Genomic DNA, 167111 nt, shown 5'->3' with positions numbered 1-167111 from the left:
TCTTTTTCTATATTAAGCTTTCATCTTCTTCTTGCGATTTTTCAGCAGGTGCAGCTGATAGAAATAAGTAACGATCTCACGTGCAACAGCGTAGAAAGGTACCGCCAGGAACATGCCGAGCAGTCCTCCGAAGCTGCCTGCCACGAGTAATATTAAAATAATCGTTAACGGATGAATGTTAAGCTTCCGTCCCATAATTTGCGGTGAAAGCAAATTGCCTTCAATTTGTTGTGCAATCAACACGATTACAACTACTTTAATGGCCATGGCAGGTGAATCGATCAAAGCGATGATAACAGCCGGGACAGCTCCAATTATGCCCCCGACATACGGAATCAAGTTGAAAAACATCATGCAAATGGCCAGAATCAACGGATACTCCAGTCCAATTGCCGCATACCCAATAAATATTAGAACGCCGAGACAGAGGCTGAGCAGCACTTTTCCTTGCAAATAGGAGCTGAGCGCTTCGTCCATTTCTTTTAAAATATGACGGCCGTCATCGACCTGATCTTCTGGAAGAAAGTGTAATATTTTACGCGGCACCTTCTCGCCCTCGCTAAGCATGTAATACAGGATGAATGGGACTGTAGTAAGAACAATTAGAAATTGAGTGAAAAAAGAAATAATACTTTGAACTGAATTTAACGTAATCGTCGTTGCACGATTTAAATATTCACCTACATTTTCAGACCAGTCCACCTTATTCTTTGGCAGGTATTGCCCAAACCAGGCATGCTTTTGCAATTCTGCAAGCTGGGATTGCGCTGAAGCAAGCAGATGCGGCAAGCTTTCTACCAGCGAATTGAACTGATTGACGATATATGGTCCTACCCAAATGGACGCGGCCACAATAATGCCCAGACCAACAATATAGACGAGTGAAATAGCCAGCCATCTGGCAAGCTTGAGCTTCTCAAGACCCTTAATAACCGGACGCAGAACATAGTATAAAATACCAGAAACAAAAATCGGGAAAAACAAGGTTTGAAACACGATACCTATCGGTCTAAACAAAAAATCTACCTTGCTTGCCAAAAATACGATTAATAAAAATAATGCAATTCCGTATCCGATACGAAAATACTTGCCTTGGGGCATAAAGCACACCTTCTTTTCTAGTTGAGTTCTTTAAAAACATTCGATTAGGATATAACTTATTCCTGCCCATCTATTTCAATTCGTCTGGAAAGAGTATACTTTATACGTAATGACATCAGAGTTAAATCTTTTACTAAAATATTGGAAAACACTGTATGTATACGTTATAATTACTTTAAGATGCAATAGTATTAGAAGAAAAGAATGGTGATAGAAATGAACATTCTTGATTTGATAGAAAAAAACAAAATGAAAAAAATAACTAAACAGATAGATTGGGATCATAACTTCCCTAAACATATCGCAATTATGATGGACGGCAACGGCAGGTGGGGAACAAATAGAGGCTTGCCCCGTACGGCCGGACATTATGCAGGCATGAACACGATGAAAGAAACAATTCGAAACTGCCGGGAAATGAACGTTGATTATTTAACGTTATATGCTTTTTCCACAGAAAATTGGAAACGGCCCAAAAATGAAGTGGACTATATCATTAGTCTAGTAAACGAATTTGTAAATGATGAAACCATGGAAGAAATGAATCGAAACAATATTAAGGTCCATTTTATTGGAGATATTCAAAAGTTTCCTGCTGATACCCGGCAGCATATGAAATTTGCAGAAGATATGACAAGCTCGAATAATGGAATGGTCGTTAATTTTGCAATGAATTACGGCGGCCGCAGCGAAATTATTTATGCAATTAAATCCATAGTTTCCGAACAAGGCAAAGAGGAACTGTCTGAGCAAGAGTTCGAACGACATCTCTATACCTCCGATTGTCCTTCGCCTGAACTCATTATTCGAACAAGCGGAGAGAAGCGGCTCAGCGGTTTTTTATTATGGCAAGCTGCGCAAGCAGAAATATGGTTCACTAACGAAATGTGGCCAAGCTTTAATAAATATTTATTGCACAAAGCTATATTGGACTACCAAAATCGAAAACGTGTTCAGGCTAAATGAATATATATTCGAGAAGTTGACGTGAATCGTCCTAAAATCTCATCTCCTATGTAGGGGATGGGATTTTTTGTTTTACAATTAGAGTTTTCTAATTTTCTTGTAAACGCAGGTATAATATAGTTATTATAAAGTGTAACGTTATAGTTTGTGTATAACGTGATAGTGGAGGGGATACCATGGGAAGGAAGAATTGAGAATAAGTGAATTGGCTGATGCTGCTGGTGTCACGAAGCGTACGATAGATTACTATACGCAACTAGGCTTATTAGAAGTAAAGAAATCAGAGAATAACTATAGGCATTATCCAAAAGACTGTATAGAAAGATTAATTACGATTGAACGGTTGAAAAAACAAGGCTTCAGTTTGCAGGATATTAAACATCAATTTGAAAATCCTGTGCCCAAAGCAGCTGAATGTCAGACTCACGAAGAAATCGATATTTATGAGCTTCGTGCAAAAATTCATCTATTAAATAAAGAAGTACAGCAGTTTATTACAAATAATGAACTAGCCGATGAAAAAGATTTGAAAAAAATGAATAAATTACTGCGCAATGATAGTGTGGCTTTAATGCAAACGATATTACTATTACTTTCATAGGGGGTGAAGTCTTACTTTAAGTAAGACGAACTTTTTGACAGCGATAAATTTAACAATTTTTGTGATTCTGATAGCTTTAACCGCATTTTTCGTAGCAACAGAGTTTGCAATCGTTAAAGTGAGACAAACAAGAATAGAACAGTTAACGTTAGAGGGAAGAAAAGGATCCAGAGCTGCAAAGCATGTCACCGCTCATTTGGATGAATATTTATCTGCTTGTCAATTAGGAATTACAGTAACCGCTCTAGGCATTGGTATGGTTGGCGAATCAACCTTTGAATTTATTTTGCATCCATTATTTGAAAGCATAGGCATTCCGGTTAATTGGATTCATGGTTTTACAATTGGTGCTGCTTTTGTGATTGCTACGTTTTTACACGTTGTCGTAGGAGAACTGGCACCCAAAACGATTGCGATTCAGAAAGCGGAAGCTGTAACGCTGTTATTTTCTAAACCCATTATGATCTTTTACAAGCTGTTGTATCCGTTTATTTGGTTCTTAAATGGTTCAGCACGCTTTTTAGTCGGTATTTTTGGCATGAAGCCTGCCAGTGAGCATGAAGTGTCACACACGGAAGAGGAATTAAGATTATTACTGGCGGAAAGTTATAAGTCTGGGGAAATCAACAATAATGAATTAAAATTCGTCAACAATGTATTTGAATTTGATGATAAGCATGCCAAGGAAATTATGATTCCTAGAACAGAAATTGTTGGATTTGAAATTAATACTTCTTTTGAAATTGTGCTGGAACGCATCTCACAAGAGAAATATACGAGATATCCTGTCTATAAGGGAGATAGAGATAATATTATAGGTTATATCAACATCAAGGATTTATTATTACAAGGGATTAAGGATAAGGATTCCAGTGCAACATTTACTCTTAGTAAGTTTGTTCAACCCATCATTAACGTGATTGAAACGGCACCAATTAAAGAAGTGCTGCAGAAAATGCAAGCTGAACGCATACATATGTCTATACTAGTAGACGAATATGGCGGAACATCAGGCTTGTTAACGGTTGAAGATATTGTAGAAGAGCTGGTTGGAGAAATTCGGGATGAATTCGATGAGGAAGAAATTTCTCACATACGTAAAGTCAATGAGGATCATTATATTATTAATGCGAAGGTGCTGCTTGATGACGTCTCACATTTGCTGCAAATTCCAATGAAAGATGATCATGTCGACACGCTTGGCGGCTGGTATTTTGTTAGAGACTCTGAGCTCAAAACGAATCATACAATTGAATACGGCGGATATGATTTCAGTATAAAACAGAAACATGGACTAGTGCTGCAATACATTGAAGTAAAGAAAATGGATGATGTTTGACGCTCCAAAAAATGGGACTGCTACAAGTCGGGCGACTTTGCTGCTGCTCCAGTCCCATTCTTGCTCTCTATCACTCTTATAGATTATTTGCGTTTGCCCGAATCAGATCGACATGGACACACGTTCTGCAATTTGACTCAAACCGTCTTTTTTGATTTTCGCGGCCACACGTTCCGTTATATGACTCAAAACCGCCAATTATTAATTTTCGCGGCCAGACGTTCCGCTATACGCCTCTTAATGAGGCTTTTTTTGCGATTTTAGGATCAATAACGGAACGTGTGTCACTTTGCTGCTTCAAAACTGCGATTTTGGGCGTAATAACGGAACGTCTGACCAGCTAGGGGAGGTGATCCACTAATGAGCCAGCCTTTATACCGTGCGAATATATAGCACCGATCGCTTCTATATGAAATTTTATGCACAATGGGAATATTTCACATTCATCAGGGGAAACTAGGCGCGGAGGTGTTCAACATTAAGACGATCCTGCTACTGATGATTAATTTAATTACTGTATTCACTATTTCTTCCGTTTCCGCCGAAGCTGTACCTGACTATGCAAAATGGGGTAAAATCGCAATAGAAGAAACTCAAAAACGATTTGATTATGCGGAAATTATCGACTATAAGCACATAGGCCGGGTAGATTTAGCACCTGCGAAGTCAGAAGAAAAATTTAAACTTTGGCTAAGAAACAAAGAAGGAAATGAATTTGGGGTGTTTATAACCATTCAATTCGACCCGACAACGGATAAAATACGATCTATTAAATTCCTTTAACCCAAGAGATAGACACTAATAAGTGCTCATCTATTGGGTTATTTTTTTGCAATTATTTTTAATTATTCAAAAGAACAGCTGAATTACCGACAAAAAGAGTATTCCTAAGCTTCAAATAAGAAAATTTTTAATCATGTAAAGCCAAATCCTCAGCATCTACGTCAAATAAATAGATAGTCAAGAACAGGCAGGTGATGAGCATTATTAGTTGGGTCAAGCAAGCACAGAACGGTGATCAGAATGCATTTATTCATTTATTTAGCCAATTCGAAGCGGACATTTATCGTATCGCTTTCCTATATTTAAACCATCGGGATGATGCGCTCGATGTTGTTCAAGAAACGGCTTATCGCTCCTATCGAGCGTTACAAGGATTAAAGGAGCCTAAATATTTCAAAACTTGGCTAATCAGCATTGCGATTCGGTGTTCGATCGATCTGCTTCGGCAAAGACGCAAAGTCGTTCCATTAAAGCCAGAGTATGAGGAATTATTAAATGATGACGGAAAAGCGCTTGATATCCCGTTGTCATTATCGCTTCAGGACATGATTGATCGGTTGAATGAAGAGGAGAAGAGTGTTATTATTTTACGCTTCTTTTATGACCACACGATCAAGGAGACAGCAGACATTTTAGAGCTTCCTCTCGGTACGTCAAAAACTATATTATATCGGGCACTTGGAAAACTACGGAAACAGGCAAGGGAGGATGGATGGCTTGAACCATGAATGGAAACGAGAATTTGAAAGTATTCCGCTGCCTTCGGAGCTTCGTCAGCACAGTCTTATGGGTATTCAACGTGCTCAAGAAGAATTAAATCAATCTATAGGTGCCAGCTGCAAGAAACCGACTATAAAATTATCCCGGAAATCAATTTTTACATCTATTCCTGTAGGACTGCTAGTTATTATTTTGACCATCTCTGCGTTTCAACCGCAAGTCATCGCAGGTATTCAGCGAATACTCCAGTTCGTGCCGGGTATTGGGATTGTAAAGCAAGAAGAGCAGGAAATTAATCGCTATGTGTTAAAACAGCCCGTTAACATGCAGCTCGGATTAGGAGAAATTATGGTTACTGGAGTTATGGTGGATCAGGAAATGACCTATTTGACAATGACGGGCAACAGGTTCTTTCAAAAGCCTAATGAGATTGTTTTAGTTAATAATAAAGGGGCGGAGTTTGTAATAAAGCACTCCACGTCCGTTGGATCTGTAAACCAGTGGTCTGCTGGTTATTGGTATCAAGGAAAGCTCGATATTGAAGACGGTCCGGCAAAAATTATCATCAGGGAACCTAAGCAGTTCGAGATTCCATTCACACTCATGAAGGCCGAAAAGTTTGGCAGCTATGAAGAGATGGGCGAGACAGCAGCTCTAAACGACATAAGTATTACTGCAATTGCCTCAAGAAACGGCAGCAAAGGCAGGCTCTCACTCATTTCGCAACAAGCTGGCAACATTAGAGTTATAGATTATGGAGTACATGGCATTCACAATGGCCGAACTTTAAGTTTAAAGGATGCAGATGGCAAGTTGCTGGAAATCGAAAAAATACCGGGAGTCGGAGGACCCGTAAGAGATTTTTATTTTAAACTTAACCCGGATCAGACTAATGCAGCATATACACTTCACATCCCGGAGATTAATGTCGAGTACGAAGATAAGGTTGCGGTCAAAGTGCCTACCAAGACGGAAGATAACCTGAACAAGACCTTTACGATCGCCGGATTTCCGGTCACAATTACACGGACTGAAAGGTTAAGCGATAATATTTTACGTGTGTATTTGGATCTGCATTTTAATCCGAATACAGAAAAATCGTTGCATATGTTGGGGTTTGAACTAAAAAGCTATCATGGCAAACTGAATGATCAAACTGGCGCGCTGGAATACGTTGAATTTGATATACCCTCGGGTTTTAAGGAAAAGAAATTGACAATCGTCAAGCCGGAAGTTCTAATTCGTGGACCTTGGATTTTTCAGTTCCTTGCGGATAAATATTTTAAACCTTAAGGGATTTAAGCTATAATCAATCTGGGTGCATCGCACAATAAAATGAAATTAGGTATTGTTTAATGAAGGGATATAAATTTATAATTGCCTTGATTAATTTTTTTGTCATTATACTGATTCTATTCAATCTGGACTTATTAATGGCATGGGTGAAAGAAGAGAAAGGGAGCGTAATAACTGATTTTTTAACTATAGCAGCATTAGCAGCAGTTCCTGGTATTCCATTTGGCATGGTAAGCGGAATGATTGGAGCTAAGTACGGTGTATTCCTTGGCGGGCTGATGAGCGTGTTTGCATCAACGTTGGCCGCCGCATTAATTTATGTTTTATTTCGTTTTTTACTGCAGCAGCAGGGAGCAAAGCTGCTAAGCCGGTATAAATCTTTAAAACGGTTAGATCAATTTTTAAAAAGCTATACTTTTTGGTCAGTGTTAACAGCCCGGATTATTCCTGTCATGCCTGCAGCGGTTATTAATATATATGCTGGTGTGTTTGGACTTTCTTTCAAACTATTTCTGCTTTCGACGCTTCTAGGCAAAGTCCCGGTCATGTTTGCCTTTACACTTGTTGGCGATAGTTTACATTCAGGTACTGCAGATTGGATAGCCGTGTTTTTCATTTATGTGCTGTTTCTCTTGTTCGTGTATGGGGCATACCGATTGATAGGTCATGGACAAAGATAAGACCGATAGGCGATTGACACCATGCATAATAATAGACTACAATTCGTAGTGTAAGGGGTGAAGGTAATGGCTAACGTGAAAAAATTCAATATGAATGAAGAAGGCTTAAACCGTTTTTTTGGTCCTCTAGAAGCTAAAATAATGAACCTGCTATGGTTGTCAGAAGGTATGAGCATAAAAGACGTGCAATCTATATTGAACCAGGAAAGTCCTATTTCCTTTAACGCTGTAATGACCGTAATGAACCGTTTATTGGAGAAAGAGCATTTAAGTAAAAATACCCATGGGAAGGGTAGAAGCAGGGTAACGATTTTCAAGCCAGTGCAAACCAAGGAGCAATTTCTACACACGCAAACGAAGGCGGTGACACAAGGCCTCATTCATGAATTTGGAGATCTTGTTGTCGGACATATGATTGATGCTTTGGAAGATGCTGATACGGAATTAATTAATAAATTATCGGATAAATTAAATCGGCTAAAAAGCAGGAAAAACATATGAAGCCTGCGCTAAGAATTAATCTTATATTTATTTTTTTATTAGTAGTTGGCTTTATAGTTTTGGCGCAAATGGGTCTGTATATCGTTCAACAAATATGGGATATTCGGTTTCCTGTCAACTTTCTGCAATATTGTATAAGTGCATTTAATGAAACAACTTTGGCATACAATATCTTTACATTTATAATCAATGCAATCATTATTTATACGTTTGGAAGAATGTTATGGCGATTTGTCAAACAAATATACTTAACTAGGAAATGGCTGGGCATTTTTCATAGCCAAAAACATATAAAGCTTACGAAGCTGCTTAATGCAAAGTATCGAAAATGGGGAGCAAAATTTATAGTTGTAAATGATGAGAAGTTTATAGCAATGACAATAGGGCTTTTAAAGCCGCAAATAATTGTCTCTTCTGGAGTTATCGGCATGTTTTCAAAAAAAGAATTTGAAGCGATCCTGCTTCATGAACAATATCATGTCCAGAACAGGGATCCGCTGAACCTTTTTTTACTGACTCTTCTCCTTGAGGGAATGGGGTATATCCCATCGATGAAGACAATGGTGCGAAGCTTTAAGACATGGAAAGAATTGCTTGCAGACCAATTTGCAATGAGACAAATGGGCACAGAGTATCATTTAGGCAATGTGCTGCTTAAGGTTTCAAGCGTTGGGAGGATGCAGCATGCAGCTGCTGCAGTATACTTTGCGGAAAATGCAATCAACTACCGTATTATGCAAGTGCTTGAGCCAAAACAGACTCTTCACATTCCAATACTTAATTTTAAACCGTTGTTTTTAACTTTAATGTTCACTTTTATTATGAGCAGTCTCATTTTGGGCGGGTGTTCGTAAACTTGCCTTTTTTTAAAATATAACACTACAGTATGTAGTGAAAGTGGAGGGAACTTAAATATGAAAAAACAGGAATATCGAAAACAAACGCAAATATGGACGAGGAGGGCTAAAGGATTCAAGTGGACTTGGACTGCCTTACTGCTAGCAGCTATCATTACTGTCGTGATTTCTTTGCAAGGCCCCGGTTCCAATACGGTCATGCTGACACATATCCATGGCCTTGGTTATTCAGGGGATGGCCAGCGAATATTAATTCCTTCCCACTACGGATTGAAAATATATGCTCAGGGAGAATGGACTCACGGTCAAGGAGAAGAGCATGATTATATGGGCTTTACAGCGGTTGACAATGGATTTTACAGCAGTGGGCATCCAGCCCTAGGCTCCAATAAAAAAAATCCTTTTGGCCTGCTTAAAAGTACAGATGATGGATTAAGCCTCGATTTCCTGGATCTATATGGTGAAATTGACTTCCATTTAATGAGCGCAAGCTATGAAACGCATACCATTTATGTATTTAATCCAGAACCAAACACTAGACTCGAGACAGTAGGCTTATATTACACTAAAGATGAGGCCGAAACATGGGTAAAAAGTGAGATGATCGGGATAAACGAAGTGCCTGGTGCACTAGCTGTTCATCCAACAAATGATTCGATACTAGCAATAGGCACAAAGAATGGCTTATATGTTTCCGAAGACGCAGGCAATCAATTCGTAAAAATAGCTGATATGCAGGTAACTTCTCTAGCTTTTGGCGCAGAGAATGAACTATTTGTCGGCAGCTTTAATGAAAAAGGTGAAATGTATCGGATGGATATCTTCTTGAAACAATTGACTGAGGTTAATTTGCCAGATTTGACAGAGGATGCGATAACATATATTTCTCAGAACCCAATGACTAGGAATGAGCTTGTTTTTTCTACAGTCAAAATGAATGTTTATGTATCAACGGATCGAGGTTCAAACTGGAAACAAATTGTGAGTCAAGGCGAAAGTGTTTAGAAGAGGTGATAATAGTTGAAGAAATATCGCAAGTGGATTCAGATTAGCGTGCTGACAATCGCATTGCTTATCGGCGGATACTCAATCGGCTCTGCGGTTTTTAAGCCAGATAAATCCGTCAAGATTGGATCAATGGCTCCGGAGTTTAGTTTAGCTACATTGGATAAACAAGTTCATCAACTTTCTGATTTCGAGGGAAAATCGCTGGTCATAAACTTTTGGGGCACTTTTTGTCCGCCATGCGTAAATGAAATGCCAGCCCTGCAAAAACAGTATGATCAATGGAAAGAGGATAATGTCGTAGTGCTGGGCATCAATTTAAGTGAAAGTACCATAACCGTTAAAAACTTTATTAATCAGCATAATATTACATTTCCAATCGTAATTGACAACAATGATCAAATTCGAAAAAAGTATAATGTCCAGTACTACCCGACAACATTTTTCATCGATTCTTCAGGTGTGATTCAAGATAAATTTATTGGTGAAATGAAGGAGCAGGACATCATCAATGGCATTAATAAATTAGTGGGATTATAGACATCATTATTTTATCTTATCGCCGGCAGGAAATATTTTCTTGTCTACTTTTCCGACAAAAGTTGGTAAGGTAGTAGATACCAATCGATAAGAGGTGATAAGTTACCATGATTAAGAAATACTGTTTGTTCTGTGAGGAGATAGTCACCACTAAAACGGAAGGCGATTACGATAAATACATGGGCTGTTCCTGTTCGCCAGACGGATTCTACAGTCTGCTGAGAGAAAGCTACGAAACTATTAATTCGTTGCCGCATCATAAAAAACGGAACATGTTTTACTTAGTATCGGCTTATATCCGGGAGCTAACAGATTGTGATGAGAAGGTTACTCTATCTGCCAACGATCTGGAATCAATTGCAAATAGTCCGAAAATTCCTTTAACTATTGATGATAAAGGGAACCGTCTGTTACAATTTTTGCACAGGCATACCGGAGGGCCGGGCGAGCCTGTAGTCATTCATCCGCTTTCCAGCAGCTATAATCTGACCTATTCTCCTAATCTGCAGGAGCTGGTCTACATCATTGATAAGCTTGTCACTATGCAGCTGCTCATTAGGGAAGGGAATACCTTTAAACTTACGGAAAAAGGATGGAGTGAAGCCGCCGCCAGCGCTGGAGGCAAAAAATTAAAGCCATGCTTCGTTCTGATTTCGGATAATGACAATTTGCGAACCGAGTGGCTCGAAATCCTCTTTCCTAGAATCGAACAATGCGGGTATATGCCGCGCTTGTTAGCACATAACAAAACGAAGAACGATGATACTTATACTTTGGAGTCAATATCAGAAAGCAAACTAATTATTGCTGATTTAACCGATCAATCTCCTGAGGTGTATTTAGCAGCCGGATATGCGCATGGTTTAAACATTCCGGTAATATGGACCGCAAGCAGCAGTGAGGCTGAAAAACTTTTTGTACAAATACAAAATATTCGACCTATTATTTGGGATTCAGCTGAAGAGCTGGCCTCTATTCTTCAACAGAAGCTAAGCTAATAAAAAGCTGGCAATTAAATGTTAATGCTTTAGAAACCTGTCACTAAAGGTAAGCGATGCAGCTTTTAGCAAAGCAACTTTTGGTAAGACAGGTTTTTTTATTAAGAAATCATAACAACTTTTTTTAGTTTATTTGCGTTATAATCAGAAATACGTATATTTGGATCGTTACCATCAGGAGGAATTCGTTTTGGTTTTTAGTTCAGTCATTTTCTTGTTTTACTTTTTACCGCTAGTACTTATCTTGTATTTTTCAGTCCCATTTAAATTCAAGAATGTTATTCTATTGATTTTCAGTCTCGTTTTTTATGCCTGGGGGGAACCGAGGTATGTCTTGCTCATGATAATATCCATTATGATGAACTATGGTTATGGAATTTGGATTGATCGAACAGATAGTCATGAGAAGAAGAAAAAATTAATTTTGACACTGGCTATTTTTGTAAATATTGGACTGCTTGGCGTCTTTAAATATGCAAATTTCTTCGTCCATGCCATGAACGATGTCTTCCAGACGAATGTTCATTTAACGGACATACCGTTGCCTCTAGGCATATCTTTTTATACATTTCATGCGCTCAGTTATTTAATAGATGTATATAGAAAAAAGGAGAGAGCCCAGCGGAATTTATTCAGCCTGTCTCTTTATATTACTTTTTTCCCTCAGCTTGTTGCAGGTCCTATCATTCGTTATAATGCGATTGCAGATCAGCTTAAGAAACGTGTGTTTTCTTCCATACAATTCGCAGAGGGCATCAAACGCTTTATTTTAGGCTTGTCTAAAAAAGTGCTGTTGGCTAATCCGCTCGGCTCCGTTGCGGACACTGTATTCGCTACGTCTACCATGGATCTTTCAACAGGCAGTGCCTGGGTAGGTATAATCGCATATACGCTGCAAATTTATTATGATTTTTCAGGATACAGCGATATGGCGATCGGTTTGGCAAAAATGTTCGGTTTTGAGTTCGCAGAAAACTTTAATTACCCGTACATTTCAAAGAGTATTTCAGAGTTTTGGAGACGCTGGCATATTTCACTTGGCAGCTGGTTCCGAGATTACGTATATATTCCGCTTGGCGGAAGCAGAGTGGCTAAATGGAAAATATACCGCAACTTATTTATCGTGTGGTCGCTAACAGGGTTTTGGCATGGAGCCAGCTGGACATTCATCGCTTGGGGGATCTACTACGGCCTCCTGATTGCTTTGGAGAAAGCCGGGCTAGAGAAGCTGCTTTCCAAAATATATCCGTTAAATCATGTAGCCGTTCTGCTGCTTGTTATGATCGGATGGGTTTTCTTCAGGGCGGATAATTTCAGTTTCGCAACTGATTTCATTGCTGCCATGTTCCATTCGCGAGGCAATGATATTTTCGATTCTCTAGCGTTATCGTTATTATCAATGAATTGGCTTCATTTCACCGCTGCTATTCTGGTTGCTGCACCTATTTTTCCAAGACTGCAAAAGCTTCAATTAGGAAATACGTTAACGAAAGTAAAAACTGCATGTGCTTTGTTTTTTTACTTTTTTCTATTTGTGGAAGTGATCTTGTATCTTATAAATTCAACCTACAATCCTTTCTTGTATTTTAGATTTTAATTTTCAAAAGGAGTGCCGGAATGAACAAAACTGTTTCTATCGTTTATATGGCCTTATTTCTAGCAATTATTTTCGGCATCGCCATTGCCAGTATTATTTCTCCTGATAAAGACATCTCTGCTATTGAAAATAGATCGTTAAGCAAATTGCCTGCTTTCAGCTTTGAAGCGCTAGCCACTCATCGTTATTTCGAAGATATGAATCAGTACTTCAATGATCAAATCGTACTGCGCAACGAGATGGTTGGCATCTATCAAAAGCAGCAAAACTCTAAAATTTTCAACTCGATGCTGCTTGAAAACTTATTTCAAGTAAAAGCGAAACAGAAGTCCGAAGAAGGAACAGTTGTGAAAGATTCTCGAGTTGTATCCAATCTAGTCATGATCAATAAAAAATGGTTATTGCCGATTCCCGATAAAGTCGTTCATACGGATAAGATTGACACTGCTGCTGCAAAATTAAACGATATGATTGCATTTGCAGAGCAGCTAAATACAGAAACTTTTTTTGTTTTCAATCCATCGAGAACAAAGTCACTGATGCATTTATATCCTGCTTATATGCAGACGGAGGCTTATGCCCAATCGAAAGATTATTTTTTGTCCAAACTAGCTGAATCTGTTAACGTAGTGAATATTGGAGATAAGTTCGATACATTTACGAACGCACAGTTAGAGGAGCTCTACTTGGAGACGGATCATCATTGGAATATTAAAGGTGCTTTTGCTGCTTATCAAGAAATGATCACTCAAATTTCGAATCGATCGGATCAATTCGAGGATGAGCCGATGACTTTGAACGATATAAAGGTTTCTGCATTAACGGCGGGTCATTTTGAAGGCAGTTATAACGTGCAAATCAACTTTGCAGTCAATCCAAAAACAGCTGATAGAACGATGATATACGAACCGGAAGTACCGTTTATATTTGAACAGTTCGAGGTTATCAATAAGGACGGCTCCAAATTTAATCAAAGCTTTAACGATTTTTATGGTTTCAAACGGGGGCGCAGCACATATACGTATGGCAGCATCTATGGAGGAGACAGACGGAAAATTTATTATGAAAACCCTAATGCAGACAATCAATTAAATGTGTTATTGCTGAAAGATTCCTACATGAATCCTCTTACGCCATATTTGGCGCAAAGCTTTAACAAACTGACAGTGTATGACAATCGTTATTATTCCGAATTCAGTTTAAAGAAAATACTTGCGAGCGAACATTTTGACATGCTTATTATCGCTTTTCATGATGATAATCTTTTTAGCGGCACGTATGAGTTTGAAAAGTGAATCCAGCGAAGGTTGGAATTAAAAATCATTGAATAAATAAAGCCCTTTCTGCTTCTCAATGGAAGCGAAAGGGCTTTAACATAACTAATGCTGCATTCGCATCAGTTCTTATCCATAAGCTCTAGCTGAATCGCCAGACGCTTTAAAATTACGATGGCTTGAGCGCGTGTCGATTGATTTTTCGGTGCGAGGATGGAATCGGATAATCCGTTCATCAAGCCTGAGTTAACAGCTTCGGCCATTGCGCTTTGGGCCCAGCTGCTAATGGCATCGGCGTCAGAGAAGCCTCTGAGCGGACTTGTGCTCAAGCTGCCAGCCATTTTTGTAACAAATGCTTTGGCGCGAGAGGCAAGAACAGCCAGCTGCTCACGGCTGATCGCTTGGTTAGGCCGGAATGTGCCGTCCTCATAGCCTTGGATCAAGCCTGCTTGGGCAGCTGTTGCAACCGCAGCAGCATACCAATCACCCGAATGCACATCGCTGAATGTGTTATTCCAATCATCTTCGACAAGGCCGAGTGTACGAACGAGCAGAGCTGCAAATTCGGCGCGTGTAATCGATCGGTCAGGAACAAAATAGTTGTCTGTAACGCCTTTCGCGAGCTGCTTCGAAGCGAGCAGATCGATATCGGCTTGCGCCCAGTGACCTTTTGTATCTTGGAATGACTTACTCGCAGCGACAACGGCATATATGCTGTTACCAGTCCGTTTAAATGTGGCAGTCGTACTGTCATCAGCTTGAGTGAATCGTGCTGGAACGAACGTCAAGCTCTTCGTGTCCGGGTCGAAAACAATGACAGAGGAATGGCTTGGAACAAGTCCGTTAAGCAATAAAGTACGTTCCACATATTGGTCTTTGAAATTATTGATGTCTATCGTTTTACCGCCTGCCTGCACGGAAATTTGGAAATCATAAGCATCTCCGATGAGCTTGCCGCCTGCAGCAGCAGCGGCCTCTGCGATCGCTGTCGCGTTTGTTCCAGTTATTTTCGTAATAGTAAGCGTCACTTGAATATGATCTTCAGACACTCCCAGTTGTTTAGCAAGTGCAGCGGTATCAAGAAGGCTAGCCGGCAGTTTGTAGCTGGCGCTGCCGGATTTTACAATCAAGGCCGCACCTTCAATCGAAGCGGCAGCGCTGGCAAGAGCTTGTGCAGGCACCGTAACGATAGCCGTTTGCTGTGAGTCTGGCACTTCGACGACGATATTACTAGCGTTATTGCCTAGCTTTTGTAATTCGGCTACAGCTTTGGAGATCGTGTCTTCATCAAGTGCTGCTTTCATTGCCGGGTTGCCGTCAGCGTCCGTTGTTTGAGTGGCAGTTACAACGACCACTATGCCGCCTTCTGTCGGCTTCAGAACTGGAGATAGTACAAGAGCGCCGCCCGTAGAAGGGGAGGTTGAAGGCGAATACGTTACTTGAATCGTCTTCTCGTTCGTTTTCATACCATCAACATATACAGCGAAGGTCACTCTGTTACTGCCTGGCTGCAGGTCAACATTTCCGCTAAAATCGCCGTTTTGATTGACGTTCGCAGCAATATTGTTCAACTTGACCTCGATATTCGAACCGGCGCCAAGTAATTTAACATTGCCTTTAAATTCTTTCGAAGCTACTGTTTTGCCATCATAGTTCAGGAAGCCCGATAGTGCAGCACTCCTGATGTCATCACCTACATTGTAAGTATTGGCTACAAGCTGGCGCTTCGTTCTTACTCCGTTCTCATCGAGGGCGGAGACGACCATGCCGCCTGTCGGAATTGGGCTGTTGTTGTCTTCTGGGGCGCCCCAGCTCCAATTAATTGCTTGATTTTTGTTGACGACCTTAGTCACTATGCCATTCTTGTCGGTGACAACCTCTACACCGAATTTATTAGTACCTGTCGAGGTGCCGAACTCTTCGCTGAACACGTTGAGATCGCCAAGGTTTCGGCTGACGTTATAGTAGCTGCCTTCGATAAAGGATGCAGGGTCGCGCGGATTGCTGATGCCGATCTGGTAATCCTTCACATAATCTTCATCTTGAATGGAAGCTTTAACGACCGGCCAGTTGGCCAGCGATGCGTCGAACAGCATAAGACCGTCCGAGCTGCCCAGCGCGGTTTGGAAAATTTCACGCTGCAGGGCAGGGTCCTGCAGATCTGCCAGCGCCATGCCGGCATAAAGCGGTCTTTCTCCATTGGTCACAATGGAATCAATCGTAATATAGCGCTGAATGTTCGCAATCGTATCGTAATAGGTGCCCACCATCAAGAAATCAACGGAATCTAAATAGCCGGTTTCGTAATAATTATCAGTATAGATAGAGTCCACAGGAAAGTTCAAGCGGCTGTCGTATCGGAAGTTTTTGCTTCCCCAATGTACGCCATTTAAATAATAGGATTCATACCAGGCGCCAACGTAAGCTGAAGTTTGGATTTTTTTATTATTTTTTTCAGAATAGCTATCAACTAGGCTGCGGGTTTCTTCAACAAAGCTTTGAATCGTACTGGACCGGAACTCCCACCAATCCTGAATAAGCGGACCATCAACTCGTCTTCCATTGTCATAATGGAATATATCGCTTGGCCAGTTCGTTAGCTCTTTGTCTCGACTCTGCAGAAACTCAGTAAATTTCGCTTTTGTCTCATCGCTGAAGTCAGCCGTTTCATTGTCGTAACGGCCTCGGTCAAGAATAATGCCGTCCACGTCATAGTTTTGAAGCACTTCTTCGAATGTATCCAATTGGAACTTACGGACTTCGTCGTTGGAAGGATTCACAAACAAGACGACCGCTCCGCCGGATGCGCTTGACAGACCTTTCTTGCCATAAGCGCTTTCCCTTAGCCGCTTGATTTCTCCGTTATCCTCCGGCTCTGGACGGTATACGCGCTCTTCCCACTCCAAATGATCGTCAATGATGGCAAAATCCTTCATGGCAATGGAGCCTTCGGCAAAAACATTAAAGGCCGCATGGATTTTAAGGCCTAGCGCATGGCCATGCTCCAGAAACAATTCGAGCAGATCGAGATCAGGGTTCGAGCCCTTGCGATCGCTGGCAATCATTTCGCTCACGTAGGGACGCTTAGTTATGCTGCTTTTTTTATACGAAACGTAGCCTTCGACACCTTTCACATCAAAAGCGACATCTGTAACGCCTGCATCCTTGGCATGCTGCAAAAATTTGAGTACACTGTCGCTTGATTGAAATTTCTTTGCATTGGCTGCCTGATCGACCCATAAAATAATTTGCTTTTCCGGTGTCAAGGAAGGCCTGCTGTAGACGATAACCGATTTGCGATCCACCTCAATTTCGTTTTTGGATAGTACGACATCGATATAGTTCGGCCCTTCGACAAGTATTGTTTCATGACTGAACGTTCCATCAGCTTGAAGATTGATGGTTTGTCCGCCGATCGAGACATCAGCGTCTTCATGGTTTGCGATTTTTCCAGAAATAGTCGTCTTCGTTGCAGCGGTTGTATACATGCTCATGCCGTCGAGCTGCAGGCGCGGTTTTGTTCCTGTCCCGCTCATTAGCTCAGTAATAGGCACGATACTGCCGTTTTTGTGCAGTTTGACCACATCATCTAATTTAAAGCTGGTAGCCAAATACTTTTTCAGGCCAATCGTGTCATAGCTGTCATCTTGCGCCATGACCACATAACCGCCTTGCGGAATATTAAGCTCGCCAGCTGTCCATTGCGGTGGACCGCTATCTTTAGCCGGGTTAATTATGGCAGTCACTTTACTGCTGGCATCAACCTGAATGGCGACATTATAGGTCGGAATTTGGATTTTTGCACCGTACTCGGTAGTGAATATAGCGATCACATTTGAGATTGCTGTTATATCTTTGTCAATATAATGGATAGGCTTTTTGGGACCTACGGGATTGATTGTAACGTCTTCTGGCGGAGCTTCAATCTCGATCAGATCAGTTTTTTGATAGGTGAGTGTGAACTGTTTTTCAACCAGCAGGATGTCGTTTTGAAGCAGCTTGACAGAGATTGGATTTTCTCCTTCTAAGAGAGTGATTGGCTGATTAAATGATCCATCGGATTGAATAGATGCGGCAATGTCGCCAACTTTTACAGAAAGACCGTTCTCTGCTTTGTAATTCAGTACTTTTCCTTTAATGGTGTACGAAGGGGTGGTAACGGTTTTGTCTGTTGCTTCCTCAACGTCCAAGCCTGGCTCTGTCGATGGAAGGAAATCCGCAGCAGTAAGACGCTCGCCTTTCCTCTCCAGAGCAATTGTGCCTCCTTTGAAGGCGAACAAATTGGCACGCCGCTTTGGTTCTGTGTTCCACGAGTTGTCACTGGATATCAATACATAGCCGCCTTCAGGAATATCAATGTATTGATTATCTTCCCATTCTGTAGCTGTGGTTACAGGCTCTTGCAATGGTCCGATCACGCGCATGATTTGATCTTGTTCATTAACTTGTATCGCTACATTTTTACTTTTTACGAATACTTTTCCTGCATACTCGGCGTCACTATGATTCGTATACCCAACGGTGGATGGCGCTCCACTAGTATAAAGAGCTACATAATTGCTCCACTGATCAGGCTGGTTCACATTGAAATTTACATAATTCACCTCGAGTTTTTTAGTTCCATCCTGTGTCACCACATAGATGTTTTTGTCTTCGGTGCTGCTTTCACTGCCGGCCGCATGCACTGATCCATAAGCAGGGAACAAGGTGCTGAACAGGCAAACGATGAGAAACATACACATTCGACTTTTATTTTTTCGCAATTTTTTTCCACCTTTCCTATGTAAATTTGGAATACGGTTCCATTATAGGCGTTGGCGCTCTCAGCTTACAGGGGGCGATAATGACTAGTTTTGGCACTCTAATGACTTTATCGTGAACGATTATTAGAGAGTAAGAAAATACTCTGAAGAGGTTACAAAGGAACTGAGACTTGAATGTTGAAACTTATTAATGACAGAAAAACTTTGATAGGAGGGAGAAGTTCAATGAAAATGACCGGAAAGATATGTCTAGTTACGGGTGCCAGCACGGGAATCGGAAAAGAAACAGCTCTTGGACTTGCGAAATCCGGAGCATATGTTGTGATAGGTGCAAGAAGCCGCGAGCGTGGCGAGGCTGCGCAAAAAGATATTATACAACGGAGCGGAAACCGAAACGTCGAGCTTATTCTTGCGGATCTTACAACGAGTGATGGGATCCGCTCTTTGGCTAATCAATTTTTAAGCCGTCATGACAAATTGCATGTATTAATCAACAACGCTGGCGGCGTATTTAAAGATTATCAAAAAAATAACGATGGTATGGAGCTTACCTTTGCTTTGAACTATTATGCTCCGTTCCTCTTGACTCAGTTATTGCTGGAAACAATTAAGAGAAGCGCACCTTCCCGAATAATAAACGTTGCTTCGGAAATGCACGCGGAAAGCTTGGATATTGAGAAATTAACTGATCCTGTCCAATATAGTTCCATGAAAGTATACAGTGCTTCCAAGCTGGCTGTTATCATGTTCACTTATGCGCTGGCTCGTGAGCTGTCAGGCACTGCTGTGACGGTAAATGCTGTGCATCCCGGAGTCATCTATACGCCTCAATCAGCACGAATGGCGCCTTCCTTTTTCCGTCCGCTTCTGAAGCTGTTTATGTCCAGTCCAGAAAAAGGTGCAAAGCCGTCTTTAAAATTAGCTATGGATTGCTCAATGGAAGGCATAACGGGGCAATATTATAAAAAAGAAATAAAAAAGCAAACGGGAGCATATTCAATGGATATAAAGCAGCAGGGGAAACTGTATGAGCAAAGTCTGATATGGTGTGACCTAAAATAGCCTTTATTTTTACAAAAGACACCAAATTTATCGCAAGGAAGTGTTTTTATGCCCAAATATGATCATGTGATCTTTGATATTGATGGAACTTTAATAGACACCGAAAAAGCGGTTATCAGCTCCCTGCAAAAAATGTTGCAAGCAGATTACAACAGGGAGGTTTCCAGTTCGGATTTGCAATTTGTGTTAGGTATTCCTGGTGCTTCTGCGTTGCCGCAGCTTGGCATCACAGATATACTTGTTGCAAATGAGAGATGGAATTACTTCATGAAGGATTTTTATAGCTCAATAAAGGTTTTCGATGGAATTACAGATCTGTTAAATTCTTTACAAAAGCAAGGAATTGTACAAGGGGTTGTAACTTCTAAAACAATGGAAGAATATCAGCAAGATTTCGTTCCATTTGGACTTACACAATACTTATTACACAGGGTTTGCGCCGATGATACTGAAAAACATAAACCCAATCCAGATCCATTATTGAAGTTTTTAGAAATCTCACACGCGAGTCCTGAAACTTCAATTTATATTGGAGATACCATTTATGATTATGAATGTGCTCGTGATGCAGGCGTTGACTTTGGGTTAGCTTTATGGGGCTGCAAGCAGCATGAGCTTATTCCTGCTAAATATAAATTTGAAACTCCGCGAGAGTTATTAAAATTAATTAATTCCTAAAAATCATGCCGATAAAAGCTTGGCAGTATTAGAAGAGACAATGTTTCAAACCGATCTGATTTTATTGACTGAATATCCCTTTGTAAATTTAATTAAGCAACGTATTAACTAGAGTAAAAAGCCGACCCAATTGGATCGGCTTTTTACTGTTTTACATCGGGTTGTTTTTGTATTCTGGAATGACAAACGATACTGTAGTTCCTTGGTTTGGTTTACTAATAATAGATAAGCCTGTACCGTATAGCTGTACTAGTCGTTGGTTCGTGTTAGAAACACCAATACCGCTTTTTCCTTTCATGGTTGGGCTCAATAGCTGAAGAACTTGTTGTTGCTCCATGCCTACGCCATTATCTATTACTTCAACTGTTGTAACATTACTATGTTGCAAAATGCGAATGTGAACGGTACCGCCTTTATTTTGACTGAGAAGGCCATGCTTCACAGCATTTTCTACTAGCGGCTGAATTGTAAGCGGGGGAAGAAGTGGATTGATTTCTGGCGATACTTCCCATACTACGGACACTCTATCTCCAAATCGCTCTTTTTCAATATATAAATAAGCTTTGACTAACTCTAATTCATGAGACAACTCTACAAGCTCACCCGTATTTAAAAAATCAAAACTAATTCGCAAAAAAGATGCGAAAGCATTACCCAGTTCTCTCATTCTTTCGGTATCAATTGTGCTTAGCGCCATAAGCGAGTTAAGTGTGTTAAATAAAAAATGCGGATGAATCTGAGCTTGCAGATAAGCAGCTTCCAAACGTAATCGTTCATTAATGGACAGCTTCATCATAATTAAAGCTCTAATCCGGTATTTCAACTCAGTTGCATCCACAGGCTTTGTCACATAATCATTTGCCCCCGAAGAGAAACCGGTATAAATATCAGCAGTCTGACTGCGTGCAGTAAGCAATAAAACAGGAAGTTCAGACAAGGAGTACTGCTTCCTAACCAATTCCGTCAACTCATAGCCAGACATATTGGGCATCATCACATCCGCGATCAGCAGATCCCACTTTCGAGTTTCCAGTAATTCCAGCGCCTCAAGCGCAGAGTTTGCAGTAGTAAGATTATATGACTCGTTTGAAAGGATTTTAACAAGCACATTCAAATTAACAGGGTCATCATCCACAGCAAGTATATTTACTTTCTTATCGTTCGGCAGGGAAGGGGGAAGAACTGTTACTGTCAGTTTGTTAAAGGAATCGTTTTTAATTAATAATCCTTTTGTTGTATTATCAATACTGTCTTCAAAAAGCTGATCGTTTGGCTGAGACGTTGAAATGTTAAAGCTGTTTGCTTTTGGCAAATGAAAGCTGAATACGGAACCTTTGCCAAGCTCGGAATGAACACTTAATAATCCCCCATGCAATTCGACTAGCTGCTTGCAAATACTCAGACCAAGGCCAATGCCCCGACCATCGTTTATTCCGTAAGAGCCTTGTTCGTAAGGCATGAATATTTTTTCTTGAGTCAATGTACTCATACCTACTCCAGTATCAGATACATGAATGATTATATTGTCTTCAAACACTTCGGCAGAAACTGTTATAGTGCCTTTTTCCGTGAATTTAAGGGCATTATGCAGTAAATTATATAAAATTTGCACGAGTCTTTGCTCATCAGCCCATACAGGAGGTATGGAGATATCGATATTCACATGAAGTTGAACTGGTCTGCCATCCAACATAAATTTAAGCATAGCGATTACACCAGGTGCGACCGATTGTATCCATAAGGGTTCTTGCTTAAGAGTAATGCGATGCTCCTGGAGCCGTGTAACGTCAAGCAGATCCCTTAGCGTATGAGACATGTGGCGGCTTATCGTTATAATTAATTCCATATCTTGAAGACTGCTCTCGTTCAATTTTTCTTTTTCCGCAGTTACGATGGATTCAGCGATATTCATAATGCCATGCAGTGGCGTTCTAAGCTCGTGTGATGTATTTGCGAGAAATTGGTCTTTTAGCTTGTCAGTTTTTTTTAGCTGCTCGTTGAGTAACAAGTTTTCCCTGGCATTTCGAAAGTACCGTTTGAACCAATAAGCAGAAAACCCAATAAGCGCCGCAACAATATCAATTGGATAGTAAACAGTATTAATGGCAGTTATATTGAGAATATACTCCAGAGTGCTCCAAATTACGCTTGATGCGACGCCAGTTGCGCAGATTAGTAAAAATATAATATCTTTGTCTTCTTTTTCTTTAAATATCATGGTCCGAACGGTAAAAAGGAAACTAATGAACGCTAATAAATAAAATAGGAAAAAGATATTATAATGAAGGATGCCGCTTACCCATGCTGCGGGTGCAACGATCAAAGCTCCGGTAAGACAGATCACACCTATGATATATACTTTTAGTCCTGCATTTCGCAGAGAGGCCGAAGCGAATTTTCTGAAAACGAGAAGGATTAATACATTTTGCCAAAGCAGTGATATTATTCTTAGCTTAATCGTCCAAGTGTAGTTGATCGGCAACCAAAGCGAAAGTATATTTTCATGACCGCTCATGATAGCTATCCCAGTTGTTAGCATAACAAGGGACGTCAATAGCAAGCCTGTTTCCTTACGATTGAATAAGTAAAAGAAAAAAGCATATAAACTATGAAGCAGCAAAATAAAAAACGTCATCATCTGAAAGCCGATAGAGTACCATCGCACGTAATCAATGGCGGCCTGCGAGCCAAAACGAATGGAATTTAAAATGCCCCCAGAAAACGGCTGATCAAAATTGGCTACTTGAATAAGCAATTCGATTACTGTAGTCCCTTCTTTAGTATAAGAAGCCGTGTAAGAAATGTTTTTCGGGGCATATTCTGTTTTGTTTGATGCAGGATTGCCAAAACTACTTTCGGAAACGCCATTTATTTCTGCACGGGAAGAAGCTTCAATATTTTTTATCCAAAATGCAACAGGCACATCGAGAGGATCAATTAAAATCTGCAGTCGATAGGTACCATAGCCGTAAGAGGTTCCATGATCATGATCAAAGGAGTTTATCCAATTTCCTGGAACCTTTATTGCGACGGCTTGTTCAGCTGGCGGTTTATTTTGTCCGGTTATAAGCTGATTCGGGTAAAACTCCCATTCGCCATCCAAGTTAAAGGGAGGAGAATTGCCTAAATCCGTACCGCGCAGGTCAAGTATCCCGTTAATCGGGCGAGGCTGGTCTGAAGTATAAAACAGCTCTGACCAAAGCCATCGGAAACACAATAATGTTAGGAAAATAAATACAATTATGGCTATATACTTAATGTAGGTTTTATTAATATTTTTCATAATAACAGAGATTTCGACATAAATAGATAAAATCCTCTATTGATTATCTTGAGTTGATCATTGGGGCGAAGGAGCCTGTCTCCGACTAGTGTTTACTAATTTCTGAACAGTGCGGGACTTCCTAAACCACTGATTGCAAAAGATTAATATAATAGCGATTTCAATAATATCTCCGCCATAGTACATAAGCATACCGCCTATTTTTGCTTGCTCTGACGGCACTCCTGCAGGAGGATGAGCATAAATATACTTCGATAATATGCCATGTGCAGCAAATGCCGTTACGAACACACAGGCACGAAGCAAGAAACTATGACGATGGGGTGTAGGTTCAATGTAGATTATACTTAAAGTAAAAAGCCAGCCTGCTAACCAGATATGCATATGTATCAAAAAATGGAGTATGGGATTATTATGCATGGCCATATATAAATCTGTTGTATAGAGAAACCATAAGCCTCCAACATTGAGAAGAGCAGCAGAAATAGGATGGGAAATCATTCGCAGAGGCTGGCTTTTTAATATATATGTCAATCGACGTGCGGATTTAACATTAATTGTCTTTAAAAAAAGAGTAATTGGGGCAGCTAAAGTGAGAAGGAGGGGGGAGAGCATGCCCAACAGCAGATGACCGACCATGTGAGCGGTGTAATCCGTGTGAGCCCTTGCCGCAAGCGGGCCAGTCACAGCTGCAGCTGTGCAAACAATGCCGATAGTCCAGTAAAAATAACGACTTATGGGCCATGGTTTATAACGATCTCCGGATTGGACGGCAGCAGCTGTATAACTTACAAGTGCTATGAGAATGACAAGGAGTAGAACTAGCGAGAAGCTGCTATTTTGTTGAAAAAAATTAAAATTCATAATTGTTTTTCCCCTATCTTAAACTATCTCTTTTTGAATACTTAATAAGAAAGGCTCCGCAAACGATCATTGCTACAGCAATTACATTCCAGACTAAATCGTAGATAATTACTTGGTCTACATAGCGAATTTGGTGAAGACGCATCAGTTTGTGCTGGATAATTCCGTCATAAAGCTGAAATAAGCCTCCTCCGAGTAATATTCCACCATACCATCTCTTTGGTAACCAAACCTTGAATCTGCGAAGATCCGCGAACATAAACATACCTCCAATTGAACAGAACCAGCTGAAAGCATGGAAAAAGCCATCAGAAGCCAGGCCAATTGCAGTAGTTGATTTATCATAGAAATGATGCCATTGAAGCAGTTGATGAAATAGCACTTCATCTAGAAAAGCGACTAATCCCAAACCGCAAAGGAAACCTGACCATAGATTGCGATTTAGAAGGGAAGAGGGGAATATAATTTTATCTTTATTTGGATTATGTTGAATGCTCATTTCTCTTTTCTCCTTTTCCTCTTAAAAATTTATTCTCAGTAACCAATATTCCCTAAAACAGTTTCTCTAAAACCTTTAACAAGATACGGAAAGACCGTCCAATGAAAATTAAAATCGAATAATTATATAATGCTCTGGGAAATCTAAATTCGTTACTAAAGCGTGTAAAAACTAACAACCAAATCATATAAGGAGTGAAAACCAGTGTATTATTACAAGGAAGAATTGATTAATATAATAGAACCAGATCAGCCTGATCCCGCTGCGGCCAAAGTACTGCAGGAGACGTTAGGCGGACAGTTCGGAGAAATGCGAACTATGATGCAATATTTTTTTCAAAGCTCTAATTTTAGAGGGAAAGATAAACAATTCCGCGACTTGTTACGTGGTGTCTTTCTCGAGGAAATTGCTCATGTTGAGCTTGTGCAAAATACGATCAATCAGTTATTGAATGGAGCTGGCGAATCTTCTCCAGGTAATTCGGGCATGGATAGGGCACCGCTTGATGAGGCAATCAAGCACGCCAATCCCCATCATTTCATTATGGGTGCACAAAGCTCTTTGCCTGTTGATGCGGGAGGAAATCCATGGAATGGTTCTTGGGTTTACAGTCATGGAAATTTAATAAGCGACATGCTGAATAACGTTGTCCTTGAATCTACGGGCGTACTTCAAAAAACACGAATTTACGAGATGAGTTCTAATAAAACCTTCCGTGAAACACTCGGCTTTCTTATTGTTAGAGATAATGCTCATCAAAATGCATTTGCAAAAGCTTTAGAAGTATTGGGTGTTAATTGGGGCAAGCTTTTCCCTATACCAAATTATGATATTAATAAGTATCCGGAATGCAAAAAATATGTGGATATGGGTTTTCATAATGCACAATTTAATTTTAGGCTAGATAAAACTCGTATTGCAGAGATATTTCAAGGAAGTTCACCAAGCCGGAACGATGGCGAGCTAGCCATAACACAGCCTCCCGCTGGTTTTCCTGTTCCTGAACTGCCAGAAATGCCAAATGAACACAGTCCCGGATTAACGGATATGTTTCGCTAAATAGCTTTATAACAAAATATAGTAATTAGAGCTGCCTTTTGGCAGTTCTTTTTCTTTTTCTCAGGAATAATTGAATTATTATATTTTCATCTTACATTCCATCCATTATGTGGTAATATCAAAAGAAAAGAGTGAGAGGTGATTGTTATGAAGTTTGAATACACCGTCCTGAGAAAACAGGATGATATATACGGAGTTCGATACTTTTTGGATGAAAAAGAGCATCTTCCAAAGTACAATAATATCCCCCTCATTAGAGTTTTAAATATTCTTGGTGATGAAGGATGGGAACTTGCAGTAAAAGAAAGCCAAACTACATACATACTTAAGCGTCAGTTGAAATAACGAGCCAGAGGGTGTAGATTAATTGTGGGCAACGATTGATAAGCAATAAGAAGGGAGAACGGAGAGTAAGAATGGGAATGGAGAAGCGGCAGCGTCCGCCTTTGTAGGCCAATTTTATCCATTACAAGGGTTATTTCATCAGAAAAATTGGACTACAACAGCGGTCGGAATCCCAATCTTGATCGAAGTGGCATCCCTTTTAATTATGAGCGGATAATGTCATTGGAGAATGGTCGCAATGTGTTTACTGGCTAAGATTGATTAAAGATCGCGTAAATCGCGGTCTTTTTTTAATACCGAAAAGTAATGGACTAAGTAGTGAAACAACATAAAAATATTTTTAAACAATTAAAATATATTGTAAAACGATAAAAAATATAGTAAAGTAAAATAAAACTTGATGAATTGAGGGAGTTTTATGGAACGAGGAACAACACTTTTTTTAAAGACCGCCGTTATACTTATTGGAATCCCGGTTCTTGCTTTGTGTATATTTTTGGTGCCAGAGATAGCAAATTATACAGCAGTATTGTATCCTGATCATGCGTATTTAAAATATCTCGTTTTTATTGTATTTTATGCAGCAGCGATACCTTTTTACTTTGCACTGTATCAAGCATTTAAACTTTTAGGCTATATTGACAAGAACAAAGCTTTTTCAGATTTATCTGTGCAAGTTTTAAAGAAAATTAAGTATTGTGCCTTCTTAATTAGCAGCTTGTTCGTGCTAGGCTTGCCGATCTTTTATCTCATTGCTGAAAAAGATGATGCGCCAGGCATCATCATAATCGGAATGGTCTTGATTTTCGCCTCTATGGTAATTGCCTTTTTTGCTGCAGTTCTCCAAAAGCTATTAAAAGAGGCTATTGATATGAAATCAGAAAATGATTTGACGATCTGAGGTGAAAAAGATGGCAATTATAATCAATATTGATGTGATGCTGGCTAAAAGAAAAATGAGCGTAACAGAGCTTTCGGAGAGAGTCGGAATTACAATGGCTAATCTTTCCATACTTAAAAATGGTAAAGCAAAAGCAATTCGATTTTCCACTTTAGAGGCAATTTGCAAGGCTTTAGAATGTCAGCCAGGAGATATTTTAGAATACAGAAGTGATGAAATCACTTTGGAATAAGGGTGCAATCTGTGATATTTGTGATATTATTGGCAGCTCAGCTTTAGAGTGCTCTGCTATAATAGGTACCGTATTTGATGCCCAAAAAGGCTTTAACCGAACCGAGATAATATGGTCCATAGAGAAATAATAATAGATAAGTGAACCAAGCGATTCCAGAGTCTTTATTCTGGTGTGCTTGGTTCTTTTTTTATGAAGGGGATGGGGTTGGATACGCCATTTGCTGAATTTGTTATAGGAGGAAGCCCTGCCGAAACAATGCGAGCAGCCACGGGACTATGATAAGTGTAATAAAAGCAGTCAATATCATTGCGATGCTTGCAATGGAACCCGCAACTCCGTCATATTCAAATGCTTTACTGATGCCGGCCGAGTGTGCGCTGGTACCGAACAGTGTACCCTGTCCAATCGGATTGCGGATACTGCACCATTTTATAATTAGAGGTCCCATGATCATGCCGATAAGACCGGTAATCATGGTAGCTACAGCTGTAATGGTTGGGACCCCGCCTATCATGCCAGAGATAGATACAGCAATTGGCGTCGTTGCTGTTCGAGGAGCAAGGCTGGCCAAAATATCGTTTTTCAATCCGAATAGTTGCGCTAATGCCGTTGTGCTTAGGAAAGCGGTCATTGCACCACAGCAAACGCTGACGAGAATAGCTAATATATTTTTTTTCAGAACATTGATATGTTTATACAGCATAACAGCCAGTGCAATGGTGGCAGGCTCAACCAGATTGGTTAGCCAGACCGCCCCCTTGTTGTAGGTATCATATGAAACTCCACTTATGATAATAATGGTGATAACAACGAGTGGCGTAATCAAGAGCGGGGTAAAATAAATTTTAGGAAAAGTCAGGTATATGCGTTTGGCTGCCAAGTATATGATGACCGTGCATAATAACCAAAAACCAGCTTGTATCATGCGGAGCCACTCTCATTTCGATTAGATATCCGCTGGCCGATTAATCCTGCGCATAACATCACAACAATGGTGCTGCCTAAAATTGTAGCGAGCACTTGAATTCCGCTATGCATAATCAACGCTTTGTAATTAATAATGCTGACCGTTGCAGGGATGAAAAACAAAAGCATTTCTGAAAGCAGCCACTGGGAACCCATCTCAATCCAGTTAAGGCGAATAATTTTGAGCTTAAGCAGCGTATACAAGATTATAATGCCAACAATACTGCCTGGCACAGGCAGATGCATCCACTGTACGAGAAAATCGCAAAATTTGGCGAGAATAATTAAAAACAGGACTTGAACAATAATTTTAAACAAAGATTTCATGGATCTGAAGGCTCCTTTCAGACTTAAATATACAGATTCGTATTTCATAAGTAAAATGAATATATGGAATTGATTTCATTCCAATTGTCTATGGAAGGGGGGCATTGCATTAGTATGGATATTCACCAAATTAAACAAGTATCGGAAATTATGCGATGGAATAGCTTCACCAAGGCAGCTGAGGCTTTGAATGTCACACAGCCGACAATTAGCAAGTCCATAAAAAACTTGGAAAATGAGCTAAATACAATGGTGTTCATTCGTGAAGGGAATCAATTCAAACTCACAGAAGCGGGTGAGACCATCATGAGATATGCAGGACCTATTCTTCAGATGGTTGATCAATTAACTGCGGAACTTAACGACCTGACGTATCTGAACAGAGGAAGCATCCGCATCGGCATACCGCCTATGGCGGGGACGAATTTCTTTCCGAGTGTGATCAAGTCATTCCAAGAGCTTTATCCTGGCATTTCCGTCACCTTGGTTGAAGAAGGGGCGAGAATGATTAAGGATTATATCGAGAACGGTTCACTGGACGTTGGTGTTATTCTTTTGCCTGTTGAAGAAAAGGCTATCGATTCGTTCCAAATCGTCGATGATCGCTTGAAGGTAATTGTACCTGTGTCGCATCCGCTCGCGAAACAATCGCGGATTTCGTTGAAAATTCTGGCTGAGGAAAAGTTTATTTTGTTTAGCAGCGGATTTGCCCTGCATGATCGCATAATAAGCGAATGCCGAAAAGCTGGATTTGAGCCGCGGATCGTGTACGAAAGCACGCAATGGGATTTTATCGGTGAGATGGTCGGGGCGGACCTTGGTATTACGATGCTTCCGGATACGATCTGCCGCTCACTTGATTCTAATAAAGTTCGAGCGGTGTCGTTGATCGATCCAATTATTCCTTGGCAGTTGGCGATCGCTTGGAAGAGGGATAGCTATTTGTCTCGCGCAGCCCAGGAGTGGATCGCTTTCACGAGAGAAAAATTTAAAGCAACTTGAGCCTGCACATAAAGTATGTGCTAAGGGATTATGTTTCGAACAGAACTACCTTGCCGCAATCTCGACGTGGCAGAATGTATATGAAATATCATATACAATCAGCAGAAAAGTTCCAAAAAGCACAATTGTATATGAAATATCATACAGAATCGGTTGGTGCCACCTTAAAACGGCTAAATGTATATGAAATATCATACACAATCAGCAGAATTGACCTAAAAAGTACAATTGTATATGAAATATCATATATAATCAGCAGAAAAGTTCCAAAAAGTACAATTATATATGAAATATCATACACAATCAGCAGAATTGACTCAAAAAGCACAATTGTATATGAAATTTCATACAAAACTGGGCGTTGATGGTCCGATGTGGCTGAATGTGTTCGATATTTCGTACACAATCAGCAAAAAGTTTCCAAAAAGCACAAATGTATACGAAATTTCACACAAATTCGGTCTGCACCCATCTGCACCACCTCAAAACGGCCAAATACGCATGCAGCTAAGCTTATTTCTCCCCATATGTCCCCCCATATGCACTTGTCTAGTTTTCTTCGCATACATTTCCATTAAGATCGACATCCATGGCATCCTTCAGAGATGCTTTTTTTGTGGCTTGCAGAATGAATGCGATCGTATTCAGCGCATTTATGGCAATTGTGTTCCAGCGACCCGATTACGGGTACCTAAAAAAAACACAAGTAGCAAAATGCGATTCCATTGTTGGAAGACGGTCTAGCTTTTAGGATAAAAGTACGTTATAAAACTTTCAAAATGGAGGACAGATGATGCCGCAAATATCGATAAGAATGTATGAAGGCCGAACGCAGGCGCAAAAGGACGAAATCGTAGAAGTATTCACAAGAGAGCTGTCGCGGATTATTGACAGGGAAGCGAGGTATATTCAGATCGAATTTGATGAAATTCCAATTGATGAGAATGCGCCGGACAATTTGAAGAACAAGAGGTGAGTTAGCGATGGCAAGTAACGCAAGCAATCTAGGCAACCCAAGCAACAAGCAGAAAAAATCGTTAACCGGGAAACAGCTGCTAGGGTATATGTGGAAATTCAAGGCGCTTTATTTGATCTCATTGCCGGGCATTTTATATTTTTTACTTTTTAAATATGTTCCGCTGATGGGATCGGTTATAGCATTTCAGGATTTCAATTTATTTAATGGTGTGACAGGCAGCCCATGGGTGGGCTTGAAGCATTTCGAGCGTATGTTCAGTCATTATGATTTTATTAATATTTTGAAAAATACGCTGCTGCTCGGCATTTATGATATTGTATTCGCTTTCACAGCGCCCATTATTTTAGCCTTGCTTCTTAACGAGGTTAGATTGATGCTCTATAAAAAAATTGTTCAAACGATTATGTACGCTCCGCACTTTTTATCCTGGGTAATTGTAAGCGGGATATTTGTAGGCATACTGTCGCCAGAATCCGGCGTACTTAATGTGATGCTGGGCTGGGTCGGAATAGATCCAATCTACTTTCTTGGCGAGGAATCCTATATCCGCACCATTCTAGTAGGTTCGGGTCTATGGCGCGATGTCGGGTGGGGAACGATCATATATTTGGCTGCGCTCGCAAGCGTAAATCCTGATCTATATGAAGCTGCTGAAATTGACGGGGCAGGACGCTGGAAGCAGACGCTTAATATAACATTGCCGGCCTTGCTGCCGGTAGTAACGATTTTATTTTTGCTCAAAATCGGCGACTTCCTTGACTACGGCTTCGAAAGAGTGTTTGTGTTCCAAAATCCGCTTAACATTCGCAATAGTGAAATTTTGGACACTTATATATACAAAGCAGGCCTGCGTCAGCTGCAATTCAGCTATGCAACGGCAATAGGAGTATTTAAATCGGTAGTAGGCTTGTTCCTGCTTCTCGTGGCAAATACGCTGAGCAAAAAAGCAACAGGAGAATCTTTGTATTAGAAAAGGGGTGACAGCATTGGTTAAACGTGATAGTTTAAGCAGAAAACTATTTCATATTACAAATTATTTATTTTTAACTTTATTGTCGCTTACGATGTTTCTGCCATTTCTTAATGTAATAGCGCAGTCCTTCAGCGGCAGCGGAGCGATAGATCGCGGCGAGGTTATGTTTTGGCCGGTAGAGTTTACATGGAATTATTATCAGTATGTATTTGAAGATCAGTCGATTTGGCGGGCTTTTGCTATTTCTGTTTATATTACAGTGGTAGGTACAGCCATCAATCTGGCGGCAACAGCAACGCTAGCCTATCCGCTTTCCCGCCAAGAATATGTAGGCAGAAGAGTGATGTTAATCGTTATTTTGCTCACTATGATTTTTAGCGCGCCGCTTATTCCGCAATTTATTCTGATGCGGGAGCTGGGGCTTACCAATACACTGTGGGCGCTTATGGTGCCAACCGCGATCAGCGCTTTCAATTTGTTCGTGCTGCGCACCTTTTTCGCCCAGCTGCCAAGTGAAATTATCGACGCCGCGCGAATCGACGGCTGCAGTGAATTAAGGACGTTATGGAGCATCGTGCTGCCGTTGTCCAAGCCTGCTTTGGCTACGGTCGGAATTTTTTATTCCGTAACCAATTGGAACAAATACATGGACGCATTATACTATATTAATAACCGCAGCTTGTATCCTTTGCAGGTTAAGCTAAGAGAGCTGCTTATTACAGATGATCTTACGGATACCGGGAATTTGGCATTTGAGGTAACCTCGCAATCCGTTCAAGGGGTGCAGATGGCGGTTATTCTGGTCGCTACAGTGCCGATTATTATACTCTATCCTTTTTTGCAGCGATTTTTTATTAGCGGCATGCTAATCGGATCCATTAAATCCTAGTACCTAAAAAAATGACAAGTCGATACAAACACAGTCCATTGTGACGCAGTGATCGCTCAAAATATACTGTTGGTAAGCTTGAAAACGCTTTAACCAAGCTAAAAACAATTGAAATGAGGGGAACGGATGAAAAAAATAGTAGCAAGAGCAGGAGCCGTTTTACTTACACTTGCTTTGGCTGCAGGCTGCGGCGGAGAAAAGGCGCCTGTAAATAAGCCTAGTGAGTCACCAAAAGCCAGCGCAAATGGAGCAAGCAGTGATCCTGGCGCCAACAAGGAACCCGTAAAGTTCTCAATATCGATGCGTACGCTGAACGTTGCCTACGTAGAGAAGCATCCTGATATTAACAAAGACAAATACGTGCAGAAGCTGGAGGAGATGACGAATTCCGATCTGGATATCCGCTTAATCCCGCACAATGAATATCAGGAAAAAATGGTGCAGATGTTTGCAACTAATGATATTCCGGATGTTGTGCAAGGCAGCGGCGGAATAAGCGGCCCGGAGCTGGCCGGCTCAGTAGAAAACGGTGTGTTTTTGCCTTTGAATGATTTGCTGCAGGAGCATGGGCAGGATTTGTTGAAATTTATTCCGAAGGCGGCCTGGGATCGCATGACGGATTCCAAGACGGGTAATATTTACGGCATACCGGAAGTGCTATCCAATCCGTCACGCCGCGCGACATGGATTCGTACAGATTTGCTGAAGAAGGTTAACAAGGAAATCCCGACAACGGTAGAAGAAACGCTTGACGTACTGCGCGCATTTAAGGAAATCGGCGTAGAGCAGCCGTTTGCAGGCAGACAAAACTTTAAATATGCCGATACATTTTTTGGAGCTTACGATGTTTTTGGCTATTTGAACCAGTTTAAGCTGTTTCCAGACGGACAAGTTAAGCCAAGCTTCTTCGATACCGAAAATATGAAAAAAGCGATCCAAGTGTATAAAACGATGTATGACGAAGGATTAATCAGCAAGGAGTTCGCTACGATTGAGAGCACGGATTTCCGCAGCAATGTAACGAGCGGCAAAGCGGGCATGTGGTCGATGAATGCCAATGAGCTTCCGATTTGGGGAGCGCAGCTGAAAAACAACGTGCCAGAAGCAGAAGTAGCTTTAGTTCCATCACCAGCAGGCACGGATGGCAAAGGCGGTTATGCGCATTACAATCCAGTAACAAGATCCTTCTTCATAAACGTGAATGCTAAGGACAAAGCTGCCGATATTGTAAAGTTTTTCAACTGGATGGTAAGCGACGAGGCTGATTTATTATTTAGCTTCGGGATTGAAGGAGAAGATTACGAGCTGGTTAATGGAGAGCCGAAATTTGAGGTTCCGACTGATACAGAAGGCACAGACAAAATGCGCTATTTGAATTATTGGCTGTGGCTGGTTCAGGATACGACTTATAATAAACGTGTATCTTCGCTTTCTGAGACAGGCCTGCAAATGATCGACGCTTTTGACAATATGCTGGCCAAGGAAGGCAGAAGAGGAATTGAATTCGATCCACGTCTAGAAGCCTTGATCCAAAATCCGGATCTCAATCCGAAGTCGGACGAGATGCCGCCGTTAATTTTGGAATCGGTGCTGCGCATCGTATATGGCAAGGATTCTATCGATAGCTTCGATAAAACATTAGAGGAATATTTGTCCAAAGGCGGAAATGCCATTATTAAAGAAGCGACTGATAGATACAATAATAAAGAAAATTCATATGAATAGCTAGCTAACCTATAAAGCGAGGTGGTCCTATGTATCGATTTTTAATAGTAGATGATGAGCCGATCATACGTAAAGGGCTTGAAAAGCTGATTGTGCAGCTGTCTCCATCGGCGGTGATGACCGAAACTGCTGAGAATGGGGCGGAAGCCTATGAAAAAATAAAGCGGATGAAACCGGATTTCGTATTTACCGATATTAGGATGCCTCGCATGGATGGGCTGGAGCTCTGCCACAAAATTCGAGAAAGCAATTTCCAAACGGAAGTAGTCGTAGTTACAGGCTACAGCGATTTCGAATATGCGCAAAAGTGTGTATCTTACGGCGTGAAAGAGTATATTTTGAAGCCGGTTACAAAAACCGGGATGGCCAATGTTATTCATAAATTAATCGCCTGCTCGGAAAGCAAGCAGCAAGCTGTATTTATTCCGATAGCTGAACAGGAACGCTGGCTAAAGGAGCTGGAGGACGCAGTTTGGATTTTGAATGAGGAAGCAGCTTGTGAAGCGGTGCGTAATGTGAAAAGCTATTGTGCAAAACAAGGGATATTTACGGATCAGCTGCGAATGGTCATCGACGATCTGCTTGCTCAGCTCGTAAGGAGCTTGAACAAAAGAGATATTTACCAATTTCCAGCTGCTCCATCTATTGAACAATCGATGACAAAAGAAGGCGATCCGTTCGAATGGCTTGAGCAGCAGCTTGAAGAGCTGCTGCAGCTTATTCGAAACAAGCGGAAGGGCAATGCCAAGGACCCGGTTGAGGAAGTGAAGCTGTATATCGAGAATAATCTGTCCAGGGAGCTGACTCTCGAGGATGCTGCACAGCGGCTTGGACTCAATCCGTCCTATTTCAGTCAGTTGTTCAAGCAGATGACCGATGAAACCTTTGTACAATACCGCATTAGAAGAAGAATGGAGAAAGCGAAAAAGCTGCTTGCGATACCTCATTATAAAATAACGGATGTTTCTTACGAGGTAGGCTACTCGGATCATCCGCATTTTACAAAAACGTTTAAAAAAAATACGGGCTACACCCCTTCGGAGTACCGGGCTTTGTTGGGGATTGAATAATGAAGCGAAGCTTGGCCAAGCAGCTCTTTCTCTATTTTTTCATCGTTATTTTACTTTCTCTTACGATGGTCGGCGTTTTTTCCTATATGGAATCTTCGCGGGCCATTGATGCACAGGTCGAAAAATATTTTACTACGGTCATTAACAGTGCTGCGAACCAAACGGATAATCAGCTAAAAACATTCGAACGCATATCCGATTCGATTTTATCGCAAAAGCAGGTGAAAAGGTTTTTGGATATGGATCCGGATGACAGCTATGACTACTACTGGTATACAAACGAAATTCAAAAAAATATATTTAGCAAAATGTATATTACGTACCCGACGCAAATCAATATGATTTATATATTGGGCTATCATGGACGTTCCATATTTGACGGCAACCAGGGCTTTTCCTCACACAGTGTGGATACAAGCAAGCGTCTGGAGGAGCTGGAGCGCATTACAGAGCCAAGCGGGTTTGTCTCTATTCTGAGAACAAGCCTTCTGCCGAAAGATAAAGAAAAGGTCATTACCGTAGCACGCAAAATAAGAGGCTATTCCTCTTACGATGTTAAGGGGATTTTGGCCATCGAATTTCATGAGCAGCAATTGACGGAATTGTGGCGGCAAATGGATTTGGGCGAGCAAGGCTTTTTCTTTATTCTCGACAGTGAGGGCGAGGTTATCTATGCGCCTGATTCCAAACCGATGAACGCATTGCTGCAAACGGACATCCCCGAGCGCATTGTGCAGGGCAATGAAGAGCGGATGATTGCCGAGGTGGCTGGAAGCGAACGGATGATTATTGCGCGAAAATCTGCCTATTCGGGCTGGAGCATGGCGATTACGATGCCGCTTGCAGAGCTGCGGGTGCCTATCGCTAATATTCGTTCCACGACAATACTTGTCGGTGTAATTACGCTTATTATTGCTCTTGTGCTGGCTGTTCGATTTGGCCGTTCGATAGTCAGGCCTATTCGGACATTGCGCAACGGCATGCGTGAAACGGAGCGGGGAAACTGGCAGCTAATTCAAGTAGCGCCGCGCGAGGATGAGATTGGCGGTCTAGTGCACAGCTATAACCGGATGGTCGGCCGGCTTTCTGAAATGATTGAACGTGTTTATGATGCCGAATTAAAGGAGAAGCAAACGCAGCTTGAGCTGCAAAATATTCAGCTGGAGCGGCAAAAGGCGGAATTCCAAGCGCTGCAGCTGCAAATTAATCCCCACTTTTTGTACAATACGCTGGAAACGATTAATTGCTATGCGATAGTCCAGGATTCTGACGATATATCCGAAATGGTTGAGGCAATGGCATTTATGCTGCGTTACTCCGTTCAGACGAATTTGGAGGAAAGCACAATCGTCAATGAGCTCAATCATGTGCGTAATTATATGATTATTTTGAAGCATCGCATCGGCAGAGAGTTTGAACTGGAAGTATTAATTGCGCCAGATTTGCTATTGGAGCGGACGGTGCGCCTTACTTTACAGCCGGTTGTCGAGAATGTATTTCAGCACGCTTTTGAAAGCGGCATTGAGCCGCATCATTATATTCGCATTAACGCCTGGCATGAGGAGGAAAAGCTTTTTATTTCTGTCAGCGATAATGGTGCAGGCATATCTGAAAAGCGGCTTGAAAAGCTGCGGCAGCGGCTGCGTGAGAACAGATTGGCGGACGATGACGCTCAGCCGTGGAAAGCGAGGCGAAGCGGGATCGGCATTTTGAATGTGCACCGCAGAATTCAGATGGTTTATGGCGATGAATACGGGATTTTAATGGATAGCAAGGAAGGCAGCGGATCAACTATTACGATAGTTATGCCAAGAGACAACAAGAGAGGAGAATAGGAAATGAATATACAATTGAATGGTAAAATTGCTTTGGTGACGGGTGCGAGCGGAGGTATTGGACAGGGAATTGCGATTATGCTGGCGAAAAGCGGTGCTAAAGTCGCTGTTAACTATTTAAACAACGAGGCAGGAGCTAACGAGACAGTAGCGCAAATTGAAGCGGCCGGAGGAGAAGGAAAAGTGTTCCGTGCCGATGTCACTAAGGTTGAAGAAGTAGAAAGACTGGTTGCTGAGGTGGAGCAAGCATTCGGAGGTCCGGTTGGAATTTTAATTAATAATGCCGGGCATTTGGTTAGTCGGCTTAATAATGCAGATATGACTGAACAGCTTTATGAACAGGTTATGGATGTGAATTTTAAAAGCACGGTGTTTGCTTGCAAAGCTGTTCTTGCCGGCATGAAGCGCAGCGGCGGCGGCCGAATTGTTAATTTAACCTCCGTTGCGGCGCATAATGGGGGCGGAGCAGGTGCATCCATCTATGCTGCAAGCAAAGCTGCGGTCATGGCCTATACCAAAGGGCTTGCCAAAGAGGTTGCGGCTGACGGCATTCTAGTAAACGCTATTTCACCGGGCTTTATTGGCGAGACAGCCTTCCATTCCACCTTTACGCCGGAAGCTGCAAGGCAGGCGACGATCAAGGGCATTCCACTCGGCAGGGAAGGCTTGCCGCTGGATGTAGCTGGATCAGCCTTGTTCCTTGTTTCTGAGCTGAGCAGTTATTTGACTGGCGAAACGATTGAAATTAACGGCGGAATGTTCATGCGATGAAAACATTTATTCGAGAAGAGCTGGCAGCCACGTATGAGGAAGCCATTGCACAATTGCAGCTTGAGCTCGATCAGGTAATAATGCGGAATTTGGCTGTTCCGCTGCAGCCGGGCGGATGGTGGCATCAATATGTCTGCCCGGAGCACCATACCGAGCTTTTATTTGATCCGTTGCAGGATGACGCCGACGTTTTTCACTGCACCCATGGCTGTGTTTTAAGCGGAGAGCCTTATAGAGGGGCATGGCTCGTATTTAAGCATCAGGCGATGGCGCGCTATGCGCTGCAGGCAGCTGCAGTATACGCTTCTACCAGAAATCCAAAGTACGGTAATTGGGGAAGGCGGCTAATTGTTCAATATGCGAAGCAATTTCCGATATATCCGATACATCCGGATGCCAAACCATGGATGCTTAAAGGAAGAGCCTTCCATCAGGCATTGACTGAGGCGATCTGGGCAACGACTTTAATTAGGGCGTATTTGAATCTGTCGGATCAAGGGGTATCGTTTGCACAGGACAGTGCTGTTATAGATCCGTTTTTACGTATGCTTGGCAGCAGTATGGAGCAATACCATTACATTTTAACCGTAGAAAGAGGAGAGGTGGAAAATAACTACACGGCATGGCTGAATGCTGCTTTATGCTGTGTTTACGCAGCGGAGCAAAATAAAGACAGTCTGGAGAAGCTTGTGTATGGGCCAGGCGGTTTGCATGAGCATTTAAGCTGCGCTATTCGCGGGGATGGCTTTGAGTTCGAAGGCAGCGTCTATTATCATTTATTCGTGCTTCGCGCGTATATGATAGCAGCCGAAATGTTAGGCCGATTTGGCGTTGATGGTTATTTTTTGCAGGGCAAGGATGGTCAGTCGCTGGAAAAAATGCTTCATGTGCTAGTTCTGCTTGCGGATGAAAAAGGGCAGCTGCCAGCCTTTCATGACGGCCCTTATGAACGTTTGCCCTATACACGCGAAATAGTAGAGGTTTTGGAAATCGGCTATGCCCATTTCGGTCAATCCTCCTATTTGCCGCTGCTTAAGTCCGCCTATGAAAGCGCGGCTGCAGCCGGGCGCGCTGCTGGATTAGAAGAGCAGTATGGAAACCCGGCTCTGCTGGAAGCCGTATTGTATGGCTGTTCGGAACGAGCATCGAAGCATCAGATGTCGAAGATGATATCCTGGAAGCTGGAGGAAAGCGGCTTTGCCCGGCTGCAGCATCCTGACAATCCGTTAGCTTGCTTGCTTGATTTCGGTCCTCATGGCGGCAATCATGGCCATTTTGATAAGCTGAATTTGATGCTTTATGATGGCAGATTTGCTGTATCGCCTGATCCCGGTACTGTTCCGTACGGTTCTGAGCTTAAGAAAAATTGGTATCCGCACACAGTTAGCCATAATACAGTAACCGTTGGAGGCCAATCTCAGAAACCGTCCGCCGCCCGCTGCACGTATTTTGCAGCAAGCAGTTATCAGCGGCCGGAGAACGGAAAGGCTTCCATCAGTCTCGAAGCAAGCGAAGCTTATGAAGGAGCAAGGCTGCGTCGGCATGTGCTTCTAACGGAGGATTGGGTTATCGATTGGTACAATGTTGCGTTATCAAAGAACAATATAATAGATTGGACCTTTCACTTTTGCGGGCAAATAGCGGGCTTGTCTGACAGCTGGCAGCCGATTTCCGCAGATCTCTCCCTTGGAGAGTCGGATGGATATAACTATGTGAAAGCAGTGCATAGCTATTCAGAACAAAAATATGACTTTACCTCCTCCAGTAAAACGGCAAGCACTGTAATAGAGTATGCTTCAGATCTTGATCCCGAACAATTAAGCAGTCTGTCTGTCTCACTTCTGCTGCCTGCTGAAGCAAGACTGCTCCATATCACTTCTCCGGGACTTGCGGTAGATCCTTCAGCTGCGATGAATGGCTTTCTGGCAAGATGTTTGGATGACCAGGCGGATTTCATAGCCGTTTATCGGAGCGGATCAAAGCCTTGTACAATAGAGTTGGCGAAGGATAACAGGACATTAGTCGTTGGAGATGAAAACAAATCGATGCAATATGTTTGCACGGTTGAAGGCATAAAGGAGCTGACAAAGTGAGCGCAAAACTTAAGCTTTTTGAGCCCAAAAGCGGTGTATTGTCGGTTCAATACGAACCAAATGAGCACACGATCGTCATTGAAAACCCGCCTCGCTTTACATGGATGCCTGCACAGCAAGGTGAGGCAAGCTACAGATTGCAAATAGCTGCGACTGAGCAGTTTGAGCCGGAGACAACAAGAACAATTCAAGCGATTCCGTACAATCTGTATACGCCCGAAGCTCCTTTGGAGCCGGGGCGATACTATTGGAGATATACGCTTGAGGCAGATGGCCTGCAGGCTGCAAATTGGAGCGTGATCCGAAGTTTTTGTGTAGATGCAGGTCTGCCTGAAACGCCGCTGCCGCAACGGTCAGCACGCTATCAGTCGGCTGTGGATGAGCATCCGCGGCTATGGCTGGATCAAGCTGGAGTAGAAAGGCTGCGCGAGCAGGTGAGGCGAGATGCTGCATATTGCGGCTGGGATGAATTTATGGAGCGTTCCGTGCTGCCTTGGACAAAAAAAGAGTTAATCGCAGAGCCTGCAAGGTACCCGAACAACAAACGCGTAGCGAAACTATGGCGCCAAATGTACATGGACTGCCAGGAAATGCTGTATGCGATCCGGCATATGAGCATAGCCGGGGTTGTGCTGCAGGATACAGATCTAATTGAAAAGGCAAAGCTTTGGCTGCTGCATGCGGCAGCCTGGGATACCGGCGGCACAACATCAAGAGACTATAATGACGAGGCAGCCTTCCGGATCGCGGGGGCACTGGCTTGGGGCTATGATTGGCTATTTGATTATTTGACAGAAGAGGAGCGCCTTGCCGTTCGCGAATCTTTACTCGCTAGGACAAAGCAGGTAGCCGATCATGTCATCGTCCGGTCACAGATTCACCAGGTACCGTTTGACAGCCATGCCGTCCGCTCCTTGTCGTCCGTGCTTGTGCCTGCCTGTATTGCATTGCGCGGCGAAGCGCCGGCTGTGCAGGACTGGCTTGATTATACATTAGAGTATTACTCATGCCTGTACACGCCATGGGGAGGCGCTGATGGAGGCTGGGCCGAGGGGCCGATGTATTGGACGACAGGAATGGCTTTTGTTATTGATGCGATCAATTTAATAAAGAATTATTGCGGCATCGATTTTTTTCAGCGGCCATTTTTTCAAAAGACTGGCGATTTCCCCTTGTATTGCAACAGTCCGGACATGGTCCGCGCCAGCTTTGGCGACCAATCTACTCTCGGTGAGCCGCCTAGCCTGAAAACAGGCTTCAATATGCGGCACTTTGCCGGAATTACAGGTAATGGGCTTTATCAATGGTATTATGAGCAGACGAAAAAGAACGATAAAGATGCGGATACGAAGTTTTACAATTACGGCTGGTGGGATTTCCGATTTGATGAGCTTGTATACAGGCACGATTATTCAGAAGTAGAATCGGTGCTGCCAGATAGCGGGACGATTGAGAAGGTCAAATGGTTCCGCGATATTGGCTGGGTTGCCATGCACAAAAACATGGATGACCCTAGCGAACATATTATGCTGCTGGCCAAAAGCAGCGGTTATGGCTCGATCAGCCACAGCCATGGCGATCAGAATGCATTTCTGCTGCATGCATTCGGCGAGCCGCTTGCGATAGAAAGCGGCTATTATATAGCTTTTGGAAGCACGATGCATACGAACTGGCGCAGACAAACAAGGTCGGTAAACGGTCTTTTGATCGATGGACTTGGCCAATATGCCGGCACAAATAAAGTGTTATGCAAAGAAGCGTTTGGCGTTGTTGAGGAGGTCCGCTCAGAGGCTGCATACAGCTACTGCCGTTTAAACGCCACAGCGGCTTATTTGGAGCATGTGCCTTACCTTAGCAATTACAAGCGCGAGATCTACTTTTTCAATGATAGTTATATCGTTGTCGTTGACTCGGTAGATTTGCAGCAGCCAGCGAAAGTTGAATGGCTGCTGCATACGCAGCATCAAATGGAGCTGTCTGCATCCTCGTTTAAAGTGTGCGGCAACAAAGCTGATATGGATGTGCGTTTTGTTTACTGCTCATCTGGCGAAGTAAGCTTAAGCCAGCATCAGAATTTTACGGATGTCGAAGCTGGGGAGATTGAAGGACTGGATCCACAGTGGCATTTGCATGCTGCTGCGCCGAAGGCGGCAAGTCACCGAATTGCCGCGCTGCTGGTGCCAATGAAAAAGCATGAGCCAAAGTATGTCTCTTATTTTATGGACGATCAGGATCATGGTGTTCATTTGTACTTCACAGGCGGTGACGGCAAGACACAAAAGCTGGAAATAGCGAAGGCGTATTAGAAATGGAAGCTTTAGTCCGCAGTGACTAAAGCTTTTTTTTATAAAAAGAAAAGGATAAGTTTTCACCTTGAACCTGTTCGTTGCAGGAACGATAAAACATATTGACGTGTTCGTTATAAAGAACTACAATAGAGGTATTGTAGAAGATAAGTATTCAATCTGGCGAAGGAGATTGCTATGATCGGGGAACGCATTAAATTACTAAGGGAGAAAAAAGGATACTCAATAACAAAATTAGCGGATTTAGCAGGCGTTTCAAAATCTTATTTAAGCTACATCGAAAGAAACGTACAGAACAACCCCTCTTTACAGGTGCTGGCCAAAATTGCCTATCATTTGGATAGTGATATTGAATATTTACTGGATCGTGATCTTTCACTTAACGCTTCTATAAATAGTGTTCTTGATGAAGAATGGCATTCTATGATTAAAGAGGCTGTTGATGAAGGCATGAGTAAAGGGGATTTCAAAGCATTAAAGGAAATTGTTCGTTCGAGCAGATGGAAGGAAGAGTATATGAAGGCCGATGCAAGCAGAAGCGGCAAGCAGAAAACATCAAAAATAATCATTCTGCAAATTGACAACGAATGAATCTAGAAAATTGCGTATAAATACATTGACATGTTCTATATAATGAACTAATATTGACTTATCGTTCGTTATAAAAAACAAAGCAGGTGTGAAAATGATACTAAAGGAATCAGAAATTGTTTCAGAGTTACATACGTCTAAAGGCAGGAAACCTTCACGTGAAATTGATTTGAAGCAAATCATTCTTAAATTAAAAAAACGGTTATGGCTGATCGTATTGATCACGACTCTCTGTACGATTCTAGGCGGAATATACAATGCTCGTCCTGAGCCGCCGGCTTATGTATCCTCCACTCGAATCATTATTAATACCAGTACAGAGATGATGAATACGGCGAAAGTGCTGTTCAAGGAACCTATTTTGTTAAATCAAGTAATAGAGCAATTGTCATTGGAGCGTTCCGCTTCCCAGCTAAGAGGTCAAATTAAAGTAGATAATGTTGATGGATCGTTGATTGTTCTGCTATCGGTTATTGACTCCAACCCGCAGACAGCTGCCAATATTGCGAATAAAAGTGTAGAGCTGTACAAAACAGTGGGCAAAGAAACGCTGGGCATTTCGAATGTAAGGGTTTTGTCTGATGCAGAGCCAAATCCAACCTCGATTAATACGAAAAGCAACACTATGATTTATGCGGCTTTCCTGCTAGGTCTGGCATTAAGTGTTGGTTTGACATTTTTGCTGGATACTTTAGATGATACCATACGGACTGAAAACGAAATAGAAGAGCTTTTGCAATTAAACGTATTGGGTCATGTATCCAAAATTAAACGTAAAGATTTTTCGAAGAACACAAAGAAGCAGAAAAGTATACTAGTTCGGGGGGAGACAGTTGGTTCGTGAAAGAATTAAATCGGATAAATCGATAGTCGGAAAAAGTCTATTATCGTATTTTAATCCTTATTGTGAAATATCAGAGCAGTACCGGATGATTCGAAACAACATTTTATACGCTTCCAAGGGCAGTGAAGTCAAAACATTGCTGATTGCTTCTCCAGCCAAGGGTGACGGCAGGACGACAGCGACGATAAATTTAGCTATTTGTATGGCTCAAAGAGGCGAAAGAGTTCTTATTATTGACGCTAATCTGCGCAATCCTGTTCTTCATAAAGCTTTTAATATTAAGGCTTCTCCGGGATTGTCGAATGTACTGAGCCAGCAATTAAGTCCGAGTGATACGATTTACCGTACGGATATAGAAGGCATGCATATTTTGCCCAGCGGTCAGCGCTTATTGAATTCGACAGATTTATTCGATTCTGCAGCTATGCGAGATCTCATAAAATTTGCATCTAGCCATTATGATAGAGTGCTTATCGATACTCCTCCTGTGCTTGGATTGTCAGACACGCTATCGCTGGCGAGTTTATGTGATGGTGTGATCATGCTGTTAAAGAACGGAAAGTCCAATCAAGAGCAAGCCTTAAAGGTACAAAGTGCTTTGCTGTTTGCAAGTGCGAATGTTTTAGGTGTTATTTTGAACAATAAAAGCGGTTGATTATCAGGCGCTTTTTTTTAATTCTAAGAAACCGTGCGTCCCCAGTGAAGGACGACAGGGTCGTTCCTGCATGCTTCTTGTGTTCGTTATAACGACCGGCAATGTCTCCTAGCCGTTATCAATGGAGGCACTCGGCCATGCTGTGGGTCAGTACAGACCTTAGACGCGAGTCGTCAAAAGTGTGGCGTGAGGGTGGGTTGAATGCCCATTTATTTATCCTTGAAATATAAAAAAGTCCTTGATTAAAGCTTTTTATTATACGGTTTTTTTAAAAAGCCTTATAATCAAACGTTTTAATCGTTCAATACATTTGAAAGGGTGGATAGCTTGAATTATCAACTTCGGGTTATTTTATTTATGCTAGCGGACGCTTTTATTATTTTGTTAGCTGTATTAGGAAGTTACTTATTACTGTATACTACTTTGTCCAGCCCGCCTGCAGTACTGTGGTCGAGCTTTGTCATGCTCTTGATTTGTCATTATTTGTTGTTTGGTTATTACAAGCTATATAAAAAAGTATGGGAATATGCCAGTATTCATGAATTTATGACAATCACAAAATCAGTAACTGCCTCGATCGTTGTTCTCGGCGTTATTGAATGGATCGTCTGGGGCCAGCTGCCTGTTCAATTGCTGCTTATTACCTGGCTCCTTAGCTTGATGCTCATTGGAGGTTCGAGGGTAGTTTGGAGAATGGCACAAGGCGTTGAGCATAATACCGGCCAGCCTAGCAAACGAACACTTATTGTAGGTGCAGGCTCGGCAGGTACGATGCTGGCTAGGCAACTGCTTAACAATCAGCAGTCAGAATTGAAACTGGTAGCATTCATCGATGATGACATACATAAACATCATTTGGACATTATGGGCGTTCCAGTATTAGGAGGAGTGTCGCAAATTGCTGAAGTTGCCAAGCAGCAAAAAATTGACAATATTGTCATTGCGATTCCTTCTCTAAGCAAAAAACAGCTGGCAACGATATTTACTGAATGTGCTAAAACGAATACCGTTACAAAAACGATTCCGAAGCTGGAGGATTTAGCTTCAGGCAAAGTTTCCGTCAGTCATTTCCGCGATGTGCAGGTAGAGGATCTATTAGGCCGCGAGCCTGTAGAGCTTGATATCGACAGCATCTCGGGCTATGTGACACAAAAGGTTGTCCTGGTCACAGGGGCCGGCGGTTCTATTGGGTCCGAGGTTTGTCGACAAGTAGCAAGGTTTCTTCCTGAAAAATTAATATTATTAGGTCATGGCGAGAATAGCATTTATTCTATTGAGATGGAACTGAGGGAGCTTTTCGGACATACCCATATTGAGATCATTACAGAAATTGCAGATTTGCAGGACGCTGAAAAAATGTTAAGTGTAATGGAGCTTCATAAGCCGCATGTTGTTTATCACGCTGCTGCGCATAAACATGTTCCTTTAATGGAAAGAAACCCGGAAGAAGCTTTCAAAAACAATGTGCTGGGCACTCTGAATGCAGCTAAAGCAGCGAGCGCGAATCATGTGCAAACCTTCGTTATGATATCGACAGATAAAGCGGTTAACCCGACAAGTGTCATGGGCGCGACGAAACGGGCTGCGGAAATGATCATTCAGCATATGGATCGCGGCAGCACTACTAGGTTTGTAGCAGTCCGATTTGGAAATGTGCTTGGCAGCAGAGGGAGTGTCATACCCTTATTCAAGAAGCAAATTGAAAAGGGTGGTCCGATTACGGTTACCCATCCTGATATGGAACGTTATTTCATGACTATTCCTGAAGCCTCCTGTCTTGTTATTCAAGCTGGTGCGTTGGCAAGAGGAGGGGAAATATTCGTTTTGGATATGGGTGAACCCGTAAAAATTAAAGATTTGGCGCAAAATGTTATCCGCATGTCCGGCTATACCGTGGATGAAATTGGGATTAAATATACAGGTATTCGCCCTGGGGAGAAGCTATATGAAGAAATGCTCAAGGATGGTGAGCGTATGGATCAGCAGGTATATCCCAAAATTTATATAGGAACACCTTCAGAAATACATATGGATGAAATAGAAAGGCTCATTCATCAATTTTCAAGGATGAGCAAGTCAGAGCTGCGAACACAGTTGTTAGCGATCGCTAATCACGAAATTAAACAACCAAGCTTAGTATCAGCATTTGGATAATAGTAGAAGGGTGGATCGTATTAATGAAGGTTAGAAAAGCTATTATTCCGGCAGCTGGATTAGGCACAAGGTTTTTGCCCGCGACCAAAGCAATGCCTAAGGAAATGCTGCCCATTGTTGATAAACCAACGATTCAATATATTGTAGAAGAAGCGATCGAATCGGGAATCGAAGATATAATAATCGTGACAGGCAAAGGGAAACGTGCAATTGAGGACCACTTTGACAATTCAATGGAATTGGAGCATGCACTTACCTCTAAAAATAAATTCGAGCTGCTGCATGAGGTGCGCAAGTCATCCGATATGGTTGATATTCATTATATCAGGCAGAAGGAGCCTAAAGGTCTTGGACATGCGATTTGGTGTGCAAGAAAGTTTATCGGCAATGAGCCCTTTGCGGTGCTTCTTGGTGATGATATTATCGCATCTGAGAAGCCTTGCATCAAACAAATGATTGAGAAGTATGAGCAATACCATACCTCGATTATCGGTGTGAAAAGAGTGCCGGATGAAGAGGTATCGCGGTATGGCATCGTTAATGGAACAAAAATGGAAGAGGCATTCCATCGAGTCAGACATTTAATTGAGAAGCCTGCGAGGGAAGAGGCTCCCTCCAATATGGCCATTATGGGAAGATATATTTTGAACCCTTCCATCTTCGAAGTGCTTGGAAATCAGCAGCCTGGGACTGGAGGCGAAATCCAGCTGACCGATGCAATTGCAGCATTAAATGAAATTGAAGCTGTGTATGCCTTTGAATTTGAGGGCGTTCGCCATGATGTTGGAGAGAAGATGGGCTTCATCCAAACGACGATCGAGTTTGCATTGCAGCGTGAAGAATTAAAGCATGATCTGCTGCAATATTTATCACAAGTAATGGATAGGGAAATGGCGCGGTTATGAACAAAAAAATACTATTTTGCGCTACCGTGGACTATCACTTCAAAGCATTTCATTTGCCCATCATGAAGTGGTTCAAGGAGCAGGGCTGGGAGGTTCATATCGCTGCAAAAGGCGATATGGACCTCCCTTTTGTTGATCAAAAGTTCGCGATATCGATTGAGCGCTCTCCGCTCAGCCGCAATAATATTAAAGCTTACCGCGAGCTTAGGGACTTGATAGATCGCAATTCCTATGAAATCATTCATTGTCATACCCCAATGGGAGGCGTATTAGCACGTCTTGCGGCCAGAAAAGCACGAAAAAGGGGAACGAAGCTGCTCTACACGGCTCACGGCTTTCATTTCTGCAAGGGCGCTCCGCTTGCTCATTGGCTTATTTATTACCCTATTGAGAAGCTGCTTTCTCGTTATACAGATTGTTTAATTACGATTAATTACGAGGATCATAAGCTGGCCATTGTCAAAAGCTTTAAAGCTAAACAAATCGCCCATGTTCATGGGGTTGGAATAGATTTGGAATCATACCGGCCTATCAGCTATATAAACAAATCCAGCATACGGAATAAGCAGCATTTCAATGACGATCAATTTTTATTATTTTACGCAGGTGAATTTAACAAAAACAAAAATCAACAGCTTCTGCTTCATATGCTGACAAATTTACTGCCCAAAGTGCCCCAAGCAAGATTGCTGTTAGCTGGAGAAGGGCCTCAGCTCGAGGCATGCCGGCAGCTTGCCGCAAAGCTTGGAATAGCGGCCAAAGTACATTTCCTCGGATTTCGCAACGATATTAAGGAGCTGCTGCCGATGTGTGACATAGCAGTGGCTTCTAGTTTGCGCGAAGGGCTGCCAGTCAATATTCTGGAAGCGATGGCTTGTGGACTGCCTGTTGTAGCCACTCCTAATCGTGGCCATTCGGAGCTTGTCCGGGATGGGATAAACGGCTATATCGTGAAAACAGCAGCTTCTATGGCGGAAGCATTGGAGCAATTGTATCGATCAGCAAGTATCCGGCAACGCATGGGCAATCGCAGCTTGAAGCTGGTGGAGCAGTACAGCTTGTCTAATGTGAAGCGTGAGCTGCATTCCTTATATATTCCTTTAATGAGTAAGAAGATGGAAGGATTGAAGCAATCACAATGAGCAACCCGATAAGAATTTTACATGCCGTCGTTAATATGAATCGCGGCGGTGCAGAAACACTAATTATGAATTTGTATCGGCAAATGGATCGGACGAAGCTGCAATTCGATTTTCTGACATGCAAGGAAGGCGTGTTCGATAATGAAATCCGATCGTTGGGTGGGCGTATTTATCGCATTCCCTATGTAAGTGAAGCGGGTCATTTTGGCTATTTGCAAGCTTTGAAAAAGTTCTTCAGCCAGCATCACGATTATTCCATTGTTCATGCCCATATGGATAAAATGAGCGGTTTCGTACTACATGCGGCCCGCAAGTCAGGTATCCCGACGAGAATAGCACATAGTCATAGCTCGGCTAGTGAGGGCGGCTTTGTGAATCGATTATACAAATGGCTGGCAGGTACTCGAATAATGTCGTCAGCGTCCCATTACTTTGCCTGCTCCAAGGAGGCGGCTAATTGGTTATTCCGCCAGCAAGCAAAGCAAGCGTTGATTTTACCCAATGGAGTGGAGCTGGAGCCGTTTAGCTATTCGGAAAGCATAAGATGTCAGACAAGAAAAGAGCTTAACTTAAAGGAGGAGCAGTTCGTCATCGGCCACGTAGGACGCTTCGTACCTGTTAAAAACCATGCATTTATGCTGGAGCTTATGAAGGAGGTGCTTCGGCATAGGCCGGATAGCAAGATGTTGTTAGTAGGCGATGGACCGCTTCGATCCGAGGTCGAGCAGTGGATTAGGAGCAACGGCTTGTCGGACAGCATCTCTTTGCTTGGTGTCAGGAATAATGTCAATGAGCTTATGCAAGCATTCGATGTTCTCATCTTTCCTTCTTTTTTTGAAGGCTTGCCAGTCACTTTAATTGAAGCTCAAGCAGCAGGCTTGCCATGCATCGTTTCAGATCGCGTGAGCAATGAGTCGGATTTGCAATTGGGCCTGATGTCTTTCCAGCCTATTGAGACGATTAATGCTTTTACGCAAGCTATATTGAATGTCGATCATCCCTATGGCCGCAAAAATATGACAAATAAACTCCAAAAGTCAAATTACAATATTACAAATTCAGCAAAGGTTCTGGAGCAGTTTTATATGTCAAATAACGAGGTGAAGAATGAAGCTGTTAACGATATTTACGCCCACGTATAACCGAGCTTATATTCTGCATCAATTATACGATAGTTTGCTTAGACAAACGAATGAAAGCTTTGAATGGTTAATTATTGATGATGGCTCCAGCGACAACACGAAGCAGCTCGTTGATGAATGGATCGCAGAGGGAAGGCTTACTATCCGCTACGTTTATCAAAGCAATCAAGGGATGCATGGAGCTCATAATACAGCCTATGAGCTTATTACGACCGAATTGAATATGTGCATAGATTCCGATGACTATTTGCCTGAAGATGCAGTCGATAAAATAGTGAACTTCTGGACGAACAATAAAAGCTCAGCTGTTGCAGGCTTTGTAGGTTTAGACGCCTATGTAAATGGTACGGTAATTGGCTCCTTATTGCCTGAGCAGCTGCAGAGCTCCTCTTTATTTGATTTGTACTATAAGCACGGCGTGTCAGGTGACAAGAAGCTTGTTTATCGTACAGAGCTGACGCGCCAGTACCCTTATCCTCTGTTCGAAGGAGAGAGATATGTCGGCCTGGCCTATAAATACTACATGCTTGATCAGCATTATAAACTGCTTATGCTTAATGAAGTGCTGTGCATTGTAGATTATTTGCCGGATGGGTCGTCACTCAATATGTTTAAGCAATATGCTGCTCATCCAAAAGGTTTTTCCTTCTATCGTCAAGCATTGATGAAGCTTCCAAGCGCCAGCATGGGCTTCAAATATCGTCAGGCTGTTCATTATGTCTCCAGCAGCATGTTTGCTGGTTCGAAGCAAATCTGGAAGGAGCTTAGCCATCCTTGGTTCGTTGCTGCTGCTATACTTCCAGGTATACTCCTTCACGGCTACATTCGGTTAAAGCTACACAGCAAGCAATTGAAAGGAAAAGCGAATGACTATTCTGTGGGTTAATTTAGCGATCGTATTTGCTTTTGCCGCTATGGCAAGATACTTTTCTGTTCCAGTATTTAACGGTTCGACCAATGTACAGCCGAATAAAATCATGGCCGCAGCTGTGGCCGCTACCTTAGTAGTTGTATCCGGACTGCGAAGCAATATTGGCGATACTTACTTTTACAAGCATGCTTATAAAGTGGGAGATTTTAGCTGGGCTGCGCTTGCGGATCAAAGTGACCGCGGCTTCAGATTGTTTCAAATGCTGCTTAAGCAATTGTCCGATGATCCTCAAATTTTACTATTTGCAACAGCTTTAATTACGAATGTACTAATTGTCATAACGCTTTACCAATATTCCCGTTTGTTTGAAATGAGCATATTTATTTATATTGCTTCAGGCGCCTTTTTAGTTTCTATGAACGGCATGCGGCAATATTTGGCGGCTTCGATCGTATTTGCAGCAACCAAAGCATTGTTCGCAGGAAATTGGAAGCTATATATGTTAATAACCGTATTTGCTTCTTTATTTCATCAAAGCGCGTTAGTTATGATTCCCGTCTATTTCATCGTAAGACGCGAGGCCTGGAAGAGCTCTACGTTTTTGATGCTATTGCTGGCGATTGGGATCGTACTCGGATACAACTACTTTTCGGAGCTGTTTTTCAAAGCGATAGAAGACACACAATATGGCTATTATAATAGCTTCAAAGAAGGCGGAGCGAATTTTATAAGAGTACTCGTAACAGCTGCACCATTAGTTGTAGCATATATGGGACGGGAGAAGCTGAAGGAAATATGCCCATATAGTGATATCGTTGTTAATTTATCCATTCTTGGAACGGTAATCATGATCATTTCTTCTCAGAATTGGATTTTTGCGCGGCTGGCTATTTATTTTAATTTGTATCAATTGCTGTTAATCGGCTGGCTTGTTCCTGTCTTTCGAAAGAAGGATCATCTGTTAATGTATTTTTTGCTGATTGCACTATACTTGATTTTTTTTATTTATGAGCATGTCATTGTGCTAAATATTAATTATAAAAGCGACTATCTTATTTTTTAAGAATTAGCTTGCAAATAGGGGAGTTATAAATGGTAAAGAAAAGCATGGATTATATCGTTGCCGGCTTGCTGCTGCTTATGCTTTGGCCGATCATACTAGGTACTGCTTTAATTGTGCGCATCCATTTTGGTGCGCCTATTTTGTTTAGGCAGGTTCGCCCTGGCTTGCATGGTAAACCTTTTGAAATTTTAAAATTCAGAACGATGACTAACGCAACGGACGACGAAGGACAATTGCTGCCTGATTATATTCGATTAACTGGAGTTGGACGTTTTCTCAGGAAGTTAAGCCTGGATGAATTACCCCAGCTTTTTAATGTGCTAAAGGGAGAGTTAAGCTTGGTCGGTCCGCGGCCTTTATTAATGGAATATTTGCCGCTGTACACAGAAGAGCAAGCTAAACGCCATTTGGTTAAGCCTGGCATTACAGGATGGGCGCAGGTTCATGGCCGCAATGCGATGACGTGGGAGGAGAGGCTCGAGAGGGACGCATGGTATGCGCAGCATCAATGTTTTAGACTCGATCTCAAAATATTATGGATGACGATTGGGGTTGTAGCCAAATCCAAAGGCATATCCAATGATAATCATGCAACGATGCCTGTATTTCAAGGGAAAACGACTAATTTAGAAGGATAGAGGTGTAATATATGTTAACGGATAAACCGAAAAGAATATATTTGTCTTCACCACATATGAGCGGCAACGAGCAGCACTATATCAATCAAGCGTTTGAGACAAACTGGGTTGCGCCGCTTGGGCCGAATATCGATGCTTTCGAAGAAAAGGTTGCAACTTACACAGGGATTAAAAGTGCTGCAGCCGTCAGTTCTGGCACGGCGGCCATTCATTTGGCTCTGCTTCTTCTTAATGTCCAAAGAGATGACGTTGTATTTTGCCCGAGCTTTACATTTATCGCCAGTGCAAATCCCGTTCGATACATAGGCGCGAGTACTGTATTTATAGATTCAGAGCCGGATACGTGGAATATGTCTCCTCAAGCTTTGGAGAGAGCGCTGGAGGATGCTAAAAAGGCGAATCGCTTGCCAAAGGCAGTCATTATCGTGCATCTATACGGTCTAATGGCCAAAATGACAGAGATTATGTCCATCTGCAATAGATACGACGTACCCGTTATAGAGGATGCAGCGGAGTCGCTAGGTTCTACCTATAATGGGAAACAAAGCGGCAGCTTCGGAAAGTTAGGTATCTTTTCTTTCAATGGCAACAAAATCATTACGACTTCAGGTGGCGGTATGCTGGTTTCTGATGACGAGAAGCTGATCCATCAAGCGAAATATTTGGCTACTCAAGCAAGGGATGTTGCACTTCACTATCAGCACAGCTGTACAGGATACAATTATCGGATGAGCAATGTACTTGCAGGCATTGGCAGAGCTCAAATGGAAGTAATTGACCAGCGTATCCTGGCACGTAGGGCAATCTATGAACATTATGAACAAAGTTTAGCAGGGATAGAGGGAGTAAGCTTTTTATCGGAGCTGGAAGGAAGCTGCTCCAACCGCTGGTTAAGCACTATGCTAGTGGATAAAGAAATAACGGGTATTACTCATCTTCAGCTTTTAGAGCGATTAGCAGATGCCAATATTGAAGCGCGCCCATTATGGAAGCCGCTTCATCTGCAACCTGTATATGAAGGAGCAGCCTACTATTCACATGAGCCGGGACGCTCGGTATGTGAAGAGCTGTTTGCTTCTGGTCTATGCCTGCCTTCAGGCTCGAATATGTCGGTTCATGATCAAGAAAGAGTGATTGATTGCTTAAAGGAAGGCTTAGTCGCTTCCGTTCGCGAGGATGTTCAATCTGCTTGATGATCTTCATAAATCATGTAAATAGTTTGACAATCTAGTTATGCGGTGATATTCTGTAGAGGTGTTCTTTATATAGAACGAAATTAAATATTTTGTTCTATATAAGAATTATAAGATAATTTGCAGACATGAAGGAGATATTCATGAGTACACAGATTCAAATGTCCAAGGAAGACTTGTCTAATGAATTGAAGCTGCTGTTAGCTATGCTTGATGATAATAGCGTAGATGACTTAGCTATGGAATTTAATGAGCTGCTCGAAGTGGTTAATTGGAACCATGTGATTGAGCTGGCTCGACATCATCGTGTATTTCCTTATATTAATAAGGAAATTCAAAAAATGAAAGATGCTAATATTCCACCTTTCGTTCTGCAAATGTTTCAACGAGATTTTTACCGCAATACTTTGCTCATGCTGTCACTAAGCGGAGAAATGGAGCAAATTGCCAAGTTGTTTTCAGAAAATGCCATTCGTACTCTGTTTTTAAAAGGTCCCATTATTGCAGCGGATTTGTATGGCGATGTTTCATTAAGAACCTCCAGCGACTTAGACCTGCTTGTGCCGCTTAACGATCTTCCTAAAGCAGAGCAACTGCTAGAAGGTCTTGGCTATGTTAAGGATGAGTACATCGATACGATTCTTAATGATTGGAAGTGGAGACATCACCATGTCACATTTATTCATCCTGAGAAGAAAATTAAAGTCGAGATTCATTGGCGACTAAATCCATTTCCGTCCAAGGAACCGCATTTCATTCAATTGTGGGAGCGTAAGCGAAAAAGCTCATTGATAAACCGTCCCATTTATTATTTGGGCAGAGAAGATCTGTTTCTATTTCTAGTTACACATGGAGCAAGGCATGGGTGGTCAAGGCTGCGCTGGCTGCTTGATATTAAAAAGCTCATAAGCCAGCCGATAGACTGGGTAAAATTAACCGCATTGCTAAAAAAACATCAGTATTTGCATTTAGGGAGTTTAGCCGTTTTTTTATGTGTTCGCCTATTTTCAATCCCATTGCAAGAAGGGATGAAGCCGCTTCTCCACTCGCGAAAAGGGGAATGGCTTGTGCAGGATACGATGTTTTATATTCAAAGGATGATCAATTTGCACTCAGAGCCGCTTACGGCAGAAGTAAGCAGCTATCATAAAAAGTATTTATTTTCATTACTTACAGCAAAGCAAAAAGGATTATTTATTGCCAGCTTCCTATATCCCTATCCTGAGGATGCACAAACACTCCGCTTGCCTAAGCCCATACATTTTCTCTATTTTCCATTACGTCCAGTTTTGTGGGCTGTGCGTAAGCATAGAGAAAGATCATCATTGGATATGTAGGGAAATAAATATCATTACTTTTTTAAGTGGAGGTCGTTATGAATAAGGTGCTGATATCTTCATTTGATATGGAAGTTGGCGGAGTAGAGCGAAGCTTGCTTAGTATGCTGGAAGCTTTTGATTATGAAAACTATAAGGTTGATCTTATGCTTTACAGCCATACTGGGGATTTCTTGCCCATGCTGCCCGAAGGCCCTCAATTACTGGATGAATCTCTTGCTTATAAAACCTTTCGTTTGCCTATCGGACAGATAATGAAGCAAGGACAATGGCTTGTCGGATGCACGAGATTATTGGCTAAATATAAAGCGTTATGGAGTGCTAAAGCGGAACCCGGCTATAAGCAGATGCAGTATATGTGGAGATACGCCATCCCATTCCTGCCTGCTATGGAGCAAAGATACGATGTAGCGATCAGCTATTTGTGGCCGCATTATTTCGTAGCAAATAAAGTGAAAGCCAAAACCAAAATCGCGTGGATTCATACCGATTATTCTATGGCAGAAACAGATGAAAAGCTGGATGTTGCGATGTGGGATAAATTCAATACGATTATTGCTGTATCGGAGCATTGCAAGGAATCGTTTATTCATAAGTATCCTTCACTCGAATCAAAGGTTAGTGTAATTGAAAATATCACCTCCGAAAGCTTTGTCATTGAAAGAGCTAAGGAACCAATTGAGAGCCAAATTTGTCATGACACACGCTTCAAAATCGTTACTGTTGCTCGACTTTCACATGCTAAAGGCATTGATCAAGCTGTAAAAGCTTTAAAAATACTAAAATCAAGGGGCTATGATCAGCTTGCTTGGTATGTGGTCGGGTACGGTGGTGATGAAGCAGATATCCGGAAGCTGGTCCAGGAGAATGAGTTGGACAATGAGTTCATTTTGCTGGGCAAGCAGCTTAATCCTTATCCTTTCATAAATCGGGCAGATTTGTATGTGCAGCCATCGCGTTACGAAGGAAAAGCGGTCACCGTTGTAGAGGCTCAAATACTGGCTAAGCCTGTCGTCATTACTAATTATACGACCGCCGGAAGCCAGGTGGAGCATGGTATTGATGGTCATATAGCGGAGTTATCTGCAGAAGGCATTGCAGATGGCATCGAACAGCTTTACCTTGATTCGAGCTATAGAATGAAGCTATCCAGCAATTGCAGCATAAAAAGCTATGAAAATAGCATAGAGCTTAAAAAGCTGTACAAATTGATTAGTTAGGCGGTAATGATATGCATCCAGTGGTAAGTGTAGTCGTACCTATCTATAAAGTGGAGCTATATTTGCGCCGCTGTGTAGATAGTATACTTAACCAAACCTACACTCATTTAGAGATTATTCTAGTGAATGACGGATCCCCCGATCAATGCGGGGACATTGCAGACAGTTATGCTCTGAAAGATAACCGGGTAAGAGTGATTCATAAGCATAACGGCGGATTATCTGATGCTAGAAATGCCGGCATGCAGGTCGTAACTGGTGACTATACAATGTTCGTTGACAGCGATGATTGGTTAGAAAAAACAATGATTGAAGAATTGGTGGATAAAAGTATTCATTACAAAGCAGAAGTTGTTCAATCAGCATTTTATTACGCCTATGATGATTATTTACAATTGGATACTCGTTACTATTCAGATAAAGATGATCCGGTAGTTCTAGATAATAAACAGCTAATGTACGAACTCGTAATTAACGAAAAAATAAAAAACTTCGCTTGGGGCAAGCTTTATCAAACCAGTCTTATTAAAGATATTCCATTTAGAAAAGGTGTTTTATTCGAGGATGTATTCTGGGCACATCATGTGATGCATCGGGTTAATACATACGTTATCATACATCTGCCTTTGCTATATTACTATCAGAGAAACGATAGTATCGTCGCTTCCTACAGTCCCAAAAATTTGGATATGATCCGCGGATTAAAAGAAAGGCATTTATTTATTGAAATGTATTATTCAGAATTAACGAGTGAATCGTACAAATCACTTCTTAAAGCCAATCTTACCCATTATACGCTTCTGCTGGCAAACAGGAAGAATGGCGGCAACCGTTTTTATCGAAAAAAAATACAGAAATATATTAAGAGGTACTTCAATCATTTTAATCGGTCCGTTCAAGCAGACAGACATTTGAAAAATCAATTGTTGTTATTTTACGTACATCCTTATTTCAATATCGCATACCTGTTGGCTCGAAGGTTATCGATTAAGATGAGAATCTTGCCATTGCCGAATGGGCTTAAGCGATTGGATCTTTAAATAAGTAAGGGGATAGATATGAAGAACCTGATGGCGAGTTTCAAGAAACGTTTCATTTTAACTATCATTCATATATTAAATGTTCTCCCTATTAAAAATAATAAAATATTTTTATTTAGTTATTATGGGAGTCAATACGGGGATAATCCAAAATATATTTCAGAATACATAGTAGCCAATTTTCCTGATAATAAGTTCGATATCGTCTGGGCCTTTAATGATCTGGAGTCAAAGCGGAATCTCACTGGCATTAAAAAGGTGAAGGTGATGTCATTCACTTACTTTTACCATTTATGTACTGCGAAAGTAATTATTACGAATTACAGGACGACTGAAATGTTCATAAAAAGAAAAAAACAATATTACATCCAAACCTGGCATAGTTCATTACGGTTAAAGCATATCGAAAAGGATGCGGAGCATAGCTTGCCTGAACATTATGTGCAAATGGCTAAACAGGATTCTCTTAAATGCGATTTATTATTATCCGGCTGTAAATTAAGCACAGAGATATTTCAAAGATCATTCTGGTACGATGGCGAAATATTGGAAATTGGCACTCCAAGAAATGATATCCTTTTTCATAAAAATCCGGCTATGCGAGAGCAAGTTTTATCTGCCCTGCATCTACCTATTGACCATAACATTGTGCTGTATGCTCCGACTTTTAGAAAAAATAATAATTTAGACGTATATGATATTAACTATTCACAATTATTAGCTTCTCTGAAAAATAAATTTGGCGGAGAGTGGATTGTTCTTGTTAGACTCCATCCTCATCTCCTATCTAAAGCTAAAGAGCTGCCATTTAGTAATGACGTAATAAACGTTACTTCTTATGATGATATTCAGCAATTGTTAAGCGTTGCGGATGTTTTAATTTCCGATTATTCCTCTTTAATGTTTGATTATTCATTTACACAGCGGCCATGCTTTTTGTATGTCCCTGATGTAGAAGAATACTCCAGCACAGAAAGGAAACTATATTTTGAATTGTGGGAATTACCTTATATTAGTGCGTTTAGCAATAATGATTTATTAAATAAGGTTCAAAATTTCGATAGGGAAGAATACGAAAGAAATTTAAAGCAATTTTTAGCTCGCATAGGAACCTTCGAGGAAGGCAAAGCATGTGAAAGCTTGATTAAGCGGATAGATGAAGTTTGTTTCGAAAAGAAGAGGGGGCAAATGAATGAAGCCGTATAAAATTGGCTATACAACAGGTGTATTTGACTTATTTCATGTAGGACATCTTAATATAATAAAAAATGCGAAACAACAATGTGATTTTTTAATTGTAGGTGTCAGCACAGATGAGCTGGTTATGAAGTATAAAAACAAATGGCCTGTTATTCCTCAATCGGACAGGATGTCTATCGTACAATCACTTAAATATGTGGATAAAGTCGTTCAACAAACGAGCCGTGACAAGTTTCTGGCCTGGGAGTATTTAAAGTTTGACGTTATGTTTGTAGGGGATGACTGGAAAGGAGATCCTCTATTCGTTGAAATGGAGAAAAAGTTTGATATGGTCGGTGTTGAGATTATATATTTTCCTTACACACAAGGTGTTTCGTCTACTATGGTAAAGCAAAAAATAACAACATAGAACAACGATAAAATGCAGCCGACAAAGTGAGGTTAAATGGTTTATATGAAAAAAAATCTATTATTTGTTATAGACTCTTTGGATGTCGCAGGTGCAGAGAAGAGTTTAGTTACTTTACTGTCCTTGCTAGACTTTTCAGAATATTCTGTTGATTTGATGCTGTTCGGACATGGCGGGAAGCTTGAACAGCTTGTGCCTAAAGAGGTGCATATTTTACCGCCTTTAAATTACATTAAGTTTTCCACCTTAAGTATTAAAGAAGCAATATCGTATTCAATAAAGAAGTTTGATTTCAAGTGGATTCAATCCAGAGGTAGATATTCCATAGGTATAAGGATGAAAAAATACAGCCATCCACAAAAAGCAAGAATTTTTTGGCAATCTGTCTCTCACGTTATTGAAAGCAATCCAAAGCATTATGATATCGCAATCAGTTATGCTCAAGGTGTGCCAACCTTCTATGTAGCGGACAAAATTGCAGCGGATAAAAAATTTGCATGGGTAAATGTGACTTATAGGATAGACGAGAAAGAGCAAAAATTTCAAAAGAGGTTTTATGATCAATATAACGGCATTGTCGCTGTTTCAGATTCAACTAAAGAAATTTTCATTGAAACATTCCCTCAATATGCAAACAAAATAAACGTTATTTACGATATTAATAATCCACAATTAATATCCCAAATGGCAGACATGGGCGAGGGCTTTAACGATGACTATGACGGGATCCGAATATTGACAATAGGCAGATTAAACCACCAAAAGGGATATGACATTACACTGGCAGCCTGCAGAAAATTAAAAGAGATGGGTGTAAAATTCAGATGGTATGTACTTGGAAAAGGCCCTTTGCAAGAAGAAATAGAACAATATATTAAGGAATATAAGCTCACAGAGCACTTGATTCTACTAGGTGTAAAATCTAATCCTTATCCGTATATCAAGCATTCGGATATTTATGTGCAAACATCCCGATTTGAAGGATTTGGGCTTGCATTAGCAGAAGCTCGCATGTTAAACGTACCCGTAGTGACAACTAGATTCGATGCCGTATTCAATCAAATGGTGGATGGAAAGAACGGGCTCGTTGTAGATATGAATGGTGTAGCGGTGTGCGACGGAATTATGAAAATAATAAAGGATAAAGCTTTGAGAGAAAGTATTGTAAATTATTTGCAGCTTGAGAAAAAAGGTAACATCGAGGAACTGGAAAAGTTTTATGAATTAATTGGATAATGGAAAGTGAGTATAGGTAATGAGAAAAAAACAGCTGCTTTTCATGATAATCAACATGAATGTTGGCGGTACGGAAAAGGCATTGCTTAATATGCTGGAACAGCTGCCGCCTGAGAACTACAACATTACTTTGCTTATGTTGGAAGAGTACGGGGGGTTTATGAATCAGATTCCCCGGCATGTAACGATTGAGTATGTTATTGATTATCCGGGTATGAAAGAGTTGATTAATAAGCCGTTGCTACATGTAGCTTTGAGGTCACTAAAAAAATGGGAGCTAGGTAAGTTTATTAAAGCCAGTTCGTTGTATATAGGAAGTAAGTTGCTGCAAGACAGAACATTTTTATATCAAACTATACTAAAAGATTACCCACAAACAGCGAAAACATATGATATCGCAGTTGCTTATGCCGGTCCAATGGATTTTATTAGTTATTTTGTGTTGAAGAAAATTAAAGCTGCCAACAAGCTGCAATGGGTTCATTTTGATATTACTAAAATAGGCTTTAACTGTACATTTGCATCTAAGATGTATCCCTATTTCGATAAAATTTATGCCGTTTCCAAACAAGCCAGAAACAATCTCGTTCATGCACTTCCACATTTAGAAGAAAAAACAGCGGTTTTCTATAATCTGGTATCCGCTCAAAGCGTAATGAATCAGTCCCGAGAGGGAAGAGGCTTTTCTGATCCATTTGAAGGAATTAGAATTTTAACGATAGGCAGATTATCGATTGAAAAAGGTCAAGATCTCGCTATTAGGGCATTGGACAGGTTAATACAAGATGGTTACAAAGTAAAATGGTATTGCGTAGGCGAAGGCAGCTCCAGAAAGGAGCTTGAAAAGCTTATTGCAGAGTATGACCTACAGGAGCATTTTATCTTATTAGGCTCAAACCCGAATCCGTATCCTTATTTAGCTCAGTGTGACTTATATGTACAGCCTTCCAGGCATGAGGGCTATTGCATCACTCTTAATGAAGCGAGATGTTTGAATAAGCCGATTGTTACTACTGATTTTAACGGTGCAAGGGAACAAATTACAGATGGCAGCACAGGCTCAATCGTTGCGATCAATGAGTATGAAATATATATTGCGGTGAAACAATTGCTAGATAATCCAGCTTTGAGAAGTAATTACATTAAAAATTTAGCAAATGATGCAAAGAGAACCGCAACATCGGGTATTGCTCATAAAATAATATTTTAAAAAAAGGATATATGTATGAGGAATCAATTGAAGGCTGGAGCCATATTGTCTTATCTTGCTTTATTTATAAGCAGCGCCATATCCATTGTGTATACGCCGATCATGTTGAAATTGTTGGGTCAGAGTGAGTATGGCATTTACAGTTTAGCTACCTCGGCTGCAAGTTATGTCGGAATTTTGAATTTTGGCTTAGGCAATGCGGTCATTAGGTATACAGCAAAATACAAAGCGCTAAATGATGAACAGCAATGCTCCCGATTATATGGCATGTTTTTCATCATGTATGGAATGTTAGGGAGTATAGCATTAATATCGGGAACAATTCTTACTTTAAATGCAGAACAAATATTTTCCAGATCGCTTAGTATAGAGGAATTAACAACATTAAAGTATTTAATGGCGATTATGGTTATCAATATTGCAATAGGAATAGGCTTTGGCATTTTCAGTGTTATCATTCTAGCATTAGAGAAATTCGTCATTCAAAAGGTTATCGTAATCATTAGCTCCATCATTAGCCCGCTAATTGTACTTCCCTTATTAATCATGGGTTATGGTTCAATCGCTATGGCTGTAGTAACGACAGCAGTCAGCATGCTGTCCATTATTTTCAACATGTTTTATTGCTTTAAAGTGCTCAAGATAAAAATAGTATTTGGCCGTATCCCTAAAGGATTGCTTCGTGAAATTACCGTATTTTCATCTTTTATTTTTCTGAATCTAATTATAGAAAGAATCTATTGGTCTACGGACCAAATCATTTTAGGCATATACAGCGGATCGATCGCGGTTTCAATTTATTCTATAGGCACTGCTTTTAGCGGTTATTTTATAGGTTTTTCTTCAGCTATTTCAAATGTGTTTTTAACGAAGGTAACGGGCATGGTTACACGTGAAGTGCCCGACAAAGAGCTTTCTGATTTGTTTATAAAGGTTGGGCGTGTCCAATTTATCATACTATCTTTTGCTATGAGCGGGTTTATCGTATTTGGTCAGCCTTTCATCCACCTTTGGGTAGGTTCCGATTATAATACTTCCTATCTTATTGCCTTGATTATACTTGTTCCTTCTTTAATTTCTCTTATCCAAAGTATGGGAGGAGTTATTTTGCAAGCTAAAAACTTGCAAAAGTTCAAAACCATTTTGTATTTTTGCATAGCAGTAGCAAATGTTATTTTAAGCATTATATTTGTCCGGTATTGGGGTGCGGTAGGTTGCGCTATTGCAACGGCAATCGCTTTTATTATTGGAAATGTGATCATTATGAATATTTATTACCAAAAGAAATTAAAGATCGAGATCAAAAAATTTTGGATAAATATTATGAAAATGAGCTTGCCTTTATCAGGAAGTATTTTGTTTGCGGTTTTTACAAAAAAGTATTTACTAGTATCAAGCTGGGGGCAATTATTGTTTGAATGCTTGCTATTCTCGATCGTTTATTTCCTAGTGGCTTGGTTTTTGAGTATGAATGAGTATGAAAAGCAATTAATCAAAGCGCCAATCGGGAAGGTTTATAAAAAAATAATGAAGTCATTACAGCTAGGAGTGGAAGGGTGATTAGGTAGTAAACTATATGATTTACTACCTAATCTATTAAGGGCTGACTAGGGTTTAAACCTTGGCATTTTTAATAACGTTTGTCATATTCATATTTGGATAATTAACAGAATGGTATAAGCTTATTACTTTCTCGGTATCATAAGCGACACGTTCAATAGAGGTGCTTATCCGATTTTGCTCAATTGTTACGATTCCGTAGGAGGCCATGCGCATACCATCAAACGGCAGCCCGACACTGCCAATATTCATAATAATTTTTTCGTTAGCATATCGGATATATGGTTTATGGATATGAGCGTATACATAAATGTCTGCATTGGCTTTCTTTACGATTTCTGTGTCTAAAACTTCGTCATCGGCATAAGGCAGTATGACTTTGAATAAATTGTCAGGAACCGCATGAAATGCGGTCAACCTTACATCATCATGTTTATAATGTATGGCAGTAGGTAACTGTTCTAAGTAGTCCATATCCGCATGGTCGAGCTTGGAAACGGTCCACTCTCTCTCTTTGTTCATCAAGTCTAGCAGATGATCAGGGACTTCCCCTTGCTGCACGCCGCGCACAACCCATTCGTCAGCATTTCCTTTGATTACTTCCGTTTGTAAAGACTGAATTAACTCCAACGCCCGCTTCGGTTCTGGACCCCGGTAACAGATATCGCCCAGTACAAATATTTTATCGACTGCTTTTTGTTCAATGTCCCGAAGCACCTCTTCCAAGGCAACAGCATTGCCATGTATATCCGATATAAATGCTGCTTTCATTCTGCACCATCCTTTTCTATTCATGATACAAATTATTCCTTTAACCATCATAGGGCATATGAACAAGCGTATCAACCGCTTATTAAATATAATAGTTTAAGGAAGGATACGGCTTTATAGCGGGAGGGTGTTTGTCAATGTTCATATATTTGGCAGCTGAAATGAAGGATTATCAGGGCTTGTTTGACCCCAATGCTAAGTACAGTAAAGGAAATGTAGTATCGGATGAACAAAATTCTGCCTATCTTTGCCTAGTTGATAATGTTGGGATACCGCTCTCTGATCCAAAATATTGGGCTCTATTGCCAAGTGTTGATAATAATGATATGAAATTTTCCATAAGTCAAAGCACGGATGTGGATTTTACAACAAAACCGCCACAGAATAAAAATGTACTGGCTTATCAAGATGGAAAATGGGTACCGTTTGAAATGAAAAATCTAGAGAACGCTATTATGTTTGAGGAATGGGCAGGAGCTTTAGAGGAAGAGCCTGTTGAACTGCTGGATGATGCAATTCCTGCAGAAGTTGAAAATGTTCATGTTACCGATCTAGAACAAACTAGCTTTATATTAAACTGGGAAGAAAGTGTATCTCCCAATGTTAAAGAATATGCGATCTATCGAAATGAATTATTTGTGGATACCGTTCCAGCGACCTTATCGAAGCTGCAGCCTATAAGCTATCAGATTAAGCGTGCTGCACCGTCAACTGAATATAGGTATACGATTAAAGTAAGAAGCTCTTCAGGGTATGAATCCAATGGAGTTAACATTATTGTAAGAACGAATGGTATCTATGCATTGCAGATGAATGGAGTAACCGATTACATTAAATTGCCGAGCTTGCCTTTTGATAAAATTGAGCTGACTTGCCAAGCTTTTCAATCTCCAAAAAATATTTGGTATTACTATTTAGATGCCAGACCTGGCCTGTCTGCCGCTTACCTCGCTATTAACGGCAATGGAAATGTACAGTACAGCAATGTATGGGAAACGATCCTTGTTAATGGAAAGAGCTCATTTAAATTCAGTGAGGTCATGTATCAAAAAATAACCATATCATTATCATTGGGATTAAAATCAAATGCTGCAGATGATATCAACATTTTTTCGGATTATAAAAATAACCCTGCCATGAAGGGCAAGGTTTATCGTATCCAAATTTTTCTTCAAGGACATCTTGTGGCTGCCTACAATTTAACCGAACCAACGTTGAATGGGGGGAACGACTCGGCAAACGCGTTATTTAGTATCCTAAAGGACCAGAGCGGGAATGGAAAAGATGCCGCTTTATTCGGAGGGACTTGGGTCATAGAAAGCAATTAAGATGAACTGGGGGTGATTGGTGATGAAAGGTAAAATAAACAAAATTAAAGATAGCAGTAATGATCATTATATATACCCAATAACGATCGCTGAAGCGGTTTATGTTGATCCTACGACCAGTTTGAAAGAAAAGCTGCTGGATCTCGATCAAAAGATTGGCGAGGTTCCCAGCGCTTATATAATAGATTTGAACAGATGGGGGATAACGGGAAACATTATTGACACAAACGATCAGCAGCAAGCTAAAGCGAATTCCATTGGTATAAATGCGGCAATACAATGGGCTTCTGATCAAGGTTTTACGGAGATCATACTACCTTTCGGAAACTATTTAATTGATGAGTATAATCCAATACTACCGGCAAGCAGGATGACTTTAAATTTAAACGGAGCTACTTTGCGAATTAGAAATAATGGATATGATAAGTACAGTATTATAAATATTAGATCTCAAAACAACGTAAAGGTGACTAACGGCATCCTAGAAGGTGATCGGGAGTACCATGACTATTCAAGCGGAGGCACACATGAAAGCTGTTCTGGCGTTCTAATTGGCAGCTTCAGCGGTGATGCTAGCCTAGATAATCCGGAACGAATTGAGTTGAAAAATCTGGAGATATTTAATTGTGCAGGCGACTCTATTGCATTCGGACTTTCTCCCAATTTCCAGAGCGGCTACAATCTGAAGGACTGGGAGCAAGGCAGCATTAACACCTCAACAGGGTTGGATATAAATGATAGCACCAAAATACGTTTGAAAAATACACTGCTGCTGAATAACGAGGCAATAAAAAAGTTTGGCTATTTCACTATAAGCGGCAATGGCTGGGCGGATTTGGGAACAGATATTAAATCACGCGTAATGGATGTCATTTTTTATGATGCCAAGGATAACTTTTTAACCGCACTATCTACTATTAAAATATTCGATGAAATCCCGGTACCTCTTCAAGCTGCTTACGCCAGGATCGTTTTATATCAAGCTCAGATACCGGATCCTGCCGCCTCTAATTCCGTTATATTAAGTGTATCAGTTCCTTTATACCCCAAACATGTGTATATAGAAAAATGCCATTTGCATCATTCCAAGCGTTGTGGAATAAGCGGTACAGGTAAATTTATCACTTTTAAAAACAATAAAATACATGATATTGCCGGTACCCCACCACAAGCAGCAATAGATATCGAAGACGGCTATGAATTAAATCAATATTTCTTTATAGACAGCAATCATATTTATGACTGCAAAATTGGCGTTAGTCTCGTCAGTACGAAGCATGTGGCCATAACGAATAATGTAATGGAGCGGCTAGGTCCCAGCCAGGTTTGGGATCGCTGTAAAGATATTACAATAGATAACAATCATTACGCTAACGCTGTCCTGACCTTTGATGGCGATGTCATGTTTACTAATAATAAACTGTACATGTGCACAGCGGCAACCAGAAAAGCAGCGGCAACCATATTTAGCGATAATTACTTTCACAATAGCTCTCTGCATATTACGAAAGATTTACCCTATTTAGTAGATGTGAATAATTGTGTGTTTTATCATGATGAGAATTCAAAATTTATGACGGGTCAACAACCGACTCTCTTTTATGGCAAGGAACCGCAAAGTATTTCCCATTGCATATTCAAGGGACAGACTTCGGCATTAAATACAGTAACTGGCCAAAGCGATGCCTATGGCTGGAGAATTTCGAATTGCATATTCCACAATACGAAACCTCTTCGTTTACCTGCAGGCATCATTCAAAGCTGTGAATTTAATTTCATTCCCACTATAGCCTTATTGAAGGGGGCCGCCTACGAAATTGCGGACTGCCGGTTCAGCAACTGGGATACGTTTAATCAATTATTTTACTTGACAGCAGACTATTATTTGGAAAAGCTCGCCATACGTAATTGTCAATTTATCGGGAATAACAAGCCGGTAGCACTGCTCTACAATATTAAAGGAAGCTTGGAACTAGTCAATAATAGCTTCGAATATGACAATACAGCTGACAACTTTATTATGTTTGACTTTTGGGTGAATACGTTTACGTGCAGATATTTTTTAATTGATGGCAATCGTTTCAAATCTGCTAAACCTGTAGTTGCTGTAAATTTGAACAGACAGTTAACGGAGAACGTCATTATTTATAAAAACAATATCGTAGAAACGGCCATACAACCGATTACTAGTGACCAAGTTTTCACTGCTAACAATTATGTGAATGGGGTGTTCGAACCTTATAGCCATGTGAAAACAATGCCGGTCACAGGGAAATATGAGCTGGGGTATGTGCTTAATAATTCGGCGCCTGTACCAGGTGAATACCAAGGCTGGGTGTGCACGACTGCCGGGTATGCTTGTAATCAGGAAAGAACCGGCAAAAGCTATTTCAATCACCGGGATCGGATCTATGCCGGAACTCATGTATATGAGGCCATATTCCCTGGCAATACTGCCCCTGCGCCTATTGAATTTAAAGGTTTTTCTGGAGAGGTTGTTATGGATATTAATCAGAATGTTGGAGTATGGGCACCGAATAAGGCTTATCAAAAGGATGAAGTAATAAAGGCAGACGGGCTTGATGGTATTTACTTTACATGTACAGTTGCTGGCATCTCTGCTAGTACTGAACCCCAATGGAATACAAATATCGCTCAAACGACAAGGGACAATTCCGTCGTATGGACGACGAATAGATTGTTAACCTGGAAAAAAATCGGAAACAGAGCTGAATTTAAACCTTTCGGAAAAATAATGAATTAATGGTCACTTTCTTATATTTAAGAAACGATTAAGGCTTCATAAAATCCATCTTAATGTTCATGCATGAGTTACTTTAAGATGGATTTTTCTTTTCTGATGAAAGAGGATTGTGTTCTTTACGAAGAACTTTCAGTCGCTCACAGTAGTAATTAAAGCAGATTAATGAATTCGTTATAAAAAACAAAAAATATAGTCAAATGTACATATTCATGCAACAAATTTTGACAGTATATGCAAGGATGATAGGATATAATTCGATTGAAAGTTAACCATTCTAGTGCTGTTCAATATAGTAATTTCTTGCATAAAACAAGTTTTTTTATCTTTCACAATCAATCTATGATTTACTTGTTGACAGTAGTTGTATATAAGTGTAATATTTAGTTATGTTCTTAATAAAGAACAAAAGTGAGTGGTAATTCTGTTCAACACAACGAACAAAATCACGGTTTAACTGGAGGATAGAATGAGCGCCATTACAGCCATTTATATGACAGAGCGACAATCTTCTACACTTGATCAAGGAAGTAAAATCATGAGTGCTCTAGCCAAATTTCCTTGTCATACAATCCAAGCCTGGCATAAAGATAATGTGTTCCTTGGCTGCCATAATCAATGGATTACTCCGGAATCTATTGATGAACTCAATCCCCTATATGATTCGTTAAGACAATTGGTGATTGCTGCTGATGCCATTATTGATAATCGCAAGGAATTATTCGATCTGCTTGCTGTTCCATATGCTCGAAGAGTACATATTACGGATGCCGAATTGATACTTCTTTCTTACGCAAAATGGGGGAAGGAGGCGCCCCGATTTTTGATTGGCGATTATGCCTTTATTATTTGGGATGAACGAGAGCAGCAATTATTCGCCGCCAGAGATTCCTCAGGGAGCAGAACGCTGTACTACCACTGGAATGGATTTCGATTAGCGCTATGCACGACGATGAAACCATTATTAGGCTTGCCTCAAGTAGAAAAACGCCTTAATGAACAATGGTTGGCTCAGTATCTTGCAATTTGTACAGCTATTCTTACTGTTGATGCTTCGCTTAACGTATATCAGGACATATACGAGCTGCCGCCTGCCCATAGTATGACGGTAGAAGGCAATCAAGTAAAGACTTCAAGGTATATTACAATTAAGGCAGATAAGAAGCTGCGCTTTAAACAGGATGAACAATATGTAGAAGCATTTCGTGATGTGTTTGAAGAGGCAGTCAACGCCCGGTCCCGTACCTATCGTCATGTAGGATCGCATTTAAGCGGTGGACTAGATTCGGGAGCGGTTGTGGCTTATGCGGCAAAAATGCTGCGTTCAAAAAACAAGCCGCTGCATACATACAGTTATATTCCAACGGATGACTTTATTGATTATACACCTAAAAATAGAATGGCAAATGAGACTCCATATATCGAATCTGTCGTTAAGCATATAGGCGGAATTAAAGCCAATTATTTGAACTTTCAAGATACTAATTCGTATACAGAAATTGATTCGCTGCTGGATATACTGGAAATGCCTTATAAAAACTTTGCTAATTCATTTTGGATCAAGGGCATTTTCGAGAAAGCGGCCGAACAAAACGTCGGGGTGTTATTAAACGGAGCCCGTGGAAATATGACGATTTCCTGGGGATACGCGATAGAAAATTACATGCTTCTGTTCAAACAATTAAGATGGATTCGCTTAGCTCAAGAGCTTAAAGCGTACAGCATGAAAAGAAGCACTGGACGTGCGCGAGTCTTGTCGGAAATGATGAGTACATGGCCAGCGCTAAACAGAAATAAAGGACATGTATTAGTAAAGCCAAGAGCTATCATAAACCCTGACTTTGCCAGAAAAACAAAAGTAACGGAACAACTCCAAATGCATGGTATGGACGCAACCGGGATATTTACTGAAACGAATATATACAAATTCAGAAAATGGCATTTCGAAGATCTATTCCATTGGTATTCAACGAATACGATTAATTCCAAACTATCCTTGTCCTACGGCTTATGGAGCCGAGATCCTTCAAATGATATACGCGTCATTCAATTTTGTTTGTCCGTTCCTGAAGACCAATATGTGCTTCATGGATTAGATCGTGCACTTATAAGGCGAGCAACTGAAAATCACTTGCCGGATGAGGTAAGAATGAATCAAACAGTACGCGGCATCCAAGGAGCGGATTGGCTGCATCGCATGCAAGCCTTCTGGCCTTCATTTATCGAAGAAGCTAAGCAGATGAGCAGGGATGATACAATATTACAATTTCTGGATGGAGCGATTATTAATGATGCTTTGTCTAAATATCAGGATGCTGTTCATTCAAAAAATGCTAATGACCAAGATCTGCGTGTTTTAATGTGGAGCGTCATCGTATATCGATTTCTGAAACGAAACTTTTAAAGGAGGTGATACATATGACGAAAAAGCAGTGGGTTATGCCCGAATTGGAAGTTCTGCAAGTTAATATGACAGAACTGCATCCAAATAACGGAAATGAACTTGATCATGACTATCCGGTAGGAACTCCAAGAGATCAACTTACCTGGAGCTAGGCTTGAAGCCTAATAAGCAGTAATTGGAAGCTCGTATCCTGCAAGATATTGAGCTTCCAATATCAATTATTATGGAGTGGGTAATTTGCAAAATGTAGGGACTAAAGAAAGTTACAAAGCATTTGGTTTACACATTTTGAGCGACATTTCATTTCCAGAACTCATGAAAGCAAGCGAAGATCAGTACTCAGCTGAAATAGAAATTGTAATCGATCGATTTCTAAGACATGGGTTTAACGCCAATACGCAATCTATTTCAGTCGCGGATGGTATGGTAACGCTGCAAACTCATGATGCCGGAGTATTTCGGATAATAAATGGCAATAAAATTATCGTCTCTCCTTATTCTTGGACGGATGAAGATATAATCCGCTTATATATTCTAGGCACCTGCATGGGTATATTGCTGCTTCAAAGGTCAATTTATCCTTTACATGGAAGTGCAGTAGTTATTTCAGGAAAAGCATACGGATTTATTGGTGAATCTGGAGCAGGAAAGTCTACATTAGCGACTGCATTCGTAGAGCGCGGTTATAAGCTATTAACGGATGATATTATTCCTGTCACCTTTTCATCAATAGAAAAATATCCAATTGTGACGCCGTCCTACCCCCAGCAAAAGCTGTGGCAGCAAAGCCTGGATGCCTTTGGTATGGACAATGAGGAGCTGCGCTCGATCCATGGCCGGGCTACCAAGTTTTGTGTGCCTGTTGAGGAACGTTATTGTGCAGATAGAATGCCGCTAGCTGGAATTTTCGAATTGAATATGTCAGAAAGTTCAGAAAATAGTTTGGAAGCCGTAAATAAACTAGAAAAACTGCCTTTACTTTTTAAACATACTTTTAGACAATTTATGATTCCCAGCATGAATCTTTCAGATTGGCATTTTGGTTTATCAGCTAAAATAGGCAATCAAATACCAATCTACCGGCTTCATCGTTCTGCAGATGGCTTTTCAGCACCGCAGCTTGTCGATTTGATATTGGATACTATCACTGTGGGGGAATGAACAATGATAACAGATCAGTCGCTATTATTAAATGCATTAGTCGTATGCAGTCAAAACAATATAGTAAGCGATATGGGAGAAGAAAAAGTAATATTAAGTGTGGAAAACGGAAAGTATTATAATTTGGGTGTAATGGGCAGCCAGATATGGAACCTCATTCAAGAGCCTAAGCTTGTGACGCAAATTGTTGACGAGTTGATGGAGGAATTTGATGTTGATCGCAGCACCTGTGAAGATCAATTACTATCATTTTTAATTCATTTGTCAAAAGAAAAGCTAGTTATATTGAATCGGGAAAATAAAGGTGCCTAGAAATGCTCAGAAAATTAAAAATGTTGTTTTCTTTGGATTTCAAAACTAAGCTTCTCTTGATAGAAGCGACCTTGTATTTAGGCTGGGCTAGGTTTTATTTGCTGCATTATCCTTTTTCCAAGCTTGCTGCATCGCTTGGTGAATACATGGTTGAAACAGGTCAGGATTACCAAAAAGAGAATCATCGAACATTAATAAGCGTACACCAAGCTATTGAAATCATGTGTAAATATACTTTTTGGGAGACGAAATGTTTAGTGCGCGCGGTGACAGCTATGAAAATGCTGGAGAAGCGTCGCATTGAGAGTACTTTATATCTAGGAACCGCAAAGGATGAAACTGGAAAGCTTATTGCTCATGCCTGGCTGCGGAGCGGGTCATTATATGTTACGGGATATGAAGAAATGAGCAGGTTTACGATTACAGGCTTCTTTTCCAAAAAATATTCGTCACAAGCAATGGAAAGGAATAAGCTATGAAACAAATTTTATATTTCACTAGAAAGCTGCATATCTATGCGGGGAGTAAGCTATACTTCAATCTGTTCGGGGTCATGATTATCGGATTGTTGGATGGAATAGGCACTATATTGCTGGTACCGCTTCTATCGATCATTGGCATCATTGATATTCAAATCCAAATTCCTGGTATGGGTCTTTTAGAATTTTTGAAACAAATGCCTATGCTGCAGGCTTTATTAATCGTGCTAACGCTGTATATGCTTTTAGTTACAGGACAAAGTCTTATTAGCCGAAGGTTAAGCATGCGTGATACGCAAATTTTAACGGGTTATATTAATAGTGTTAGATTAGAGATCAATAGGGCATTATTACAGGCTCAATGGTCTTTTTTTATGAGAAAACGAAAAACAGATTTAATCAGCTCTTTAACGGACCAATTGGGCCGTGTAACTAATGGAGCTTATCTTGTGCTTCAATTTATGGCTTCTCTAATGTTTACAGCCATTCAAATCGGAATTGCATTCCTTATATCTCCTTTTATGACACTTTCGATACTCGGTTTCGGATGCCTGGTTATTTTAGTATCTCGAAGATTTATTAAGCAATCACAGAAGATTGGATTTAAAGCCGTCAAGCTTCATGAAAGCTATATGGCGGGGATCGTTGATCAATTTAACGGAATGAAGGATATTAAAAGCAATTCTTTAGAGCAGTCACGTTATAGCTGGTTACAGGATTGGTCGCGTGATTCTGCAGAAGAACGATACTTAAACGTAAAGCAAAGAAGTAATTCGAAGCTGGTTTATAAAATCACCTCATCTATTCTGATTGCTGCATTTGTTTTCACCTCAGTTACAATGTTTCAAAATGAAGGAGGGCATTTGCTGCTCGTTTTAGCTATGTTCGCTCGTCTCTGGCCGCGTATTACGGATATCCAGTCTAATCTGGAACAAATTGCATCGGCATCGCCTGCATTCCGTGCATTAATGGAATTGCAAGAAGATTCTCTGCATGCACAGGAAATTGACATTTCGGATGTTGGCAGAAGCAAGTCATTTATGCCGCTCAAGCTGAAGCATCAAATGGAATGCCGAGAGGTCTATTTCCGTTATGACCAGGAACAACCTCATTACACGCTTGAAAACATCAATCTGCGAATTCCAGCTAAGTGCATGACTGCAATTGTTGGCCAATCTGGCGCGGGGAAAAGCACTTTAATTGATCTAGTCATGGGATTAATGAAGCCCGAGCATGGCGAGGTGCTTATAGACGGCAAGACATTGACGGATGAGGATCTGCTCTCGCTTAGAAGCTCGATTAGTTATGTACCGCAGGATCCTTTTTTATTTCATGGCAGTATTCGGGATAATTTGTCGATGATTGATCCAGAAGCAAGTGAAGACCAATTGTGGGAGGCGCTGCAATTTTCTTCGGCTGCCGAGTTTGTGCTTAAATTGCCGGATGGTTTGGATACGATTATTGGCGATCGCGGCATTCGGCTGTCGGGGGGGGAACGCCAGAGGCTCGTTCTTGCAAGGGCTATTTTAAGGAAACCGTCGATTCTTATTCTTGACGAAGCGACGAGTGCGCTGGACACGATGAACGAGACAAAAATTCAAGAAGCAATTGAGAAGCTGAAAGGTGAAATCACCGTCATTGTCATCGCACATAGATTGACGACGATCCGCAATGCAGATCAAGTCATTGTGCTGGATCAAGGAAAAATCGTACAGTCAGGAGATTTTGTTAAGCTGTCTGCTGATAATAAAGGATTGTTCAGCCGTCTGTTAAGTAATCAAATGCAAGTTGCTACATAGTGGAGGAGGAGGAGCATGGCTAGGCGGATTCTGCATATCGTAAGCGCGATGAATAGAGGAGGCGCTGAAACTTTATTGATGAATGTTTATCGCAATTTGGACCGACAGATGCTGCAGTTTGACTTTGTATCACATCGAGAAGAATGCTGTGATTACGATGAGGAAATTGAAGCTTTGGGCGGAAGGATATATAAAATCAAAAGTTTGGGAAATCAAGGCCCCATTGGCTATATTCATGAATTGAAAAAAATTATGTCAGGCGCTGATTACGCCGCTGTTCATTCCCATATGGATTATCAAAGCGGATTCCCGGCATTGTCGGCTAAGCTGGCTGGCATCCCGATAAGGATCTGTCATTCGCACAGCAGCAGCTGGCCAAAGGGATCAGGCATGAAAGCAGGCTTCATGCTGCGCGCCATGAAAGCGGTAATTCGCTACTCAGCTACAGACTATCGTGCCTGCAGCAACGAGGCAGCTCAGTTTTTATTTGGCTCCTCTTCCAAAACACGATTACTGTATAATGCCATCGATCTTAACGCATATGAGAATACATCTTTACAAACGCGTAATAAGGTGAGACAAGAGCTTAATATTCCAGCAGGCAGTTTAATGATCGGCCATGTAGGGACCTTTTCCACAAGTAAAAACCATCGTTTTCTTTTGCAGTTGTTAAGAGAAATGCTTATGAAAGGAAAAAAAGCAGTGCTAGTGCTCGTCGGCGAGGGTGCGCTTAGACCGGCTATTGAGTTAGAGGCGAGTCAGATGGGGCTGCATGCCAATATTCGCTTTTTGGGAACGAGGGCGGATGTGCCGAGCTTAATGAGCTGTTTTGATGTGTTTGTATTCCCGTCTCAGTTTGAAGGCTTTGGAATTGCAGTTCTCGAAGCACAGGCTGCTGGTACTCCGTGTGTAGTGTCCGATGCGGTGCCTAAACTCACTGATATGGGTCTGGGTCTCATTCAATACATAGGCCTGGATAAAAGCTATGAGCAGTGGAGCGAAAGTATCGATAAGGCATTAGCAAGCACGAAGCCTGACAGGCAAACCATTCATCATAAAATGAGTCAAAAGGGCTTCGATATAAAACAAAATTTAAAGCAATGGCTGCAAATGTATGGTGTGTCATAAGGATAAATAGATTGGAGGCCATATAATGGCAATATTAGTTACGGGTGGGGCCGGTTATATTGGATCCCACACCTGTGTAGAGTTGTTAAATCAAGGTTTTGATATCGTAGTGATCGATAATTTTTCTAACAGTAAGCCAGAAGCATTGGAGCGTGTGAAGCAGCTAAGCAAGCGTGGATTTAAAAGCTACGCGATGAACATTTTGGATTCAAGCGGACTGGATCGGATTTTTCAAGAGCATGAGATTGAAGCGGTCATACATTTTGCCGGATTAAAATCAGTCGGCGAATCTGCCAAAATGCCTTTGCAATATTATCATAACAATTTAAATGGCACCTTGCATCTGTGCAGAATGATGGAAAAGCACAATGTAAGAAAGCTTGTGTTCAGTTCATCTGCTACTGTATATGGCCATTCAGAAATTTGCCCGATTAAGGAGCATTTCCCTTTAACCGCCACGAATCCATACGGCAGAACAAAATTGATGACGGAAGAAGTGCTGAGAGATCTATATCAAGCAGATTCTCGCTGGAGCATTGCGTTGCTGCGCTATTTTAATCCTGTAGGCGCCCATAAGAGCGGACGGATCGGCGAGGATCCTAACGGAATACCAAACAATTTGATGCCGTATATTACACAAGTTGCTATAGGTAGACAGGAGAAGCTTACTATATTCGGCGACAGCTATAACACTAAGGATGGAACAGGAGTAAGGGATTATATACATGTAGTAGATTTGGCCCGCGGACATATAAAGGCATTGGAGAAAATCCGCAATAGTACAGGTGTTGATGCCTATAATCTAGGCACAGGAAAAGGGTATAGCGTGCTTGAGATGGTTGCAGCGTTCGAGCAAGCTTCCGGCAGAAATATTCCTTTTTCAATCGCAGATAATAGACCTGGTGATGTGGCTGTTTGCTATGCCAGTCCAGCAAAAGCAAAAGAAATACTAGATTGGGAAGCACAAATTGATATTCAAGAAATGTGCGAAGATGCGTGGCGCTGGCAGCTCCAAAATCCCAATGGTTATGAAAACGAAGATAATCTAGTGACATTACACGCAAGAAGCGCAAATGTCATATGACAATATAGGTATATAGCGCTAAATGTATCACAAATCTATTAAAAAGTAGAAATTATTCGACATAAATTCCGATAATAAACCAATTAAATTAACCATAATTAGACAGCAATTTTAAAAAAGGTGGGCTATAATTCAATTTGAGCGTTTGAATATGAATCAGTGGGAGACTGGGAAGTGCGTCTATTATTTGGGCACCTTAGGCGCATGGAGTCAGTGGTGCAACCGCCCCGATGAGATGGGGGAATTGAGGAGATGTCACGTTTAAACTCGGTATATGAAACTGAATTGGATGTTGAATGGGTCGAATTGATGCTTAGTGCACGCTCAAAGGGGTTTACGGCAGAAGAAGTGAAAACGGTGCTGGCCATTCTGAAGGAGAAGGGCCAGACACTTATACAGGATAACGCTGTTTAGGTATACATAGTTATTCCCTGTTGGATTTCCACTTATTAAACTCGAGGAATTCCTTGAATTGTTCCTTGCTGACTCCAGAAACCATTGCTTCTCTTACTAACTGCTCCCATTCTTGGTCCAGGGTTTCAGCTGCACTTTCATTTGTATCGTCATGTATTAAATCTTCAACAGAAACGTGAAGTACTTCACTTATCTTTTCAAGAAATTGGATGGATGGGTTTTGTTGAAGTCCTCTTTCTATTGAGCTTAAGTAGGATTTTGCGACACCCGCTCGCTGTGAAAGCTCCGTTAATGAAAGTGCATTTTTTTTACGCAGAAGTTGAATTCGTTGTCCGATCATAACAGATGCCTCCATATTATATCATTGCTGGTTATCCTTCATTATAACGAATAATTCAAAGTTGTGAAAGCTAATATCTTTAACTGCGCTGGATTAAAGTTTTAAGCAAACAGAGGCAATCAGCCCTGCAGGAGGAAAATTTTGTATATTGTTCTAACCATTATATCCGTCTTTGCTATCTATTATTTCTTTTTAATATTTCCAACACAATGGTTGAAAATAGAACATATTCATCAGCCGCTAAATACTGGTGTTCGTATATTGCAAATTAGCGATTTGCATGTAGATATGCTGAGAATTTCACCAGCGAAACTTAGGGCAATTATTGAAAGATGCGCACCGGATTATATTATGCTTACAGGAGATTATACATCAAAGTCCAGCAGTATTTCCCGTCTAGAACGGTATTTCAAAACAATAGCTGAAAGTCAAATCCCAGTCTATGCTGTGCTTGGCAATCATGATTATCAAAATGCTCATTTCACTCAGCTGCTAGAGCTATTTGAAAAGCTAGATATTGTTTTACTAAGAAATGAATCACGACAATTAAAAGAAATTCAGCTAGTTGGCATTGATGATTATTCGACAGGGCATAGCAAGGTGTCAGATGCTTTTTCTTCAATAAACACCATACTAGAACGAAACGTAACCGTTCAATCTAAACCCGTCGTTGTCATAACGCATGATCCTAATGTACTATCCACTGTAAAAAATCATTACGATTATATGATGGCAGGTCATTTTCATGGCAAACAATTCAATATCCCATTCTTCTTTCGCTTAAAGCCAAAAGGAGTTTTACCTGCGAAGGGAGTTTATAAAGGGCTTCATAAAATGGAATACGGGATGCTTTATATTTCAAAGGGTATTGGACAAACAGGTTTAAACAATAGATTTATGGTGAGGAGCGAGGTCACGATACATGATTTATAACGGACATCAACATTAGATGCTATCTATTGTTGATGTCCGTATTTTGATTTCGGCACTCAGATTAGCTGCTTTGCATTTGAAAATTATGCTTAAAATTCTTTGGCGTCACCCCATAATTTTCTTTGAATTTCTTTATAAAATAAGCTGAACTGTTGAATCCGACTTTATACGATATTTGTTCGATCGTATCATTCGTTGATAGAATGAGCTCCCGAGCTTTCTCAATTCGTGCGGATGTAATGAAATCTGTGAAATGTATTCCTGTCTCTTCTCGAAACAATTTGCTTAAATAACGCGGGCTTAACAAAATATGCTCAGCTACAGTATCAAGCGATAAGGAAGCGTCTATATTGTCCAAAATATAAGACTTGGCCTTCTCGATAATGGCCGAGTTTTTGTTTTTTTGACGGTCATTCAAGCTATTGCTGCACGCTTCAATAACCTGCAGCAGCCAGCCTTCAAACTGGTTGATATTGCTTATAAATTTAAAATGCTCCAATCGCTCAGTCCCGACAGCTTCTTCTGTCTTTAAATATATGTCCTTTAAATAGCTGCGGAATACGGTGATCATGTCCCGCAGCTTCTGGTGGCAGTGATCAGCTGAAAAATTACCGGCTTGCATAAGCGAGAGGACATTGCTTACTTCCTTTTTTATAATTTGAATATCATTGGTTCTAAGGCTTGAAGCCATTCTTTCGACATATTCCTCTGGAATTTCCTCGCTGCTGTTTTCTCTTGCCAAAAGCTCATCTCCATATAAAATCCTTTGTTCCGGCAAAAAATAATGGTATTTCATCAATGCCAATGAATCCTTGTATGATCTATGAAACATTAATGGGTCAGTAACAGGAGAGCCAATCACTGCTACAGCATCTATGTTAAAGCTCGAAGAAATATAGCCGACGGCGTTACGGACCAACGTTACAATAGCATCAAAAGTATCATTTTCTGTACAGGCGAGAGTGCAAATCTGGTTTTCTGCAAGGTCGGTTGCAAGCAACAGTGTATCAGGCGTGCTATTTGTTTCTAGGAAATGAATGAGATCATATTTAATATATTGGCGGCTTTCTATAGAAAGGGTATTCAACATAGGTATATCCAAATGAAAAGTCAGAGAAAGAAAGCTATCGCCTGTAAGCTTCATATTAAGAAGCCTTAATCTTTCATCCAGCTCATTTTGATGGGTGATCGTATTATGCAGCAATCCGGTAATGAGATTATGCTTGATCAAGGGCATATTAGTTTCCAAAGTATCCTTCAGCTTAGAAACTTTAATGGATAAATTATTAATGACATTATCTATAATTTGGTACTCATTATTGGTGTCGATCGGCAATGGCTGATTGCCGAACAGCTGCCGTGTGCCTTGGATAATCGTTTTTAATGGCTGGTAAATATTTTTGGTGAAAAAATTGGACACCAGCAGCCCGATTACGATCGCCAACAAGCAAATTACGATCAAAGTATTTCTTATTGGCGTTGTGCTTTTATAAAATTCATTCACAGGGGTATGGTTGATAATCTTCCACTGCACCCCTGGGATAACAGCATAAGATACTAGTGTTTCAACTCCATCGGCTTGAATAATAAAGTCTTCGTTATCCGATTGAGCATGGAGAATATCTTGGATGTAGGGGTAATCGGCTGTACCATTGAACAAGACAGAATGGTTACTATGTGTGATTAGATTGCCTTCGTCATTAAGCAGATAAAACTGGCTGTTTTCGTAAGGAGCAATAGACTGGATGATGCTGTGAAATGCGCTTTCTTTTAGATGAAAAGCGATGTAGCCTTTCACCTTGTCCTTTTTAGAGGTAAAAGGGTAGGGGCTTACAAAGGTAACAATATCAGATCGGCCGGAGTCGGAATGAACATTAGCAGCTACCTGTCGCGCTTCCATCCATGCTGCTGTTTTTTTAGTTTGCTTGGCTACGCTGAGCCAGCTCAGATCTACCGTTACGTCATCCTTTAAATAAGAAATGCCGGAGGATGAGGAAATGACAATATTATGATCCTCATAATAAATACCGATGGAATCAAAAAGCTCCGCATTAAAATTAACGATCGCGTTCAACTGCTGATAAACCGCATTTATAGTAGGATGATTACCTTCTATCGGATGGTCGAATAGAAATATGGCGGGATTGTCCTGCCAGGTATCAGCAACCAAATCCAAATAGGTTGCTTCCACTTTTTTTATAATGTTATCTTCAATCGTTTGTTTCAGATGAGCTAATATATGATAATTAACTTTTTCGACCTGCTCATTGAACTTTGTGGAGAAATATAAATAAAAAGTTATGCCAACAAAAATGATGGTAACAGAGATTATGATCGTATAAGAGAAGATAAGCTTGTAAAAAACCGTATTGAACTTATGGAATCGTCTCATTTTTAATACCCCCGTTCCATTGAGCTGCCGAACTCTAATATTGCAAAAAATATTATAGCATGGGGCTTGAAATATTGTAATCGCTTTCAGCAAAAAGCCGTTCCTTTATACTTTTGTGAAATTTTTATATGAATAAAACACAAAAATTCAATCTTTGTGAATGTTTATTATATCTAAATTGCTATGTTCCGCTCATTGTAGAATTACAAAGCGATTGCAAACGAGACAAGTAGAAAGGAGATCGCTCCATGCTTCAACGTACACACAACCGGCATCATAATGATGAGTTTCAGTTGGAATCGGATAGGAAGAAGAAAGGTTTTTTTCAAGCGTATGTAAATCAGAAATATTTGGTTCTATTGTTTATCCCCGCTATCATTTATTACGTTATTTTTCACTATGTCCCTATGTACGGCTTATTAATTGCATTCAAAAATTACAAATTCAGCCTAGGGATATGGGGCAGCAGTTGGGCGGGCTTGGAACATTTCCGGGATTTATTCGCCTTGGGAAGCTTCTGGGAAGTATTCAGAAATACGCTCATTATTAGTACATACAAGCTAATATTCGGCTTCCCGGCGCCAATCATTTTAGCACTGCTTTTAAATGAAGTAAGAAAGCTGTTTTTTAAAAGAGTGGTGCAAACGATCAGCTACATGCCGCATTTTTTATCATGGGTTGTTATTGCCGGTTTGTTTACTCAGTTCTTATCTCCATCGATAGGTCCAATTAATTTGTTATTACAGTCGATTGGCATTCAGCCGATTTATTTTCTGGCAGAGCCGAGCTGGTTCCGTTCGATATTGGTCGCAACTGATATTTGGAAGGAAATCGGGTGGGGGACGATCATTTATTTGGCCGCTTTGAGCGGAGTTAATCCGGAGCTGTATGAAGCTGCAACCGTAGACAGCGCTAACCGGTTCCACAATATTTGGTATATATCGCTGCCATCGCTGGCTCCGGTTATTACGATTATGTTTATTTTTGCAGTTGGACGAATCGTTAATGACGACTTTGATCAAATATTCAATTTGTACAATGCAGCTGTGTATAACGTTGGCGACGTGCTGAGCACCTACACTTACCGGCGGGGTCTTATTGAAATGGAGTACAGCTTTGCTACAGCCGTAGGCTTATTCAAAAATGTCATTGCCTTCGTTTTGATTGTCATTACTAATGCTGTAAGCAAAAAAATTAACGACTACGGATTGTGGTAGGACCGCATTTGCCTGGAAAGGAGAATATTTTACGATGAATGTCAAAATAAAGGCTTCTAAATGGGATATCGCGTTCGATTGCTTCAACTATACTTTCTTGATATTACTTTGTATATCTACGCTTTATCCGTTTCTTTTTTTGCTAGCAACATCTTTAAGCTCCAGCGAAGCGGCGCTGACGCAGATTCATATATTGCCGTCTAAGTTTACGCTCACCAATTATGCACATGTGCTTCAAAACCAATTTATAGCTTATGGATTTATGAATACACTCACCCGCACGATAATTGGCACAGTTTTAACGGTGATCGCAAGCATATTTACGGCATATCCGCTTTCCAAGAAAAAATTTCCGCACCGCGGGTTCTGGACGGCCTTTATCGTATTCACGATGTTTTTTTCAGGAGGACTTATTCCCAGTTATTTTTTAATTAATAATTTAAAGCTGATGAACTCGATGTGGGCGCTTATTTTGCCTGGTTTAATTCTAACGTTTCAGATGATTATTGCCCGCAATTTTTTTATGTCAATTCCAGAGAGTCTGGAGGAATCAGCGAAGATTGATGGAGCCAATGAAATTAGAATTTTGTTCAGTATTGTCATCCCTTTGTCGATGCCGATCATTGCAACGCTCGGCTTATGGACGGCAGTACATCATTGGAACGCCTGGTTCGACAGTATGATCTACATTTCCGAATCAAAAAAGCAAGTTTTACAGGTGGTATTGCGGCGGATTGTACTGGAAGGAACAGTAGAAATGATGGAAATGGGAGGCGATGAGGATTTGGCGGTCAATCCAGAAACCATTAAGGCGACAACTGTCATGGTCGCAACCCTGCCTATCATTATGGTGTATCCATTCGTGCAGAAATATTTTGTGAAAGGCATCATGATCGGTTCTCTTAAGGGCTAGATTCGGTATTTTTCTTTGTAGATAAACGTTAAATACGTTTTTCTAAAAGAGTCAATTTTCATAATGCTTTTTACGATAATGTGAAATTGACTCTAATATAAGAGTATTTAGATTTGCAAAAAAAATATGGGAGGTTAATAGGTTGAGAAAAAACGGATGGTTCATGATGTTGTCAGTTCTGCTTGTATTTGCGGTAGCTCTTTCAGCCTGCGGTGATGGAGGCAAGCAGCCTGAAAAAGTCCCAGCCAGCTCAGATGCGGTTCAGAACAAAGAAACGGAGGGGGAGAAGGGAGAGGTCGATAAGACGAAGCCGGATCCTGATAAAAAGTATTCTATTTCCTTTGCACGCTCTCATATCGTGCCGCCTGATAATAATGGGGAGCTAATCAAGTATTTCGGCGAAAAGTTCAACGTGGAGTTTGATGCTTGGAATATTGAGACGAGCAAATGGCATGAAATATTAAACTTGAAATTCGCATCGCGTGAAATTCCAGATTTTATGGATGTAATAGGCTTTGAAGCACTGCAAAAATATGTAAAGCAGGATATATTGGCTGAAATACCAGTGGATATGCTGAAGGAATATGCACCATTTATATATGAGGAGTTTCTAGAAGCAGCTGTGCCGGACGCTTTAAAATATGGAACAATTGACGGCAAGGTTTACGGTATTCCTATTCCGAATCAGGTTCGCTTCAGAAAGCCGATTGTATGGCGCGGCGATTGGTTGAAAAATGTGGGGATTGACAAAGCTCCCGAGACGTTTGAAGAGTTTGAAGCTGCGATGTATAAATTTGCGAATGATGATCCAGATCGTTCCGGCAAAAAGGATACGTACGGCTTATCCGAATCTGGACTGCAAGCTGTATATGGGGCGTTTGGCTATTTGCCGATGATATGGCAGGAAAGGGACGGCAAATTAGTTTACGGCTCCGTGCAGCCTGAAATGAAAGAAGCGCTTGCAACGTTAAGCAGATGGTATAAGGACGGTGTGCTTGATCCTGAGTTTATAACGGGAGAGAATCAAGGCGGCTATTATGCCTTCTCGCACGCCTTTATGAATAACCGGATCGGCTTTACGAGCCTTGGTGATTATTACCACTGGAAGCCTTTAACGTATGAAGGAGATTCTAAATCGGAAATTTATTTGGAGCTGCAAAAAGTGAATCCCGCTGCGTTGGAAACATTGATTCATGGCGTTCCGCCGAAAGGCTCAAATGGTGCAATGGGCGTTCCTGAGCCTAATGCGGTAAGCGGCAATTTTATCGGCTTTGGAAAACAGCTAGAGGATGAGCCGGATAAAATGGCTAAAATTCTGCAAATTTTAAATGCGCAAAGTGAAGATTATGAGGACTATATGACGAGTATATTCGGCATTAAAGGCAAGCATTGGGACTATGATCCAACCAATGGCTTCCCTGGCTTTATCAATGACAATGATTCCAAGACCGTGGCGCAAATGGGGCTTGTCAGCGGACTGGAGGCGCGAATTTGGACGATTAAACGGGCTCAGCCGAGAATAGACTGGGCGCTTGCCAATCATTTTGATGTCGGCGGAATTTCCAATGCCTTGCTGTCACCGCTGCCTTCGGACGGAAAGTATAAGGAAGAGCTTAAGAAAATTGAAGAGGAATCATTCATTCATATCATTACAGGCGATAAACCGATTGATTATTTCGATGAATTTGTTGAGAAGTGGAGAAAGGCCGGCGGGGAACAATTAGAGAAGGAAGCCAATGAATGGTATCAAAGCATTAACGAATAGTTCATTCAGCAAGTGCAGTCTTAATCATTGAAGGCTGCACTTTTTTTTGAAGGGAGAATACCTATGTCAAAAGCGATAATCAATCCGTCCAGCTCAGACTATGTATTGTATATCAATTGGGATGGCTTTGCTTATGAGTGGTACAGGCTTGTTAATTCTGCCTATGAGGGCACGCCGCATATTAATAGTCTGCTCGAAGACGGCGTTCTTTGTGCACAAGCGCGTACAGGGGTGCCTTCTATTACTGGAGCTATGCAGCAATGCCTGGCTTCGGGGGTTTGGCCTGCGGACACAGGGAATTACTACCGCTTCTTTGATGCGGAGAACAATGTCGTTGTTCAATTTGCCAGAGAAAACAAGACGGAAAATATCGCTGAAGCTGCTGTGCGTCACGGCATTAGCGCTGCTGCGGTAAATGCATGGTATTTTGAAAATAGGGGATTGTTTGAAGGAAATACGCAGCAGCCCTATATTAAAGTGGCGGGTTCCCCTGGGAACTTCGGCCAGCGTGCGGATACGTTAATTAAATTGATTAATGGCGAGCCTGTACTTACTGGGAATTTCTGCTATGTGCCGGATGAATTGCCGAGGTTTATATCTATCTATGCGGATGATATTGACACAATAGCACATAATGCTGTCACTCCATACGACTATCTTAGCATCGCAAGCAGCAGACAGGAATGGTATGACAATATAGCCAGGACGATTATGAGAATGGATCAGGATTTGGGGCGGATTATAAGCGCCTTGAAAAATAAAGGCATTTTTGAGCGTACTACCATTCTTTTAACGACAGATCACGGAATGGTGCATTATGGAGCCGAATCGAAGGAGACGGTGAATAATGGACAGCCAGGTGCAATAACCAGCTTGGCTGATCTGGCCGCATCTATCGCTGAGATTGGACTTAAGCATATTGGAAAAAAGTTTCTTGTTGAGATATTGCCTGTTGCCGGGATGAAAGCACATCAACTTACGGATATCGTCATTGTACCTGTTACATTACAAGCACAGATTACATTTGTTAATCCGCTGTGCCATAAGGCTATTCATGATTTTGTGGGTGAAATAAAAGTTAAGAAATACTACGGGGCGCATCTGACAAAAGAAGAGCTGATAAAAGCGGGGTTGCCTGCCAATTATGCCGATCTGCTTATTTCTGCTCGACCTCCCTATCATTTTAGGCCAGATCCAGAGGGGATGAGCGCCGTAGGAGGGAATCACGATTCGCTTGATCCGCAAGTGCAGCATACTTTTACTCTGCTGTCAGGTGCCAATATTGTCAAAGGAGCTGTTTATGAAAAGCCTGTAGCAATCGTTGACATCGCGCCGACACTGGCAAGGCTGCTCAGCTTTGAAGGTCCTTCTCATGCGGTTGGAACAGCGCTCGATGATATTCTGGCAGAGCATTTGCGCGGCCCGCACTTGACTATTCATCCGCTTGCTGAAATTGTGTATGGCGTTAATGTTTCTATATCCGGCAAGACAGCAGCTAGTGCTTCTATAACGATTAATAATAAATATGCCGGTTATTCAGATGAGAATGGGGAATTTTCGTTTATTGCGACCTGTACGACTGGGGTAAACCGATATGTAGTTGAGACCGCTTTCGAAGATAAAACGAGCAAAAAAACAATTTATGTGACATGCAAAAATGCAAATAAATAGAAGCTTTGAGTTAAGGGGGATATAAACATGCTGCTATACATTATTCGCCATGCCGATCCGGACTATGATAACGGGACAATTACACCGGACGGGCATTTGGAAGCCGAAGCTTTGGCTGCTTTACTTGAAAAGCAGGGACTGGATAATATTTACTCTTCTCCGCTCGGACGCGCCGTTCATACGATGGAATATACGGCAAAGCGGTTAAACAAGCCTTACGAGCTGCTTGATTGGACGCAAGAAATTACCGGTATGTATCAGGATATAGAAGGAATCGGAACAGTGGCGCCTTTTAATGTGCCGGGAGAATTTATTTTAAATGATGAGCCTTTTCCAACGCATGATAATTGGTCGCAAAATCATTTTTTCCGCAATAATGAACAGCTGATGGCCAAAATTGCTCAAATCAGGCAAGGCTCGGATGACTTGCTGGAAACTCACGGCTATAAGCGAGAGGGCGGGCGATATAAATGCTTGAGGCCCAATAAGCATAAAGTTGCAGTATTTTGCCATGGCGGGCTCGGTTTAACCTGGCTTGCACATTTGCTTCAAATTCCGATTTCGATTGCCTGGTCTTCTTTTTGGCTGGCACCAAGCTCTGTAACGGTTGTACTAATGGACCAAAGAACGGAGAAATGGGCAGTTCCGCGCTGTATTGAGCTGGGAGCAACCTCGCATTTGCACAAAGCCGATCTGCCAGTTAAGCTCAGGGGCATTCCAGCTGATTTGTTTCACGGATAGCCTCTAAATAGCTATTTGCTGTATCGTTTTTGAAATGAAACGATGGGAGAGATAAATCTATGAAAACCTCCGGAAAAACTTTAGTCATTTTTTTGATCATGGTAACAATGGCAGCAGGCAGCTTTATGCCGCTTAACGGGAAACAGGACGCTACTTTTATCTATGCAGAAGGAAGCGAATCACCTTCCAAGGTTGTTCATATTACATGGGACGGGTTTTACAATGAAGTGTATGAACTGGCAAAAACGAAAGGAATAGCAACACCGAATTTGGACAGCCTTGTACATTCGGGTATGAGGCTTGCTAATCATTCGACGACTGTACCCAGCGTGGAAGCTGCCAAGTATAGCACAATGACAGGCGCTTTTCCCAAAACGACAGGTAATACTTATAAATATTTTGATGGCAATGAAGTGAAGGGACTGGAGAACAGCGTCAATTTAGCTCAGACGATTACTCAAGCTATGCAAAATATTGAAAAAAGCGGTTGTGATTGATGAAGCAGCTGTAAGCGGCGAGGCTGCTGATACGTATATTTATTTTACAAGCACAAAGAAGTTTGCGGACAGTGCCGCAATTGCCGTGCAGCAGCTTGCTGATGCTGGACAACCGGATTATTTGAATATTTATGCTAACGATTTGTACATGCTCAAACGGAACACCCCTATAACAGACAGGGAAACCTATTTGAATGAGCTGCTAGCCACGCTAGTTCAGCTGGACAGCCATTTGGGTTCTCTCCTAAGTGCAGTCAACCAGTACGGTGAGCCTATGAATACGGTATATATCTTAAGCTCTCACAGTGGAGATGCTGTGACAGAAACTAAAAAATTACCGATATTCATAGCGCTTTGACTAGTGGGGGATTTACATTTAAGGAAGTAAGTGCGGGCAATGCAGCAGGTCCGCATGAACTGGTTCTTATTAAAAACTACGAAGCCAAATATTTGCAATTGCGTTACAACATGCTGGATGCAGAGCGGGAAAATGAGCTCGTTGCGCTGCTGAAAAATGAAAGCTATATTGAGGATGTGCTTGTCAGAAGCGATTTAGATTTGCTGGGCGTACATCCAATGTTTGCAGACATAATCATCATTCCGAAGAGCGGTTACAGCTTTTGTCCGGCCAGTGTAGGGGTAAGCAGACCCGATTCCTTTGAAGACTCGGCCAGATTTATATTTGGAGTCATTGCCGGCGCACCGATACAGGCATTGAATAAAACAGGCAGAGTATCTGTTGAAACAAGCATTGCTGATCTGGCGCCAACGATTGCAAGCTTATTGAATATTCCGGCTCCTATTCATGCAGAGGGGAAAAATCTTCTGGCATTAGAAACAGAGGACCGTTATGTTTTATATGTAAATTGGGATGGCTTTGCCTACAATTGGTATGAGCTCGCTAACTCCGTCGAATATGCAGGCACGCCAACGATTAATGGATTGCTGCAAAACGGCGTCCTGTTTAGCGATGCGCGGACCGGTGTGCCGTCTATTACCGGGCCTATGATGCAGGCAGTCGCTTCGGGTGCGTGGCCTGCGGATACCGGAAACAGCTATCGGTATTACGACCAAGAATTAAACCGTGTAATTCAGTATGGCAGAGAGAATGTTCTTGAAAATATAGCTGAAGCCGCCGCCAAACGCGGCATAACGATCGTGGGAGTCAATGCATGGTTTTTTGAAGAACGGGGCTTATTTGCGGGAAATCTATCCCAACCATATATAGAAGCGGCAGGGTTGGGCGGGTTTACGCAGCGTGTAGATGAAATGATCAAAGTCATTAAAGGCGAGCCGGTCCAAACCGGGGGAAAGACGGTCACATTCGCAGAGGTGCCCAAATTTCTCAGCATTTATGGCGATGAAATCGACGGGGCAGGCCATAACGAAGAAAATGTCCGTGATGTTTCAATTGTATCGCATTCGCGGGAAGAATTGATGCGGAGCATGGCTAGCACAGTGATTCATATGGACAGAGAATTGGGACGGCTGGTTCAAGCTTTAAAAGATAGAGGAATATACGAAAAAACGACTATTTTTTTAACTGCAGACCATGGCATGAGTCTTCTAGGGGCGGATGATGAAGCTAGCGCTGCGGCAAGCCCTCCAGCATTGAGCAGTCTTCCGGAGCTTGAAGCGGTGATTGCTAATGCAGGGTATGCGTACAGGGGCGAACCGTTTAAGGTAGAAACCGTATTCCAGGAAGGCAGAGGTGCGAAGGCGGATACTGAAATTGTAATCACAACCGTAGGGCTGCAAGCTCAGATTAAGTTTTTAATTCCACTAGAGAAAGTCGCAGTTCATCAAATCATCGAGGACGTGATGGAAAAAGAGTTTTACGGTGCCCATTTATTTCAAGAGGAATTAATAAAGAGAGGAGCGCCGGCACATTTTGCAGATTTGTTGATTTCGCCAAAGCCGCCTTATAATTTCAAAACTGGTGACCCTAACCGGGTTCGCGTAATAAGAGGGCAGCATGATTCGCTTGATGAATCTTCCCAGCATATATTTACTATGATTTCCGGAGAGGCTGTCCAGAAGGGAATTGTGTATGAGAATCAAATACACAATATCGATATTGCTCCAACGATAGCTAGAGTTTTAGGTTTTGATGGACCGGCAGGAGCGACGGGGACTGTATTGGATGATATATTAATCGACAGCTTGAAAGGACCAGCTTTAACGATCGATGAGCCTTTGTCGGCAGATTTTACGGTATTCGAGAGCTCAATTGACATAGCGGGGCAGACCGAGGCGAGGGCAACTGTAAAAATTAATAAAATGGCTGTTGGCAAAGCGGATGAAGCAGGGCGCTTTTCGGTTACCCAGGCTCTTGTACCGGGGATCAATCGTGTCATTGTAGAGGTAGAAGCGGCGGGCAAGCAAACACGCAAGGTCCTGTTTATAACCAGCTTGACGCCTAGACAAGCATTGACTGACAGAATAGCGGAGGCCATAGGGCTAGTTGAAGAGGCCATAGAAGGGGAAGCAGTTGGACAATACAAGCCTGGCTCCAAGGCGATTTTGCAGCAATCGATTCGAGAAGCGGTCATCGTTGAAGAAAACATTCAGGCTGCTAGCGGCCAGATAGATGAAGCTTTGAGTGCGCTCGAAACAGCGCTTGCCGCTTTTCAATTGGGGAAGCGAACAGGAGCCGTACACTTATTTGGTGAAATCATTCTGAATGGCGCTGACAAAGAAGACGTAAAGGTAGTGCTTTCAAATGCGGATAACAGTGAAGCTTATATAGCCGTTTATGGCAATATGTCAGGACAAACAGCGATGGGACGAAAAGGTGTCATGGATGTAGCGGATGCTTATAACAATCCTGTCGACGGCAGGCTGCAATATTATTTCGATGTCCCGCAAGGAGCTTATACAATTTCTATATCAAGCGGCACTAAAGCGGCTGCTAAGGAGATCACAGCAGAGACAGGGACGACTGGACAATTGCCATGGGGAACTTATACCGTTGTGAAAGCAAAAGATATATCGCTTCGAGATGTCTTGCCGGGCAGCGACGAGAAGCCATACGTGATTACAGGTGGTCAATTATCCCGGCAAAATGGCATAAAGGCTTCTGTTATAGTCGCGCCAACCGTGAATCAATCTGCAGGTAAGGTTGTTATTGTGTTTCAGTTATGGAAAGGGAAAAAGCCAACCGGCATCATCGCTGTGGAAAAAGAAATCAATCAACAAGAAAAGGTAACGGCACACTTCAATACTAACGGATCTAACTATAAGGTTAAGGTATATGTTGTGGATAGCTACAGCGGCAGTCTCACAAATGTAGGCCGTAACTTGGCGGAACCGGTTACTTTGGAATAAAGGAATTCTTCTGACAATTCAAGTCTATTAAAATAGTAACGAGGAGCATGCTGCGGCTGCTCCTTTTGTAATTTACGCCGATAGACGCGTTTCATAGTATAATTATAAGTAATCGACAGCTTCGCTAGATGGTCAGTCGTTCCGTTATTACGTCCAAAAGCGTAGTTTTGTGGCGGCAAAGTGACAGACGTTCCGTTATTGATCCATAAATCGCAGAAAGTGCCCCATTTGAAGACGTATAGCGGAATGTGTGACCGCGAAATTGAGAAAATGCGGTTTTTAGGCAAATAACGGAACGTGTGACCATGTCCAATCATTGTGAGCTACATTTGGTAAGTAAAAGAATAGGGTAACGGAGAGCAAGATTGGGACTGGAGAAGCGGTAGCGTCCGCCTTTGTAGGCCAATTTTAACTATTACAGGTTTTATAGGTGCCAAAAAATTGGCGTACAAAAGCGGTCGTAAGCCCAAACTTGATCGCAGTGCCACCTCTTCTATTGCTTGTTGCAACTTAGCTACCACGAGCAAGTTTCCCAATATACTAACATTGCAGTAACATACGCCAAGATTAATGAAACAGCGAAAGGATGAGCAGCAATATGAATAACAACAGCTTTTGTATCGCAAACGCCCGTTTAGAAACTGGCTTCCGTTATGAAGATGAAGTGATTATCGGTACACAAACAGAATTATTTCATATTAAAATTGATAACGGCATGATAACGGAGATCGTAAAAGGCGGAGAGCCTCGAACAGCTTCGCTTACAGAGATTGACGCAAAAGGACTCTTATTGCTTCCTTCTTTTAGAGATATGCACATCCATTTGGATAAAACGTATTACGGGGGTCCATGGAAAGCGCCGGTTCCGGCAGCCAAAGGCATTATAACAAGGCTGGAGGAAGAAGAAAAGTTACTGCCGCTGCAGTTGCCATATGCGGAAGAAAGAGCTGCCAAGCTTCTTGATCTGTTAATCGGCAATGGATCTGTTCATATTCGCTCACATTGCAATATTGATCCGATTATCGGTTTGAAAAATTTGGAGGCAACACTGCGCGTTGTTGAACGGTACAAGCACAAAGCATCGGTTGAAATTGTAGCTTTCCCGCAGCATGGGCTGCTGCGCAGCGATTCAGTTTCGCTTGTTAGGGATGCTCTGAAAAATGGGGCGTCGCTCGTCGGCGGTGTTGATCCCGCTTCGATTGACAATGATATTGAACGCTCACTGCATACAGTGATGGAACTGGCTGTTGAGGCGAATGCTGCGATTGATCTGCATATCCATGATCCTGGGCATCTTGGCATATATACATTTAAGAGATTAGCAGCATTGACGGAAGAGGCGGGCTGGCAAGGCAAAGTAACGATCAGCCATGCGCTTGCTCTCGCGGGTGTCAGTGCAGGGGAAGCAGCTGAGGTTGCAGCTATGCTGGCTGCACAAAGCATTGATATTACATCCGCGTTGTCTTTAAGAAGCACCATTCCAATACCAATGTTGAAGGAAAAAGGGGTAGAAGTATCGCTTGGTGATGACAGTATTATGGATCACTGGTCGCCATTCGGAAAAGGAGACAGTCTCGAAAAAGCAGGCCTGCTCGCACAAAGATTTGGATTAAGCGATGAACGCGCTCTAGCACAAACGTTGGGTTACATTACTGGAGGAATTACTCCTCTTAATGAAGCAGGCGAGCAAGTATGGCCAGCAATTGGAGAAGAAGCGAGCTTTGTATTTGCAGAGGCTTCTTGCTCTGCAGAAGCTGTTGCACGAAGATCTGCAAGAAAAGCGGTTATGTTCCGCGGAAACCTTGCAGCCGGCAGTTTAAAGTAGTAGCATTTGCAATAAGGTTTAATAGTAATACCATAGGTAACAACCAAAAATTAAAATGAGTAGTAACTGTAAAAAAACACCGCTCATTAGCGGTGTTTCTTACAGCAATTTTCATGTAACTGAGCATCAACATAATTAATCCATTTGATCGATTTTAAAATGGCTTTTTATAAGCATATTTCCGTCGAATCTGCCTCCCGGAGCAAGCTCATTCGGACGCTCTTGCCACACTCTTGCTAATTTTTCCACCACTTGATCTCGAACCTCTGTTAATTGCAGTTCTAATGCTTCACTTGCCGGACCTTTTATATGAAGTGTTAATCCTTCCTGAGGCAGACCGGTTTGCCTAATCGTTAAGCTTTCATTCTCTAATGCCATAGGAATAATACGATCACCAAGCTGCACAGAAGTTGATGGGGATGGATTAGTCAAAGTTAAATAAAGAACCCGAGTGTGTTCCTCTGTTTTTATTTTTAATTGAATGTTTTGCTCCCCATTGTTAGTAGACTTCTCTATTATGTTTATCTCTGGACTATTCACTGGAACGACAGGGCCGATTCCCGTCCAAACAGGGGAATAACCAGCTCCAGATAAAATATTTTCTAAGCCTGATTGGCTTCCCTCATCGACATACTGTTTAGTCCATTCATTAGGCGGAAACATTGTAACCCACTGCGCTTCCTGTGTCTCATCATCCAAAACATAAAATAAATTGCTGTTAACCTGCCTCTGTTCAGTAGGGGCGGCCAAAGCCCAGCTTATTATTAATAGAACTACGGCGATGCCTGTTGGAACAATAGGTGTCCAACGGGAGGCATGACCAATTTCGCCTACAGGTACATAAAGGAAAGCCAAGAGAAGAACAGCGATCACATTGATGAAAACATTCAAATCAACGGGAAGAAAGCTGTACAGCAGCTGAAAGACAGAAGTAAATAATATAACTGGCACGAAGCATACCACAGCTAAAGCAATTGGATGTCTTATCATTTTGTCGGGTTCCGGACGAAACAATGAGACGCCTAAAACTACTAAGTTAATTAATAAAGGAAACGCGAATAGATACGTTGCGCCTTTTAAATACAGCGTCAATAAAACTAAAATAATTAACCATAACAACATAGCACTAAGCACAACCGCAAAGCGATTTAATTTTCTTTTGAAGCAGTTCCAAACAAAAAGGCACAGACCGACAGTGATCAGCAAAAAGCTAAGATTGTAGAGCATGCCGTCATGCAAGCCTCCCCCGTCAAGTAAGGACATTTTATGTGCCCATAGCTTATTGACAAGGAACCATAAAGGAAGAATAACGAGTAAAGAGCCTGCAATGGAAGTGAAAATAGCTAAAAATCCTGTGCCGATTTGAGCGAATGAAATGACTTTTTTACGAAAAGCTCCAATCAGCACTGTGAGGTACAGAGCAAAAAGGAAAATCGCAATAGGTACGGCAAGTCCCTCTGGATAATGGACAACCTGACCTAAAAAGCTAAAAAACACTCGATTACTCGTTGCTGCCAGATCATTAAAATCTATTTGCCCAAAATGTCGTGCCAATTGTAATGCATTCTCACCATGATGTTGCAAAGTTCCTAAGTGAACACTTTCAATATTATCCATCGTTGAATGATAAGCCGTCCAGCCTTGACCATATGCGAAGTTCAAGCTTGGCAATCCCGCTTCAATCGCTATCGTTAGATCCGTATCATTCGGCATTTTCTCATAAAAGCTGCTCAGTAAAGAGGAAGTAACCGGATTCGGCGCCACTTTACCAAATTCCTGAATAAGCCACTCATTATGACGGCTAGTCTGGAACATTAAGGAAGATCCCTTTGATCCCCTAGCTTCTAAATTTATGACAATACCTGTGTTCCCGATCCTAGCGGGGTCAGCCCAATATTCCTTAGCACCAATCAAGCCCATTTCCTCAGCATCTGTAAAAACAAATAGTATATCATTCTTCGGTTGTGGCGCTGTTTTCAAAATCCGGGCTGTTTCAAGCAAAGCAGCTACCGCTACGCCGTTATCATTGGCTCCTGGACCAGTAGGGACAGAATCATAGTGAGCCATTAGAACGACTTTTTTCCCGCCATCGCTTCCCTTGATGGAGCCCACTACATTATAAACCTCGACACTATTTACAAAGTCATATCTAACATCCAAATGCGAACGCTGTTCAACCTGTGGATCTAAACCTAGAATTTTCAGCTGATCAACAAGATACTGCCGAACCTTTTCATTTTCTAGTGAGCCGGTAGGGTGTGGTTTTTGGGCAATGACCTCCAAATGTTGAAAAGCTCGTTCTGCTGAAAACTCTGTCCCTACCGTAATTTCTGACTGTGGCTTCGGTGGCCAGTCCATATAAACAGACAGCAAAATAAAAACTAATAATAAAACCAGGGAGTACCATGCTTTTCCCGGATGCTTTGTTTTTAAACCTATTACGGTTTCTAATTTGGGCATAAAGTGTTTACCTCTCTTGTTTTTTTTGAAATAAAGGAAAGGATATGTTTTTGTTACTTTTTATCTCCTATATTTTTGGATAAACGTGCCTTCTTGTTCAAGCTAAGCACGGCGAAGCAGTTTATTTTAGTTATTAAGATTATACATGATTTATTAGCCGCTTTTAAGGGTTTCAGCAGCTCTAATTTGTACTAATGGAGCATTTTCTATCATATGGTTAAAAGTAAAAATTAATTAGAAGGAGTGTAGTTAGTTGAAGAAAGTTAAGGTTAGCTTACAGCCCCTTGTAAGTAAGTTGAATTTACCCACTGTACTGAAAACGACTATACTCCCGGGTGAATCCATTGAGAGACTATTTATTGCAACCCAGGTTGGGGAGATTTATTATGTTGGAAACGGGGATCTAAAAACATTTTTAGACATTCGGCCGCGAATATTAAAACTAGGTGCTTCAAGCGGCGGTTATGATGAAAGAGGATTAGTTGGTTTAGCTTTTCACCCTCAATTTTATTATAACGGCCTGTTTTATCTTCATTATTCACTAGCAGGAACTCAAGGCCCCGGAGCTCTTTCTAAACCATTTAAGCCTGATCCGTGTAATCCCTCAACTTTAAACTTGAAATGGACAAATAGAGAAACTCAATATGATCATATTGATACAGTTGAGGAATGGATTTTACAATCAAATCGTCAACCTCTAATACGACGGACATTGCTTAACTTAAGAAGACCTTTTTTAAATCATAATGGTGTCAATAGCTTAAATTTTTCGCCTGAAACAGGGAGACTTGTTTTAACAACCGGAGATGGCGGATCAGGCTATGATCCATTTAATTTAAGTCAAGACGATATGGAAATAGCAGGAAAAATTATTGAAATCGATGTAGCTAAGGAGACATTAATTAATAATCCGCCAATAGTTACACGTTTTCATGAGCTTCCCGAACCGATTCAAGAAACGCTTACGGTAATGGCCAAAGGCGTTCGCAATATACCAGGAATTTCGTTTCAGCGAGTTTATAACCAATATATCAAGTATACGGGAAATGTCGGGCAGGATTTGGCGGAGTCAATTTTTTCATTCATCCATTATAAGCCAATACCTGTCACTCAGTTGACTCAAGCGTATTTAATGAACTTAGAACCTGATCAAGAAGGGGTTATTAATTTAGGCTGGCGTGGGTGGGAAGGGGTTTTTCCAACTTCGATCATAAGCAGCTGCACTGCAAATCCGGCTTCGAATGAGATAATAAATGCTTACTATGACGAAGCAATAACAACATCAGTGAAGCGCCTTCAGCCTTTAATTAGTTATTTTCATAAAGATCCTCGGACTGATAAATTCGGGGCAACTGCACTTACAGGCGTCCAGCCCTATATGGGGTACGCAATCCCAGATTTGAAAGGATGCATCGTATTTACTGATCTTGCCCGAGATGAAAATTCCCAGCTTCCAGTTAGAGGAATTTTAGCATACACCGGAGTAAGAACGGATTGCAAACTAAATGATTTTAGTATAATCGAAACCGATTATGATTTTGGATCTCAATCTGCTTATTATGTTAGTTTGGGTTCAAACCTGGATCAGTCCAGATTATATTTAGGAGTTTATGGTTCTACGAAAGTAGCTGATCGTAACCAAGGTACTGTATTTGAAATTGTTCCATCCGGATGATGCTAGTAAGTTTTACTTTATAGGATATATGATCTTGTCTTTTTATTGAGGCGAGAACAAATATCCTGTTTTAATTTAGGGAACATGAAGGTGATTTAGAGTTATTACTCTTGATCAGTGGTTTTTTAGTAAACAAACAAATTAAAAACAGTTGAAGTCACAAATAGCTCAGATGAAGCGTTATACATAGTAAATACAAGTTTGATAAGATTACGGTTTTTGCTCATGAAAATTTGTTTTACACAATTTCCGGAAACATTCCATCCTTCGAGATGAAAAAAATAATCGATTCTTTTGTAATTAAGGATTAAGCCGCGGCAGAGGCACGTTGCATAACGGCTTGTAGCTTAAACTGCACCCAAATTGTTAGAAACAAACTAACAATTGAGGGTGCAGTTTTTTAGACTATTGCTTTTCGATTTTCCAGATGCCGGTTGCATATTCCTGTATGGTATGGTCACTCGAGAATTTGCCAGAATGGGCGATGTTGACAAGGCTTTTGGACAGCCACTTGTCTTTCCTGCGATAGGCTTGATCAATAAGCTGCTGCGTTTCTACATAGCTGTCAAAATCTTTTAAAATAAAGTAAGGATCATTGGTTGAAAGGATATGGTGATAAATGTTTTCGAAATTTTGCTGACCCAAAATTCCATCTCTTAACTGATGCAGAATCTGGTTAATTCTTTCGTCATTCTGATAAATCTCATGCGCACTGTACTCACCATTTTGATAAAATTTGTATACCTCTTCAGAACGCAATCCAAATATAAAAATATTAGATGGGTTAACCAGATTCTCGATTTCTATATTGGCTCCATCTAGTGTACCAATTGTCAGGGCGCCGTTCATCATCATTTTCATATTTCCGGTTCCAGAGGCTTCTTTGCCCGCGGTAGAAATCTGTTCACTTACATCAGCTGCAGGAATTATTTTCTCTGCTAAGCTTACGTTATAATTTTCAAGAAAAACAACCTTTAACTTTCCTTTCAAATCAGCATCATGATTGACAATGGAAGCCACAGTATTGATCAGCTTGATAACTTCTTTAGCAAAATAATAGCCAGGAGCGGCCTTAGCTCCAAAAATAAATGTCCTTGGCGTGATTTCAAGCTGACGGTTTTCCTTCAGCTCATTGTATAAATAAATAACATGGAAAATATTAAGCAGCTGTCTTTTATATTCATGCAATCTTTTGATATGCACGTCAAAAATAGATTGATCATCGACAAGGATACCCGTTGACCGGTGAATAAATTGGGCGAGTTTTTGCTTGTTGTCTTGTTTGATCTGTCCGAGCTTTTCTAATAATGGGCGATCCATCGTGTAGCGAAGCAGGTGAGTTAACTCTCTGGGGCGTTTAATCCATTGCGGGCCAATAGTCTCTGTAATTAAATTCGACAGCTGCGGATTCGCCATTAGCAACCAGCGACGGTGCGTAATACCATTTGTTTTATTGTTGAAGCGGGAGGGGTACAGTGTATTAAAATCTTTCATTTCTTGCGTTTTTATAATTTCGGTGTGCAGCTTAGCTACACCATTCACACTAAAGCTGCCTATGATTGCAAGTCGTGCCATATGGATTTGCTGGTCGGCAATGACAGCCATTGCCGGAATTTGATCGCGAAGCTCGGGATGATCTAGCCAAACCCCTTGGCAGAAGCGTTCATTGATTTCATGAATAATCATATACAGGCGGGGCAGAAGTGACTCGATCATACTAACGGGCCATTTTTCGAGTGCTTCGCTCATAATGGTGTGGTTAGTATAAGCGAAAACCTTTGTTGTGGTCGTCCATGCTTGTTCCCAGCCAAAGCCTTCCTCATCCATTAATATTCTCATCATTTCAGGAATAGCCATACTTGGATGGGTATCATTGATTTGAATGACGACTTTTTCGGAAATGTGGGTTAATGTTGGGTGGACATCTGATTTGTAATCATTGATGATTTTTTTAAGGCTGGCTGCTACAAGAAAATATTGTTGTTTAATACGCAGCAATTTTCCTTCATCACTTGAATCGTCGGGATAAAGAATCCCGGAGATCTGTTCTATAGCATGGTTGTGATCCAATTGATTATAATGCTCTTCGGTATCTTGTCGATCTTTCGTAGAAACCGGTTCTGCACTCCATAGACGAAGTGTGTTGACTATTTGATTTTGATAACCAACGATCGGGATGTCATAGGGAACGGCAAGCAATTTGTCTGTATTGTCATGCCTGCATTCTAATGACCCATCCGCGCGTCTATGCAAGTGGACCATTCCGCCAAACTCGATTTGTACGGCTTCTTCGGCTTTTCGGGTCGCCCAAGGATAAGGCTTTGCCAACCATTCATCGGGCAGTTCGATTTGATAACCGTTAATAATTCGTTGCTCGAACATGCCGTAACGATAAAGGATGCCATAGCCGTGGCCTGGATATTTTAACGATGCCAGTGAATCTAGAAAACATGCTGCCAATCGACCCAGCCCGCCATTTCCTAGACCGGGATCATGCTCTTGCCTGTACACTTCCATAGGATCAAACCCTAGTTTTTCCAAGGACTCATTACAGATATCCCACATCCCGCTATTCAATAAGTTACTTTCCAATAAGCCGCCAATCAAGAACTCCATCGATAAATAATAGACTTGTTTCGGCTTTTTTTCCTGATAACTGTTTTTAGTTTGCAGCCAATTTTCATAAATCTCTTCATTTACGATTGCACTAATAGCGTAATACACATCCTGAGCAGATGCGTCTGTTATCGTTTTTTTACGCTGGGCTTTTGTTTTACTTATGATAGCTTGCAGCAGCCCATCAACTGTCCATTTCGTCAACGCTGGTCACTCCTTTTCTGTTCGTCCTCTATTAAGGACGACAGAGTCGTTCATTCTTGTCTAGTGATAAATAAAGATTTGTATATTCATGAGCCGAGTCGTTCCAGCTGAAGTTGCTTTTATTGACATTTTCAAGCAGCGAAGACCATTTGTCCGGGGTGTGATAGATGTCAAGAGAATACTTTAATATATGCAACAGCTCATGAGCATTGTAATTAGAAAAACTAAATCCATTGCCGCTTCCGTTTGTTTCATCGAAAGGGGTGACCGTATCTTTTAGACCGCCGGTTTCTCGAACAATTGGTACGGTTTTATATTGAAGGGCAATCAGTTGTGCCAGGCCACAGGGTTCAAACAAAGAGGGCATGACAAAAAAATCACTAGCAGCATAGATTTGTCTAGCCAATGCTTCGTCGAAGCCTAAATACACTGCTAATTTATGTTTGTTGCGTTCAGCTGCATGGTAAAGAAAATGTTCAAATTCATAGTTTCCAGCTCCTAACACAACAAATTGAATATCTTCATGTAAAAATTCATCAATAATTGCGTTAACTAAATGGAGTCCTTTTTGTTCAACTAAACGGGTAATCATTGCATAAACTGGCTTTTCCGGATCTACGGACAAGCCAAGCTTTCTTTGAATAAGCTCTTTGTTTTTCTTTTTATTTATCCCGGAATATGTATAGTTAGAGGATAGATGTGGATCTGTCGTCGGATTGTATTCATCCAGATTAATGCCATTGATAATACCGATTACATCGTCCTGCCGAGCAGCAAGCATCGGATAAAGACCTTCACCGTAATAGGGTGTCTTAATTTCCTCCGCATAAGTCGGGCTTACTGTTGTAATTTTGTCTGCATGGAATATGCCGCTTTTCATGCAGTTGAGCAGGCCGTTCCATTCCAATCCGCTAATATGCTCAGATGATAAATTGAATAGATCTTGAAATGCATCTTTGGGCATAATTCCTTGGTACTTTATGTTGTGAATGGTAAATACCGTTTTCATGTTATTTACCCGATTAGATATTTTAGCAAAGGCCACAGCTAATCCTGCTTGCCAATCATGAGCATGCAGAATATCGGGGTGAAAATCCAATACAGATAGTGCTTCGATAACAGCCTGGCAGAAGAAGATGTAACGTTCGCCGTCATCGTAGTAACCATAAATTGTGTTTCGAGCAAAGTAATAATCATTTCCGATAAAATAATAATGAATGCCTTGATGCGTTAATTGATAAAGGCGGGCCTCTTGCTTACGCCAACCTACTTGTACATAGACTGAAGCGACCCCATTCAATTGGTCCTGCCAATCTGCAATAATCTTTTGATGAAGGGGGAGAATAACCCTTACTTCCATTTTTCCGTTTTTACTCAGTGCTTGTGGCAACGAGCCAACTACGTCTGCAAGTCCCCCAGTCTTGACGAAAGGGGTGCACTCTGATGCGACAAATAGTACCTTTTTCCTCATAACAATGGATGCTCCTTATACTATTTTTCTTTTGGCTATAATATACGGCATCTCTTTGGCCCCTATTAACACTTGATCCATAGTAATCTTTACATCTTTATCCATAATGACATTTTCTAAATAGGCACCTGGTTCAATAATACAGTGCTTCATGATAATACAATTTTTCACGTAAGCTCCTTTTCCCACCTGTACATCACTAAATAAAATACTATTTTCGACTGTTCCTTCAATGACGCCGCCAGTAGCTACTAATGATCCAGAGACATTTGCTGTACCTGTATATTTTGTAGGTGCCTGATTGCCTACTTTAGTCAAAACACGCTGCCCATTGGAAAATAGAAGTCTATAGGCTGTGGTGTCCAGAAGAGCCATATTTTGCCGGTAATAGCTGTCAATGGAGTTCACGATCGCACTATATCCGTTAAAATGGTAGGAATGGATGTTTAAGCGGTCCAGGTTAGATTTAATGCCATCCAAAAAGAAATGGCTTTTATAGTTAGCTATACACTCATCCACTAAGTCCAGCAGCAAAGATTTCCGCAACACATATACACCGGAAAAGACGCGTGAATTTTTAGGATCATTCGTTAATGAGTGGACAACGCCATTCTCATCTGCTCCAACCTTGATACATGCATTATGCTCTGGAAGCAGTTGATCGTAAATCGTAGTTAATAAGGTCACGTCAGCTCCGCGCTCAAGATGCTGCTTGAATAATTCATCATAAGCTGCATTGCAAATAAATTGGCTTCCGCTTATTAATACATAATCGGATTGGCCTCTTTTAAAATAATCACGATTATGGTGGAAATGGCTTAAGTCCCCTTTGGAAATATAGTTAGGATCATTCCAGTCCGGCGGCAGGGTGAATAGACCGCCATGCCGTTTGTCCAAGTTCCAATCTGCTCCAGAGCCAAGATGGTCCATTAACGAACGGTATTTGCTTCGAGTGAATATCGCAATTTCATTAATATTGGAATTTGACATGTTAGAAAGAGTAAAGTCTATCAGTCGATAACGTCCGGCAAACGGAACAGCTGCCCCACAGCGAAAATAGGTTAATTCGTTTAAAAAATCGTGCTCGTGCTCCAGATTGATCAAGCCCATCATGGTTTCCATTACAATCCCACCTTATTATTGATATCAGTTAATTCCATTAAGTAATCGTTTGATACGACGATGGGTTCTTCGTCTGGACTAGCAACTATCCTTACATAGTCTGGAATCGTCACATTTTCTTGTATGATCACCCTGTCCAGCAGGACATTTACGCCTACACGAACACCTGGAAGAAGAATGGATTGCTTAATAACCGAGCCTTCGCCGATTTCCACGTTTTCAAATAAAACAGAGTGATCCAGATGTCCCGAAATAATACAGCCATTATTGATCAGTGAATGATGAATTTTAGAGGTTTTTTCGATTAACTGAGGGGAAAAATTAGAATCATGCGAATAGGTTCTCCAGTCTTTGTGATTTAGAGATAAAGATAGATCCTCTTCCAGCAAATCCATATGGGCATCCCAGTAGCTTTGAATCGTTCCGACGTCTTTCCAATAGCCTTCAAACTGATAAGCATAAAGGAGACGGTCATCGGCAATCATGGCAGGTAAAATATCTTGACCAAAGTCATGATTGGATTCAGGAAGTGAGGCATCCTTTTCGAGGTAGCTCTTTAACAGCTTCCAATTAAAAATATAAATCCCCATCGATGCCAGGTTACTTTTAGCATGTGCAGGCTTTTCCTCAAATTCATAGATTCTTAGATCCTCGGTCGTGTTAACAATTCCGAAACGGGAGGTTTCATTCCATGGGACCTTAATGACAGAAATCGTAACATCTGCTTCTTTTTCCTTGTGGTGACGGAGCAGCTTATCATAATCCATATTGTAAATATGGTCACCGGAAATAACGATTAGATATTCGGGAGTGTATCTCTCAATAAAATTTATGTTTTTTGTAATGGCATCGGCTGTCCCCAAATACCAATTGCCGCCGTCATTTTCGGTAAATGGTGACAAAATACTAAGGCCATCCTCATGCCTGTCCAGATCCCAAGGTTTTCCGACCCCGATATGTTTATGAAGTTCTAGGGGGGAGTACTGCGTTAATACACCCACCGTATACATGCGGGAATTTAGGCAATTGCTTAATGAGAAATCAATAATACGATAACTTCCGCCAAAAGGGACCGCTGGTTTCGCTATGTTCTTGGTTAACGAACCTAGTCGTTTACCGACACCACCTGCTAGAATCATCGTAACGCATTCTTTTTTCATTGTTATTCCTCCTCATCGGGTAACTTGATTTGATTGACTTGGTTAAAAATACATATGGCAAGTGGTGGAACTTTTATTTTTATATGCTGCTTCTGCCCATGCCATTCATCAGGAAAACTAAAGTGAAAGGAAGTGTTTAGCTGATCCGAACCTCCATAGCAGGCAGAATCAGAATTAAAAATCTCCTTATAGGTGCCTGGAGCAGGAACACCAACCTTAAAATCGTAGTAAACCTGAGGTGTGAAATTACAAACAATAAGTAAATTGTGTGAGGGATTGTTACTTTTTCGTATACAGGCAATGATGCTTTGCTCACTGTTATCTGCATCGATCCATTGAAACCCTGCCGGATCATGATCCAGCGTAAACAAAGCTGGCTGATGGCGATAAAAATGGTTTAAATCTTTAACATAATCAAATAGGGAATGGTGCAGCGGGTAATCAAACAAGTGCCAATCTAATTGATGTTGATCCCGCCACTCAATATATTGGCCGAATTCGCCACCCATAAACAATAATTTTTTACCCGGATGTACCATCATGTAGCCATAAAGAAGCCGCAGATTAGCAAACTGCTGCCATTGATCGCCAGGCATTTTGTTTAATAGCGACTTTTTTCCATGGACAACTTCATCGTGAGAGAGGGGGAGAACAAAATTTTCCTTGTACGTGTACATAAATGAGAAGGTAAGCAGATTGTGATGCCACTTACGATAAATGGGGTCATACTCCATATAGGTGAGCATGTCATTCATCCAGCCCATATCCCATTTGAAATTAAAGCCGAGTCCGCCCTGATAGGTAGGCCTGCTGACTCCCGGAAGATCTGAACTGTCTTCCGCCATCATTAGAGCGTTTGGAAAGTACCGAAAAACAACTTCGTTCAGCTTTCTAATCAAAGCCAAAGCTTCCAGGTTTTCATCGTCTCCCCATCCATTTTTGAGCTGTTCTTCGTTATCTCCTCTATCGAAATTGAGGGAGGTCATGCTTGCAACTGCATCAACACGCAATCCATCAATGTGGTATTCCTTCAACCAAAAGATCGCATTTGAAATGAGAAAGCTTTGTACCTCAGGACGGCCATAATCAAAGGTTAACGTTCCCCATGTTCGCTTTTCCGCTTTTTCAGGGTCACTGTATTCATACAGCGATTCGCCGTCAAATCGTCGCAAGCCATGGTCATCCTTGCAAAAATGCCCTGGAACCCAGTCCAAGATTACTCCGATACCATTTAGGTGGCATTGGTCCACAAAATATTTAAAGTCATTCGGTTTGCCATAACGGCTAGTGGGTGCATAATATCCTGTCACCTGGTAACCCCATGACAAATCCAAAGGATGCTCCGCTATAGGTAATAATTCAATATGCGTATATCCTAACTTTTTAATATAGGGAATGATTTCCGCGGCTAGCTCCCGGTAGGTGTAATAGCTTCCATCCGCTTTAATCTTCCAGGAACCAAAGTGCATTTCATATATAAGAATAGGCTCCTTGTAGGGTTGCCGTTTTTTCTTTTTGGCTTCCCATTTGTGATCCTTCCACATATACATATCAGGAGAAGGCGTCATTGAGGCGGTGTGCGGACGAAGCTCAGATTGGTAAGCATAAGGATCTGCCTTTAAGAAGGCAGCGCCATTGGATGGTGTAATCCGATACTTATATGGGCTATTTGGCTTTATATCCCTAAAGAATCCGCCCCATAGACCGGTTTGGTTGATACGCTCTAACGAATAACCATCACCTGTCCAATTGTTAAAATCACCTGCGACACTCACTGCAGATGCATGAGGTGCCCATACGACAAACCGAAGACCTTTTTCACCGTAAGATTCGCTGAGATGGCAACCAAGAAATTTATAGCATTGATAGTGTGTTCCCTGATGAAAAAGGTAGCTGTCTAGCTCTGAGATTCTGATAAGAGGAAGACGAGGCCGCTTAATCTTGGACATAATAACTCCTTTCAATAACGGCTAGTGCAAATAAGACCGCGATATCGCAGAAAATATATGAAAATTGCTTAACTATTACTAATGTATGATAGGGAAAGTATAATATTCCCAATTACCAAGGATGGATTAAAGAAACGAGGGATCTAATGATGACAAATCCCACTTCTTGGATCGATGGAAGAAATACGATTACGATTGAGTTCAAAGATCATGTTAGCTGGAGTGAAACGAAACCAATCATCATCCACGCAGCAGGGCCATGCTTAGCTATACAATCGATCGACTGGATAAACCCGAAGACAGCTATCATTACTACGAAAAAAAATATTTCACTGGATCAACAGCTTTATCTCGAATGGGGAGAGGATAAGCTGCCTATATATCCAAGGGAGGTTGTGCGGACAGCATGGTTTGATCAAACCTATAATGCAATGGATGAACAGTTGGGCTGCGTCTATTCTCCCGAAAAAACGAGTTTTTCGGTATGGGCACCTACCGCGATCCAGATGGATCTGGTTTTAGAAAATGACAGAATCGCAATGACTAGGAAGTCCAACGGTGTATGGCACACGATAATAACAGGCGACTTGAAAAATGTGCTTTATCATTTCGCGGTTACGGTACTTGGCGAAGAAAAGCATGTTAATGATCCTTATGCGAAAGGAATGACAGCCAATAGTACGCGGAGTGTTGTTCTAGACCTTGAAGCGTCAGATCCGACAGGATTTCGTACAATAGACTATCCTAAAATATCCAAGCAAGATGCCATCATCTATGAGCTTCATATTCGTGATGCAACGAGCTCGGCAGAAAGTGGCGTGCAGCATAAAGGTAAGTTTCTAGGGCTGACAGAAAAAAATACGAAGAGCCCGGAGGGCTTTTCAAGCGGTTTGTCCTATATAAAAGAGCTGGGTTGCACACATGTCCAGCTGCTTCCTGTGCAGGACTTTGCTCGAGTTAATGAATTAAAGCCAAAAGAAAGCTATAACTGGGGATATGATCCTTTATTTTATTTTGTACCCGAGGGCAGCTATGCAACCGACGCCAACCAGCCTTTATTACGTGTTCACGAATGTAAAAGGATGATACAAGCGATTCATCAAGAAGGAATGTCGGTAATCCTGGATGTCGTTTATAATCATGTCTTTTGTTATGAAGAATCTGCTTTGGAAAAATTAGTGCCCGGTTATTATTTCCGTTATCGAGAGGACGGCAGTATCAGTAATGGAACTGGAACAGGCAATGATTTGGCGACAGAACGTAACATGGTGCGCAAATTAATTCTAGACGCTATTGATTACTGGTTGACTGAATATCAAATCGATGGATTTCGGTTTGATTTGATGGGTGCGATGGATGTGGAGACGATGCAAAATATTTGCAGCCGCTGCTTACAAGAGGAAAGACCTATTCTACTTCTTGGTGAAGGCTGGGATCTGGAAACCCCGCTTCTTCCTGAACAAAAGGCAACGATTTCCCAATCCGAACAGCTTCTGGATGTAAGCTATTTTAATGATTACTTTCGTGATTCGCTAAAAGGAAATCTGTTTCATATGGAAGACAAGGGATATGTGAATGGAAACGGTCATTATATTGAGCGGCTGCCCCAGTTGGTAGCTGGTTCTTGCGATAAAAGATTTGGCGGCAAGATCTTTTCCAATCCGCTGCAATCCATTAATTATGTTGAGTGCCATGACAATCATACGCTATCGGATAGACTCATGCTTTCTAATCCAGATGCAACGGAGGAAAGTCGCAAGAGAATGCATCAGCTCGCAACCGGTATAACCATACTCAGTCAAGGAATTCCTTTCTTACATGCAGGGCAAGAATTTTTTCGCACAAAGCTAGGAGAAGAAAACAGCTATCTTTCCGGCGATTATGTGAATCAAATGAACTGGCTGCAACGTAGTAAAGAAGATGAAAATGTTTGGTGGGTGCGCAGTTTAATTTTACTGCGTAAAACGTATAGCTTATTTCGTCTTCGTTCAGCGAAAGAAATTCAAAAACGGCTGCATATTGTAGCGGCGCCTAATCCGGTGTTTGGATATATGTTAGTGGGTGAAGATGATGACTTTGTTATTTTCGCCAATCCGCTGAACTCAGTTATGAAAATCGAGATTCCAGCACCAGGCAGATGGGAAAAGCTTATTAGCAACCACGCCAGTTATATTTCGCCCATCTGCAGCATGCTGCAAACTTCAACGGAGATTGGAGCGTATGAATTAGCTATTTGGAAGAAAAGCCGGGTTTGAATTTATCAGGAAAGAGAGTGTCCCAAAAGTCCTAGAACGGAGGGGCACCTCTTTATTTAAAATATAGGAAATCGTTATATTGAGGGAGTAAGTTTACTTTAAGCCTGTTCCTATATTTCAGCGGTAAACACGCCTTTCTAATGTACGGCGAAGCTGTTTTTCCCTATGAGAGAGTATATCAATTTTTGCGAGGGTGTTACCAAAATCAGGTGAAAAGTAGGTAGACTCAGGACTAATGATCACTATAATGGAAATAACAGACATAAATCAGACTAACCAGACTGTTGAAAAAGTATAAATTGAAATTGGACAAGTGTCCGCTGTAACCAAATACATTTTACAATAGTAGGAGGCAGTTTATGGGACGATCATTCGCTAATTTGCATATCAAAACACATAACTTTGAAAAGACTGTTGAAGCTTTAAAATTGCTGAGCCATGAACTGAAAAATAAAGAGCGAGAATATGAGGCTGAAGAGACCAGCATTGTCATGCACTTAAGAGATAGTAATGAATATTGGATCAGCGTACTCCATGATTATTTTGTTTGGGGCACGGTGAAGAAGATCGGTAAAGCATTGTCTCGGCTTGTCGATGAGCCCGTGATGACGGCGGGATATATAAATGAGGAAATATTCGAGCTGTCGATTTTCGAGAATGGAGAAATTAGGGCTGAAAGAATCTTTTGTGAAGAGTGGACGAGAGAGGACTATGAACTCAAAGAAGAGCGTCTTAATGATGATTATTTGCAGGAAGTGTTGGACATCCCTGATGAGGAGCTAGAAGATTTCTTAAGCATTTCTAGTCCGGGACAAGCTGTAGATAAGCTTTCTGAACTTGTAAACATGACACTGTGGTGTGATTCAGAGTGGGTACCGCACGAAGAATATCTTCGAAACACATTTGAGAAATACGAGTGGCGGTGAACCAGAGTGGCTGAGGACATTTGGGACAACATTTTAAAGCATAATTGAAGAGGTTGGAGGCAATTTTCATTTGCCGATGGCGCTATATCATTTGACAACTTATAGATGATTTGAATATGCAACTTCTTAATTATCAGGGAGGAATGAATGAAACTAACTTTTTTATTAGATACATGTGGAACATGTGTAGGTCAATTAAAAGGTGAACTGGTGCCATTAGAAGAAATAGCGAAAACATGGAATTTTCCATATGACATCAGTTTTGTATTGCGTGTTTTACCTGAAAGTTACGGCAGAAAAACGTTTAGACGCTTTGATAGCGGGGATCATACTCTTTATTTAGACATTAGCATCATTTATGAGCAGTATCAAAGGATGTCTAAAAATGAACAACGTGAAGCATTGGGCATTTACCTTTATCATTATTTGTCAGAGTCTGTTGCTAAATATAAGAAGCATGCAGATAAAGAAACACAAAATCAATTGTTAGCCCAGGTAAAAAATTGGATGTTACAAAACAATTGGTTGAATGGCAAGATCAATAAAGCAAGGGAACTGCTTGCGGAAAATGCAGGACTCTATGAGGTAAGCAAACAATTGCAAATGCCCCTAGACGAAATTGAGTATATCCTGCTGCGCATGAATGACTTTGAGCCAACTGATGCACACCCTGACAATATTGTTGCAGAGAAAGCCCCGCCATATCGTTTATAGAAGACAGGGAAGTCTGTTAGGAGCATCTTCTCTAATACAATAGAATTGGGGCATACAGAAAGGCGGAATATATGAACACTCAGCAGGAAGCAGCACTGGAAGAAATGAAAATGGCCATTTATCAATGGTTTGATGAACAGGAAAATCGAAAAGAACTGGAGGCTGCGGTCAAGCGTACTACTTTGCAAATAGGCATTTTTAATGAACTTGTGCTAAATTATCGGCCGGGCAAGACCGTTGTCGACGATGTGAATTTGGGACATAATGCTGCAGGCAAAAAGTCAATGAATGCTTCGCCTTTTACGCAGGAGCAAATTTTGCATGAGGTTCAGCCATTACTGTCGGAAATCGTAAGGGAGAGGCTGGACAAGCTTAAAACATCACCTCTGATCGACTATCGGTTTACTTTGCAAGGAACCTTCGCAACGACAGACGGGCTTGTGGAATTAATTGTGTTTGAAACGGTATTTGAAGAGAAAAAGCAGCAGCTATTGCAACGAATTCAGTCCTATATTGAGGAAAAACTGGAGAAGGGGTGTTACCCGACAAAACCGCTGGAAACCTTCTTTTTAGCGCGGCATCTGCTTGACCCGTATTTATTTCATGAACTGGAAGCTGCAAGGACGATTGCAGTATTTGAACGGATTCAAGCGCTGAATAAAGAGCGGGCACAAGCGCTTGCTGAGCATCGGGGCAATATTATTCAGGCAATGAAAGACTGGGCTGAGGAAATCTTTCTGGCTCGTTACTTCGATGTTACTCGTTCCGAATACTGGACAAATGAGTATAAAATGAAACCGGATGCTGCTCTTGATAACAAGGATGAACTGAATCAGCCTATCGACCTTCTGTTGTATAGCGCGGTGATGATCATTCGTTACGAGCCAAACTACAACAAATCTAAGGGCAAGACCTATCTGGAGCTGGCATCGCAGCTTGGGAGCGTCAAAGCCACTCGCATGCTGAAAGAAGGCAGCGATGCTTTCGCACGAGAAGACGTACATTTAAAGCATGAGCTGGCCGAATGCAAGGCCAACGATGTTTTTTCACTTGTTACGGTTGTTATTCGCAAGGAAGAAGCTGGAGCTTACGAGCAGGCGATTTCATTTATTTTCTCCTTGCTCCGAAAGGGCTTTCCAAAAAGCTATAAAATCAAACTTAAATCCAGCGTAAGAGAGTCATTACCCGTTAAAGGCCTTGCCAAATCGGATACGCACCGTTTTTTTGCAAATGCTTTGGCTTATACAGAACTGCATCTGTTGTTGGAGGAATACGCTCGTGAGGCGATGAAAGAGTTTGAATGGTACGAGGATACGGAAGGCGAAAAAAATGTAATGCCAGGCAGTTATGCCGTATTTGGGCTGGGACTTTCGTCTGAGCAGTATTTTCCGCTGGTCGAAGCTTATATGGGCCTTGTAGATGATGAGCATCAGCTCGTTCATGATAAATTCACAGTCGTTTTTGCGGAAACACATGGCGTAACGGAACAGTCCATTCCTGCGTTGATCGCTTGTTTACGGTGTTCCCACGATTCCTTAAAGCTGAAGATCCAACCGGAACTGGAATGCGAAGACAAGCTGTCGTTGTTTGTACAGCATGTTGAGTCATTGCCCGATTACGAGATCGAGCGGGTGCTGTACCCGATCTGGGGCAAGCTGGAGAAACTGAGTGTAATTGCACGCAAAGCGCAGGAGCCACGCAAGGGGCTGCTGCTTCGGTTGTTAAAAGCGGCTGGTAACATTTGATTATTAATTTTCACTCAAGTTGAGTTCATTTTCAAGCGAAGGCACCGTGCAATGGACTTTATCGAATTAGAATTTGAACTTTGGTTTGCCGTGATGAAGATCTAAAGCATGATTAAAAAGCCATCCCAATCAGGATGGCTTTAACTTGCTGGGCAACCCCTTTAGATATTGTAACGATTACTAGGGGACTGTCGATTGGGCAACGTTTAGCAAGCAAAAAGAAAGAGGAACGAATAAGAGCAAGATTGTTAATGGAGAAGCGGCAGCGTACGCCTTTGTAGGCCAATATTATCCTTTATAGGGGTTATTTATTCATGTCTGAAGAATGCATTCATGCTATGATCAAATAAATCTGTTTTACTAAAGGAGACTTTTTGCTTTGAATGCAAAATGCATTACATACGAACAATTCGGTAATCCCATAGATGTACTAAAAGTTAAAACAAAATATATTCAACCGCCTAATGAATATGAAATCCTTGTACGTATGCAGGCTCGGCCGATTAACCCCTCTGACTTAATCCCAATTCGGGGTGCTTACTCGCACCGGATTTCTTTACCTGAAATTCCTGGTTACGAAGGAGTTGGCATAGTAGAAGAGGTAGGTTCATCTGTATCTCAAAATCTTATTGGCAAGCGTGTTCTGCCTTTGCGAGGGGAAGGCACATGGCAAGAGTTTGTTAAAGCTCCAGCCCAATTTGCAATTGCTGTCCCTGATTCTTTTGATGATTTCATTGCTTCGCAGCTATATATAAATCCAGTTACGGCATGGGTTATTTGCACAGAAGAGTTAGGATTAAAATCAAATGATGTTCTATTGGTAAATGCCTGCGGTTCTTCGATAGGGCATATATTTGCACAATTGTCTAAAATTATAGGTTTTCGTCTCATCGCGGTAACGAGAAATAATAATCATACAAACGATTTACTTAATCTTGGTGCTTCTTATGTCATTAATACATCCCAACAATCATTACATGATACAGTTAAGGAGTTAACGAATGGGCTTGGTGCCACTGCTGCCATTGATTCTGTTGGGGGGTCGTCTGGTACTGAGTTAGCTTTAAGTGTTCAACTAACGGGACTTACATCTCCATTGGACTTCTGTCAGGAGTGCAGGTTAGCTGGAATGAAATTACAAAAGCTGGAGTGACAGCTAAAATGTTTCATTTACGGCATTGGAACAAAAGAGTATCCATAGAAACCTGGCAAGAAACATTTCATTATTTAATCACATTAATTAAAAGTGAAAAGTTAAGTTTAATGATGACGAATTGCCACTATGATTTATTAAAAGTAAAAGAGGCTGTAAGTTTAGCTGAATCTTCTGTGAAGAGTAAGGGGAAAGTTATTCTGGCTAGCTGATTAATTACTCAACAGTATGCAATTGACATGACACCTTTTGGTGACATATAATCAAAAAGTCATCAAAAGGTGTCCAAGCTTCTTTAAACTTTACGAGAAGATAACGAAAAAATAACGTCTGTCCCTTGGTTAGAATTTTTAGGAGAGAATGTTGTGAGCGAAAACAACCAATTGCGGGATGTGTTTGGCGCAATTGCTGATCCAACAAGGCGCCGGCTGCTTCAACTGTTAGCTGAAGCAGAGGAATTGCCGCTTCATGAGTTAACGGCACAGTTTCAGATGGGCCGAACTGCGATATCCAAGCATTTGGCAATTCTCAAAGAAGCTGGATTGGTGCTTGATCGAAAAGTCGGAAGAGAAACGCGATTTAGGCTAAATGCTTCTCCACTCAGGGAAATTTACGATTGGTTAGCTATTTACAGCAAGTTCTAGAGTGCAGATTTGTTGCGCTTGAGCCAATTACTTGAGGAGGAAGAAGAATGAGGCAGGCAAAATCATCTTTTAAACTGCTTAATTTTGCAGGTGCGATAGTTATACTCAGTTGATCCAAAATAACATAAACCGGCTGCATACTCTTTGCAGCCGGTTTGTGTCTGCAATAGATTAAGTATTGCGCTATTATACAGTCGAAAGGAAGTTGAAAATGAGCGAATCTAATCAAGAGTATATAGTAATCTCGGGTGCGAGGGAAAATAATCTCAAGAATGTATCCTTACATATTCCCAAGAGGAAGATCACGATCTTCACCGGTGTATCCGGATCGGGCAAGTCATCGATTGTTTTTGATACGATTGCCGCAGAATCCACCCGGTTGCTGAATGAGAACTTCAGCATGTTCGTGCGCAACTTTCTGCCTCGTGTTCCTCAGCCAGATACTGACGCGATCCAAAACCTAAGCATGGCAGTTATTGTGGATCAAAAGCGGCTTGGAGGAGGCTCCCATTCCACAATGGGCACGATAACGGATATTTCTCCCGTTCTTCGTCTTCTATTTTCCCGAATGGGTCAGCCCTATGTAGGACAAGCGCATATGTTCTCATTTAACGATCCGCAAGGCATGTGTCCTGAGTGTAACGGGATAGGCCGCAGGCTGGGCGTAGACATGAACAAAGCAGTCGATATGTCAAAAACACTTAATGAAGGAGCAATTATGCTTCCTGACTATGCTGTGAACGGCTGGGATTGGAACATAATCGTGCAGTCAGGGGACTTCGATCTTGATAAAAAGCTAAGTGATTATTCAAATGAGGAACTGGAGCTGCTGCTTTACGCCAAAGCAAGGAAAGTTCAGATGGACTTTGCAGGTAAAGCAACCAATATTACGGTAGAAGGCGTTATTGAAAAGTTCACAAACAAATACATCAAGCAGGATGTAAAAACGAAATCTGAGCGCACACAAAAAGCTGTTGCGCCATTCATTTCTGAAGGTCCGTGCTCTAGCTGTCGCGGAGCGAGACTTAGTCAAGCTGCGCTTAGCTGCAAAATCAATGGGCTCAACATTGCAGAAATGTCATCAATGGAGGTAGGAAAGCTCATACGCATCATTCGGGAAGTTGACGATCCTGCCGCAGCGCCAATTATCAAGTCCCTGAAGGAACGTCTGCAGCATCTGGTGGATATCGGACTTGATTATTTGACACTGGATCGTGAGACGGATACTTTGTCTGGCGGCGAGTCGCAGCGCGTTAAAATGGTCAAGCACTTGAGCGGCAGTTTAGTAGATGTCACTTACATCTTTGATGAGCCTAGTGTTGGCTTGCATCCCCGTGATGTACACCGGCTAAATGAATTGCTTCAGAAGCTGCGAGACAAGGGCAATACCGTTATCGTCGTAGAGCATGATCCCGACGTAATCAAGATCGCGGATCATATTGTCGATGTCGGGCCTCACGCCGGCAGCCGCGGCGGAACCATTGTGTATGAGGGGGATTTCCAAGGTTTGCTTGGTGCAAGCACGTTAACAGGCAATCATATGAAGCGGCCGCTTCAGCTGAAGCATGATTGCAGGCAGCCATCTGGCAAGCTGCCTATTAAGAATGCTACGCTTCACAACCTGCAAAATGTCAGTGTAGATATTCCAACTGGTGTGCTGACAGTAGTTACTGGTGTAGCAGGTTCAGGCAAGAGCACACTTATTAATGAAGTATTCCTCAGCCAACATACTGATGCAGTCGTTATCGACCAATCGGCGATTGGCGTATCAACACGTTCAAATCCTGCGACTTACACTGGTATTATGGATGATGTGCGCAAAGCGTTTGCTTCCGCCAACAAAGTCAATCAAGGCTTGTTCAGCTTCAACTCGAAAGGGGCTTGTGAGAACTGCCAAGGCCTGGGCGTTGTGTATACCGATCTCGCGTTTCTAGAAAGTGTAAGGCTCCCATGTGAAGTATGCGGCGGCAGACGGTTCAAAGAAGAAGTACTCGAATACAAGCTGGAAGGCAAGTCAATTGCAGAAGTGCTGGAAATGACTGTGGAGCAAGCGCTGGAATTTTTCCAGCTAAAAGAGGTAGTCCGCAAGCTGCAAGCTATGAGCGATGTGGGGCTCAACTATATTACGCTAGGCCAACCGCTCAGCACATTGTCAGGCGGTGAATGCCAGCGTATCAAGCTTGCAAGTGAATTGCATAAGAAAGGAAGCATATATGTGATGGACGAGCCGACGACTGGGCTGCATATGTCGGATATTGGTCAGCTAATGAGGATTATGAATCGCCTCGTGGACGCAGGCAATACGGTAATCGTTATTGAGCATAATCTAGATGTAATCAGCCAAGCGGATTGGATTATCGATATGGGACCAGACGGAGGCAGCAAAGGCGGCCAGGTTGTGTTCGAGGGCACGCCGACGCAAATTATCCATGTGGAGCAATCATTCACAGGAAAATACTTGAGGTCGTAATAGTTACAAGGGGTGTATTTTGTCATTTTTTCTTGACAGGATGCATCCTTTTTCTTGTAAAACAACACAAACTTTCATAACCTGGCGGCTGTAAGTTAATGATCATTCCAGTATTGGCCTTGTATTTGCTATTAGCTTTTTCAATCTATTGCCAATAGCAAATCTGTATAATAGGATAGAGTGAAGTTCATCGTAATGTTTATGATGGCGCTTACGCCGCTTGTTTTTATCGAATTAGAAGCAGCGAAAGGAGATAGAATGCCATGATGATCGTCGTTACTAAATTGCATATTCCCCAACCGCGGACATCGTTAGTAACGCGTACAAGACTTATCCAACGTTTGCATGAAGGGTTGGATCGAACGCTTACTTTGGTCACTGCGCCTGCCGGATATGGAAAAACCACCTTGCTCAGTGAGTGGGCGAATACTCTGAAATGCCCTGTCGCCTGGGTATCGATGGATTCAGGTGATAATGACCGCATCCGTTTTTGGGCCCATACGATAGCGTCGTTGAAACAAGCCTGCCCTGCCTTTAACGCGGAGTCTGTCCTTCGATTCGCTGCGGAAGATTCAGATTCGTTTATTGCTGCGCTCATAAACGGTTTACATCGCTTATCCCAAACAATCATACTCATCTGGGATGATTTTCATCATATCAAAGATCCAGCGATTCTGAAGGGAATTATATATCTTTTGGAACGCATGCCGAATCATATTCATCTATATATAGCCAGCCGAACTATTCCACCTTTTTCCTTATCCCGTATACGAGCAGGAACTGGACTGGTCCGATTAGGGGTGAGCGATCTGCGTTTCCTGCCTGAGGAAACATCATTATTTTTTACGATGTGCGGCAAGATAAACTTGTCTGAGGAAGAAGCGGCCACCGTACAAGAAAAAACAGAAGGATGGGCAACTGCGATGCGGCTGCTAGTTTTATCATTGCACGAACAAGCTGATCCAGCATCTCTCGTCAGCATGCTGACGGGAACAGAAAGGGATATTTCCGATTATTTTTTTGAAGAGGTTTTATCCCGGCAGCCGGAAAAGATCCAGCAATTTTTGCTAAAGACGTCGGTATTAGATCGTATGACAGGCGAGCTTTGCATGTCAGTAACCGGTATGTCGGAAAGCAAATTGTATTTGCAACATTTGGATCAATTGAATCTGTTTCTTGTGCCCTTGGACGAGCAGCGGGAATGGTACAGATACCATCATCTGTTCCAGCAATTTTTGACCGCGCAACTGCAGCGACGAGAACCGAAACAATGGAATGCACTGCAGATTGCAGCTGGAAAATGGTTTGAGGAAAATGGCTGCCCGCATGAGGCAGTAGATCATTATTTGGCCGGTGCGGGTTATGAGGAAGCGCTAATGCTGCTGGAAGCAATTGCGCCGGAGCTGCTAGTCTATGAATGGACAACGCTTTACAAATGGTTGAATGATATTCCTGTTTCATTGTTAAGTGCCAGACCGATGCTGTTTTTGACAAAGCTCGCTTCCCAATATATGTCCGGGCGAGTTGAAGAAGCTACTGACGTGTATTGGCAAGCGGTACGCTGGCTGGAAAAGGGTGCCGATAATCTTCCTCCGCATCAAAGTAAGACATTACATGCAGGTCTAGCATTTCTCGCTGCATTCCGCACGTTTTTAGATCGGGATTTTGACTATGCTGTACAGTATTCAGAAGAATATGTCAGCATACACCCAGAAGGTGATTTCTTCATAGGTTTTGGGGGTGACAAGGACGGCTGGCATCCGGTTTGGGATATTTATGTATCGGACGATAGCATTACATTAGCGAAGCAAATATTAACTCCTTTAATATCGATTTGGTCTGAAACCCGAAATGTCTACTTTGTTGCGCATTTATGTATTGATTTTGGCAAATTGCAGTATGAATGTAATCGCCTGGACGAAGCTGAGAAGTATATGCGTCGGGCTAACGATATCGGAAAATCGTATGACAATCCATGCCTGGCGACTGTTTCGGCGCTTTGGCTAGCCCGTATAGCCACTGTTCAAGGAGACGAGAAGAACGCAACTGCAATCGTTAAGCAATTAAGCGAACAGCCGGCTCTGAAGGCTAATCCCCATTTGTCAGGGAAAATCGCTTTATTTCAAGCTATGTTGGGCAAGAAGCAGGGAGAAGAAGAGGCTTGGAATCAATGGTTGATAAGCAGCGGGTTACGATTTCAAGACGAAATCCCGCTTTCGATGATCAACGAATACGCTTTTCTCGCATCTTTGCTGGCAGAGGAAGAGCAAATCGAAGAATCTATCGCTTTGACGGATCGGCTCTTTTTCATCGCGATTCAAGCAGGACGGAAAAGCGACCGAATTCGCCTGCTTGTATACAAGAGCCTTTTTCTATCTCTCCAAGGAAACGCTGAGAAAAGTATGACCATACTAGAAGAAGCGCTCGCTTTGGCATGGCCGGAGGGATATATTCGTACGTTCATAGATGAAGGGATACGACTAAGGAAACTATTGGATCAATATCTCGCATTGCGTCAAAAACAACATCATCGTTCTGTCCGGAAAGTTCCTTTAACATACGTGAAACAACTGCTGCGCCTATTTCCGCGAATAGAAGGGGTAACTGGCGAAATGATTACTATAGAAGGAAATATGCCTATTTTAACTGCGAAGGAAAAGTGCGTGCTGCATCTTATGGAAAAGGGATTGTCAAATAAAGAATTGGCGAGCCAGCTTAATATCTCACTGGCAACCGTAAAAACTCATATTAACAATATTTATGGCAAACTACAGGTCAAAAGCAGATTGCAAGCGCTGGAACGTGCCAATACTCTCCAATTGTTCTGACTTCGACTGGTTCTCCTTAACTAATCTCCACCCCCTCTCTCCACCTTTTCGCTTTTGGCGATAGGCAGGGTTGATCTCAAAAGCGCGAGAAGTGTGTATAATCGGCTGGAAAATGCTAGTAAGAGATCAACTGAGGAGGAGTTGTATGACATGTGTCAGAGGAGAAAAAAAATATGGATTGTATGGCTCGCAATCTGTTTAGGATGTGTGGGAGTAATACCAGCCTCGAATGTGAATGCTGCTGAATTGCTGTTTGAGCAAGGCGCAGGTTATGAGTCAGGCGCTTATGAACGCAAAGCAGCTCAGCCAACAGCTTTTAATTGGGTGCGGCAGTCCAGATTTACGGGAAGTACGGATTCAGAGGAGAAGTGGACGTTTGCAGCAGAGGGTTCGATTTATTCTACTCCTGCAATCGGTACAGATGGCACACTATATGTCGGTTCGTATGATGGCAAGCTGTATGCCATCGATTCAAGAACAGGCAGGCTTAAATGGTCATTTGTTACGGAAGGGGCGATTGCTTCTTCGCCAGCAATCGGGGCAGACGGCACGATCTACGTCGGTTCAGGGGACGGAAGACTGTACGCACTCGATCCAAATGCCGAGCATAAGCAAATATGGGCCTTTGAAACAGGAGATTCGGTACATGCTTCACCTGTAATCGGAGGGGATGGCACCATTTATATTGGTTCGTACGACGGGAATTTGTATGCGCTGGACCCGTATGCGACTGTTGATAATGAACGGGAGATTTGGTCCTATGAAATAGGCGGTGAAATAGATTCTTCACCTGCGATTGGACATGATGGTACGATCTATGTAGGCTCTGGCATTGGTATGTTTTATGCGCTGGATCCTCATGCGGATGATGATCAACGCGAAAAATGGTCGATTGAACTTAATATGGGCTATGATGGTTTGTGCTGGGATGATCTGTGTCCGGTATATTCATCGCCTGCAATTGGAGCAGACGGCCGCACAATATATGTCGGTTCGGATGATGGATTCGTCTATGCGCTCGATCCGAATGCCAGTGATGATAATAATCGTGTAAAGTGGTCATTTGATGCATGGGGTTCCGTTTTATCATCACCTGCGATTGGAGACGATGGCACGGTTTATATTGGTTCATACGATGGAGCGCTATATGCGCTGGACCCTGATGCAGATGATGAACATCGTGTGAAGTGGTCGTTGAATACCGCGACAAATCCATGGATTCCAATCATATCCTCGCCAGTCGTAGGAGCAGGCGGCATAGTTTACATCGGTTCAGGAAACAAAAAGTTATATGCACTGGATCCATATGCTTCAGATGACGATAGAGTAAAGTGGTCATTTGCAACAGCGGGAGAAATCTACTCCTCGCCCGTGATCGGTCCAGATGGAACGATATATATAGGATCTTACGACAAACGGCTGTATGCCATTGGGACGAGATCTATCCTTGTTCCTGATGAGGTCGCTGCTGTTGCGGATGAAAGTGCAGTGAAGCTCGCTTGGAGTGATGTTTACGGTGCTGCTGGCTACAAACTATACCAATATGAGGGAACAGAGGCACCTGAATCAAGGAACGAATGGACACTTGTAAACGATGATGAACTTATTGCTGAAACAGAATATATGGCTAAAAACTTGAAGGCAGGCCAGATATATTGGTTTGCGATCAAGGCAGTTGGCACTGAAGAAATTGAAAGTGAATTTTCAGATTATGTATCCGCAATGCCTTATACGAATGTTGCGAAAGTAGATGAGCTTGCACGGCTTCAAGTTGCCAAAGGGACAAAGCTGGATAAGCTGACTTTGCCGGAGGAAGTAAATGCCCAGTTGAGCGATGGATCTGCAATCAAATTACCAGTAAGCTGGGATTTGGTAAACACAGACTACAACTTTGCACAAGCGGGAACTTACAAAATTACAGGAGAGCTGCAGCTCTCCGCGCATATCCGTAATCCTGGCATTCTGAATGCTGAACTGACTGTAATCGTGCTTCCAGGTATTAATGGAGGCTGGTATTTATCCAACAATGCGAATTTGAAAACATTGGAAATTTGGACAGAAGATAACCTTATTCCTCTTACACCGTCGTTTATGGGGGATACACTGTCATATACAGCCAAAACGGCAGCGGATCTAATCGAGGTGACGGCGATTGCGGATCATCCAGCTGCAAAAGTTACCTGGAATGAGCAAGTGCTGGCTGACAGTATTCAAGTCGATTTACAGGAAGGGGCAAATGACATTTCGCTGATTGTTCAAGCTGAAGATGGCTCTCGGAAAACGTATAAGCTTTATGTTGAACGGCAAATGCCTGAACAGGAAAAACATGAACCGCCTGTGATTTCGTTCACTGACATTGCTGGTCATTGGTCGGAAGCCTATATTAAGCGCGCAATAGCGAAAAGTTTTGTCAGCGGCTATCCGGATAAAACGTTTCTGCCTGATCGCCCGGTTACTCGTGCTGAATTTACGGTTATGCTCGTAAAAGCTTTGAACCTGGGGGAGGGAAGTGCAAATCTCTCATTTACTGATTATGAACAATTCGGCGCATGGGCAAAGCAAGCCGTTGCACAAGCGGTACAAGCAGGCTTCGTCCAAGGATATGCAGACGGCAGCTTCCGGCCAAACATGCCAATTACACGAGTAGAGATGGCGGTTATCATTGCTCGAGCGCTCAAGATGCAGCCTAATGCTTATGGGACAACCGGCTTTGCAGATAACGAAGAAATTCCTAAGTGGGCGAAAGGGGCAGTAGAAGATCTCCGTAAATTAGAAATCATCCGCGGCTACAGCAACAATAAATTTGTACCGGGCAAGCCGGCTACCCGTGCAGAAGCGATCGTCATGCTGCTTAGAATGTTGGATGTGCTGGATCAGAAGATATAGTATTCAAAGCTTTACAACGAAGGACATTTCCGTTTTCTAAAAACAGAAATGTCTTTTTTGTGCTCGGAGCCGTTTATCCTTGATATACTGGATGAGCTTTATTGACGCATTATCTAATAGTGTGTATATTATATATATACGGTGTATACTTAACGAGCGTTAGTGAGGTGAGAGACATCAAAATTATATTATCCAACGCATCGAGCGACCCCATTTATATACAGATTATAGATCAGATTAGACAAAGCATTTTGAATGGCGAACTACACGCTGGAGACAGTCTCCCGTCCATCCGGCAGCTTGCCAAGGATTTGCAGGTCAGTGTTATTACGACCAAACGCGCTTATGAAGAGCTCGAGAAAGAAAGACTCATCGATTCAGTTGTAGGCAAAGGGTGTTTCGTATCGGGTGCCAATAAAGACTTCATACGGGAGCAGCGCATGAAACGGTTAGAAGAGAAAATGCTCGAAATCATTCAGGAAAGCAAGGCATTAAGCATGAGCCGTCATGAATTAATTGATCATTTGACGTTATTGTTCGAGGAGGAATAGGCAATGAATGCAATTGAAGTACGTAATTTAACTAAAACTTATCAGCTGTTCCATGTTGATAATATTTCTTTGGATGTGAAGCAGGGCTATATTACCGGACTCATCGGACCGAATGGTGTTGGTAAAAGCACCTTGATCAAGATGATGCTTGGCATGATTCGTCCTGACTCTGGAAGCGTAAAAATACTTGGCCGCGATATGCCTCAACATGAAGTTGACATTAAGCAACGCACCAGCATTGTATCGGATGATTGCTTCTATTATGAACATCTTACGATAGCTGATACGAAGAAGATGATTGCACCATTTTACAAAAACTGGAATGAAACAAAATTTAAAGGTTATCTTGAACAATTCGAGCTGTCTCCGAAAAAGAAAATTGAAAACTTATCCAAGGGTATGAAGATCAAGTTTTCCCTAGCGATTGCATTATCACATCAAGCCGAGCTCCTTGTCATGGATGAACCGACCTCTGGACTTGATCCTGTATTTAGAAGGGAAATGCTTGATCTGCTCGCAGATATGATGCAAGACGAAAAGAATACGATAATTTTCTCGACACATATTACGACTGATCTGGATCGGATTGCTGACTACATTACATTTGTCAACCGCGGAAAACTCGTTTTCAATGAAGCTAAAGAAGATGTGTTTGAGAGATACGCTATTGTAAAGGGTGACCAGCAATTGCTCGATTCGGATATTCGGAAAAAATTTGTCGGACTTCGTGAGACGGCGGTAGGCTTTGAGGGTCTAGTAGATAACAGGCAAGAGGCAGAACGATTATTTGGCAATTATGCTCTATTAGACAAACCATCATTAGAAGACATCATGTACTTTACCGCCAAGGGAGGCCGTGTTCATGTATAACTTGCTTCGCAAAGACTTTATCGCTTTAAAAAGCTCATTATGGATAATTATTCTTTATTTTGTTGTGTTCAGTGCTGCCTTTATTCCAAAAAGTGAAATGTCCATCTATTTTGTAGGTATTTATACAGCTTTCGGATCTAAAATTCTTGGTACAATGATCGATATCAAAAACAACAATCATAACTTTTTGGTCACGCTGCCGATCAGCCGCAAGCATATTGTGAAAGCCAAGTATATAGCAGCTATTATGTATGCACTTTTTGGAATACTTGCTTCATACGGGATTCACTGGCTTGTTAAACTTGAATATCCTGAGCTGAACAAGCCTGCCTTTTCTGGATTGGACATTATGGCTTCAATAGGGATGGTGCTCGTTTTAACTTCTATCTATATGCCTCTATTTTACGCACTTAGTAAGAAAGGAGCAGCCATTATCAATGCCGTGTTTATGCTCGCTCTAATTATATTGGCTCAACCTGCGGCTTTTTATCTGAATATGATGAGCGAAAAAGGAGTTTTTGAAGGACAAACGTTATTGCTTATTCCAATCGGTATCTTACTGTTATTCATAGCTTCTTATTACTTGACTATATTTCTGTTTAATAGGAAGGATTTATAAATGAAATCAAAAAGAGGGCGTTCTCCGTTTAGAACAAACGGGAGGACGCCCTCGACACGATCAGCTTAATCTACAACATGGACCCATTCGTCTTTGAATAATATACGGCCTTCTCTAAGCTCATTTTCATAGTTCGATTCATCGAATGCCCCATCGAAAACTGACAATCGGAAGTAAACTTCCGCATTCCGCTTCAATGGTTCCGGAGAAGGTCTTAACGTATACTGAAGATCACCCGGCGCCAACACTTTCGGCTGATTCGAATGATTGACTGCTATGGCGGATTCGCCATACAAATAGTTCCAGGATTTGTCGTCAAAATCAGCCCCGAAGAAAACTTCAGTTACATAAATGGCGCTATGAGCAGGCAACGTAATTTCCTTCACATTGCGTACCGAGTACTTATTTGATGGCGGGTACGAATTTGCAACAGGTGTTACGCTGTAGCTGAACATCGCCTGATTCAGTGCATAGCTGTCCAGTTTGCCTTGCGAAGCCGCTTGGTTAAAAGTAATACCTTTGCTGCCTTTCTTGAGCAAGGTGACATATAAATGATCGTTAGGCTGCAGCACGTTGCTTCTCTTCGGCATAAAGGTCAGCCCGTTGTTGCGATGGAGAAAATGGTTATCCTCCTCCTGGAAAAAATACTCCGTCGAGAACACCTTATAGTCAACTGTGAAAGTTACGCCTCCACCGGCAAGCGGCAATTCTGACGGTACATTCAACATAACGTCTACGCTTTCCTTATTGTAAGGAAACAATACAGCTTTGGAAATATCGCGGCTCAAACCTTTAGTGACATCTCCTTCGACTTCCACAGACACTGTCAGCCAAACAATAAGATCATTCTTTAAAGGGGTTTCTGCGTTAATGGATACGGTAATCTGTTGATTAGCCGGACTCGGAGAATCTGTCTTAGCTTTCGGGAATCGGTCGAAGTCCCATGCGATGGAAAGTTCTCTGGCCGTTTGTGTTTGATTGAAATAGTTCCGCTTGCCGAAGTCAAGCAGCTGCGCTTGGACAGCGTTCGACGGAGCAGCACCATTCCATTGGTTATCGGAATCGTTCCAGGTCGCATCTACATGATAGAATTCTCCATTCAGGCGAATCAGATTCCATGCATGGCCTGATCCGCTGATTCCATCGATATAATAAATGTCGAGTCCGGCTAGCTTGCCCAGCATCTGCATGGCTCGCGCATAGCCGTCACATACCGCATATTGCTCAATTAGAGCTCCATAAGCGTCATATGGTCTTGAGGCGGTTGGAATTCCTTTGCTGAATTCTTGATGATCATACTGGGTACGACTTAAAATGTAATCATGCACCGCAGTTTCTTTTTCCAGCTCCGACATGCCCGGGCGAATAATCGATTGAATAATTTCACGCGCTTTCAATCCCAGTTCCTGAGTGGAGGCTGCCGACTTGGAGCCTAAGTAGTTCATTCCTTTGACAAATGACATATCAATTACCGGATTTCCATCGACATTAAGCTCATCCATAAGCGGCAAGTCTGCGATGACGCTGATGTCAGATACCGCATTATTGTTCATTTCCAAATAGCTAAGCTGTTTAAGCTTCTGGAGCTCTTTGATGCTCGTCACCGCATTACTTGCGATATTCAGACTTTCCAATTTAGTGAGTGAAGACAATGCATCCAGCCGTGTGATGAAGTTGTGAGAAACAAACAACCCCTCCAGATTGCTGAGACTGCTTAGCGGCGACAAATCCTCGATAGAATTACGGTGCAGAACGAGCTCCTGCAATTCCCGAAGCGAGGACAGAGGCGACAAATCCTTAATCAAGTTGTCAGGCAATTCAATTCGTGTAAGCTTCTGCAACGCCTGAATACCATCAAGGGAACGGATTCGCGTATGCGGCACATTGACGCTGCTCAATCGGGTCAGGCGGTTGACATCGGAACGATACAAGTCACCTGTCGGCTTGCCGGCAGCGGCTCTTACCACCTGTTCCAAACCGGGATCAGAGAAGGTTACTACGTCTGTATCAGCACCTGCACCTTGTGCAAGCACCCCAGCGCGGTTAGCAGCTTCTTCCGTGAATACACCCTCTGCAATAAGTTTGCCGGCCAAGGTCATCTCTTGCTGCTTGAGCGGCTGCTTTAATGCTTCGAATGACAGCAGGGCGATATGGCCTCGTAAAAACGTCTGTTTGGCAAGCTCTTGGCTTGTCGCGGAATTGATCAGACCGATCGAAGCCGCTTTATTTAACGATTGAGCGTAAGTGAAATCCCCTTTATTATCATTGTAGCCGAGCGCTCTCAGCACCAGTGTAACGTATTGAATTGCACTCATTGGATCATTGGAGCCAAAACGCGAGGCGGACACCCCGTTGGCTAGTTGATGTGAATAGGCATAGTTTACATAACCGATTCCCCAACGCGGAACATCGATGAAAGGCGAAGGATCGTTTTGCAGTTTTTGAGCTTCAGCCTCTACACCCAGCATGCGAATCAGCATGACCAGCCCTTCTAGACGAGTCGGCTTCCGATCCAATTCGTAGCCCTTATTTGTACCAGCAAAAATGCCAAGTATATTCAAGCGATCCGCGTATTCCAAATGCGGGTCAGGGGATGCCTTCGCGATTGCGGCTTGAGGGAGCAGCGAGACGAAAAGACATAATGCAAGTAAAAATGAGCAAATAGTACTAGAGCTAAAACGACGATTCATGAAAAAAATTCTCCTTTTTTTGAAGTGTACATACAATTTGGAACATTGCGGTAATACAGGTTCATATATCCTTATGTTATTGTTTATAGTGCGATTGATCAAGAAAAATTTACTAGATTTTTATGAGAAAGGAGAAAAAAATAGAGAATAAAGAATTATTTTTAATAGGAGAAAAGAATTATTTGGGAAGAGGGTAAGAAAATTTAGACTGTGTAAAAAATCTCAACAAGTACTGGTACTGGTGCTGGTTCTCTCGCTCTAGAACTAACTTTTATGGAACAAGCAATCACGCGCTAAAGCTTACTGTATCTCCTCAGCCTGTTGAAAAACGCTAACGGAACTTAGACACGCTATTGTACGAAAATCAACTTATTTTAAAATCTAAAGGAACTGAGAAATTTTATTTACTCAAAATCACTACCTAAACGGGGAAAAGATCACCTATAGCGTTCCACAGTTCCGTTACAGTTTTAAAACACCTTTTTATTACTAAATAGAGCCTCTCAGTTCCGTTACAATTCTAAACAGGTGACATTACGACTTTTGCTCTGTTATTTAACTTTTACAACGAATCGACGACTTACCGCTTACTGCTTTAGGTCTGTTATCCAGGCTTAGTAAATGAGCATATAGAAAATATAAATTTTTTGTGCGAAATGTCACATTTTTATTGACATATGGGATAGTTGTTAGGTATGTTTTATTATGTAATGCGGACAATTGTCCGCAAGGCTTTTTATAAAAAAAGGAGTGGTACGTTTGAACGGCTCGAGTATGGAAGCGAAAGGGAATCTGGATTTAAGCAACATCAAAAGAGGACCGATAGTCGCTGCGCTTATTATTGGCGCATTTGTCTCAATTTTGAATGAGACGCTGTTGAATATCGCTTTTCCTAATTTGATGGAGTATTTCAGCATAACTGAAACATCGGTGCAATGGCTGGCTACAGCTTATATGCTTGTTGTCGGGATTCTTGTCCCTATAACCGCATTGCTGCAGCAGTGGTTTTCTACACGTCAAATGTTTCTTGGGGCAATGATCTTATTTCTTGCGGGTACAATAATTTGTGCGTTTGCTCCGATATTCGGAATACTTCTCACCGGACGTATCGTTCAAGCATTGGGAACAGGTTTGATGATTCCTGTATTGATGAATACAATTCTGATTATTTTCCCTCCAGAAAAAAGAGGAGGAGCAATGGGCATGATTGGTCTTGTCATGATGTCCGCTCCAGCGATTGGTCCTACCTTGTCTGGATTGATTGTTGATTCACTTGGCTGGAGATGGCTGTTTTATCTAGTTATCCCATTAGCGGTAATCTCAATTGTATATGCGGCTTTATATTTGAAAAATGTAAGTGAACTGACTAAACCGAAAGTTGATATTATCTCCATCCTGCTATCCTGCATCGGCTTTGGCGGCATTGTGTATGGTTTCAGCAGAGCGGGAGAAGGCTCTTGGTCAGACCCTGAGGTTGTATGGTGTCTCGTTGCAGGCGGGATCAGCCTGTTCTTGTTTATATGGCGCCAGCTCGTCGTGAAGGAGCCTATGCTTGATCTGCGCGCTTTCCGCTATCCGATGTTCTCGCTCGTTACTGTGTTGATGCTTGTTCTGATGATGGCAATGTTTTCTACAATGATTATGCTGCCGCTATTTTTACAGAATGTGTTGCTGCTTTCCGCACTAAGCGCAGGGCTCGTTATGATGCCGGGAAGTATATTGAATGGTATAATGGCGCCGATCTCCGGTGTATTGTTTGATAAGTTTGGTCCGAGAGTACTTGTTATTCCTGGCTTGATCATTATGAGTGTATCGATCTGGTTATTCTCGGGTATTGAAGCAGGGTGGACGAATGGTTATGTCATTTTTCTTCACATCCTGATGATGATCGGAATCTCGCTGGTCATGATGCCAGCGCAAACAACAGGGCTCAATCAGCTGCCGCGTCATCTCTATCCGCATGGCACAGCGATCATGAGTACACTGCAGCAAGTTTCAGGTGCGATTGGCGTAGCGTTGTTCGTCAGCATCATGTCCTCCGGTATGAAAAAATATATGTCGACATCACCAGATCCGACGAATCCAGCTGAAGGCATACCTGCAATGATAGCTGGTCTCCACAGTGCGTTCCTAATCGGAGGAATTCTTTCGATTCTGGCTGTAATTATCGGCTTCTTCATTCGCAGAACAAAAGCACCTCAAGAGGAAGGCCAGAAGCAGCCGGTATAAATTTTCTTTACAAATAGGCTTATGGCTAACATGACGGTAAGGGAGGTGTAGTCCATGACATACGGAAAAGACATCGATGAAATTAGCTTGAAAATCCTGTCAACGGCTAACGCTTTGTTTATCCAACATGGAGTTGAAGATGTGTCTATGCATCAGGTAGCTAAGACGGCGGGCATTGGACAAGGCACGTTATATCGTCGTTATCCGAATAAGAGCAAGCTATGTTTCGCAATTATGAAAAGCAAGTTTGACTTTATTATGGCGGATATCGAGGATTACTTGCTGAACGAAAAAGACCGGCCGATTATGGAAAGAATGTTCACGCTAATCAAAAAAATCGTTGTTCTCATCCAAGAAGATATGGAGTGGCTCATGGCTGCCACCTGCTCGGAGCGATTGGAGGAGGCGAAAGAAAACTGCTATGAAGCGCCTCCGTTTACTTATATTGCTAATAAGATGAATGAACTGCTGGAGGAAGCAGCCCGCCACGGGGAATTAATTGACCTTGATCCAGCATTCGCCTCCAGAATGATCGCATCTTCATTTTCACCAATGCTGCTCTTGCATTTGCAAGATCTCGGATATTCTTCTACGCAGGTAGCGGAGGAATATTGCCATACATTCATCGCTCCATTGTTTAGTCATAAGCAAATATAGTGCGTAACGCCCGGCAACATGCTTGTTGCCGGGCGTTTTTTATTGACTCAATCTTTGGGTAGCATACAAGGATTGAGCTTGGTAGTTATAGGTAAAATGTATTAGAGAGATGCATGTCTAATGTTTCTTGAAATACATATTTCTCCAATGTAACATTTAGATAGAGTAGAAAGTCACCTATACAAAACGGAAAGAAGGATGACAACATGGGAATATACGGATATTACTTTGCTATTGACGACAAACTGGTACAGCAAATCGATGTGGGTGAAATTGCATTGGAGAATTTGAACATAGCCGATTATCCCGGACTCGACATTGATAGATCTTGGGAGGCGATTCATTACTTGCTTTGCGGAGATATTTCCGATGGAGAGCCACCTCTTGGCTATGTCGTCCCGATGACGTCAGACAAAGGCATCGATTTCGGCTCATTCGGGGCATTTATCTTGCGCGCCGAGCAAGTTGCAGCAGCGCTTCAGGCTATGTCTGAACTGGATGAGGCACAGCTCCGCATGCGGTATGATTTCCCTGCTATGGCCAAGGAAGAGGTGTATCCTCTTGAGTCTGACTCTGTTTCCGATGAAGATGAGGACCCGTTCTTTGACTATCTGCTACAGCATTTTAATGAAATCCGGCGTTTCTACAGTCAAGCTGCAGCCGAAGGCAAAGGTCTTGTTTTCTATCTTTTCTGATCTTCATCTATTTTTATATTATCGTCTTTAATGATATACAAGACATCCTTTAAGGAGGCTATATCTTGCCAAAGTTAATCGGAGCTGCTGCAGTTATTTTAGACTCTGAAGGAAAAGTATTGCTTGTAAAGCATAGCTATGGCAAAAATAATTGGGATCTGCCTGGCGGGAAAGGTGAAGACAGTGAATCAGCAGAGGAAACCGCAATAAGAGAGGTATTTGAAGAAGTGGGATTAGAAGTCAAAATTCAAGAATTGACCGGTGTATACTATGAACCGAACTATGATATGCATCATTTTGCTTTCATTGCGAAAATCATTAATAACCAACTCCCCCAACCAAGCTCACCTGAAATTTTAGAATGCAAATTCTATTCAAGAGATGAACTTCCTAAGCCGATTAGCGATTTCACATGCAAACGCATCAACGATGCGTTAAAGCAAGATAGGAAGCAGTTGTTCCATACGGTGGGTCCGAGGCAGTGGTTTGAAGCATAAGTATTCTATGTTATACAGTCTCATAACAAAAAAATAATTAGTCTGGTTTATATTTAACGTCTCTAATCTTCTGTGACGGCGATTTCATAATCGTTTACTTAAATATCAAAATCTGATGCTAATAAATATGATTAAGCCGGAAGTGGGCAATGCTGAGCTCAAATTCAGCGATATGGACAAGGTTGGCGAATGGGCGGAACAAGCGCTTGCACAAGCTGTTCATTTAGGTATCGAACATTCTGGCCGGATAAGCAGATTACACGTGCGGAAATGGCAGTTATACTTGCAAGAGCTCTTGATCTAGACCTTGATATGCTCAGAACAACTAACTTTAATGATGATGCAGCTATTCTGCAATGGGCGAAGGGAGCAGTAGAAGCGCTTCGCGAGAAAGGCATCTTAAGCGGTAAAAGCGGTAATAATTATGCGCCTGATCAAGTTGCTACACGAGCAGAAGTCGTGGCAGTGTTACTACGAATTTTAATACAGCAGAAAAGTTAATTAATGATTGAATTGCAGTTCATCATGGAAAGGGGCCGCAGATATGTTTATCTGACGGCCCCTTTTTCAACTTGCCAATACTTCGGGTTTACTTTAAATGAATGAAATCTTCAGTGTTGCAAATAACTTTTATCAGGTGGATAATTGTGGTATCAGAGTGTAAGGAGTGATGTTTTATGGAAAAAAATCCAAACGCTAATAGGGCAAATCATATTCAGGGGATAACATATAAAATAGCCCTTTAAACTATGTGATTCCCCAAAATTAAGGGGACGATTTAATGAATCAATTGCCGGTAAGGCACATAATTGACAATGTTTCGTTTGATCTTCAGGAGCAGCACGATTTTACATGGCTTCAATCACTTGGAACCGTTTTTTGCGTGTTTGATCAGCAAGATTCCGGTAATATCAGCTTTGGAATAGAAAATAACGGCATTAAGCATTTTGTTAAATATGCGGGTTGCAGACCATTAGCGTTTTCTGGCGAACCTATTGACGCGATTTCAAGATTATCGACTGCCATTTCGTTATATAAGACCTTGAAACATCCTTATTTAATTAATCTCATTAATCATTTTGAGTCAAATAATGGCTATGCCGCTATATTTGAGTGGTTTAAAGGAGAATGTCTGCATTCACACTGGTTGTTTGCAGGTAAAGCTAAACAGACGCATCCTCAGTCGCCATTCTACAAATTTAAACAGTTATCCGTTGAAAAAAGACTGCAAGCACTTAATACCATATATGAATTTCACAAATTTGTTGAGTCACAAGGGTACGTAGCAGTTGATTTTTATGATGGCAGTATTCTGTATGATTTTTCAACGGATGTAACCAAGATCTGTGATATCGATTTTTATAGGCCAGCTCCTTCTGTAAATGATATGGGAGAGAATTTTTGGGGAGCAAGACGTTTTAAATCTCCAGAAGAATTTATATTAGGTGCACCTATTGATGCGAAAACAAATGTTTTTACAATGGGGGCAATTGCATTTGGGCTGCTTGGAGGCGAAATGGATCATTCGTTTTCAAAATGGGAAGCGAATAAATCACTTTATGAAGTTGCTTTGCGTGCAGTTAGTAAGGAACGAGAACGACGCTATATAACTGTCAGTGAATTCAAAAAGGCTTGGGATTCGAAAAAGTGATATATACGAAGTACAAATTCTTCTCATCTGTTAATAGAAAATTTTAGAGGACAGTGCTTATTATCCTTTAAGTCCGGTGCTACACCGGACTTTTAGTGGTCTTCATAAATACGGTTCATGATTGTCGCCTAAACGCTGCCTGCTGAATATATCTGAAATATAAGATGATTCAAGAGAGGATGTTGGCCGTGCAAACTGTTCCTCATGATCACGTTCAGGGAAGGATTGCCTATACGTCGGATATCGGCGGAACGTTTGACATTTGGTTGTACCGACCGCTGGAAGGTCAAATTTTTCAACTATCAAAGGGGCTTGGTGCAGAATTTTCCGTTCCCTATTGGTCTTCGGACAATAGAAGAATCGCATTCATCGGCAATGGCAACGTGGTAAACCTTCTGGATACTGTCACTCTGGCCGTTGCAAGGATTGACCAAATTGAACCCTATACGCTGCTTAATTGGTCTCCGGACAGCCGGTATCTTGCGTATGTTAAAAACGCGCAGATTATCGTTTATGATACATTCACACATGACAGCCATGCTATCCCTGAACCGGGTGCTAGCGACGTTCAATGGTTCCCTTCGGGTACAGAACTTCTGTTCGCCGCTCCTGATTCCGCCGGCATCTCTCAGCTCTTCCGTATCCGGGCTAATGGCACAATCCGGAGACAAATCACACAAAATACGGACGGACCGTTACATGACATTCGCATTTCACCGGACGGAATCTTTGCACTCTATACGCACCCCGGTGTAAGCATCTCCATCATTTCTACGGTGAATTTGGCTACAGGCACCATTTATACGCTTGAAAGCGGACCTCAAGCCAAAAACTATTTTCCTGTATGGTCTCCTGACTCCCGGAGCATCGCCTACAGCGCAACCGCCTATAAAGAGCCGAACTATTATTCACTCATTCAAATTGATAGCCGCACCGGTCAGAATCAAAAAACATTGGCGTCTTCCGATTGTTTCGCTACTCCCGTCAGCTGGTCTCCAGATGGTGCGAAAATTGCTTTTTTATCGGGTTGTGAAGGTACAGGAAGTGCAAATCAGCTAAGTATTGTCGATATTATGGGACAGATACCAGTGAACGCCATTCGTACAGGCAGGATTACTGCCCTGCAGTGGTCTCCGCCAATCAGATTCGCAACTGCCACACCCTAAACTTAAAGTAACTACACTGTACTTTGCAAAGAAACAGCCGTAGTAAGTCTGAAGTATTATTCACGCTTATTACGGCAGTAACTTTGCTAAGAGTATTAATACTGTGTTATCGGACTGTGGAAATTACACCGCTGAACATAATTGACAATGTTATCATCAACCCAAGAAGGCAATGGAACGTTTTACTTTTCTTGCGAAATCAACGGGATTATCAATTGACTCCCAATGGACATACATCAGGCGAGGTTTCTCAAACAACCAGTGATTATGAACTGCGGTGACTTTAATCCCGTTCTTGCGGAGATTTGACAGCAATCGGTTGACTTGGCTTTGAAATAAAGCTGTTTCCCCCAGACAGAGCGCTCGTCCCGATTTGTCCAACGATTCAAACGAAAAAAGTTGATAGCGAACTAAGGGAGAGGTGGTACGTCGTCCTAAAATTGTTGCGTTTATTATTCTATTTCGACTAACAAAACAAACTGGCCCAGCAGTTATTTCATGTTCAGTTCCACCTAAAATGGAAGAAAATTGATTACATAACCTTTTAAATCTAGGACTCGCATTTACTCGTGCCGCCATAAGAAATCATCCTTTCATGATAGAAAAATAAATTCGCTTTGCTCAAAAATTAACCCAAAAATGAAATAGATTCTTTTGTTCTTCTTGCAAATACAATTGGGTCCATGATAGCTTCCCAGTGCATATACATTAAGCGGGGCCTTTCTTTTAGCCAGTGATTATGAACGGCTGTCACTTTTATGCCGCGTTTACGGAGATTTGAAATCAATCGATTCACTTGATTTTGGTGTACTGCTGTCTCACCCAAACAAAGCGCACGGCCTGAGCTATCAAGAGATTCGAACGAGAACATTTGCATTTGAACCAAAGGCGAACGTGTTCTTCTTCCTAATATTGTCTCCCTTAAATTTGTCATTCGCGTAACAAAACAAACCGGACCCGCTTCAATCTCCGATTCACCACCCAGGATGTTACCGAATTGAGTACAAAGTCTTTTAAATCTAGGACTTACTTTCATCATTTTTTGTGTCATAGATTGCTCCTCCTTTTTTGGCTTTCTAAATAGATTATGATCTTTGTAGAAAAATGTTTTAGGCGATTCAATTAATGTCACTAAAAACTATCCATTTAGATCACCCTCTATACTGGGGGCCATTACAACTCATAGCACCCTTGGAAAAGAAGGAGTTTTTTGATTCATTCAATAATAGTATCAGGGATATTATGGTATAATATAGGAATTCTAAGGAAGTATTTTTCATCAAGGATTGCATCTTGGTGCAGTTCCGTCTATTAATTGGCCAGTGAAGCATGATATATAAGAGAACTTTGTAAAGGTGTGTTGAACGGTGATTACTATATATGAGGAACAGCGAAAAGGAGCCATAGCGGATACAATTGAGCATTCTCACGCATCGCTAGAAAAGAGTCTTGAGGTCATCGGACGGATGGACGGTGTCACGTGCAGTCAGGTGACAGTTCAGTACATGGGTAACATGTTCATAGTTGGCGGAGGCAATCAAGAGTTTATTGTTACAGTCGAGTCAAGTGCCGCTATTCATAACCTTCTCAACTCAATGGAGGAAGAAGATGAGTTCGTTGAGATTACTGTAGGCGGACAAGCCTGTGAATTTCCCCAGAAGTACATTGTCAGTCTTGAGCAAGTTGAGTCTGCGCTCCGACAACTATTAATTGATACACCTACTGAATTGCATTGGGAGATGATTGAAAAATAGTAGATTAAATTGTTTTGCATGGTTATCTTAATTCCGGGGCATTATTCCAGCTTATACGATTGCAGCATGTCCTAAGCCCAACATTTTAGTACAACATGGATTAGAGAAATCCGAGCAAATGCCAATTTGCTAGATGGATTAAAAGTAACAACAAACCGTTCGGCGGTAAATGATCAGTGATAACAGTCAGTCAAATTGAAGAAATATGGTATAATTTCTGAAACGCATTTGTAGGAGAGTGGAGAAGTGAAGAAACACAGCTCTTTTTTTGATTTAAGTACAAATGAATTAAACGATCTCTATCAAGAATTACATGAAAAATATAATAAGTATAAGGAAATGAATCTGAAATTAGATATGTCCAGGGGTAAACCTTGTCCAGAGCAGCTCGAGCTTTCTATGGAAATGCTGGATATGCTTAAATCTGAGGATCAGTTAAAAGCTGGGGATAACACAGACTGCCGAAATTATGGGGGAGTTGATGGAATTCCCGAAGCGAAGGAATTGTTTTCACAAATGCTTGGCGTGAGTACAAAGGAAATGATTATAGGTGGTAATTCAAGCTTGAATATGATGCACGATACTATATCGAGAGCGATGCTTCTTGGTGTCGGTGCAGATGAATTGCCATGGGGAAGGCTCCCCAAAGTTAAATTTCTTTGCCCAAGTCCCGGTTATGACAGGCATTTTGCGATATGCGAGCTTTTGAACATTGAAATGGTAACAATAGATATGAATCAAGATGGTCCGAATATGGATATCGTTGAAAAGCTTGTAAGTGAAGATGATTCTATTAAAGGGATATGGTGCGTTCCTAAATATAGCAATCCTGATGGCATCACATACTCGGATGAAGTAGTTGACAGGCTGGCCTGTATGGAGACAAAAGCAAAGGATTTCCGAATTTTTTGGGACGATGCTTACACTGTTCATCATTTGTCGGATAAGCCTGATCAGTTGAAAAATATTTTAACAACTTGCAAATCTGCAGGAAACCGTGATCGGGTTTATATGTTCAGCTCAACTTCCAAAATTACGTTTCCTGGTTCAGGTGTCGCGATGCTGGCATCCAGCGAATATAATGTGAATGTAATAAAAAAACAGCTTGGAGTTCAAACAATTGGTCCTGATAAGATAAACCAGCTTCGGCATGTTCTTTTTTTGAAAAATATGGATAACGTAAAAATTCATATGAGGAAACAAGCGGCAATTATCAAACCAAAATTTGATCTGGTTTTGAATCATCTTGAGACAGATTTAGGCGACAAAAAAATTGCCATGTGGAATAAGCCAAATGGCGGCTATTTCATTAGTCTTAATACGATGGACGGTTGTGCTAAAGAAATAGTAAATATGGCTGGAAAAATTGGCGTCACATTAACGAACGCAGGTGCTACATATCCTTATGGAAAAGATCCCAGAGATAGGAATATACGAATAGCTCCTACATTCCCTTCAATTCGCGAACTCAAAACAGCAATTGAGGTGTTAAGTGTCTGTATTCAATTAACTAGTATACAAAAGATTTTGGCTGACAGGGATTAAAGCGTTGAGAAATAGACGGCGGTCGCATTCAATAAGTTATTAAAAAAAAGATGACCTTGTCGAATATAAAAGGTCATCTTTTCTAATATTAATTCCAAATTCAATTGTTAAATCGTCCATAATCCAGCTAAGTGTTGTGCTCTGACAGAGAGTACTAAAAAGGCATTGAACGAAAAATAACGCTATGATATAATCAATAGCGGTATTGATATATTAATGTGAAATTGTATTTATCATTACTCCTAATTTGATTATACATCTGGAATATTGATTTGTCAATACTCTCTTTTACTTGGAAAACAGAATAAGGAGAGTGGAGAAATGGAAAACAACGATTGGCGACTAGAACAGGAACGACTGGAAAAAATCAAAAATAAACTGCGAACGAGAATTGCCAAGCTGGAGCCGGAGGTTGCCGGATTATGGGATCAGGCTACAGAAATTCGCAGGCGGTTTTGGGAAGAAGTGACGATAAACACAAGCACAGATGAAGATTTCGAAGAAACTTTTCACACGATTAACCAGCAGTCCGCTTTATTGGCTGAAAGAGAACGCGGACATAAACTGTTGGCACAGCAATGGAAAAACTTAAATCGTTTACTGCCATCCCCTTATTTCGGGCGAATCGACTTTCAAGAGGATGGACTGGACCTCGATGAACAGATCTATATCGGAGTATCTTCTTTCATAGAAGAAGATGGCTTGAACTTTCTCATCTATGACTGGCGAACGCCAATTGCAAGTTTGTATTACGATTGTTCTCCTGGATTGGCGTCATATATCACGCCTGCAGGACAAATCGAAGGGAAGATGAAGCTAAAACGGCAATTTCAGATTCGAAACGGACAAATTCTCAATATGTTTGACGCAAGCGATACGATTGGAGACGAAATTCTGCAGCAAATGCTTGGGAAAAGCGCCAATTCACAAATGAAGAGCATCGTGGCAACGATCCAAAAGGAACAAAACACCATTATACGAAATGACAAAAGCCGGATGCTTATTGTACAAGGAGCGGCAGGCAGTGGCAAAACTTCCGTAGCATTACAGCGTGTGGCATATTTGCTGTATAAACACAGACAAACGATAAAAGCCGATCAAATCGTTCTTTTTTCGCCGAATCCGATATTTTCCAGTTATATCTCCTCTGTTCTTCCCGAACTGGGTGAAGAAAATATGCAGCAGACGACTTTTCAAGAATATCTCGATTATTGGTTAGGCTTCTCGCTACGGCCAGAGGATCCTTTCGATCAAATTGAATATGTACTCACTGCACAAGGAGAATCCGGATATGAAGCTCGTCTTCAAGGAATCGAATATAAATCTTCTGAAGCATTCTTGCAAGCTTTACAGAACTATGGAAAGTGGCTGGGAAAGGAAGGCATGCGATTCAACAGTATCCGGTTTAGAGAACGTGATTTAATTACCGCAGAACGAATGGAAGAGAAGTTTTATAGTTATAACCGTTCACTGCCGTTGTACAATCGAATTGCCCTATTGCAAGAATGGCTTCTGGAACAACTAGCAGCACTGGAGCGCTCGGAACGGAATGCGCTTTGGGTAGAGAAAAAGTTGGATTATCTGGATACTGAACAGTATGCGGAAGTCTTTGGAATGCTGCATAAGGATAGAGAGGTATTTGACGTTGCTGAACAATACGCCATAGTTCGCGAGAAAATGACCAGTAAGCGCAGGGAGGATGAAGGCGACTTTCAATTCGCTCAGAAAGAGGAAGAACTGCTTCGTCGCAGGATTGTGAAAGATTACTTTAAACCGCTGAGAAAAATAGTGAAGAAGTTCTCTTTTATAGATACGATATGCATATACAGTCAATTGTTTACGGTAGAAGCCTTTTATCGGGAGAAGACGAAAGAAAATTCGTCCCTTCGTTGTGGGCGGAAATATGTATGCAAACCAAAGAGGCAATGCTGCGTAACGAGTTATTCTACGAGGATGCTACGCCATATTTGTATTTAAAGGAGCTAATTGAAGGTGCTCGTGTAAACACAGCAATACGATATGTTTTTGTTGATGAAGGGCAGGATTATTCACCGTTTCAATACGAATATCTAAAAAAACTGTTCCCGCGCGCCCGGATGACGGTACTCGGTGATTTCGGGCAAGCCATTTTTATGCAGTCCACAAATTTGGACTCATCTAATTCACCGCTGATCAGTCTATTTGGTCAAGCAGAAACAAGCGTTTTTCGCCTGTTACGCAGTTATCGTTCAACTAAAGAGATTGTTGAATTTACGAAGTCAATGCTCCCGGGCGGGGAAGAAATTGTACCCTTTGAAAGAAGGGACAGAAAACCAATTCTCACGAGACTGAATAACGAAGAAAAGCGTAATGCGCAAATACTGGCAGATATTGCGAAGCTGAGAGCCGAGGGCTTTGAATCCATCGCCATTGTTACAAAAAGCGCTTCAGAAAATCGTGAGGTCTATAACTCATTAAAAACTTTCGAAAGAGAAGATTTGCAGCTTATTACAAAGGAAACGTTAGGCTTTAAGAAAGGAGTGGTGATCATTCCTGTGTACCTTGCGAAAGGTGTCGAGTTCGATGCAGTTTTGGTTTATGATGCATCGTCCAAAACTTATGGGCAGGACAACGAGCTCAAGCTTCTATATACCTCATGCACGCGAGCCATGCATCGGCTTCAATTATATACGACGAGCGATTGGTCGCCATTCTTGCAGACATTGCCAGCGTATTCGTACGAGAAATCATCTTTATGACGGACGGAACGAGAGCGATGACGACGCAATAAGCCGTATAAATATGCGGTGGGTTGATAATATAACCCCTTCCTTTGTTATTATAGGATGGGGTTTTATTGCTATTGTGACGTACCGTTGCTTAATTGAGGCTAAAAAACGCTACAGTGCGCCAGCTTCGTCTACGATTGCTTGTGCTTTGTCGAAGTCATCTTCCGCCACAATGGCTGTCAATAGAATGTCTCTGCCGCTAACCATATTCTCTCTTTCCCCAGAGCTCATTCCGCTAGCACTGACACTTGCGGCTGCTAATATACCTGCATCACGGTTTATAAAATCACCTCCCAGCGTTAGATCTCCGAGACTGCGGAAATCACCGGATATGGGATTCATGATTCCTTCGACCCCATCGCCGGGATAGCCATCAAAACGGTCGATTGAGGAATCGATTAGATGCAGACTTTTTAATTTATCCAACGCCTGTTCAGCTTGCTCTGGAGTCTTGAAGTAAGCTAGGATAGCTTTTTCTTTCATCATTATAGCCTCCTTTTTTGATTTACCTAGCTAGTTTGACCTAGAAGAATACCGGCTATTCAAGTCATTAGATTTATTAGAACAAACACAGCATCAAATTAAGGATTTGCCCGAATTATAAATTTAAAATAATCTATTAGCGATGTGAAATCAACAATTCATCGTACAAAAATAGAAATGAAATTTTTACTGCAAGAAGCAAAGCTGCCGTAGTAGATACCCTGCCTAGATAAATTCCAATCTGTGCATATAAACAGATTGTGTGGACAAAATATTTTTAGCTAACTGCAGCTAAGGACGTTGTTAGTAAAAATATTTGTATATCTAGAAGGGGAGGAATCAATAAATGTCGAATAAAAAGAGCTATTATGCATTCGAGGATCATTCTGGCACCATAATTGAATTTCAAGCTACCAGTTTACAACAGGCTATGCTGATTAAAAAGAAACGGGCTCATGAACTTGGGATTCCTAAAGAGGCATTCGAGCTTACGAGCATTCGCAAGAAACCAACCCAGAGCGCATAGCCCTAAAGCATAATTGTGTCGACAGACAACAACATTTTCTCTTTAGAAACGCGTAACTACGCGTTTTTTATTTAGATTTAAAGGAGCTGGAAGATGACAGAATTTTGGGAAGCAAGCTTTATAGAAAATCAATTGATGTGGGGATTTGAACCTTCCGATTCAGCAATTGTGACAAAGGACTTTTTTGTTGAGCAGAAGGTTAAAAATATATTGATACCTGGTATTGGATATGGCAGAAATGCAAAGGTGTTTATTGACAACGGCATAAAAGTAACAGGGATAGAGATTTCAAAAACAGCGATTGATTTGGCAAAACAGAAAGGGCTTACTATTAGTATTTTTCATGGTTCAGTCACTGATATGCCATTTGATAACAATCTATATGACGGTATATTTTGTTATGCACTAATTCATTTATTAAATAAACAGGAGAGAGAAAAGTTTATTGAAGATTGCTATAATCAGTTGAAGCCAAACGGATATATGATTTTTACTACTATCTCAACAAATGCCCCTATGTTCGGGAAAGGCAGGCAACTCGGCAATAACTATTTCGAGATCATGGAAGGATTAAAAATGTTTTTTTACGATTCTGACTCGATAAGGGAAGAGTTTGGAAAATACGGATTAATAGAATTCTCAGAAATTGTTGAGCCGCATAAGAACATGGAAAACAAACCTCCGTTTACATTCAACATAATAAAATGCAGAAAGATAACAAATGATTACCAATCAAACCTTGACTGACTTCACGCGATCAAGGTTTTTTCTTTGGATGGGGATACCTGTTGCCAGTTGACACTTATATTCGACAATGTATATAATAGCCATAAGAACATATGAACAATTGCTCATATATTAAAATGAAGGGGAGGGCATTATATGTCTGGACACAACCACGGGCACAATCACGATCATGGACACAGTCATGCTCACACTAATAACAAAAAAATACTTCTGATCTCATTCATCATCATTACATTCTATATGATTATAGAAGCTGTTGGAGGATTCATTACGAATAGCCTGGCTTTGCTTTCCGATGCGGGACACATGCTGTCTGACTCCATTGCTTTAGGTATTGCGATGATGGCATTCACTTTCGGAGAAAAAGCGGTGAATATGGGAAAAACGTATGGTTACAGACGTTTTGAAATTTTAGCAGCTACCCTTAACGGCATCACATTAATTGGGATCTCCGTCTACATTTTTTACGAAGCGATAGATCGTTTTTCAAACCCGCCGGAGGTCGCTACAACAGGTATGCTAGTTATTAGCTCTATTGGTCTGCTTGTTAACGTACTGGTCGCATGGATTATGATGCGTGGAAGTGATACTGAGCATAACTTAAATATGCGTGGCGCTTACTTGCACGTAATTAGCGATATGCTGGGTTCTGTTGGCGCGATTGCTGCTGCTTTACTAATGATGTTCTTTGGCTGGGGATGGGCAGACCCGCTTGCTAGCGTTATTGTCGCAGCGCTTGTTTTGCGCAGCGGTTACTACGTCACTAAATCGTCTTTGCATGTCTTGATGGAAGGCGCACCGAAAAGCATAAAATTAAATGAAATTGTTAATATGATGCAGCAAGTAGAAGGGGTGAACGGGGTCCACGATGTCCATATTTGGTCAATTACAAGCAGTCTAAATGCACTTACAGCTCATATAGTAGTCGAAGGAAACAAAACCGTTCATGAAGCAGAAGCAATCCTGCGAAAAATTGAACATCTTTTAGAGCATGAGGGAATTCAGCATGTGACTTTGCAAATGGAATCGGAAGAGCATATTCATGGAAATTCGATACTTTGTTCTATCAAAGCTAGTTTGGCGGCCGCACATGCTCATCATCACCATTGATTGTAAGCTCAACAATATCCAAACGATTTGACTATAGATATTGCGTATAGTATTATGAAGTCATTATTACTTAGGAGAGATGTTGATGTCGGCGGTAGTTCTTAACTAACCAAATTCCATAATTTGAAGTTTTCAACAGTCCATATGACCAATTGCTGAAATGGCAAGGTATATTTTTTATGGGCATATTGAATGCTTCGGAATTAGTTAAGAACAACGGATATTAATCAGGGCCTTAGTACTGCCTTTTTTATGCACCCACAATCCGTGCTGTGTTCAGCTCGGATTTTTTTGTTTCTTTGTGGTGTTTATCTTGGCAGGTCAAAAAAGGGCAGGGATGACGTATGTTCATTCCTGCCCTTTTTGTATTTTCAAAAAAAACGGGAGGGATTAAGTGAATTACATTGAACAAGCTAGTAAACATATTCGTCTGCAAGAAGGGATACAGGCTATTGAGCAGTTGCTCCTCGAATGTTATTTGAAACCTGGAATTTCAACGAAAGAATTGGCACGCAAAACACTGCTTCCGACTCCAGTGGCTGCGGCAATAAAACGGGAATTGATTAAAGCAGGCGCACTTCTGCAGGACCGCGGAGTCCGCTGTACAAAAGGCGGACTTACATGGGTTGAGCGGAATTGGGGATACCGCGGTTTGGATCATTCCCTATACCACGAATTGTTTGATGAAACAAAATGGATGGAGAGTATCAAAGATGTGTTAATTATATTGGAGGAACTTTTAGCGCTTAGACCGTCAGCGGATGTTCAGATTGATCAATCCAAATGTACGCCGGAAACTAGCCTGCGCCGGGCTATCCTTTGTTTGAAGCAGCATGCATTGATAGGAAAGAAGATTTTATGTGTTGGAGACGATGACATGGTAAGTGTGTCTATTGGTCTGCTGCTGCAGCGATTATTTCCAGATGGCGGGCACACCGTTACGCATGTGGATGTTCTTGATACCGACCCAAGGTTCTTAAGTTACATCGAAAAGATTGCAAATGAGCGAAAACTGCCAATTGTATGCCACCGGCTTGATTTGAGGGAGCCTCTTCCAGAAAATCTGCACAAACAGTATGATTGTTTCTTTACGGACCCGCCCTATACACTTCAGGGTATGAGTTTATTCGTATCGCGAGGTATACAGGCGTTAAAGAGGGAAAAGGGACTGCCGATCTTTCTGTCTTTTGCACATAAATCACCACCGCTGATGCTTGCTATGCAGCGTGAATTTGTCTGCATGGGACTGACTGTAAGCGCTAATTTCCCTCAATTCAACACGTACGAAGGCGCAGAAATGATCGCCAATAGGAGCCAGATGTTCATTTTACGGACAACGGATCAATCGAAACCGGAATATCCGGAGAAATTCACGGACGCCTTGTATACAGGCGAGGTGAAACGAACGCTGCGCACTTACCGATGCAAACAATGCTCAAAAGATGTGTATGTCGGAATGAATGGAGAGTTTGTAACCATAGAGCAGCTTAAAAATGAAGGATGCACAGGCTGCGGGTATGACAGGTTTGAGATGGTCGATAAAAGACAGGTAACTGCAGATAGGTATGATAAGAGCAACTTACCTATGAACTCAACAGCGGATGCAAGGAATGATGTATAATACTAGTAGAAAATGGAGAAGGATTTGTAGCAATACAAGCTACTATCTATTTATAGTAAACTTTTAGGAGGGGATCATGTTTGCAGCAGTACTTTAATGATTTAATTAAACAAGATATAAAGCCGTTTCTTTCCAAGTATGGCTTCGTAAAGAAAAATTTGAATTTCAGTAAAACAACAGAAAACCTCATTTACATGTTCAATTTTCAAAAATCCTCTGGCAATTCGGCGGACCATGTCATATTTTATGTAAACTGCGGTATTTACGCAGTGGAGCTGGCTCAGATTCAATCTAGAGAGATTCTGACAGCACCCCAAGAAGTGGATTGTCACTTCAGAGCAAGAATGGAGGAAATTGCCCAATCTGTTCCGGACCGATTTTCGATTACCCCTGATATGAATAGGGATGATTTAAGAAAATCGCTGCTTAACGGGTTGGAAGAGGTTATTCATTTCTTTGAAAGTATGAACAGTGCGAGATCCATTGTTGATTATTACATTTCAGGGCCATTTTTACATTTGAGTGAAGAGTGCATTCATATGCTGTTGCAATCCAATGATATACAAGCTGCTAAACAATATTTGAAGGCATTGCAGGAGAAACACGGAACAGAAAGACGATGGAGCATATTCGAAAATAAATACAAGGTTATCTTCAGTAAGTATGGAGTCGAATTTGAAGCAGGATAATCCACTTATTGCCTATTGTTGCAGTTGCATTAGCTTATGATCAATAATAAAATAAGATTGGATAATGAACAATATTTGAAAGGAGTGGAAATATGAGGATTCATCTAGAGGAACCCATCTCACTTTCATATTTCCATTTCATCGAAACACTAAGGCACACATTGCTTTAGTGTTTTTTATTTTTGGAGGTGTAATTGATGATCAGGTATAAAAGAGTGCTTATTAAGCTTAGCGGAGCAGCCGTCGCAGGAGAAACAGGATCAGGATTTGAACCCCGAAGATTAGATCAAATTGCAAATGAAATAATATCTGTAGTCAACCTTGGAGTCGAGGTGTCATTGGTTATTGGCGGCGGTAATATTTTTCGTGGAAATATGGCGGTAGATTGGGGGATTGAAAGAGCAGAGGCAGACAATATTGGAACACTTGCAACAGTCATTAACAGCCTGATGCTTAGAGGGGTTCTTAAAGCAAAAACAAGCAATGAAGTTCGGGTTATGACGGCAATACCTATTACATCTGTTGCCGAACCATATATTAGACTAAGGGCAATACATCATTTGGAAAAAGGCCACATTGTAATTTTTGCCGGCGGTAACGGGCAACCCTATGTCACAACAGATTATCCTTCCGTCCAAAGAGCAATTGAAGTTAATTGCAATGCAATTCTTGTTGCAAAACACGGTGTTAACGGCGTCCTCAATGCAGATCCAAAGTTCGATAAGGATGCAAGGTTGTTTAAATCCCTGCATTACGACGATGTTTTGAAAAATAATTTGAAAGTAATGGATCAATCTGCTTTCATTTTAGCCAGAGACTTTAATCTGCCCATGCATGTGTTTAATTTTGATAAACAAGGATCGATGAAGGAAATTTGCGAAGGCAAAAATAATGGCACCATTATTAGCAGTGAATCGGTTATGGAGATAATGAACTCTTAATTGAGTTGATGGACGTAGATATGAGCCTTATATTGTCTAATATATACAGCTTCGATATACTGATTTCAATGGTATAGTTCCGATATTCACTGAGCCGAAGAGATCGGTTGGGCGGAACTACTGTAAAATGATAATGGATTAAGCAAAGGAGAGAGGCATATGTCAAAATCAACGGAATATTCGGAATCGGGGAACCCGATTTATCGCTATGAAGATAGACAACAGGAATGGCGGGCTCCAGAGTATGGGGAAGAAGGATGGGTTGAAAAAATTGAAGAGCACGTTCAACAGTTTATAGGGGAAATCGATTCTGTTTATCACGAAATTATATCAGATGTCGTTCATATCGACGTCCACGTTATTAAACCGACTCCCGAACGCAATTATTACACGTTAATTACAACAGGCATGAGCTTTATGCCCATGAACACACCTGAAGGAGTGGAAGGCTGCGATTACGCTGAATTGATGATCTGCTTGCCGCCGGATTGGCCGATTACGCAGGAACATTTAGAAAATCCGGATCACTATTGGCCTATTCGATGGTTGAAAATGTTAGCCCGGTTTCCTCATGACTACGACACTTGGCTAGGCTGGGGTCATACGATGCCTAATGGAGATCCGGCTGAGCCGCTGTCGCAGCAAACTGGAATGAGCGGAATTATTCTGCTGCCTCCTATTGACGTAGACGAAGATTTTCTTACGCTGGATATGGAGGATGGGCGGACCGTAGATTTCTATGCCATTGTCCCGCTCTATTCGGAGGAGTTGGACTTTAAGTTAAAGTATGGCAGCGAACCGCTGCTTGATAAGTTTGACGAATACGGTATTAACGAGATCATCGATTTGGACCGGCACAATACCTGTAAAACTGACTAGAAATTTTGATAGTAAAACGACACCAAAAGAGAGGTTAGCGTTATCCTCTCTTTTGGTGTTTAACGATATGCTAGACATTTAATTATTAAAACACATTGCGTACTAATCCTCCATCTATTCGTAAGGCGGAACCATTGATAGCAGAGGAAAGAGAACTGCTTAAGAAGGTGACAAGATGTGCTATTTCTTCTGGCCGAATAAGCCTTTGAATAATGGAAGTTGGCCGATTCTCTGTCATAAATCGCTTTTCAGCTTCTTCGATTGTCAATTCTTCATTAGGATACAAGCTATTTAACATTTTTTCTACGCCTTCAGTTAGAGTAGAACCAGGCATAATCGTATTAACGGTCACATTTGTTCCTTTGGTCAGCTCCGCTAAACTGCGGGAAAGTGAAAGCTGCATCGTTTTAGTTGCACTATAATGAGCCATTTCTTGAGATGGCATAATCGCTGCTTCGCTAGCGATAAAGATAACTCTGCCTTCATTTTTCCGAATCATTTGTTTTAAGTATCGGCGAGTAAGTCGAACACCACTCATGATATTTACTTCAAACATCTTAAACCAATCTTCATCCGGGATGTCAAAATATTGTACAGGCTCAAAAATTCCCAGATTGTTAACAAGAATATCTATTTCAAAGTACTCCTCAATAACCTTTTGACAACCTTGCACAGTTCCCAGATCAGCGACAACGGGGTGAAGGACAGCAGTTGGATGCTTTTCATGAATTTCTATTACAGTCTCATTCACTTTTTCTTCGCGGCGTCCATTAATAAGCACAGTGGCACCTTCGGCCGCTAATGACATGGCGATTGCTTTTCCAATACCTGCTGTAGACCCGGTTACCAGCGCTGTTTTTCCTTTTAAGTTCAAATGCATGTATTATCCCTCCGCGATTCAGAAAATCAAAAAACTCTAGATATTAGTATTCCCGCTTTATAGCATTCAAACTCCAAGTTATATGCCTGATTGTGAAGATCCGTTAAGAATGGCGGTGTCTTCCTGTGATATAATCCGGAGATAGAGGAGTGTGTATATAATTGTTTTCAAGAGAGAGTTTAGAAAAGAATCAAATTAGCGTGTATGCAGTGGCATTGATTTTTGGAGGAATAGTAGGTTTAGCAAGTCCGCGAATAAGCAGCTTCCTAGAACCTTTTGTTACTTTTGTCATTGCGGTCCTTTTATTCAGTATGTTTTGTCAAATTCCTTTTCTTAAATTAAAGGAAGCACTCTCTGATAGACGTTTCACAGGTGCTTTACTTCTTGTCAATTTCATCTTAATTCCTTTGCTCGTATTATTATTAATTAAAGTTTTTCCTCAGCCTAGTCCAGTTCTGATAGGTGTTTGCTTAGTACTGTTAACGCCATGTATTGATTATGTCATTGTTTTTACTCAACTGGGTAAAGGGAATGAAAAGCTTATTCTTGCGTCTACTCCGGTTCTTTTTGTGGTTCAAATGATTACGCTGCCCATTTATCTTTGGCTGTTTATTGGCACTGAGGCTTCCCAAGTAGTAAGAATTGGTCCGTTTGTTGAAGCTTTTATTTATTTAATTATTGTCCCTTTATTGTTTGCATTAGCTATCCAATTTCTAACTAGAAAAACCGATTGCGGCGTTACAGCACTGAACTTTACAGCATGGCTGCCTGTCCCGCTTATGGCACTCGTGCTCTTTCTGGTAATAGGCTCGCAAATTGACAGGGTTGTAAAGGAATTCAGTATCATTATCGCTGTAATACCGATATACATATTATTCCATATAATTTCTCCAGTAATTTCACGGGTCATATCATCTTTTTTCCGGATTGGTCCGTCTGACGGAAGAGCTCTTATTTTCAGTGCTGGAACTCGCAATTCCCTAGTTGTACTTCCTCTTGCACTTACCTTACCAGGAGAGTTGGCTACAATAGCAGCATCTGTAATAGTAACCCAAACAGTAGTAGAACTGATCGCAGAGCTTTTATATATAAAATTCATACCTAGCTTTATTTACCGAGATGTAAAGGTAAAAACAAATTGAGGGTTTAAAATATATAAATTGATGCTCATTGGTTTTAGAGGAGGCAGTTTAATAAATACTTTCTCAACTAAGTGAAAGATGCTAATATAAAAGTGTTTGAGTGTATAACATTTAGGGAGCGTTTAACTATGATCCATTTCATTCGTTTAAGGTAATGTAAGGCGCAGCTCACAAAACCCAGTTTTTCAAATAAAACTGATTGGGTTTATTTGACTGCGCCTTTTTTCATTCACCTATTACGAATGAATGGGGTGTTTTTATTTGTGCTTAAAAAGTAAAAAGATAATGAGTGCTGGAAAAATTGAACGATTTCTTCAAATATTTAAATGTCCATTTTGTAAAAAACAGATGCAGCTAATCCATTTAAAAAGCTTAGTTTGCAGCAACGAGCACTGTTTCGATATTACAAAGCAAGGATATATAAATCTAATGTCTCGAGTCAGTACTACTAAATATGATAAAAAAATTTTCGAATACAGAAGAGAAATCAGCAAAAGTGGTTTGTTTGATCCATTACACGATGCAGTAAGTAAAATTATTATAAGTAAACTCCAAAGCAATGCCTCTGTACGTATGCTGGATGCGGGTTGCGGAGAAGGTTCTCACTTAAATAACATACAAGCTAAGCTAATTCAGAAAAAATACAAAACTTTATTAGCAGTAGGAATCGATATTTCTAAGGAAGGTATTAGTTATGCAGCAGCTGAATATGCTAATGCGATTTGGTGTGTTGCAGATATTGCAAACAGTCCATTTACGAGTCACCAATTCAATATCATTTTAAACATTCTTTCACCGGCGAATTATTCAGAATTTCAGAGACTGCTTACTGATGATGGTTTTCTGATTAAAGTCGTCCCTGAACAGGATTATCTAAAAGAGTTAAGAGAAATCCTTTATGAAGGGTCAGATAAACAGGTTTATTCAAATTCACTTACTCTTAGTCATTTCAGCGAACAATTCGAGTTATTAGATGCTGAAACCATTCGTTATCAAGTAAACCTGAGTGAACCCTTGATCGAACCTTTACTTGGGATGACGCCATTATCTTGGGGTACATCCAAGGAGCGAATGCGAAAGGTTCTACAGATGAATTTGAAACAAGTTACTATACACTTTAAAATTTTGATTGGTAAGAAGTGATTCACATGGGAGCAGATTGGGTGATTATTAAAAACAAGGAGTTGGCAAATTTGATCGAAGAATAAACAGAAATATGAAAAATTGGGGAGTGAGTTTGGAGGAAGTGGCAACATACTATTTAGAGGCCGCAAAACATAGAGAGAGCGAATATGTACTCCGAACAAAAAAATTCGCTGATATTATTCTTAATGGTAATAATCTGGAAGGGAAATTGAAAGATATTATTAGTTGTTGGATAAGTAGTAAGATAAAATAAAACATGGATTACATTTCCCGATTGATTGTGAAGTGACAAGGAAAATCGCGAAGGGTTTATACTCTTCGCGTTTTCTCCTTTTATGCGAGTAGCTTGACAGTGATTGCGGCCTTACCATTATTAATAAACAGTTATGTTTCTCCTTGCATAATCAATGTTTGCGATTAACAAAACGACCATAGTCAGGGACAGCTATTCGGTCGAATTCCGTTAACAATTTTGTTAGACCTTCTGACAATTCTTTTCCAGATATAGGGTGACCATGGCCAGTCACCGCAAAGACGGGCTTTAATGCTTCTAGTTTTTTAACAGAATCTTTTGCCGCATCCCAGTCCGTGGTCAAGTACCTTGGAGGACCGTTTATTTCCTTTTCTTGCATAATTACTTTATATAACGAATCTTGTCTTACTGTGACAAATGCGTCACCAGCAATGAGAGATTTGTCTTCATCCCGGAATAATGATATATGGCCTGGCGAATGCCCAGGTGTATGGATCCATCTCCAACTTGACATGAAAGGGACACTTCCATCAGAAGGAAGAGCTTCAACATGTTTTCCCAGATTAATTGGTTCATTCGGGAACATAGGGGACATTTTTGCTACCAGCCCACCTTCAACCGAACCGTCTGGTTCAGGGTAACTTTCCTTTCCGGTTAAGAAAGAAAGTTCTGCTGCATGAGCATACACAGGAACGCCCCATTTTTCAACTAAATCAACCACTGCTCCAACATGATCAAAATGACCATGAGTCAATACAATAGCTTTTGGTTTATTATGCTCGCCAAACCGATCTATAATAGCTTCAATAAGACGGTTTGAAGATTGCGGCATGCCAGTGTCAATTAATACCCAATCATTATTTTTTTCAGGTTCACCGACAAAACAGACATTTACAATTTGGTTTGTAAAACAGTATATATCGGAAATAACCTCTTGACCTTTACCGCTCATAATAGAAGTCATTGGTAAATACTTGTGCTCCGTGAAATCGTTCACTTCATTATTCATTTCATCATACACAAAACCACTCCCTATCAAATAAATGATTTATTTGAATAAGCTAAAGGAAGGCCCCTAACCTAATGGAAAGGGGCTTTAGTACTTCTATGCTCTTGCAGGTTCAGGACGTTTTACTTGAAGAGGCGGAGGGATTAGCCAACCCTTTTCTTTATTCATTCGAAGAATTCTGGCTCCTATAGCTGCTTTAGTCATATGGTACTTAGCAAACAGTGCCCCTATATCCTCCCGGATTGTTTGTCCCATAACTTGACTGCAGGAAACTAGGCCTAATGAAGTATCGGCCGTAATGGCTGCTGCAATTTCTTGATCAGAGAAGCGAGCCCCAGCTGGAATATCCTCGAGTTTTACCGGAGGTCTTTCTGGTAAGGTTGGTGCAGGTGCGATACCGTTATGAGTTAATAACTCATCGCACTCTTTTATTTCCAGCTTTGCTTGATCAATAATATCCTCTAATATTTTTTTTAAATCTTTATCTCCAGCATGATTTAAATATGCTTGGTAGCAGGAAACCATACCCTTCGCTGCTGTTGATCCCATCCAAACATTATAAATTTCACCATAATGCATCGGTTCATCTTTTGGATTTCCGCTTAATATTCCCATTGTTTTCACCTCCAATTAATGTCTAAATTGATTATTTTGTTGATTAGTTTGATTGAAATCAAAAGCATTGCTGTTAAAAGAACTCTGTTCAATTTGTTTGCATAATTCAATACCTTTTTGCAATTGTTGAATGACTTGTTGATGTCCTTGTAATGCAGTTTCTATTGTTTGAACTGCCATTCTTTCCTTTTGAGCAATTTCTTCAAGCTGAATTGCATTTTTTTGCTCTTGTTGCTTTAACTGCTCATACGTTTGTGATGCTTGATTAGTCTGATTGATTAATTGTTGCAAAATCTGTTCACATTGATTCAATTGGTTCGTTAAGTTTGAATTCATAAGCGTAACCCCTTAGAAGTATTTAAATACAATTATAAGATGTTCAACTCCCCGTAAATATATCCCACCATAAAGTTATCTTTACTATTCTAGTTTCTTTGGATGTATGCCAAGCTTATGCTGCATATAGTAACAAAAAGCGCAGAAGGTGAGGATTACCATGATGCATGCTCATGCTCCATTTAATTGTTATAAACCTTTTATAGGACCCTTTGATCCCTGTCCTCCTATCAAAGTGAAGTGCTATAGTACTCCGCCAAATCTGTTTATGGGCTTTCAGCCGCCTAACTTGCCGCAATTCAGCCCATATGAAGCACTAAAGTATGGAACGTTGTGGCCTGCTTTGTTCAGTCCATACGGCCCATCAAAAGAGGGAGGGAATTGACAGTATGCGTGCAGCGATAGATGACCAGTACTATAAGCTTCTTCATGAGTTGCAGGCAGCTGATTTTGTTTTAGTGGAATTGACACTTTATTTGGATACTCACCCGGATGATACCAATGCGATCCACCAGTTTAATCATTTTGCTCGAGAAAGGATGGAAATTGCGAAAGTATTTGAATCCCGATATGGTCCGCTCATGCAATTCGGACATAGCTTTTCTCCTCCGACATGGGAATGGGCCGAAGCACCGTGGCCATGGCAAGTTTAGCCAAAGAAAGGGGAATTTCGTTAAATGTGGGTGTATGAAAAGAAGCTGCAATATCCGGTAAGGGTAAGTAAATGCGATCCGATGATGGCGAAGTTTCTGATGGAGCAGTACGGAGGAGCCGATGGGGAATTAGCTGCTGCCCTGCGTTACTTGAATCAGCGCTACTCAATTCCAGATAAGGTTATTGGCTTGCTGACAGATATAGGAACGGAAGAATTCGCCCACTTGGAAATGATAGCAACTATGATTTACAAACTAACGAAGGATGCAACCCCGGATCAACTGAAAGCAGCTGGACTGGGCGATCATTATGCAGCTCATGATCATGCTTTATTTTATCAAAACGCTTCAGGCGTACCTTGGACAGCAACTTACATTCAAGCAAAGGGCGATCCAATAGCAGATTTGTACGAGGATATAGCAGCAGAGGAGAAGGCGAGGGCGACTTATCAGTGGCTAATCGATATGACAGATGATGTTGACCTGCAGGATAGCTTGAAATTTTTACGTGAACGCGAGGTCGTTCATTCACAACGTTTTAGAGAAGCGGTTGAAATGATTAAATCGGATCGTCAGCAACAAAAAATATTCTAAAACCTAACCTAAAAGAAATATTTGCACGAAAAGAGGTGGGTGGTATCATTCAATCTGCATTATATGAGCATCGATTTTGGCTTCAAATTTTAGGGGATCATGCAAGGTTTATTCTTAATACCCTGTCACCAGTGGAGCAACAAGACATTCAAATCGCAAGCTCATACATTGAGGCATACGACCAATTGCTTGAAAGCGCTAGAAGTATTACTTCTGAATTAGAGACAGAACCACTCTCTGCACAAGCTTATAATCTGACAATGAATTTTAGAGCGTTTAAACTTGATTTATTAAGCAGAGCAATACTCGGAAAAGTTAAAATAGGATTAACACCTACCTTTATTAATCATATGGTCAATGAGCTTGAGGAATATTTACGTATTTTAAACGAGTTAGTTGCAGGAAAACCTGTACCTACTTTTGATGCATTACATCACGATTTTCTTTGGCTGCCTGATGCTGTGGGCCACGCAGCAGCAATAGCAAGTGATCTCGACAGCGTAGAGAGCTCTTTAATCAAACGCAGCACAAAGTTCAAAAAGCATTTTGAGCAGCTATATATGAAGAGCATTGAAATGGCAGGCTATATGAGAACAAATCTGAAAGATTTTCCAGCATTCCAAAGGCTTCATAAGGAAGTAGATATAGAAATGAAATTATTCGTTGCTTTCTTAAATGAATTAGAGGAAATGGAATTTACAGCCGAGGTGTTAGATAGAATCACCCCATTAATGCCAGATCATATGATGAGGGAGGAATGTTATTACTTAACGAAATTAGCACAGCTCGGACTCGTTTCATCACCAAATTGTCAAGCGGATAAACCAAGAGTGGAATCATAAAGACGAGAGACTATCTATTATGGGTACGCAAAGATCGGCGTCCGCAACTATGCAATTGCTGTAACAGAGGCAGTAACTCCGGAGATTGGAGAAACACTAAAGCAGCAGTTGGAGCTGAACGAACAGCTTCAGTTGGATTTGAACAATGCTGAAACAGCCCTCAATTTACCTTGAGGGCTGTTTTTTAATCAATAAAAGTTATCTGAACAGATTGAGCTTGCAGTTTCTGACCAAATTCCGACTATTGAAATTCATTAATGTTCATTCCAGCTTCCACATGAAAACCATCTTCAATTTTAACTGACAGAAGGAATAAAATTCTTCTTGAAGGGAACAATTGTTCGTATTATGATAGTAAGAACAAACGTTCGAAGGGTTGGATGGAGAATGTCAATTGATAAATATATTGGGCGTTGTATCAAAATAATTTATCGGAATAGGCGGCAACAAGTCAGTCAACGGACAATTCGAATTAGTTTAGATGGAATATTATCCGTAAAGCCGGTGATTAGTAATGTCTCCTGAGCGCTCAATTCTTTTGGTCGATGGACAATCGTTTTACGCAAGTATCGAAAAAGCAGCGCATCCAGAATATCGTGACAAACCGGTTGCGGTTGGTGATCCGACGCGCCGCAGTGGCATAATATTGGCTGCGTGTCCGCTTGCTAAGGATCGGGGAGTGACAACGGCAAGCAGGGTAGGGGAAGCTTTGGCATTATGCCCAGAGCTAATTGTTATCAAGCCTCGAATGCAGAGATATGTCACCATTTCTTTGTTTATTACAAAAATATTCGAATCGTTTACCGATCTGGTTGAACCGTATTCTATCGATGAGCAATTTCTTGATGTAACTGGATCAGTTGGCTTATATGGTTCGGCTGAAGAGATAGCACGTCAGATTCAGCATAGAATTAGGTTATCAACCGGCGTTTGGTCAAGGGTGGGGATCGGACCGACAAAAATCCTTGCTAAAACCGCGACAGACAATTTCGCCAAAAAAATGCCTGAAGGCATTTTTCGATTGGATCAGCGAAACATCGAATGCGATTTGTGGCCTTTACCCGTAAACAAAATGTTTATGGTTGCAAGCAGGATGACTCAGCGATTCGCCATGCGCGGTATTAATACTATTGGTGACATTGCCCGAATGGAGCTTACTGCATTTAAGCAGTTAATGCGTCGGATAATGGGAAAGCAGAGTGATATTCAAGCAGAATATTATTGGCAGACCGCTCGCGGTATAGATCCAAGTCCAGTCGTGCCATCTATCAGGGGAGCGCTCAAGTCAGTGAGTCACGGTAAAACACTTAGAGCATCTCTTTATACCAATAAAGCTGATATCGAGGTCGTGCTGCTAGAGCTTTGTGTAGAGGTATGTCGGCGAGCTCGCAGAATGGGGGTAGTGGGGCGCGTCGTCTCATTGGGGATAGGCGAAACAGATAGGAGGCGAGCGAACGTTTTTAACAGGCAAATGACGCTTCTCAACCCAACATCACTTACACATGAATTATCAGCCGCTGTATTACATTTATTTAATAAATACTGGCAGGGGCTCCCAGTGAGCCACATTGCAATAGCCCTGACACAACTCTCGAGCGATAAGGTGCAGCAGCAGGACTTATTTGAAAATCGCGCAAAAATATTCGATCTAGAGAGAGCTACGGACGCTATAAAAGACCGTTTTGGCGATGTGGCGATCATGCGGGCATCGTCCTTACTTGAGGCTGGCGTCGCAAGGGAAAGGGCCGGGCAGATTGGAGGCCACTATAAATGAGCAAACTGGATGGGAACAATCGTTGGGGCGGAAAAATGCTTTTGACCGAGCATCAGGAGCAATATGATCAGCGGAATGATGTTAATCCTGCGGGCAGACCAACTCCAGAGGAATTAGAGATGATAAGAGATATTATTCTGTTTCCTCACTTAATAACGATGACCCAGAAATCAATAGAGGATATAGGATTTGCTAAAATAACATTGAAGGGAGTTGTCATTCGATGCCTAGAAGTTATCATGTTCAGGATTTCAGATGATTATTACGCTTTAAAACGAGAGCTTAAAAACCGTAACATCAGGGTATCTGAAGAAGAAACCAATGATGGTATTCTGTATTACCGCTATATTTGCCGCGGATATGAAGAAAAGTTTGGGATTGTCCGCGAAACGTTGCGTACAGAAATGTCGATTAGATTAACTAAATATACGGCAGATATTGCAAAACTTATAGGAAAACCAAAGTAAACATGATTTGAAAAAAGAAGAAAATGGCGATTCAGAAGCAATCCTGGTCGCGAAAGGTAAACATCAATGCTGCTCAGTCTGAAGCAAGGGGTGGTGAATACCTTGAGATCGAGAGAATTTATATAAAGACCAAATTTCAAAAACATGGGCTTGGTAAATTTCTATTTAATAAAGCTATGCAAACTGAGTTATTGCCTTTTATAAAAAGTTAGGGTTTGTTCAAACCGGTGCCCATACTTTTTGATGGGGGAGGAAAAACAAATAGATTTAATAATGATCAAAACAATTATATAACTTTTGGAGTGGGGATCTACTATAATAAGCATTAAGTAACTGGAAGGAGGTGTGGTTCTAATGTTTAAAGGGCTATCTGCATTTCCTTTAACGCCTATGAACGAGACCGGAGTAGATACAGCAGCTTTTATAAGGTTGTTAAAACGTTTGACCTCAGCAAAAGTAGATTCGATCGGAGTATTAGGCTCGACCGGTTGTTATGTGTATCTCAGTCAAGAAGAACGTTTACGTGTTACTCAACATGCAGTTGAACATGCAGAGGGAATCCCTGTCATGATTGGAATTAGTGCTTTGCGAACTCGTGATGTACTCCGATTGGCAGAAGATGCTCAAAGAGCAGGGGCGAGCGGTGTTCTTCTTGCGCCGGTTTCCTATCAGCAATTAACAGATGTCGAGGTCTATACGCTATATGAAACGGTGACGCAATCACTTTCTGTACCGCTGTGCGTTTATGATAATCCAAGTACAACTCACTTTCGATTCAGTGATGAATTGCATGGGAAAATCGCACAGTTACAACAAGTCCGTTCAATTAAGATTCCCGGAGTACCCAAGGAATTAGAAATGGCCAAAGAGAGAGTGAAACAGTTGCGTGAGCATATTCCTAATGATGTAACTATAGGGATTAGCGGAGATCCATATGCTGCAGCAGGCTTAAATGCTGGATGCGATGCATGGTACTCCGTACTTGGTGGTTTGTTTCCTGACATATGTATAGGAATTGCACGCGCTGCTCTTAATGGGTTATCCGAATCTGCCGTTAGTCAATCCGCACGCCTTGAACCCCTTTGGAAAATGTTTCAAAAGTATGGCAGTCTTCGTGTAGTTGCTACAATAGCAGAAATGCAAGGTTTAACCGATAAACCGAATCTTCCATTACCGCTACAAAGTCTAGATGAGGTAGCTCGTAATGAGTTAAAGAATGTTCTTTCTACAATATAATGTAAACAAAACAACCTAAACACAAATTGGGTTGTTTTGTCTTTTTGAACAGCCTTCTAATAGTATTTCCCCACCATTTTAAGTAAATAATTTCGAAATTCATCAACATATGATCTAGGCTCTATAATTTCTTTCAATGATTTGATCTTTTACACTTGGCGAAATCAGCGCTTTAATAGCGACTAGCTGCGGCTGATAACTGGCTTCATCTCGTTCTAATGAACAAGTAATTGAATTTTATTCGGAGGCGCTCAATGCGAACAAAGTAAAAAAAGTGAAATTCAGTGATTTTCCGCAGGATCCAAATTATCCATTCCCAGAAAATGAATTAAATATGATTATGGAGTCTTCAATAGATTTTCCAGGCGGGAAAATGATGATGTCGGATATTTTACCTTCCATGAAGGTGGTTACAGGCGAACTGGTAAAAGGAAATAACGTACTTATTAGTCTAGTTATTGATGATAAACAAACACTGGAAAAATACTTTAATCATTTATCTGTTGGCGGCAAGATTATGATGCCGTTATCTAATACTCCTTGGTCTTCGTGCTTTGGAATGCTGGTTGATAAGTTTGGGGTTTCCTGGAAATTTAATAGTGACGCTGATAGGTTTCTTGATAGTGTTATTTCAAACAAACAGTAACTCATTAAAAAAATGGTCTTGTCATCCAAGGCCATTTTTTATTATTCTGATCATAACGAGAGACACTGTTGCATTCAGGATATTACAGCCTTGCTTTTTCATGCTATACTGAAAAAAAGTTAACAATAGGAATGGAGTGAAAACTTGCTAAATTGGAATAACGACGTATGGGGAAAGCTGACAGGACCATACGGTCCTGCAGACAATGTACCTGTGTTACTGCAGCAACTAGCGAAGGAATATAGTCAGGAGGTATTTGACGAGCTCTTTCAGGAATATTTATTTCATCAAAATACGATATATACGGCTACTTTCGCAGCTATGCCGTTTTTGGCGCAGTTAGCATGCTCTACTACTGATGAGGAAGTGCGTAAAGAGCTATATATCAATTGCGGCATCATTGAGGCTAGTCGCGATGAGCGGGATGAAGCACCATTCCCCGCTTCTTGGGCTACACTAGCTGATGATGCAGGCAGCGCACTTTGTACAGATTTGTATCGTGAATATGTGGATGCAATTGGTAAGCTCAGGGCGCTTACAAAAGAAGTATTTGCATATGCAGCCCAACAATCCATTGACGAGATAGAAAAGCGTTATATGCTTATTGCCGATGCTGCTTATCGGGGCTCATATATCCCGGCCAACATGCTGATGACGTTTAGTAATGGCGATGAGTATGTGGCCGTGTGTCCCGCTTGCGAGGAAGATGTTTACATATGGCCTAAGGAAGACCAGGAAGGAATTCTTCAAGCCTACGAAGACGATCCCGTCTTCAATTCGGATCAAGAACCTCAAAAGATTAACCCGGTAGCATCATTTGCTGATGAAGAAATACGAACATTGGCGGAGCGGGCTGCATTGATCAGTGATCGAACATTGGCTGAACAACTGCATTATTTAGCGGGGGATACATTATGTCCATCCTGCAGAGAAAAAATTTCCGTTTGGCCGTCTTTACTTAGTACATTTTCAACGTAGAGAGTAAGCTAAGGACGGCCTAATGTTACCACAAGGCTGGAAGTTATCATACCGTTGGGCTTAAATCGGAAGGTACAGTATCGGCCGGCTGTGGGTAAAAATTTGATGATAGACAGGAGTTAAATACAAACCGAAAATGATAGTTATTTTCCAACAGATCAACTGGTGATGTTAAATTTCCAAGTACATAGAAGTTTATATGGATTGAAGATTCAGAAGGCCGACTGATCGAGCTTTGGGAGAAATAACAGTGGTAATTCATAAATTTCTAAACATACTGATGTCCAGCTATAATGATGAGTTAAAAGGGTGTATGAAAAAAGGCGGTGTATAAGATTATGAATGTGTTAGAAAAATTACCAGATCCGGAAGGTTTAAAAAAATAATGATCGTTCAAGCAGTTCTAAATACGATTCTTTGTGAAACGGAGTGGCTTCGTTATCACAGTTTTATTCAGAAATGGGATGAAGGAGTTTGTATGGCAAAAATAGACAATGGGGCAGGAGATCATCTTATTATGTTATTTTCCGCTGAAGGCTCCATTATCAAGGGATTCGATCATGAATCTCAACTAAGCCCATACGCACAAGACGAACATATGGTATGGCCTGGCATCTTTGAAAACGTTCCGAATGAACTATCATCTCTACTTGAACACGAAGGAATTGAAAAAGAAGATGTGACTTTTTGTATATGGCGTAAAAATAGTGATTCAAGCTGGCAGAAGGGGAAAGTTAAGATGCCGAAAGAAGCAAATGATGGTTCGGATTTTTTAATAGGCGCGATTCACCAGAGAGCAGAAGATTTCGTGCAATGGACGAAAGACTATTTTGATATTGCGCTGCCAGCAGAAGTTGTTGAAAAAGTCTATGAGGGTGTTCCTATTACTCCGGAAATAATACAAATGCTGAACCCAGACTGTAATACAGAGGAAGTTTATCGAGAATTGAAAACAATGGGGTTAATTTAACATTATTCTATCATTGAAATTTACGCAATATGCCGTAAATGAGGCAGGTGAGAGATTGAACTTAATTTTTATTAAACGATTATTAATAGTAGTTGCAAGTCTGTTTATCTGGTTTATCATTCACACGGCTTTCATTGTAATAGATGGGTTGAATGATGAATTGAAACCTGTCGACATAGCTATAGTGTTAGGTAATAAAGTAGAAGATAATGGACAGCCTTCTGAGCGGTTAAAAGCAAGATTAGATAAGTCCGTTGAACTTTATGATGGGGGTTATTATACTTTTATCATTGTAAGTGGTGGTATTGGCAAGGAAGGCTTCGATGAAGCAAAGGTTATGAGATCTTATTTAATAGATAAAGGGATACCTGAAAATAAAATTATAGAGGATAATAATGGGTACAATTCCTATATGACCGCCCAAAATACCAGCAAGATTATGGATGAATTAAAATTTGACTCCGTTATGATTATTACGCAATATTTCCATATATCTAGAACAAAATTAGCTTTTAGAAAAATGGATATTGAAGAGGTTTATTCCGCTCATGCCGAAATCTTTGAGTTTAGAGATATTTACTCAATAATACGAGAATTCCCGGCATATTATAAGTACCTTTTTAAATAAGAGGTGAGGACATGAAAATGATGTTCCTCACCTTTTTTATGTACCTTTATGTCGAAATATGAAAGTTATCAGCGTCAATTTGCATTTCTGGTAAGTACATCCCTCAAATTAAGCAGCGTTTCCTTTCGGATACGGTAGTAAGTGGCTCGGCTCATATGCAACTGAGCAGCGGCCGCATCCACAGTAAGCTGCGGTGCCTCGGCATATTGTTTAAGCAAGGCAAGATTGTTCTCATTAAGCGGAAAAGGAAGGGGGTGTAAAAATATCCTTTGCAATTTTTGCTGTAATTTTAACCCTGTACAAGATAGCTTTCCTGCTAGCTCTGTCTGAGACAACGACTCAGGATCGTTGATTAAAGAAATCGCCGCTTTAACCTCTTTTTCCGTCAGCTCGAAATTTTCAATTTTACTTTCATAGTCAGGAGCAAAATGAATCAGATCAAGAATTTGATCAACAAAGCTTGTGCCGCGCCAATCCTGTTCATGAATAGCTACCTTCGCGCCCTGAAAGAGGTTGTTTCTGATTTGATCCTGCAACGCCCGAGTCCGAAATCCGGCATTCTGCAAAGACTCGTTTGTCTCCTCGTATGCTGTTACTATGATATAGCGCATTCCAATGGATTTATGAAAAATCAGCTCTTTCGTGACGATACCGACCAATTCGTGATAGGTATGGATGGGGTCGCTCGGCGACGCGCTTGCACGCAAATGATAATAAGTGTCGGCTTCCTCAATGGACATTTGTCGCAGCCGTTTGATCTCCTTAGGAAAAATAGTATCCAGCAAACCGGGAAAAAGTCGTTCCAATAACGCTACGGTCTGTTTATACAACAGCAGCCCAGCAGTAAAAGCCAGCGGTTTCCCTTCTGAATTGCGGTACACGCGAATACCATTCGGAAAATGTGCAGATAAGAGATCCATAATAGCATGATCGATTTCGACTGAAAAGGAGTATTGCGACTCTTCCTTCATCATTTGATGCAAATGGGGCAGATCAAAGGGCTGAAAAGATTCCATATACATCGAATTCTGATTATGGCTCATCAATACCGAAATGGAATGGATATGATACATATCCTGACAGGTCGATAGCATAACGGAAGCGATTCGTCTCTGCTCATGATTGGTTGCTTGCTTTAGTTCTATCGCGAGCTTTTTTATAATACGGTGCCACAACGCCTTATAACGATCAGGCTCGCGAAGCCGAAAGTCCTGAACCAGAAAGGTTCGCGCAACTTCATGCAGAGCAATTCCACCAGCAGCTGCTGGCCTGATAAAGGAAAGTTGACAGATCCGCTGAAGCCCCGCCGAAGTCAACGGAGCGCCAAGAAATCTTCCCAGCCACTCAGGTGTCGCATGGGGGACAATGCACAATATATCGATAAGATCTTTAAACTCATCTGAAGCGGATTCACGCAACATGCCTGCACTGATCTGCATCGGTACCGGCCAGGCGGACGAACCTGTTTGTCTTTCTGGACTCCACAAGCGCTCGGCAAAGAGAACCATCGCCAAAGGCAGTCCACGAGACTGGCTAACCAGCTGATTCATTTCATTCGTATTATTCCAGCCTCTTTGTCTCAAGTATTGCAGCGCTTCTATATGAGAAAAGGGTTCAAGACGAACACTTCTGCAGCGGCTGCTCCACGCCAGATCGTTTATCCATCCAACCGATAAGTCCTGTCTACCTGCAACCACCACGAGCAGGTTCGCTGCAGGAAAGCTAGACAGGAATACTTCGCGAAGCCAGCCGTCGATTCGCTGTATGGCTTCGTAATTATCGATGCACAATACTGTCTTCCTTGCCGCTATAGCAGTTACAAGCTCCTTGAAGGAGTTGAATGTATGATTGTCTTGCGGATGAGATAAATAAGAATGATACAGAGCTTGTATAAAGCCGGCAGGGGAATCCGTACAAGTTCGGCCATCGAGCCAAATTGTATGTACGGCTTCCTGATGCGCTAGGCTAATAAATTGAAGCATTAACGCAGATTTTCCCACTCCCCCTATACCGGAAAGGAACAGTACTTCAGTGGGGGCCTGCACACGCTTCAGCCACTCTTGTACCAGGTCAAGCTCCGATTTTCTACCTATAAATAAGCGGTTTCGTTCAGCATCAAGTATTTCAGCGAGTTTTTGCAAGGAATATGCTCCTCCTTCAGTACGTTAGTGTTAGGGGTTATATCGGAGCGATTGCTACCTTTATTATTCGACAATTGTAGCAGCAATCCTTTCTTGCAAGCGTCAGATAATTATTATGGTAGTTTAAACGGAGCGGCTTTCAGCGGTTCCATTAGCACTATAAAAATGATAAATTATCTGTCTGTATTTGTGGTAAAATTAGGAATAACTAAGTTATTGTGAGGGAGGAAAAGGATATGCAGGCAAATGAGGAAATCAAAGCAGAAGAAAGACTAGAAGACCTTACGGGATTAACTTGTATTTATGTACCAGTAAATGATGTTTATAAGTCTATTAAGTGGTATCAAAAAAATTTGGGATATCAACCTGCAAACAACGACCGTGTTAAACCCGGGATGGAGACGGCTGTTTTGAATTTTCCCGATCGGAATGGAAATCTGCCTTCACCTGGTTTAAGGCAAGTCGTACCCGCTTTGTTCCTTCACAAATCGGATGAAGAAGGCGGTCGCCTGCGATTTTCATGGTCATTAGACAACGGAAAACCCCACGCAATAGCATGTTTCATTTCTCCGCGAATCGAGGAGCTATTTGAACGTTTTAAGAAAAACGGAGTGAATATTTTAGGAGAAAGGATGACAAGCGGACCTAACATAACTTTCGCAGATCCTGACGGTAACGTTTGGGAAGTCTGGCAACCATAGCTGGAGGAACTTATACAATCAGTGAAGCTAAAGATGGGAAGCGAAGAATTGTTAAGCAGTAAAGGATCACTTTCATGGCTCAGTATCTCAAATTATTCCAAATAATGAGGACACTAATGACCGTTAGCGCTCATTTTTCGCCAACTCCAATTTTCTAGCGGACAGAAATATCCGTTATCGGGAAAAAAGATAGAGAATTCGACGGAGTTTTCTTCTAATGGTCATAAGTGTCCGCTAATACAACAAAAAGACTGTTTATGGGTTCTAACGGTCATGGATGACCGCACCAACGATGTCTTTACGCTTGCGGGCAGGTTAGATGAAAATGTAAAATTCGTGTTTGATAAATCACCTATTCAGTGTTACTATATAGTGGTAGTAAGTAATACTGCATATCAGTCATACAAAATAGATAAGGAGCGATTGTCCTGGAAAACCTGACAGAAATGCTCAAAGGCGTGCTTGAAGGTTGCGTACTTGAAATAATAAGCCGCAAAGAAACCTACGGCTATGATATTACGCGGCAGCTGAACGCCCTCGGCTTTACCGATGTGGTAGAAGGAACGGTATATACCATACTGCTAAGGCTTGAAAAAAACAAGCTGGTACATGTCGTCAAAAAGCCATCCGATAAGGGGCCAGCACGAAACTTTTTCACGCTTAACGACGCGGGGCACGAAGAATTGCGACGTTTCTGGAAAAAGTGGGAATTCGTTGCATCGAAAATGAATCATTTAAGAGAGGATGAATCCAATGTCTGAGTTCTTCGATAATTATTTGAATATCAAAAAAATGCTGGAGAGCAAGCGTGAATATAAGCAACAGATGGCGAGAGTGGAAGCCCTGCCGAAAGACTATCAATACGTATTCAAGAAAATTCAAGGGCATATGTGGAAGTTCGCGGCGGGATCCGGATATGACATGATGCAAATCCACTACGGCTTGATCGATCTGTTTGAGACTGGCGCGGCGGACGGCAAGCATGTTTTGGAGATTACTGGCGAGGATGTGGCCGCGTTCTGCGATGAGCTTTTACGCAGCGCCAACACATACACGGAAAACTGGCGTGAGGCATTCAACCGCGACATTCTGAAAAAACTGGGTAAATAAAAGGAAGGGGCTAATGGCCGGGATGCCATTAGCTTTGTTATTTTGTCAACGAACAATTGAATCGAAACACTTGATCCATACTACCAAATGTTATATATTATTTTTGATTGACATTACAGCAGGTCTAAAAAGGAGGAGCTATGTCACCACGCACTAAAGAACAAAACGACGCGATCCGAGAAATGCGAATGAACCAAATTATGCAAGCAGCTGCGGAAGTATATTTGGAGAAGGGGATTCAATTGGAAATACGCGATGTTGCGGCTAAGGCAGAGCTCGGCTACGGAACCGTGTATCATTACTATAAAAATAAGCATATGCTTTTGGAAGATATGCTTTGGGATGCTCTGAATCAAATGGAGTCGGCAGTACTGCCCGCTTTGACAGGGGACAGTGGCAGTTTGCTAAAAGCCGAGTCGTTCTCCAGGCTGCTCCTGTCCAAGTGCATCCAGGATCCTTCCGTATTTATTTTGATTAAAACGATTGCGGATAATTTTCTTCACTTCCCGGGAAATCGGTTCAATAAGTTATTTGGCGATTTTCAGAAACGGATCTATTTGCCATTTGTGGAAATGATTCGCGAAGAAATCGATTCCAAATCGCCAGAGAAAACAGCAAATTTGATATTTGGCTCGCTTGTCGGCTACACAGCATTGAACATTCACCACAATATGCGAATTGAAATGGATGTGGAAGGGATCGTCAATATGATTTTTACAGGCATACAATCAAAGGAGAGATAAATAGAATGGTCATTCTGAAAACGAAATCAGAAATTGAAGAAATGAAAAAAGCCGGCCAGATTGTCGCTGCTTTCATCAATCAATCGCTGGTATGATCCGACCGGGTGTTACAACGCTCGATATCGAGACATTCGCGGTGCGGTTCCTGAAGGAAAATGGCGCAAAGGCTTATACGATAGGCTACAACGGGTATCCATATGCAACATGTGCGTCTGTCAACGACGTCATTGCACACGGTTTCCCAAGCCGAAAGCCGCTCAAGGAAGGCGACATCGTCAAAATCGACATCGTCGCGGAAGCGGATGGCTGGATCGGTGATTCAGCATGGTGTTATGAAGTCGGCGAGGTATCGGAAGAAGCACGTAATCTGATGCGGGTAACGAAGGAATGCTTGTATCTTGGTATCGAAAAAGCTGTCGTTGGAAACCGGATCGGCGATGTGATGCATGCGGTCCAAACCCATGCTGAGCGAAACGGATTCTCGGTAGTGCGAGATCTGCTTGGTCATGGAGTAGGAAGGAAGATGCACGAGGAACCTAATTATCCCCATGTTGGTAAACCCGGAAAAGGATTCCGTTTGAAGGAAGGGATGGTTTTTACGATCGAGCCGATGCTAAATGCTGGAAAAGCGTTAATGACTATAGATGCCGACGGATGGACCGCCAGAACCGCTGATGGCTCGCTTTCCGCACAGTACGAGCATACAATCGCTATTACTGCGGATGGACCGATTATATTGACCGAACAATAGAATTCAATTTTACACTTTTTCAAATTTGATTCTAGCAGTTATTTCATCCATATATCCTGTCGATGATCTTGATTTAAGAGGGGCAAACTAACGGGCGAAATGTAAAAAATAGGACGAAATCCTCTTTTACATCAAGTATCAACAATTGGTAAAATTGGTACATGAATATAAAAAGAACAGCCATAGGTATCCATTTTACTCCCTGTTTTAATAAGAAAGGATGAAAGAAATGCCAAATAGTAACCAATCTCATCCACCTGTTGGTTCGATTAGTGAAAGTGGCCGATATTCCATCGACCTGACAGGCCTTTACAGCCATACGCTTGTCATTAAGCCCGGCGTAGGGAGCCTTTCCATTGGACCGTTACAATTGGGCAAGAAGGCAGACCTGCACGTTGAACCTCATATAAATATCGATTGGACTGTATTTGAGGCCTTTGCCACGCCGGCCGGCTCACCCTGGCCACGATTTCTGTACTACACAGGCGGTGACACCAGCCTCCTCGACTGGGCTCGGAATCGCCCCATTGAAGAAATGACGTGGGTTCCGGTCCTGTCTGAGGATACCGTAGCGGACGCCAGCCAGTCCAAATTGTATAACTTGCATATCAAGCTGGACCAGTCCGACAAACGGTTCCACCTAAAGCTTCCGAAGCGGCAGCTCCCTAATTATTCTCGCCTGAGTGTGTCAGGTGATCTGTCACTCTTCTCGGCCGCTGGCGATATGCCGTATTCTCTCACACTTGCCCCAAGCACCAGCCGACGCAATAACGGTGTTCCCTTTCTGCTGCCTGACTTAGGTGAGCTGCATCAAGTTTCAAATTTGACACTCCAGAACGAACCGCAGGCACAGCCTATCTCGCTGGAGTGCCTAAGTCGTTTCACAAACCTGACATCACTGAGTTTGTGGGGCAACTTCTGCGACTTTGACATGCTGGCTGACCAGACCCAGCTAACAAATCTGGAGCTGCGCTTCATTCCTGATCTGGGTGACTTGCCTTCCTTGGCTGCATGGCCGCTGCTTGACCGATTTATCGCCTTCAACGTGGAGGAAATCACTGGCAAGCGCTTGCGGCAGCAAATAAAAGCACGGGCCAGCACCCGCCCGTGGACCAATTATACTTCAGTGAGCCAACTGCGCAAGCCTGAGTGGTGGACGAATGAGTTCGGCCGCCCGTTTTCATCTTGGCCCAAACGTCTAGCCAAGCTGGCTAACGAAGCCTATGATACTGCACAGGCAGCCTTGGCCCAGGCTCGCAGCTTTGCTGATGCAGAAGCAGCCATTACTGCCTTTACTGTGCGCTTCAATACGATCAAAGGCATCGAGACTACTGAACGTGAAGATCTGGGCGAGGCGGTATGGCAGCTAGGCCAGTCTGACCATCTGATCGGCCAGCCTATACCGGCAGAGATGGCTCAACGCTGGTTTGACGCAGCGCGCGATTACTGAATGAAGGAAAAGTTTGATGGGATTACAGTAAGCGAGCAAGTTTATGAATAATTTCCTTATCACTCAAAAGAACCAGATAAACTAGATCCACAACTATAGATGTGGATCTAATTGTTTTATACCCAGGCAGAATTATTCGCCGCATCCGAATGATAAGGGGGAAAAACTATGAAAAACAAATTTGCAAATATCATTTCTGCAAAGAAAAAGAGAAACGGCGCGATTGCCCTGCTTAAAGTTATGCTGACCGTCAGCCTATTAGGGGGATTAATCGCCTGCAATAAGGATAGTAGCGAAAATAAGCTTTTGACAAAGTTAGGATACACAAAAAGTCTTCTCACAAATATTATTGATAATAGAACAACATTTTCACAAGACAATGAACGTATAAACCAAATTATTAAATCATTACCGCTGCAGGATGAAGCTAAATACAAATCATTTTCTTTAGAAGATGGTCAGAAGAAGGAAATCAACTTTGCATACGAATTTGAAGGCGGCATGAAAGCATCAGACCCTTTTCCT

General features: G+C 41.5%; 146 protein-coding genes, 6 pseudogenes and 1 riboswitch. Of the genes and pseudogenes, 126 read left to right on the top strand and 26 right to left on the bottom strand.

Going from position 1 to position 167111, the window contains the following annotated elements; genetic code table 11:
* Positions 1–12 precede the first annotated feature (12 nt).
* Positions 13–1101, bottom strand: a complete 1089-nt coding sequence (locus V1L65_RS12485) for an AI-2E family transporter (protein WP_331699482.1) — start codon at positions 1099–1101, stop codon at positions 13–15.
* A gap of 216 nt (positions 1102–1317) precedes the next feature.
* Between V1L65_RS12485 and uppS the strand changes: the two genes are divergently transcribed.
* The 14 genes from uppS to V1L65_RS12415 all read left to right on the top strand — a co-directional run bounded on the left by uppS (position 1318) and on the right by V1L65_RS12415 (position 14279).
* A complete protein-coding gene (gene uppS, locus V1L65_RS12480; RefSeq protein ID WP_331699481.1) occupies positions 1318–2067 on the top strand; it encodes a polyprenyl diphosphate synthase in 750 nt (249 codons plus the stop codon).
* A 190-nt stretch (positions 2068–2257) separates the two neighbouring features.
* On the top strand, positions 2258–2668 hold the full coding sequence (locus tag V1L65_RS12475) for a MerR family transcriptional regulator (RefSeq protein WP_331699480.1): 411 nt from the start codon (positions 2258–2260) through the stop codon (positions 2666–2668).
* 34 nt (positions 2669–2702) lie between these two features.
* The gene (locus V1L65_RS12470) at positions 2703–4007 is read left to right on the top strand and encodes a hemolysin family protein (RefSeq protein WP_331699479.1); all 1305 of its coding nucleotides are present in this window, start codon (positions 2703–2705) and stop codon (positions 4005–4007) included.
* Between the two features lie 498 nt (positions 4008–4505).
* Positions 4506–4790, top strand: a complete 285-nt coding sequence (locus V1L65_RS12465) for a DUF3889 domain-containing protein (protein ID WP_331699478.1) — start codon at positions 4506–4508, stop codon at positions 4788–4790.
* A 194-nt stretch (positions 4791–4984) separates the two neighbouring features.
* Positions 4985–5518, top strand: a complete 534-nt coding sequence (locus tag V1L65_RS12460) for a sigma-70 family RNA polymerase sigma factor (RefSeq protein WP_331699477.1) — start codon at positions 4985–4987, stop codon at positions 5516–5518.
* A complete protein-coding gene (locus V1L65_RS12455) occupies positions 5499–6803 on the top strand; it encodes a hypothetical protein (RefSeq protein WP_331699476.1) in 1305 nt (434 codons plus the stop codon). Before V1L65_RS12460 ends, V1L65_RS12455 begins: the two co-directional genes overlap by 20 nt.
* 89 nt (positions 6804–6892) lie before the next feature.
* Positions 6893–7486, top strand: coding sequence for a TVP38/TMEM64 family protein (locus V1L65_RS12450; RefSeq protein WP_331699475.1), 594 nt, complete (start codon positions 6893–6895; stop codon positions 7484–7486).
* A gap of 66 nt (positions 7487–7552) precedes the next feature.
* A complete protein-coding gene (locus V1L65_RS12445; protein ID WP_331699474.1) occupies positions 7553–7987 on the top strand; it encodes a BlaI/MecI/CopY family transcriptional regulator in 435 nt (144 codons plus the stop codon).
* Positions 7984–8841, top strand: a complete 858-nt coding sequence (locus V1L65_RS12440; RefSeq protein ID WP_331699473.1) for a M56 family metallopeptidase — start codon at positions 7984–7986, stop codon at positions 8839–8841. The genes V1L65_RS12445 and V1L65_RS12440 overlap by 4 nt, the downstream gene beginning before the upstream one ends.
* Before the next feature lie 60 nt (positions 8842–8901).
* Positions 8902–9849 carry a F510_1955 family glycosylhydrolase gene (locus V1L65_RS12435; RefSeq protein ID WP_331699472.1) on the top strand — a complete coding sequence of 316 codons (948 nt, stop codon included), beginning with the start codon at positions 8902–8904 and terminating at the stop codon, positions 9847–9849.
* 15 nt (positions 9850–9864) lie between these two features.
* Positions 9865–10389: a thiol-disulfide oxidoreductase ResA gene (gene resA / locus V1L65_RS12430; RefSeq protein WP_331699471.1), complete on the top strand. Its 525-nt coding sequence runs from the start codon at positions 9865–9867 to the stop codon at positions 10387–10389.
* Between the two features lie 107 nt (positions 10390–10496).
* Positions 10497–11387 (top strand): hypothetical protein, encoded by an 891-nt coding sequence (locus V1L65_RS12425; protein WP_331699470.1) that lies wholly within the window; start codon positions 10497–10499, stop codon positions 11385–11387.
* Between the two features lie 190 nt (positions 11388–11577).
* Positions 11578–12984: an MBOAT family O-acyltransferase gene (locus V1L65_RS12420; protein WP_331699469.1), complete on the top strand. Its 1407-nt coding sequence runs from the start codon at positions 11578–11580 to the stop codon at positions 12982–12984.
* Between the two features lie 20 nt (positions 12985–13004).
* On the top strand, positions 13005–14279 hold the full coding sequence (locus V1L65_RS12415) for a DHHW family protein (protein WP_331699468.1): 1275 nt from the start codon (positions 13005–13007) through the stop codon (positions 14277–14279).
* Positions 14280–14380: 101 nt separating this feature from the next.
* Here V1L65_RS12415 and V1L65_RS12410 read toward each other — a convergent pair whose 3' ends face one another.
* Positions 14381–19021 carry an S-layer homology domain-containing protein gene (locus V1L65_RS12410; RefSeq protein WP_331699467.1) on the bottom strand — a complete coding sequence of 1547 codons (4641 nt, stop codon included), beginning with the start codon at positions 19019–19021 and terminating at the stop codon, positions 14381–14383.
* 225 nt (positions 19022–19246) lie between these two features.
* Between V1L65_RS12410 and V1L65_RS12405 the strand changes: the two genes are divergently transcribed.
* Together V1L65_RS12405 and V1L65_RS12400 are read left to right on the top strand one after the other, a co-directional pair.
* Complete coding sequence (locus tag V1L65_RS12405; protein WP_331699464.1) at positions 19247–20083, top strand: SDR family oxidoreductase; 837 nt, start codon at positions 19247–19249, stop codon at positions 20081–20083.
* Between the two features lie 48 nt (positions 20084–20131).
* Positions 20132–20761, top strand: a complete 630-nt coding sequence (locus V1L65_RS12400) for an HAD family hydrolase (protein ID WP_331699463.1) — start codon at positions 20132–20134, stop codon at positions 20759–20761.
* Between the two features lie 151 nt (positions 20762–20912).
* Here V1L65_RS12400 and V1L65_RS12395 read toward each other — a convergent pair whose 3' ends face one another.
* From V1L65_RS12395 to V1L65_RS12385, 3 genes are read right to left on the bottom strand one after another with little or no spacing between them, the layout of a single operon-like run.
* Positions 20913–24044, bottom strand: coding sequence for a hybrid sensor histidine kinase/response regulator (locus tag V1L65_RS12395; RefSeq protein WP_331699462.1), 3132 nt, complete (start codon positions 24042–24044; stop codon positions 20913–20915).
* 57 nt (positions 24045–24101) lie between these two features.
* Positions 24102–24908 (bottom strand): cytochrome c oxidase assembly protein, encoded by an 807-nt coding sequence (locus V1L65_RS12390; protein WP_331699461.1) that lies wholly within the window; start codon positions 24906–24908, stop codon positions 24102–24104.
* A 13-nt stretch (positions 24909–24921) separates the two neighbouring features.
* Positions 24922–25407: a DUF2243 domain-containing protein gene (locus V1L65_RS12385; RefSeq protein ID WP_331699460.1), complete on the bottom strand. Its 486-nt coding sequence runs from the start codon at positions 25405–25407 to the stop codon at positions 24922–24924.
* 204 nt (positions 25408–25611) lie between these two features.
* Here V1L65_RS12385 and V1L65_RS12380 point away from each other — a divergent pair, with 204 nt between their 5' ends.
* The 4 genes from V1L65_RS12380 (at position 25612) to V1L65_RS12365 (ending at position 27944) form a co-directional block, all read left to right on the top strand.
* Positions 25612–26466 (top strand): manganese catalase family protein, encoded by an 855-nt coding sequence (locus V1L65_RS12380; protein ID WP_331699459.1) that lies wholly within the window; start codon positions 25612–25614, stop codon positions 26464–26466.
* Positions 26467–26613: 147 nt separating this feature from the next.
* Positions 26614–26811: a hypothetical protein gene (locus tag V1L65_RS12375; protein WP_331699458.1), complete on the top strand. Its 198-nt coding sequence runs from the start codon at positions 26614–26616 to the stop codon at positions 26809–26811.
* 418 nt (positions 26812–27229) lie between these two features.
* Positions 27230–27712: a DUF2975 domain-containing protein gene (locus V1L65_RS12370; RefSeq protein ID WP_331699457.1), complete on the top strand. Its 483-nt coding sequence runs from the start codon at positions 27230–27232 to the stop codon at positions 27710–27712.
* A 10-nt stretch (positions 27713–27722) separates the two neighbouring features.
* Entirely contained in the window at positions 27723–27944 is a 222-nt protein-coding gene (locus tag V1L65_RS12365) for a helix-turn-helix domain-containing protein (RefSeq protein WP_331699456.1), read from the top strand.
* A gap of 232 nt (positions 27945–28176) precedes the next feature.
* On the opposite strand, the gene V1L65_RS12360 is transcribed toward V1L65_RS12365, so the two are convergent.
* The gene (locus tag V1L65_RS12360; RefSeq protein ID WP_331699455.1) at positions 28177–28872 is read right to left on the bottom strand and encodes an LrgB family protein; all 696 of its coding nucleotides are present in this window, start codon (positions 28870–28872) and stop codon (positions 28177–28179) included.
* Positions 28869–29240, bottom strand: coding sequence for a CidA/LrgA family protein (locus V1L65_RS12355; protein ID WP_331699454.1), 372 nt, complete (start codon positions 29238–29240; stop codon positions 28869–28871). The genes V1L65_RS12360 and V1L65_RS12355 overlap by 4 nt, the downstream gene beginning before the upstream one ends.
* Before the next feature lie 114 nt (positions 29241–29354).
* Here V1L65_RS12355 and V1L65_RS12350 point away from each other — a divergent pair, with 114 nt between their 5' ends.
* The 29 genes from V1L65_RS12350 to V1L65_RS12210 all read left to right on the top strand — a co-directional run bounded on the left by V1L65_RS12350 (position 29355) and on the right by V1L65_RS12210 (position 63293).
* A complete protein-coding gene (locus V1L65_RS12350; protein WP_331699453.1) occupies positions 29355–30242 on the top strand; it encodes a LysR family transcriptional regulator in 888 nt (295 codons plus the stop codon).
* Positions 30243–31032: 790 nt separating this feature from the next.
* Positions 31033–31218, top strand: a complete 186-nt coding sequence (locus V1L65_RS12345; protein WP_331699452.1) for a tautomerase family protein — start codon at positions 31033–31035, stop codon at positions 31216–31218.
* A 7-nt stretch (positions 31219–31225) separates the two neighbouring features.
* Entirely contained in the window at positions 31226–32191 is a 966-nt protein-coding gene (locus V1L65_RS12340; RefSeq protein WP_331699451.1) for an ABC transporter permease, read from the top strand.
* 16 nt (positions 32192–32207) lie between these two features.
* Positions 32208–33083 (top strand): carbohydrate ABC transporter permease, encoded by an 876-nt coding sequence (locus V1L65_RS12335; RefSeq protein WP_331699450.1) that lies wholly within the window; start codon positions 32208–32210, stop codon positions 33081–33083.
* Between the two features lie 126 nt (positions 33084–33209).
* Positions 33210–34808 carry an extracellular solute-binding protein gene (locus V1L65_RS12330; RefSeq protein ID WP_331699449.1) on the top strand — a complete coding sequence of 533 codons (1599 nt, stop codon included), beginning with the start codon at positions 33210–33212 and terminating at the stop codon, positions 34806–34808.
* Positions 34809–34837: 29 nt separating this feature from the next.
* Complete coding sequence (locus tag V1L65_RS12325; protein WP_331699448.1) at positions 34838–35878, top strand: response regulator transcription factor; 1041 nt, start codon at positions 34838–34840, stop codon at positions 35876–35878.
* Positions 35878–37713: a sensor histidine kinase gene (locus V1L65_RS12320; RefSeq protein ID WP_331699447.1), complete on the top strand. Its 1836-nt coding sequence runs from the start codon at positions 35878–35880 to the stop codon at positions 37711–37713. Before V1L65_RS12325 ends, V1L65_RS12320 begins: the two co-directional genes overlap by 1 nt.
* A 3-nt stretch (positions 37714–37716) precedes the next feature.
* Positions 37717–38484 (top strand): SDR family NAD(P)-dependent oxidoreductase, encoded by a 768-nt coding sequence (locus V1L65_RS12315; RefSeq protein WP_331699445.1) that lies wholly within the window; start codon positions 37717–37719, stop codon positions 38482–38484.
* Positions 38481–40577 (top strand): heparinase II/III domain-containing protein, encoded by a 2097-nt coding sequence (locus tag V1L65_RS12310; protein WP_331699444.1) that lies wholly within the window; start codon positions 38481–38483, stop codon positions 40575–40577. Before V1L65_RS12315 ends, V1L65_RS12310 begins: the two co-directional genes overlap by 4 nt.
* Positions 40574–42883: a DUF4962 domain-containing protein gene (locus tag V1L65_RS12305; protein WP_331699443.1), complete on the top strand. Its 2310-nt coding sequence runs from the start codon at positions 40574–40576 to the stop codon at positions 42881–42883. Before V1L65_RS12310 ends, V1L65_RS12305 begins: the two co-directional genes overlap by 4 nt.
* A 177-nt stretch (positions 42884–43060) precedes the next feature.
* The gene (locus V1L65_RS12300) at positions 43061–43474 is read left to right on the top strand and encodes a helix-turn-helix domain-containing protein (RefSeq protein WP_331699442.1); all 414 of its coding nucleotides are present in this window, start codon (positions 43061–43063) and stop codon (positions 43472–43474) included.
* A 94-nt stretch (positions 43475–43568) separates the two neighbouring features.
* Positions 43569–44318, top strand: coding sequence for a YveK family protein (locus V1L65_RS12295; RefSeq protein WP_331699441.1), 750 nt, complete (start codon positions 43569–43571; stop codon positions 44316–44318).
* On the top strand, positions 44308–44973 hold the full coding sequence (locus V1L65_RS12290) for a CpsD/CapB family tyrosine-protein kinase (RefSeq protein WP_331699440.1): 666 nt from the start codon (positions 44308–44310) through the stop codon (positions 44971–44973). Before V1L65_RS12295 ends, V1L65_RS12290 begins: the two co-directional genes overlap by 11 nt.
* A 327-nt stretch (positions 44974–45300) precedes the next feature.
* Positions 45301–47127 (top strand): polysaccharide biosynthesis protein, encoded by a 1827-nt coding sequence (locus V1L65_RS12285; RefSeq protein WP_331699439.1) that lies wholly within the window; start codon positions 45301–45303, stop codon positions 47125–47127.
* A gap of 23 nt (positions 47128–47150) precedes the next feature.
* Positions 47151–48032, top strand: coding sequence for a UTP--glucose-1-phosphate uridylyltransferase GalU (gene galU, locus V1L65_RS12280; protein ID WP_331699438.1), 882 nt, complete (start codon positions 47151–47153; stop codon positions 48030–48032).
* Positions 48029–49174, top strand: coding sequence for a glycosyltransferase family 4 protein (locus V1L65_RS12275; RefSeq protein WP_331699437.1), 1146 nt, complete (start codon positions 48029–48031; stop codon positions 49172–49174). The genes galU and V1L65_RS12275 overlap by 4 nt, the downstream gene beginning before the upstream one ends.
* Positions 49171–50316, top strand: coding sequence for a glycosyltransferase family 1 protein (locus V1L65_RS12270; protein WP_331699436.1), 1146 nt, complete (start codon positions 49171–49173; stop codon positions 50314–50316). The genes V1L65_RS12275 and V1L65_RS12270 overlap by 4 nt, the downstream gene beginning before the upstream one ends.
* Positions 50282–51202 (top strand): glycosyltransferase family 2 protein, encoded by a 921-nt coding sequence (locus V1L65_RS12265; RefSeq protein WP_331699435.1) that lies wholly within the window; start codon positions 50282–50284, stop codon positions 51200–51202. Before V1L65_RS12270 ends, V1L65_RS12265 begins: the two co-directional genes overlap by 35 nt.
* Positions 51183–52250 (top strand): EpsG family protein, encoded by a 1068-nt coding sequence (locus V1L65_RS12260; protein WP_331699434.1) that lies wholly within the window; start codon positions 51183–51185, stop codon positions 52248–52250. Before V1L65_RS12265 ends, V1L65_RS12260 begins: the two co-directional genes overlap by 20 nt.
* A gap of 29 nt (positions 52251–52279) precedes the next feature.
* Complete coding sequence (locus tag V1L65_RS12255; RefSeq protein WP_331699433.1) at positions 52280–52888, top strand: sugar transferase; 609 nt, start codon at positions 52280–52282, stop codon at positions 52886–52888.
* Positions 52889–52899: 11 nt separating this feature from the next.
* A complete protein-coding gene (locus tag V1L65_RS12250; protein WP_331699432.1) occupies positions 52900–54081 on the top strand; it encodes an aminotransferase class I/II-fold pyridoxal phosphate-dependent enzyme in 1182 nt (393 codons plus the stop codon).
* A gap of 143 nt (positions 54082–54224) precedes the next feature.
* Positions 54225–55418: a nucleotidyltransferase domain-containing protein gene (locus V1L65_RS12245; RefSeq protein ID WP_331699431.1), complete on the top strand. Its 1194-nt coding sequence runs from the start codon at positions 54225–54227 to the stop codon at positions 55416–55418.
* A gap of 38 nt (positions 55419–55456) precedes the next feature.
* On the top strand, positions 55457–56638 hold the full coding sequence (locus tag V1L65_RS12240) for a glycosyltransferase (RefSeq protein WP_331699430.1): 1182 nt from the start codon (positions 55457–55459) through the stop codon (positions 56636–56638).
* Between the two features lie 11 nt (positions 56639–56649).
* The gene (locus V1L65_RS12235; RefSeq protein ID WP_331699429.1) at positions 56650–57678 is read left to right on the top strand and encodes a glycosyltransferase family 2 protein; all 1029 of its coding nucleotides are present in this window, start codon (positions 56650–56652) and stop codon (positions 57676–57678) included.
* Between the two features lie 18 nt (positions 57679–57696).
* Entirely contained in the window at positions 57697–58884 is a 1188-nt protein-coding gene (locus V1L65_RS12230; protein WP_331699428.1) for a CDP-glycerol glycerophosphotransferase family protein, read from the top strand.
* On the top strand, positions 58871–59287 hold the full coding sequence (locus V1L65_RS12225; RefSeq protein WP_331699427.1) for an adenylyltransferase/cytidyltransferase family protein: 417 nt from the start codon (positions 58871–58873) through the stop codon (positions 59285–59287). The genes V1L65_RS12230 and V1L65_RS12225 overlap by 14 nt, the downstream gene beginning before the upstream one ends.
* Before the next feature lie 45 nt (positions 59288–59332).
* Positions 59333–60523, top strand: coding sequence for a glycosyltransferase (locus V1L65_RS12220; RefSeq protein WP_331699426.1), 1191 nt, complete (start codon positions 59333–59335; stop codon positions 60521–60523).
* A 19-nt stretch (positions 60524–60542) separates the two neighbouring features.
* Positions 60543–61733 (top strand): glycosyltransferase, encoded by a 1191-nt coding sequence (locus V1L65_RS12215; protein WP_331699425.1) that lies wholly within the window; start codon positions 60543–60545, stop codon positions 61731–61733.
* A 15-nt stretch (positions 61734–61748) separates the two neighbouring features.
* Complete coding sequence (locus V1L65_RS12210) at positions 61749–63293, top strand: oligosaccharide flippase family protein (protein WP_331699424.1); 1545 nt, start codon at positions 61749–61751, stop codon at positions 63291–63293.
* 54 nt (positions 63294–63347) lie between these two features.
* Here the strand turns inward: V1L65_RS12210 and V1L65_RS12205 are convergent, their stop codons facing one another.
* Positions 63348–64064, bottom strand: a complete 717-nt coding sequence (locus V1L65_RS12205; protein ID WP_331699423.1) for a metallophosphoesterase family protein — start codon at positions 64062–64064, stop codon at positions 63348–63350.
* Between the two features lie 137 nt (positions 64065–64201).
* On the opposite strand from V1L65_RS12205, the gene V1L65_RS12200 reads away from it, so the two are divergent.
* The 11 genes from V1L65_RS12200 (at position 64202) to V1L65_RS12150 (ending at position 76934) form a co-directional block, all read left to right on the top strand.
* Complete coding sequence (locus V1L65_RS12200; protein ID WP_331699422.1) at positions 64202–65392, top strand: fibronectin type III domain-containing protein; 1191 nt, start codon at positions 64202–64204, stop codon at positions 65390–65392.
* A 22-nt stretch (positions 65393–65414) separates the two neighbouring features.
* Positions 65415–68156, top strand: a complete 2742-nt coding sequence (locus tag V1L65_RS12195) for a hypothetical protein (protein ID WP_331699421.1) — start codon at positions 65415–65417, stop codon at positions 68154–68156.
* A gap of 466 nt (positions 68157–68622) precedes the next feature.
* Positions 68623–70557, top strand: a complete 1935-nt coding sequence (locus V1L65_RS12190; RefSeq protein WP_331699420.1) for an asparagine synthase-related protein — start codon at positions 68623–68625, stop codon at positions 70555–70557.
* Between the two features lie 14 nt (positions 70558–70571).
* Positions 70572–70709 carry a paeninodin family lasso peptide gene (locus V1L65_RS12185; RefSeq protein ID WP_331699419.1) on the top strand — a complete coding sequence of 46 codons (138 nt, stop codon included), beginning with the start codon at positions 70572–70574 and terminating at the stop codon, positions 70707–70709.
* 76 nt (positions 70710–70785) lie between these two features.
* Complete coding sequence (locus V1L65_RS12180) at positions 70786–71718, top strand: aldolase (RefSeq protein ID WP_331699418.1); 933 nt, start codon at positions 70786–70788, stop codon at positions 71716–71718.
* A gap of 3 nt (positions 71719–71721) precedes the next feature.
* The gene (locus V1L65_RS12175; RefSeq protein WP_331699417.1) at positions 71722–72030 is read left to right on the top strand and encodes a lasso peptide biosynthesis PqqD family chaperone; all 309 of its coding nucleotides are present in this window, start codon (positions 71722–71724) and stop codon (positions 72028–72030) included.
* 2 nt (positions 72031–72032) lie between these two features.
* A complete protein-coding gene (locus V1L65_RS12170; protein WP_331699416.1) occupies positions 72033–72509 on the top strand; it encodes a lasso peptide biosynthesis B2 protein in 477 nt (158 codons plus the stop codon).
* Positions 72506–74308, top strand: a complete 1803-nt coding sequence (locus V1L65_RS12165; protein ID WP_331699415.1) for an ABC transporter ATP-binding protein — start codon at positions 72506–72508, stop codon at positions 74306–74308. Before V1L65_RS12170 ends, V1L65_RS12165 begins: the two co-directional genes overlap by 4 nt.
* 15 nt (positions 74309–74323) lie before the next feature.
* Entirely contained in the window at positions 74324–75436 is a 1113-nt protein-coding gene (locus V1L65_RS12160) for a glycosyltransferase family 1 protein (protein WP_331699414.1), read from the top strand.
* 25 nt (positions 75437–75461) lie between these two features.
* Entirely contained in the window at positions 75462–76520 is a 1059-nt protein-coding gene (galE, locus tag V1L65_RS12155; RefSeq protein ID WP_331699413.1) for a UDP-glucose 4-epimerase GalE, read from the top strand.
* Between the two features lie 153 nt (positions 76521–76673).
* Positions 76674–76757, top strand: a riboswitch (cyclic di-GMP riboswitch).
* A gap of 15 nt (positions 76758–76772) precedes the next feature.
* Positions 76773–76934: a hypothetical protein gene (locus tag V1L65_RS12150; protein WP_331699412.1), complete on the top strand. Its 162-nt coding sequence runs from the start codon at positions 76773–76775 to the stop codon at positions 76932–76934.
* Positions 76935–76944: 10 nt separating this feature from the next.
* Here V1L65_RS12150 and V1L65_RS12145 read toward each other — a convergent pair whose 3' ends face one another.
* The gene (locus tag V1L65_RS12145) at positions 76945–77274 is read right to left on the bottom strand and encodes a helix-turn-helix domain-containing protein (RefSeq protein ID WP_331699411.1); all 330 of its coding nucleotides are present in this window, start codon (positions 77272–77274) and stop codon (positions 76945–76947) included.
* 141 nt (positions 77275–77415) lie between these two features.
* Here V1L65_RS12145 and V1L65_RS12140 point away from each other — a divergent pair, with 141 nt between their 5' ends.
* Positions 77416–78207, top strand: coding sequence for a metallophosphoesterase (locus tag V1L65_RS12140; protein WP_331699409.1), 792 nt, complete (start codon positions 77416–77418; stop codon positions 78205–78207).
* Positions 78208–78268: 61 nt separating this feature from the next.
* Here V1L65_RS12140 and V1L65_RS12135 read toward each other — a convergent pair whose 3' ends face one another.
* Positions 78269–80599, bottom strand: coding sequence for a helix-turn-helix domain-containing protein (locus V1L65_RS12135; protein WP_331699408.1), 2331 nt, complete (start codon positions 80597–80599; stop codon positions 78269–78271).
* Positions 80600–80847: 248 nt separating this feature from the next.
* Here V1L65_RS12135 and V1L65_RS12130 point away from each other — a divergent pair, with 248 nt between their 5' ends.
* The 9 genes and pseudogenes from V1L65_RS12130 (at position 80848) to V1L65_RS12090 (ending at position 92555) form a co-directional block, all read left to right on the top strand.
* On the top strand, positions 80848–81816 hold the full coding sequence (locus tag V1L65_RS12130) for an ABC transporter permease (protein ID WP_331699407.1): 969 nt from the start codon (positions 80848–80850) through the stop codon (positions 81814–81816).
* 34 nt (positions 81817–81850) lie between these two features.
* On the top strand, positions 81851–82729 hold the full coding sequence (locus V1L65_RS12125; RefSeq protein WP_331699406.1) for a carbohydrate ABC transporter permease: 879 nt from the start codon (positions 81851–81853) through the stop codon (positions 82727–82729).
* Between the two features lie 142 nt (positions 82730–82871).
* Positions 82872–84494, top strand: coding sequence for an extracellular solute-binding protein (locus V1L65_RS12120; protein WP_331699405.1), 1623 nt, complete (start codon positions 82872–82874; stop codon positions 84492–84494).
* 63 nt (positions 84495–84557) lie between these two features.
* A complete protein-coding gene (locus tag V1L65_RS12115; RefSeq protein WP_331699404.1) occupies positions 84558–86165 on the top strand; it encodes an alkaline phosphatase family protein in 1608 nt (535 codons plus the stop codon).
* A gap of 27 nt (positions 86166–86192) precedes the next feature.
* Positions 86193–86906 (top strand): histidine phosphatase family protein, encoded by a 714-nt coding sequence (locus tag V1L65_RS12110; protein WP_331699403.1) that lies wholly within the window; start codon positions 86193–86195, stop codon positions 86904–86906.
* Positions 86907–86965: 59 nt separating this feature from the next.
* The gene (locus V1L65_RS12105) at positions 86966–87403 is read left to right on the top strand and encodes a hypothetical protein (RefSeq protein WP_331699402.1); all 438 of its coding nucleotides are present in this window, start codon (positions 86966–86968) and stop codon (positions 87401–87403) included.
* On the top strand, positions 87381–87761 hold the full coding sequence (locus V1L65_RS12100; RefSeq protein WP_331699401.1) for a hypothetical protein: 381 nt from the start codon (positions 87381–87383) through the stop codon (positions 87759–87761). Before V1L65_RS12105 ends, V1L65_RS12100 begins: the two co-directional genes overlap by 23 nt.
* Positions 87762–87871: 110 nt before the next feature.
* Positions 87872–88963, top strand: a pseudogene (locus tag V1L65_RS28730) (alkaline phosphatase family protein); the annotation flags it as partial.
* 2365 nt (positions 88964–91328) lie between these two features.
* Complete coding sequence (locus V1L65_RS12090) at positions 91329–92555, top strand: amidohydrolase (protein ID WP_331699399.1); 1227 nt, start codon at positions 91329–91331, stop codon at positions 92553–92555.
* A gap of 135 nt (positions 92556–92690) precedes the next feature.
* Here the strand turns inward: V1L65_RS12090 and V1L65_RS12085 are convergent, their stop codons facing one another.
* Positions 92691–95015: a M20/M25/M40 family metallo-hydrolase gene (locus V1L65_RS12085; protein ID WP_331699398.1), complete on the bottom strand. Its 2325-nt coding sequence runs from the start codon at positions 95013–95015 to the stop codon at positions 92691–92693.
* A 253-nt stretch (positions 95016–95268) separates the two neighbouring features.
* Here V1L65_RS12085 and V1L65_RS12080 point away from each other — a divergent pair, with 253 nt between their 5' ends.
* Positions 95269–96690 carry a PQQ-dependent sugar dehydrogenase gene (locus tag V1L65_RS12080; protein WP_331699397.1) on the top strand — a complete coding sequence of 474 codons (1422 nt, stop codon included), beginning with the start codon at positions 95269–95271 and terminating at the stop codon, positions 96688–96690.
* A gap of 405 nt (positions 96691–97095) precedes the next feature.
* Here the strand turns inward: V1L65_RS12080 and V1L65_RS12075 are convergent, their stop codons facing one another.
* Genes V1L65_RS12075 through glgB form a run of 5 tightly spaced genes read right to left on the bottom strand, consistent with a single transcriptional unit; the run spans position 97096 to position 105212 of the window.
* Positions 97096–99510 (bottom strand): glycogen/starch/alpha-glucan phosphorylase, encoded by a 2415-nt coding sequence (locus V1L65_RS12075; protein WP_331699396.1) that lies wholly within the window; start codon positions 99508–99510, stop codon positions 97096–97098.
* 31 nt (positions 99511–99541) lie between these two features.
* A complete protein-coding gene (locus tag V1L65_RS12070; protein WP_331699395.1) occupies positions 99542–100981 on the bottom strand; it encodes a glycogen synthase in 1440 nt (479 codons plus the stop codon).
* 15 nt (positions 100982–100996) lie between these two features.
* Positions 100997–102103, bottom strand: a complete 1107-nt coding sequence (gene glgD / locus V1L65_RS12065) for a glucose-1-phosphate adenylyltransferase subunit GlgD (protein WP_331699394.1) — start codon at positions 102101–102103, stop codon at positions 100997–100999.
* Positions 102103–103263 carry a glucose-1-phosphate adenylyltransferase gene (locus V1L65_RS12060; RefSeq protein ID WP_331699393.1) on the bottom strand — a complete coding sequence of 387 codons (1161 nt, stop codon included), beginning with the start codon at positions 103261–103263 and terminating at the stop codon, positions 102103–102105. The genes glgD and V1L65_RS12060 overlap by 1 nt, the downstream gene beginning before the upstream one ends.
* Before the next feature lie 2 nt (positions 103264–103265).
* Positions 103266–105212, bottom strand: a complete 1947-nt coding sequence (glgB, locus tag V1L65_RS12055; protein ID WP_331699392.1) for a 1,4-alpha-glucan branching protein GlgB — start codon at positions 105210–105212, stop codon at positions 103266–103268.
* A gap of 146 nt (positions 105213–105358) precedes the next feature.
* Here glgB and pulA point away from each other — a divergent pair, with 146 nt between their 5' ends.
* From pulA to V1L65_RS11990, 13 genes and pseudogenes are all read left to right on the top strand, one after another.
* Positions 105359–107467: a type I pullulanase gene (pulA, locus tag V1L65_RS12050; RefSeq protein WP_331699391.1), complete on the top strand. Its 2109-nt coding sequence runs from the start codon at positions 105359–105361 to the stop codon at positions 107465–107467.
* A 359-nt stretch (positions 107468–107826) separates the two neighbouring features.
* Entirely contained in the window at positions 107827–108393 is a 567-nt protein-coding gene (locus V1L65_RS12045; protein ID WP_331699390.1) for a hypothetical protein, read from the top strand.
* 147 nt (positions 108394–108540) lie between these two features.
* Positions 108541–109107: a hypothetical protein gene (locus V1L65_RS12040; protein ID WP_331699389.1), complete on the top strand. Its 567-nt coding sequence runs from the start codon at positions 108541–108543 to the stop codon at positions 109105–109107.
* A 71-nt stretch (positions 109108–109178) separates the two neighbouring features.
* Positions 109179–110852, top strand: coding sequence for a DUF6138 family protein (locus tag V1L65_RS12035; RefSeq protein WP_331699388.1), 1674 nt, complete (start codon positions 109179–109181; stop codon positions 110850–110852).
* Between the two features lie 134 nt (positions 110853–110986).
* Positions 110987–111133, top strand: coding sequence for a hypothetical protein (locus V1L65_RS12030; RefSeq protein WP_331699387.1), 147 nt, complete (start codon positions 110987–110989; stop codon positions 111131–111133).
* A 98-nt stretch (positions 111134–111231) separates the two neighbouring features.
* Positions 111232–112217, top strand: a pseudogene (locus tag V1L65_RS12025) (zinc-dependent alcohol dehydrogenase family protein).
* Positions 112218–112370: 153 nt separating this feature from the next.
* A complete protein-coding gene (locus tag V1L65_RS12020) occupies positions 112371–112649 on the top strand; it encodes an ArsR/SmtB family transcription factor (protein ID WP_331699386.1) in 279 nt (92 codons plus the stop codon).
* 211 nt (positions 112650–112860) lie between these two features.
* On the top strand, positions 112861–115119 hold the full coding sequence (locus tag V1L65_RS12015; RefSeq protein WP_331699385.1) for an excinuclease ABC subunit UvrA: 2259 nt from the start codon (positions 112861–112863) through the stop codon (positions 115117–115119).
* 263 nt (positions 115120–115382) lie between these two features.
* On the top strand, positions 115383–117947 hold the full coding sequence (locus V1L65_RS12010) for a LuxR C-terminal-related transcriptional regulator (protein WP_331699384.1): 2565 nt from the start codon (positions 115383–115385) through the stop codon (positions 117945–117947).
* A gap of 150 nt (positions 117948–118097) precedes the next feature.
* On the top strand, positions 118098–120833 hold the full coding sequence (locus V1L65_RS12005; protein WP_331699383.1) for an S-layer homology domain-containing protein: 2736 nt from the start codon (positions 118098–118100) through the stop codon (positions 120831–120833).
* A 176-nt stretch (positions 120834–121009) separates the two neighbouring features.
* A complete protein-coding gene (locus V1L65_RS12000; RefSeq protein WP_331699489.1) occupies positions 121010–121384 on the top strand; it encodes a GntR family transcriptional regulator in 375 nt (124 codons plus the stop codon).
* Between the two features lie 3 nt (positions 121385–121387).
* Positions 121388–122254: an ABC transporter ATP-binding protein gene (locus V1L65_RS11995; RefSeq protein WP_331699382.1), complete on the top strand. Its 867-nt coding sequence runs from the start codon at positions 121388–121390 to the stop codon at positions 122252–122254.
* Positions 122247–122873 carry an ABC-2 transporter permease gene (locus V1L65_RS11990; RefSeq protein WP_331699381.1) on the top strand — a complete coding sequence of 209 codons (627 nt, stop codon included), beginning with the start codon at positions 122247–122249 and terminating at the stop codon, positions 122871–122873. Before V1L65_RS11995 ends, V1L65_RS11990 begins: the two co-directional genes overlap by 8 nt.
* Positions 122874–122938: 65 nt before the next feature.
* Here V1L65_RS11990 and V1L65_RS11985 read toward each other — a convergent pair whose 3' ends face one another.
* The gene (locus V1L65_RS11985; RefSeq protein WP_331699380.1) at positions 122939–125563 is read right to left on the bottom strand and encodes a leucine-rich repeat domain-containing protein; all 2625 of its coding nucleotides are present in this window, start codon (positions 125561–125563) and stop codon (positions 122939–122941) included.
* A 774-nt stretch (positions 125564–126337) separates the two neighbouring features.
* Here V1L65_RS11985 and V1L65_RS11980 point away from each other — a divergent pair.
* From V1L65_RS11980 to V1L65_RS11945, 8 genes are all read left to right on the top strand, one after another.
* On the top strand, positions 126338–127792 hold the full coding sequence (locus V1L65_RS11980) for a DHA2 family efflux MFS transporter permease subunit (RefSeq protein ID WP_331699488.1): 1455 nt from the start codon (positions 126338–126340) through the stop codon (positions 127790–127792).
* Positions 127793–127846: 54 nt separating this feature from the next.
* A complete protein-coding gene (locus V1L65_RS11975; RefSeq protein ID WP_331699379.1) occupies positions 127847–128449 on the top strand; it encodes a TetR/AcrR family transcriptional regulator in 603 nt (200 codons plus the stop codon).
* Positions 128450–128655: 206 nt separating this feature from the next.
* Entirely contained in the window at positions 128656–129144 is a 489-nt protein-coding gene (locus V1L65_RS11970) for a YfbM family protein (protein ID WP_331699378.1), read from the top strand.
* A gap of 65 nt (positions 129145–129209) precedes the next feature.
* Positions 129210–129641: an NUDIX hydrolase gene (locus tag V1L65_RS11965; protein WP_331699377.1), complete on the top strand. Its 432-nt coding sequence runs from the start codon at positions 129210–129212 to the stop codon at positions 129639–129641.
* A 127-nt stretch (positions 129642–129768) separates the two neighbouring features.
* Positions 129769–129945 carry a hypothetical protein gene (locus V1L65_RS11960; RefSeq protein ID WP_331699376.1) on the top strand — a complete coding sequence of 59 codons (177 nt, stop codon included), beginning with the start codon at positions 129769–129771 and terminating at the stop codon, positions 129943–129945.
* 8 nt (positions 129946–129953) lie between these two features.
* A complete protein-coding gene (locus V1L65_RS11955) occupies positions 129954–130142 on the top strand; it encodes an S-layer homology domain-containing protein (protein ID WP_331699375.1) in 189 nt (62 codons plus the stop codon).
* A 280-nt stretch (positions 130143–130422) separates the two neighbouring features.
* The gene (locus tag V1L65_RS11950) at positions 130423–131292 is read left to right on the top strand and encodes a protein kinase domain-containing protein (RefSeq protein WP_331699374.1); all 870 of its coding nucleotides are present in this window, start codon (positions 130423–130425) and stop codon (positions 131290–131292) included.
* A gap of 188 nt (positions 131293–131480) precedes the next feature.
* Positions 131481–132458: a hypothetical protein gene (locus V1L65_RS11945; RefSeq protein WP_331699373.1), complete on the top strand. Its 978-nt coding sequence runs from the start codon at positions 131481–131483 to the stop codon at positions 132456–132458.
* A 156-nt stretch (positions 132459–132614) separates the two neighbouring features.
* Here the strand turns inward: V1L65_RS11945 and V1L65_RS11940 are convergent, their stop codons facing one another.
* Positions 132615–133037: a DUF1259 domain-containing protein gene (locus V1L65_RS11940; RefSeq protein WP_331699372.1), complete on the bottom strand. Its 423-nt coding sequence runs from the start codon at positions 133035–133037 to the stop codon at positions 132615–132617.
* Between the two features lie 49 nt (positions 133038–133086).
* Complete coding sequence (locus V1L65_RS11935) at positions 133087–133509, bottom strand: DUF1259 domain-containing protein (protein WP_331699371.1); 423 nt, start codon at positions 133507–133509, stop codon at positions 133087–133089.
* Positions 133510–133825: 316 nt separating this feature from the next.
* Here V1L65_RS11935 and V1L65_RS11930 point away from each other — a divergent pair, with 316 nt between their 5' ends.
* The 4 genes from V1L65_RS11930 (at position 133826) to V1L65_RS11915 (ending at position 138495) form a co-directional block, all read left to right on the top strand.
* Positions 133826–134212 carry a hypothetical protein gene (locus V1L65_RS11930; protein WP_331699370.1) on the top strand — a complete coding sequence of 129 codons (387 nt, stop codon included), beginning with the start codon at positions 133826–133828 and terminating at the stop codon, positions 134210–134212.
* A gap of 246 nt (positions 134213–134458) precedes the next feature.
* Positions 134459–135757 (top strand): aminotransferase class I/II-fold pyridoxal phosphate-dependent enzyme, encoded by a 1299-nt coding sequence (locus tag V1L65_RS11925; RefSeq protein WP_331699369.1) that lies wholly within the window; start codon positions 134459–134461, stop codon positions 135755–135757.
* Between the two features lie 321 nt (positions 135758–136078).
* Positions 136079–137734 carry an RNA polymerase recycling motor HelD gene (gene helD, locus V1L65_RS11920; protein ID WP_331699368.1) on the top strand — a complete coding sequence of 552 codons (1656 nt, stop codon included), beginning with the start codon at positions 136079–136081 and terminating at the stop codon, positions 137732–137734.
* Positions 137725–138495: an ATP-binding domain-containing protein gene (locus V1L65_RS11915; protein ID WP_331699367.1), complete on the top strand. Its 771-nt coding sequence runs from the start codon at positions 137725–137727 to the stop codon at positions 138493–138495. The genes helD and V1L65_RS11915 overlap by 10 nt, the downstream gene beginning before the upstream one ends.
* 141 nt (positions 138496–138636) lie before the next feature.
* Here V1L65_RS11915 and V1L65_RS11910 read toward each other — a convergent pair whose 3' ends face one another.
* Positions 138637–139011, bottom strand: a complete 375-nt coding sequence (locus tag V1L65_RS11910) for a hypothetical protein (RefSeq protein ID WP_331699366.1) — start codon at positions 139009–139011, stop codon at positions 138637–138639.
* A gap of 343 nt (positions 139012–139354) precedes the next feature.
* Here V1L65_RS11910 and V1L65_RS11905 point away from each other — a divergent pair, with 343 nt between their 5' ends.
* From V1L65_RS11905 to V1L65_RS11875, 7 genes are all read left to right on the top strand, one after another.
* Positions 139355–139534 (top strand): hypothetical protein, encoded by a 180-nt coding sequence (locus tag V1L65_RS11905; RefSeq protein WP_331699365.1) that lies wholly within the window; start codon positions 139355–139357, stop codon positions 139532–139534.
* Between the two features lie 93 nt (positions 139535–139627).
* The gene (locus tag V1L65_RS11900; protein ID WP_331699364.1) at positions 139628–140281 is read left to right on the top strand and encodes a class I SAM-dependent methyltransferase; all 654 of its coding nucleotides are present in this window, start codon (positions 139628–139630) and stop codon (positions 140279–140281) included.
* Between the two features lie 135 nt (positions 140282–140416).
* Complete coding sequence (locus V1L65_RS11895; protein WP_331699363.1) at positions 140417–141391, top strand: cation diffusion facilitator family transporter; 975 nt, start codon at positions 140417–140419, stop codon at positions 141389–141391.
* A gap of 394 nt (positions 141392–141785) precedes the next feature.
* Complete coding sequence (locus tag V1L65_RS11890; protein ID WP_331699362.1) at positions 141786–143012, top strand: bis-aminopropyl spermidine synthase family protein; 1227 nt, start codon at positions 141786–141788, stop codon at positions 143010–143012.
* 80 nt (positions 143013–143092) lie between these two features.
* Positions 143093–143701, top strand: coding sequence for a DUF4304 domain-containing protein (locus tag V1L65_RS11885; protein ID WP_331699361.1), 609 nt, complete (start codon positions 143093–143095; stop codon positions 143699–143701).
* Between the two features lie 197 nt (positions 143702–143898).
* On the top strand, positions 143899–144642 hold the full coding sequence (gene pyrH, locus V1L65_RS11880) for a UMP kinase (RefSeq protein WP_331699360.1): 744 nt from the start codon (positions 143899–143901) through the stop codon (positions 144640–144642).
* Between the two features lie 159 nt (positions 144643–144801).
* A complete protein-coding gene (locus V1L65_RS11875) occupies positions 144802–145521 on the top strand; it encodes a suppressor of fused domain protein (RefSeq protein WP_331699359.1) in 720 nt (239 codons plus the stop codon).
* A gap of 85 nt (positions 145522–145606) precedes the next feature.
* Here V1L65_RS11875 and V1L65_RS11870 read toward each other — a convergent pair whose 3' ends face one another.
* Complete coding sequence (locus V1L65_RS11870; protein ID WP_331699358.1) at positions 145607–146401, bottom strand: SDR family NAD(P)-dependent oxidoreductase; 795 nt, start codon at positions 146399–146401, stop codon at positions 145607–145609.
* Positions 146402–146562: 161 nt separating this feature from the next.
* Between V1L65_RS11870 and V1L65_RS11865 the strand changes: the two genes are divergently transcribed.
* Together V1L65_RS11865 and V1L65_RS11860 are read left to right on the top strand one after the other, a co-directional pair.
* Positions 146563–147543, top strand: a complete 981-nt coding sequence (locus V1L65_RS11865; protein ID WP_331699357.1) for an arsenic resistance protein — start codon at positions 146563–146565, stop codon at positions 147541–147543.
* Positions 147544–147828: 285 nt separating this feature from the next.
* Complete coding sequence (locus tag V1L65_RS11860; protein WP_331699356.1) at positions 147829–148686, top strand: putative RNA methyltransferase; 858 nt, start codon at positions 147829–147831, stop codon at positions 148684–148686.
* Between the two features lie 407 nt (positions 148687–149093).
* Here the strand turns inward: V1L65_RS11860 and V1L65_RS11855 are convergent, their stop codons facing one another.
* The 3 genes from V1L65_RS11855 to V1L65_RS11845 all read right to left on the bottom strand — a co-directional run bounded on the left by V1L65_RS11855 (position 149094) and on the right by V1L65_RS11845 (position 150902).
* Entirely contained in the window at positions 149094–149951 is an 858-nt protein-coding gene (locus V1L65_RS11855) for an MBL fold metallo-hydrolase (protein ID WP_331699487.1), read from the bottom strand.
* Between the two features lie 96 nt (positions 149952–150047).
* A complete protein-coding gene (locus V1L65_RS11850) occupies positions 150048–150566 on the bottom strand; it encodes a DUF3231 family protein (RefSeq protein ID WP_331699355.1) in 519 nt (172 codons plus the stop codon).
* Between the two features lie 15 nt (positions 150567–150581).
* On the bottom strand, positions 150582–150902 hold the full coding sequence (locus V1L65_RS11845) for a hypothetical protein (RefSeq protein WP_331699354.1): 321 nt from the start codon (positions 150900–150902) through the stop codon (positions 150582–150584).
* Between the two features lie 163 nt (positions 150903–151065).
* Between V1L65_RS11845 and V1L65_RS11840 the strand changes: the two genes are divergently transcribed.
* The 9 genes and pseudogenes from V1L65_RS11840 (at position 151066) to V1L65_RS11800 (ending at position 156468) form a co-directional block, all read left to right on the top strand.
* The gene (locus V1L65_RS11840; protein ID WP_331699486.1) at positions 151066–151287 is read left to right on the top strand and encodes a spore coat associated protein CotJA; all 222 of its coding nucleotides are present in this window, start codon (positions 151066–151068) and stop codon (positions 151285–151287) included.
* Positions 151288–151291: 4 nt separating this feature from the next.
* Entirely contained in the window at positions 151292–151555 is a 264-nt protein-coding gene (locus V1L65_RS11835; RefSeq protein ID WP_331699353.1) for a spore coat protein CotJB, read from the top strand.
* Positions 151556–151579: 24 nt separating this feature from the next.
* On the top strand, positions 151580–152149 hold the full coding sequence (locus tag V1L65_RS11830; RefSeq protein ID WP_331699352.1) for a manganese catalase family protein: 570 nt from the start codon (positions 151580–151582) through the stop codon (positions 152147–152149).
* 44 nt (positions 152150–152193) lie between these two features.
* On the top strand, positions 152194–152991 hold the full coding sequence (locus V1L65_RS11825; protein ID WP_331699485.1) for a DUF2935 domain-containing protein: 798 nt from the start codon (positions 152194–152196) through the stop codon (positions 152989–152991).
* A gap of 12 nt (positions 152992–153003) precedes the next feature.
* Positions 153004–153165 (top strand): spore coat protein, encoded by a 162-nt coding sequence (locus tag V1L65_RS11820; protein ID WP_442955691.1) that lies wholly within the window; start codon positions 153004–153006, stop codon positions 153163–153165.
* Positions 153166–153505: 340 nt separating this feature from the next.
* Positions 153506–154765: a DNA polymerase IV gene (locus tag V1L65_RS11815; RefSeq protein ID WP_331699351.1), complete on the top strand. Its 1260-nt coding sequence runs from the start codon at positions 153506–153508 to the stop codon at positions 154763–154765.
* Complete coding sequence (locus V1L65_RS11810) at positions 154762–155232, top strand: hypothetical protein (RefSeq protein WP_331699350.1); 471 nt, start codon at positions 154762–154764, stop codon at positions 155230–155232. The genes V1L65_RS11815 and V1L65_RS11810 overlap by 4 nt, the downstream gene beginning before the upstream one ends.
* Positions 155233–155285: 53 nt before the next feature.
* Positions 155286–155526 (top strand): annotated as a pseudogene (locus tag V1L65_RS11805) (GNAT family N-acetyltransferase); the annotation flags it as partial.
* A gap of 60 nt (positions 155527–155586) precedes the next feature.
* Positions 155587–156468, top strand: a complete 882-nt coding sequence (locus tag V1L65_RS11800; RefSeq protein ID WP_331699349.1) for a dihydrodipicolinate synthase family protein — start codon at positions 155587–155589, stop codon at positions 156466–156468.
* 56 nt (positions 156469–156524) lie between these two features.
* Here the strand turns inward: V1L65_RS11800 and V1L65_RS11795 are convergent.
* A pseudogene (locus V1L65_RS11795) lies at positions 156525–156684 on the bottom strand (transcriptional regulator); the annotation flags it as partial.
* Between the two features lie 58 nt (positions 156685–156742).
* Here V1L65_RS11795 and V1L65_RS11790 point away from each other — a divergent pair.
* From V1L65_RS11790 to V1L65_RS11770, 5 genes and pseudogenes are all read left to right on the top strand, one after another.
* Positions 156743–157114 (top strand): VOC family protein, encoded by a 372-nt coding sequence (locus V1L65_RS11790; protein ID WP_331699348.1) that lies wholly within the window; start codon positions 156743–156745, stop codon positions 157112–157114.
* A gap of 144 nt (positions 157115–157258) precedes the next feature.
* Positions 157259–158092 (top strand): hypothetical protein, encoded by an 834-nt coding sequence (locus V1L65_RS11785; RefSeq protein WP_331699347.1) that lies wholly within the window; start codon positions 157259–157261, stop codon positions 158090–158092.
* Between the two features lie 132 nt (positions 158093–158224).
* Positions 158225–158340: pseudogene (locus V1L65_RS11780) on the top strand (VOC family protein); the annotation flags it as partial.
* A gap of 137 nt (positions 158341–158477) precedes the next feature.
* Complete coding sequence (locus V1L65_RS11775) at positions 158478–159062, top strand: hypothetical protein (protein ID WP_331699346.1); 585 nt, start codon at positions 158478–158480, stop codon at positions 159060–159062.
* A gap of 13 nt (positions 159063–159075) precedes the next feature.
* Positions 159076–159690 carry a YdcF family protein gene (locus V1L65_RS11770; RefSeq protein WP_331699345.1) on the top strand — a complete coding sequence of 205 codons (615 nt, stop codon included), beginning with the start codon at positions 159076–159078 and terminating at the stop codon, positions 159688–159690.
* A gap of 74 nt (positions 159691–159764) precedes the next feature.
* On the opposite strand, the gene V1L65_RS11765 is transcribed toward V1L65_RS11770, so the two are convergent.
* Positions 159765–161831 carry an ATP-binding protein gene (locus tag V1L65_RS11765; RefSeq protein ID WP_331699344.1) on the bottom strand — a complete coding sequence of 689 codons (2067 nt, stop codon included), beginning with the start codon at positions 161829–161831 and terminating at the stop codon, positions 159765–159767.
* A 236-nt stretch (positions 161832–162067) separates the two neighbouring features.
* On the opposite strand from V1L65_RS11765, the gene V1L65_RS11760 reads away from it, so the two are divergent.
* The 7 genes and pseudogenes from V1L65_RS11760 to V1L65_RS11730 form a co-directional block, all read left to right on the top strand.
* Positions 162068–162532 (top strand): VOC family protein, encoded by a 465-nt coding sequence (locus V1L65_RS11760; protein ID WP_331699343.1) that lies wholly within the window; start codon positions 162068–162070, stop codon positions 162530–162532.
* A gap of 428 nt (positions 162533–162960) precedes the next feature.
* Positions 162961–163293, top strand: coding sequence for a PadR family transcriptional regulator (locus V1L65_RS11755; RefSeq protein ID WP_331699484.1), 333 nt, complete (start codon positions 162961–162963; stop codon positions 163291–163293).
* Entirely contained in the window at positions 163286–163642 is a 357-nt protein-coding gene (locus V1L65_RS11750; protein WP_331699342.1) for a DUF1048 domain-containing protein, read from the top strand. The genes V1L65_RS11755 and V1L65_RS11750 overlap by 8 nt, the downstream gene beginning before the upstream one ends.
* 140 nt (positions 163643–163782) lie before the next feature.
* Entirely contained in the window at positions 163783–164385 is a 603-nt protein-coding gene (locus tag V1L65_RS11745) for a TetR/AcrR family transcriptional regulator (protein ID WP_331699341.1), read from the top strand.
* Between the two features lie 5 nt (positions 164386–164390).
* Positions 164391–165136, top strand: a pseudogene (map, locus tag V1L65_RS11740) (type I methionyl aminopeptidase).
* 229 nt (positions 165137–165365) lie between these two features.
* A complete protein-coding gene (locus V1L65_RS11735; RefSeq protein WP_331699483.1) occupies positions 165366–166586 on the top strand; it encodes a hypothetical protein in 1221 nt (406 codons plus the stop codon).
* Between the two features lie 168 nt (positions 166587–166754).
* On the top strand, positions 166755–167111 hold a 357-nt coding region (locus tag V1L65_RS11730), incomplete at its 3' end, for a hypothetical protein (protein ID WP_331699340.1).

Origin of the sequence: Paenibacillus sp. IITD108 (assembly GCF_036541265.1) — a bacterium.
Taxonomy (GTDB): Bacteria; Bacillota; Bacilli; order Paenibacillales; family Paenibacillaceae; genus Pristimantibacillus.
This window is presented reverse-complemented; position numbering and strand designations above follow the sequence as displayed.

Excerpts from the sequence above, each read along its gene's own strand:
- V1L65_RS11860 (WP_331699356.1), top strand. The coding sequence starts at position 147,829 with ATGAGTGCTGGAAAAATTGAACGATTTCTTCAAATATTTAAATGTCCA.
- V1L65_RS12240 (WP_331699430.1), top strand. The coding sequence starts at position 55,457 with ATGAATAAGGTGCTGATATCTTCATTTGATATGGAAGTTGGCGGAGTA.
- V1L65_RS11955 (WP_331699375.1), top strand. The coding sequence starts at position 129,954 with ATGCTCAGAACAACTAACTTTAATGATGATGCAGCTATTCTGCAATGG.
- V1L65_RS12330 (WP_331699449.1), top strand. The coding sequence starts at position 33,210 with ATGAAAAAAATAGTAGCAAGAGCAGGAGCCGTTTTACTTACACTTGCT.
- V1L65_RS12405 (WP_331699464.1), top strand. The coding sequence starts at position 19,247 with ATGAAAATGACCGGAAAGATATGTCTAGTTACGGGTGCCAGCACGGGA.
- V1L65_RS12370 (WP_331699457.1), top strand. The coding sequence starts at position 27,230 with ATGGAACGAGGAACAACACTTTTTTTAAAGACCGCCGTTATACTTATT.
- V1L65_RS11910 (WP_331699366.1), bottom strand. The coding sequence starts at position 139,011 with ATGATGAAAGAAAAAGCTATCCTAGCTTACTTCAAGACTCCAGAGCAA.
- pyrH (WP_331699360.1), top strand. The coding sequence starts at position 143,899 with ATGATCAGGTATAAAAGAGTGCTTATTAAGCTTAGCGGAGCAGCCGTC.
- V1L65_RS12205 (WP_331699423.1), bottom strand. The coding sequence starts at position 64,064 with ATGAAAGCAGCATTTATATCGGATATACATGGCAATGCTGTTGCCTTG.
- V1L65_RS12465 (WP_331699478.1), top strand. The coding sequence starts at position 4,506 with ATGATTAATTTAATTACTGTATTCACTATTTCTTCCGTTTCCGCCGAA.
- V1L65_RS11750 (WP_331699342.1), top strand. The coding sequence starts at position 163,286 with ATGTCTGAGTTCTTCGATAATTATTTGAATATCAAAAAAATGCTGGAG.
- V1L65_RS12015 (WP_331699385.1), top strand. The coding sequence starts at position 112,861 with ATGAGCGAATCTAATCAAGAGTATATAGTAATCTCGGGTGCGAGGGAA.
- V1L65_RS11900 (WP_331699364.1), top strand. The coding sequence starts at position 139,628 with ATGACAGAATTTTGGGAAGCAAGCTTTATAGAAAATCAATTGATGTGG.
- V1L65_RS12235 (WP_331699429.1), top strand. The coding sequence starts at position 56,650 with ATGCATCCAGTGGTAAGTGTAGTCGTACCTATCTATAAAGTGGAGCTA.
- V1L65_RS12185 (WP_331699419.1), top strand. The coding sequence starts at position 70,572 with ATGACGAAAAAGCAGTGGGTTATGCCCGAATTGGAAGTTCTGCAAGTT.
- V1L65_RS12195 (WP_331699421.1), top strand. The coding sequence starts at position 65,415 with ATGAAAGGTAAAATAAACAAAATTAAAGATAGCAGTAATGATCATTAT.
- V1L65_RS12300 (WP_331699442.1), top strand. The coding sequence starts at position 43,061 with ATGATCGGGGAACGCATTAAATTACTAAGGGAGAAAAAAGGATACTCA.
- V1L65_RS11810 (WP_331699350.1), top strand. The coding sequence starts at position 154,762 with ATGAGCAAACTGGATGGGAACAATCGTTGGGGCGGAAAAATGCTTTTG.
- V1L65_RS12425 (WP_331699470.1), top strand. The coding sequence starts at position 10,497 with ATGATTAAGAAATACTGTTTGTTCTGTGAGGAGATAGTCACCACTAAA.
- V1L65_RS12375 (WP_331699458.1), top strand. The coding sequence starts at position 26,614 with ATGAAGTTTGAATACACCGTCCTGAGAAAACAGGATGATATATACGGA.
- V1L65_RS12270 (WP_331699436.1), top strand. The coding sequence starts at position 49,171 with ATGAGCAACCCGATAAGAATTTTACATGCCGTCGTTAATATGAATCGC.
- V1L65_RS12275 (WP_331699437.1), top strand. The coding sequence starts at position 48,029 with ATGAACAAAAAAATACTATTTTGCGCTACCGTGGACTATCACTTCAAA.
- V1L65_RS12440 (WP_331699473.1), top strand. The coding sequence starts at position 7,984 with ATGAAGCCTGCGCTAAGAATTAATCTTATATTTATTTTTTTATTAGTA.
- V1L65_RS12010 (WP_331699384.1), top strand. The coding sequence starts at position 115,383 with ATGATGATCGTCGTTACTAAATTGCATATTCCCCAACCGCGGACATCG.
- V1L65_RS11985 (WP_331699380.1), bottom strand. The coding sequence starts at position 125,563 with ATGAATCGTCGTTTTAGCTCTAGTACTATTTGCTCATTTTTACTTGCA.
- V1L65_RS11960 (WP_331699376.1), top strand. The coding sequence starts at position 129,769 with ATGATTAAGCCGGAAGTGGGCAATGCTGAGCTCAAATTCAGCGATATG.
- V1L65_RS11850 (WP_331699355.1), bottom strand. The coding sequence starts at position 150,566 with ATGGGAATATTAAGCGGAAATCCAAAAGATGAACCGATGCATTATGGT.
- galE (WP_331699413.1), top strand. The coding sequence starts at position 75,462 with ATGGCAATATTAGTTACGGGTGGGGCCGGTTATATTGGATCCCACACC.
- V1L65_RS11775 (WP_331699346.1), top strand. The coding sequence starts at position 158,478 with ATGATCGTTCAAGCAGTTCTAAATACGATTCTTTGTGAAACGGAGTGG.
- V1L65_RS12110 (WP_331699403.1), top strand. The coding sequence starts at position 86,193 with ATGCTGCTATACATTATTCGCCATGCCGATCCGGACTATGATAACGGG.
- V1L65_RS12130 (WP_331699407.1), top strand. The coding sequence starts at position 80,848 with ATGCTTCAACGTACACACAACCGGCATCATAATGATGAGTTTCAGTTG.
- V1L65_RS12455 (WP_331699476.1), top strand. The coding sequence starts at position 5,499 with ATGGATGGCTTGAACCATGAATGGAAACGAGAATTTGAAAGTATTCCG.
- V1L65_RS11835 (WP_331699353.1), top strand. The coding sequence starts at position 151,292 with ATGCGTGCAGCGATAGATGACCAGTACTATAAGCTTCTTCATGAGTTG.
- V1L65_RS11935 (WP_331699371.1), bottom strand. The coding sequence starts at position 133,509 with ATGACACAAAAAATGATGAAAGTAAGTCCTAGATTTAAAAGACTTTGT.
- V1L65_RS12250 (WP_331699432.1), top strand. The coding sequence starts at position 52,900 with ATGTTAACGGATAAACCGAAAAGAATATATTTGTCTTCACCACATATG.
- V1L65_RS12145 (WP_331699411.1), bottom strand. The coding sequence starts at position 77,274 with ATGATCGGACAACGAATTCAACTTCTGCGTAAAAAAAATGCACTTTCA.
- V1L65_RS12105 (WP_331699402.1), top strand. The coding sequence starts at position 86,966 with ATGAAAACCTCCGGAAAAACTTTAGTCATTTTTTTGATCATGGTAACA.
- V1L65_RS12190 (WP_331699420.1), top strand. The coding sequence starts at position 68,623 with ATGAGCGCCATTACAGCCATTTATATGACAGAGCGACAATCTTCTACA.
- V1L65_RS12165 (WP_331699415.1), top strand. The coding sequence starts at position 72,506 with ATGAAACAAATTTTATATTTCACTAGAAAGCTGCATATCTATGCGGGG.
- galU (WP_331699438.1), top strand. The coding sequence starts at position 47,151 with ATGAAGGTTAGAAAAGCTATTATTCCGGCAGCTGGATTAGGCACAAGG.
- V1L65_RS11950 (WP_331699374.1), top strand. The coding sequence starts at position 130,423 with ATGAATCAATTGCCGGTAAGGCACATAATTGACAATGTTTCGTTTGAT.
- V1L65_RS11940 (WP_331699372.1), bottom strand. The coding sequence starts at position 133,037 with ATGGCGGCACGAGTAAATGCGAGTCCTAGATTTAAAAGGTTATGTAAT.
- V1L65_RS12090 (WP_331699399.1), top strand. The coding sequence starts at position 91,329 with ATGAATAACAACAGCTTTTGTATCGCAAACGCCCGTTTAGAAACTGGC.
- V1L65_RS12400 (WP_331699463.1), top strand. The coding sequence starts at position 20,132 with ATGCCCAAATATGATCATGTGATCTTTGATATTGATGGAACTTTAATA.
- V1L65_RS12005 (WP_331699383.1), top strand. The coding sequence starts at position 118,098 with ATGTGTCAGAGGAGAAAAAAAATATGGATTGTATGGCTCGCAATCTGT.
- V1L65_RS12345 (WP_331699452.1), top strand. The coding sequence starts at position 31,033 with ATGATGCCGCAAATATCGATAAGAATGTATGAAGGCCGAACGCAGGCG.
- V1L65_RS11830 (WP_331699352.1), top strand. The coding sequence starts at position 151,580 with ATGTGGGTGTATGAAAAGAAGCTGCAATATCCGGTAAGGGTAAGTAAA.
- glgB (WP_331699392.1), bottom strand. The coding sequence starts at position 105,212 with ATGTCCAAGATTAAGCGGCCTCGTCTTCCTCTTATCAGAATCTCAGAG.
- V1L65_RS12160 (WP_331699414.1), top strand. The coding sequence starts at position 74,324 with ATGGCTAGGCGGATTCTGCATATCGTAAGCGCGATGAATAGAGGAGGC.
- V1L65_RS12115 (WP_331699404.1), top strand. The coding sequence starts at position 84,558 with ATGTCAAAAGCGATAATCAATCCGTCCAGCTCAGACTATGTATTGTAT.
- V1L65_RS12220 (WP_331699426.1), top strand. The coding sequence starts at position 59,333 with ATGAAAAAAAATCTATTATTTGTTATAGACTCTTTGGATGTCGCAGGT.
- V1L65_RS12045 (WP_331699390.1), top strand. The coding sequence starts at position 107,827 with ATGGGACGATCATTCGCTAATTTGCATATCAAAACACATAACTTTGAA.
- V1L65_RS12360 (WP_331699455.1), bottom strand. The coding sequence starts at position 28,872 with ATGATACAAGCTGGTTTTTGGTTATTATGCACGGTCATCATATACTTG.
- V1L65_RS11735 (WP_331699483.1), top strand. The coding sequence starts at position 165,366 with ATGCCAAATAGTAACCAATCTCATCCACCTGTTGGTTCGATTAGTGAA.
- V1L65_RS11870 (WP_331699358.1), bottom strand. The coding sequence starts at position 146,401 with ATGCATTTGAACTTAAAAGGAAAAACAGCGCTGGTAACCGGGTCTACA.
- V1L65_RS12200 (WP_331699422.1), top strand. The coding sequence starts at position 64,202 with ATGTTCATATATTTGGCAGCTGAAATGAAGGATTATCAGGGCTTGTTT.
- V1L65_RS12225 (WP_331699427.1), top strand. The coding sequence starts at position 58,871 with ATGAAGCCGTATAAAATTGGCTATACAACAGGTGTATTTGACTTATTT.
- V1L65_RS11970 (WP_331699378.1), top strand. The coding sequence starts at position 128,656 with ATGGGAATATACGGATATTACTTTGCTATTGACGACAAACTGGTACAG.
- V1L65_RS11905 (WP_331699365.1), top strand. The coding sequence starts at position 139,355 with ATGTCGAATAAAAAGAGCTATTATGCATTCGAGGATCATTCTGGCACC.
- V1L65_RS12310 (WP_331699444.1), top strand. The coding sequence starts at position 38,481 with ATGAAAACATTTATTCGAGAAGAGCTGGCAGCCACGTATGAGGAAGCC.
- V1L65_RS12325 (WP_331699448.1), top strand. The coding sequence starts at position 34,838 with ATGTATCGATTTTTAATAGTAGATGATGAGCCGATCATACGTAAAGGG.
- V1L65_RS11745 (WP_331699341.1), top strand. The coding sequence starts at position 163,783 with ATGTCACCACGCACTAAAGAACAAAACGACGCGATCCGAGAAATGCGA.
- V1L65_RS12210 (WP_331699424.1), top strand. The coding sequence starts at position 61,749 with ATGAGGAATCAATTGAAGGCTGGAGCCATATTGTCTTATCTTGCTTTA.
- V1L65_RS12395 (WP_331699462.1), bottom strand. The coding sequence starts at position 24,044 with ATGAAAAATATTAATAAAACCTACATTAAGTATATAGCCATAATTGTA.
- V1L65_RS12260 (WP_331699434.1), top strand. The coding sequence starts at position 51,183 with ATGACTATTCTGTGGGTTAATTTAGCGATCGTATTTGCTTTTGCCGCT.
- V1L65_RS11800 (WP_331699349.1), top strand. The coding sequence starts at position 155,587 with ATGTTTAAAGGGCTATCTGCATTTCCTTTAACGCCTATGAACGAGACC.
- V1L65_RS12385 (WP_331699460.1), bottom strand. The coding sequence starts at position 25,407 with ATGAGCATTCAACATAATCCAAATAAAGATAAAATTATATTCCCCTCT.
- uppS (WP_331699481.1), top strand. The coding sequence starts at position 1,318 with ATGAACATTCTTGATTTGATAGAAAAAAACAAAATGAAAAAAATAACT.
- V1L65_RS12365 (WP_331699456.1), top strand. The coding sequence starts at position 27,723 with ATGGCAATTATAATCAATATTGATGTGATGCTGGCTAAAAGAAAAATG.
- V1L65_RS11760 (WP_331699343.1), top strand. The coding sequence starts at position 162,068 with ATGCAGGCAAATGAGGAAATCAAAGCAGAAGAAAGACTAGAAGACCTT.
- V1L65_RS12175 (WP_331699417.1), top strand. The coding sequence starts at position 71,722 with ATGATAACAGATCAGTCGCTATTATTAAATGCATTAGTCGTATGCAGT.
- V1L65_RS12320 (WP_331699447.1), top strand. The coding sequence starts at position 35,878 with ATGAAGCGAAGCTTGGCCAAGCAGCTCTTTCTCTATTTTTTCATCGTT.
- V1L65_RS12315 (WP_331699445.1), top strand. The coding sequence starts at position 37,717 with ATGAATATACAATTGAATGGTAAAATTGCTTTGGTGACGGGTGCGAGC.
- helD (WP_331699368.1), top strand. The coding sequence starts at position 136,079 with ATGGAAAACAACGATTGGCGACTAGAACAGGAACGACTGGAAAAAATC.
- V1L65_RS12230 (WP_331699428.1), top strand. The coding sequence starts at position 57,697 with ATGAAGAACCTGATGGCGAGTTTCAAGAAACGTTTCATTTTAACTATC.
- V1L65_RS12135 (WP_331699408.1), bottom strand. The coding sequence starts at position 80,599 with ATGAGACGATTCCATAAGTTCAATACGGTTTTTTACAAGCTTATCTTC.
- V1L65_RS11845 (WP_331699354.1), bottom strand. The coding sequence starts at position 150,902 with ATGAATTCAAACTTAACGAACCAATTGAATCAATGTGAACAGATTTTG.
- V1L65_RS12255 (WP_331699433.1), top strand. The coding sequence starts at position 52,280 with ATGGTAAAGAAAAGCATGGATTATATCGTTGCCGGCTTGCTGCTGCTT.
- V1L65_RS11855 (WP_331699487.1), bottom strand. The coding sequence starts at position 149,951 with ATGAATAATGAAGTGAACGATTTCACGGAGCACAAGTATTTACCAATG.
- V1L65_RS12485 (WP_331699482.1), bottom strand. The coding sequence starts at position 1,101 with ATGCCCCAAGGCAAGTATTTTCGTATCGGATACGGAATTGCATTATTT.
- pulA (WP_331699391.1), top strand. The coding sequence starts at position 105,359 with ATGATGACAAATCCCACTTCTTGGATCGATGGAAGAAATACGATTACG.
- V1L65_RS12355 (WP_331699454.1), bottom strand. The coding sequence starts at position 29,240 with ATGAAATCTTTGTTTAAAATTATTGTTCAAGTCCTGTTTTTAATTATT.
- V1L65_RS11840 (WP_331699486.1), top strand. The coding sequence starts at position 151,066 with ATGCATGCTCATGCTCCATTTAATTGTTATAAACCTTTTATAGGACCC.
- V1L65_RS12070 (WP_331699395.1), bottom strand. The coding sequence starts at position 100,981 with ATGAGGAAAAAGGTACTATTTGTCGCATCAGAGTGCACCCCTTTCGTC.
- V1L65_RS12265 (WP_331699435.1), top strand. The coding sequence starts at position 50,282 with ATGAAGCTGTTAACGATATTTACGCCCACGTATAACCGAGCTTATATT.
- V1L65_RS12215 (WP_331699425.1), top strand. The coding sequence starts at position 60,543 with ATGAGAAAAAAACAGCTGCTTTTCATGATAATCAACATGAATGTTGGC.
- V1L65_RS12085 (WP_331699398.1), bottom strand. The coding sequence starts at position 95,015 with ATGCCCAAATTAGAAACCGTAATAGGTTTAAAAACAAAGCATCCGGGA.
- V1L65_RS12125 (WP_331699406.1), top strand. The coding sequence starts at position 81,851 with ATGAATGTCAAAATAAAGGCTTCTAAATGGGATATCGCGTTCGATTGC.
- V1L65_RS12390 (WP_331699461.1), bottom strand. The coding sequence starts at position 24,908 with ATGAATTTTAATTTTTTTCAACAAAATAGCAGCTTCTCGCTAGTTCTA.
- V1L65_RS12435 (WP_331699472.1), top strand. The coding sequence starts at position 8,902 with ATGAAAAAACAGGAATATCGAAAACAAACGCAAATATGGACGAGGAGG.
- V1L65_RS11895 (WP_331699363.1), top strand. The coding sequence starts at position 140,417 with ATGTCTGGACACAACCACGGGCACAATCACGATCATGGACACAGTCAT.
- V1L65_RS12035 (WP_331699388.1), top strand. The coding sequence starts at position 109,179 with ATGAACACTCAGCAGGAAGCAGCACTGGAAGAAATGAAAATGGCCATT.
- V1L65_RS12350 (WP_331699453.1), top strand. The coding sequence starts at position 29,355 with ATGGATATTCACCAAATTAAACAAGTATCGGAAATTATGCGATGGAAT.
- V1L65_RS12170 (WP_331699416.1), top strand. The coding sequence starts at position 72,033 with ATGCTCAGAAAATTAAAAATGTTGTTTTCTTTGGATTTCAAAACTAAG.
- V1L65_RS11975 (WP_331699379.1), top strand. The coding sequence starts at position 127,847 with ATGACATACGGAAAAGACATCGATGAAATTAGCTTGAAAATCCTGTCA.
- V1L65_RS12030 (WP_331699387.1), top strand. The coding sequence starts at position 110,987 with ATGGCTTTAACTTGCTGGGCAACCCCTTTAGATATTGTAACGATTACT.
- V1L65_RS12295 (WP_331699441.1), top strand. The coding sequence starts at position 43,569 with ATGATACTAAAGGAATCAGAAATTGTTTCAGAGTTACATACGTCTAAA.
- V1L65_RS11815 (WP_331699351.1), top strand. The coding sequence starts at position 153,506 with ATGTCTCCTGAGCGCTCAATTCTTTTGGTCGATGGACAATCGTTTTAC.
- V1L65_RS12040 (WP_331699389.1), top strand. The coding sequence starts at position 108,541 with ATGAAACTAACTTTTTTATTAGATACATGTGGAACATGTGTAGGTCAA.
- V1L65_RS12460 (WP_331699477.1), top strand. The coding sequence starts at position 4,985 with ATGAGCATTATTAGTTGGGTCAAGCAAGCACAGAACGGTGATCAGAAT.
- V1L65_RS12445 (WP_331699474.1), top strand. The coding sequence starts at position 7,553 with ATGGCTAACGTGAAAAAATTCAATATGAATGAAGAAGGCTTAAACCGT.
- V1L65_RS12340 (WP_331699451.1), top strand. The coding sequence starts at position 31,226 with ATGGCAAGTAACGCAAGCAATCTAGGCAACCCAAGCAACAAGCAGAAA.
- glgD (WP_331699394.1), bottom strand. The coding sequence starts at position 102,103 with ATGGAAACCATGATGGGCTTGATCAATCTGGAGCACGAGCACGATTTT.
- V1L65_RS12245 (WP_331699431.1), top strand. The coding sequence starts at position 54,225 with ATGAGTACACAGATTCAAATGTCCAAGGAAGACTTGTCTAATGAATTG.
- V1L65_RS11875 (WP_331699359.1), top strand. The coding sequence starts at position 144,802 with ATGTCAAAATCAACGGAATATTCGGAATCGGGGAACCCGATTTATCGC.
- V1L65_RS12415 (WP_331699468.1), top strand. The coding sequence starts at position 13,005 with ATGAACAAAACTGTTTCTATCGTTTATATGGCCTTATTTCTAGCAATT.
- V1L65_RS11995 (WP_331699382.1), top strand. The coding sequence starts at position 121,388 with ATGAATGCAATTGAAGTACGTAATTTAACTAAAACTTATCAGCTGTTC.
- V1L65_RS12060 (WP_331699393.1), bottom strand. The coding sequence starts at position 103,263 with ATGAAAAAAGAATGCGTTACGATGATTCTAGCAGGTGGTGTCGGTAAA.
- V1L65_RS12150 (WP_331699412.1), top strand. The coding sequence starts at position 76,773 with ATGTCACGTTTAAACTCGGTATATGAAACTGAATTGGATGTTGAATGG.
- V1L65_RS11980 (WP_331699488.1), top strand. The coding sequence starts at position 126,338 with ATGGAAGCGAAAGGGAATCTGGATTTAAGCAACATCAAAAGAGGACCG.
- V1L65_RS11990 (WP_331699381.1), top strand. The coding sequence starts at position 122,247 with ATGTATAACTTGCTTCGCAAAGACTTTATCGCTTTAAAAAGCTCATTA.